Here is a 230,139-nt window from a genome sequence, read left to right as displayed (position 1 = left end):
CTCGCCGCGATTCGACGCGACCGCTCCCAGGATGCAATACACGATGTTCGCGATCCAGACGAGCGGCCACAGAATTGCGCCGATGAAGACGAACGTGAGAAGTGCGGAAATGATCGTTCCGATCAATACCGTGAGTTGGAAATTCAAAGCTTCCTTGGTATTTCCGGTGATGAACTGCGACCGCTCCTTGTACACAAGCCAAATGATGAGCGGTGCGATCCAGCCCAGGATGATGCCGCCGGCGTGTGCCAGCGTCGCCCAAGTGCGTTCGTCGTCCGCAGTCACGGGCGCCGGGAGGTAGCCGGGCGGAGGCGGCTGGTATCCCGGCGGCGGAGCCTGCCGATATTCGGGCGGCGGGCCTTGCTGATTGCCGGGCTGCTCGGGAGTGCCGGGCTGCTGCGGCTGCTGCTGATTGCCGGGCTCCGGTGGATTCTGATCAGACATGGTGCGCGCTCCTATCAACGCTGCACTGCATCGGGCGGCAGTGGGATCTTCGGCTGTGCCGGGTCCGCAGGGACTGGCTGTGTGCCAGCTTAGTCGACAGTGACGAAATCGATGAGTTCCTCGACACGGCCCGACAACGTGGCCTCGACATCGGCGTACGTTTTCACGCAGCCCAGAATGCGCTGCCAGCCGGCCCGAACGTCGGACGGCGTGCGATGCGGCCAGCCCAGCCGCGCCAGCGTACCTTCCTTCCACGGCTCGCCCTTGGGAACGTCCGGCCACGCGTCGATCCCCACGACTGCAGGTTTCACGGCTGCCCAGATGTCCACGTACGGGTGTCCGAGGACCAACAACGCGCCGGGATGCCGGTCGGCCAGGCCGTCGACAAGGCGGGTCTCCTTGGTGCCGGCGATCAGGTGATCGGCAAGGACGCCGATCTTCCTGCCGGCGGTCGGCTTGAACTCGGCGAGTTTCTCCGGCAGCACGTCCAAGCCGCCGAGAGGCTCGACCACAATTCCCTCGATCCGAAGATCGTCGCCCCAGACCTTCTCGATGAGCTCTGCATCGTGGCGGCCCTCGACCCACAAGCGCGATCCGCGTGCGACCCGCGCGCGGGCGCCCTCCACCGCGATCGAGCCGGACGCCGTCCGCTTTGCTCCCGCGGGCGAGGTGCCCGCCGCGGACGCGCCGACGCTCGATACACCGGGATTTCGCGTACCGCGGCCGCCGCGCGCGGCAGGTACCAGGACGACCGGTCGGCCGTCGATCAGGAACCCCGGCCCGAGCTCGAAGCTCTTCAGCTTGCCGCGGCGGTCTTCGAGGGCGACGACGTGTACCCCGCCCATCTTCTCCACCCGAACGACGGCGCCGACCCACCCGGTCTGCGGGTCCTCGACAACCAGACCGGGCGTAGCGGGTACCTGCTCGGATGGTTTCCTCCGATGGGAGGCCGGCGATGAGGCGGCAAGCACGTCCGAACCGTAACGATCCGACGGAGAGTAGTAGGAAGTCACCCCTCAACGCTATCTGTTTGCCGAGCGCGAACGTCGGTTACGCGCCGCGAGTCGCCGTCGGAGAGTAGACTGGCACTCTACGGTATTGAGTGCCAGCGGGACCATCGCGCGAGAATTGATTGCCGAGGCCGCCGCAGGTACCGAGGCGGCGACGCGAGAGGGGGACGGAAATGTCGGATCGACGCCTGGAAGTACTACGGGCAATCGTCGAGGACTACGTGGCCACTCGCGAACCGGTCGGATCGAAGGCTCTTGTCGAACGGCACCGGCTCGGCGTGTCGTCGGCGACAATCCGCAATGACATGTCGGCTCTTGAAGACGAGGGGCTGATTGCTCAGCCGCACACGTCCGCCGGTCGCGTGCCCACCGATCTGGGGTACCGCACGTTCGTCGACCGAATCTCGGGCCTCAAGCCGTTGTCGCAAGCCGAACGCAATGCCATCACGATGCTGTTGGACGGTCCGATGGACCTCGACGACACCCTGGAGAGGACAGTGCGGCTGCTGGCGCAACTGACCCGGCAGGTCGCCGTCGTCCAATACCCCCAGCTGAGCGCCTCACGCATTCGGCACATTGAACTGGTGTCCCTTGCCGCGGACCGCTCGCTCGTCGTCCTGATCACCGACAACGGCCGTGTCGAGCAGTCGGTCGTCGTCACGGAGGGGCTCGGCGAGAACGATCTGGCCGACTTGCGGGCGCGGCTGAACACGGCACTTGTCAATGTGCGCATCACCGATGTCTCGGATATGCTCGATTCGCTGCGCGTCGGGCTCCCGGAAGTGGAACTGCCGGCTTTCGAGGCGGTTCTCCGCGTGGTCGGCGACTTGGCCGAGGCCAACCGGGAAGACCGGATCGTGATGGCCGGCACCGCGAATTTGGCGCGGGCCGGAACCGATTTCGGCGAATCGATCGGCCCGCTTCTCGAAGCAATCGAGGAGCAGGTCGTCTTATTGAAGCTTTTGTCGACGATGGGCGAGGATTCCCACGAGGTGACGGTACGGATCGGGCACGAGAATTCGCACTCGTCATTGGCGGGAGCCTCGCTGGTCGCGACCGGCTATGCCAGTGGCGGTGACGTGTCGGCGACGCTCGGCGTGCTCGGCCCGACCCGGATGGACTATCCGACGACCATGGCCGCAGTACGTGCCGTCGCCCGGTACGTGTCGCGCATTCTCAACTAAACGATGTCTCAACACAGGAAGCGACTTACTTCGTGAGTGATCACTACGATGTACTCGGGGTGCCCCGGGATGCCTCGAGCGAGGAAATCAAAAAGGCGTACCGCAAGCTTGCGCGCAAGCTTCACCCGGACGTCAATCCGGGACAGGAGGACGAGTTCAAGGCGGTTTCGCACGCGTACGAAGTGTTGTCCGATCCGGAAAAGCGCCGCAACTACGATATGCACGGCGACTCGAACGGCGCCGGCGCATACGCAGGCAATCCGTTCGGCGGCGGATTCGGGGACATCTTCGACAGCTTCTTCCAAGGCACCAGCGCTCGCGCCCAAGGACCGGCGTCGCGCACGCAACGCGGTCAAGACGCCCTGATTCGGCTTGCGATCGACTTGTCGACCGCCGTTTTCGGCGGCACCGAGCAGATTGAGATCGACACGGCAATTCTGTGCAAGACGTGTAAGGGCAGCTGCACCCGACCCGGCACGAGCCCGAAGACTTGTGACATCTGCCACGGAACCGGACAAATTCAACGTGTCGCGCGCACCCTCCTCGGGCAGATGATGACCACGTCGCCGTGCAATGTGTGCCATGGCTTCGGCACGACCCTCCCGGACCCCTGCCAGGACTGCCAGGGCGAAGGACGCGTGCGGCACCGCCGTACCCTGACCATCAAGGTGCCCACGGGTGTCGATTCCGGTACCCGCATTCAGCTGGGCGGGCAAGGCGAAGTCGGCACGGCCGGCGGGCCTCCCGGCGACATCTACGTCGAGATCGAGGTTCGCCGGCACCCCACGTTCACGCGGCGCGGCGACGATCTGCTGGCCACGCTCGAGCTGCCCATGACGGCGGCCGCCCTGGGCGTGAACGTTCCGCTGGAAACTTTGGACGGCACGAAACAAATCGACGTACCGGCAGGCACCCAGGCCGGCGACGTCATCACGTTGCGGGATCTCGGCGTCGGCAAGCTGCGTTCGTCCGGCCGCGGCGACCTGAAGGTGACGTTGCACGTCGTCACTCCGGTCAAGCTGGACGACGAGCAAGCCGAGCTGTTGCGCAAGCTCGCGTCGCTGCGTAGCGAAACGGCTCCCGAAGCGAAGCTTGCCTCCGAAGGCCACAGCGTGTTCTCCAAACTGCGCGACCGGTTCGCCGGGCGGTGACGGCGCCGCTGTTCTTTTCGCCGGGGCTCGACCCCGGCACGTGCCGAGGCGCCACTGTGACTCTGGACGGCGCGGAAGCCCACCATGCCGTGCGGGTGATGCGGCTGAAGGTCGGTGAAGAGCTCAGCGTCTCCGACGGGCACGGGTTCGTCGCCTACGGCCGGGTCGCCTCGATCGACGGGGAACGGCTGGTCATGGTCGTCGACGACACGCGGTACGAGCCGCCTCCGGCCACACGGCTCGTGCTCGTACAGGCTCTGGCCAAGGGCGATCGCGACCTCCAGGCGATTGAAGCGGCCACCGAGATCGGCGTCGATGAGGTCGTGCCGTGGTCCGCCGAGCGAAGCGTCGTCGTCTGGCGGGAGGGGAGGGCCGACAAGGCTCTGCGCAAATGGCGTTCGACGCTTCTGACATCGAGTAAGCAAAGCAGACGCGCCCGGCAGCCGAGCCTCGGTGAACCGGTGACGAGCAGGCAGCTTGCCGCATCGATCGGCGCCGATCCGGACACCGTGGCCATCGTGCTGCACGAGGACGCCGCGGACTCGCTCGCCTCAATTGCCCGATCCGTCGACGCGGGGAAAGCCATCATGCTCATTGTCGGCCCGGAGGGCGGCATTGCCGAGCGCGAGCTGGACATGCTGACCGCGGCCGGGGCGCGCGCGGCGCGGATAGGCCCGCACGTGTTGCGCTCGTCGACCGCCGGCCCGGTTGCGCTCAGCGTCGTCCAAACCGCGCGCGGAGCCTGGGATCGGGCTTAGTCGGACGGCGTCCCGGGTCGGAAGTCTCGGGGATCCGTGCCAATGCCCCCGCCGTGCGAGTGTCGCTGTGCCGGAGTCTTCTTGGCCGACTTCTTCCCGTGCTTCCGTGACGGTTTGTCGATGGTGAAAGTCTTCTTGTCGACGTACCTGACATTTGCCATCTTTGTCGAATTCGGAGTCTTTTCCGAGTCAGTCTCGAACGCCGACGCCGTGTAAATGCCATTGGGCAATTCAATGACGAAACTGAAACTCGTCGGATTGGACGGATCGGTCGACACCGGGATGGGCTCGCGGCGCACGATCTTGCCTGCAGCGTTCTTCACCTGCCACATGAGGGTCCCGTCGGCCGATGCGCCGTTGCCGTTGATTGTCACGGCGCCCGTGGTGAAAATCTGCCCCTCGCCCGGGTCGATCAACCAGACCGGCGAGCGGGCGTCGGCGTCGCGCGAGATGGCCCTGCCGAGTTTGACGTCGCCCCACGCCGAGTAATTGGGTTTGCCGTCGACAAGGATGGTGACGGCCACGATGCCGTCGGCGAGCTTGGCTTGAGCAGCGGCGGCCGTGGCCGTGTACACGAGCTGCTGAATCGATTGCTTGGCCTGCAACTTCGTCGGGTGCGAATTGAACGCATCCGACGAGATGTCGACGGTTATCGTGTTGTCCTGCAAACTCGACGTCACCGACCTGGCCGGCCGCCAGAAATTCTGGTACGAATCGTCGAGCGGGTGCAGTTTCGTCATCGCGGACACCGCGGTGGCCACCGGGTCGTCCAAGCTCGGTGCGTTGCGGAACTCCCGGTACAGCTTGTCGTTGTTCTTGTCCGAGCCGAGAAAATACACCGGCGAATTCACGGTACCGGCGGTGGTGGGCGTCGGGGTCGGGGTCGTCGATTCCTGAGATGCGCCCCACGGCCCCGTACAGGCCACCAAGGTGGCGCCGGACAGCACTATCACGCAAATGGCACCGATCACCAAATACCAAAATCGCGCGTGCGGCGATCCTGAAACTGGCGGCATGGACGATCCCTTGTGCGTAGACGGTACTGACTTTTGCCCATGGCTATGCCATGTAGTTCAGTATCAAACCATTTGAGTTTTCCACACGGTGACCGGGTAAGTCGCCTCAAAACCGCTGTCGTGACCGGGTCTTTACCAAATCGGCATCTTCGGGGTTCGCGGCCGCCGGCGATCGGGCGCGCGTCGGCGCGCTGCCGTAGACTTATCGCAAAACGGATTCGACGTACAAGGAGATAACGGTCCGCACGCGCGGACCCCACCATGGCCTCACCGACACCCGAAAATCATCCCGCAGCCGGGACCGGCGGCATGGCCGCCGGACGGCAGCCGGACGAGCCGGCGACGACGGAACTGATCGAGATCGACACCTCCATGGTCGCGCTGTTGGGCGCGCACGACGAATCGTTGAAAGCGCTTGAACGAGCGCATCCGGACGTCGATTTCATGGTCCGCGGCAACGAGATCACCCTGACCGGGCCGGCCGTATCGGTTCGAGCCGTCAAGGACCTGATCGGCCAGCTGCGCACCGTCGTGGCGTCGGGCCAGCCGTTGACGGCCGACGCCGTCCGGCACGCCGACACCATGTTCAGCGGGCCCCGGCGGGCACGTCCGGCCGATGTGCTCACGACGAACATCCTGTCGTCGCGTGGCCGCTCCATCCGCCCCAAGACGCTCGGACAAAAGGATTACGTCGATGCGATCGATGACGACACAGTCGTATTCGGCATCGGACCGGCCGGAACGGGCAAGACCTACTTGGCGGTCGCCAAGGCCGTTCAAGCGCTCCAGCGCAAGGAGGTCAACCGGATAGTCCTGACGCGGCCGGCCGTGGAGGCCGGCGAGCGGCTCGGTTATCTGCCGGGCGGGTTGAGCGAGAAGATCGACCCGTACCTGCGGCCTTTGTACGACGCGCTGCACGACATGCTGGACGCCGACAGCGTGCCGAAGCTTTTCGAAGCAGGCACGCTGGAAGTGGCACCGCTTGCCTATATGCGCGGCCGGACGCTCAATGACGCGTTCATCATCCTGGACGAAGCACAAAACACGACTCCCGAGCAGATGAAGATGTTCTTGACGCGGCTCGGATTCAACTCGAAGATGGTGATCACCGGCGACGTGACGCAGGTCGACCTTCCCGGCCGGGCCCCCAGCGGATTGAAAGTGGTGCGCACTATTCTCCAAGATCTCGATGAAATCTCGTTCCAAGAACTGACGTCGGCCGATGTGGTCCGCCATCAGCTGGTGTCCGCGATCGTCGATGCCTACGGACGCTGGGACGCAGGCGTATGAGCATCGAAGTCAACAACGAGTCGGGCAGCGACTGCGAAGAGTTCGAAATTTCGGAGCTTGCCGGATTCGTGCTCGACGCCATGCACGTGCACCCGCAGGCCGATCTGGCCATCGTGCTGGTCGACCCCTTGCAGATGGAGAAATTGCACGTCGACTGGATGGACGAGCCGGGCCCGACGGATGTTCTGTCGTTCCCGATGGATGAACTGCGCCCCGGCACGGCCGAGACGCCGAGCGATCCGGGGCTCCTCGGCGATATCGTGTTGTGCCCCGAGGTCGCCGCCACGCAGGCGCGTGCAGCCGGTCACTCCACCATGGAGGAGATCTTGCTGCTCACCACGCACGGAATCCTGCATCTGCTCGGGTACGATCACGCCGAGCCGGACGAGGAACGCGAGATGTTCGGGTTGCAGCGCAAGTTATTGCTGACCTATCTGGCGGGTAGGGGTCGAGACGCCACGTGATCGACGTACCCACTGCGGGTTTGATCGTGGCAGCCGTGCTGCTGTTGGCGCTGGCCGGCTTGTTGACGGCTGCCGAGACGGCCATGTCGTTCCTGCCGCGCAGCGAGGCTTCCGACATCATCGCTACGCGGCGGCGGGGTAGCCGGTCGCTGGAATTGACGCTGGAGGATTTGCCCTCGCACGTGAACGTGTCCACGTTCGTCCGGATTTGTTCGGAAGCGGCTGTCGGCGTGTGCATCACCCTTGTCGTGGCCGAGTTCCTGCCGAGCTGGTGGGTGGTCGTCATCGTCGCGGTGGCGTCGGCCGCCGTCCTGTCATTCATCCTCGTCACCGTCAGCCCGCGCACGGTGGGACGCCGCCATGCCGGCACCACTGCCCGGCTCACGGCCCCGTTCCTGCACGGGATGCGGGTATTGCTGGGCCCCGTGGCGAGCCTGCTGGTGTGGTTCGGCAATGCGCTGACCCCGGCGCGCAGGTACCGGCAGGGTCCGTTCGTCACGTCCGAAGAACTGCAGGACCTCGTTGACCGCGCCGGCGATACGGACGAGCTCGAAGAAGGCGAACGCGACATGATCCAGTCGGTGTTCAAACTCGGCGACACCATGGTCAAATCCGTGATGGTGCCGCGCACCGACCTCCAATGCCTGACGCGCGACACGACGCTCACGAAGGCCATGGACCGGTTTTTGCTGACCGGCTTCTCCCGGGCACCCGTCATCGGCTCCAGCGAGGATGACATCCGCGGCGTCGTGTACTTGAAGGACGTGGCCCGGCGGATGCAGGCCGACCCGGAATCGGGCACGGGCACCACCGTCGCACAAATCGCCCGCGAGCCGGTCTTCGTGCCCGAAACCAAGCCGATCGACGATCTGCTGCGACAAATGCAGCTCGAATCGACGCACGTGGCAATCGTGATCGATGAATACGGCGGCACGGCCGGACTCGTGACGATCGAGGACATCCTCGAAGAAATCGTCGGCGAGATCGATGACGAGTACGACAGGTCCAGCGTCGAGGTCGAGGACCTTCCGGGCGGGGTCAAACGCGTATCCACCCGGTTGCCGGTCGAAGACGCCGGTGAGCTTTTCGATCTTGATCTTGAAGACGATGAGGTGACCTCGGTCGGCGGACTGCTCGCCAAGGCACTCGGACAGGTCCCGGTTCCCGGGGCTGCCGCGGAGATCCACGGCCTGCGGCTCGAAGCCGAGCCCGGGGTCGGACGTCGTCATACAATTAGCACGCTTCTCGTCTCGAAAGTGCCGGCCCGGCACGGAGACGACGAGACGAACGACAAGGAGCACGAATGACCGATACCGAATTCCGGGCCGGCTTCGCGTGCCTGGTGGGCCGCCCCAACGCCGGCAAATCGACGCTGACGAACGCGCTGGTCGGCGCAAAGGTGGCCATCACCTCGTCCAAGCCGCAAACGACCCGGCGGGCCATCCGAGGTATCGTGCACCGCGACGCCTATCAGCTCATCCTCGTCGACACTCCCGGCCTGCATCGGCCGCGCACCCTGCTCGGCCAACGGCTCAACGATTTGGTCGCCGGCACGCTGAGCGAGGTCGACGTCATCGGCCTGTGCCTGCCGGCCAACGAGAAGATCGGCCCGGGGGACCGGCATATCGCCGAGCAATTGAAAGAGATCGGCCGTACGCCGGTGGTGGCCCTCGTCACTAAAGCCGACACCGTCGACAAGGGCCGGCTGGCCGAAGCACTCGTGGCCGCAGAAGCGCTCGGCGACTGGTCCGACATCGTGCCGGTGTCGGCAGTGAGCGACTTCCAGGTGGAGACGGTTGCCGACGTGTTCGCGTCAAAGCTCCCCGCATCGCCGCCGCTTTACCCCGACGGCGACCTGACCGAGGAGCCCGAGGCCGTCATGGTGGCCGAACTGATCCGCGAAGCGGCTTTGGAGGGGGTGCGTGACGAGCTTCCGCATTCACTGGCCGTGGTGGTCGATGAGATGGTTCCGCGTGACGGACGTCCGGATTCCGCGCCGCTGCTGGACGTGCGCGTGAACGTCTTCGTCGAGCGTGATTCGCAAAAGGCAATCATCATCGGCCGCGGCGGATCCCGGTTGAAGACGATCGGCAGCACCGCCCGCCACGGCATTGAAGGGCTGTTGGGCACCAAAGTCTATTTGGACTTGCACGTCAAAGTGGCGAAAGATTGGCAACGCGATCCGAAACAATTGGGTCGCCTTGGCTTTTGAGGCAGGGTCCGGATGACGAGACCGGGCACGGAACGCAAATGAACCGTCAGCGGCCGAGGAACACGAGCCGAACCGAATGAGAAGGACGCTTTGTCAGATTTGAGTGCGAACGCCCAGGCGCCCGCCGATGCCGCGATCCACCTCGTGGACCGTCGTCCGCGGGTGGCGCCGGACAAGCTCATTGCCGAGCTCGTGCCGCCGCCGCATTTCACCGACGTGTCCTTTGACAGCTACCGTCCCGATCCGGCGCAACCGACGCAGGCTGCGGCCGTCGACGCCCTGCGAAGGTTCGAAGGCACGATCGGCGCCAAGCCGGGCTTGTTCGGCAAACTGTTTGGTGCCAGGAAGAACGACGGCAAGGCCGGCGTGTACCTCGACGGCGGCTACGGCGTCGGCAAGACCCACTTGCTGGCATCGCTGTGGAACGCTGCGCCGAAACCCGCCGCGTTCGGCACGTTCGTCGAGTTCACGAACCTCGTCGGCGCGCTCGGATTCCACCAGGCACTGGAGGCGCTGTCGGAAATGAGCCTCGTCTGCGTCGACGAGTTCGAACTCGACGACCCCGGCGACACGGTGCTGATGTCCCGTCTCATGCGCGAACTGGCCGACGCCGGGGTGAAACTGGCGGCGACGTCCAATACCCTCCCGGACGCTTTGGGAGAGGGCCGCTTTGCCGCACAGGACTTTCTCCGCGAGATCCAAGTGCTGTCGAGCCAATTCGAGGTGCTGCACATCGACGGTGACGATTACCGTCATCGCGGGCTCCCCTCGCCGCCCGACCCGCCCACGCCGGAAGAGTTCGGCCGGCTGGCTCGGCGCCTGCCGCAGGAGCGGAACGGAGTCGCGGTGGACGAATTCGACGGCGTCCTCGGCGTGTTGGAGCAGATCCACCCGAGCCGCTACCGGGCGCTGGTGGACGGCGTGCGCACCGTCCTGTGGCGCGGCGTGCACACGGTGGACAACGAGGCCGTCGCGCTGCGACTGGTGGTTTTGATCGACCGGCTGTACGACCGCGAAGTCACGGTCATCGCGACCGGCGACTCGCTCGACCATCTGGTCACCGACGAGATGCTGGCCGGCGGGTACAAGAAGAAATATCTGCGCGCGATCTCGCGGCTCACGGCCCTCGTTCGGGAGGGCGAGACGTCCTTGCGCTGAACTTGCCGAGCCGGAATACCGCGCCTATGGGTGTCATAACCCACATCCTCCGGCGGCACGCGAGGGGCTAGGGTTGGAGATACCGGCCAACGACAGTTGGCGGTAACGGCTCAAATAGAGGTGATGATTCGGTGGCGACAAAGTCTCGATCGACAAAATCGCAGCCCACCACGCGGTCGACCGGATCGCGCGCTTCGGCCGACACGAAGCGGTCCTACTATCGGCAGATGGCGCTCATCCGGGCGTTCGAACTTCGGGCGCAAGAGATGTACCAGCGCGCGAAGATCGGCGGATACTGCCATCTGAACCTCGGCGAGGAAGCCACGGTCGTGGGCCTGATGAGCGCGCTGCGCGCCAAGGACTATCTGTTTGCGAACTACCGCGTCCACGGTTACGCCATCACGCGCGGACTGGACCCCGGCGAGGTGATGGCCGAACTGTTCGGCCGTACCGACGGCGTCTCGGGAGGCTGGGGCGGCTCGATGCACTTGTTCGACGAGGGCGTGCGGCTGATGGGCGGCTACGGCATCGTCGGCGGGCAGTTGCCGCCGGCGACGGGAGCGGCCTTGGCAATCGACTACGAGCAAAAGGCCGACGACAAGTCGGACGCCGTGATGTGCCTGCTCGGCGACGGAACGACGGCCATTGGCGCTTTCCACGAATCACTCAACATCGCCGGACTGTGGAACCTGCCGATCGTGTACGTCATCATCAACAACGGCCTGGGCATGGGCACCACCGTTGATGCCTCGTCCGCCGAACCCGATCTCTACAAGCGCGGCGCCGCTTACCGGATCCCGAGTACGCGAGTCGACGGCAACGATCCGGACACGGTGCGCAAGGCGGCCGAAAAGGCGTTGAAGTCGGCGCGAGAAGATCGCCGTCCGTACCTGTTGGAAACGACGAGCGAGCGGCTGAAGGGTCATTCGGTCGTCGATCCGGCGAAATACCGGACCGATGAGGAAAACAAGGAACTGAAGGAAAACGATCCGGTGCCCCTGTACCGTTCCACGCTCATCAAGAGCCGCGCCATGACGAAGAAGCAGGCACAAGAGATCGACGACGAGGCGGAACGCATCGTCGACGACGCGGTCGCGTTTGCCGACAAGAGTCCGTCGCCGAAACCGGAGCAACTCTTCGACAACGACTATTCGACGGCGGTGGCCGGGGCACCGAAGCAGATGCCCGGCGATCCGCTCATCACGTTCTAAGATTTTTCGAAAGGCTCGGGATATTAACCAATGGCTGTGATCAGTTACCGGCAGGCCCTTCACGACACGCTGCGCGCCGAAATGACGCGCGACGAGAAGGTGCTGCTTCTCGGCGAAGAGATCGGCAAATTCGAGGGATCGTACAAGATCACGGCGGGGCTGCTCGACGAGTTCGGGCCGAAACGCGTGCGTGACACGCCGATTGCCGAGAACGGATTCGCGGGCGTCGGTATCGGCGCGGCAATGCTCGGTTTGCGTCCGGTCGTCGAATTCATGACGTTGAACTTCAGCGTGCTGGCGTTCGATCAGATCGTCAACCACGCCTCGAAGATCTACACCATGTTCGGCGGGCAGACGGCGATTCCAATAGTCTTCCGCACGCCGGGAGGAGGCGGCCAGCAGCTCGGCGCCACCCACTCGCAGAACATCGAAGTCTGGTACGCCCACCTTCCCGGCTTGAAGGTCGTGGCCCCGTCCAATCCGGCCGATGCCAAAGCATTGTTGACGACATCGATCCGGGACAACGACCCCGTGCTGTTCTTGGAGAACCTCGGCTTGTACAACACGAAGGGCGAGGTTCCGGACGACGGGCCGGAAGTTCCGATCGGCCGGGCCGCAGTTGCGCGAGAGGGCACGGACCTGACGGTGATCGCCTATTCGCGCGGCGTCAACGTCGCGGTCGGGGTCGCCGACGAGTTGGCGAAGGACGGCGTGAGCGTTGAAGTGATCGACTTGCGCAGCCTGCGTCCGCTGGACCGCGAGACGTTCTGCAAGTCGGTACGGAAGACCACGCGTGCCGTGGTGATGGAAGATGACTGGCTCAGCTACGGAGTGGGCGCCGAAATCGCCGCATCCGTCCAAGAAGGAGCCTTCGACTATCTGGACGCGCCGGTACGCCGGGTCGCGGCTGCCGAAATATCATTGCCGTACGCCAAACCACTCGAGAGTGCGGCACTACCCGGGGCCGATGCCTTGCGGAAAGTGATCCGTGAACAACTCGATGCAACGGGGATGAGGAGCAAATCATGACGGACATTCTGATGCCCCGGCTGTCGGACACCATGGAGGAAGGCGTCGTCGCCAGTTGGTCGAAGAAGATCGGCGACGCCATTAAAAAGGGCGACGTCATCGGCGAGATCGAAACCGACAAGACGACGATGGACCTCGAAGCCTACGACGAGGGAGTCCTCGAGGAGATCCTCGTGGACGAGGGCGGCACGGTGGCCATCGGCGAACCGATCGCGGTGCTGGGCGACGGCTCCGGCAGCTCCGCGAAATCCGGCGGCGGTTCCGGTCGGAGTGAGGACGCGTCGTCCGGCGAGGACGCGGGCTCGGGCGAGGATGTCTCCTCCGGCGACGACGGTGAATCGGACTCCGAGGACACGGAAGACGAGGCCGCAAACGACGACGCGTCCGGTGAGACGTCCGGTGACGACACGTCGTCCGGCGATGCCGGCCGGGCGGCTGAGGCACGGCAGGAGACGCAGGACGACGATTCCGGAGTGCGCCGGTCGCCGTTGGCCCGCCGTATGGCACGCGAACACGGCATCGACCTGTCGCAGGTGGAAGGCACGGGGCCCGGCGGGCGAATCATCCGCACCGACGTCGAGCGGGTGGTGGCCGAGCAAAAGAAGGGCGGCAGCGCGCCGTCCGAGACGCCGGCCGCACAGCAGACGCAAGCAGAAACGGGCGACGCCGACCAGGACGTCAAGCTGACCGCGAACCAGCGCATCACTGCGGAGCGGCTTGCCGGTAACGTCGGCGCGCCGACCTTCCAGGAAACGGTGTCGGTGCGGGTCGATGACCTGCTGGCCTTCCGCAAGACCTTGAACGAGCGGCTCGACGACACGAAAGTGAGCGTCAACGACTTGTTCGTCAAGGCGTGCGCGCGTGCCTTGAAGGACCACCCGGAGATCAACTCGTCGTGGGGCGGGGACAAAATCATCCGCAGGGGCGAGATCAACGTCGGAATTGCCGTCGCATTGTCCGGCGGCCTCATCGTGCCGGTGGTGAAGAATGCCGATCGCAAGACCCTGACGGAGATCAGCGGTGAAGCTCGCGAACTGGCCGGGCGGGCCAAGGACGGCAAGCTGCGCCCCGAAGAGTTCAAGGGTGGCTCGTTCAGCATCAGCAATCTGGGCATGTACGGCATCGACCACTTTACGGCGCTGATCAACCCGCCCGAGGCTGCTATCCTTGCCGTTGGGGCGGCCGCGAGCGTGCCGTACGTGCACGAGGGAAAGCTCGCCGAGCGCAGCACGATCACGATGACCATGACCGTCGATCACCGAGTCGTGAATGGTGCGGAGGCCGCACTGTTCCTCAGTGATCTGCGTGCCATCTTGGAAGACCCGCTGCGCATCGTCGTGTGACCGTCCGTCGCCGAGTGGCGGCGAATGGCTCATCCATCTCGCCGAGTGGCGGCGAGTGGCGGCGAAATCGTTGATTTCGCAGCCGCTCGCCGCCACTCGGCGTGCCGGGGCCCCGACCAAATTGTGCCCAACTCATAGGAGCCCTGCGTGACGACGACCGCCGAACCGACCCCGAAGGAACTGCAATCGGTCCTTGGGACGTTGAAGTCGCCGCGACGCCTGCGCACCGAGGTGTTCGGCGGGATAGTCGTCGGGCTGGCCCTCATCCCGGAGGCCATTTCGTTTTCGATAATCGCCGGCGTCGACCCCAGGGTCGGATTGTTCGCGGCGTTCACCATGGCGGTGTCGATCTCGATCCTCGGTGGGCGTCCGGCGATGATCTCGGCAGCGACCGGATCCGTCGCTCTCGTCATCGCCCCACTCGTCCGCGAACACGGCATCGACTACTTCATCGCCACAGTGATCCTGGCCGGCGCTCTCCAAATCGTGCTGGCGTTGCTGGGAGCGACAAAGCTCATGCGGTTCGTGCCCCGCAGCGTCATGATCGGGTTCGTCAACGCGCTGGCCATCCTGATTTTTCTGGCGCAGTTGCCGCATTTGATCGGAGTTCCCTGGCTGGTGTACCCGCTCGTCGCGGTCGGCGTCGCCGTGATCGTGTTCTTCCCTCGGCTGACCAAAATCGTGCCGGCACCGCTGGTCGCGATCATCGTGGTCTGCGTGATAGTGCTGAGCGTCGGCCTGCACGTGCCGACGGTCGGCGACGAGGGCAAGCTTCCGTCCAGCTTGCCCTCGCTGTTCATCCCGCACGTGCCGCTCGATTGGCACACTCTGGAAATCATCGGCCCCTACGCCGTCGCCATGGCGCTTGTCGGTCTGCTGGAGACGTTGCTCACCGCCAAGCTCGTGGACGACGTGACCGACACGACGTCCCACACCACCAGAGAAGCCTGGGGACAGGGCGCCGCCAACATCATCACGGGCTTCTTCGGCGGCATGGGCGGGTGCGCCATGATCGGCCAGACGATGATCAACGTGAAGGGTGCGGGTGCCCGCACCCGGATCTCCACGTTCTTGGCCGGGGTGTTTTTGCTTGTGCTCGTGGTCGGGCTCGGCGATTTCGTGGCGACGATCCCCATGGCGGCCCTCGTCGCGGTCATGATCATGGTGTCGGTGGGCACCTTCGATTGGCACAGCATCCGGCCAGCGACTTTGCGGCGAATGCCGAAAAGCGAAACGTCGGTCATGATCATCACCGTCGTAGTCGTCGTTGCCACGAATAACCTGGCAATCGGCGTACTGTCCGGAGTCGTTGTCGCAATGGTGCTGTTCGCCCGGCGGGTCGCGCACTTGGTGGGCGTGGAGCGAACCGTCACGGGCGACGGGGACGACGCGGTGGCCCGTTATACGGTCGTGGGCGAATTGTTCTTCGCCTCCAGCAACGACCTCTACACCCAGTTCGACTATGCCGGCGACCCCGGTCAGGTCGTCATCGACATGCGCGAATCGCATTTGTGGGATGCTTCGACGATCGCAGCGCTCGATTCGATCGAAGCGAAGTACGCCGGACACGGCAAAACAGTCAGCATCGCGGGCCTGAACGCGGCAAGCACCGCCATGCACTCCCGGCTGGCCGGGCACCTGGGTGGCTGAGGCGACTAATCGTCGTCCTGATCGGTGTCTTGCCGAGCCGTGCGTACCGAGATGACGCCGTCGATCTCGGTGAGCGAGGCGATCAGGGCAGGCAGCGGCGGCCTGCCGCGAAAGCGCGCGCGCATCGTGACTTCGGATTTGTCGGTCTTGTCGGTCGAGAGCACTTCGGCCGCAAAGCCGAGGGACGTCGATTCGGCGAGTACGTCGCGCAGCACGCCCTTGCCGTCCTCATAGCGCAGCATGATGACCTCGCGGGCCGAGGCTCCGGGAAGGCGCGCCAGCAGCGGTGTGATGACGGCGGTGGTGATGAGGTAGAAGATCGTTCCGGCCAGGGCCAGCCACGGCAGGCCGGCGCCCGAGGCCATCCCGACAGCCGCCGTGACCCAAATGGCCGCGGCCGTGGTGAGCCCGCGAACGACGTCCCCGCGGGTGAAGATCACGCCGGCGCCCAGGAAACCGATGCCGCTGACGATTTGCGCCGCAATTCGCGAGGGATCGAGGATGACGTGGTCGCCGAGCAGCGTCGAGAAGCCGTAACCGGAGACCAGTGCAAACAGCGCCGCGCCCATCCCGACGAGTGCATGCGTGCGCAGGCCGGCCGATTTCTGGCGCAGCTGGCGTTCGAGTCCGATGATGCTCGACAGCACGAACGCCTCGGCCAGGAGCCCGATTGCTTCGAGATTATGAGTCTCCGCGCCGACGCTCCACACACCGGCCGCATCGATCATCGCCACAAAGCTTCCCTCCCTGGCTTCCAAACTTAGCGTATTTGCGGCCGCCGCCTACCGAGCCCGGGCCCGATTCTGGCATAGAGTCATTACCGCGAGATCCAGATCGCGGCTCGGGACGGGGGAGTGGTGGGCAAGTTCTGGCGGCTGGTGAAGACGACGTTGCGGATCATCTTCAAATACCGGGTGACGAGTTTGGCTGCCGAAGTCGGGTTCTTCACGCTCTTGGCGCTGCCGCCGCTCGTTCTAGGTCTTGCCGCAGTGGCCGGCCTTGTCACCGGCCAACTCGGCCTGTCCGATCGCAATGAACTCGAGGCAGGGCTGATCGGCTTGGTCGAGCCGTTTTTGACGGCGGATGTCGTCGACTCCGTGATTGTGCCGACATTCCATCAAGCCGTCTCGGCAAACCATTACGGGCTGATCTCCGTCGGGTTCGTGCTGTCGCTGTGGTCCGGCTCGCGCGCCATGAACACCTACGTCGACACCATCACCATCATGTACGGGCTCGGCGGGGAGCGGGGTTTCTTCCGCCAACGCGCGCTGGCGTTCGCCATGTACTTGCTGGCTTTGGGCGCCGGGACTATCGCCGTCCCATTGCTGGTGATAGGCCCGCAAACGTTGTCCGGGTGGCTGCCGGACGGGTTCGAATGGATTCTCGGCGTGTACTGGCCGGTCGTGGCACTGTCGACGGCGCTGTTGCTCACGGTGCTCTATCACGTTGCGGTGCCGGTCAAGACCAGGTGGTTGTTCAATCTGCCGGGCGCGCTGCTGGCTCTGGCCATCTGGCTCGGCGCCAGCGTCGTGATGCGGCTCGTCTTGGCGCTGTCAATCGGCGGAACGTCCATATACGGCCCACTGGCCGCGCCGATCGTCGTCCTGATCTGGCTGTACCTGATAGCGGTGGCGGTGTTGATCGGTGCGGCGCTGAACGCCGGCATTGAAAAGGTCTGGCCGCGTGAATCGGCCGCCACCGCGACGCCTTCGCTGGTGACCCGGAAATTACCGCGCCAGCCGCCCGCACCCACTGCCCCCTCGTGAGGACCCCGCTCTCCGTGCGCTTTCCGCAAAACGCGGCTGCGCGTATAGAACGCGCCGTCATGACGGCGCGCTCTATACGCCAATGCGCGTTTTGCGGAAGGGAGGGGAAGGCGCCGTGGATTGCGAAAGGAAATGGTGGGCGATACTGGGATCGAACCAGTGACCTCTTCCGTGTGAAGGAAGCGCGCTACCGCTGCGCCAATCGCCCGTGTCCGGTCTTCGCGGAAGGAATCCCGGCAACGAAAAAACACTTTACGCGACGTTGACCGGAATTCCCAACCAGGGGGGTGCGGCCCAGGTCGGCGTCCAGCTGGGAAGGCCCGTGAGCAGCAGGATCCCGTAGACGATCGCACACACGAAGAGACAGGTCGCCGCTCCCAACAGGATGCGCACGGCCATGTGTTGACGCATCAGCCAATCGCGCCAAATGCGCAGCAGAACGCCGCCGCGTCGCAATAGCCTGTTGGCCCAATGGAACTCAGTGGCAAGGATCGCCAATCCGATGAAGACGATCAACCAGCCGGGCCCGGGGAGCGGAACCAACGCCAGTCCGGCAACGACTATGGCGCCGCCGACTACGGCCACCATCACCCGATAAGCGAACCAAACGTGCGCATTGGAATGGATGACGGTCCGCCAGCGGTACCATTGCAGCCGCAGCATCCGGAACCAGCGCGGCCAATGTCGATGAGCGGCAGCCCAATGATTGTGTGCCTGGCTCATGACCTCCCGCTCCGTCGTGTGTACCAACGCGATCACCCGGCTTCCGCGCCCTGAATCAATTCTGCCATCCGCGCTCAGCGAGAGGGGGAGCACGGATCCTCTCTAATAAATCTATCCGGTCAAGCTGAATAGGAGGTCAGGAAGCGCGGTGCGTTTGCGGCGTACGTGCGAAGTGCACGGTGCCAGCTGTTCGCCGGAAGGTCGGGGTGCAAAGCACCGATGCCGGCCGGATACTTGCTCATGCGGACCGGACGGATGCCGTGGCCGTGCAGCAGCCGGTTGGCCGGTGCCCGGCCGCGTGCCGATTTGACCTCGAGAAGAAGCATGTCGCTGCGTGCGCGCAATTCGGCTCCGGACGGCGTGCGCCACGCCAAGTCCGCATCGACGGTGATTCGCACGCCGCGGACGGCGTCCACGAGCGTCGATCGTCGATAGGTGGTGAGCATGGACGGTTTCAGGACATCCGTATCGAGTGGTACGCCGCCGCGAGACAGCACATCTGCGGCAAATCGACGGCCTCCGGGCGTCAATGCGAATCTGTCGTCGTATCCGTACTCGGTACGCGTTTTCGCCGTCGTCCCTCGGGCACCCGACAGCTTGACCTCGATGAAGGTCAGCATGGAGTCGACATAGGTGCGGGTGCGGACCTTGGCCCGGTGTCGTCGCCGTTGGGCATGATCGCGAAAGCAGCGCAGATCGGGCGTGTCGAAGTACATCGACTCGTACAAGAATTCGCGCTCCCCATTGATCTGCGTCACCCGGTGCCCGGCGAAGAGCTCGCTGCTGAGTTCTTGCATGACTTCGACGGGTACGAAGTACTTGCTGTCGACGCGGGCCATCAGGCCGGCCTGAGCGTTGACCTCGTCCAGCCCGATGGGATCCGCCTTGTCGAGAGTGCTGCGCCACGTCATCGTCCGGCCTCCATGACGGAAGCCGGCTCGCGACGTCCGGCCGGAACCGGTTCCACGTGCGGCCCCGTGCCGCCGGCCGCGGCCGGGGCGGCAGGATCCGGTGTGGCGGCGACCGCAGACTGCCGACCCGCCCGGACGTCTCGGCGCCCGGCTCGCGCTGCGCGTGGGCGCTTAGCCGGCACTGCAGCGTTCTTCCGGTGCCACACCGTCACGAGCGTCGTGTCCTGCACGTAGTTCACGGCTTCCGTCTCGCACCGCCGGATCTCCGAATCGAGCCGCACGGCCAACTCGTCGACCAGCTCCTCCTGATCGATGATGACGCGGTCGAGCATGACGCTCGAGCACTGGGTGCCTTTGCGCCAGTGCGGATGATCGACGAAAAACATGACGGCCAGCAGTCCCACGTCGAGCAAAATGGCCGCCAGCGGCATGTTCGGGGCCATGCCGTTGACCAGGCCGAGGACCAGCGCGACCAGGTAGTAGCCGACCTCGTCGTGCCGGATCGCCGCCGAGCGCAGGCGGACGATCGACAAAATACCGAACAGCCCGAAGCCCAAGCCCATTGCGGCCGACGGCATGCCGGCCAGCAAGGAGACAAGAGCGAACACTCCGATATTGACGGCGATGAACGAGCCGGCCAGGTCGAGCTTGCGGTTTCGTCGGTAGTACAAGCCGAACGCGAGCAAAGTGACGATCAGGATATCCACGCCGAGCGACCAGCCGAGACCCGCCAAAGAGTTAAGCGACATCGTTCTTCTCCTTCAACTTCGATTGCTTACGTATCGAAGCTATCGGCGGCCGCGTTAAGCCGGAGTTGGCTCCACGGTTAAGAGTTCGAGCCGAAAATTTAACCCGGCGGACGGCTTCTCAATCGTCGGTCATCACGGAGTGAATGGTCGGCTTTCCGTTTTTGCATTGCACTGAGACGAGGTAGTCGGGTCGGTCATCGCCCTCGAACTCGATCGAGGCGACGCGTGCCGGGCCTCGGTGAACATCGTCGGTGTCGTATCCGGGTGCCGGGCTCCACGATTCCAGATACGCCCCGCCCGGTTTGCAAGAGGCTACGACGCTACCGCCGGTGGTTTGCTTGGCGACGCGGTGGTGCTTCTTCCGGGCGGGCGAGCTGTGTGCATCGGATGGTGTTTGGGCCCCGGGCGCAGCGGTTGTCGCCTTGCCCGTTGCGGGAGTGTGGCCGGGGGGAGTGGTGTCCGGCGGCTCGGTCGGCGACGCGAGTTCCCGCGAAATCTCGTCTTGAGACATCGGACGCGGCTGGGACCCTTCGGTGTCCGCGCCGATACCGGACAGCACGCTGAACACGCCGACGACCGCTGCCCCGGCCAGCAGCACCCAAATCGTTGTACCGGCAATTATCGACCGCATGCCGCAAGCATGACAGGTACTGCCTTAAGCGCGGGTTAAAACGCCCCGTCGTCGCCTCCTCGCGCACATGCGGAAACTCGAAAAATCCCGCTACGCTCGGCATATGTCGGAAATACTGGTGATTGAGGACGACGCGCGGGTACGCAGCGCGCTTGCCCGGGCGCTGACCGAGATGGGGCACGCCGTGCGCACGTCGGCAGCGGGCATGGAAGGGCTCCAATCGGCGCTCGCCGATCAGCCCGACGTCGTCGTACTCGATCTCGGCCTGCCGGACGTGGACGGAGTCGAGGTGCTGCGCATGCTTCGCGCCGTCAGCGCCGTCCCGGTGGTTGTCGCGACCGCTCGCGATGACGAGCCCGACATCGTGAAGGCTCTGGACACCGGTGCCGACGACTATTTGGTCAAACCGTTCGGTGCGGCGCAACTTGCGGCCCGTATCCGAGCCGTTTTGCGGCGATTGGACTCCGACGACGGCCCGGACACCCTGACGGTCGGGCAAATCGCGCTCGACCCGACACGGCGCACCGTCACCCTGGACGACCAGCCGGTCGACTTGTCGCGCAAGGAATTCGAACTGCTGCGGTATCTGATGGAGCGCCCCGGCGCCGTCGTGCCCCGGCGCGATTTGCTGGCCGATATCTGGCAGCTGCCGTATTCGACGGCGGACAAGACGCTTGACGTCCACTTGTCCTGGCTACGACGGAAACTCGGCGAGACCGCGCAGCGTCCGGTGTACCTCCACACCGTCCGCGGCGTCGGCGTGCGCATCGACGCCCCGGAGTAGCACTATGCGCCGACGATTGATGACAACTGTCTTTGCCGCCACGACGCTGATCGTGGTCGCTCTCGTGCTGCCGCTGGCTCTGCTGCTTCGCGGCCAGGCGGAAAACCGGGCCATGGCCGAGGCGACGTTGCAGGCGCAAGCGCTGGCACCGGTCGTCGGCACCTACGACGACTCGCCGGACGGCGTTCGGCTTGCCGTCCAGCGCTTGGGCGGCTCGCCGGACCGCATCGTCACGGTGTTCCTGCCAGGAGGACGGACGCTCGGCACCGATGCGCCGGTGGACGACGCCGTTCGGCTGGCACGCCGTGGGGAGGCATTCGAAGCGGAATACGACAGCGGCAAAGCCGTGCTGGTGCCGGTTCAGGGCATCCGGAGCGGGACCGCCGTCATCCGGGTCGACGTTCCCGATCAAGCGCTGCACAGCGGTGTGAAATCGGCCTGGCTGGTGTTGGCGCTGGTAAGCGTGATCCTGCTCGCGGTCGGCATGCTGCTCGCCGACCGACTGGGCCGCTCGCTTGTCGCCTCGGTCGCCAACGTGGCGGAGACGGCCGACCGCCTGGCCCGCGGTGATCTGGACGCACGGGCCGCACCGCAGGGGCCTCCGGAAGTGCGTCGGGTCGGCGAGGAACTGGGCAAACTGGCCGGCCGCGTGTCGAAGCTCATCACGGATGAACGCGAAGAAGTCGCCGACCTGTCCCACCGGCTGCGAACGCCGATCACTGCTCTGCGGTTAGATGTGGAGGCCTTGCCGGCCGGGGAGGACAAGGACCGGATCGCCGGCGACGTGGACGCCGTCGAGACAATGGTCAACGACGTGATCGCCACCGCGCGCCGCGGCGCGCGCGACAGGGCTGTTGACGGTGCCGACTTGGCCGCGGCAGCGCGCGAGCGACTCGAATTCTGGCGGCCGCTTGCCGAGGATCAAGGTCGCACCATCACCGACCGGATCGGCTCGGACGCCGTCATGGTGCCGATCTCGCCGGACAACTTGGACGTGGCACTGGACGCGCTGATTGGCAACGTCTTCCAACACACGGACGAACACGTGGGGTTCGGAATGGCCGTGTCGACGAATCGGTCCGGCCATCCGGTTCTCACGGTCTGGGATGACGGCGCGGGGTTCAGCGGCCCCGGTGTACTGGATCGTGGTGTGTCATACGACCGGTCAAGCGGGCTCGGTCTTGACATCGTCAAACGCACGGCCGTCGATTGCGGCGGGCACGTCATTATTGGCAAGTCGACGTCCGGCGGAGCGCGTATCGACGTGGTGCTGGGCGGTGACATGCCGGGCCGGGGAGCGGGTACGAAAGCCGAAGCCGGCGGGGGTTCCGGGGGCGATTTTGATTCGGGCGCCCGCCCAAGGTAAAGTCGTTTCTCGCACCGACAAATCGGGATAAAGCGAAATCGCTTGCCGGTGACGTGTGCGGACGTGGCTCAGTGGTAGAGCATCACCTTGCCAAGGTGAGGGTCGCGGGTTCGAATCCCGTCGTCCGCTCGGAGGCACATCGTGTCGCCTCGCGGTGGAGTGGCCGAGAGGCGAGGCAGCGGCCTGCAAAGCCGTATACGTGGGTTCGAATCCCATCTCCACCTCGTAAGGCTATAAGTGAAAAACCTGCGGGATTTTATCCCGTTTGGGCGATTGGCGCAGCGGTAGCGCGCTTCCCTGACACGGAAGAGGTCACTGGTTCGAACCCAGTATCGCCCACCAGCAACTTCCGCCATTCCCCGCTTTTACCGGCGTGAGTCGAGGCCGGCAAACACGTCGTCGGCAGGCTCGTCGAACGGCACGCCGCCGGCAAAGCGAAAGCATTCGTCCCACAGCGGCCCGGGCGGCGCGCCTTCCAGTGCAAAGAAGAATTCATCGGCACGAATCTGGGTGGCGTGAGCCCGCAAGGCGGCAAATCGGCGTGCGGCGAACGGGTAGCCGTCGACGCGCACTGCAATGTCGGCATCGCGCACGCTCATCAACGGCGGCCGGCTCGAGTCGAGATCGACGGAGTCCAAGAATTCGTTCGACTGGCCGGAAGCCCTGGCTTGTTCGACCATGGTGCGGATCGCCGATTCGGGCATGGCGATCCACAACGTGCGCTGGATCGTCCACGGCCGGCCCAGATCGCGTCGGTAGGACGGCACGGCGGCGAGCGACGCGGCATATGTGGAGACGCGGTTCGCTTGGATGTGGTCGGGGTGACCGTAGTGGCCGTTCTCGTCATAGGTGATGAGTACCTGGGGACGGCGATCGCGGATCAGTGCGACGAGTTCATCGGCGGCCGCGCGCAGATCGGCGCGCCAGAACGAGTCGTCGTGGAGATCGGGGGCCGGTACCACGCCGCGCTTTTCGTCGTACGCCATTCCGGAATCGCGCCAGCGGCCGTCGCCGCCGAGCCGGACGAAGTCGTGCACGCCGAGCTCGGCCATGGCCCGGGTGAGCTCCTCGAGACGTCGGGGTGCGAGCTGGTCGTCGCGGTCGGCGCTCAGATGTTCGAGTTCGGGGACGACGACCTCACCGAGTTCGCCCAGGGTGCAGGTGACGAGCGTGACGCCGTCGCCTTGCGCGGCATATCGCGCCATGGTGGCGCCGGTGGAGCTCGACTCGTCGTCGGGGTGGGCATGAACGAGCATCAGTCGGCGCTCGGGGCCGGGATCGTGAGTCACCCCACGATGATAGTGACCCCGCAGGTTGCGGACGAGGGGCAGGCGGGCTAGCGGCCTTGCGACATGATCCCCTCGATGGCGCTGCTGACTGCTTCCTTTTCCGCCGGAGTGGAGCGTTCGAGGAAGCGCAACAACTCGACGGGGAACGGCAGGACAAGCGTCGAATTCTTTTCGGCGGCCACTTCGACGATCGTTTGCAACAGCCGCAACTGCAGAGCGCCGGGCGTGTCCGACATGGCGGTGGCGGCCTGCGAGAGCTTTTCCGAGGCCTGTAGTTCGCCGTCGGCCGTGATGACTCGTGCCCGGCGCTCGCGTTCGGCCTCGGCCTGACGCGACATCGACCGTTTCATCGATTCGGGCAATGCCACATCCTTGATCTCCACCCGGTCGATGTGCACGCCCCACTCGACAGCCGGATTATCGATCATCAGCTCAAGACCTTGGTTGAGCTTTTCCCGATTGGTCAACAGATCGTCCAGATCGCTCTTGCCGATGATGGACCGGAGAGACGTTTGCGCCACCTGCCCGACCGCCGACCGGTAGTCCTCGACATCGACGACGGCCCGCACCGGGTCGACGACGCGGAAGTAGATCACGGCGTCCACCCGCACCGTCACGTTGTCGCGGGTGATGCCCTCCTGGGCCGGCACCGGCATGGTGATGACCTGCATACTCACCTTTTGCAATGTGTCCATGCCCGGCACGATCGCCGTGAAGCCGGGCGGGCGCACCGGGTCTTGGACCTTGCCGAAACGCATCACGACGCCGCGTTCGTATTGGCTCACGACGCGAAAGCTCTTGCCCATCACGATGAGTCCGGCAATGACCAGCGCCGCGATGATGCCGATCAGGAGTTCCATGACCGCCTCCAGCAGTTAGTGGACCGCGTCCTCTTCAGTGCAGCGACTTCAGTGCAGCGATTTCAGTGCAGCGATTTCGGGCAGCGACTTCAGTGGAACGACCGATTGTCGTAATCGGTCCGGCTCAGCTGCTGTTCCCGTGCCACATGACGCCGCCATGCCGGAGCCAAAGCGATCACGGCGAACGTGACGACGAGAACCGTTATTGCTCCGTACAAGCCTGCCGCCAAAGTCATCACGAACATACTGAGGGCGAAGAAGATCCACGCAAGGATGCGGCGGAAACGTCCCGGAATCGGGGCCTTGGCGAATTCATGAGCGAGCTGGGGGTCTTCACCGGCGAATTGCCGCTCAATTTCATGCAGCCGTTGACGTTCGTCTTTGCTTAACACGATGCACCTCCCTGGTGCTCCGCCGATGCCTGATGTTCGGGCACCGTCTAAGTTATATCGTAACACGAGATATCATGGAAAAAGAGTGTCGTAACCGGTAGTTCCGCGAGAGAAGTGATGAGCTGTGGACGTGACGTCCGACCACGCGGTGCCCTTGAGCAAAACCGACTTCGAAGAGCTGGCCAGGTTCCGATTCGGCATCCGCCGATACCTCCGGTTCAGTGAAGAGACGGTGCGCAAACGCGGCCTCACATCGCAGCAATATCAGCTGATGCTCGCCCTCAAGGGGTACCCCGGCAAGGATTGGGCGACAATTCAAGAGCTCGCCGGCCGGCTGCAACTTCGCCACCACAGCGTTGTCGAGCTGGTGAACCGGGCCACCGACCGCGCCTTGGTGCGCCGTGAGCCGGACCCCGCCGACGCCCGGGTCGCACGGGTCGTGTTGACGGCGTCCGGCGACGAGATCCTCGAAGAGCTGAGCGAGATGCACCGCGACGAGTTGAAACTGATCGCCAGCGAGTTCCGATTGCCGGCTCTCGGCACGTAACCGGTCGCGCCGGGCAGTGAACCGCGGGATACCATCGAGGGTGGCGGGCGCGTCCGGCGCCGCCGCAATCGACAGAAAGCTCAGGAGTGACAGTGCCCGCAGAATTGACGTTGACCATCGAAGGAACTTCTTCCGTGGCCGCGCCGGGCACGACGGGAACCGAGGCTTTCGACGGCCGTCGCAATGTGGTGGCCATGCGCGTGAACGGCGAACTCGTCGACCTGGCGCACGCCTTGCGCGACGGCGATGTCGTCGAACCGGTCACCATCGAGTCGGCCGACGGGCTGGGCATTTTGCGGCACTCGGCGGCCCACGTGGTGGCGCAAGCGTTGCAAAGCATCATCCCGGACGCCAAGCTCGGCATCGGCCCGCCGATCGAAGACGGCTTTTACTATGATTTCGCGGTTCCGGAGGCGCTCACGCCCGACGACCTGAAGAAGATCGAAAAGAAGGCCAAAGAGATAGTCAAGCGCGGACAGAAGTTCGTGCGCCGCGAGGTCACCGACGACGAGGCACGCGCCGAACTCGCCGACGAACCGTTCAAGCTCGAGCTGATCGCCGACAAGGGGGGCGCGTCGGACGACGACGGCTCCTCGGTCGAAGTCGGCTCTGGCGGCCTCACCATGTACGACAACGTCGACCCGAAGTCGGGGGAGACGGTCTGGAAGGATCTCTGCCGCGGACCGCATCTGCCGTCGACGAAGCTCATCGGCAACGGATTCGCCGTCACCCGGTCATCGGCCGCCTATTGGCGCGGCGACCAGGCAAACGAGTCGCTGCAACGCGTGTACGGCACGGCATGGCCGACCAAGGACGAGCTCGTCGCCTACCGAGAACGCCTGGCCGAGGCCGAACGGCGCGACCATCGCAAACTGGGCGCCGAACTCGATTTGTTCTCGTTCCCGGACGAACTCGGATCCGGGCTGCCGGTCTTCCACCCGAACGGCGGAATCGTCCGCACCGAAATGGAAGATTATTCGCGCCGTCGACACATCGAGGCGGGATATTCGTTCGTCAACACGCCGCACATCACGAAAAAACAATTGTTCGAGACGTCGAAGCACCTCGAGTGGTATGCCGACGGGATGTTCCCGCCCATGCACGTCGACGAGGAGAAGAACGCCGACGGCAGCATCAAAAAGCCCGGCCAGGACTACTACCTCAAGCCGATGAACTGTCCGATGCACAACCTGATCTATCGGGCGCGCGGCCGGTCCTACCGTGAACTGCCGCTGCGGCTCTTCGAGTTCGGCAGCGTGTACCGGTACGAGAAGTCCGGCGTCGTCCACGGTCTCACCCGCGCACGCGGCTTCACCCAGGACGATGCTCACATCTACACGACGCGCGAAGGCATGCGCGACGAGCTCGCCCGCCTGTTGACCTTCGTCCTCGACCTGCTGCGCGACTACGGCATCGACGACTTCTACTTGGAGCTGTCGACGCGCGATCCCGAGAAATCCGTCGGCGACGACGAGACCTGGGAGGCGGCGACGCGCACGCTCGAGGAAGTTGCAGTGGAATCCGGGCTCGAACTCGTTCCCGATCCGGGCGGCGCGGCATTTTACGGGCCGAAGATTTCCGTTCAAGCCAAGGACGCCATTGGCCGGACGTGGCAGCTGTCGACGATCCAGCTCGACTTCTTCGAACCCGAATTGTTCGAACTCGACTACACGGCGTCGGACGGCTCTCATCAGCGGCCCGTGATGATCCACCGGGCGCTGTTCGGATCGATCGAACGATTCTTTGCGGTCCTGCTCGAGCATTACGCCGGCGCGTTCCCGGTCTGGCTCGCGCCGGTGCAAGTGGTCGGCGTGCCGGTGGCCGGTGACTTCGCACCCTATCTGCATGACGTCGCCGCCAAGCTGCGCGCTCGCGGCGTCCGCGTCGAAGTGGACGACTCGGACGACCGGATGCAAAAGAAGATCCGCACGCACACCAAACGCAAGATCCCGTATTTGCTGATTGCCGGCGGCGAGGATCAGGACGCCGGCGCCGTCTCGTTCCGCTATCGGGACGGGCATCAAGACAACGGGATCCCGGTCGATGAGGCAGTCGACCGTATCGTGGCGGCCATCGACGCGAAGGAGCAGGTGTAAGAGTGGCGGATGCCCCCGATGCCCCCGAGATTCGCGAGGAGGCCGCTGCCGAATCGCCGGACGGATTTGCGCGCGTCCCGGACGGCTTCGGCCGCCTGTGGACCCCGCATCGGATGGTCTACATCGACGGCGCGGACAAGCCGAAGGATTCCAGCCGGGCGGAATGCCCGTTCTGCACGATCCCGGACAAGTCCGATGAGGAGGGCCTCATCGTGCACCGCGGCCGCGGCTGTTACGTCGTCCTGAACCTCTACCCGTACAACCCCGGCCACCTCCTCGTGTGCCCGTACCGGCATGTCGCCGACTACACCGAGGCGACCGACGACGAGATCTTCGAGATCGGCACCCTGACCCGGACGGCCATGAGCGTCGTCCGGAAGGTGTCGGCGCCGCACGGGTTCAACTTGGGGATCAATCAGGGAGACGTGGCGGGTGCCGGAATTGCAGCCCACCTGCACGAACACATCGTGCCGCGCTGGGCCGGCGACATGAATTTTCTGCCGGTCGTGGCCCAGACCAAAGCACTCCCGCAGGTGCACGCCGACGTCCGGAAGGCGTTGGCGGACGCCTGGCCGTGACCGAAAGCCCGACAAAGGAGAAATATGCGCCCCGATCAGGTCGATCTGCTCGTCACAGTGTCCGCGCCGGCAGTGTTGCCGGGGGGCCGGACCGCGATAGTGGCCGCCACGCGCCCCGACCTGGCCGACGACGAGTACCGCGGCGAGCTGTTCACCGTCGACCTGACCGGTCGGTCCGCGCCGCACCGCCTCACCCGCGGCTACCGTGACGGCGCCCCGGTCGTCTCGCCGGACGGTTCGCTCGTCGTGTTCTCCCGTGCCGACAAGGGCGGTAAGCCGCAATTGTTCGTGACGGCGTCCGCCGGCGGCGAACCGGTCCAACTGACCGACGCCGACTTGGGAGCCGGGTCCCCGTCGTTTTCGCCGGACGGCCGCCGGCTGGCGTATACGGCGCGCGTGCCCGAACACGGACGCTACGGCACCGACGAGGACGTCGCTCCCGGCGCCGAGCCGCCCCGGCTCATCGACACGGCGAAATACCAAAGCAACGGGCTCGGCTATGTCGGCGACAAGCCGCAGCACGTGTTCGTGGTCGATCTGCCCGATCTGGACGGCGCACCGGGGGACAGCGAGCCGGTACCGGAAAGCATCCGGATCACCAACGGCATCGTCGATCATTCCGAGCCGGTATTTACGCCGGACGGCGGCCGCGTGGCTTTCCTGGCCTCCCGCCACCCCGGCCGCGACCACGACCTGTACACCGACGTGTATGCGGCCCGGGTGCCGGCAGCCGCCGAGCCGTCCGCCGAAGACCCCGACCCCGGCCGGGAAGGGGCCCGGCAGCCCGAACGTCCGGCCGAACCCGAACTGCTGACCGCTACCGATTTGTCGATCGGCACCGTGCGCTTCGACGGCGACGACCTGGTCATGCTGGCCGGCGAGCTCGGGGAGTCCGGCACGGACTTCGTGGCTGCCACCGGCGGACTCTACCGAAAATCGCCGGGGCGGCCCGCCGTGCGCCTCACCGACCCGGAAACCGTTGATCTCGACGGGGCCGTGGGGCTGACCGTGCTGCCCGGCAAAGCAGTATTGTGCGGGCTGACCGAGCGGGGCGCCGTCCGTCTGGTGCGGATCGACGCGTCCGGCGCCGTTGACACCCTCACCCCTGCGGGAATCGTCGTGACCGGCGCGGACGCGACCGGCGACGTCATCGTTGTCGGCTTCACGTCGCCGACGACGTCCGGGGACGTCGGAGTGGTGCGAGGGGGCGAAGTGAACCCGGTGACCGATTTCTCCCGGCGGCTTCGGGACAGCACGACAGTCCTACCGGCGCGCGAGCTCACGGCGACCGCCCCGGACGGCTATCCGGTGCACGGTTGGACTGTCGTACCCGAGGGCCCGGGGCCCCATCCGGTTCTGCTGATGATTCACGGTGGACCGTTCGCCGGGTATTCGTGGGGCTACTTCGACGAAGCGCAGGTGTACGCCAACGCCGGCTACGCCGTCGTCATGTGCAATCCGCGCGGATCGGCCGGATACGGCCGAGCGCACGGCCGCGCAGTCAAGGGCGATCTTGCCGCTCCTGCCATGGCCGACGTGCTGGCGTTCCTGGACGCGGCCCTGGACGACGACGCTCTGGACGCCGAACGACTCGGAGTGATGGGCGGCTCGTACGGCGGCTACTTGACGGCATGGATCATTGCGCACGACCACAGATTCTCCGCAGCCATCGTCGAACGCGGCATGCTCGAGCCGGAATCGTTCGCAGGCACCTCGGACATCGGATCGTTCTTCGGATTCGAATACGTCGGGACGACGCCGGAACAGGTCGCCGCCCAGTCGCCGTATGCGCACATCGACGACGTGCGCACGCCGACTCTCGTGGTGCATTCCGAACAGGACCTGCGCTGCCCGCTCGAACAAGGTCAGCGGTACTTCGGGGCGCTGCGCCGCCGCGGCGTCGAAACCGAATTCCTCGTGTTCCCCGGCGAGAACCACGAACTCAGCCGGTCCGGCAGGCCCCGGCATCGCCAGGCTCGCTTCGAGCACATCCTTCGCTGGTGGAACATGCAGCTGCCCGGCTGACGGCGGCGAACGTCCCGGCAGTAGCAGCGGCCGTGGGGTGGTTTGTCGCCGCCGGGGCGGTATTTACCACCCCGGGAAGGGCAAAGCACCCCGTCAGCGGGAGCGTCGGCGCACACGGCGGCCAAGCGGGGAATCGGCGCCGAACACCTTCTCCAAGGGCGCAAAGGCCAGCAGGCACACGATCAGCGGGAAGAACGAGATCCCGAGCGTCGCCCAGGTGATGGCGTGAAAGAGGCAAAAGAAGCAGACGAAGGCCGCCAACGGCGTCCGGCGTAAGAACAAGAGCGCCGGCGACGCGGTTTCGGCGAGGATCATCAGCCACTGACTCATGCGCGCGAAATGCGGGATGGTGAGCAGCCAGTGCGCGAACGGGGTGCCGCGTCGGGCGAACGCCCAGCCGACAACCACCCGGTTGGCCCAGCCCCACCCGCCAAAGCGCACCTTGGTCACCGCCGACAGGAAGTAACAGCACACGGCGCCGATTTGAATGCAGCGGATAGCAAACCCGGCGGCTTCGCTGTGCGTGCTGTCGCCCCAGCGGGCCTTGCCGGCAAACGGCAGCGCCAGCAACGCCACGAAAAACGCGTACTGGTCGTGGTCGACCTTGGAAAAGCTGTACCCGATTGTCACCCAGTCCACGAAGGCCAGCAACACGACGATCCCGGCAATGCGTGACAAATAGCCGGACGCCGCGAGCAAAGCAGCCGTGATGAGCACGATGTGCAGTACCGCCACATAGGCCGGATTCGGCGCCGGCAGGTGCAGCACGTCGCGTAGCAGAATGGGCCGGTAGAGCGAGGACGGGATTCTCGCCAGCGCCGGCGGATCATTACAGATCCACAGGGTGTCGGCGATTGCGAAGAGGTAAATGATCACGCGGAAGATGAAGATCCGCTCCCGAGGAACCAGCGGGGCCGCCCAGGCGCGAAAGCGGGTGCGCGCCGGGGGAGCCGGTGCGGTGTCCACGCTCATTGCCGTTGCTCCGCGTTCTGCGGGTGCTCCGGGTCGTGCACGTGCCACGTGGCCAGGACCACCGTGACGGTCTTCTGATCGACCGCGTTCTTCAATTTGGTCTGCGTCTGCATCAAAAAGATGGTGGTGTACGGCGAGTCGCCGGGCATGCTGCGGGCGTGACCGATCGCGAGAGCTTGCAACAGCGCGGGATGGTCGATGAAGCGCTGCAACTGGCCCTCGATCTCGGCGCGGCCGATACCCACGCCGTGAATGCCCCACGGAATCCGGACCTTTTTGCCGTTCTCGTTCTTTGCCACCGCGTAGGTGGAATGAATCGTGCCGTTGACGTCGATTCCCGTGGCGTACTGCTTTTGCGGGCCGATCGGCCACCACGGATCGGTCAGCGCCACCGAGCCGAGCGCGGTCAGCGCGAACAGGACGCCGAACACGCCGACCCGCCACGCCAGGGCGCGGCGCGAGAGCATGACTGATTTCGGCATGGGTTCGAGTATCGCACGATGGATTCGGCGCGGCAGGCGCGAGGCGCGTCCGGCGCTGGATTACCCTGGGAGACACGATGCTGAACAAATTTGCCCGCGCGATTTTCACTCGCCTGCTCACGCCGATCGCGGCGTTCCTCCTCCGAATCGGCATCACGCCGGACGCCATGACGATCATCGGCACCATTGGCGTGTGCATCGGCGCGCTGGTGCTGTATCCGACAGGTCATCTGCTCATCGGCACGATAGTCATCACGGTCTTTGTGCTCTCCGACATGCTCGACGGCATCATGGCCAGGCAGTCGGGTCGCTCGTCGGTATGGGGAGCATTCCTCGACTCGACGCTTGACCGCTTCGGCGATTCGGCGGTCTTTTGCGGCATCGCGCTGTGGTACTTCTTTGGCGGCAACAACCGGTATACGGCGATGCTGGCGCTGGCGTGCTTGATCCTGGGCAGCATCGTCTCCTACGCTCGGGCACGGGCCGAAGGTCTCGGATTGAAAGCCGCCGGCGGTATCGCCGAACGCGCCGACCGGTTGCTGCTGACGCTGACTTTCACGGGCTTCGTCGGAATGGGCTTGCCGCGCATTTTCCTCACGGTGGTGCTGGCCCTGTTGGCGCTGGCCAGCATGTTCACCATCTGGCAGCGCATGTCCCGCGTGCGCGGACAAATCGTGTTGGCGCAGCAGTCCGAGGCCGCAAAGGCCGGCAAGGACGACTTGGCCGACAGGTGGGACGAATGGCAGCCGGAGCCCGACGGAATGTTGAGCCGTCATGCCGCTCGGGTGATAGTGCTCGACGACGACTATCGGACGTTGCTGATCAAGGGACACGACACCGACGACGCCGACCACCGCTGGTGGTTCACCGTCGGCGGGGGATTGAAGGACGGCGAGGATTCGCGCACCGGGGCTGCGCGCGAATTGCGCGAAGAAACGGGGATCGACCTTGTCCCGTCGGACCTGGTCGGGCCGGTGGCCCGGCGCAGCGCCGAATTCGAATTCGCCACCAAGACGGTCCGCCAGCACGAAGAGTTCTACTGTGCCCGCGTTCCTGCCGATGTGAGGCTCAGCAACGCCGGGTGGACGGCGCTCGAGCAACAAACGCTCGACGACGTTCGATGGTGGACCGTCGAGGAGATCAGGTCGTCGCGGGAGACCGTGTACCCGTTGCAGCTCGCCGAGGTCGTCGAAACCGCGGCGCGCGGCGAATGGGACGGATCCTGCCGCCGGATCAGCTGACGGCGCGCGCCGAGCGGATGCCGGCCGTCGTCGCGTGTCGTTAGACTCGGAAAAGACAATCTATGAAGGAGATCTATGTCGGGACACTCTAAATGGGCCACCACGAAACACAAGAAGGCGGCCGTCGACGCCAAGCGCGCCAAGCTGTTCGCCAAGCTCATCAAGAACATCGAGGTGGCGGCCCGCACCGGCGGCGGTGACGTGAGCGGTAATCCGACGCTGTACGACGCAATTCAAACGGCAAAGAAATCGTCGGTGCCCGGCGACAACATCGACCGTGCCGTCAAGCGCGGCTCGGGTGAGGATGCCGGTGGCGCCGATTATCAAACGATCATGTACGAGGGGTATGCGCCCGGCGGCGTGGCCCTGCTGATCGAGTGCCTCACCGATAACCGCAACCGCGCGGCGTCCGACGTGCGCGTGGCAGTCACCCGCGGCGGCGGCAGCATGGGCGACCCGGGAAGCGTGTCGTATCTGTTCACTCGCAAGGGAGTGATCGAGGTGCCCAAGACCGACGGCGTCACCGACGAGGACGTGCTGCTTGCCGTCGTCGATGCGGGAGCCGAAGAAGTCACCGATGAAGGGGACACGTTCGAGGTGATCTGCGAGGCCACCGATCTCGTCGACGTGCGCACCGCTCTCGTCGATGGCGGAATGGACTACGACACGGCCGAGGCCAGGTTCCTCCCGGCCACCGAAATCGAGCTGGACGCGGACGGCGCTCGCAAGGTCTTCCGCTTGATCGATTCGCTCGAAGAGAGCGACGACGTGCAAAACGTGTACTCGAACGCCGATGTCACCGACGAGGTCCTGGCCGAACTGGAGAACGACGACTGAATGCGCGTGCTCGGCATCGACCCCGGACTGACACGCTGCGGACTCGGAGTGATCGACTCGCTGCGCAGCAGGCGTGCCGAGATGGTCGCCGTCGGGGTGGAACGTACTGATTCCGCCGCGTCCGTCGACGTGCGGCTCGGCGTGCTGGCCGATGCCCTGGACGCGTGGTTGGACGAGTGCCGTCCGGACGTCGTATCGGTCGAGAGGGTCTTCGCCCGCCATGACGTGTCGACGATCATGGGCACGGCTCAGGCATCCGGGCTCGCCATCGGGCTTGCGGCGCGGCGCGGCATCCCGGTTGCCATGCACACGCCCAGCGAGGTCAAGGCGTCGATCACGGGCAATGGCCGTGCCGACAAAAAGCAGGTCACCGCCATGGTCACGCGCATCTTGCACCTGGACACGCCGCCCAAACCGGCCGATGCCGCGGACGCGCTGGCGTTGGCGATCTGCCACCTCTGGCGCGGAGCCGGAACCGGCACGTCCACGACCGGGCCGGCCGATTTCTCCGATCGGACGGCACGCGGACGGCAGGGTTCCGGCCTCACGGCTGCGCAGCAAACCTGGGCCGACGCGCTGAAGGGCAAACACGGATAGTCACCCCCGCCATGTAGTGTTATTAGTACACATGTTCACGTATTTCTTGAAGCGAGTAGGGGCGCACCGGTGATTTCACTGCTGACGGGTCGAGTGGAGCGAGTGCGGCTGGATTCGGCCGTCGTGACCGTCGGGGGCATTGGTCTGCACGTGCTCGCCGCACCGAACACGCTGGCCGGTCTGACGGCGGGGGAGGAGGCCACGCTTGCCACCTCACTGGTTGTCCGCGAGGACTCGCTGACCTTGTACGGTTTCGCCGACGAAGACGCTCGGGACGTGTTCGAGAAACTCCAGACCGTCTCCGGCGTCGGCCCGCGGCTCGCGCTGGCAATGCTTGCCGTGCACAGTCCCGACGGCTTGCGGGCCGCCGTGGCCGACGAGGACATCACGGCGCTGACGAAGGTGCCCGGCGTCGGCAAGAAGGGCGCCGGCCGGCTCGTCCTCGAACTGGGCGGCAAGCTCGGCGCGGCCCCGGGAGCGGGAGCCGGCGCACCCGGGCCCGCCGAGACTCCGGCGTCCGGCGCCGAAGACCAAGTCATCGAAGCGCTTGTCGGCCTGGGGTGGAATCGGAAGCAGGCCACCGACGGCACTCGAGCCGTGCTGGCGGTCACGGGCACCGATAAGCCCGTGGCCGACCTGCTGCGGGAGGTCTTGCGTGAAATGGGACGCCGGTCATGACCGAATTCGACGGTTCGTTCGAAGTCGGCGCCCCGGAGCTCGGGCCGACCGGAGCGGAAGCCGAGAAGCTGACGGCGGCCGGCGCCGACGACGTCGAACGCGCTGCCGAAGCCGCGCTGCGTCCGAAAGGACTCGGCGAGTTCGTCGGGCAGTCAACGGTCCGCGACCAGCTGTCCTTAGTGCTGCAAGCCGCCATGGGCCGCGGACGCGCGCCCGACCACGTGCTGTTGTCGGGCCCGCCGGGCCTCGGCAAGACCACGCTGGCCATGATCATCGCCTCCGAACTCGGCGCGCCGTTGCGGCTGACGGCGGGCCCGGCCGTGCAGCACGCCGGCGACCTGGCCGCCATCTTGTCGTCCCTGGAACCCGGGGAAGTGCTGTTTGTCGACGAAGTGCACAGGATGGCGCGCGCGGCCGAGGAAATGCTGTACGTCGCGATGGAGGACTTCCGCGTGGACGTCATGGTCGGCAAAGGGCCGGGCGCCACTGCTCTGCCGCTCGACCTCCCGCCGTTCACGCTGGTCGGCGCCACGACACGCGCCGGATTGCTGCCGGCGCCGCTGCGCGACAGGTTCGGCTTCACCGGGTACCTCGACTTCTATTCCTCGACCGACCTGGCCCGGGTGATCCACCGATCGGCCGGGCTGCTCGGCATCGAGATCGACTCTTCCGGGGCCGACGAGATCGCCGGACGCTCCCGCGGGACGCCGCGAATTGCCAATCGGCTGCTGCGGCGCGTACGCGACTGGGCACAAGTCCGCGGCGACGGCGTCGTCGACCTGAAGGCCGCACGCGCCGCGTTAACCGTGTACGAGGTCGACGAGCTTGGTCTCGACCGGCTCGACCGTGCAGTGCTCGAGGCCCTGTGTCGACGCTTCAACGGCGGGCCCGTCGGCCTGACCACGATTGCCGTGTCGGTCGGCGAGGAACCGGAGACGGTGGAGACCGTCGCCGAGCCGTACCTGGTGCGGGAGGGGTTCATTTCCCGCACGCCGCGCGGGAGAATTGCCACGCCCGCCGCATGGCACCACCTGGGCATGGCACCGCCTCCCGGCGACGGCGCTCTGCCGATCTGAGCCGTGCTATTCAGCTACCAGAGGAACCGTCAAACGTGCGGCAGAGACCACCGTCACCTAGACTGGCTGTGTGGGTCGATTTTTCGGTGCCACCAGAAAACTTTAAGCCGGTGAACGGAACACACGCGTTCAACCGGAACCGGAAGACAATATTTCTAAATGCAGGGAAACGGTATGTCAATCATTCTTGTGGTCGTCCTTGGCGGCTTGCTCATTTTCATGATGTTCAACTCGAGCCGCAAGCGCAAGGCACAACAGCAGGAGATGGCGACGAAGTTGGGCCCGGGCGCCGAGATCATGACGACGTTCGGCGTGTTCGGCACAGTCGTGTCAATGGACGACACGGACAACCGCGTCGTCTTGGAGACGACTCCCGGAACGCAGCTGACGGTGCACAAGCAGGCCGTCGGCAAGATCTTGGAAGCCGCGCCGTCGTCCGAATTCGGCGACGAAGATATCGATGTGCCCGATGACGCTTCATCGCTCACCGATGACGGGCACGTTGCCGAATACGGCACTTACGGCGAAGCGGTCGATGCGCAGGCCCGCCGCGATGACGACGAAACCTACGACGACGAGTACGACCGGAACGCGGAGTACGAGGAAGAAGCCGTCGACGCCCAGCCGATCGACGAGAACGAGGAATCGTACGAGGACGTCGACGAGAGTACCGACGACGACTCGGCCGAAGGCTACTCGGAGAGCTCTTCCGACGAGCCGGTCGACGCCGAAGTGCGTGACCGCGGCAACGAATCGCAGTAGGCTCTCACCCGGTTCGCGGCGCACACGCCCGTTCCGATGACCTCGCCTGTCCGAAAACACGAGAAGAGTAGGTTCCTTGGCACGATCTAACCTCAGTGGACATCCTGTGCGTCGCCTTGTCTGGCTCGGAGTCATCACGCTGGTCATGGCGGGAGTGCTGTTCTCCGGAGTTCAATGGGGTAAGGCCGCTTGGAAGCCCGGCCTGGCCATCGACTTGGCCGGCGGCACTTCGATAGTGCTCGAACCGAAAGTCTCCGCCGGCCATAGTCAGCAGATCAACAAGGATCAACTGCAACAGGCCGTGTCGATCATTCGGCAGCGTGTTGACTCGACGGGCGTGTCGGAGGCGGAGATCTCGACGTCGGCCGGCCGCAATATCGTGGTCAATCTGCCCGGCCACCCCGACAAGCACACGCGCCAGCTGATCGAGGCCGCAGCGCAACTGGAGTTCCGCCCCGTACTCGTGCAGGGGCAGCCGGCGCCGGTCAACAAGCAGCCGTCCCAAAAGCAAACCAAGTCGCCGGGAATCTCGAAGGCCGAACAAAAGAAGCTGAACCGGCTCAACGGCGACAGCGGTTCCAAGGACAGCGGTTCCAAGGACAAAAAGAGCAGCGACAAGTCGACGGGTCACGGCGGCGGAGTAGCCCACCGGATACCGGCGGCAAAGAAGACTCCGGACTCGGGGAAGAACAAGGACTCCGCCAACAAGTCGGGTGCCGACTCCGGCAAGAAGTCGGCGTCCGACGATACGCCCACGTCCAAGCCGAAGAACCCAAGCGATCCGGCCTGGATCACGCCGTCGGTGGCGAAAAAATACGCGAAGCTCGACTGTACAAAGGCCAAGAACCGATCGAGCAGCACGGTGGCCGACCCGAACAAGGCAACCGTGTCCTGCTCCGATGACGGCAAGTCGAAGTTCATCCTGGGTCCCGTCGAAGTGCCGGGACAGGACGTGAAGGACGCCGAATTCGGCTACGTGACCGGATCGAACGGTGCCCAAACCTCCGAACCGGCCGTCAACCTGACGTTCAACTCCGACGGCACCTCGAAGTTCCGCAAAGTGACGCAGCGCATCACGGGTCTGCAGCAGCCCCGCAACCAATTCGCCATCGTCCTCGACGGGCAAGTGATCTCGGCTCCGGTGTCGCAGGCGATCATCTCCGACGGCCACGCGCAGATCAGCGGCAACTTCACCCAGGACAGCGCGACGACCCTGGCCAACCAGCTGAAGAACGGCGCGCTGCCGATTTCCTTCCAAGTGCAGACCGAGCAGACCATTTCGGCGACATTGGGATCGAGCTACCTGGCCAAGGGGATGCTGGCCGGCGTGATCGGACTCTTGCTCGTCGTCGTGTACTCGCTGCTGCAATACCGAGTGCTCGGCTTCGTCACGGTGGCCAGCCTTGTCGTGGCCGGCATCATGACGTATCTGTTGCTCGGCCTGGTCAGCTGGCACTACGGATACCGATTATCGCTGTCCGGTATCGCGGGCATCATTGTGGCCATCGGTATGACGGCCGACTCGTTCATCGTGTACTTCGAACGCGTCAGAGACGAGTTACGCAGCGGCAGATCCTTGTCCGCTGCCGTGGATACCGGCTGGTTCCGTGCCGAACGCACGATTTACGCTTCGAAATCCGTGAACTTCTTGAGTGCCGTGGTGCTCTATCTGCTGGCCGTCGGCAGCGTGCGCGGATTCGCCTTCACGCTCGGCCTGACCACTATCGTCGACGTCATCATCGTCGTGTTGTTCACGCACCCGACCTTGCAGTTGCTGTCCCAGACCCGATTCTTCTGGAAGGGACATCCGTTGTCCGGCCTCGACCCGCGCCGCCTCGGAGTCAGCAAGGCGACGTACCGGGGAGCGCTCAATCTGGACCTCGGTAAACGGGACGCCTCGGGCCGCAAAAAGAAGGGCGGAAAGAAGAACGCCGCCGCCGAAGGCGAGGCGCGCAGGCGGATGACGATCGCCGAGCGCAAGGCCGCCGAGCAGGAAGCGGAGTTCAACAAGAAGTCGGACGAGCGACAAGAATCCCACGCGACCACGAATGCGAAGGACGACTGATGGCTGCAAATTTCGCCTCGTGGGGCAACGACCTGCACAGCGGCAAACGATCAATTCCATATGTCGGCCGCAGAAAGCTCTGGCTCACCATCAGCATCATCGCGGTGGTGGCGTCGATCCTGGTGCCGATCATCAGCGGCGGGTTCAACTTGAGCATCGACTTCAAGGGCGGATCCGAATTCCAGATCTCGAACGTGTCGAACAATTCCGAGTCGATCGGCACCAAGGCGGTGAAATCGGCGGCCAAGAACGCCGACCCGCGCGTGGCCCGTGCCGGTCAGTCCGGCGTCCGGATCGAGACGAACCAGCTGGGCGATAGCGCGACCGAGCGCGTTCGTGACGCCCTGATGGACGCCTACCACGTCAAAAGCAAGGACGTGACGTCGAACTTCATCGGCCCCACTTGGGGCAGCGACGTCACGGCAAAGATGTTGCGGGCGCTGATCATCTTCGTCGTCCTGGCCGCCGCGGGCATGGCGCTCTACTTCCGAACGTGGAAGATGTCCGTCTCCGCCATCGCCTCGGTGTTCCAGGTGATGGTCGTGTCGGCGGGCATTTACGCCGTCACCGGGTTCGAAGTGAGCCCGACGACGATCGTCGGCTTCCTGACGGTTTTGAGCTTTTCGCTCTATGACACGGTGGTCGTCTTCGACAAGATCCGCGAGAACACGACGTCGTTTGAACGCAACCGGCACTTCACGTTCTTGGAACTCGTCAACCTCGGCGCGAACCAGACGACTGTGCGCTCCATCAACACGGCAGTCGTCGGCGCCCTGCCGGTTGCCGCCATCTTGTTCATCGGCACCATCTGGCTCGGTGCGGGCACCCTGACCGACATCTCGTTGTCATTGTTCATCGGCATCATCGTGGCAGCCGCATCAACCTTGTTCGTCGCGACGCCGATGTACGCCTGGCTGCGGCAATCCGAGCCGGCAGTGATCAAACAACGGCACAAGATCCGGCATTTGCGCGAAAAGGAAGGCATTACGGCGCCTCCCGTGATGGAAGACGACAAGTCGATGCTGGAACTGATCGATCCAGAAGAGCAAGAGCGCGAAGACAAGGCCGACGAAAAACCGGCGCCGGCGCGCAGTCGCCCCTGGGAACTCGAGGGTGTCGAATTCGAAACGCCGCCCGAGGACGACGACTCGTCGCCCGGTGCCTCGGGTCGCGGCACCATCACGCAGCAAAAGACCGCTAAGCGTACCGGCCGCTCCGGCTCGGACACGACCGGCAGCTCGAACTCCGGCGCGAGTCGATCCGCGGGCGGCCAGTCCGGCCGGACGCCTGCCCCGCGTAGGCGGCGCAAGGGCGGTTCCCGCCGCGGCCGTGGGTAGACTGGAGAGATAGGCACGACTATCCACGGGCGCCGCGGGAGGTGACGATGGCGGAAGACACTTCGCAGTCCGCACCGGACAAGACACCTGTGCGCCAGTACTCGCCGGGACGACGGGACCGCGCCTTGGCCAGGCTTGCACGCCTGGCCGGACGCACGCACGCCACCGGCGCGCCAATGCTCGAGCCATTGGTGCGCGCCGTTCGCGCCAGCCACCCGAAAGCGGACGTGTCGATATTGCGCCGCGCCTTCGAGGTGGCGGACGACGCCCACCGCGAGCAACGCCGTAAGAGCGGCGATCCGTACATCACGCATCCCGTTGCAGTCGCGACGATTCTCGCCGAACTGGGCATGACGGTCGAGACGTTGGCTGCCGCACTGCTGCACGACACCGTCGAGGACACGACTTACACGCTTGACGCGTTGCGGCGGGACTTCGGCGACGAGATCGCCATGATGGTTGACGGCGTGACAAAGCTCGACAAGCTCAATTACGGCGACGCCGCCAAGGCCGAAACCGTGCGCAAGATGATCGTCGCGATGGCCAAGGACATTCGCGTGCTGGTCATCAAACTGGCCGACCGCCTGCACAACGCGCGCACGTGGCGCTACGTGTCGCCGTCGTCGTCCGCGTCCAAGGCCAAGGAAACGCTCGACATCTACGCGCCGCTGGCCCACCGGCTCGGCATGAACACGATCAAGTGGGAACTCGAAGACCTGTCGTTCGCCACGTTGTATCCCAAGGTGTATGACGAGATCGTGCGCCTTGTCGCCGAGCGCACGCCGGAACGCGAGGAATTCCTGTCGGTCGTGCGCAGTGAGATCGACACCGATCTGCGCGGTTCGAAGATCAAGGCAACCATCACGGGCCGGCCCAAGCACTATTACTCGATCTATCAAAAGATGATAGTGCGCGGCCACGAATTCGCCGACATCTACGACCTGGTCGGGGTGCGCGTACTGGTGGACACCGTACGCGAATGCTATGCGGTACTCGGTGCCGTGCACGCAAAATGGAACCCCGTGCCCGGCAGGTTCAAAGACTACATCGCGATGCCGAAGTTCAATATGTATCAGTCGTTGCACACGACTGTCATCGGCCCCGGCGGCAAACCGGTGGAGATCCAGATCCGCACCCACCAAATGCACCGGCGGGCCGAATTCGGCGTTGCCGCGCACTGGAAGTACAAGGACGACGTCAATGCCGGCACGGCTCCGAGCCTGACGGTCAACGACACCGGGTCCATCAACGATATGGGCTGGCTGCGTCAGCTGCTCGACTGGCAAAAGGAGACGGAGGACCCGGGAGAGTTCCTCGACAGCCTGCGCTTCGAGATGAGCACGAGCGAGGTGTACGTGTTCACTCCGAAGGGCAATGTCATCTCGCTGCCGACCGGATCCACCCCCGTCGATTTCGCCTACGCCGTGCACACCGAGGTGGGGCACCACACCATGGGCGCGCGCGTCAACGGCAGGCTGATCTCACTGGACAGCACGTTGAACAACGGTGACGTGGTGGAAGTCTTCACTTCGAAGGACGAGAACGCCGGACCCAGCCGCGACTGGCTGACATTCGTGAAGAGCCCGCGCGCCCGCAACAAGATCCGGCAGTGGTTCTCGAAGGAACGCCGCGACGAGCAGATCGAGAACGGACGCGACTCCATCGCCAAGGCGATGCGCAGACACAACCTGCCGTTGCAACGGCTCATGTCGCAAGAATCGCTGGTGGCGATCGCCACCGAGATGCGGTTTGCCAATGTGTCCGCCATGTACGCGGCCGTCGGCAACGGCAAGGTGTCGGCCGAGCACGTCGTCGACTTGCTGGCGCAGAGCTTGGGCGGTTCCGACTACGACATCGACGGGCCGGACGAGATCCCGACGAACAGGCCGCGCGCCGGCCGCGGTCCGGATTCCGGCGTGGCGGTCAAGGGCGTGGACGACGTCCTGGTCAAGCTGGCCCGCTGTTGCACGCCGGTGCCCGGCGACGACATAGTCGGCTTCATCACGCGCGGCTCCGGTGTGAGCGTGCACCGGGCCGATTGCAGCAATGTGGCAGGCTTGCGTACTCAGCCCGAGCGGATGATCGACGTCGAATGGTCCGGGGCCAAGAACAACGTGTTCCTCGTGCAGATCCAAGTGGAGGCCCTGGACAGGTCTCGTCTGCTCTCGGACGTCACGCGGGTGTTGTCCGATAGCCACGTGAACATTCTGTCGGCGACGGTGGCCACCTCGAAGAACCGGGTGGCCATTTCCCGGTTCGTGTTCGAAATGGGCGACGCCGGCCACCTCGACCACGTGCTCGCCACCGTGCGGCGCATCGACGGCGTCTTCGACGTCTACCGGATCACCGGAGCCTAACCGCCGTCGGGACCGTCGGCGCCTCGATTCGAGCTGATCCACCGCCGAGACGGCGTTGCACGGCGGCGCGGATTCTGGCGCGTCCCGGCACCGGCCCTCGCCGGACCAGATAGTCGTCGAAGTCGGCCCAATCGAGAGCGGAGCCGATCGACTCCAGGAGGTTGTCGACGTTCGTCAGGTCGCCGGCGCAGACGTCGTAAACACTGCGATGCACGGTGGTCAAGCGCAGACCGGCAAGGGTGATGATCTCGTCGCCGCGAGCGCGAGATTCGTGCACGAGGCAGTCCGGGCGGAAGCGCCGGTGCCGCTTGCCGCCCGGTACCAGGATGTGCAGGAGCGGAGTCGCCAAGGCCCCCGTGTACACCCACACGGCAGTGTCGCGGCCGATCACGTCACCGGGCTCGGCCATGGCGGCCACAGCACCGGCGCGAACGGACGGCGTGAGCGCGCTGCCGGCAGCGATGTAGGCGTCGCCGAACACGCGCGTGATGAGCCCGTCGGCAGCAAGGACCCGCAAGTCCTGCAGCGTCACGCCGAACGACGGCGTCACGAGCATCGGCACTGTCATGAGTCAACGGTGACCCGGTTCAGGGCGAAACGCAACGCCCTGTGGAAAAGTCCTCGCCGCAGTCAGCTGAAGTCGTGAGCCGCCTTGACGACCTGTTCACGCCAGGCCCGGCGGGCACTCAGCGCTTCGCTGGCTTTGTCGACTTTGTGTTGATCGCCGCTGGCCTTGGCAGCATCGAGATCCTTTTCCAACGCCGCTATCGAATCGTCGAGCTGGGAGAGCGCTCCCTCGGCCCGTTCCAAGCCCCTGGGGTTGCTGCGCCGCCATTTGGCGTCCTCTTCGTCCTGGACGGCTCGCTCGACTGCGCGTAGCCGCGCCTCGACCGATTTCATGGCCGAGCGGGGCACCTTGCCCGCTTCTTCCCATTCGTCTTGGATCTTCCGTAACGCGTTCTTGGCCGCGGCGGGATCCTTGACCGGAAGCAACGCCTCGGCCGATTCAAGCAGCTTTTCCTTGACCTTGAGATTCTCGGCGTATTCGGCGTCCACCTCGGCGTCTTTTTTCCCGCGCGCCGTAAAGAAGATGTCTTGAGCCGCGCGGAACCGCGCCCAGAGGGCGTCGTCGTCCTTCCGGCTGGCCCGCGGGGCAGCCTTCCATTCGCTCATCAGCCGGCGGTATTCGGCCGAGGTGGCAGCCCAATCGGTGCTGGTGGACAGCTTTTCGGCCTCGGCGATGAGCTTGTTCTTGATCTGCTTGGCTTCGGCATTGTGCTGGTCCAGCTTCGAGAAGTATTCACGGCGATGTTTGTCGAACTTGTGACGCGCCGTTCGAAACCTGCCCCACAGAGCGTGATCGTCGGATTTCGACAGCCTGGGACCGGACGCTTGCTGCGACTTCCATTCGTCGAACAATTCGGTCATGCGGGCGCTGCTTTGCTTCCAGTGCAACGAGGAGGGGTCGGCGTCGGCAATCGATTCGGCCTCTTGAACGATCTTGTCCCGGGCCGTAAATGCCTGGGCACGAGCCTCCTCTGCAGCCTTGGCCTGCTCGGCGGCGAGGCTATCGATGGTCGACGTGACCTCGTCCACGCGACGGACGAGCGCGGGCAGATCGCCAACGGCGTCGGCGGTGGGCAGCTGCTCGGCAAGCGTCGAGGCGGCCGTGCGCAGGTCTTGCGCCGGGGCCCCCGACGCAGCACGCTGCTCCAGTAATGACACTTGAGCGGCCAAATCAGCGTATTTGCGGTAGTAATACGCCAGCGCTTCTTCCGGTGCGGCATCCGGATATTGGCCAACGGCGCGCTCACCGGCCGCATCGGTGACGTACACGGTGCCGTCGTCTGCCACACGACCGAACTTGGCGGCTTGCGCTGCCGCATCAGTGGTGGAGATCGTCGGAGCGGGAGCTGCGGGCGCGGCGGGGCGCAGCCGTGCGGCTCCGGGCCGTGGTCCGGGCCGTGGTCCGGGCCGGGGCCCCGGTCGCGGAGCCGGCTTCGGGCTCGGCTTCGGAGCGGATTCGTCTGTCATTCTTGTCACCGTCACTATTTCTGTAAGGACTGCCGCAAACGGCCCGGCCGCCTTGCGCTCCTGCGTTCTCCACCGTACCTAATCACGGGAAGAACCGCCGATGAACGCTGCAGACGGGACCTCGGATACTCTATCCAAATTCGGCGGCCGAGGTCGGCGGCGAGGTCGACGGCCCGGTGAATCGTTTCCAACTCGATACTGATTAGGGTTGGGTCATGTTCGTCACTTCGGTCGTCGCGCCCTTTCTCGGCGTGAACTGCTACATCGTCGCGGCAACTGAACCGCCGGGACCGGGTGCCGAGGCGCGCCGTCCGTGCATCCTTGTCGACGCCGGCTTGGGCGCTGCCGCGCCGCTGGCCGACAAGCTCGCCGAGTTGTCGCTCGAGCCTGCGGCAATGCTTGTGACGCACGGACACCCGGATCACGTGCTCGGTCTTCCCAGCGTGCTGGACCGGTGGCGTATCCCGGCCTATCTGGACAGACGGGACCACTGGTGGCTGAGCGATCCGGTCGGATCGCTCGGACCGGAACTGGCCGCAGTCATGGGGCAAGCCCTGGCCGGCAGGGCCTGGACACCGCCGCAGGTCACGGAGCCCGGCGCCGCGCCTGCCGCGATGGCCGGCCTGACCGTCACGGCAATCCCGGCGCCCGGCCACACGCAAGGTTCCACCCTTTGGCAGATCACCGGCGGGAACGACGTGCACGTCTTCACCGGCGACGTTCTGTTCGCTTCCGGGGTCGGACGCACCGATCTGGCGGGCGGCGACCAGACAGTGATGGACGGCACGCTTGCCACAGTGATTCCGGCGCTTCCTGCCGAGGCGTCCGTCCACCCCGGCCACGGGCCGTCGTCAACCGTTGCCCGCGAACTTGCCACAAACCCGTTCCTCGGTTGACGAAGCTCCGGCCCCGGCGGGCGGGCCGGCCGGAACTCACGACCTGATTGAATGAACCTAATCAACGAAGGGATCCTCGTCATGGATATCTCGCAATCGGTCGCCGTCGTCACCGGCGGTGCGTCCGGGCTCGGCCTCGAAACGGCCACCGAACTCTCGGCGGCCGGGGCAACGGTTGTTTTATTGGACCTTCCGCAGTCCGACGGCGAACAATGCGCCGCCAGGATCGGAAACGGCGCCACGTTCGTGCCGACCGACGTGACCGACTCCGATCAAGTGAGCGCTGCCATCGACAGGGCCGCCGAGCTCGGCCCGCTGCGCATAGCGGTCAATTGCGCCGGCGTTGCGACACCGGGCAAGATCGTGGGTCGAAAGGGTCCGTTGCCGCTCGAAGACTTCGAACGCGTCGTCCGCATCAATCTGTTCGGCACGTTCAACGTCGTCCGGCTGGCCGGTGCGAAGATGCAGCAGACGACCGAGCCGGTGGGCGAGGAGCGCGGCGTCATCGTCAACACCGCGAGCGTTGCGGCATTCGACGGCCAGATCGGCCAGCCGGCCTATGCGTCCAGCAAAGCGGCGGTCGCCGGGCTGACTCTGCCGGCCGCGCGCGAATTCGCGTCCAGCCTGATTCGGGTGATGGCCATCGCGCCGGGCATCTTCGAGACGCCAATGATGGCGGGCTTACCGGAAGAGGCACGTCGGTCACTCGGCGAACAGGTCCCGCACCCGTCCCGCCTCGGCAAGCCGGCCGAATACGCGGCGCTGGTCAAACACATCGTCAGCAACCCGATGCTCAACGGCGAGACCATTCGCTTGGACGGCGCCATTCGGATGGCGCCGCGCTGATCGGCAGCCGGTTAGATCGACTGCCGATCAGATCGACTGCCGGTAGCCGAAGAATTCGTGGTCGCTGTTGTAGCTGCCCCAACCGCTGCCGATATCGGAGAAGTTCTCCACGAATTCGATGCCTTTGATCCACTTGACCATCTTGAATCCGTGCTGCACTTCGTTACGCAGCCGGAGCGGGGCGCCGTGGCCGTACGGAAGTGTCTCGTCGTTCATGTTGTAAGCGAGCATTGTCAAGTGGTACTGCATCTGCTCGATGGGCTGCGCATCGTAGTAGAGACCGCCGTCCGAGCCGTCGGCGAACGAGTAGAACACGACCCACTTGACTTTCGGGCTGGGCTTGACCAGATCGACGATCGTGCTCATCTGCACGCCGCCCCATTTGGCCACGCCCGACCAGCCTTGAATGCAATAGTGCTGGGTGATCTGGTCGTGATAGGGCAGAGCGCGAAGGTCGGCCAAGCTGAGTTCTTGCGGGTTTTCGACGAGCCCGGAGATCTGCAACTTGTAGTCCTCGAAGTTGTTGTCGTACAGCTCCGAATATTCCTTCGACTTCGGGTACGTGCCGTTCTTCCAGAAGTGTGTGGAGATATCGGCTTCGGTGTATTCACCGGGCTTTGAATCGACGTGCTCGAACAGCTTTTGGAACGGCCCGACCATGGCGAATCCGACGCGTTGGACGATTCGAGGATGCCGGTTGGTCAGCGGCGTGACGGAGACCCAGACAAAGACGAGGATGGCCAGTGAGATGGCGAAGATGATGAAGCCGCCCCAGCCGTGTCCGTTGTTTCCGGCGTACATCACGTTGAAGTTGTGCAGCGCATCGGTGGCTACGACGAGCGTCACGTGCACGATGATGAAGAATACGAACCACAGCAGCACGAAGAAGTGGATCGATCGGGCCAGCTGAATGCTGAAGAACCTGCTGATCCATTTGAATTTCGTCGACAGGGCCGGCGACATACCGAGGCCCGTGATGAACGCCAATGGCGCGGCAATGAATACCGTGACGAAATAGGCAAGCAGCTGCAGAGCGTTGTAGCCGACCCACGGATGATCGATCGGCCAGTTGAGCGATGCGTATTGGATGGCGACCGACAGTGCGTTCGGGAAGATGTCCCAGCTGGTCGGCACGAGCCGGTGCCATTGCCAGGTGACGAAGATCAGGACGTAGAAGACGATCCCGTTGAGCAGCCAGAGCGAGTCCATGCTGAGGTGCCACCACCGGGCCAGGCCGATCGAGTGGCGTCGGCTCGGTAGCCCGACGCCCGGAGGCAGGGTGACCGAATCGTCTTTTGCCGTGTACAGGGTCTCGGGCGGCACGGCCCTGTGCATGCGGAACCATTCGCTGCCCGGAACCGAGCTGCGATGCCAGTAGAGGCGTGGATGGTCGGCAAGGATGCTCAGACCGGCGCGCATGATCGGAATCATGAGCAGCATGTTGAAGAAGTGTTGCCAGGCGACCCAGCGGGGGAGACCCGCATGCTCTTTGGCGCCGTCCGGCAGTGACAGCCCGGGATATTCGCTGATGAAATGCTGCACGGACGGCATGCCGCGCAGCCCTTTCGCAACGGCGATGGCGGTGATCAGCAGCACGAACCCGATCGGCAGGATGAGCAGGACGTCGAACCATCGGTTCTTGCCGACGCGGATCCGCGGTGTCCGGCCCTCTTGAACCGGCAGTCCGCCGGCCCACTCGTCGCCGACCACATCGCGTTCACGCTGAGAAAGCTCGTCGCGAAAATTCTTCATACAACGAAAGTAGGCCCGTCACCGAATTTCTACAAGCTGTAAAAGTCGTAATTTCTACAATGTGTAGAAGTTCACAGAATCGTCGAGCGCGCACGACGCCGTGACTCTGGGCTGAGCGCACGGCTGCCGGGCCGGTAATCTGGTACGTGCACGTTTCCCACCCCAGACCAGGAGTCGCTTCATGGCGCGTCCCACCCCGTTGTCGGGTTTTCCCGAATGGCTGCCGGCAGATCGGATTGTCGAGCGTCACATCATCGACACGCTCGCCTCGACATTCGAATTGCACGGATACGCGGAAATCAACACGCGCGCCGTCGAGACGATCGAGCAGCTTTCGCGCAAGGGAGAAATCGACAAAGAGGTCTACGCCGTGAATCGGCTGCATGCCGAACCGGGCGAAGAGCGCAATCCGCTTGGCCTGCACTTCGATCTGACCGTGCCGTTTGCGCGGTACGTGGTGGAGAACGCCGGCAAACTCGTCTTCCCGTTCAAGCGATACCAGATCCAGCCGGTCTGGCGCGGTGAGCGGCCGCAGGACGGCCGGTTCCGCGAATTCATCCAAGCCGATATCGACGTCGTCGGGGACGGTGAGCTTCCGGCGTTCTTCGAAGTCGAGGTGCCGTTGATCCTGGCCGAGGTCTTTGGCAAACTGCGCGATATCGGCGTCCCGCCGATGACCATACAAGTCAACAATCGCAAACTCCTCGAGGGATTTAGCCTGGGCGTCGGCATCGACGACGTCAGCGGCGTCCTGCGCGCTCTGGACAAGCTCGACAAGATCGGGCCGGACGCCGTCGGGCAGCTGCTTGCCGACGAATGCGGGGCGAACGACGAACAGGTGCGGCTGTGCCTGGCGCTGGCGCAAATCGAAGGCGACGACGCGTCGGTCGTCGACGACGTGCGGGCGCTCGGCGTGACGCACCCCCTGCTCGACGAGGGGTTGGAAGCTCTTGCCGGACTGATGACTGCGGCGTCCGAGCGCGCACCCGGTGCGATTCGGGCGCAGCTGAAGATCGCGCGCGGACTCGACTACTACACCGGCACGGTTTACGAGACAGTCGTGTCGGGGCACGAAGACTTGGGGTCGGTGTGCTCCGGTGGCCGGTACGACAATTTGGCATCCAGCGGAACCAAGACCTACCCGGGAGTGGGAATCTCGCTTGGCGTGACCCGGCTGATGTCCAGGCTGGTCGGCCGCGGCCTCGTCTCTGCCGGCCGCCGGGTTCCCACCGTCGTTCTCGTGACGGTGGCCGATGAGGATTCGCGTGCCGACGCCGATAGGATCGCCGGTCAATTGCGCGCCCGCGGCATCTCGGCGGAGGTTTCGCCGAACTCATCGAAGTTCGGCAAGCAGATCCGTTACGCCGACCGGCGCGGCATACCGTACGTTTGGTTCGGCTCGAGCGACGGCGATCAAGTCAAGGACATCCGGTCGGGCGATCAGACGGATGCCGACGCGAATGCGTGGACGCCGCCGTCCGAGGACTTGCGCCCGGCCATTTCCGCCACATAGCTCCCGCCCGCCCTTTCGGCGAAGGGGCGACGCTAGGGGCGTTGTGTGTGCCGAATAGGCATCGGTGTGCGCGGTTCCGGATCGGGTGCCAGCGAACCGTCCGGAGCGATGTGGTCGAAGATTTCGATGACGAGCGTGACGACGTGCGGGTCGTCGACCGTGTAGTACAAGTGACGCCCATCGCGTCTCGAGCTGACCAGACCCGCCAAGCGGAGCTTGGCCAAATGCTGGCTGACGGTCTGTAAACTCACGTTTGCCGCCTCGGCAAGACCCGACACGTCGTACTCGGCGTGCACCAGCAACCACACAATGCGCAGTCTCGTCGCCGAGGAGAGCATATGGAAGGTGGCGGCGCCCGCCGCCACCTGCAGATCCGTCGGTTGCTCGGTAGTCACGCTGGCCAGTCTAACCACACCGGCGGCCAGATCACGCCGGGCGGCGCCGGCGTCGTAGACTTAAGCGTCAAATCCCTGATCTCTTTCGAAAGGACCACAGTGCTCCGCAGCCACCAGGCCGGCACACTCCGTGCTACAGACAAGGACGCGACCGTCACGTTGGCCGGTTGGGTCGATAGGCGTCGTGATCACGGCGGCGTGGCCTTCATCGATCTGCGGGACGCTTCGGGCATCGCGCAGGTGGTCGTCCGTGAGGAAGACGTGACGCACGCGCTGCGCAACGAGTCCGTTGTCAAGGTTGTCGGCACCGTGCAGATCCGCCCCGAAGGCAACGCGAACCCGAACCTGCCGAGCGGCGATATCGAGGTCGTCGCCGACGAGGTGGAGATCCTCAGCGCTGCCGAGACCTTGCCGTTCCAGGTGTCCGCCGCCGCGGAGGACTCGGCGAACGTGGGCGAAGAGGCCCGGCTCAAGCACCGGTACTTGGACCTGCGCCGTCCGGGCCCGGCTGCGGCGCTGCGGTTGCGTTCACAGGCGAACAAGGCCGCGCGCGAAGTGCTCGACGCTCACGATTTCGTCGAGCTCGAAACTCCCACCCTGACCCGGTCGACACCTGAGGGTGCGCGCGACTTCCTGGTACCGGCTCGTCTGGCACCGGGCAGCTGGTATGCGCTGCCGCAGTCGCCACAGCTGTTCAAGCAGCTGCTGCAGGTCGCCGGATTCGAGAAGTACTACCAGATCGCACGTTGCTACCGGGACGAGGATTTCCGGGCCGATCGGCAGCCGGAATTCACCCAGCTTGACGTCGAGGCCAGTTTCGTTGATCAGGACGACGTGATCGCCCTCGGTGAGGAAATCGTCAAGTCGCTCTGGCGGCTCATTGGGCACGAGATCGAAACGCCGATCCCCAGGATGACGTATCGCGAGGCTATGGAGCGGTTTGGTTCGGACAAACCCGATCTGCGGTTCGGCATCGAGTTGACCGAGTTGACCGAGTTCTTTGCGGAAACGAGCTTCCGCGTGTTCCAGGCGCCGTACGTCGGCGCCGTGGTGTACCCCGGCGGCGGGTCGCTGCCGCGCCGTCAGCTCGACGGCTGGCAGGAATGGGCCAAACAGCGCGGTGCAAAGGGTCTCGCCTATGTCTTGGTGGGTGAAGACGGCACTCTTGGCGGACCTGTCGCCAAGAACCTGTCCGAATCGGAAACAGCCGGGCTTGCCGCGAAGGTCGGCGCCGCAAACGGCGACGCGATCTTTTTCGCCGCCGGTGAGACGACGCCGTCCCGAGCACTGCTGGGCGCCGCACGCGGGGAGATCGCTCACCGGACCGGCCAGATCGACGAAGACGCGTGGTCGTTCGTGTGGATCGTGGATGCGCCGATGTTCGAGTCGGCCGCCGAAGCCGTCGAGGCCGGCGACGTCGCAGTGGGCAGCGGCACGTGGACGGCCGTCCACCACGCATTCACGTCGCCGAAACCCGAGTTCATGGACACGTTCGATGCCGATCCGGCATCGGCACTGTCGTATGCGTACGACATCGTATGCAACGGCAACGAGATTGGCGGCGGGTCAATACGTATTCACGACCGCGCCGTGCAAGAACGCGTGTTCAACGTGATGGGACTCAGCCGGGAAGACGCCGAAACTAAATTTGGCTTCCTTCTCGAAGCGTTCAAGTTCGGGGCCCCGCCGCACGGCGGCATCGCATTTGGCTGGGACCGAGTCGTGGCGTTGTTAGCCGGGGAGGAATCGATCCGCGAAGTGATCGCCTTCCCGAAGTCCGGCGGAGGATTCGACCCGCTGACATCAGCGCCTGCTCCGATTACGCCCGAACAGCGCAAAGAAGCCGGCGTCGATTTCAAGCCGAAGGCGCAGCCCTCCGCTGAGAAGTGAGCGCGTACTCGCGAGTCCTACCCCGGTAGCCGTTTAATCGAGGGGGAGTTGTGGTGGTGGGGTGGGGTTGTGGAAACGGTGTTCGCCGATGGTGGCCGGTACGAGGCCGCGTCCAGGGCGGCGCGTACGTGTTCACCGGCGACCGGGTCCAATAGGCCCTCCAGGTACACGCCGCCGCCCCGGTCGGACAGGCGCACGTACCGGCGCCGGCGTACCGCGTCCCGATCGCGCTCAACCTTTTCGGCATCCACCGGGCCAAGTGTTGTTTCCAATGCTTGCCGAACGGCCCGCGTCCTCGTCGTGGGCCTTGTGGATCAGATCCGCCTGGCCGCCGGTACTGGCCATCTGTTCGCGTTGGGTCTCCGAGCCGCGCGAGTACTGCCGGGCGTACCCGGCGCCCGTGTGCCGACCCAGCCACGACTCCAGCGTCTTAACCCCCTCAGCAGCCCAATCGCCCGAAGCAGCCTCCGCCGCCACCAGACGAGTCGACAGTAATTTCACCCCGCCGGCAATCGTGTTCACCGCCGTGCGCGTGGATGGCCAAGTAGGACGCCGAGGAACGCAAGGCGTCCGGCGGGGTTGTGCCAAGAAATCCTGGACATCTACGATTCCGCGAACGTGTCCAAACCGTCGTTGAGGGAGATCAACGAGGACTTTGCGGCGCGGGCTAAGCCATCGAAGTGCCCGCGGGGGAGCGAGGTGTGATTACCGCTCACGCATCGCCGGCTGGATCGTCCACGTGTGTCAAAGCGTCGCATATGCGCTTTTTCAATTCGACGAATTCGAGATCATCGCGCAATGGCGTGCCGACACGGGTATCGCCGTACGGGAAGGGTTCCGTCCGTCCCGTCGGGGCGTATCCTCGGCGCCGATAGAAGGCGATGAGATCGCTACGTTGACGCAACACCGTGAGCCGGACGGTGTCCGCGCCGAATTCCCGGCGTGCGTAACCTTCGGCGATCGAGATGAGACGGCTTCCGATTCCCGTCCCTTGACGCCTCGGCTCGACGGCCAATGTGCCGAGGTAGGCCACATGAGCGCCTTCGTCGGTGATTTGGACGCAGGCCCGGAGTGCACCGGCGGGGCGCGTGCGGAGCAGCAGAACGGCACTGCCCGGATCCGCGATGGTCGCCCCGGCGAGTTCCGCGTTGAGCCGTGCGCCCGTCAGGAGTTGAGCTTCCGTCGTCCATCCGGCCCGGGAGGACTCACCGCGATACGCCGATTGCACGAGCGCTACGTACTCATCGATATCCCGCATCGTGGCGCCCGTGGTCTCGAAATCCGAGCGGCTCATCGCTGACATCCGGTCGTCTCACTCCTCGTACGTTCCGGCGGCGGTCCATGAGATTAGCTATGCTATCTATTGTGGTTCTGCAATTCATTGTGGTGCCGGCCGGACACTCGCTGACGTTATGTTGACCGGGCGTCAACCGCAAGTGCGGCCGCCCGTCCGCCGTGTCGTCGTCTTCGTGACGGTAGCGCTGGCTTTGCTGATGATGTCGGTCGACACGACGATTGTCGCAACTGCATTGCACATATTGCAGCGCGGTCTGCACACGTCCATCAACTGGGCCGGCTGGACAATCACGGCCTACTCGTTCGGATTCGTGCTGATGCTTCCGATATCCGGCCGGTTGAGCGAGCGCTTTGGCCGGAAGAAAGTCTTCCTCGCATCGACCATCGCATTCACTATTGCGTCGCTGCTGTGCGGGCTGGCGGGAAATATCTCCCAGCTGATCGCGCTGCGGGCGCTGCAAGCTGCCGGAGGCGCCGGTTTCACTCCGTCGGCGACCGGCATCGTTGTCGACTATTTCGGTGACGCACGAGATCGGGCGGTCAGCTTGTTCGGCAGCATCTTCCCGATCGGCGCAATGATCGGCCCGATCTTCGGCGGGTTGTTCGTGACCTACCTGAGCTGGAGGGCCGTCTTCCTTGTCAATGTGCCCCTCGGCATCGCAGTCATCGTGCTCTCGCTCATCTATATTCCCCGCGATCGAGATCAAATGCGTGCACCGCGCACGAAAATGGACCCGATGGGAATGGCACTGCTCGGCACCGGCCTGTTGGCCGGCATGGCTGCAATTGCCTACGTCGGGGAGCTCGGATCAGGCATGCGGCCGGCGCTGCTCGTCCTTCCCGCCGCCGCCTCGGTCATCGCCTTCTGGTGGTTCTTCCGGCACATCAATCGGAGTTCTCATCCGTTCATCGATCCCGTATTCATCTACGGTCGCAGGTTTGGGGCCGTCAACCTCGTCAATGCGGTATTCAGCGGCATCCGGTCGGGAGTCATCGCGCTGGTTCCGCTGTATGCCGCCAACCGATACGGCATCGGCGCGCTTGGCGCCGGCACGCTGCTGATCGCCCAGGGCGTGGCGGCCATCATGTTGTCATTCAGCGCCGCAATGCTGCTACGCCGAACCGGCCATCGCCCACCGATTTACGTCGGAGCCGTCGCCGTCATCGCAGGTGTAGCGCTGCTTGCCATCGGACCACCGGGCACGGTCAGTCCGTACGGTTGGCTGGCTGTGTCGACTTTCGTCATCGGGGCCGGCAGCGGGGCGATGAATCCGGCCAGCCGCAACGCCGGGCTCCAGCTAGCGCCTGACAGCTCATCGACGTTGGCGGCGATTCGCACCACGAGCCTGCAAATCGGTTCGATCACGACGGTGTCGACGGTGACGGCAATACTGACGGTGGCAGCCGACCCGGGGGCCGGCCAAGCCGTCGTCTACGGCTGCATCGCGGCATTGCTGGCAATCTGTCTTCCGCTCATTCACCGGATTCCCGAACATCACGGCCGTTGGTGATCGGCGGCCGGAACGGCCGCACCTCTTCAAATACCGATTCCGCATACGGTTTTTATCGAAAAAGTCCGCTATGGTGAGTATGTCTGCGGGAAACCCGGAACCAACGCCACAGGGCGAGCAGGCCGACTCCGCGGTCGAGTACGTTATCGGCAGCGTCAGGAAGGACGGCCATGGCTGCACAGCGCGAGACATTCACGCGGCGTTCGTCATTTATCTTTGCCGCGGTGGGATCCGCCATCGGGCTCGGCAACATATGGCGGTTCCCGTATGTCGCCTACGACAGCGGCGGCGGGGCGTTCATCATCCCCTACTTGGTGGCACTGTCCACCGCCGGAATCCCGCTGCTGTTCATGTACTACGCGCTCGGTCATCGGTTCCGTGCCTCGCCGCCCTTAACATTCCGTCGCATCAGCGGTCGCGGGGAAATGATCGGATGGTGGCAGGTCGGCATCTCGATCGTCATCGCGGTCTATTACGCCGCGGTGATCGCCTGGGCATTGCGGTATGCCGGGTTTTCCGTGACGAAGGCGTGGGGCGATGATCCGGCCGACTTCTTCGGCGGGGCCTTCCTGCAACAAGACGCCACGGCGGGCGTGTCGTTCGACTACGTTCCTGGCGTACTCATTCCCTTGGCCGTCATCTGGTGCGGTGTGCTGGTCGTCTTGGGCCTTGGTGTCCAAAAGGGAATCGCGCGCGCGAACATGATTTTCATTCCGCTCTTGGTCGTCGTGTTCTTGATCATCGTGGTGCGCAGTTTGTTCCTGGACGGCGCCGCGCGGGGCCTGGATGCGTTGTTCAGCCCGGACTGGGGAGCACTGAGCAGCGGAAGCGTCTGGGTCGCCGCATACGGTCAGATCTTCTTTTCGCTGTCGATCGGGTTCGGCATCATGATCACGTATTCGTCGTATTTGAAACGGCGGACCAACTTGACGGCGTCAGGACTCGTCGTCGGCCTGTCGAACAGTGCGTTCGAGATTTTGGCGGGGATCGGCGTCTTTGCGGCGCTCGGCTTCATGGCAACCACCGCCGGCCAGCCGGTATCCGAGGTGGTGGATTCCGGCGTCGGCTTGGCGTTCATCGCGTTCCCGGCGATTATCTCCGAAATGCCCGGCGGCGCGTGGTTCGGCGTGCTCTTCTTCGGATCGATAGTCGTCGCCGGCTTCACCTCGCTGATCAGTATCGTCGAGGTCGTCGTATCGTCGCTTCGGGACAAGACGGCCATGTCGAGAAACCGTGCGGTCTGGAGCATCGGCGGCGTCTTGGCGATTATTTCGCTTGCCCTGTTCTCCACGACGACGAGCTTGAATTTGCTCGACGTGACCGACGCGTTCATCAACAACTTCGGCATCGTCGGGGCTGCCCTACTGGCAGTGCTGGTGCTCGGATGGGGCGTCCGCAAGCTGCCGGAGCTTCGCGATCATCTCAACGGCGTGTCGTCGTTCACGGTCAACCGCACCTGGCGGGTCTTCGTCTCGGTGGTGACGCCGATCTTGCTGGGGTACATGTTCATCAAGGAAGTCGTTGACAGAATTACCGAGGGGTATGGCGATATGCCCGCGTGGTTCGTCAATACCTTCGGGTGGGGCGTCGGCATCGGCATCATCGTGCTTGCGTGGCTGGTCAGTCTCATTCCATGGAAACGCGATGTCGACGACGAATTCGAACCGGTGAAAGTGGGTGAGAACGTATGAGCATCTCCGCGATCGTGATGATGACCGTTGCCATCGTCCTGGTGTGGGGTGGCTTGCTGGCATCGGCGATCCACTTGAACCGGCATCCGGACGAAACGGCCGGAGACGAGGGCTGAGCGGCCTTTGCGCGGCTCGCCCGCGCCCGCCCGCTCAACCGGCTCCGGACGGCGTCCGGCGTCACCTCAGGTGGATAGGTTGTGGATGCCCGAGCGGCCCTCGCCGGTCGTGCCGGGGACTTCGCGGCCCCGGATCGATTTGCCGGCGGTCTCGGGGACTTTGATCAAGGCGATCATGCCGATGACCATGGCCGCCATCAGGTAATAGGCGGGCACGATTCGGCTGCCGGTCGCGCTGACCAGCGCGTCGTTGACGAACGCCGTGGTACCGCCGAAGATCGCCGTCGACACGTTGTAGCTGATCGCCATGCCGGCGTAGCGCACGTGCGCTGGGAACATGGCCGGGAAGGTCGCCGAGATGGTGCCGAGCTGCGGCAGGAACACCAATCCGAGGACCGTGAATCCCAGGATGGCCCACCCCAAGCCTTGACCCATGAGCCAGAAGCACGGGATGGCGATGATGAACAGGCCGATCATCGAGAACCACCACATCGGTTTTCGTCCCACGTGGTCGGACGTCGCGCCGGCGATCCAAATCAGCGCCATCATTACCAGTTGTCCAATGAGCACCACGATGTCCGCACTGGTACCGCTGAGCCCGAGCGAGCCCTGCATATACGTCGGCATGTAGGTCAAGAGCATGTAGTCGGCGATGTTCAGCGCGATAACGAGGCCAAAGAGGCGAAGGAGCGGCCCCGGATAGTTGCGGAACAGATCTCGCAACGCACCGGTTGCCTTGAGCTCGACCTCTTGATTGTCCTGCAGCTCGCGGAAGACCGGGGTGTCCTCCATGCGAAGCCGTAGATAGAGGCCGACAAGACCGAGCGGAAGGCCGATGAGGAACGGGATGCGCCAGCCCCACGACATCATCGCGGAGTCGCTCAGCGACGCATTCAGGATCAAGGTCACGATGATGCCGCCGCTGAATCCGGCAAGCGTGCCGAACTCGAGGAACGACCCCCAGAAGCCGCGCTTCTTGTCCGGCGCGTACTCCGCCATGAATGTCGCGGCGCCGCCGTACTCGCCGCCGGTGGAGAAGCCCTGGACAACCCGCAGGAAGATCAGCAGGATCGGCGCCCAGATGCCGATGGTTGCATGGCTCGGAACGACGCCGACAAGGAACGTTCCCACCGCCATCAGGACGATGGTGATCGACATGACCGTGCTGCGTCCGAACCGGTCGCCGATCGGCCCCCAGACGATACCGCCCAGCGGGCGAAGAATAAAGGAGACCGCGTACACCAGCAGGGTCGCCAAAACGCCGTATTTGCCGGGGAAGAAGTTGAAAGTCAGCTGCGGAACCAAGTAGGCATAGACGCCGTAGTCGTACCACTCGGTGGCATTGCCGATCATTGACGCGCCAACGGCCCGCCTGAGTACCTTTGTCGAAACTTCGCCGTCCTGCGGGGCCGTCCCCTCGCCGGAATCGTTCCCATTGGCTGTCATGCTTGCCTCCCGGTCGCAATGGCGTTCCGAGACGAACCACATGTGCGGCCGTCTCGTCCGCAAAATGTTGATCCGTAGCCGCGACGGTGCTGGCCGGGAGGTTACGAGGTCGACGTCAGTGCTGCGTTGCTTGACAATCTGTTTCTACTCGACGATTTATTGTGAAACAGGTTACACCCGTGAATAGTGTTAGTCAGGGAAATGGGCGCAGAAATTGTCAACAATCTGCTGAGCGCATTTCTGCGTCAGCCCATCGATGCCCGACGCCGGGAATGACGCCACAACGCAATGCCGGCGCCGACCACCAGTACGGGCATGACGGTCATTCCCAGTCTCAGACCGACCGCTTGTGCTATCAATCCGGCGAGCAGCGGTCCGGCGATCTGGCCGATGGCACTGGTCACGACCATTTGCGACACGGCACCCGTCGCCCCACTGCCGCTTGCGCCCACGTGGATCGATGACGTGAGCGGATACGTCGGCCCAAGACCCAGCGATACGACGGCGATCCCCACACCTGCGACGACGGGCCCGTGTGCGGTCAGCACGATCGGTATCCCGCACGCCGCGACGGCAATCGACCAGGCCAGCAACCGTTCGGCGCTCATCGTCCTGGCCAGCCGGCTGGCCACCAAACGGCCCAGCAGCATGCCCGCATACAAGACCGCAACCATGCCGATGGACAGCGCGCGTCCGATCCTGACGGAGTCGTTGAGGTAGCTGGCGAGCCAGAAGATCAAGCACCATTCGGCCGCCACGATCAGGAATGTCACGGCCAGCGTCGGCGACAGCCCGCTCCGACGGCGTCCGGAGAGTTCCGGTGCGGGTGGCCGCGCCGGAAATTGAGTGCGTGCCGAGATTGCCAGAACGACGGCCGCTATGACGGCGATGGCCACGAACGCACCGCGCCAACCGAAGGTCACCGTCGCCAAACCGGCAATGGCCAGCGGTGCGAAGATGCCGCCCAGGCTGACCGCGACCTCGCCTTCGGTCATCGCAACGCTGCGCATTTGTCCGTGTGCGTCGGCCAGCGCCGCCCATAACGCCACGAGCGTGGAAGTACCGCACAGGCTCATGACGAACGCCGCGGCTATCGTGACGGGATACTGATTGATGAATGCCAAAGCCAATGCGGCGAGCGTCATTCCGGCCAAGCCGGCGCGGACGGGCACGCCGTGGCCCCTGCCGAGCTTCCCGCCCAGGATGCCGGCAAGTCCACCGCCAATCGAAAATGCAATTTGCGGCACCACGGCCTGAGCGTACGAGATGTTCTCAATCGCGCGCAGGTACGGAAGAATCGGCCCCAACACGCTGCCCAGCATGCCGAAAGTGAAGAGCGATGCGAAGGCGAACCACGTAAACGTTGTGCGCCGATATTTGGCGTCGAGGGGCATGCCCGTCAGTCTCTCACTGTCTCCGTTTTTCTGTACTACGTCGTTGACTTCACGTGAATATTCCACGAAACTGGACGAGACCTACCGCGACTTACAACTGATTACACAGTCGAAGTAGCGTAAAACGACGAAAAACGTATTCGCGAAGGATAAGTGTCCAATGCCGGGCGACGAAGGCCAACTCAAGCGCAGACTGAAGCTTCGACACGTTGTGTTCATCGGTCTTGCATATATGTCGCCATTTGCCGTCTTCGACACGTTCGGAATCGTCTCCCGATCGACCGACGGGCACGTTCCGGCGTCCTACATCATCGTGACGATCGCCATCCTGTTCACGGCGTTCAGCTACGGGAAAATGGTGAAACTCTTCCCGGTCGCCGGGTCGGCGTATACCTATACGCGCCGGACCATCGGATCCGGCCTCGGATTTTTGGTCGGATGGGCAGCGTTGCTGGACTATTTGTTCCTGCCCATGATCAACGCGCTCTTGGCGAAGATCTACCTGTCGGCGGAATTTCCGTCGGTTCCCGGCTGGGCGTGGATCGTCGGACTTCTCGTGGTCATCACCGTGTTGAACATCGTCGGCGTGAAGATCACCGCGACCGCGAACGTACTCATGGTGCTCTATCAACTTGTCATCGCGATAGTGTTCGTCGTGCTCACCATCCGGGTCATCACCGCCGACAACGCCGCCCAATTCTCCCTCGGGCCGTTCTACTCGATGGACATGCAAACCGGCAGTCTGTTCGCCGGGGCATCGGTGCTGGCGCTGGCATTTCTCGGATTCGACGCCGTGACAACCCTCGCCGAAGAGACCATCGAACCCAAGAAGAACATGCCGAAGGCCATCTTCCTCATCGCGCTGCTCGGTGCGGGCTTCTTCACGGCCGTCACGTACTTCATGCAAACCTTGTTCCCGGACGTTTCGGCGTTGAGCGCGATCACGCACGATATCGCCGCGGCGTCTCCGCACATCGCGCTCTACATCGGCGGAATCGTGTTTCAAACGATCTTCCTTTCCGGCGCCTTCATCTCCGTGCTCTCGTCCGGTCTGGCCTCCCAGACCAGCGCGTCCAGGTTGCTGTACGCCATGGGACGCGACGGCATCTTGTTCAAGAAGTTCTTCGGGTACATCCAGCCGCGTTTTGGCACGCCGCTGCTGAACATCGTCGTCATCGGCATTGTGGCGCTGACGGCGTTGTTCCTCGACCTGAACACTGCGACGTCGCTGATCAACTTCGGCGCGTTCACGGCTTTTGCGTTCGTCAACTTGTCGGTCGTTGCGTACTATTTGCGCCAACACGGATTCCGAATCGTGCGCAGCGCCGTCGGCTGGCTCATAGTCCCGCTGATCGGATTCATCATCAACGTCTACCTTTGGTACAGCCTCGACATGGTCGCCATGATCGTCGGACTCAGTTGGACGGCGATCGGCTTCCTCTACCTGCTCTACATCACGAAATTCTTCACGGCCCCGGCCCCGCAGGTCGCGTTCGAAGAAGCCGAGTGAATCGAACGGGTAAAGTACACGTGTGCTGACCGACCTGACGGCGCCCGTGCTTGCGCTTTTGGCAATGATCGGGCTTGTCGGCGGCATCGCGATCACTGCGCTCGGGCCGGGCGGAGTGCTGGTGACCGTTGGGCTGTTCGGTGCGACGGCGCTTTCTCCGGCCGCCGTCGCGGGAACCGCGATCGTGACTCATATCGGTACCGGATTGCTCGGCACCGCCGCCTACGCCAGGTCGGGTCAACTGCGCGAGCCCGTGACTCGCCGGACCGCTTGCCTGCTCGGCGGGACCGCAGTCATCGGCACCCCGGCTGGAATTGCCGCGAACTCGGCGATGTCCGGACGAGCGTTTGGTGTTCTGCTCGGCGCATTCGTCGCGCTTGTCGCCGTGCTGGTCGTATACCGCGAACGCCGTTCCCCTCAAGAGAACTCCGTACCGGAGCATCCCCCGCACGGCGCCCCGACCTTGATCTGCCTCGGGTTGTGCGTTTCAGCCGCCGGCGGGATGTTCGGTATCGGCGGACCGATGTTAGCCGTCCCCTTATTGATCGCTATCGGCGTACCGGTGCTGCCGGCCCTGGCGTCCGCACAAGCGCAAAGCGTGGTGATCGCCGCCGTCGGCTCGGTCGGGTACATCGTGAGCGGTGACATCGATTGGGGACTTGCTCTGCTTGTCGGGATTCCGGAGGCTATCGGCGTGCTGGTCGGCTGGAAAATCGCGCACGCCGTTCCGACCCGGGGACTGAAATACGCGCTCGTTGCGGTGCTGTTCGCGCTTGCCCCATACCTCGCATTGACCGCTTAATCCGTCGACCGGAAACATCGGGAAACGATTGCCTGCTATGCGCCACGTCACCCAATTCCACCGCACGCGAGGGTAGAGTGTGGGACACGAATTCAGGGACCCGGAGGTGCAACGACCCCACAACGGCACAAATCGAGACGTCGCGCCGTCCGTCACGGGCGACTGTGACGCAACGAACTCTTGAGGAGTGAAAGTGACAGCCGAAGATTTCTCCAATCCCCAATCGGACATCAGCTCACCGACACCGGACGGTATTGAATTCAGTACGATGCCGCCCAAAGACAAGAAGACCCTGCGAAAAGCAATCGCCGGTTCCGCACTCGGCAATGCTGTCGAATGGTTCGACTACGGCGTGTATGCCTACCTCTCCGGCTACATCGCGTCGTCATTCTTCCCGGGCCCCTGGGGGACGGTTGCTACGTTTGGCGTGCTGGCGCTGTCATTCGTCTTCCGGCCGCTCGGCGGCTTCGTCCTCGGACCGCTCGGAGACAAACTCGGCCGCCAGAAGGTCATGGTCATCACGATCATCATGATGACGATTCCCACCACCCTGATCGGCATCCTGCCGACATTCGGCGTCGTCGGTGTGCTCGCCCCGATTCTCTTGCTGCTTTGCCGCATCGTGCAGGGGTTCTCCACCGGCGGCGAATACGGCGGCGCCGCTGTGTTCATGGCCGAATACGCACCGGACAGGCGGCGCGGCTTCTGCGGCTCGTTCCTCGAATTCGGAACACTGCTTGGCACCGGCGGAGGCGCCCTCGTCTGCACGGTGCTCACCGTGATCGTCGGTGATGACGCCATGTCGGCCGGCTGGTGGCGACTGCCGTTCCTGCTGACGCTTCCGCTCGGTGGCGTGGCTTTGTGGCTGCGGATGTCGTTGAAAGAGCCGCCGGTCTTCTCCGAAGCAGCCGAGCATCAAGAGACCAGCAAAAAGCCGTTCCGTGACCTGTTCTCCGGGTACTGGCGTCAAATCGTCATGCTGATGGCGTTCGTGGTACTGCTGAACATCGCGGATTACATGGTGCTGACGTATATGCCGAGTTACTTGAGTGAGGTTCTCGGGCATTCCACGGTCCAAAGCAACTTCACGTTGATAGTGATCATTGCCCTGATGATGTGCGTGATCAATTGGTTCGGCAGCCTGACCGACCGGATCGGGCGAAAACCGCTACTGTATGTCGCGGCGATCGGGTACATCCTGTTGTCCGTGCCGTCATTCATGTTGATTCGCACGCACAACGTGTTCCTGCAAGGCGTCGGCATCGGCATCTTGGGCATTCTGCTGGTGATCATGCTTTGCTCCATCTCGGCCACGCTGCCGGCGATCTTCCCGACCCAGGTGCGTTATTCGGGATTCGCCATCGGCTACAACATTTCGACAGCCGTGTTCGGCGGTACCACGGCGATGGTCAACTCGTTCTTCATCAAGGAGCTCGACTTCGACATGTTCCCGGCCTGGTACCTGGTCGCGGCCGGAATAGTCGGGCTGATCGGTATCTACTTCTTCCGAGAAACTGCGGGACGGTCGCTGCGCGGCGATCAAATCCCGGGCGACAACGATGAGGAGTTGGCTACGGCGGGTATCCCGTTGATCGGGTATAAGCAGCCCGAGCCGGAGTCCTGACGTCGTCCGCGTTCCGCCTTTGCACCGAGTGGTGGCGAATGGCCGCAAAATCCGCGATTTCGCAGCCATTCGCCACCACTCGGCAGGGTCGGGCAGCCACTGGCCGCCACTCGGCGGGGGAGTAGCCGGAATGACGGCGGAAATCTTCGCTACGCTTGCACTACTATGACCATCAACCAGCCCGGGGAGCCCAAGCCGTTGCGCGCTTCCGACGCCGATCGCGAACGCGTTGCCGAAATCCTTCGCACCGCCTTTGCCGAGGGCCGTCTCGACAACGGGGAGTTGGACGAGCGGCTGGCAGCGGTGTGGGAAGCCAAAACGCGGGACAAGCTGCAGCCGTTGATCCACGATCTGCCCGAAGGTGCGGACGACGCGAGACAGGCGGGGTCCGGGGTCGTCGCCCGCGGGTCGCACGACGTCGTGCCCGAGCACGGCCCGGGCACCGGAGGCCCGCCGCTGACGTCGATATCCGTGTTCAGCGGATCGAACCGGGTGATGCGCCCCAAGCAGGAGTTCGCCCGCATGGTCTGCGTCTTCGGGGGCAGCGATCTTGACGTACGTCAGGCCATCGGCCCCGGCAAGACGGTAGTGGTCAACAGCTATAACGTTTTCGGCGGGGCGGACGTCATCGTCGACGACGGTACCGAAGTACGCAACGAAATGATTTCGGTCATGGGCGGCGACGAGATCAGGGTCGAGCAGGGCGACGGCGACAGGGGCACATTGATCCTGCGCGGCCTGAACATCTTTGGCGGCTTGAGCGTGCGGCGGCCAAACCGCAGGGAATTGCGCCGGCGCGATTAGAAGTGCAAACGGCTAGGGGCCGGCCACCGCGGAAAGAACGGCCTGGATCATGAGCGACGGCGCGGCCGACCCGGCATCCGGAGAATTCGTCGAAGCGGACCTGAAGCGACTGCAACGATGCGTCATGATCGTGACGATTTTGTCCTCGTTCGTGGCATTCCTCGACGGATCGGTCGTGAACGTGGCATTGCCGGCGATCCGCCGCGACCTCGGCGGCGGGCTGTCGACGCAGCAATGGGTCGTCGATGCGTACCTGATCTCTCTAGGCGCCCTGATGCTCGTCGCCGGATCGTTCTCGGACAAATTCGGACGCGTGCGAATCCTGCGGATCGGGCTCATCGGATTCGGCGCGGCCTCGGCACTGTGCGCGCTCGCGTTCGACCCGGTGTTCTTGGTCATTTGCCGCGGCCTGCAGGGAGTTGCCGGAGCGCTGCTGGTACCGAGCTCGCTGGCGCTGATCATCTCGGCGTTCTCGGGAGCGGCCCAGGGCCGGGCAATCGGACGCTGGACGGCGTGGACCGGCACCGCGATGATCGCCGGCCCGATCCTCGGTGGCGTGTTCGTCGATCTGGTCAGCTGGCGCCTCGTCTTCGCCATCAATCTGATCCCGATCGCCGTGACCCTGTGGTACTTACCGCGGCTGCGGCCCCTGGACGCCGGGCGGGCCGCGACCGCCGGCCATTCACGCATCGACGTCAGGGGGACCTTGCTGTGCGTGCTCGGACTTGGCGGACCGGTGTTCGCTCTGATCGAATACGCGAACTTCGGCTGGGGCAGCCCGGTGATCTGGATTCCGCTCGTGATCGGCGTCGGCTGTTTCGCCTTCTTCATCGACTACGAACGCCGGGCGCCGGGCGCCATGGTCCCGCCGTCCCTGTTCGCCGTGCGCAATTTTGCCGTCGGCAATGTCACTACCACGTTGATGTACGGGGCGCTGTCCGCCGGCGGGTTCCTCATTACCGTCTTCGTACAGCAAGTCGGTGGATATCCGGCAACCGCAGCCGGGCTGGCCATGCTGCCGACCACGCTGATCATGCTGGCGTTCTCGACGCGGATCGGCACGCTCGCGGCACGCATTGGGCCGCGAATTTTCATGACGGCCGGTCCGATTGTGGCGGGGATGGGATATCTGTACATGCTGATAGTGGACGCACGCGTGACCTATTGGACACAGATCCTTCCCGGGGTCCTGATCTTCGGCATCGGGCTGACCATCACCGTGGCGCCGTTGACGTCGGCAATTCTCGGCTCGGTGCAGCGGGAGCTTGCGGGAACCGGATCTGCCGTGAACAACGCAATCTCACGCGTGGCAGGCCTGCTGGCCGTGGCGGTGCTCGGCATCGTGCTGGGCGACACGGTGGACCCCGCCGGTTTCAAAAACGGGCTGATATTTTGCGCGGCACTCTTGATCGCCGGGGGAGTGGTGTCCGGAATCGGCATCCGGAACCCCGCGCCGCCGACCGATGCGCAGTAGCGCCCTTCCGCAAAACGCGCCGCCGCGCCGGGAACGCCCCGTCATGACGGGGCGTGCTATACGCGCCGCCGCGTTTTACGAGGGGCGGGCTCGGTGCGGAGGCGGCTGACGGCGGTGGTCGATAGAGTGACACCGTGGCAGATCTGTTTTCCTCGCAATCCGACGACGCCGACACCGGCGCGTCGCGGTATGCGCCGCTGGCCGTGCGCATGCGCCCGCAGACTCTTGACGACCTCGTCGGCCAAGACCACCTGATCGCGCCCGGGTCGCCGCTGCGCCGTCTGGTCGAGGGGGCGTCGTCCGATCGCGCCGGGCCCTCGTCGGTCATGTTGTGGGGCCCGCCGGGCACCGGCAAGACGACGCTGGCGCACATCATCTCGCGTGCCGAAGGGCGCAAATTCGTCGAGCTGTCCGCCATCACGGCCGGCGTCAAGGACGTGCGCGCCGTGATGGACACCGCCCGCAACGACCGCGACCTCTACGGCACCACGACCGTGTTGTTCCTCGACGAGATCCACCGGTTCACCAAGGCTCAACAGGATGCGCTTCTGCCCGGCGTCGAGAACCGTCTCGTCGTGCTGGTCGCGGCCACCACGGAGAACCCGTCCTTTTCCATCATTGCGCCACTGCTGTCCCGCTCGCTCCTGCTCACGTTGAAGCCCCTCGACGACACCCACATCGGTCAGCTGCTCCGCCGTGCCGTTGACGACCAACGCGGCCTGGCCGGCGAGGTCACGCTCGACGACGACGCCCTCGACCATTTGGTCCGGCTGGCCGGGGGAGATGCCCGGCGCGGGCTCACCACCCTGGAGGCCGCGGCGTCCGTCGCCATCGGCAAGGCCACTGCCGACGACGGCACCGTCGCCGGCACGCCGGTTGTGACGACCGACGACGCCGAGCAGGCCCTCGACCGCGCCGTCCTGCGCTACGACCGGCAAGGCGACCAGCACTATGACGTGATCAGTGCGTTCATCAAATCGATCCGCGGGTCCGACGTCGATGCGTCGCTGCACTATTTGGCGCGCATGATCGAAGCCGGCGAAGACCCGCGCTTCATTGCCCGGCGGGTGATGATTTCGGCATCGGAAGACATCGGCATGGCCGATCCGACCGCGCTGCCGCTGGCCGTGTCCGCCGCCCAGGCCGTGCAGATGCTCGGAATGCCGGAAGGCCGGATCCCGCTGGCACAAGCCGTCGTGCACTTGGCGACCGCGCCGAAATCCAACGCCTCCTATAAGGCGCTGGACGCCGCACTTGCCGACGTTCGCGCCGGCCGGGCCGGATCGGTGCCGGACCATTTGCGCGACGCGCACTATCCGGGCGCGGAAAAACTCGGGCACGGGGTGGAGTACAAATACGCGCACAACGCCCCGCACGCCGTCGCCGAGCAACAGTACCCGCCGGACGAGCTCGTCGGCACGAACTACTACGAGCCGACGAATTACGGCGCTGAACGCGACGTGGCCGCGCGCCTCGAACGGCTCCGCGGGCTCATCCGCGGCGACGGGGGATGACCGACACCGACGAACCCGATCCGCGCAGGTGGGTCGCGCTGAGCGTGTGTTGCTGCGCACTGTTCATGACCTTGTTGGACGTGTCCGTGACCAACGTGGCGTTGCCGTCCATCGGAACGTCGACCGGTGCTTCGCCGGCCATGCTGCAGTGGGTAGTGAGCGGGTACACGCTGTCATTCGGCCTGGTACCGGTGCTGGGTGGACGCCTGGGCGACGATCACGGCCGCCGCACAATGTTCATGATCGGCGTCGGCGGGTTCGTCGTCACCAGTGTGCTGGCGGGCGTTTCGCCGGGGCCCGGCCTGTTGGTGGGCGCGCGCGTCCTGCAGGGCCTGTTCGGCGGCCTGATCAACCCGCAGGTGGCGGGTATCGTGCAACAGCTGTTCCGCGGCTCGGAGCGGGGCAAGGCGTTTGGCGCCCTCGGCTCGGTTGTCGGTCTCGGGACGGCGCTGGGACCGGTCGTCGGCGGCCTCGTGATCGCCGCCGGCGGCGAGGAATTCGGATGGCGGCTCGTCTTCTTCATCAACGCGCCCATTGGCGTTGCAGTAATGTTGTTGGCCCGCAAATGGGTACCGGGAACAGCTGCGACCGGCCGGCACCGGCTGGACGTCGCGGGCGCCGTCCTACTCGGACTGGCCACCTTTTGCGTACTCTTCGCAGCCGTCGAATACGATGCGCTGCGCAACGCAGCCCTGGCCTGGCTGCTCGTGCCTTGCGCAATATTCCTCACCGTCTTCATCCGCCGCGAAGCACGCCTGACGCGCCGCCGCGCCGACCCGCTCGTCGACCTGCGCCTGTTCCGCCGCCCGTCGTACGCGTCCGGGGTCGCTCTGGCAATCGTCTTCTTCGCCTCAATGACAGGCATCCCGCTGGTGCTGGCGCTCTACTATCAGCAAGGACTCGGCTACTCGGCGTTGCAATCCGGGCTCGGCGTGACCGCCGCAGCGGCCGGAGCCGTGCTGATGGCACCGTTGGCCGGCCGGGTCGTCACGCGCGTGGGCCGACCGCTCGTCGTCGGCGGGTGTCTGGTGTTCGGTGTGGGCGCGGCGGGCTTGGCCGTACTGATGCGGGGGACGCCGGAATCCAACGTGGCGCTGCTCTTGGCCGTCCCGCTGTTCATCACAGGGCTCGGGCAAGGCGCCGTGATCACACCGAACCAAACTCTCACCCTGTCGAACGTCGACCCGGCCGCCGGCAGCACTGCCGCCGGAGTGCTGCAGACGTCGCAGCGCATCGGCTCGGCCATCGGCCAGGCGGTCATCGGCGCGGCGTTCTTCATAGCGGTCCCGGCCGGGGCCCGCGGCCTCAGCGGCCAGGCCCGGTATGACGCATACGGGGATGCGTTCGGCCAGGCTATCGTCGTGTCGTTGTGCTTTGCCCTGGCCGCGCTCGTCGTCGGCATCGTCGATTTGCTGCGCGGCCGAGCGGGCCGAGCCGGTGCCTAGCCCGCGTTCAGGCCGCCAGCTGATGAGCCAGCACCAAGAGCCGGACGGCGTCCAGCGCCTCGCCGCCGGAGTGCACCGGCTCCGGGAACGGGATCCGCATGGCGGCCGGCGCCCTGTCATACCAGGAGCACGCGAGCGTGACGCCGTACGCGTCCAGCGCGATCGGCCGGGCCTCTCGGACGGTACTGAGGTCCACGGGCGTGCGTCCGTCCAGTCCGCGAGCGGCGTTTTTCGCCTTCAACAGCGGCAGCCAGTCGTCGGCGGTCTCTTCGCGCAACGTCATGATGAGAGCCGGCTCGGAGTGTGCCAGCGGATCCGGAGACGCCGAGAGCACGTCGTCGATCGGGATCTGATGGAATTGTTCCCCGCGGACCAGTTCGCACGAATTCGGCGAAAACGCGAGCAGCCGGGCGCCGGCCCGGTAGCCGAGGACCTCGCCGAGGCGCAGACCGGAACATTCCGCGTCCATGGCCGCACGGATTCGGCCGGCCGGCAACGACGTCACGGTGCCGGAAATGAGCGTTATTGCTCGAGTTACGGTAAGATCTTCTACCGGCGCCAATGACCGGATCTGCAAGAGGACCGGGACACCCGAAACGGAGTGTCCCACGTCCGAATGCGTGACGCCCAAATCGGGCAAAGATTCGGCTTCGGCCACTATGACGGTTTCGCCGTTGGTGGCCTGGGCGTGAAGAACTGGGATCGTGACCGGCGCGCGGGCGGAAGTCAGTACGGCGGTGCCGATCCCGGCCAACAAAGTGCGGGCTATTTCGGCCGCAGACGGCTGGTGTTTCGTCACCTTCAACGCCGATTCCTCGGGATCGCTGAACACGGAACACCTCCTTCTGTATCGATATGGTCAGCCTAACCTAATGATAGCAATTTGTCGTGAAAGGAATTACGTGAGCGCACCAGCACGTACGCGGCGTCAGGCCCGGGCTTCCCGGGCGCTTGGTCTGCCTCTGACACCGAAGGCAGTCAAGTACTTCGAGCGTCGCCCGTACCCCCCAGGTGAGCACGGACGCGCTCGGCGCCGTGCGGATAGTGACTACTCGGTCCGATTGAAGGAAAAGCAGCGCCTGCGTGCCCAATACGGCATCCGCGAGGCCCAGCTGCGCAATCTCTTCGACGAGGCCCGCCGCCATGAAGGGCTGACGGGTGAGAACCTGGTCGAACTTCTCGAAATGCGACTTGACGCGCTCGTGCTGCGCTCCGGTTTTGCGCGCACCATTGCGCAGGCCCGCCAGCTCGTCGTGCACCGTCACATCATGGTGGACGGCGAACGCGTCGACAAGCCTTCCTTCCGGGTGAAGCCGGGCCAGCTGGTGCACGTCCACAAGCGCAGCGAACAAATGCCGCCGTTCCAGGTGGCCGCCGCCGGGGCGCACCGTGACGTGCTCCCGGCAGTTCCGGGATACTTGGATGTGCAGCTCGAGCAGTTGCAAAGCCGCCTGACGCGGCGTCCGAAGCGCACCGAAGTTCCGATCACCTGCGATGTGCAGCTCGTGGTCGAGTTCTACGCTCGCGGCTGATCCCACACAGCAACAGCTCTGCGGAGACGCAGGTATGCGATATCGCGCCCTCGGGAAGGATCCCGGGGGCGCGATGCGCATCCCGGGCCGGATCGCGGATAGGGTTAAGTGTTCCGTGCCGAAAGCCGATTCGGCAATGACCGATCACGACCGAATTGGAGTGAACCGATGAAGCGACTCGTCTGGGTATCGCTCGGCGTGGCCGTCGGCGTGGTCGCCGTGCAGCAGATCGCCAAACGCACCAGAATATTCTCGCCGGACGGCGGGCTGCCCTCGAAAGACGAAATGGCCAGGTCGCTCTCCGAGCTCGCGACGTCCGTCGGCGACGGGGTGCGCGAGCGCAAAGCCGAACTCCGCTCGATGTGGGGCTCTCGAGACTGAACGAGCCGGCCGCCAGGGCCGAAAGAAAGGTACATCCGTAACTCATGCAGACCGCCGAGATCCGACGCCGCTGGTTGCAGTTCTTCTCCGAACGCGGCCACACGGTCGTGCCGAGCGCTTCGCTCGTCAGCGACGACCCGTCGCTCCTGTTCAACATTGCCGGCATGGTGCCGTTCATCCCGTACCTGACCGGGCGCGAGACGCCGCCGTACACGCGGGCCACCAGCGTGCAAAAGTGCGTGCGCACGCTCGACATCGACGAGGTCGGCAAGACGACCCGGCACGGCACCTTCTTCCAGATGAACGGCAATTTCTCGTTCGGGGACTATTTCAAGGCCGGCGCCATCGAATACGCGTGGCAGTTCTTGACGACTCCCACGTCGGGCGGCGGACTGGGGTTCGACCCGGACCGTCTGTGGGTGACGGTGTACTTGGACGACGACGAGGCCGCGGAGCTGTGGAAGAAGACCGCCGGCCTGCCGGATGAGCGGATCCAGCGCCGCGGCATGGACGACAATTACTGGGACACCGGTCAGCCCGGCCCGGCCGGCCCGTGCTCCGAGATCTATTACGACCGCGGACCCGAGTACGGTCTTGAGGGCGGTCCGATCGCCGACGAGGACAGATACATCGAGATCTGGAACCTCGTGTTCATGCAATACCAGCGCGGTGAAGGACGCGGCAAGGATTACCCCATCCTCGGCGAGCTGGCGAACAAGAACATCGACACCGGGATGGGAATGGAACGCGTGGCGTTCCTGCTCCAAGGCGTCGAGAACATGTACGAGATCGACGAAGTACGCCCCGTGCTCGATCGCGCCGCCGAACTGGCAGGAGTCGAATACGGCGGGCGGGAAAGCCATGACGACGACGTACGGCTGCGCGTGGTCGCCGACCACGTCCGATCCGCCATGATGCTGATCTCGGACGGCGTGACCCCCAGCAACGAAGGCCGCGGGTATGTGCTGCGCCGGCTGCTGCGCCGCGCCATCCGCGCCATGCGCCTCCTGGGCGTGCACGGTGAGTCGCTGCCCGAGCTGCTGCCCCGGTCGAGGGACGCCATGAAGGCCTCGTACCCCGAGGTGGAAACCGATTTCGAACGGATCTCCCGAATCGCGTACGCCGAAGAACGCGCCTTCCTGCGCACGCTGGCCTCCGGGACGACGCTACTGAGCCAGGAGGTCGACAAGGTCAAGGGCGCCGGCGGGCGGTTGTCCGGCCGGCAGGCGTTCACGCTGCACGACACCTACGGATTCCCGATCGACCTGACGATTGAAATGGCCTCCGAGCAGGGCGTCACCGTCGACGAGGAATCGTTCCGCGCGCTGATGGCCGAGCAGCGCGATCGTGCCCAGGCCGACGCGCGCGCCAAGAAGACCGGCGGCGTCACCGACACCACCGCATACCGCGAACTGCGCGACGCCGGCGAGACCCGGTTCATCGGTTACGAGAAGTTGCAGAGCGATTCACGGGTGCGCGGCATCGTCAAGAACGGGCACAGCGCCCCCGTCGCGCTGCCGGGCGACCAAGTGGACATCGTGCTGGAGGAGACGCCGTTCTACGCCGAATCGGGCGGCCAGCGCGCCGATACCGGCAGCATTTCCGGCGACGGATTCACCGCCAAGGTGCTCGATGTGCAACGCCCCATCGGCGGCCTCATCGTGCACCGGGTCGAAGTCACGGACGGTGAACTGCAGCCCGGCGGCACGGTGCTGGCCAGCGTGGACGACGATTACCGTCTCGGCGCCTGCCAAGCGCATTCGGCCACGCACCTGGTGCATGCGGCGCTGCGCGAACTGCTCGGGCCCGGCGCCGTGCAGGCCGGCTCGTTCAACGAAGCGGGCTACATGCGCTTCGACTTCTCGTACAACGCGCAGGTCAGTCAGAGCGCGCGCGCCGAAATCGAAGAAGCCGCGAATATGGCGGTGCGCCGCGACCTCGCCGTGTCGGCGGAATACATGTCGCTCGACGCGGCCCGCGCTTCCGGCGCGATGGCCCTGTTCGGCGAGAAGTACGGCGAAACGGTGCGCGTGGTCGACATTGGCGGCCCCTGGTCGCGCGAACTGTGCGCCGGAACGCACGTGGCCCATTCCTCGCAGGTCGGCCCCATCTCGGTGCTGTCCGAATCGTCGATCGGATCCGGCGTGCGCCGCATCGAAGCCTCCGTCGGTATGGAAGCGTTCCGCCACCTCGCCGCCGAGCGCGCCCTTGTCAGCTCGCTCAGCGACATTCTCAAGGTTCCGGCCGCGGACATGCCCGGACGCGTGCACAACATCCTCGAGCGCCTCAAGAAGGCCGAACGGTCCATCGATGAGATGCGCAAGAAGCAGGCGTTGGCCGGCGCCGGTTCGCTGATCGAGTCGGCACGCGACATCGACGGCACCGCCTTCGTGGCCACCGACCTGGGCGATGTCGGATCGGTCGACGAGTTGCGCTCGCTCGCCACCGATCTGCGGGCCCGGCTGGGCGAGCGCTCCGGCGTTGTCGCGGTCGCCGGCGTGACGAAGGGGCGGCCCGTGCTGGTGACGGCCACGACGGCGTCCGCACGCGAGCGCGGTCTCGATGCCGGCGCGCTGGTCCGGACGGCGTCCGGTGTCCTGGGCGGCGGCGGAGGCGGCAAGAAGGATCTGGCCCAGGGCGGCGGCACCGACGCTTCGGCAGTGCCGGCCGCGCTACAGGCCGTCGCCGACGGACTGTCCGCCAACACTGCAGGGGCATAGTGTTCCGCCGAGGCACGAGAATCGGCGTCGATGTCGGTGCCGTTCGAGTCGGCCTCGCCGCGTGCGACCCCGACGGCATCCTGGCCACGCCGATCGAGACGATCCCGCGCGACGTGGACGGCGGCGCCGACGTCGTCCGAATCGCGGCGGAAGCGTCCGAGCGCGGCGTCATCGAGATCATCGTGGGCTTGCCGCGCTCGCTGGACGGCGTGGGCAGGCAGGCTGCCGCGACCGCGAGCGAATTCGCCGGCGCGCTTGCCGGGCATGTCGCGCCAATACCCGTTAGGCTCGTCGATGAACGGTTGACGACTGTGGCCGCGCACCGGCAGCTCCGAGATTCGGGGATGGCCGGCAAAAAGCAACGCGGCGTCGTCGATACGGTTGCCGCCGTGTTGATACTCCAGCAGGCGATCGATAGTGAAAAGGCGACCGGACGACCGCCGGGCGCACCGGCGGAGCCGCCCGGCACCGGAAGGACTACTGCGAACCCATGAGTGACTTGCATGAATTCGCTGACGATGACACGAGAACCGAGGACAGACATCGGAAGCGGCGCCGTCGTCATCGGCGCCGTCGCGCCGTCACGCTGTTGCTCATTCTCGTCCTGGTGATCGGCGGCGCCGGCTACCTCGTGCTCGGGCCGTTGAAGGGGATCGCCGCAGACCTGCACGGAAACACCGGCGATTACAAGGGCTCCGGCCACGGTGAGGTCAGCGTGGTGGTGTCGTCCGGCGCGTCCGGACGCACCGTCGCCAACGATTTGGTGGACAAGGGGGTCATCAAATCCTCCGACCCGTTCCTGGACGCGCTGAGCAAATCCGGCGACCAGCTGCAGCCCGGACGCTACGTCCTGCACCGGCACATGAGCGGATCCGCCGCGGTGAAGCTCTTGCAGAACCCGGTGGCGTTGCCGACGTTCACCGTTCCGGAGGGCTACCGGCGCATGCAAATGGTGCCGGCCATTCACAAGGTCAGCGGTCTGCCTGTCGCCGAGATCAAGAAGGCCCTGAAGGCCAAGCCGCAAAAATACGGCCTGCCCGCGGATCTGCCGAGCATCGAAGGGTATTTGTTCCCGGCCACGTACAAGGTCAAGCCGCATGAGACGGCTACCGAGATCGTGCAGACGATGGTCGACCGGATGCAGGCCGCCCTGACCGACGCCGGCGTGCGGGCGCAGGACCAGCGCACGGTGTTGACCAAGGCAAGCCTCGTGCAGGCCGAATCGCCTGGCGATTACGCGACGCGCCGCAAGATCGCGCGCGTCTTCGACAACAGGTTGAAGGACGACAACAAGGAAACCGACGGCAAATTGCAATCGGATGCGACGGTTTCCTACATCTTCGGCACCCGTGAGGATGCGTCGACGACCAAGAAGCAGCGCGCCAGCAAATCGCCGTACAACACGTACCGCCACAAGGGCTTGCCGCCCGGCCCGATCAACTCGCCGGGCCTTGCCAGCATCAAAGCCGCGGACGACCCCGCCTCCGGGCCGTGGATGTACTTTGTGACGGTCAACCCCGATACCGGCAAGACGAAGTTCGCCACGACGTACAAGCAGCATCAAAAGCACGTCAAGCAGTATCAGGCGTGGCTGAAGAAGCATCACAAAGGCGACCACCGGAAGGCGAAGAAGAACGGCGGCAAGTCGTGACAATTCACCGGGCCGGCGTCTGCGGTCACCCGATCGCGCATTCGCTCTCGCCGGTCATGCACGAGGCGGGGTACCGGGCAGCCCGCCGCAGCGATATCTCCTACGATCTGTCGGACGTCGACGCCGACGGGCTGGCCGGGCACCTGGCCGGCTTGGACGCCAGCTGGATCGGGCTGTCGTTGACCATGCCGCTGAAACAGCGGGCGCTGGAACTGGTGCGCCGCGCCGGAGGGCCCGTCGACGACGTCGCGGCGGCCACCGGGAGCGTCAACACGCTCGTCTTTTCCGGCCCGGCGCCGGCGGCGTACAACACCGACGTGGCGGGAATCATCGGGGCCTTGAGCGGAGCCGGCGTCACCCGACCGGGCCGATGCGCCGTGATCGGCGGGGGAGCGACTGCCGGATCCGCGGCCGCCGCCTTCGCCCGTCAGGGCGCCAACGCCGTCGACGTCTTTGCGCGCACGCCTTCCCGGGCGGCCGGCGTCGAGCGCGTCGCGGCATCGCTGGGCGCCCGTGCCGCAGTGCAGCCGCTCGACAAGTGGCGCCCGGGCGACTACGACACCACCGTGAACACCACCCCCGTCGGCGCGTCCGCGTCGCTTGCCGGTACGGCCGGGCGCGGCGCTCCGGGCACGCTTGTCGGAGCCGTGCTTCTCGACGTCGTCTACGATCCGTGGCCGACGCCGCTGGCAAGCGCCTGGTCGGCTGCCGGCGGCACGGTGATCGACGGCGCGGCCATGCTCGCCCACCAGGCGGTCGGGCAAATCGAACTGTTCCTTGCCGAAGCCGCGCGGCGGTCGGCCCTGCAGTCCGGCGGGGACGGCGCGTCCGCCGCGGACGCAGGCCCCGACCGGCACGCTGCAATCACCGACGCCGTGCTGGCCGTAGTGCGCGGGCGCGGCGACTGACATGGTCGCGCCCGCGCTGGCAGTCCTCGCGGCCCTCGTGATCGGGGCGGCCGGGCCGGCGATCGTGGGCCCGGCGGACGCCGTCCGGCTGGCGTGGCACGGCCGGCGCGCCCCGATGGTCTGGACCGCGGTGACGTGTCTGGCGGCCGGGGCCCTTGCCGTGTGCGCATGGCCGGTGGCTTCCGGGCCGTGGCCGCGTTCCGTGCTGTTGGGCGTGGTGGCCGGTGCGACCCCGGCGCTCGGCTTCTTCGACGTCCGCCTGCACCGCCTGCCCGACCGGATCGTGTGGCCCGGCATCGCCGCGTGCGCAGCCTGCCTGGCCGCCGAGATCGGCCGCTCCGGGGCCGTGACGACCCTCGCCTTGGGATCGGCCCTGACCGGCGCGGCCGGCGGCGCGTTCTTCGCCGGGATTCGAGCGTTGCCCGGATCGGGCCTCGGCAAGGGCGACATCAAGACGGCCGTGCTGCTCGGCCTGGCAGCAGGCGCGGTCCACCCGGTCGTCGGCCTGGCCGGGCTGCTTGTCGGCGTCGTCGCGGCGGGGCTGGCGGCCTTGGCATTGGTGGCCGCCGGACGCCGCAGCGCGCGGGATTCCATTGCCTACGGACCGTTTCTGCTGTTCGGTGCGTGGACGTCCGTCATCGCGGCCGGAGCGCTTTCAGTAGGATCGTCAGTATGTTGCGTTGGCTGACTGCGGGGGAATCACACGGCCCGGCTCTTGTCGGAATTCTCGAAGGCTTACCCGCGTCGGTGCCTCTGACCACCGAAGACGTGCAGAATGCCCTGGCCAGGCGGCGGCTCGGATACGGCCGCGGCGCCCGGATGTCGTTCGAGAAGGACGCCGTCCGGCTGATCGGCGGCGTCCGGCACGGCCTGACGCAGGGCGGGCCGGTGGCCATCGAGGTGGCGAACACGGAATGGCCGAAATGGGAACAGGTCATGGCGGCCGACCCGGTCGAAGCGGAAGTGCTCGACGGGCTGGCCCGCAATGCGCCGTTGACGCGGCCGCGGCCGGGGCACGCTGATTTCGTCGGCATGCAAAAATACGGTTTCGACGAGGCCCGGCCCGTGCTCGAGCGCGCGTCGGCCCGGGAGACCGCCACCCGCGTGGCGCTCGGCTCGGTCGCCGAGAACTTCCTGGCCGGCGTCGGCATCACCGTCGTGTCGCACACCGTCGGACTGGGCCCCATCGAGGTGCCTGCCGACGCCCCGCTGCCCGGCGCGGACGACGTCCCGGCGCTTGATGCCGACCCGATGCGCTGCTTCCACCGGGCGACGTCCGAGAGGATGGTCGCCGAAGTGGACGACGCCAAAAAGGCAGGCGACACGCTGGGCGGCATCGTCGAAGTCGTGTGCTACGGAACGCCGCCCGGCCTCGGGTCGCACGTGCACTGGGACCGGCGACTGGACTCGCGGCTTGCCGGAGCGCTGATGGGCATTCAAGCCATCAAGGGCGTCGAGATCGGCGACGGATTCAAAACCGCCGCACGCCGCGGCAGCGCCGCGCACGACGAGATCATCCGGGACGGCGGCAAAGTCCACCGTGCGTCCGGGCGGGCAGGCGGAACGGAAGGCGGGATGAGCACCGGCGATCCGCTGCGCGTGCGCGCCGCAATGAAACCGATCGCCACCGTGCCGCGCGCACTGCGCACCGTTGACGTGTCCACCGGCGAGGCGGCCACCGCGCACCATCAACGCTCGGACGTGTGTGCGGTTCCCGCCGCGGGAGTGGTGGCCGAGGCCATGGTCGCCCTGGTGGTGGCCGGCGCCGTCGTCGAAAAGTTCGGCGGCGATTCGCTTGCCGAGACCGCGCGGAATATTGCCTCGTACCGGGCATCCATCCCGGAGAACCTGCAGAGCTGATATGTCTATCCCGTTCGGACCGCCAACGCGGCCCGTGCCGCACCCGCCGCGGCAGAAACCCCGGCCCAAGCTGCCGCAGCACGTCGTCCTTGTCGGACCTCCGGCCGCCGGCAAGACGACGCTGGCCCGGCTGCTGTCCGAAACTTTCGACGTACCCATGTACGACACCGACGCCATGATCGTCGAAGATGCCGGCCCGATTCGCGAGATCTTCCGCCGCGACGGCGAACCCGCGTTCCGCCGGATCGAACGCCGGGCCGTCGATTCGGCCGTGCGAACCGTTGCCGAAACCCCCGGGATCGTGTCGCTCGGAGGCGGCGCCGTGCTGGACGCCGAGACGCGGGCCCAGCTGACGTCGTCCGGCGTCACGGTGGTGTACATCACCATCGACGCGGCAACGGTTGCCGCACGGATCAAGAACTCGAGCCGACCGCTGCTGGCCGATGGCTCCGCCGAAACCCCGCTGGAACAATGGACGCGGCTCGCCGCCGAACGCGAACCGGTCTACCGGGAGGTCGCCGACCTCATCGTGCCCAGCAGCAGCGTGTCTCCCGCCACCGTCGTCGATCGGGTGACCGCCGCCCTTGCCGCGTACGAGGAACGACTCGCCGGTGACGACTCCAACTCCATCGAAAGGTCATCAATGACGTCAACCACCCGTATCGACGTCGGATCGACGCCCGCCAGGCCGGACGACTATCAGGCAATCATCGGCACCGGGCTGTTGACCGAGCTGCCCGGGCTCCTGGGCGAGGCGTGCGAACGCGTGCTCGTTGTCTATCCGCGCGCATTGCAGGCGACCGGAGAGACGGTCCGCGAAGAGCTCGCCGGCCGCGGTTACAACGCGATAGCCGCCGAGATTCCGGACGGCGAAGAGGCCAAACTGCAACCGGTGGCAGGGTTTTGCTGGACGATTCTCGGCCAATCCGACTTCACCCGGTCGGACGCCATCGTCTCGGTGGGTGGCGGCACGGTGACCGATCTTGCCGGGTTCGTGGCGGCCACGTGGCTGCGCGGCGTCAGGGTCGTGCACATTCCCACCACCCTGCTGGCCATGGTGGACGCGGCGGTCGGCGGCAAGACCGGCATCAACACGTCCGAGGGCAAGAACCTGGTCGGAGTGTTCCACCCGCCCGCCGGCGTGCTCATCGACCTGGAGTCCCTGCGCACGCTTCCCGAACGGCAGCTGTTGTCGGGGATGGCGGAGATCGTGAAGATCGGATTCATCGAGGACGAGCGCATCCTCGAACTGGTCGAGGACAATCCGCTCGAGCAGATCATCGACCCGGACGGGCCCATACTGCGTGAGCTCATTCAACGCGCCGTGGCTGTCAAGGCCCGCGTGGTCGGCAACGACCTGCGTGAATCGGGGGAGCGGGAGATCCTCAATTACGGTCACACGCTGGGGCACGCCATTGAATACGCCGAGCGTTATCAGTGGCCGCACGGCGCCGCCGTCAGCATCGGCATGGTGTACGTGGCCGAACTGGCCCGGATGGCCTCGGGGCTGCCCGATGACGTGGTCGACAGGCACCGGGCGATCCTGTCGAAGCTCAAACTGCCGGTGACCTATCGAGGCGACCGGTGGCCCAAACTGCTCGAGGCGATGGCCCGGGACAAGAAGGCACGCGGGTCGCTGTTGCGGTTCGTGGTCTTGGACGGCCGTACCGGCCGCACCACCCGGCTGGCCGGCCCCGATCCGGCAATCATGCAGGCCGCGTTCGCCGAAATCGCGGCGGAGGGACCGCGGGGTAATTTGACGACCGTCGGCGGTCTCGGCTAATTCCCCTTCGCAAAACGCCCCGCGGCGTATAGCCCGCCCCGTCATGACTTCGCGCTTTATACGCGGCGGGGCGCTTTGCGGTGGTTGACGGCTTTGGCGATGCGGCGGGCAAATGTCCGGGCCGCCTCGCAGAGCTCGGGTCCGCCCTCGATGTGGAATTGGTAAGGCACACACGCCAGCCATTCCTGCACGTACATCTCCGGATTGCCGGTGCTGCCGTTCAGCACGCATCCAGTGCCGGACGCCGTGAGCTTGCCCATGGCGGGATGGATCCACTCCGACACGTCCCCGGCCGGCGCATCGAATCGCACTCGGGTTTCGAAGTCCCAGCCGATGCCGAGATTTTCCTCCAGCACCGCCACCGGATCAAGATCGGCCGGCGGCGTGAACGTGTCCGCCGACCGTCGCACCGAACGAACGCGGTCGACGCGATACGTCCGGATCGCTTCGCGGCCGTGCGAAAAACACAGCAGGTACCAGTATCCGTGCCGCACAACGACCGCCCACGGATCCACGCGATCGTCCCATTCGCGGCCCGGGCGGTTGCTGTAGGTGATGTCGACGACCGACCGGTCGGCAACTGCTGCCGCGAGCTCGCCGGCGACCGCCGGATGGGGCCGGGACCTCGGCGCCGGCGCGGTCGACGCGTTTTCCCGCAGTTCGGCCGCTTTACGGCCCAGGGCGTCCGGAAGCGCGCGAATGACCTTGCCCAAGGCCGCGCCGGTGACGTCTTCGGCGCCCGCCGGGAACGTGCCGCCGTCCAGAGCCGCCATCACCAGGCCCAGCGCTTCGGCCTCGGTGAAGACGACGGGAGGCAACCTGGTGCCCCGCCCGAGCCGGTAGCCGCCGTACGGTCCGCGGGACGACTCGACGGGTATGCCCGCCTCGCGGAGAATTTCGACATAGCGGCGCGCCGCCCGCTCCGTGACGCCCAGGCGCTCGGCGAGCTCGCCGGCCTGTACGCCGGGGGAGAATTGCAATACCTCGAGCGCACGCAGCGCCCGCGCGGTCGGGCTCGACTCGGTAGCCATGTCAAAAGAATAAGCATGAGCCGAGGCTATCCGGAAGCCGATCGTCCGGAACACCTCCTAACGTGTTGAGCACAACGCGTCCGCCGGACCGATGTCCGAGGCAGTAGGCGGAAGCAATGAAAGGAGACGCATCATGGACATTCTGCTCATCGCCGGACTCTGGCTCGACGACTCGGCGTGGGACGACGTTGCAGCGAAGCTCGCCGATCTGGGACACCGCCCGGTGCCGATCACGCTGCCCGGCCAAGGGGACGGCGATGCGGCGACGCTCGACGACCAGGTGGCGGCAGTCGTCGAGGCAGTCGACGCGGCGTCCGGCAAACCCGTGGTAGTCGGACACTCGGCTGCGAGCACGCTCGCGTGGCTGGCCGCCGACGCACGGGCCGGTCGCGTGGCCAAGACGGTGTTGATCGGCGGGTTTCCCACCACTGCCGGGGAGGCGTACGCCGATTTCTTCCCCGCCGAGGGCGGCGTGATGCCGTTTCCCGGTTGGGAACCCTTCGACGGCCCGGACTCCGCTGATTTGAGCGAGGACGCCAAGCGCCGGATCGCCGCGGCAGCCATTCCAGTGCCCGAAGCGGTGAGCACCGCGGCGGTTGCCTATACGGATGACGCGCGGTTCGACGTGCCGACCGTTTTGATTTGCCCCGAATACGGCCCGGCGGACGCCAAGGAGTGGATCGAGGGCGGCGATGTGCCCGAACTGGCGGCCGCCCGCCATGTCGAGTACTTCGACATCGACTCCGGCCACTGGCCGATGTACACCAAACCCGCCGAACTGGCCGGGCTGCTCGCGGAGGCGGCAAAGTAATCCACGGGCTGCAAAACGCGCCGCCGTGTGCAAAACGCGCCGCCGCGTCGGGAACGCGCCGTTCTGACGGCGCGTTCCCGACGCGGCGGCGCGTTTTGCGGTTGAGGACGGGGAGCGGGGACGGGCGGGGCCGGAGCGCTCGATTCGCGGAATTTTTGCCGGGGCGGGTACCCTTGATTGCGGCCGTGTGGTGAGGATTCCCGGGGAACTCCGGGCCCGGCGGTCCGATTCGGTATTCTGTTCTCGAGTAATTCTTGACAACCTATAGGGGAAACGCGAGTGGCTTCGACCAACGATCTGAAGAACGGCTTGGTGCTCAACCTCGAAGGACAATTGTGGTCCGTCGTGGAGTTCCAGCACGTCAAACCGGGCAAGGGACCGGCGTTCGTGCGCACCAAGCTGAAGAACGTGCTGTCCGGCAAGACCGTCGACAAGACGTTCAACGCCGGCACCAAGGTCGAAACGGCAAATGTGGACCGTCGCGACATGCAGTACCTCTACCACGACGGCACCGATTTCGTGTTCATGGACAACTCCGACTACGAGCAGATCAACGTGCCCGAGAAGACCGTCGGCGATGCGGCCCACTATCTTCTCGAAAGCCAGAGCATCCAGGTCGCCATGCACGACGGTGTCCCGCTGTACGTGGAAATGCCGCCGTCGGTGGCGCTTGAGATCACCTACACCGAGCCGGGCCTGCAAGGCGACCGTTCGTCGGGCGGATCGAAGTCCGCAACGCTCGAGACGGGGTACGAGATCCAGGTGCCGTTGTTCTTGGAGCAAGGAACCAAGATCAAGGTCGACACCCGCTCGGGCGAATACTTGGGCCGCGTCAACTAGTGGGAGCACGCAGTAAATCCCGGAAACGGGCGCTCGACGTTCTCTACGAGGCGGAACAACGCGGTATTGCGCCGCTCAGCATGCTGGAAACCCGCAGCTCGGACGCCGACTATCCCATGCGCGAGTATTCGGCGGAACTGGTGCGCGGCGTCGCATCGCACACCGATGAGATCGACGAATTGCTCGAGACCTATTCGCAAGGGTGGCCGTTGACCCGCATGCCGGCAGTCGACAGGGCGGCGTTGCGGATCGGCGCTTGGGAGATCTTGTTCAACGACGACGTGGACGGCCCCGTGGCCGTCGATGAGGCCGTCGACCTGGTCCGCAAGCTTTCGACGGACGATTCGCCCGGCTTCGTCAGCGGCCTGCTGGGCCGGATCCTCGACATGAAGCCGTCACTCGGGTATTAGAGCAACGGCCGCAACGGCACGAGAACGAGTTCGGCGAACCGCGCCACGACATTCCGGCGCTGCCATTCCTCGGGCGTGAGCACGCGGCTGTTTCCGCTGTCCACCTCGAAGATCCGCTCCATATCGGCTGCGAGCTTGTCGTCGTAGAGCTCCATGTTGATCTCGTAATTGCCGCTCAGGCTCAATCTGTCGATATTGGCGGTGCCCACCGTCGTCCATTTGCCGTCGATGGTGGCGGTCTTGGCGTGCACCATGGCGTTCTCGTACAGCAGGATCGTCACGCCGGCGTCCAACAGTTCGGAGTAAAACCCTCGGGAGAGCCAGTCGGAGAGCACGTGGTTCGACTCCTCGGGCACCAGCACGCGCACGTCGACGCCGCGCCGGGACGCGGCCGTCAGCGCATCGAGAATCTGCCCGTCCGGGATGAAATAGGCCGTGGTGATGAAGATATGGCTGGTCGCCCTGTTGATGGCCGCCAGGTAGACGCCCCGGATGGGGAAGACCATGCCTGCCGGCGCATTGCTGACCGACCGGAGCCGCGGCTCCCAAAAGCCGGCTCCCGGGTCGGGCAGCTCCGGGTGCCGGCTAGTACGCGTGTTGTTCCAAAAGCTGATGAAAGCATGCCGCAGCTCCCAGACCGAGCGGCCTTCGATCCGTAAATGCGTATCGCGCCATTCGGTGGCGTACGGAGCTCCGATGTTGTATCCGCCGACGAATCCGACCCGGTCGTCGACAACGAGGATCTTTCGATGATCGAGCCCGGTCGAGCGCGGGTTGGCAAAGATGATGCCGGGGCGGAAAATCGGCGAGCGCAGCACGTGCACGCTCGGATGGAACCGGTAAAAACGGGGCCGGACAACGAGATTGGCGAAACCGTCGTAGCTGACGAAGACGTCGACGCCGCGTTCGGCGGCACGGCCCAGTGCATCCTTGAATCGTCTGCCGGTCTCGTCGTCCTTCCAAATGTAGCTTTGAATGAACACGTGCCTTTCGGCCTTGTCGATCTCGTCGATCATGGCGTCGTAAAGGTCGGCACCGTACGTGTACACGGTCGTCACGGCGTCCGACACGCTGCTGGTGTACGTGCCGGGCCGCGGAAACCCGGTGCGCTTCTTGCGCTGGGATTTCTTCACGGCGTCCGTGGCGACAAGGCCGCCGATCACGGCTGCCTGCGTGCCGGCGAAAGCCAGTGCGGAACGCCATAACAGCTTTTTGACGGTGCCGGTGTACGGGTGCGTTTCACGCTTGGTCATTGTCGATCCTTGTCGTTCAGGCGGTGGCCGGGACGGCGTGCGGCTGGCGCACGCGCGGTCGTCCGACTCTACGTCACTCCCGGTCTCCGGCGCACCGGCGGCGCTGATACGATGGAGTCAACCACTCCTTTAACGACCGTCCCGTGAGGCGGGGAAGGGGGATCATAGTGCCGTCACGTCTCGTTCTGGACGCGGCAGAGATCCGCAGAGCCATTGCTCGCATCGCTTTCGAAGTGCTTGAGCACAATAAGGGCGCCGACGACCTTGTCGTCCTCGGAATTCCGACCCGCGGGGTACCGTTGGCCCGCCGGCTCGCCGAGAAGATCGCGGACGTCGAGGGGCGCAGCGATGCCGACGCGCTCTGCGGCAGCCTCGACATCACCATGCACCGCGACGATCTTTCGCGCCATCCGATCCGGCCGGTCGGCGCCACCGAACTGCCGCGCACCGGCATCGACGACAAGACAGTGGTCCTCGTCGACGACGTGCTGTATTCGGGCCGCACCATCCGCTCGGCACTCGACGCGCTCGGCGACCTGGGCCGGCCGCGCATCGTCCGGTTGGCCGTGCTCGTCGACCGCGGCCACCGAGAACTTCCCATCCGGGCCGATCACGTCGGCAAAAACCTGCCGACCGCGCTGGCCGAGCGCGTGCAGGTCAAACTACTCGAGACCGACGGCGACGACGCCGTCGAGATTGTGACCTCATGACCTACCGGCACCTGCTCGGCACCGAAGACCTCGACTACGCCGACGCCATCGAGACCCTCGATATCGCCGAAGAAATGGACCAGGTGTCCGGGCGCGAGATCAAAAAGCTCCCCACGTTGCGCGGCCGGACGGTCGTCAACCTGTTCTTTGAAGACTCCACCCGCACGCGAATCTCGTTCGAGGCCGCCGCCAAACGGCTCTCGGCCGACGTCATCAACTTTTCGGCCAAGGGGTCGTCGGTGTCCAAGGGCGAAAGCCTGCAGGACACGGCGCAGACCCTGGAGGCCATCGGCGCGGACGTCGTCGTCATCCGCCATCCCGGCTCGGGCGCGCCGCAACGTCTTGCCCACGCCGGGTGGATCGACGCCGGCGTGATCAACGCCGGCGACGGCATCCACCAGCACCCCACACAGGCGCTGCTGGACGCGTTCACGCTGCGCCGTCACCTGCATACGCGCGCGCCGGCCGGCCGCGATCTGGACGGCGTGCACGTGGCGATAGTGGGCGACGTCCTGCATTCGCGGGTGGCACGGTCGAACGTGTACCTGCTCACGACGCTCGGCGCGCACGTCACGGTGGTGGCACCGCCCACGCTGTTGCCGGTCGGCGTCGAGACGTGGCCGGCCACCATCAGCTACGACTTCGACGCCACTCTTGCCGGCAGCGATCTGGACGCCGTCATGATGCTGCGCGTGCAAGCCGAGCGGATGCACGAATCGTTCTTCCCGTCCGCGCACGAATACACGAGACGCTGGGGGCTGACCGACAAACGTGTGGCAAAGCTCGGCCCGTCAACGCTGATCATGCATCCCGGGCCGATGAACCGCGGATTCGAGATCTCGGCGGGCGCAGCCGATTCGGCCCGGTCGACGGTCACCGAACAAGTGTCGAACGGGGTGTCGGTGCGGATGGCCGTGCTGTACCTGCTCACGGCCTACGCCAAGGAAGAGGACAAAGCGTGAACTATTTGATCCGGGACGTGTCGCCGGCCGGCGGCCCGCGCGGTGAGCTGAAGATCGAGGACGGCGTGCTGGTCGCCGAATTCTCGCAGCCCGGCCTACGCGACGTGGAGGTCGTCGAGGCGGGCGGCCTGACCGCGCTGCCCGGCCTCGTCGACCTGCACACGCACTTGCGCGAACCGGGCCGGGAGGACGCCGAGACCGTCCTGTCCGGCTCCCGGGCCGCAGCGCGCGGCGGATTCACGGCAGTGCACGCCATGGCCAATACGGCGCCGGTCGCCGACACTGCCGGAGTTGTCGAACAGGTGTGGCGGCTCGGCCAAGAAGCCGGCTACACGGCGGTACACCCGATCGGCGCCGTCACCGTCGGCCTGGACGGCGTCCAGCTGGCCGAACTCGGCGCCATGGCCGACTCCGCCGCCGGCGTGCGGATCTTTTCCGATGACGGCAAATGCGTGCACGACCCGCTCGTGATGCGCCGCGCCCTCGAATACGTCAAGGCGTTCGACGGCGTGATCGCCCAGCATGCGCAAGAGCCCCGGCTGACCGGCGGCGCGCAAATGCACGAAGGCGACGTGTCCGCGGCGCTGGGGCTGCCCGGTTGGCCGGCCGTGGCCGAAGAAGCGATCATCGCCCGCGACGTGCTGCTGGCCGGCCACGTCGGATCCAGGCTGCACGTGTGCCACGTGTCGACTGCCGGCAGCGTCGACATCATCCGGTGGGCAAAGGCCCGCGGCGTCCGCGTCACCGCCGAGGTGACGCCGCATCACCTGCTGCTGACCGACGAAAAGGTGCGCACGTTCGACCCGGTCTTCAAGGTCAACCCTCCGCTGCGCACGGACGCCGACGTGCACGCCGTCCGCGAGGGCCTCGCCGACGGAACCATCGACATCGTCGCCACCGACCATGCCCCGCATCCGACCGAGGCCAAATCGTGCGAATGGTCGGCCGCGGCAATGGGGATGACCGGCCTCGAGACGGCGCTGTCCATTGTGGTTGCCACGATGGTGGAGCCGGGCCTGTTCGGATGGGACGACGTCGTGCGCGTCATGTCCACCCGGCCGGCCGAAATCGCCGGCCTGCCTGCCGGGACGCTCGAGCCCGGCTCGGCAGCCGACGTCGTCCTCGTCGATCCTGCCGCCCGGCGGACGGTCGACGTTGCCGCAATGGCCTCGACCGGCAGCAACACGCCGTTCGCCGGAATGGAACTGCCGGCAGCCGTGCACTCGACATTCTTCGCCGGCCGGCCCGTCCTGGCGGCCGGCGAGCTGGCCGACATCGGAAAGGCACACGAATGGGCAAACTGATCGGCGTCGTCGTCACCGTCGTGATCATCCTGCTCATCTTCGCGTTGATGCGCAGGGGCTGGACTTCCCGGCGCGGCAGGCAAGACGACATCCCGGCCCCGGCGGGCGTTCCGGCGGCGCCCGGCGAACCCGGGACGAGCGCCGAGGGCACGTACGTGTGCACGACGAGGGCCGGCGACTGGCTCGACCGCATCGCCGTGCACGACCTGGGGATCCGCACCGGCGCGGCCGTGGAAGTCTACGCCGGCGGCATTGCGGTGCGACGGGACGGCCAGCCCGACTTCTACATCCCGCGCTCCGACCTGCGGTCGGTGTCCACGGCCGACGGCATGGCCGGAAAATTCGTCGAAGCAGGCGGCCTCGTCGTCATCGGCTGGACCCTCGGCCACACCGACGTCGACACCGGATTCCGCACCCGGTACGCGGCCGACAAGACCACGCTCATCGAGAGCATTTCGCAACTGGAGGCATCATGACCGAACCACGCCGGCCGGCGACCCTGACCCTGGAGGACGGCCTGGAACTCACCGGCACCGCGTACGGCGCCCGCGGCACGGCGCTGGGCGAAGCCGTTTTCGTCACGGCCATGACCGGCTATCAGGAAACGCTGACCGACCCGTCCTATCACCGGCAGATCATCGTCCAGACGGCCCCGCACATCGGCAACACGGGCGTCAATGACGTCGACGACGAATCCACCCGCATCTGGGCGGCCGGCTATGTGGTGCGCGACGCGGCACGGCGCCCGTCCAGCTGGCGCTCGACCGGCGACCTGCGGGAGCGGCTCGAACGCGAAGGCGTGGTCGGTATCGCCGACGTGGACACACGCGCGCTGACCCGGCATCTGCGCGACAAGGGCGCCATGCGGATGGGCATCTTTTCCGGCCCGGAAGCTCCGGACCGGGCCGGCCGCCTGCAGGCGGTCCTCGACTCGCCCGTGATGGCCGGATCCGACCTCGCCGCCGAAGCGTCCACTGCCGAGGCATACGTCGTGCCGGCCGTCGGCACGAAACGGTTCACCGTCGCGGCCTTCGACCTGGGCATCAAGTCCATGACGCCGACCCAGCTCGCCGAACGCGGCCTGGAAGTGCACGTGCTGCCGGCGAACACGTCCTTCGAAACCCTCGAGAAGATTGCGCCGGACGGCGTGTTCTTCTCCAACGGGCCCGGCGACCCGGCCGCTGCCGACCGTCAGGTCGACGTGCTGCGCAGCGTGCTCGACCACCGCATCCCGTTCTTCGGGATCTGCTTCGGCAACCAACTGCTGGGTCGAGCGCTGGGGTACGGCACCTACAAGCTGCAATTCGGCCACCGCGGCATCAACCAGCCGGTTCTCGACAGGGAGACCGGCAAGGTCGAGGTCACCAGCCAAAACCACGGCTTCGCCGTCGACGCGCCGCTCGACGGCCCCTCGACGGCACCCTACGACGACGGCCGGTACGGGGCCGTCGAGGTGAGCCATATCTGCCTGAACGACAACGTCGTCGAGGGCCTGCGGGCGCTCGACGTTCCGGCGTTCAGCGTGCAATACCACCCCGAATCGGCGGCCGGCCCGCACGATTCCCGTTACCTGTTCGACCGTTTCATCGACTTGATGGACCGGATCGATCCGACGAGCCAAGGAGCCAAATAAATGCCGTTGCGGAGCGATCTGAAAAGCGTCCTGGTCATTGGATCGGGCCCGATAGTCATCGGACAAGCGTGCGAATTCGATTATTCCGGCACGCAGGCATGCCGCGTGCTGCGAGCCGAAGGACTGCGCGTCATCCTTGTCAACTCGAACCCGGCCACCATCATGACCGATCCGGAGATCGCCGACGCCACGTACATCGAACCCATCGCCCCCGAGGTGATCGAATCGATCATCGCCGCCGAGAAGCCCGACGCGCTGCTGCCCACCCTGGGCGGCCAGACGGCGCTGAACGCCGCCATCGAACTGCACGAGCGCGGCACGCTGGACAAATACGACGTCGAACTGATCGGCGCTAACGTCGCGGCCATCCAGGCCGGTGAGGACCGGCAACAGTACAAGGACATCGCGAAGATCTGCGGCGCCGAGGTCGCCGAATCAATGATCGCGCACACCATGCACGATTGCCTGGACGCCGCCGACAAGCTGGGCTACCCGCTGGTGGTGCGTCCCTCGTTCACCATGGGCGGGCTCGGGTCCGGTCTGGCGTACGACGAAAACGATTTGCGCCGGATCGCCGGGGCCGGGCTGCAGGACTCGCTCACGCACGAAGTCCTGCTGGAGGAATCCATCCTCGGGTGGAAGGAATACGAGCTCGAACTGATGCGCGACAACAAGGACAACGTCGTCGTGGTCTGCTCGATCGAGAACGTCGACCCGGTCGGCGTACACACCGGCGACTCCATCACGGTGGCCCCGGCGCTGACCCTCACGGACCGCGAATACCAGCGGATGCGGGACATCTCCCAAGCCATCATCCGTGAAGTCGGCGTCGACACCGGCGGATGCAATATCCAATTCGCCGTCCATCCCGACAACGGGCGCATCGTCACTATCGAAATGAACCCGCGCGTGTCCCGGTCGTCCGCCCTGGCCTCGAAGGCCACCGGATTCCCGATCGCGAAGATCGCGGCCAAGCTGGCCGTCGGGTACAGCCTCGACGAGATCCCCAACGACATCACCAAGGTCACGCCGGCATCGTTCGAACCGACCCTCGACTACGTGGTCGTGAAGGTGCCGCGGTTCGCGTTCGAGAAATTCCCGGCGGCCGATCCCACCCTGACCACCACCATGAAATCGGTGGGGGAGGCCATGGCGCTCGGTCGGAATTTCACCGAAGCCCTGCAAAAGGCTCTCCGGTCGCTGGAGAAGTCCGGTGCGGCGTTCCACTGGGACGGGGCGGTGCCCGATATCGCCGATCCGTCGGTGCGCGCCGACCTGCTGGCCCGCATCGGCCACCCGACCGACGAACGACTTGTCGCGGTCCAGCAGGGGTTGCGCGCAGGCCTCACGATCGACGAGGTCTACGCGGCATGCGGCATCGACCGGTGGTTCCTCGACCAGATCGCGTTGATCAACGAGATCGCCGAGGACGTGGCCGAGGCGTCCACTCTCGACGTGCCGGCGCTGCGCACGGCAAAACGGCACGGCTTCTCCGACGTGCAGATCGGCGCGCTGCGCCGGATCGACCCGGCGGTGGCGCGCGGCGTCCGGCAAGCACTCGGCGTCCGGCCGGTGTACAAGACCGTCGACACGTGCGCCGGCGAGTTCGAAGCCAAAACGCCGTACCACTATTCGACCTATGACGATGAGACCGAGGTGTCGGAACGGACCGAGCCGGTCGTCATGATCCTGGGCTCGGGGCCGAACCGCATCGGCCAGGGCATTGAATTCGACTATTCGTGCGTGCACGCCACCATGGCGTTGCGCGGCGCCGGGTACAAGACGGTCATGGTCAACTGCAATCCCGAGACCGTCTCCACCGACTACGACACTGCCGACCGGCTGTACTTCGAACCGCTCACGTTCGAGGACGTCCTCGAGGTCTACCAGGCCGAATGCGCGGCGGGCCCGGTGCTCGGCGTCATCTGCTCACTCGGCGGGCAGACGCCGCTCGGCCTTGCCGCCGACCTCAAGGCCGCCGGCGTGCCGGTCCTCGGAACGCAACCCGAGGCCATCGACCTGGCCGAGGATCGCGGAGCATTCGGCGCCGTGCTCGACGCGGCGTCCCTGCGCTCGCCCAAACACGGCACCGCCACGTCGTTCGACGGCGCTCGGCAGATCGCCGAGGACATCGGCTATCCCGTCCTGGTCCGCCCGTCCTACGTGCTGGGCGGCCGCGGCATGCAGATCGTGTACGACTCGGCCCAATTGTCCGATTACATGGAATCGGCCACCGAGGTCAGCCACGACCGTCCCGTGCTCGTCGACAGGTTCCTCGACGACGCCATCGAAATCGACGTGGACGCGCTCTTTGACGGCACCGACCTGTACATCGGCGGCATCATGGAGCACATCGAGGAGGCCGGAATCCATTCGGGCGACTCCTGCTGCGTACTGCCGCCGGCCACGCTCGGCTCGGATGTGCTCGCCCGCGTGCGCGAATCGACGAGAGCCATCGCCGAAGGGGTGGGCGTGAACGGGCTGCTCAACATCCAGTTCGCCCTGGCCGCCGACGTGCTGTACGTGCTTGAAGCCAATCCGCGCGCCTCCCGCACCGTGCCGTTCGTGTCCAAGGCGACCGCCGCCCCGCTGGCCAAGGCCGCCGCGCTGATGGCGACCGGCCGCACGGTCGCCTCGCTGCGCGGCACCGTGTTGCCGGCGTCCGGCGACGGCAGCAACCCGCCGGCCGACGTGCCGATCGCCGTCAAGGAGGCAGTATTGCCGTTCCGCCGGTTCCGCACGGCCGGCGGCGCCATCGTCGACAGCATCCTCGGCCCAGAGATGCGCTCGACCGGCGAGGTGATGGGCATCGACGTGGACTTCCCGACGTCATTCGCCAAGAGCCAGCAAGCGGCTTCGCAGACGCTTCCGGTCCGGGGCAAGGTTTTCTTCTCGGTGGCCGACCGCGACAAACGCTCGATGGTGTTGCCGGCGCGGCGGCTGGCCGAACTCGGGTTCGAACTGCTCGCCACCACCGGGACGGCCGAAGTGCTCCGACGCAACGGCATCATGTCGACCGTCGTGCGCAAGGGCACCGACGGCACCGGGCCGAACGGCGAGCCCACCATCATCGACCAGGTGCTGGCCGGGGAGATCGACTTGATAGTCAACACGCCGTCCGGCCGGGACGCCCGCGCCGACGGCTACGAGATCCGGGCAGCCGCCACCAGCGTCAACTGCCCGCTCATGACGACCATCCAGGAAATCGCGGTGGCCGTCAGCGCCATCGAAGTCGTCGCGAACGGACCGTTCCGCGTCAAATCGCTGCAGCAGTGGGGGGCCGGAGTATGACCTCGTTCGGCGCCCGGCTGCAGGCGGCGATTGCCGAATACGGTGGACTGGTGGTGGGCATCGACCCGCATCCGGGGCTGCTGGCGGCCTGGGGACTGGACGACAGCGCCGACGGTGCCGCCGAAATGGCAGGTGTCGTCATCGACGCCTTGGCCGGCCGCGTGGCAATGGTCAAACCGCAAGCCGCGTTGTTCGAACGTTTCGGCTCCTCCGGCATCGCTGCCCTCGAAGACACGCTCGAGCTGGCGCGCGACCGCGGCCTGTTGACGCTGTTGGACGCCAAGCGGGGCGATATCGGCTCGACAATGGTCGCGTACGCCGAGAGCTATCTGGGCAATGCGTCGCCACTTGCCGCCGACGCCGTCACGCTGTCGCCGTATCTCGGGTTCGAATCGCTGCGACCGGCCCTCGCTCTCGCAGCCGAGAACGAGCGCGGCGTGTTCGTGCTGGCCCTGACCTCGAACCCGGAAGGCGCTGCCGTCCAGCACGCCGGCATGTCCACCGGCCGGCCGGTGGCGGCCGGCATCGCCGACGCCGCGGCGGCCGAGAACGCGGCAGCGGCCGCGCACGGGACGCTCGGCTCGGTCGGGCTGGTCGTCGGGGCGACCATTGGAACCGTCGGGCGAGATCTCGGCATCGACTTCGCCGCCACCAACGCGCCGCTCCTGGCCCCCGGGGTGGGCGCTCAAGGCGCCACCATGCGCCAGCTGACCAGCGTCTTCGGCGCGGCGTTCACCGCCGGTCAGGTGCTGCCGACCGTGTCGCGCGCCGTGTTGGCCGCCGGACCCCGCCGAGACGAGCTCGGCCGCGCCGTCACCGAGCTGCAAGCCGATCTGACGTTGGTGCGCACTTCTGCCCGGTGACGAAAATGTGATAGTCATGAGCGAGACGAAGAACCCGCTGCGAGCGGCCGGTCGGAGTGGAAGAGGAGTAGGTACGTGGCATTATCCCCACTATCGCCCCAGCAACGAGCCGAGGCCCTGGACAAGGCCGCCGCGGCCCGGCGCGTACGTGCTGCGGTCAAGGACGACCTGCGCACCGGCAAGACGTCGCTACGCGCCGTCCTGGACAAGTCGGGAAGCGACGAGGCGCTGGGGAAGCTGAAGGTGTCGTCGCTCCTTGAGGCCTTGCCCGGTATCGGCAAGGTACGAGCCGCTCAACTCATGGAAGAGATCGGAATCGCCGGCACCAGGCGCTTGCGTGGACTCGGCACGCATCAACGGCGCGCGTTGCTGGAACGCTTCGAGACGTCGTGAGCCGACTGACCGTACTGGCCGGCCCCACAGCTGTCGGCAAGGGAACCGTGTCCACGTACATCCGGTCGCACTATCCGCAAGTGTGGCTGAGCGTGTCCGCTACGACGCGGCCGCCCAGGCCCGGAGAGATCGACGGCGTCCATTATCACTTCGTCACGCACGAACGGTTCGATGCCATGATCGAGAACGGCGAGCTCCTCGAGTGGGCCGTCGTACACGGCGTCAACCGGTACGGCACGCCGGCCGGGCCGGTGCGCGAGGCCATGGCGGCCGGCAAGGCGCCGCTGCTCGAGATCGATCTGCAAGGCGCGCGGCAAGTGCGCACCACCATGCCGGACGCGTACTTCGTGTTCCTCGCCCCGCCCAGCTGGGAGGAACTCGTGCGCAGACTCACCGGCAGGGGCACTGAAACGCAGGGCGAACAAGACCGTAGACTTGTCACGGCGCGCGAGGAACTCGCCGCCGAACCGGAATTCGATGCGACTGTCGTGAACAACGATATTCGGCAAGCGGCCGAAGAACTCGTATCATTGATGCAGGCCGACACGTAGTTCGGTCCGTCCCGATAAAGAACGTCCCGATAAAGAACGTCCCGATAAAGAACGTACGGAGAATTTGTGTCCGCAACACCTGAAGGCATCACCAACCCGCCGATCGACGACCTGCTTCAGATCGCCGAATCGAAGTACGCGCTCGTGATCCAAGGCGCCAAGCGCGCCCGCCAGATCAACGCGTACTACTCGCAGTTGCAGGACGGACTGCTGGAAAACGTCGGACCGCTGGTCCCGACCACGTTGAACGAGAAATCGCTGTCGATCGCGATGCGCGAGATCAACGAGGGCAAGGTCGTCGCCCACCTGCCCGCCGAAGACTAAGCGGCGGCAATGGCCCGCATCGTCCTCGGCGTCTCCGGCGGCATCGCCGCGTACAAGGCGGCGATGCTGTTGCGCCGGTTCACCGAGTCGGGGCACGACGTGCACGTCGTGCCGACGCGGGCCGCGTTGGAATTCGTCGGTTCGGCCACCTGGGAGGCCCTCTCCGGGCACCCGGTGCATACTGGCGTGTTCGAAAACGTCGCCGACGTCCCCCATGTGCGCCTCGGCCGTGCCGCCGACTTGGTAGTCGTGGCGCCCGCCACTGCCGACTTGCTGGCCAAGGCCGCTCACGGCAACGCCGAGGACCTGTTGACCGCTACGCTGCTGACCGCTACGGCGCCGGTGGTGCTGGCTCCGGCCATGCACACCGAAATGTGGCAACACCCGGCAACCAGCGAGAATGTCGCAACCTTGCGCAGCCGCGGCGCGATAGTGATCGACCCCGATTCCGGCCGACTCACGGGCGCCGACACCGGCCCGGGGCGGCTGCCCGATCCCGAGACCATCTATCAGGCTGCGCTTGCCGCATTGGCCCCGCGGGATCTGGACAGCGTCCGCGTGGTCGTCAGCGCCGGTGGCACCCGTGAACCTCTCGACCCGGTGCGTTTCCTCGGCAATCGCTCATCCGGCCGGCAAGGTCTGGCGCTGGCGCGCGCCGCCGCCGAACGCGGCGCCACCGTGCGCGTCGTTGCCGCCCATCTGGAGGACCCGGCGCCGTCCCACCTTGACGTGCGCGCCGTGAGCACGGCCGCCGAGCTCGAAACCGCCATGGCGGAAGAATCGGCGGACGCCGACGTCGTCATCATGGCCGCAGCAGTCGCCGACTACCGGCCCGCGCGCATCGAGAGCAACAAGCTGAAGAAATCCGGCGGATCCGGCATGTCCATCGACCTCGTGCAAAACCCCGACATCCTCCGCGGCTTGGTGACTGCCCGCGACGCCGCCGGCAGCCGCCGGCTCATCGTCGGGTTTGCGGCCGAGACCGGCGACGACGCCCACTCGGTGGTCGAATACGGGCAAGCAAAGCTCGCTTCCAAGGGCTGCGATCTGCTCGTCGTCAACGAGGTCGGCGCGCACAAGACCTTCGGCACCGACACCAACGCCGTGACGATCCTCGGCAAGGATTCCGGCACGCTGGCCGTCGTGACCGAACAAGCCAAATCGCAGGTGGCTCACGCCGTACTCGACGTCGTCGCGGAGCAACTACACCGCAGCGATCCCACCAGCAGCAAAGGACGACCCCAGTGACAAGTGCGCACCTTCGCCTCTTCACTTCGGAATCGGTCACCGAAGGCCACCCCGACAAGATTTGCGACCAGATTTCGGACTCGGTGCTCGACGCGCTCCTCATCGCGGACATCAACAGCCGCGTCGCCGTCGAGACAATGGTGACGACGGGCCTGGTGCACGTGGCCGGCGAAGTGCGCAGCACCGGCTACGTCGACGTGGCCGACATCGTGCGGCGGCGGATCATGGAGATCGGATACGACTCGTCCGACAAGGGGTTCGACGGCAACAGCTGCGGCGTCAGCCTTTCCATCGGCGCCCAGTCGGCGAACATCCACACCGGCGTCTTCGGCCGGGGCATCCCGGACGATCAAGGCGCCGGCGACCAGGGTCTGATGTTCGGGTACGCCAATGACGACACGCCCGAGCTGATGCCGCTGCCCATCTCGCTGGCCAATCGGCTTGCCGAACGGTTGACGGCAGTGCGCAAGGACGGCACCGTGCCCTACCTGCGTCCGGACGGCAAGACGCAGGTCACCATCGGCTACGACGGCGACCTGGCCGTCACTCTCGACACGGTGGTGCTCTCCAGCCAGCACGAAGAATCGACGGACGCCGACACCCTGCGCCAAGATGTCCTCACGCACGTGATCAAGCCGGTCATCTCGACGTCCGGGCTCGACATCTCGCAGACCCGGTTCATCATCAATCCGGCCGGTCCGTTCGTCATCGGCGGTCCGATGGGAGACGCCGGGCTGACCGGACGCAAGATCATCGTGGACACGTACGGCGGATTCGCCCGCCACGGGGGCGGCGCGTTTTCCGGCAAGGACCCCTCGAAGGTGGACAGGTCGGCCGCGTACGCCATGCGATGGGTCGCCAAGACGATTGTGGCGGCCGGGCTGGCCCGCCGCGCCGAAGTACAGGTCGCCTACGCCATCGGCCAGGCCGACCCGGTGGGCCTGTACGTCGAGACGTTCGGCACCGGCGTCGTCGCCGACGACCGCATCGCGGCCGCCATCCGGCAGGTGTTCGACCTGCGCCCCGGCGTCATCATCAGCGACCTCAGCCTGCTGGCCCCGATTTACCAGCGCACGGCCGCCTACGGCCACTTCGGCCGGCCCGACCAGGCGTTCAGCTGGGAGACCACCGGCCGGGCGGACGACCTGATCGCGGCCGCCGGCGCCTGAGCGGCCCCGGTGTCGGGCCTCGATGCCAGAATGGCGATGTGCCGGAAAAACGAGTGGACGAAGCGGCGGATGCCCTAGCGGCCCGCGAGCCCGGGCGGGTCGCCGAGGTGCTCATTGACTCCCCGGTGCCGCATCTGGACCGTCCGTTCGACTACGCAGTGCCGGCAGGGCAGCACATCGAACCGGGCATGCGGGTGCGGGTGCCGTTTTCCGGCCGCACGGCCGATGGCCTCGTCACCGCGTGCAAGGAGTCCACCGGACACGACGGCGAACTCGCCGAGATCGGCAGAGCCATCGCTGCCTTCCCGTTGGTGACGGGCGAACAATTGACGCTGTTCGGTGCGGTTGCCGATCGCTACGCCGGCACGCGCTCCGACGTCCTCCGGCTGGCTCTGCCGCCCCGCCACGCGCGCACCGAAGAACGGGTACTTGCCGAACCGGGTAGTGCCGCCGCCCCGGAGCCGCCCGGCGAACGCGATCTTTCCCTGTGGTCCGACTACGCGGGCGGCCGGGCCTTCATCGGGCGCCTTGCGGCCGGCGCCCCCTCCGGGCCCGCACGGCCCGGCGCGCCGGTACCGCGCGCCGCCGCCGCGCTGCTCCCCGGGGACGACGAATCCGGGCCCGCCGATCTGCTGGCCGTTGCAGCCAAGGCCGCTGCCGCAGCCGGACGATCGGCGCTGATAGTCGCTCCCGACTACCGCGACCTCGACAGGCTTGCCGAAGCGCTGACGAGGCGGGTCGGTCCGGACAAATTCGTGCGGCTGAGCGCCGACGAGGGAAATGCCGAGCGCTACGGTGCCTATCTGCGCGTGCTGCGCGGCACCCGCCGGATAGTGATCGGCACTCGGGCGGCCATGTTCGCGCCGGTGTCCGATATCGGGCTGCTGGCCCTCCTCGAGGACGGTGACGACCTGCTGGACGAACCGCGGGCGCCGTATCCGCACCCGCGGGAAGTGCTGCTGATGCGCTCGGCCGCGTCGGCCGCGCCGATCCTGTTCGCCGGCCATTCGCGCAGCACCGACGTGCAACGACTTGTCGAGAACGGCTACCTCGTCGACTTGCGAGCGGCCCGCGCCACGGTACGAGCGCGCGCGCCACGAATCGTCGCGCCCGACGACTCTCGCCCCGGTGACGGAGGAAGGCTCCCGGCCTCGGCGTTCCGCATCGTTCGGCGAGCACTGGGCATGGACCGCAGCCCGAACGCCGCCGGCCCCGTCCTGGTCCAGGTACCGCGTGCCGGCTACGCGCCGCTGCTCACCTGCGGCAGTTGCCGCAAGGCGGCCCGGTGCGCCGGCTGCCGCGGCCCGCTGGAGCAGCGGGACGCCGAATCGCCGCCGAGCTGTCGATGGTGCGGCAGACCCGTCGCCGCGTTCGCGTGCCCGGACTGCGGGGGTACGGAGCTGCGCCGCTCCGTGATCGGCGCCGGCCGCACCGGGGAGGAACTGGGACGAGCGTTCCCCGGCGTGAAGATGGTGCGGTCGTCCGGCGATCACGTGCTTGGCACGGTCCCGCCGGGCGCCGCCATCGTCGTGGCGACCGTCGGCGCCGAACCCGTCGTGCCCGGCGGCTATGCGGCGGCATTGCTGCTCGACGGCAATTCGCTCATTTCGCTGCCCGGGCTCCGCGCCGGCGAACAGGCGTTGCGCCGATGGCTGGCCGCGGCTGCGCTGGTACGGCCCGCGCCCGACGGCGGCACCGTGTTCATCGGTGCCGACGAAGAACGTACCGTCGGCGCGTTGGTCCGTTGGGATCCGGTGGGATACGCCGAACGGGAGCTCGCCGAACGTCGGGAACTGTCCATGCCGCCGGCCGTGCGAATGGCAGCCCTGTCCGGGCCGGCCGCCGCGTTGAACGATGTCGCGGACGAAGCGGGAGTGGCCGGGGACGGCGTCAGCATCATCGGCCCCGCGCCCATTCCGGATACGGACGATTCCCGCACGCTTGTGTTCTTCGGCTATTCCCGCACCGACGTGCCGCGGCAGCTGCGCGCCGCACTTGCGGCCCGCTCCGCCCGCCGGGCCGCAGAACCAGTGCGAGCCCGTGTCGATGACACGGGCTCGCTCTGATTTTTCGTTATGGGAACGTTATCGGATTGGGTTACTCGCCGGCGCCCTTCTGGTCCGGCTCGTCGATGTGCGTGTGGTGCACGGTCGAGACGACCTCCTCGGGCGTGAGGCGGTTCCTGACGCCGACCACGAAAACGATGATCGTCCAGACCAGTGCGCCGAGCTCCCCCCAGCCGAACCCGAGCAACTTTAGCGCTCCGTCGCCGTAAAAGCCGATCCAGCTGAGCAGCGCCAGCCCGGCCATCCAGAGCAGCATCCACCAGCCCGACTTCATCTGGAGCGGCGGGATCTGGCTGCGATCCTTGTGGAAGACGTAGTGGCCGATCAGCACGATGTAGCCGAGTGCTACCGCAACGAACAGTTTCCAGTTCGTGTCCCAGCCCGTCCAATACACGATCAGGTTGGCGCACAGGAATCCGATGAACGGAATCACGTCGCCTCCGGGAAGCTTGAACGGCCGCTCCTGTTTGGGAAGCTGGCGGCGCAAAGCGGCGACAACCACGGGCCCGCTGCCGAACGAGAGCACCGTGCCCGACGTGATGAACCCGACAAGTTTCGCCCACGACGGGAATGGGAGGAACATGAAGCACGAGACAACGAACATCACTATCAGGCCCGCCCATGGAACGCCCTGCTTGTTCAGCTTCGTCAGGAACTGCGGGGCGTTGCCGACGCGCGCTTGCGAGTAGGACAGGCGAGGGCTCAGGGCCGTGAAAATCAGGCCCGTGTCGGCCGGCGAAGCGATCGCGTCGATGTAGAGCACGACCGCCAGCCAGAAGGCGCCGAGCAGAATGGCGATCTCTGCCCACGGCCCGGCCTCATTGGTGAATGACAGTCCCGACCATCCACCGGAAAGCAGCTTGTCCGGAACGGCGCCGATGAAGGCGACCTGCAACAGGATGTAAATGATGCCGGTGACGACAATCGACCCGATGACGGCGAACGGAACGTTCTTTTGCGGGTTGTTCGTCTCGCCGGCGAACTCCACGCCTTGCCGGAATCCCAGGTACGAGAAGACGATGCCCGCCGCAGGCAGAGCCGCGAAGATCGGAGCCGGGCCCTCGGGGAGGAATCCGCCGAACCGCGCTTCGTGGAAGTGTCCCGGGTGGAACGCCAGCGACACCAGCACCACGATGATCAGCACGATCACGAGGAGTTTCCACCAGACGACGACGTTGTTCACGCGTGCGAACAAGCGCACGCCGAAGTAGTTGATGACGCAGAAGACGAGCAACAGCGCAATGCTGACGCCGATGCCGCCGCCCGTGAGGACGAGGACGCCATCGACGTTGTGCATCAGCCACGGCAGGTAGCTGGATGCGTACTGGACGGCTGCCATCACCTCGATCGGCACCGTTGCGGCAGCCGACAGCCAGGTGATCCACCCGCTGGTGTAGCTGGCGAACGATCCGAACGCGTAATGCGGATAGCGGATGACGCCGCCGGCGACCGGGAACATCACGCCGAGTTCTGCGTAGTTCATCGCGACGAACCCGATCATGACGGCGCCGAGCGCCCACGAAATGATGGCGCCGGGCCCGACCATGGCGGAGGCTTCGAAGGCACCGAACAGCCATCCCGATCCAATGATCGAGCCGACGCCGGTGAAGAGTAGGCCGATCTTGCCAATATCGCGTTTCAGGCCCTTGTCATGCTCGACTTTCACGCTCGTCGGCTGGCTCACCGGCGGTGGACTTGCTGAGGGCATCGTTGCCTCCCGAGTACGTAACGGATGTGGTTCCTGCGAATTGAAGTATTTACCGCTACGGGAGTGATGTCAATCATCAACGACCACCTACACCGGATAATTTGTGAAACACTCTCGCATCCCGCACGCTTCACAACATGCCCGGCTGGCCGCCGGGAGCGTCCGACGGTTCGCTAGCATGGGTGCGTGCGTGTGATTTTTGCCGGGACCCCCGAAGCCGCGGTGCCGTCGCTGGAGAAGATCGCCGCCGGCTCCCACGAGGTGGCAGCAGTACTGACCCGGCCGGACGCTCCGGTCGGACGTCGCCGGACCCTCACACCCAGCCCCGTGAAAACGCGTGCGATCGAGCTGGGGCTCGACGTGATCGAGGCATCGCGGGTCCGCGGCGACGTCATCGACCGCATTGCGGCGCTCGAACCGGACGCCGTGCCGATCGTCGCGTACGGCGCCATCATCGGTCCCCGCGCGCTGGCCGTCCCAAAGCACGGGTGGGTAAATCTGCATTTCTCGCTGCTGCCCGAATGGCGCGGCGCCGCGCCGGTCCAACGTGCCATCATGGCCGGCCGCCGGCAGACGGGGGCGACGACTTTCGCACTCGACGTCGGCGTGGACACCGGAGACATCCTCGGCACGCTGGACATGCCGATAGAACCCGGCACCACGTCCGGCGACCTGCTGGCCCGGATGGCCGGCGCCGGCGCCGACCTCTTGTTGCGGACACTGAACGAGCTGGAGGACGGCTCGGCGCGGTACACCCCGCAGCCGGAGACCGGTGCCACGTACGCCGAGAAACTCGCCACCGCCGACGGCCGGCTGGACTGGCGCGCATCGGCCGCCGAAATCGACGCCCGCGCCCGAGCCGTCACCCCGGCCCCCGGCGCATGGGCGACAATGGACGGTGCCCGCTTCAAGCTGGGACCGGTCAGTCCTCGGCCGGACGTGCCGACGCTGGAGCCCGGCGCGGTCCGGGTCGTGGCCGGCGACGTGCTCGTCGGCACCGGCGACACTCCCGTAGCACTGGGCGACATCGCGCCGCCCGGGAAAAAGACCATGCCGGCGCTTGACTGGGCCCGCGGCCTGCGCGGCGACAGCCATCGATTCGACACCCCGGAGGACGACGCATGACGCAAAGGCCGCATTACCACGGGCGAAGCGAGACGGCGCCCTCCAGGCGCACCAAACGGGCCGACCTGCCCCGTGCGACCGCCTACTCGGTGTTGCGTGCCGTCACCGAGGACGACGCATACGCGAATCTGATACTTCCGGGCCGACTCACCGGCGCACGGTTGAAGGGGCGGGACGCCGCCTTCGCCACCGAACTGGCGTACGGCACGCTGCGCGGGCAAGGACTCTACGACGCGGTCATCGCGCAGTGCACCGACAGGCCGACCGACAAGATCGAACCGGCGGTGCTCGACGTTTTGCGCATGGGCGCCCACCAGCTGCTGCACATGCGGGTCGGCGCGCATGCCGCCGTCGACTCGTCGGTCGCCCTGGTCCGCGAAAACGTGAGCGTCGGCGCATCGAAGTTCGCCAACGCCGTCCTGCGCCGGATCAGCGAAGCCGACACCGAGACCTGGAACCAACGCATCACCGACGGCCTGACCGGTAACGCTCGGTCGGCAGTGATGTTCAGCCACCCCGAATGGATAGTCCGCGGCCTGCGCCAAGCGCTCATCGCGCACGGTCGTTCGGCCGACGAGCTCGAAGAACTGTTGGATGCCGACAACACGCCGGCCCGGCCCGCGTTGACCGCGCTGCCGGGCCTGAGCACCCCTGCCGAGCTCGCGGACGGCGGCGCCGAGCCGGGGCGGTGGTCGCCGTTGGCCGCAGTCGTGGCCTCCGGCGCTCCCGGCGACTTCTCGCAGGTGCGTGCCGGCACGGCCCGGGTTCAGGACGAAGGCTCGCAACTCGTGACGTTGGCCATGCTGCACCCCGACACGCCGGACGAACGGTGGCTGGACCTGTGCGCCGGCCCCGGCGGTAAGGCGGCCCTGCTGGCGGCGTCCGCTGCCCGGCGCGGTGCGTCCCTGACGGCCGTGGAGGTCAGTCGGCACCGTGCCGCGCTGGTCGCCGGCGCCCTCGACCCGGTTCCGGGCGACAGCGAAGTGGTGACTGCCGACGGGCGCCGGATCGGCTCCGAACAGCCCGAAGCGTTCGACCGCGTACTCGTCGACGTGCCGTGCACCGGACTGGGCGCGCTCCGCCGGCGCCCGGAAGCCCGATGGCGTCGCCGCCCGGCCGATATCGCCTCACTCGGCCCGTTGCAACGCGAACTCCTCGATTCGGCTGTCGCCGCGACCCGGCCGGGCGGCGTCATCGCGTTCACCACGTGTTCGCCGCACCCTGCCGAGACGCTGGCCGTCCTCGACGACGTCGTGACGGCGCATCCCGGGCTGAGCGTGCTCGATGCGCCGGCCGTGCTGGACGCCGTGGTCGGCCGCGACGTCGGAGCGGCCAGTCGCAAGACCGGCGACGGGCGTGCCGCGCAGTTGTGGCCGCACCTGCACGGCACCGACGGGATGTTCCTGGCACTGCTGCAAAAGTAGCCGTTCGACGTTTCCGGCCTGCCCCGGCCGTCCGCGGGGTGGTTTGTCAGTCGTGGGGTCATATCTACTGCACCGTGGCGGACAACCAGCCCCGTCCTGGACACATAACCCCGTCGCGGACAACCAGCCCCGTCTTGGACACAGAGCTCCGCGGTGGACGGGCGACCCCGCCGGCTTGGTACACCCGATAGAGTTGTGGCCGTGGCCCTCGACATCAATCCGTCCATTCTGTCCGCGGACTTCGCCAATTTGGAGTCCGAGCTTGCCGCCATCAGCAGCGCCGACTCGGTGCACGTCGACGTGATGGACGGCCATTTCGTGCCGAACCTGACTATCGGACCGCCCGTCGTGAAGCGGCTGGCCGAGGTGGCGCCGATTCCGCTCGACGTCCACCTCATGATTGAGCGCGCCGACGCGGATGCCGTGTCGTACGCCGAGGCAGGCGCCCGGTCCGTGACCTTCCATGCCGAAGCGTCGTCCGCGCCGGTGCGCTTGGCGCGGGAAATCCGCGCGGCGGGCGCTCGCGCGGCAATTGCGCTGCGGCCCGCGACCCCCATCGAGCCGTACATCGACTTGCTGGCCGAATTCGACATGGTGCTGATCATGACCGTCGAGCCCGGCTTCGGCGGCCAATCGTTTCTCGACACGATGCTGCCGAAAATCGGCCGCACCCGGAAGGCCGTCACCGACGCGGGGCTCGATGTGCGCATCCAGGTCGACGGCGGCATCACGGCCTCCACCATCGGCCGTGCCGCTGAAGCCGGTGCCGACGTGTTCGTCGCGGGATCGGCCGTCTACGGCCGGGACGATCCGGCCGCGGCAATCGAGTCCCTGCGGCGCGCGGCCGCGATTGGCATAGGGTTGAACGCGTGAAGGATTTCGAATCGCTGTTCGCCGAATTGAGCGATAAAGCCGCAAGACGGCCCGAAGGGTCACGGACGGTTGCCGAACTCGACGCCGGCGTGCACGCCATCGGCAAGAAGGTCGTCGAAGAGGCCGCCGAGGTCTGGATGGCCGCCGAGTACGAGACGGACCATGAACTGGCCGGCGAGATCTCGCAGTTGCTCTACCATCTGCAGGTGCTCATGCTGGCCAAGGGACTGACCCCCGGCGACGTGTACGACCAACTCTGACGAGGAATTCTTCTATGCTCCGCATCGCGGTTCCCAACAAAGGCGCCCTGGCCGAGGACGCCACCACTATGCTCACCGAGGCCGGCTACCTGCCGGCCCGCGAATCCCGCAAGCTCTCGCGCACCGACCCGGACAACGACGTCGAGTTCTTCTTCCTGCGTCCGCGCGATATCGCGGTCTACGTGGGGGAGGGGATTGTCGACGTCGGCATCACGGGTCGCGACATGCTCCTCGACTCCGGCGCGGACGCCGACGAGCTCACGGCGCTCGGCTTCGGCCTGTCCACCTTCCACTACGCCGGCCCGGCCGGGCAGTTCGGCTCGGTGTCCCAACTCGACGGCAAGCGCATTGCCACCTCGTACCCGGGCCTGGTCCGGGCCGATCTGGAGCGCAACGGCGTCGATGCGCGCATCGTGGGCCTCGACGGGGCAGTGGAGATCGCCATTCAACTCGGCGTGGCCGATGCGATCGCGGACGTCGTCGAGACCGGGTCCACCTTGCGTTCGGCGGGCCTGGAGATCTTCGGCGGCCCGCTCATGTCCAGCGAAGGCATCTTGATCGGCAGGCACGGCGTACCGCGGACGCCGGCCGTCGACGTCCTCGTGCGCAGGCTCGAAAGCGTCATAGTCGCCCGAAGCTACGTGCTGATCGACTTCGACTGCCCCGTTGCGCTGCTCGACGAGGCGAGCAAGGTCACTCCCGGGTTCGAATCACCGACCGTGTCGCCGTTGCACGATCCGAGCTGGGTGGCGGTGCGCTCGATGGTGGCGCGCGACCAGAGCAACAAGACAATGGACGCTTTATACGCGTTGGGCGCCCGGGCAATCCTTGTCACAAGCATCCACGCCTGCCGCATGTAGTCGGCCGACATGCCCTCCGAACCCCTCGACTACTCGCCGTTCACGCCGCGGCGCACGCGTTTCGTCCTGCTCACGTTCGCCGTGCTCGTCATCGTGGCGTTCACGGCGCTGGCGGTCATGTTCTTCATCATCGACGTGACCGGGTACACCGGGTGGGACGCCGCCATGCTCGTGGCGCTGGGCGCGCTGATCGCGGTGTTCCTCGGCATGCTGGGCATGGTGAAAGCGGTACCGAGCACGAGCGGGCTCTACGTGCGCAACATCTTGTCGCGTCGACAGCTCGAATGGGCCGAAATCATTGCGGTCCGGCTCGTCGAACAATCCGGCGACCCGTGGGTCACTTTGGACTTGTCCGACGGCACGACCACGGCAGTGATGGCCATCCAACGGTCCGACGGGCGGCACGGCAGTAACGAAGCCGTGCGGCTGGCGTTGTTGGTTGATGCCAATTCGCCGACCGATTGACGCCGGGTAACTTGTAATCGATAAGGCGACAACGAAGAGGAACTATGGACACCACCGAGAACACAGACGTCGGCCCGCTGACCGGGTACACGGTCGTCGACCTGACTCGTGCCCTGGCCGGCCCGCACGCCGGCATGATGCTGGGCGACATGGGCGCCCGGGTCATCAAAGTCGAGACCCCCGACCGCGGCGACGACACCAGGCACTGGGGGCCGCCGTTCGTGGGCCCGGACGACGACCCGCAAGCAACGTACTTCTTGTCATGCAACCGGAACAAGGAATCGATCGAGCTCGATCTGAAATCCGATGCCGGCACCCGGATCCTGACCAAAATGATCGAACGCGCCGACGTCCTGCTGGAGAACTTCCGCACCGGAGTCCTCGAACGCCTCGGCTTCTCGATGCCCCGGCTGCTGGAGATCAACCCGCGACTCGTCGTGCTCTCCATCACCGGCTTCGGCCACGACGGGCCCGAGGGCGGCAGAGCCGGCTACGACCAGATCGCTCAAGGCGAAGCGGGCCTCATGTCGATGACCGGTGCCGGCCCCGACGACCCGCAAAAGGTCGGCGTGCCGATCGCCGACCTGCTGTCCGGCATGTACGGGGCGTTCGGCGTCCTCGCCGCGCTGCTGCAGCGCGAACGCACCGGCAAGGGGCAGATCGTGCGCACCTCGCTGATGGCCGCGGTCATCGGCGTCCACGCGTACCAAGGCACCCGCGCGACGGTCGCCGGCGAGGTCCCGGTCGCGGCCGGCAACCACCACCCGTCCATCAGCCCGTACGGACTTTTCCACTGCAAGGGCGGCGCCGTTCAGATCTCGGTCGGATCCGACGGCCTGTGGCGGCGCTTGTGCGCCAGGTTCGGCCTTGACGCGGACGCCCCCGGCATGCAGACCAACCCCGAACGGGTGCGCCGACGCGACGAGGTCATCGAACTCGTCGAATCGGCGTTTGCCGCCTACGAAAGCGAAGAACTGCTGGCCATCCTTGCCGAAGCGGGAATTCCGGCCGGCAAGGTGCGAAAGCTCGACGAGGTCTACGCCTGGGACCAAGTGGCCTCGCAGGGGCTCGTGATCGACGTCGACCACCCGATTCTTGGCGATATCAAACTCCCCGGGTCGCCCTTGCGTTTCTTCGACGCCGACGGCGGCAGTGAGCGCGAGACCACCCGCGCGCACCACGACAGTCCGCCGCTTCTGGGGCAGAACGAGGCCGACATCATGGCCTGGCTGGACGAGTAGCCATGGCGAAGAAACACCGGCTGAGCGCGCGCGAACTCGTCGACGCCGTCGTCGACCCCGGCACCTTCCGCTCCTGGGACGCGCCGCCGCTTGAACCGGCGGTCGCCGACGGCGCGGCCTATGCGGCCGAGCTCGAGGCCGCCCGGGAGAAATCCGGCGTCGACGAGTCCGTGATCACCGGCGAGGGCCTGGTGCGTGGACGTCGCGTCGTGCTGTTGGCGTGCGAATTCCGGTTCCTTGCCGGGTCGATCGGCAGCGCGTCGGCCGAACGGCTGGTGCAGGCGATCGAACGAGCAACCGCCGAGGGACTGCCGCTTCTTGCCGGCCCGGCGTCCGGCGGCACCCGCATGCAAGAGGGCACGCTGGCGTTCTTGTCGATGGTGAAGATCTCGGCGGCGCTCGCCGAGCACCGTGCCGCCGGCCACCCCATCCTGGTGTACCTGCGCCATCCGACCACGGGCGGCGTTCTGGCGTCCTGGGGGTCGCTCGGGCACGTGACGGTGGCCGAGCCGGGCGCGCTGATCGGATTCCTCGGTCCGCGCGTGTACGAGGCCCTGTACTCCCGGCCGTTCCCGGAGGGCGTCCAGACCGGCGAGAACATGTACCGCCACGGCCTCATCGACGCGGTGCTGCCGCCGGAAAAGATCGCCGACACCGTCGACAAGGCCCTGGCAGTGCTGATGGCACCGCGCGACACCCTGGCCGATGTGTCCGAACCTGCTCAGGAGGACATCCCCGACGTCCCGGCCTGGGAGTCGATCACCCGTTCGCGCAATCCCGATCGCCCGGGCGCGCGCGACCTGCTCCGCTACGGCGCCTCCAACGTGCTGCCGCTGAACGGCACGGGCGAGGGGGAGAACGACCCGGGGCTCGTACTGGCGCTTGCGAAATTCGGCGACGCGCCGTGCGTGTTCTTGGGTCAGGACCGGCGCGGCCAGTCCAAGTACGCGCCGATGGGGCCCGGTGCGCTGCGGGAAGCCCGGCGCGGCATGCGGATGTCGCGGGAGCTTGGTCTTCCTCTCATCACGGTGATCGACACGCCGGGCGCCGCGCTCAGCCAGGAAGCCGAGGAAGGGGGAATGGCCGGCGAAATAGCGCGGTCCATGACGGACTTGGTCATGCTCGAATCGCCGACCGTGTCGGTGCTGATCGGCGAGGGCACCGGAGGCGGCGCCCTGGCCATGGTGCCGGCCGACCGGGTGCTGTGCGCGCAAAACGGGTGGCTGTCGCCGCTGCCGCCCGAGGGCGCAAGCGTCATTGTGCACCGCAACACCGACCGGGCCGCGGAAATGGCCGAATCGCAGGGCGTCCGCTCACTGGACCTGCTGCGGGACGGCGTCGTCGACCATGTGGTGGCCGAACGTCCGGATGCCGCCGAGGAGCCCGTCGAATTCTGCCGGCGGCTTGCCGCGATGCTGCAATACGAAATAGTCACCCTGCTCCGCCAGCCGCAACGGCAGCGATTCGCCGGGCGCCTGCGCCGGTACCGTGCGCTCGGTATGAGGGACGCGGCGCAGTGAGCGCTGCAGCGGTACGGGTCATTCCGTGCTTGGACGTGGACGCCGGCCGCGTCGTGAAAGGCGTGCGGTTCGACGGCCTGCGCGATGCCGGCGACCCGCTCGAGCTCGCTGCCGACTACGACCGGCTGGGCGCGGACGAACTCACGTTCCTCGACGTCACGGCGTCCAGCGCCGGCCGAGAGACCACCTATGACGTGGTGCGCCGCACCGCCGAACAAGTGTTCATCCCGCTCACCGTCGGCGGGGGAGTACGCACCGTGTCCGACGTCGATGCGCTCTTACGCGCCGGCGCCGACAAGGTCTCCGTCAACACGGCCGCCGTGGCCCGGCCCGAACTCATCGGCGAGATCGCGGCCCGGTTCGGATCGCAAGTGCTCGTTCTCTCCCTCGACGCCAGGCGCGCCGGCAGCTGTCCGTCCGGCTTCGAAGTGACGACGCACGGCGGACGCACCGGCACCGGAGTGGACGCAATCGACTGGATTGCTCGCGCCGAGGCCCTCGGGGTGGGCGAAGTGCTGCTCAATTCGATAGATGCGGACGGCACGAAATCCGGGTTCGACCTCGAACTGATCGGCGCGGCCCGCCAAGCGGTCTCGGTGCCGTTGATCGCCAGCGGCGGCGCCGGATCGGCCGAGCACTTCGTACCGGCCGCGCGCGCCGGGGCCGATGCGCTCCTTGCCGCGAGCATCTTCCACTTCGGCCTTGTCACGATAGGACAGGTGAAGGCCGCGCTGGCCGCCGATGGATTCCCGGTGCGCTGAAGGGGCTTTCCGCTGAACCGGCTATGAGCCGAGTCGCGGCTTGGTCGTGCGGAACGCCCGGACGTCGGACTCGTCGCCGTCCACCGTGACATCGGCCGGCCGCCCGGAGGCCATCAGCGTCAGCTCGGTGACGGTTCCCGTGACGATGACGCTCCCGCCGGCACCGCGCTTGACGGCCTTCCGCACGCCGTCCGGACGCCGCAGGATCACCCCGACCGGGGAGGAACGGAAATACAGCAGCGCCCCCAACCCGGTCAGCTGCGACCAGATCGCCTCGGAGTAGCTGCCCGACAGCGGGGGCGTGGTATCGGTCTCGCCGGCCTTGCTCACGTCGAGCAAGTGGATGAAGAACTCCATCAAGTCCGCCGCCCGGCCGACGCGCGGGATCGCCGCCAGGCTGATCGCCGGCGGGCCGGCTCGGAACCGTTCCACCAGCGCCGTGAAACCGGCAGTTGTCCGCGCGGCCGTCAGCAAGTCCCGGTGCACCCGCGAACTGCGACTTTTCAAGGGGGCGATCACCCGGCCGGCCAATCGCCCCAGCGGCAGATCGGGACGGGCTTCGCGGACCCACAGATGCGTGGCCAGATCGGCCGCGCGCCATCCTTCGCACAGCGTGGGAGCTTCCGGGCCGGCCGCTTCCAGGGCGTCGGCCAGATCGGCCCGCCCCGTCTCGGCCGACAACAATGGCTGCGGTGTATCGGACATAGTTCATGGTGTCACACGCCGCGGTCTTTGACCTTCCCGCCCGGACCTCGATTTCCACGGCTCGCCGCCGACCTGGGATGATGGAGGGGTGACTTCTGCACCGACTCTCGACGAGGGCCTCGCCGCCCGGCTCAAACGCGACGCGAACGGTCTGGTGGCGGCCATCATTCAACAGCACGACACCGGCGAGGTGCTCATGCTCGGCTGGATGGACGACGTCGCACTGCACCGGACGCTGACCGGCGGCCGCGTGACGTTCTACTCGCGCTCGCGTCGCGAGTACTGGCGCAAGGGCGATACCTCCGGCAACGTGCAGTGGGTCAAATCCGCAGCCCTCGATTGCGACGGCGATGCGCTGCTGATCACCGTGGACCAGGTCGGACCGGCCTGCCACACGGGAACCCGGTCGTGTTTCGACGGCCGGTCGCTGGACGTCGTCACGGGGTCCCGCCCATGACCCGCGAACTGGGCGGGGAGAGCCTGACGGCCGAGGACTTCCGCGGACTCGCCGCCACCCACCGCGTTATTCCGGTGACCAGGCGGCTCATTGCCGACGCCGAAACCCCCGTGGGGCTCTACCGGAAACTCGGCGGCGGTCGCCCCGGAACTTTCCTGCTGGAATCGTCCGGCGGCGGCAATTGGGCACGGTATTCGTTCATCGGCGCCGGATCGGTTGCCACGCTGACCGAAAAGGACTCCCGCGCCCACTGGATCGGCCGCGTGCCGGAGGGTTTGCCGGTCGAAGGCGACCCGATCGAGGTGGCGCGCGCGACAATCGACGCGCTGGCCACTCCGCGGCTGGAAGGACTGCCGCCGCTCACGTCCGGCCTCGTCGGCTTTTTCGGCTGGGACGCCGTCCGGCGCTGGGAAACTCTGGGCTCCGGGCCGGCCGACGAACTGGGCGTGCCCGAGATCGGGCTGATGCTTGCCTCCGAATTGGCGGTCTTCGACCACCTCGAAGGCACTGTCATGCTCGTCGCGAACGCCATCAACATGGACAATACCGACCTGCGCGTGGACGAGGCCTACCGCGACGCGGTCTTGCGTCTGGACTCCATGACGGCCGCCGTGACGGTGCCGGCCGCTCCGACAGTCGCGGTCGCCGACGTGACGGCCACGGCGTCGGCGGACAACCGGACGCCGCACGCCGATTACATTGCCGCCATCGAGCACGGCAAACAGGCGATCGTCGACGGCGAGGTGTTCCAGGTGGTCCTGGGGCAGCGCTTCGACATCGGCTGCGCCGCCGACCCGCTCGACGTGTACCGGATCCTGCGCGGGTCCAATCCGAGTCCGTACATGTACTTGCTGTCGATGGCCGAGCCGGACGGCACGCCGTACCAGATCGTCGGGTCGTCTCCCGAAGCGCTCGTCAAGGTCACCGGCAGCGAAGCCATCACGCACCCGATCGCCGGATCGAGGCCGCGCGGCGAAACGCCGGAGGCCGATCACGAGCTGGGCGTCGAACTGCTTGCCGATGCCAAGGAACGATCCGAGCATCTGATGCTTGTCGACTTGTCGCGCAACGACCTGTCGAAGGTGTGCGTGCCGGGCACCGTGGAAGTCGTCGAGTTCATGGAGATCGAACGCTACAGCCACATCATGCACCTGGTCTCCACCGTCGTGGGCCGGCTGGACGACGGCCGCAGCGCTTTCGACGTTCTTGCCGCGGCGTTCCCGGCCGGCACTCTCTCGGGGGCGCCCAAACCACGCGCGCTGAGGCTGATCGACCGGCTCGAACCGGCCGCGCGCGGTATTTACGGCGGAGTCGTCGGATATTTGGACTTCACCGGAGATATGGACATGGCCATCGCCATCAGGACAGCGTATTTGAAGGGCGGCACGGCGCACGTGTCGGCCGGCGGCGGCATCGTCGCCGATTCGGTGCCGGAATCCGAGGTCGCCGAATCCGAGAACAAGGCGGCCGCAGTGCTACGCGCGATTGCCGTTGCGGAAACGTTGCGCACGCCATGACGGGAACCCGCATGACACCGGGACGGCAAAAGGCAGTCGCCGTCGCCGCGCTCCTGCTGCTGGCAGGCGCCTTGTTCGTCGTGTCCGGGCGCACCTGGCTGACCGCCGAGGCCTCCTCACCGGTCGGCGCGACGTCCGCCGTCGCCGTGACGGGTACGCAGGCCACCGCGGTGCTGCCGGCGGTTGCCGCGGCGCTGGCCGCCGCCGCGCTGGCGTTGTCGATCGCGCGGACCGTCGCCCGCATCATCATCACGTCGATCATGATCGTGCTGTCCGGCGCGTGGATCGCCACTGCGGCGGCTGTCGCGGCCCGGCCCGGGACTGCGGCGTCCGCCCAGGTCCGGGACACGACCGGCCTCGCCGAATCGGGCGAGCACGCGCAGCTGACGGCCTGGCCGGTCGTTGGCATCGTCCTTGCCGCGTTCGTCGTGCTGGCCTGCGCGGCAGTCCTCGTGGCCGGACGGCGCTGGACGTCGGGCGGCACGCGTTTTGAACGCGCGGGCGCGCACGACCCGGTCGGCGATGCACGCGGCGGTCCGAAGATCGGCCAGGAGTTTGGCCAAGAGTCCGGCACGGAGTCCGGCACGGAGTCCGGCGCCGACGACGACCAGCTCGACCCGTCGACGACGTGGGACGCACTGACACGCGGCGACGACCCGTCCTGAACCCGCTGCCCGGACATGCGATAATTGTCAGGAGACTGGCCGAAGAAGGAGAACCATGAGTGACAGCACCGCCGACACCTCGCAGCCCATCGATCCCAGGGAGGCCGCGCGACTCGACCCGGGGCACGGCAATACCGTCGCCGGGTGGACGACGGTGTTCACGATGCTCGTCGGGTTCATAGTGCTGGCCGTCGCGTTTTTCTTGAACTCGCAGTTCGTGCTGTTGGCCGGCATCGGAGTAGTCATCATCCTGATCGGCCTCATCGCCGGGCTGATCTTGAAACTTGCCGGCTTTGGAGTTGGTGGTCATCGCACCAGGCAACACTGAGACGTCCGCCGAGCAAAGCGCGGGACGGCGCAGCGCAGCCGAGTCGGCCGGCGTGCTGAGCGAAATCATCGACGGCGTCCGCGACGATCTGGCAGTCCGCCGCAGCCGCACGACCGAGGCGGAGCTGAGCCGGCGTATCGCCGACGTGCCGCCGGCGTTGGACGCGCACGCGGCGCTGACGGCCACCGACCGGATACGCGTGATCGCCGAAGTGAAACGGAAATCTCCGTCCAAGGGCGACTTGGCGGCAATCGCCGACCCGGCCGAGCTGGCCGGGCATTACCGGGCCGGCGGCGCCGCCGCCGTCAGCGTGCTGACCGAGGAACGCCGCTTTTCCGGAAGCCTTGCCGACTTCGACGCGGTCCGCCGCGCCGTCGACATCCCGCTGCTGCGTAAAGACTTCATGGTCACGGACTATCAGATCCTCGAGTCACGCGCCCACGGCGCCGACATCGTGTTGCTCATCGTGGCTGCGTTGGACGATGCCGAGCTCCGCGGCATGCTCGAACTCGCCACGTCGCTGGGCATGACGGCGCTCGTCGAAACCCACACTCCGGAGGAAATCGCTCGAGCCGTCAGCGCAGGCGCCCGCGTGATCGGTGTGAACAACCGCAATTTGAAGACCTTACACGTGGATCCGGGCATGTTCGACGCTCTCGCGTCGTCCCTGCCGGCCGGCTGCATCACGGTGGCGGAATCCGGCATCACCGGAGTGGCCGACGTCCAGCGGTTCGCCGCGGCCGGGGCGGATGCCGTGCTGGTCGGCGAGGCCCTCGTCACCGGGGGCGCCCCTCGGGCCGCGGTCGCCGAATTCTCATCCGTGCACAAGACTGGAAACCGATGACCGAGAAGATCCACTACCCGCCGCACGACGGGCCGTACTTTGGCGAGTACGGCGGCCGGTTCGTGCCCGAAGCGTTCGTTGCGGCGCTCGACGAAATCGAGACGGCGTACGAAAAGGCGTCGGTCGACCCGGAATTCCACGCCGAGCTGAAAAAACTGCACGAGACCTACACGGGCCGGCCCAGCATCATCACGGAAGTGCCGCGGTTCGCCGAGGCCGCCGGGGGAGCGCGCATCATTTTGAAGCGCGAGGACCTCAACCACACCGGCTCGCACAAGATCAACAACGTGCTCGCCCAAGCGCTGCTGGTCAAGCGGATGGGCAAGACCCGCGTGATCGCCGAGACCGGCGCCGGCCAGCACGGCGTCGCCACCGCCACGGCGGCGGCGCTGCTCGGCCTCGACTGCACCATCTACATGGGCGCCGAAGACACCCGCCGGCAAGCGCTCAACGTGGCCCGAATGCGGCTGCTGGGCGCCGAGGTCGTGCCCGTGACCGCCGGCTCGCAAACCTTGAAGGACGCCATCAACGAGGCATTCCGCGATTGGGTCGCCTCGGTCTCCACCACGCACTACCTGATCGGCACGGTCACGGGCCCGCACCCGTTCCCGGTGATGGTGCGCGACTTCCAAAAGATCATCGGCGAGGAAGCGCGCGAGCAGGTCACCGAGCTGACCGGTGCGCTTCCGGACGCCGTGTGCGCCTGCGTGGGCGGCGGTTCGAACGCCATGGGCATCTTTCACGCGTTTATTCCGGACGCCGGCGTCAAACTCTTCGGCTTTGAAGCCGGCGGCAAGGGCATTGCGTCCGGCAAACACTCGGCCACCATCAGCGGCGGCTCGCCCGGCGTCCTGCACGGCACCCGGTCGTTCATCATGCAGGACGACGACGGGCAGACGAAGGAATCGTATTCGGTGTCGGCAGGACTCGACTACCCGTCGGTCGGGCCCGAGCACGCCTACCTGTCGTCGATCGGCCGAGTGGAATACCGGCCGGTGGACGACGACCATGCCATGAACGCGTTCGAGCGGCTGTGCCGCACCGAGGGGATCATCCCGGCCATCGAATCGGCGCACGCCTTGGCCGGCGCGCTCGACATCGGCCGGGAGCTGGGCCCCGGCGCCGTCATCCTGGTCAGCCTGTCGGGCCGCGGCGACAAGGACGTCGAGACTGCCGCCCGCTGGTTCGATCTGTTGGACGACGAGCCGGGAGAGGGAGCATGAGCATCCGCACCGCCGAAGCCATCGACGCTGCCCGGGCCGCCGGGCGCGACGCAGCCCTCATCGGCTATCTTCCCGCCGGTTTCCCCGACGTCGACACCTCGATCGAGGCGGCCGTGGCGCTGGCTCGGGCCGGTGCCGACATCGTCGAGATCGGCCTGCCGTATTCCGATCCCGGCATGGACGGGCCGGTGATCCAGCACGCCGCCGAACAAGCGCTTGCCGGCGGGGTGCGCACCAGCGACGTGCTGCGCGTCGTCGAAGCAGTTGCCGCCACCGGGGCGGCAGCCGTCGTGATGACCTATTACAACCCGGTGCTGCGGTACGGCGTGAAGTCGTTCGCCCGTGACCTGGCGGCCGCCGGCGGCGCCGGTCTCATCACTCCCGACTTGATACCCGAGGAAGCCGGCGAGTGGATGGCGGCCAGCCGGGACCACGATCTCGACAGGATTTTTCTCGTCGCGCCGTCTTCCACTCCCGAACGTCTGGCATTGACGGCACGGGCGGCAAGCGGATTCGTGTACGCTGCCTCGACGATGGGCGTGACCGGCACGCGCGCCACAGTCGACAGTGAGGCCAAACGCCTCGTCGCCGATACGAAGGCGGCCGGCGCCGAGCGCGTGTGCGTCGGCCTGGGCGTGTCGACGGCCGAGCAGGCGCGTGAGGTCGCGTCGTTTGCGGACGGCGTCATAGTAGGATCGGCGTTGGTGCGGAGCCTGGGGGCGGACGGCGTGGCGGCCATGGCCTCCGTAGCCGGGGAACTGATCGCCGGATTGTCGACGAGCGAGGACACGAGTGCGCACTGAACGCCTACTGGCCGAAATCCCCAGCCCGTCGTGGAGCGGTTTTTATATCGGCAAGTTCGAGATCCACGCCTACGCCCTGTGCATCCTGCTGGGCATCGTCGTCGCATTATGGCTGACCACCCGCCGGTGGAAGCGACTTGGCGGCACCGAAGACCAGATGTGGGACATTGCCATCTGGGCCATTCCGGCAGGCATCATCGGCGGACGGCTCTACCACGTCTTCAGCACGCCGGAGGCCTATTTCGGGCCGGACGGCGACCTCTGGCTCATTCCCCAGATCTGGCGAGGCGGCCTGGGCATCTGGGGCGCCGTCGTCCTCGGCGCCTTGGGCGCATGGATCGGCGCCAGACGCGCCGGCGTCCGGCTCCCCATGTTCGTCGATGCGGCAGCCCCCGGCGTGATCCTGGCGCAGGCCATCGGCCGTTGGGGTAACTGGTTCAATCAGGAACTCTTCGGCGAAGCCACGACGCTGCCGTGGGGCCTGCACATCGACTACCTCCTGGACGGAGGGATCAACCCGAACTGGCCGGGACCCGAATACGCGCCCGGCACGTTGTTCCAACCCACGTTCTTGTACGAGTGTCTGTGGGACATCGGCGTGGCGATAGTGCTGATTTGGCTGGGTCGCAAACTCAAATTCTCCTGGGGCCAGACGTTCTGGATGTACGTCTGCCTGTACACGGTCGGCCGGGTCTGGATCGAAATGCTGCGCATCGACAACGCCGTGCACATCCTGGGCCTGCGCATCAACGTGTTCACGTGCATCGTGGTGTTCATCCTGGGCGTCGTGTTCTTCTATCTCAGCTGGCGACGTCACGGCTTCGGATCCACCGACGGAATCTATCTGCCCGGCCGGGTTCCCGAGGGCGAAACGAACGTGCTGCCCTCGGCGTCGGAGATCCCGACCACCGGGCGGCGCCGGGCCGGCGTCCCGCCGACCGGCATGATCCCGGTCGTGCCCGAGGACAAATCCGGCGACGCCGAATCGGCGGAGCCTGCGGCCACCGAGACCGCCGAGACCGCCGACCCGGGCGAAACCGCCGGGACGCCGGACGACGCGGACATGGCGGGGGACGCGACGCCGGATGACGCGTCCGACGCGTCCGACGCAGCGCGCCGGCGCGACGACCGGGAGTGAGACGCACGTCTCACTGACCGGACAATTCCGGGGGCCGCACATCCGCGCGCGGTATTCTTTCTGCACACGGCCGTGAGACCCGCCGCCGTCGAATCGCTGCCGCAGCCGATCCATCGATCGCCGGCATCGTCGGACAACGTAGTCCGTCCACGATCGTTTCAGCTGACGGAGGACGGTAGAGATGACAGCGTTTTCAGCAGTTCCGCGCGCGACCGGACTCTACGATCCGGCCAATGAGCACGATGCGTGCGGACTTGCCATGATCGCCACGCTTCGCGGCGGACCGACGCACGCGGTCGTGGCGAACGCCCTGACTGCTTTGGGGAATCTCGAGCACCGCGGCGCCGTCGGCGCCGATCAGGGAACCGGCGACGGCGCCGGCATCATGCTGCAGGTGCCGCACGACTTTTTTACCGGCGTCGTCGACTTCACGTTGCCGGCGGCCGGTGACTACGCCGTGGGCACGGCGTTTTTGGATCCGGCAGACGCGGAGGCCGGTATGGACGCCGTCGCCGACCTTGCCGCAGACGAAGGGCTGCGAGTGCTCGGCTGGCGCAGCGTGCCGGTCGCGTCCGACGTGGTCGGCGAATCCGCCCGCACCGTGATGCCGGAATTCCGGCAGGTCTTTGTCGAACTCGACCCCGCCATCCCGGCCGATACCGATGCGTCCGGCCGACCCGACCCGATGGTCATCGAACGGCGCGCGTTCGCCGTGCGCAAACGCGCCGAGCATCGGGGCGTGTATTTTCCGTCCCTGTCGGCGCGCACCATCGTGTACAAGGGGATGGTCACGACGCAGCAGCTCGAGCCGTTCTATCCGGACCTGTCGGACGACGCGTTGACCAGCAAACTGGCGATCGTGCACTCCCGCTTCTCCACCAACACGTTCCCGTCGTGGCCGCTTGCCCAACCATTCCGGATGATTGCGCACAACGGCGAGATCAACACGGTACGCGGCAACCGCAACTGGATGCACGCCCGCGAATCGTCGCTCGCCTCGCCGCTGCTGGCCAGCCCGCGGTCGGACGGCTCGACCCGCGACATCGCGCGGCTGCTGCCCATCAACGCGCCCGGCGCCAGCGACTCCGCATCGTTCGACGAAGTGCTCGAACTACTGACCCTGTCCGGGCGGTCGCTGCCCCACGCCGTCATGATGATGATCCCGGAAGCGTGGGAAGGCGATCCGCTGATGGCTCCGGCCAAACGCGATTTCTACGAATTCCATTCGATGTTGATGGAGCCGTGGGACGGCCCGGCCTGCGTGACGTTCACGGACGGACGGGTCGCCGGCGCCGTCCTCGATCGCAACGGTCTGCGCCCGGCCCGCTATCAAGTCACCGACGACGGACTCGTCGTCCTGGCCAGCGAAGTGGGAGTGCTCGATCTCGACCCGGCGCACATCGTGTCCCGCGGGCGACTCAAGCCCGGCCGGATGTTCCTTGTCGACACGGTCGCGGGCAGGATCGTCAGCGACGAGGAGATCAAGGCCGAACTGGCCGGCGAGAAGCCGTACGGCAGCTGGCTGGACGCCGGCCGGATCCGGCTGGAGGACCTGCCCGACCGCGAGCACGTCGTCCACAGTCGTGCCTCCGTGACCCGGCGCCAACGCACCTTCGGGTACACCGAGGAAGAGCTGCGCATCCTGCTGGCCCCGATGGCGCGCGCCGGCGCCGAACCGCTCGGCGCCATGGGGTCGGACACGCCGATTGCCGTGCTCAGCGAGCGTCCGCGACTGATGTTCGACTACTTCGTGCAGAGCTTCGCCCAAGTGACGAATCCGCCATTGGACGCCATCCGGGAAGAACTCGTCACATCGCTCGCGGCGGGGTCGGGCAGTCAGCTGAACCTGCTGGGCGCCACCGCCGAACACTGCCGTCAAGTCATCCTGCCGTTCCCCGTGATCGACAACGACGCGTTGGCCAAGCTCGTGCACCTGGGCCGGCCGCCCGGGCCGGGACGGGCCGGCGTCATCGGCGACCGCACGGTCATCCTGCAAGGATTGTTCAAACCGGAAACCGGCGGCGTCGGACTTGCCCGGCGCATCGAGGAGATCTGCACAGCCGCAACGGCAGCCGTGGACGCCGGCGCGCAGTTCCTGGTGCTCTCCGATCGAGACTCGACCGCCGAACTGGCGCCGATCCCGTCGCTGCTGCTCACCTCGGCCGTCCACCACCACTTGATCCGTGAACGCACCAGAACCCGCGTGGGCCTCTTGGTCGAGGCCGGCGACGTCCGCGAAGTCCACCACGTGGCCGCCTTGATCGGCTACGGCGCATCGGCCGTCAACCCGTACCTGGCGATGGAATCGGCCGAAGAACTTGTCCGGGCCGGCCGGGTGGCGGGCCAGACGGCGGACGGCGCCGTGGCCAACCTGATCACGGCGCTCGGCAAGGGCGTCTTGAAGATCATGTCGAAAATGGGCATCTCGACAGTGCATTCGTACCGGGGCGCGCAAACGTTCGAAGCGTTGGGATTGAGCCAAGAACTCGTCGACAAGTACTTCACCGGCACGACCAGCCAGCTGGGCGGAGTCGGACTCGACGTGATAGCCGCCGAAGCAGCCTCCCGGCATGCCCGCGCGTATCCCGACAACCAAGCCGCGCGCGCACACCGCGGCCTCGACGTCGGAGGCGAATACCAGTGGCGCCGTGAAGGACCCCCGCACTTGTTCAACCCGCAGACGGTATTCCGGCTCCAGCACTCCACCCGCACGCGCAGCTACGACATCTTCCGTCAATACACGAACCTCATCGACGACCAGTCCGCCGAACTGATGACCCTGCGCGGGCTGTTCTCACTGCGCCGCGCCGACAAGCCCGTCCCGATCGACGAGGTCGAACCGGCCAGCGAGATCGTGAAACGGTTCGCCACCGGTGCCATGAGCTACGGCTCGATCAGCCGGGAGGCCCACGAGAATCTGGCAATCGCCATGAACCGGCTCGGCGCGAAATCCAATACCGGCGAAGGCGGCGAAGACATAGACAGGCTGCTCGACCCGGAACGCCGGTCGGCCATCAAACAAATCGCATCCGGCCGGTTCGGCGTCACCAGCTTGTACCTGACGAACGCCGACGACATCCAGATCAAAATGGCGCAGGGCGCCAAGCCCGGCGAGGGCGGCCAGCTGCCGCCGTCCAAGGTGTACCCGTGGATCGCGTCGACCAGGCACGCCACGCCCGGCGTCGGCTTGATCTCGCCGCCCCCGCACCACGACATCTACTCGATCGAAGACTTGGCGCAGCTGATCTACGATCTCGGACACGCCAACCCGGATGCCCGCGTGCACGTGAAACTTGTCAGCCAGATCGGCATCGGCGCCGTCGCGTCCGGCGTTGCCAAGGCGCGCGCCGACGTCGTCCTGATCTCCGGGCACGACGGCGGCACCGGCGCCAGCCCGCTGAACTCGCTGAAACACGCCGGCGTGCCGTGGGAGCTCGGTCTTGCCGAAGCGCAGCAAACGCTCATGCTCAACGGGCTGCGCGACCGCATCGTCGTGCAGGTCGACGGGCAGCTGAAGACCGGGCGGGACGTCGTCATTGCGGCATTGCTGGGCGCCGAGGAGTTCGGATTCGCCACCGCGCCGCTCGTCGTGTCCGGCTGCATCATGATGCGCGTCTGCCACCTCGACACGTGCCCGGTCGGCGTGGCCACGCAGAACCCCGAGCTTCGCGGACGGTTTTCCGGCAAGCCCGAATTCGTGATGAATTTCTTCACCTTCCTCGCCGAAGAGGTCCGCGAACACCTTGCCGCGCTTGGCCTGCGAAGCCTTGACGAGGCGATCGGGCGCCGCGACCTGATCGACATGCAACGAGCCGTCGACCATTGGAAGGCATCAGGACTCGACGTCTCGCGCATCCTTGAAAGCCCGATGCCCGGCGGCGCTGCGGTGCGGAATTTTCGCGGGCAGGACCACGACACGGCCTCACACTTCGACAGGGCGCTCATCACCGGTGCGGCCGACGTCTTCACCGACAGGCTGCCCGTCCAGCTGACCGGCACGGTGCGGAACACCGACCGCAGCGTCGGCACGCTGCTGGGCCACGAAGTGACGAAGACGTTCGGCGTGGACAGCCTGCCGGACGACACCATCGACGTGTCGCTGACCGGGTCGGCCGGACAGTCGTTCGGCGCGTTCATGCCGCCGGGCATCACGCTGCGACTCACCGGCGATGCCAACGATTACGTGGGCAAGGGGCTGTCCGGCGGGCGGATCGTCGTCATGCAGCACGCTGCCTCGTACTCGTCCGACAATGTGATCGCCGGAAACGTCGTCGGATACGGTGCGACGTCCGGGACCCTGTTCATCGCCGGGCAGGCCGGCGAACGATTCCTGGTGCGCGGCTCCGGCGTGACGGCAGTCGTCGAGGGAATCGGCGACCACGGACTCGAATACATGACGGGCGGCCGTGCGCTCATCCTGGGCACTGTCGGCCGGAACTTCGCGGCCGGGATGTCCGGGGGAGTCGCCTACCTGCTCGACTTCGACACCCGCAAGCTGAACAAGACGGCCGTCGCCACCGGTGCGCTGCACGTCAGCGGCCTCGACGGGCACGATCTCGAACTCGTCACCGGCTTGCTGCGTCGGCACGTCGAGTACACCGGCTCGCCGGTCGCCCGGTCATTGCTGTCGGCTGCCGGCGGCGCCGAACTCGCCGCGCGCATGACCAAGGTGATGCCGCGCGACTACGCAGCGGTCCTGGAAACGCGGAGCCAGGCAGAAACGGAAGGGCTTGACCCCGACGGGCAAGTGGTGTGGAAACGGATATTGGAGGCAACCCATGGCTGATCCGCACGGATTCTTGACCACCCGCGAGCGCGAACTGCCGGCCCGTCGTCCGGTGCCGGTGCGCCTGATGGATTTCCGCGAGGTCTACGAAGCGCAAAGCCACTCCCAGCTGACACGTCAAGCCGGCCGGTGCATGGACTGCGGAGTGCCGTTCTGCCATACCGGCTGCCCGCTGGGCAATCTCATCCCGGAGTGGAACGACGCAACCTGGCGCGGCGACGAATTCGAGGCGATCGAACGGCTGCACGCCACCAACAACTTCCCCGAATTCACCGGCCGCGTGTGCCCCGCTCCGTGCGAACCCGCATGCGTCCTGGGCATCAGCCAGCCGCCCGTGACAATCAAACAAATCGAGCAGTCGATCATCGACAGGGCCTGGGACCACGGCTACGTCACGCCCCACGTGCCCGACCGGCTGACCGGCAAGACCGTGGCGGTCGTCGGCTCCGGGCCGGCCGGCCTCGCCGCCGCCCAACAGTTGACCCGCGCGGGACACACCGTCGCCGTGTTCGAACGGGAAGACCGCATCGGCGGGCTGCTGCGCTACGGCATCCCGGACTTCAAACTGGAAAAACGTCTGGTCGACAGGCGGCTCGAGCAGATGGAGGCCGAGGGCACCCGGTTCAAACCCGGCGTGAGGATCGGCACCGACATCTCCTGGCCCGAGCTGCGTGCTCGGTACGACGCGGTCATCATCGCGACCGGTGCCGGTGTCCCGCGAGACCTGCCGCTGCCGGGACGCGATTCCGACGGCATCATGTACGCCATGGACTACCTGACGCCGTCCAACAAGGTGCGCGCCGGCGACGAGCTTCCGGGCCGGGTGACCGCCGAAGGCAAACACGTCATCATCATCGGCGGCGGCGACACCGGCTCGGACTGCCTCGGCACGGCGCTGCGCGAAAAGGCCGCCTCCGTCACCACCCTGGCCATCGGCACGCGCCCGCCGGACGATCGCCCGGACCATGAGCCGTGGCCGATGACTCCGCGCATCTTCGAAGTCAGCACGGCCCACGAAGAAGGCGGCACCCGCGAGTTCTTGGCATCGACTGTGGAATTCGTCGCAGACGACTCGGGACACGTTCGCGCGCTGCGCGTGGCCGAGACCGAGATAGTGGACGGCGTCCGTCGCGCAGCGCCGGGCACCGAAACGGAACTCCCGGCCGACCTGGTGCTCATCGCCCTCGGATTCTCCGGGCCCGACCGCGCCGATCTGGACGCCGACTTCAGCGGTCCGCACGCGCCGTCCGATCCGCGCCCCATCGACAGGGACGACGAATTCATGTCCGAAGTGGACGGCTTGTTCGTGGCGGGTGACGCGGGCCGGGGACAGTCGTTGATAGTGTGGGCAATCGCGGAAGGGCGAGCGTGCGCGGCCGGAGTCGACAAATGGTTGACGGGCGAGACGCAGTTGCCGGCCCCCGTACGGCCTACCGACCGGGCGATTTCGCTGAAATGACGACTACCGAAAGTAAGTGAGAATGAGACGCGCAAAAATCGTAGCGACCCTGGGGCCGGCAACATCGAGCGCCGAGCAATTGCGAGCACTCGTCGATGAGGGCCTGGACGTCGCCCGGTTCAATTTGAGCCACGGAGACCACGACGAGCATGCGGCGGTGTACGCCAATGTGCGCCGCGCCGTCGAGGAATCCGGCCGCGCCGTCGCCGTCCTGCTCGACCTGCAGGGCCCGAAGATCCGGCTCGGACGATTCGCCTCCGGACCCGTCGACCTGGCCGAGGGCGACACGTTCACCATCACGACCGAAGAAGTGCCGGGCGACAAGGACCTGGTCGGCACCACGCACAAGAATCTGCCGCAGGACGTCAACGTGGGCGACCCGCTGCTCATCGATGACGGCCGGGTCCGCCTCCGCGCCACCGCCGTGACCGATACCCGCGTGACGACAGTCGTCGAGATCGGCGGCGAGGTGTCCAACAACAAGGGGTTGAACCTTCCGGGCGTGGCCGTCAGCGTGCCGGCCATGAGCGAAAAGGACGAGGACGACCTACGGTGGGGCCTGCGCACCGGCTTCGACTGGGTCGCCATGTCGTTCGTCCGCGACGCCGCCGACGTCACCCGCATTCACGAGATCATGGAAGAAGAAGGCGTCCTGCTGCCGGTGATCGCCAAGATCGAAAAGCCGCAAGCCGTCGACAACCTTCCCGAGATCCTCGACGCGTTCGACGGCATCATGGTCGCTCGCGGCGATCTGGGCGTCGAGCTGCCCCTCGAGCAGGTGCCGATCGTGCAAAAGGACGCCGTCATGCTGGCCCGCCAGCAGGCCAAGCCCGTCATCGTGGCCACCCAGATGCTCGATTCGATGATTCAAAACGCCAGGCCGACCCGCGCCGAGGTATCCGACTGCGCCAACGCCGTCCTGGACGGCACCGACGCGCTCATGCTCTCGGGTGAGACGTCCGTCGGCGAATACGCCGTCGATGCCGTGCGCACGATGGCCCGCATCATCGAATCGACCGAAGAGCACGGGCTCGGGCGGATCCCGCCGCTGGGCACCGAGCCGCACACCCGCGGCGGCGCCATCACCAAGGCGGCCGTCGAGATCGGCGACAACCTCGACGTGGGCCTGCTGTGCACGTTCAGCCAGTCCGGCGATTCGGTGCGCCGGATGAGCCGGCTGCGTCCGGACTTGCCGTTGCTGGCATTCACGCCTGTTCCCGTCGTGCGCAACCAGCTGGCGCTCAGTTGGGGCGTGCAAACGTTCCTGGCCGAGCAGGTCAAGCACACCGACCAGATGGCCAGGCAGGTCGATGAGATCCTGCTGGGCAACGGCGAGGCGCAGGAAGGCGAACTCGTGATCATCGTGGCCGGTTCGCCTCCCGGCATCACCGGATCGACGAACGCGCTGCGGGTGCACAAGATGGGCGACGCCATCAAAGGCGTGGCTCCGGCCTACGCCGACGATTCGGACGCCCACCGGGCCACCGAGGGGTACCGCGCCGACGAAGGGCGCCGCCCCTCCTGAGGCGTACCCGTCGCCGAAATGACTACTGCGAGGCGGGCCTCCTTTCGAGGGTCCCGCCTCGCAGCTTTTCCGGCGACCGGTTCGACCCGCTGTTCAGCGCTTAGACGTACTTCAGGCCGACCGCCGTTTCGAGGGTCGCATTCATGGCGTGCAGCGGAACGGCCCACGTGTGGTCGCCGACGACGCCGTCGACCTCGACATGGCCCCAACGCTGAAACGCCTCGACGGAGGCCCGGGTCTTGGGCCCGAACTTTCCGTCAATGGGCCCGGGAAGCGTGCCCCAATCGTCCTTGCCCTCGCTGAGCACTCTTTGAAGATCGTGGACGACGTCGCCGTCCGCGCCCTCCTTCAACAGCGGCATCGGCCCGCCGTCCGGCAGCGCGTGCCACGTGTGCGGGCCGACCACGCCGTCCACTTCCAGGCGGGAATCGGCTTGGAAGTCCTTGACGGCGGATTCCGTGTGCGGGCCGAATTTGCCGTCGAGTTCGACGCCGAGGTTCGGTGTGCGACGTAGCGCCCGTTGCGCCCTGAGCACGACGGACCCGCTGTCGCCGATCCTGATGGTGGGCTGTCCGGGGTTCGACATGGGATAAATCCTCTTCTTCGTGAATTCGGCCCGCGGGGGAGTGCGCGCCGGCGGCCGCTCCGGCCGTATCCGTGAGCATAGATGTGACTTACCTCACGCACAACGGGTTATTCCGCGTCGGTGTATGACGTGCAATAGGTCTACGCGGAAGATATGACCCCACGCGGAACCGGCGCGGCAAATGGGATGGAACGCGTCGGGAGAAAGAGTAAACGGTGGTGCCGGATGTGGGACTTGAACCCACACGTCTTTCGACAACGCATTTTGAGTGCGCCGCGTCTGCCAATTCCGCCAATCCGGCTGATCTCGTGCTGATGTGTCGGCCCCAGGCAATCGGGCCGACACAAGCATACCGAATCGTGGCAGCCGATGAGAACCGGGGAGCCCGTACTCGTCTCGGTGCCGCGCAAATGTGGCTAATCGCACTGCTGCCAGGAGGCGACCTGCGTCGACGGGGGTGGGCCTCTCAGTTTAGGATAAGGATCGTGACTGAAGACTCCGCAGCCAAAGACGCCGCGACATCCCCCGAGACCACCGATGCCCTCGAGGCCGATTCGGCTTCCACCGAAGCCGGTCCGGCATTCGTGACGGCCGAGGAAAGCGCTGCTCACCCGGTGCGCCGCGTTGTCGTTGCCGAAGACGAGGCGGTCATCCGTCTCGACATCGTCGAAATGCTCCGCGAAGTCGGATACGACGTGGTCGGCGAGGCCGACGACGGCGAGTCCGCGATCCGGCTGGCCGAAGAGCTCCGGCCCGACCTGGTGGTGATGGACATCAAGATGCCCGTCCTCGACGGCATCAGTGCGGCCGAGCGCATCACCAAGGCCCGCATCGCCCCGGTCGTCCTGCTGACGGCGTTTTCGCAGCGCGAGCTCGTCGAACGTGCGCGGGACGCCGGAGCCATGGCCTACGTCGTCAAGCCGTTCACGGCCAACGATCTGGTGCCTGCCCTCGAAATCGCGTTATCGCGTCACAGCGAGATCAACGCGCTCGAGGACGAAGTGGCAGACCTGCAGGATCGCTTCGAGACCCGCAAGCTCGTCGATCGGGCCAAGAGCATGCTGATCACGAACATGGGGTTGACCGAGCCGGATGCTTTCCGCTGGATCCAAAAGACGTCGATGGATCGGCGCCTGACAATGCGCGAGGTCGCCGAAACGGTGATCGACCAGGTCGGCAAGAAGTCCGGCTGAGCCTCCCAGCGCCGTCCTGACCAGCGCCGTCCTGACCAGCGCCGTCCTGGGCATGCGGTCTAGTGACCCGGCCCCGCGGCGTCGCGCACCAGATTGGTGATGCGGATCGTCGATGCGAGCTTTCCGTCCTCGTCGCGCACCTCGACCCGATGCGTCATCAGCGTGCCGCCGACGTGTACGGGTGTCACAGTCCCGGTCACGCGGCCGCTTCGCACGCCGCGCGAGTGACTGGCGTTCAACTCGATGCCCACCACGTGCTTGCCCGGCCCGGCTGCCACGCTTGCCGCCATCGACCCGAGCGTTTCGGCCAGCACCACGTGCGCGCCGCCGTGCAGCAGCCCGTACGGCTGCGTATTGCCCTCGACGGGCATCGTTGCCACCAACCGATCGGGAGCGGCCTCGATGAATTCGATCCCCATTCGATCGCTCAACGTGCCGACGGACCGTTCGTTCAGATGAGCGAGAACTGCGTCGGCATCGAACTCGCCGGGGGCTTCGTACACGGAACTCATGTCCTTGAGCTTAGGCTGTCAGGGTGAGTACCTCAGCACACGGCCCTCAGCCCGAACAGACGTCTACGCTCTTGTTGATCGATGGGCATTCGCTTGCGTATCGCGCGTTCTACGCCCTGCCGACCGACAACTTCCGCACCGCGACGGGCCAGTACACCAACGCCGTCTACGGGTTCACGTCCATGCTCATCAATGTGCTGGGCGCCGAGGCTCCGACCCACGTTGCCGTGGCGTTCGACGTCTCGCGCGAATCGTTCCGCCAGACCGAATATGCCGAGTACAAGGCCGGCCGGGCCAAAACGCCGCCGGAATTCGCCGGACAGGTCGACCTCGTCCAGGAAGTGCTCGAGGCCATGAACATCTCCGTCGTGACCAAGGACGGGTACGAGGCGGACGACGTGCTGGCCACCATGGCCACGCAGGCCGCCGAGGCGGGCCTGAGCGTGCTCGTCATGTCCGGCGACCGCGACTGTCTCCAGCTGTCGAACGACAAGATCACCGTGCTGTACCCGAAAAAGGGTGTGTCTGAAATGGCACGGATGACGCCGGACGCCATTGAAGACAAATACGGCGTCAGCCCCGAAAACTATCGCGGCCTCGCCGCGCTGGTGGGGGAGAGCGCCGACAACCTGCCCGGCGTCCCCGGCGTCGGACCGAAGACCGCCGCCAAGTGGATCGCGAAGTACGAAGGGCTCGACGGGGTCATTGCGCACATCGACGAGATCGGCGGCAAGGTCGGCGAGAGCCTGCGCGAGAACATCAACAACGTGCTGCGCAACCAGAGGTTGAACAAGCTGCTGACCGACGTCGTGCTGCCGGTCGAGATCGCCGACACCGAGCGCCGCGCGCCGTCGCGGGAAGCCGTGCACCAGTTGTTCGATGCGCTTGAATTCCGGGTGTTGCGTGACCGGCTGTTCGCCGATTCGGGCCCGGACGAGAGCACGGCCGAGGCTTTCACCGTCGAGACCGAGAGGCACGGCCCCGACGGACTCGCCGCATGGCTGCAGGGCATCGGCACGCCCGCCGGCCTGGCCGTGTCGGGCACGTGGCGGCACGGCTCGGGCGATATCGACCTGTTGGCGATCGCACCGGCTGCGGGCACGGTCGACGCGGATGCGGGAAATGAGCAACCACGCGTGGGCGTCATCGACCCGTCCGCGCTGGACACCGAGGCCGAGAACGCGCTGGCGAACTGGCTGGCCGACGCGGACGTCCCGAAGGTCATGCATGACGCCAAAGGGCCCAGCCAAGCGTTGGCGGCCCGGGGACTGCCGCTGCGCGGACTGACCTGCGATACCGAACTCGCCGCGTATCTGCTGCATCCCGACCAACGGACCTACAAGCTCGACGACCTCGTCATGCGATATCTGGGCCGCACAATTGAAATCGACGAGTCCGACGACGGCCAGCTCAGTCTCGATCTCGACGGCGACGCCGCTGCCGACACCGCGCTCGGGTCGAACGCGGCCGGCGTCCGGGATCTGGCGAAGGCGCTGGACGGCGAACTGGAAAAAATCGGCGCGGCAGGGCTGCTGACCGACCTCGAACTGCCGATCCAGCGCGTGCTGGCCGGGATGGAGACCGCGGGAATTGCCGTTGACTCCGACCGGATCGCACGGCTCGAGGACATGTTCTCGGACGCCGCCGAAAGGGCTGCCGACGCCGCCTACGAGACGATCGGCCGCCAGGTGAACCTCGGATCGCCCAAGCAGCTGCAAGTCGTGCTTTTCGACGAACTCGACATGCCGAAGACGAAACGCACGAAGACCGGTTATACGACCGACGCCGACGCGTTGACCGATTTGTTCGCCAAAACCGAGCACCCGTTCCTGGCGCACCTGCTGGACTACCGCGACAACATCCGCCTGAAACAAACGGTGGAAGGTCTGCGGAAGGCGGTCAGCGACGACGGGCGCGTACACACCAGCTATCAGCAGACCGTTGCCGCCACCGGCCGGTTGTCGTCGACCGACCCGAACTTGCAGAACATCCCGGTGCGCACGACTGCCGGGCGGCAGATCCGCGAAGTGTTCGTGGTGGGCAAGGATTCCGGCGGCCGGGCGTATGAATCGCTGCTGACCGCCGACTACAGCCAGATCGAAATGCGCATCATGGCGCACTTGTCCGGCGATGACGGCCTGCAGGCGGCGTTCCGAGCCGGAGAAGATCTGCACAACTTCGTCGGCGCCCGCGTCTTCCACGTCGACGAAGCCGACGTGAGCGCGGAAATGCGCTCGAAGGTCAAAGCCATGTCCTACGGCTTGGCATACGGGCTCAGCGCGTTCGGGCTCTCCCGGCAGCTCAAGATCAGCGTCGACGAAGCCGGCGGTCTTCGGGACGAGTACTTCGCCAGATTCGGGGGAGTGCGCGATTATCTGCAGGACGTCGTGGAGCAGGCCCGGCGCACCGGGTACACCGAGACCATCAAGGGCCGGCGCCGCTACCTGCCGGACTTGACCTCGTCCAACCGGCAGCGTCGCGACATGGCCGAACGGGCTGCCCTGAACGCCCCCATCCAGGGGTCGGCGGCCGACATCATGAAGCTGGCGATGCTCGGCGTCGACGAGGGGCTTCGGCACGGCGAACTGGGCAGTCGGATGCTGCTGCAGGTGCACGACGAGGTCATCATCGAGGTCGCGTCCGGTGAAGCGGACGCCGTCGAAGAGTTGGTGCGCGACAAAATGGCGAACGCGTATTCCCTCGACGTGCCGCTCGACGTCAACGTCGGCCACGGCAAATCCTGGCACGAAGCCGCACACTGAAATCGCGGCGTCCTCGGTATTGCACTGCGAACCGGCGCGCGGGGTCGTTTGTGCGCGACGAGGTTGAATATTTGGCCCCGCGGAGAACGGACTACCCCGCGGGCGGCGAGACTTACGGGAGGCGGCAGCGGAATATCGCGGTACCCGGCATCAACGCCCCGCGCAGCGGCGACCACCCGCCCCACGCCGCGTCGTTCTCGGCCGGCCATTCCGGTTCGACGAGGCCGTCGATGACGAATCCGGCGCCGACGATGAGCGATACCCAATCGCCCATGGTTCGGTGATGCTCGGCGTACACCGGCCTGTTGCCGGCGTCCAGCTCGACGTACGGGGTTCTGTCGAAATAGGAATATTCGACTGCCAAGCCGGATTCGCCCGGCACGTCCGGAAACATCCACCGCACCGGATGCGTCACCGAGAAGACCCAAAGGCCGCCCGGTCGCAGCACCCGCGCCACCTCGGAGAGCACCGATTCGGCGTCCGAGACGAACGGAAGCGCGCCGTACGCCGAGCAGGCGATATCGAACGCGTCGTCCGGCCCCGGCAGCTGACGCGCATCGCCGAGCAGCAACGTCGGGGACGGCGTGCCGGCCGGTTGGCGCGCTTGCAACCGTTTGGCCTCGTCCAGCATTCCGGTGGAGAAATCGATGCCGGTGGCCCGTGCGCCGGACACGGCCAGCCATCTGCTGCACTGGCCGGCCCCGCACCCGATCTCGAGCACGTCGCGGCCGGACACGTCGCCGAGCAGCCGGGCATCGGCCTCGTCCACCCCTTCCGGGCACCAGATGAAACGCGTGTCGCCCAGAAAGCTGCCGTGGTCGGCCAGATACTCGGCGGCCGAGCCGTCCCAGTAGGAACGGTTGGCTCGGACGGATTCCTCCGCGCCGATCGGCAGATACCCGCCGCTGACGGGATCGGGGTGGTCGGTGGAGCTCATGAAATGAACGCTACTCGCTTTCGAAATCGGCTGGGCGAAGATGGTAGCATTAAGGGCTGTATGTGCTCGGAATTTCGCCGGGCCGTGCATCACCATAAATGAATAGTTCCTATCCAGCTACTACGCAGTCGTACGAGGCGACGGCCGCAGCGCCGCCGAATCGTGCCGATGACTGCAAATGTCCACTACGGAGTAATCAACCTTTATGACCACTACCACGCCTGAAAAGGCGACACCGCAGGTCGCTGTCAACGACATCGGATCTGCTGAAGACTTCCTGGCCGCCGTCGATGAGACGATCAAATACTTCAACGACGGCGACCTCGTCACCGGCACCATCGTGAAGGTGGACCGCGACGAAGTGCTGGTTGACATCGGGTACAAGACCGAAGGCGTCATCTTGTCCCGCGAACTGTCGATCAAGCACGATGTCGATCCGTCCGAAGTCGTCGCGGTCGGCGACGAAGTCGAAGCTCTCGTCCTGCAAAAAGAGGACAAAGAGGGCCGGCTCATGCTCTCGAAGAAGCGCGCACAGTACGAGCGCGCGTGGGGCGACATCGAAAAGATCAAGGAAGAAGACGGCATCGTCACCGGCACCGTCATCGAGGTCGTCAAGGGCGGCCTGATCCTCGATATCGGTCTGCGCGGCTTCCTTCCGGCTTCGCTGGTCGAGATGCGCCGCGTGCGGGATCTTGCTCCGTACATCGGCCAGCAGGTCGATGCCAAGATCATCGAACTCGACAAGAACCGCAACAACGTGGTCCTGTCGCGCCGCGCCTGGCTCGAACAGACGCAGTCCGAGGTGCGCCACACGTTCCTCACCACGCTGCAAAAGGGACAGGTCCGCCCCGGTGTCGTGTCGTCCATCGTCAACTTCGGCGCTTTCGTCGACCTGGGCGGAGTCGACGGCCTGGTGCACGTCTCCGAGCTCAGCTGGAAGCACATCGACCACCCCAACGAGGTTGTCAGCGTCGGCGACGAAGTCACTGTCGAGGTTCTCGACGTCGACATGGACCGCGAACGCGTGTCCTTGTCGCTCAAGGCCACCCAGGAAGATCCGTGGCAGCAGTTCGCCCGCACCCACGCGATCGGCCAGATCGTTCCGGGCAAGGTCACCAAGCTGGTGCCGTTCGGCGTGTTCGTGCGCGTCGAAGACGGCATCGAGGGCCTCGTGCACATCTCCGAACTGGCGGTGCGCCACGTCGAACTGCCCGAGCAGGTCGTCAGCGTCGATGACGAGATCTTCGTCAAGGTCATCGACATCGATCTGGAACGTCGCCGCATCTCGCTGTCGCTGAAGCAGGCCAACGAGGGCGTCGACCCGGATTCGGACGAATTCCTCGACCCGGCCCTGTACGGCATGGTTCAGGAATACGACGAGGACGGCAACTACAAGTACCCCGAGGGCTTCGATCCCGAGACCCAGGAATGGCTCGAGGGCTACGAGGCTCAGCGCGACGAATGGGAAGCGCAGTACGCCGCTGCCCAGGCTCGCTGGGAAGAGCACAAGAAGCAGGTCGCCGCGGCCATCAAGGCCGACGCCGACGCCGCCACGGGCGAGTCCAGCTCGTCCTCGGCGACGCCAGCCCCGGCGTCCGGCAATTATTCGTCGACCGAGCAGCCGCAGGATTCCGGCACACTCGCCACCGATGAAGCGCTTGCCGCCTTGCGCGAAAAGCTCGCCGGCAACTAACGCCGTTCCCGGCGCCGCTATGTCGCGATTCCAGGGCCCCTCACCGTCCGGTGAGGGGCCCTGGCGCGTCTCCGGACGGCGTCCGGGCCCGCCGGTGTCCGGCGCGCGACGCCGATGGGGGTGGGCCGCGTACTTTGCCGGGTGCCTCGGCCTCAGCGCATTGGTCTATTGGCCGGTTCTCGGCACTATCCGCCGGCGGGTGTTCGCCAGCAGCGACGATTCGTCGCTGTTCATCTGGTGGCTGGCGCACGCGGCCCGGGTGATCGAGCCGGGCGGCGAATCGAATCTGCTCCACACCTCGCTGATGAATTTCCCGGACGGCGTGAACGGCGCGTGGAACACGTCGATACTGGGGCTGGCGCTGCCGATGGCGCCGGTCACGATGCTCGCCGGCCCCGTCGTGGCATACAACGTGCTCATCGCATTGTGCCCGGCCGTGTCGGCGTTGGCCGGCGCCCTGGCCCTTCGGCGGTTCATGAGCGCGCCGTCGGCCGGATTCGGCGGCATCCTGTACGGCTTTTCCACCTATGTCTTCGCCCAATCCGGCGGGCACCTGAACCTGGCCTTTGCAACTGTGCCGCCGATCGCCGTCGGCGTGCTCTACGACGTGCTGTACACGACGAAGTCCAGGCGACGCATCGGCGTGCGGACCGGGCTGGCCGCGGCGTTCCAGCTGTATCTCTCGACCGAATTGCTCGCCTCGACGGCCCTGCTCACGATGGTGGCCGTGATCGTCGTCGCCGTCGTGGATCCGGCCGTGCGCGGCAAGCTCGGACGCCGCCTGGTACCGACCGCGGGGCTGGGCGGCGTCATCGCCGGTATCCTCGGCATCCCGTTGTTCGTTGCCATGGCCGGACCCGGCGCGCCCCGACAAGCCATTCGGCCGGGCGGCCTCTGGGACACGGATCTGCTCGGCGTCCTGCAGCCGGCGTCCGGCACGCTGGCGCAACTCCCCGGGCCCGCGTACCAGTCGCCGGACTACATCGACATCGCCGAACGGGGCGCCTACCTCGGCGTACCCCTGCTGATCGCCGTGCTGATCGTCGTCATCGCGGGGTGGCGCGGCGAACGCCGGATAGTGATCCGGACGACGTCAATCATCGGGTTCTTCTCATGGCTGCTTTCGCTCGGATCGATTTTGTACGTGGCCGGCGCCGCTACTCACGTCGTCCTGCCGTGGCGTCTGATTGAGTACATTCCCGTCCTGCGGAACATCCTGCCCATGCGGCTTGCCGTATTCACGGCGTTGGCAGTGGCGATCCTGGCGGGCACCGGACTCGACATGGCCCGGCAGCAGTCCCGGCCGTCCCGGCAATCGCGGCGGTTCGTCCGCCCGGCCGCTGCGTTCGCGGCAGCCGGCCTGCTCGCCCTGACGATCGTGCCCGGCCCCGCGGCGTCCCGGCCTCTCAACGTTCCGAAGTTCTTTGCCGACGGTGCGCCCGGAATCGAGGCCGGCGCGATCGTCAAAACCGTGCCGCGCGCCAAGGCCATCGCCGAACCGCATGCCGACGAAGCAATGGCGTGGCAAGCGGTCGCCGGAATGAGGTATCGGTCCACGGGCGGATACTTCATCGGCTCGACGGCGGATCAGCCGGTCATCTATCAAGCTCCGGCCGACGGCTACGACGAGGCGCTGGACGACGCGGATTCCGCCGGCGGTCTGCCGCCGGCAAACGCGCCCACCGCCCGGGCCGCCGGTCGGGCGCTTGTCGCCGGGCAGGTCGACTACGTCGTGGTGGCGCGGAACCCGTGGTTGCGCCTGCCGCCGGCCGACGTCGCCCGGTGGACGGCGCGCATCACCCATTCGCCGGACCCGGTGCGCCGCGGGGGAGTCTGGGTGGTGACGATCGCCGGGCGGTAGCCGTCGTCACGTTATCGTGGAACCATGCTGCGTATCGGGTTGACAGGCGGGATCGCCGCCGGCAAATCAACTGTCGCCGCACGGCTGCGCGTGCTGGGCGCGGACGTCGTGGACGCCGACGTGCTGGCTCGCGAGGCCGTCGCTCCGGGCACCGACGGGCTGGCGGCGATCCGCACGCGATTTGGCGCCGCCGTGATCGCAGCGGACGGCACTTTGGACCGGCCGGCGCTCGGACGCATCGTCTTTGACGATGACGAGGCCCGCAACGACTTGAATGACATTGTGCACCCGGCCGTGCGCGACCTGTACGCGGCGCGGCTGGAGCAATTGCCGCCGGAACGGATTGTCGTCCACGACGTCCCGCTGCTCGTGGAAAACGCCATGAGCGCCGACTATCACCTCGTCATCAACGTCGATGCTCCCGAGCACGAACGGATCCGCCGGATGCGCGCCGACCGCGGCATGAGCGCCGACGAAGCGGCCGCCCGTATCGCCGCCCAAGCCGACGACCGAGAACGCGGAAAAGCGGCCGACGTCCGACTGCGGAACGAAGGCGATGAAGCGGAGGTGCTCGAACAAGTCGGCCAGCTCTGGCACGATCGGCTCCTGCCGTTCAACGCGAACCTGCTCGCCGGCCGGTGTGCCGAACGCCGGGGCGGACCGATTCTGCACCCGTATGATCCGACCTGGCCCGACCAGGCCGAACGCCTCGGCGCCCGCATCCGGCGGGAGTGCGGTCCGGCGGTGCTCGTGGTCGACCATATCGGCTCGACGGCCGTTCCCGGGCTGCCGGCCAAGGACGTGATCGATCTGCAGGTCTCGGTCGCGGACCGGGAGACGCTGGACACCGTCCGGGAACCGCTGGCCCGGGCCGGGTTCCCCCGCAAACCGGGCATTTGGCAGGACACGCCGAAACCCGCCGATCCGGATCCCGACCATTGGGTCAAGCGGTTCCACGCGAATGCCGACCCGCTTCGAATGGTCAACGTGCACGTGCGAGTAGTGGGGACGCCCGGCTGGCGATACGCGTTGGCGTTCCGCGACTGGCTTCGGGCCGAAGACGATTGGCGCAGTAAATATCTGGCCGTCAAGCGTGCGGCCGCGGCAGAGCACGCGGCCGACCCGAGCACCGCCGGGTACGCCGAAGCCAAGGAACCGTGGTTCTCGGTTGTCGCCGATCCGGCCGTGAACGCATGGACGGCGGCCACCGGGTGGCGGCCGCCGTCCTGAACCGACGCGCCGGCCGGGCCGGCGTCGAGGCGGTTAACTCAGTGTCGCGTTCAAGGTGATGTCGACGGACTTCAGAGCTTGCGACACGGGGCAGTTCTCCTTGGCGCCCTTGGCGAGCTCCTGGAACTTGGCGTCGTCCAAGCCGTCGACCGAGGCCGTCAGGTCGAGTGCGATCCCGGAGATATGCGGACCGCCGTCCAAGGAGAACGACACGGATGCCGACGCGTTCAGCTCCTGCGCCGGCGTACCGTTCTCGGCCAGCTCATTGGAAAGCGCCATGCTGAAGCAGGAGGCGTGCGCCGCCGCGATCAGCTCTTCCGGGGTCGTGGTGCCCCCTTCGCCTTCCGACCGGGCCTTCCAGTTCACATTGAACGTGGCAGCGTTCGAGCTGTCCAGGCTGACGGTTCCCGACCCCCCGGTCAGGCTGCCGCTCCAGACGGAATGTGCTTTGCTCACAACGGGTGTTGGCATGACGACGTCCTTTCCGTAGTACCGAGCGCGGACTATCCGCGCACTCTCTCCATTGTCTTACGGTAAACGGTCGTTCGGCCCTCCGGGGGCAAGGAAGTAGAGGATTGTCGGTGGCCGCGCGTAGCGTAGATGCCATGTCGACAAGTTACACGGAGTCTCCCGAGCTCGACCGGTCGGAGGAGGTCCGCACCGAACGTGCCCGGCAGACGGCGTCCGAGCTCCCGGCGGTGCTGCCGAAGATCGGCCATCGGCCGCCCGTCACCCGCACCGTGGCGCCGTTCGAAGTGGTCAGCGAGTACACGCCGTCCGGCGATCAGCCGACGGCGATCGCGGAACTCTCGAGCCGGCTGGCCGACGGCGAGCAGGACATCGTGCTGCTCGGCGCGACCGGGACCGGAAAATCGGCGACCACGGCATGGCTGATCGAGCAAGTCCAGCGACCGACGCTGGTGATGGCGCCGAACAAGACACTCGCCGCGCAGTTGGCCAACGAGTTCCGCGAACTGTTGCCCAATAACGCGGTCGAGTATTTCGTGTCGTACTACGACTACTACCAACCCGAAGCCTACGTGCCGCAGACCGACACGTTCATCGAGAAGGACTCGTCCATCAACGACGAGGTCGAACGTCTCCGGCACTCGACCACCAATTCGCTGCTGACCAGGCGCGACGTCGTGGTGGTGTCCACCGTGTCCTGCATTTACGGTTTGGGCACGCCCGAAGAGTACGTCGACCGGATGGTCACATTGGAGGTGGGGCAGGAGATCTCCCGGGAGGAGCTGCTGCGCCGCTTCGTCGGCATGCAATACTCCCGCAACGACATGGCCTTCACGCGCGGCACGTTCCGGGTGCGCGGCGACACCGTCGAGATCATCCCGCAATACGAGGAGCTCGCGGTGCGCATCGAGTTCTTCGGCGATGAGATCGACAAGCTGTACACGCTGCATCCGCTGACCGGCGAAGTGGTGCGGGAAGAGCACACCATGCACGTGTTCCCGGCTTCGCATTACGTGGCCGGACCGGAACGGATGGACAAGGCAATTGCCGGCATCGAGGAGGAGCTGGCCGAACGCTTGGCCGAGCTGGAGAGTCAGAACAAGCTGCTCGAGGCGCAGCGGCTACGGATGCGCACGACCTACGACATCGAGATGATGCAGTCCGTCGGCTTCACCTCAGGTATCGAGAACTACTCCCGGCATATCGACGGCCGGTCGGCCGGTTCGGCGCCGAACTGTCTCTTGGACTATTTCCCCGAGGACTTCCTGCTGGTCATCGACGAGTCGCACAATACTGTGCCGCAAATCGGCGCCATGTACGAAGGCGACATGTCCCGCAAGCGCACGCTCGTCGACCACGGGTTCCGACTGCCCAGCGCCATGGACAACCGGCCGTTGCGGTGGGACGAGTTCACCGACCGGATCGGTCAACGCGTGTATTTGTCCGCGACGCCGGGCAAGTACGAACTCGGCCGGGCCAACGGCGTGGTCGAACAGATCATTCGCCCTACCGGCCTTGTCGACCCGAAGGTCGTGATCAAGCAGACCAAGGGGCAAATCGACGATCTGATGGCGGAGATCAACGAACGCGTCGAGAAGGACGAACGGGTCCTGGTGACCACGCTGACCAAGAAGATGGCCGAAGACCTCACCGACTATTTGCTCGAACGGGGCGTACGCGTGCGGTACCTGCATTCGGACGTCGACACGCTCCGCCGCGTCGAGCTGCTTCGCGAGTTGCGGATGGGCGAATACGACGTGCTGGTGGGCATCAACCTCCTCCGCGAGGGGCTCGACCTGCCGGAGGTGTCACTGGTGTCGATCTTGGACGCCGACAAGGAAGGCTTCCTGCGTTCGGGCACCTCGCTCATTCAAACCATCGGCCGCGCCGCCCGCAACGTCTCCGGCGAAGTGCACATGTATGCCGACACCGTCACCCCGTCCATGCAGCACGCCCTTGACGAGACCGACCGACGGCGTGCCAAGCAGATCGCGTACAACACCGAACGCGGCGTCGACCCGCAGCCTCTTCGCAAACGCATCGCCGACATCACCGACGTGCTGAACAGGGAGGACGAGGACACGGCCGAGCTGCTGTCCGGCGGAGGGGGCGGCAAAGTCCCGGTGCCCGGCGTCGATGCGGGATCGAAGAAGCTCGCTGCGGTTCCGGCCGCCGATCTCGCGGACCTCATCCAACAATTGACCGACCAGATGCATGCTGCCGCCGAGGAATTGCAGTTCGAACTGGCTGCTCGCTTGCGCGATGAACTGGGAGATCTGAAAAAGGAGCTGCGGCAGATGAAGGCCGCCGGGCACGCCTGACATTTAGTCACGGGGCATGCCGGTACGGTAGGCTGGCCTCGGCGAAGGGGAGTATCCCAACTTCGTCGCGTTCGTCATCACGATCGGCTCCTTCGACATGTCGAGAGGCGGGTCCGGACGCGGCGGCACGTAATTCGTGCGGGAGAGACTTTCGGGAAGGGCGCGGCCCGAGCGGATCCCATCCGGTGCGGGCGGCGCGGACGTTCACCGAAAGGCACCTATGCACACCGCACTGCCCCTGTGGTTCGAAATCGGCTCGCTCGTCGTGCTGCTGTTGATTCTCGCCGGCGACTTGCTGCTGGTCGTCAAACGACCACATATCCCCAGCATGCGGGAATCCAGCCTTTGGGTCGGGTTCTATGTGGCCCTGGCGTTGATCTTCGCGCTGCTCATGTTCGTCATGGGCGACCCGAATCAGGGCAGCGAATTCGTGGCGGGCTGGCTCACCGAATATTCGCTGAGCATCGACAATCTCTTCGTATTCGTCATCGTCATGGGTAGGTTTGCGGTGCCGCGAACCTACCAGCAAGAAGTGCTCATGGTGGGCATCGTCATTGCGCTCATCCTGCGCGGCGTGTTCATTTTGGCCGGTGCCGGACTGATTGCCAGCTTCAGCTGGATCTTTTACCTGTTCGGCGCCTTCCTGCTCTACACGGCGGTCAAGCAAGCGCTCGAGGGTGATGACGACGGGGACTCGGAAGACAATTTGTTGATCCGGCTGCTGCGCAAGCGCATCCGGATCTCACCGTCGTTCGACGGGTCGAAAATCCGCACCACGATCGACGGCCGCAAGTACTTCACCCCCATGCTGATAGTGTTCCTGGCGATCGGATCGACCGACGTGCTTTTCGCCCTCGACTCGATTCCGGCGATCTTCGGCATCACGCAAAGCCCGTTCATCGTGTTCACGGCGAACATCTTTGCGCTGATGGGTTTGCGGCAGCTGTACTTCATGCTGGGCGGCCTCTTGGACCGACTCGCCTATCTGAAATACGGCATCGCCGTCATCCTGGCGTTCATCGGCGTCAAACTGGTGTTCCACGCCATGCACGACAACGAACTTCCGTTCATCAACGGCGGTCACGGTATCGAATGGGCGCCCGAGATCACGACCGGCATGTCGCTGATCGTGATTATCGCGGCAATGGCGGTGTCAACCCTTGCCAGCCTCATCAAGATGCGTATTGATGGCCGTCGCGGCGCGAACCAGGGCTAGGTGGCTGAATGCCTGTGGAAAGTTGCCCATCAACAGATCCCGATCCGGGTCGTACTCTTCGCTGAGCAGGCCCACATCGTTCGTGAGACCGACAAGCCGGTCCATGAGTTCGCGGGCATCGTCCATCCTGCCGGTGTGCGCGTACTGCGCCACCAACCAGAACGAACACGCAAGGAACGGGTTCTCGTCGCCGGACAGGCCGTCCACCCCGTGGGTCGTGTTGTAACGCAGCAAGAACCCGCGGTGCAGTAACTCCGACTCGATGCGTTCGACGGTGCCGAGCATCCGTTCGTCGTCGTAATCGACGAAACCGACTTGCGGAAGCACGAGCAGCGCAGCATCGACGGTGGTGCTGCCGTAGTACTGCGTGAAGCTGTTCATTTCCTTGTTGAAGCCGTTGTTTTCGATTTCGGCGCGTACGTCGTCGCGGATCTTCCGCCACCTGTCGACCGGCGCTTCGAGTTGATGATTCTCGGCGGCTTTCACGCCACGGTCGAATGCGGCCCAGACCATCGCCCGTGAATGGGTGAAGTGCTGCTTTGGGCCGCGCACTTCCCAGATCCCGTTGTCCGGCTCCGTCCACCGTTGTTCCAGGAAGGTCAGTAGAGTGCGCTGCAACGGCCAGGTCGACTGGTCGTCCTTGAGGCCTGCTTCACGGGCGATGTCGAGTGCGACGAGCACTTCGCCGAGCACATCCGCCTGATATTGCCCGACGGCGCCGTTGCCGACGCGGACCGGCGCCGAATCCAGATAGCCCGGCAAATTGTCGAGCTCGGTCTCGGTCAACCGCCGTTCACCGGACAAGCCGTACATGATTTGCAGGTCCTCCGGGTCACCGGCAATAGCCCGCAGCAGCCACCGACGCCAATGATCGGCGCCTTCCAATTTGCCGTAGGTCAGAAGTGCCTGCAGCGTCAGCGAGGCATCGCGAAGCCAGCAGTAACGATAGTCCCAGTTCCGCTCGCCGCCCATGCTTTCCGGCAACGACGTCGTGGCGGCAGCGACGATGCCGCCGGTCTCCGAATGCGTCAGCGCCCGCAGCGTCAACAGCGAACGCATGACGTACCCGCGATATGGGCCGTCGACCTGACAGTTGGCGGCCCAATCCTCCCAATGCATGCGGGTGTGTTCGATGCGGTCGCTGATGTCGACCGGCGGCGGCGTGGGCAAATGCGAGGCATACCAGGTGAGCGAAAAATCGAGAATTTGTCCCGCTTCGACGGTGAACGTCGACTCGTGCATATGATCCTTCGCGCGCGGCAGGTGCGGTCCGCGCAGGACTACGGCATCCGGACCGGCGACCGCCGAGAGTGCTTCCCCGTGCTTACCGTGCTGGCGGCGCACCCACGGTACGACGCGGGCATAGTCGAAACGGAACCGGATCTCCTGGCGAACTTCCACGCTGCCGGACAAGCCGCGAACCTGTCGGACGATGTCCGCCCGCTTATCGGCGATCGGCATTGTCTCGATGACCTCGATTTCACCGTCCGGCGTCGTCCAAATCGTGCTGAGCACCATGCTGTCGCCCATGTAATGACGCCGGCTTGTCGCCTTCGCGTGAGTGGGAGCGAGCAGCCACCGGCCGTGGTCCTCCGAGCCGAGGAGCGCGGAAAAGATGGACGCGGAGTCATACCGGGGGAGGCAAAGCCAGTCGATGCTGCCGTCGTTTCCGACGAGCGTGCCGGTCTGCGAATCGCTGAGCAGCGCATAGTCGCTAATGGGCAAGGGCATGACCGTTACTCCGTCCAGGTTCCGAGGACCAAGCCCCATTGCCGGATCTCGGTGTTGTCAATGACGCCGGCCGCACGGTACGGGTCGTGCGTGAGCAGTTCGCGCACGGCGTCCTCGGACTCGGCCTCGATCACGAGCCCCGCGCCGGCCGGTTTATCGTCCGAGTAGGCGCCGGCTGCGAGAAGCGCGCCGGTTTCCTGCTGCGTCGACAGCCAGGCACGGTGCTTGGGGCGCACCTCCATCCGAGTCGCATCATCGGCGCCGTACGTGTACAACACGAGGAACACTGACATCTTCATCTCCTGTGCGAGTCGCGGAGCACGGCCGCGCCGCGCTTTGCCTCTACCCTAGAACTCCGCCGCACCGAGTTCCGGCAGGGGTACGTTTGTGTCGGCGCCCGGCCCGCGGCAGGATGGAATCCGATGACCCTACCGATGCCGGAGCCCGGCCACACCGATACCAGCGACGACGAGATCTTCTTCGGATTCGAAGAATGGTGCTCCGGGCGCGGCCTGGAACTCTATCCGGCGCAGGAAGAGGCAGTTCTCGAGGCGGTGTCCGGTTCGAACGTGATCGTATCGACTCCGACCGGGTCCGGGAAGAGCCTGATAGCGCTGGGAGCGCATTATGCGGCACTGCGCCGCGGCCTGCGCACGTACTACACGGCACCGCTCAAGGCATTGGTCTCGGAGAAATTCTTCGCCCTGGTGGACGTGTTCGGCGCCGAAAACGTGGGCATGATGACCGGTGACGTCGCCGTGAACTCCGGGGCCCCGATAGTGTGCGCCACGGCGGAGATCGTTGCCAATTTGGCGTTGCGGCACGGTAGCGAAGCGGATATGGGGCAAGTCGTCATGGACGAGTTCCATTTTTACGGCGATCCGCAGCGCGGGTGGGCATGGCAGGTGCCGCTGATCGAATTGCCGCACGTGCAGTTCGTTCTCATGTCGGCGACGCTGGGCGACGTCACCGAACTGGCCGCCGATCTCACGCGCCGAACAGGCAGGCATACGGCCGAGGTCACATCGACCGAACGGCCGGTACCGTTGTACTACTATTACTCGGAACTTCCGCCGCTCGACCAGGTGGACGAACTGCTTGGCTCCGGAGGGGCGCCGGTCTACATCGTGCACTTCGCGCAGGCTGCCGCACTCGAACGTGCCCAGGCCCTGTCGGCGGCCGGCGTCGCCGATCGTGCCGATCGGGACAACATCGCGGAAGCGATCGGCGCGTTCCGCTTCACCACAAGCTTCGGCAAGACGCTCTCGCGGCTGTTGCGGCTGGGCGTCGGCGTCCACCACGCCGGCATGCTGCCGAAATACCGCCGACTGGTCGAACAGCTTGCGCAACAAGGCCTTCTGAAGGTCATTTGCGGAACCGACACGCTCGGCGTCGGTATCAACGTGCCCATACGCACGGTCCTGTTCACGGGGCTGACCAAATTCGACGGCGTCCGCACCCGTCAGCTCAGCGTGCGCGAGTTCCAGCAGATCGCCGGCCGCGCGGGCCGTGCCGGGTACGACGATGCCGGCACGGTCGTGGTGCAAGCCCCCGAGCATGTCATCGAGAACCGTAAACAGCTGGAAAAGGCCGGGGACGACGCGAAAAAGCGTCGCAAGATCACGCGGAAGAAGGCGCCCGAGGGGTTTGTCTCTTGGGGGCTGGGGAGCTTCGAACGGCTGCGGGACGGCGTACCGGAACCGTTGACCGGGCACATGACCATCAACCATTCCATGGTCATCAATCTGTTGGCCCGCGGCGGCGATGTGCTGTCGGCGGCCAGGCATCTTTTGGAGGACAATCACGAATCTCGGCGCCGGCAGCTCGAGTTGATGAAGGCGGGCCTACGGATCTACCGGAGTCTCCGTGCGGCCGGCATCGTGGACAGGGTGGAGACCACGCGCGGCGTCCGCCTCGAGCTGACGGCCGAGCTGCAACCGAACTTCGCGCTCAACCAGCCGTTGTCGCCGTTCGCCGTGGCGGCGCTCGAACTGCTGGACCCCGAGGATCCCGGATACGCACTGGATGTCGTGTCGGTGATCGAGGCGACGCTCGATAACCCGCGGGCCGTGCTGTCCGGACAGCTGAAGCTCGCCAAGGGCGAGGCAGTGGCGGAAATGAAGGCGGCCGGCATCGAGTACGAGGAACGGATGGAGCGGCTCGACGAGGTGACGTATCCGAAGCCGCTGGGCGAATTGCTTGCCGAGAGCTATGAGTACTATCGCGCCGGCCAGCCGTGGATCACGGACTTCGAAATCGAACCCAAATCGGTGGTGCGCGATCTGTACGAACGCGCCATGACGTTCACCGAGTACGTGGCCTACTACCGGTTGACGCGCACCGAGGGGGCGCTGCTTCGGTATCTGGCCGACGCCTACCGAGCCCTGCGGCAGACGGTGCCGGACGAGAAGAAGGACTCGGCAACGCTCGACATCATCGAATGGCTGGGAGAACTGGTTCGGCAAATCGATTCGAGCCTGTTCGATGAGTGGGCCGCAATGGGGGAGCGCGGCGATGCGGAGGCCGTCGACGAGGAGGTCCGTGCTCCGACTGCGGAAACCGGCGTCACGGCAAATACCCGCGCTTTCATGGTGCTGGTGCGCAATGCCTTGTTCCGCCGCGTCGACCTGGCGGCCCGCGATGACGATGCAGCGCTGGGGGAGATGGACGCCGGGGCCGGCTGGAACATGCACCGGTGGCGTACTGCCTTGGACGGCTACTACGACAAATTCGATTGGATCGGTACCGGGGCCGATGCACGCAGCCCGGCAATGCTCCTTATCGACAAGGAAGCAGAAGTGTGGCGGCTCCGCCAGATCTTCGACGATCCGGACGGCGACCATGACTGGGGCATCAGCGCGGACGTCGATCTGCCGGCGTCCGACGAGGCAGGGTACGCCGTTATCCGAGTGACGGCCGTCGGTGAGCTTTAGCCGCTGGTCGTTCCCCGCGCCGAGTGGTGATCCCCGCGCCGAGTGGTGATCCCCGCGCCGAGTGGTGATCCCCGCGCCGAGTGGTGGCGAATGCAAAATCTGCGATTTCGCAGCCATTCGCCACCACTCGGCGGGGCGGGCGGGGGTCATCGGAGGATTAGGACTCGGGGCGGCCGTACTTCCAATAGCCCATGAACGCCACGGCTCGCTTGTCGATATTGCGTTCGCGCACCAAATGGCGCCGCAGCGTCTTGATAGTGGCCGCCTCACCGGCGAGCCATGCCACGAACGGCGACTCGTGGGTCCATTCGCCGACGTCCCACAACACGCTCTCGTCGTCATCACCGTCGTCCGGCGTCGGAGCGAAACCGGCCTGCGTGATCGTCTCGACCAGCCGACGCCCGACAGGTTGACCGCCGGTGCGCGGTAGCCAATGCACCGCCACGCCCGGCGGCGGGCACACCGGCAGGACGTCGTCCTTCGTGGGCACTTCCAGGTAGGCGGCACCGTGCACGCCGGGTTTGAGCTCGTCGAGGATTCCGGCAATCGCGGGGACCGCCGTTTCATCGCCGGCCAGCAACACTTCGGTGCCGTCGTCGACTCCGACCCAGGCGTATCCGCTGATCGGTCCCTCGTATTGACGGTTCGGGCCGAACACCATGATTTCGTCGCCAGGCTCGGCCGCGGCCACCCATCGGGAGGCCGGGCCCGCATCACCGTGCAGAACGAAGTCGACGTCGATCTGGGAACCGGTCGCGGAGCGCACCGTGTACGTGCGCATGATCGGCCGCCGCTCCTCGGGCATTTGCAAGTACTGCTGGTACCAATCGGGCCCTTCCGGGAACTCGATTGGCGCTCCCGGGGTCGGCGGCAGGATGATCTTCAGCCGTTGATCTGGCGCATCGGTGCGAAAATCCGCAAGCTCGGGGCCCGACAGCGTGACGCGGACGAAATGCGGGCTGAGCTTCTCCGTGGCCGCGACTTGGACGCGAAACGCTCGATACGGAGGCACTGCAGTCATGACTCCATACTAAGGCATACCTAACTTTCTGCGAATGCTGCCCCAGTTGCCCCTAACCGAGTGGTGGCGAATGGCTGCGAAATCGCAGATTTCGCAGCCATTCGCCACCACTCGGCACGACCGGACCGCCATTCGCCACCACTCGGCGGGACGGCCGCGCAGGGTGATTCCTTAGCGCGGGTAGCCGGTCGGCTCGTCGCCCAGGTCGACGATCGCCGCGACCGGGCCGCCGCCTTCGGGACCCTGATGGGCAGCCGAGACCGAGACGAAAATCGCCGGGTCGCCGGTGACTGCGGCAGTCACGCCGCCAACGGCCGCCTTGATCTGCCGGTGCCAGTGCACGTCCGAATCGTCGAGCATGGCATTGCGGCGGCCGCGAACCGTGCCGTCCTGGCTCGCTTCGCATTTCAAGAACGCATTGACGACGCGGCCGCCCAGGTCGTCCGGGTGCGGCCGGTCCGGCAAGTCGAGCCCGGCATCCTTGATGGCAGCCCACACGCCGTCGGCGTCCAGCGCATCCTTCATCACCGAGTGCCCGATGCGGTATCGGCCGCCGACGCCGCGCGCGTTACCGACGACAACGACCTGGGCGCGATCGAGCTCGACGCCGGACGAGCAGGAGGCCACCGCGGAATACAGATCGCGGTTGTTCATGATGTCGTCGTCGGTGGGCAGATCGGTCTCGCCCAGGGCGTACGCGATGCCCAGCGCAGTGGTGCCGTTCGACAAGTCCATTGATTCGAGAGTCTGCTCGGTCCAGACCTGGTGACCGCGCGACTTCGCGTCGCGGATGGTGTGGATCGTCAGCAGCGGCGTCTTCGTCTGCACGTAGTGCACGTCCGCAGGGTCGGTGATACCCGCTTCGGCCATCGCCGCCTTGACGGCGTCGGCGACCTTGCGCACCATCGGCACGTACCCGATCTCTTCCGGCAGCAGCGTGTCGGACATGGCGAAGCCGACGGTGAGCCGCGGTTCGTCGGTCTGTGGAGCCGACTCGGCAGACGTCGTGGCGAAGATCGTGGCATGCGGGCTGATGATGCCGTCGGTGCCGCCGGACCAGACGATCGGGATCTGGGCGACCTCATCGGCCGATCGCGTCCCCTTGTCGACGATGACCTCGCGGAAGGCACGGTCGGCGAGGATGCGCGTGTAGTCGTTCACGCCGCCGTTGCCCTCGGTCTTGCCGATGACGGCGATGACTCGGTCGGCTTCGATGATGCCGTCGTCGATCAGGTCGGCAAGACCGGACGCGTCCGACACCCCTCCAAGGGTGACCTTGCGGACTTCGATCGGCTGCGGTGCGTTAGCCATGGTGCTCCTTCGTTGTGGGTTGGGTACTCTTCGGCTGGCGGACGACGGTGCCGGCGGCGCCGTTGACTGCCCGGTCGATCAGGTCAAGTGCCGTGATGACGGCAAAGCTGCCGCCGCCGGACACGAAGCGGGACGCCGCGGCGACCTTGGGCCCCATCGAGCCGGCCGCGAAATGTCCGTCGGCCGCCAGCTCGTCGAGCTCGGCCGGGCTCACCTCGCCCAGGGCCCGCGCCCGGTCGGTGCCGAAGCCGGCGACTGCGTGTTCCACGTCGGTGGCGATGATGAGGACGTCCGCATTGACGGCGTGGGCGAGTTCGACGGCCGCCGTGTCCTTGTCGATCACTGCTTGGACGCCGTGCAGGGCGCCGGCTGCGTCGCGGGCGACGGGGATGCCGCCTCCGCCGCCGGCAATGACGACGTGACCGCCGGCCAGCAGCGTGCGGATGGCCGGAGCTTCGACGATCTCGGTCGGGCGGGGGCTCGGGACGACGCGTCGCCAGCCCCGTTCGCCGCGGTCTTCCCAGTTCTGGCCGTGCGCGATCAGCGGCGCGGCGTCCTCGGCCGACAGATACCGGCCGACCGGTTTGGACGGTTCGCGCATGGCCGGGTCGCCGGCATCGACGAGGGAGCGGGTCACGACGGTGACGGGGCGGGCATCGATTCCGGCGTCTTCCAAGGCGGCGTCGAGCGCGTTGGACAAGATGAGTCCGACGGTGGCCTGGGTCGATCCGACGCACCAGTCGAGCGGGACCGGCGGGACGACGTCGGCGCACATTTCGTTCTTGACCAGCAGGTTGCCGACTTGCGGCCCGTTGCCGTGCGTAATGACCACCTGATGGCCGGCCTGCATGAGACGCACGATCTCGCCGGCCGCGCGCGTGAGCGCGGCGATCTGGTCGTCGGGACGCGCCTGGCCGTCCGGGGAGGTCATGGCATTGCCGCCAAGGGCTACTAGGACTCGCACACTGTCAACCTAATGTCTTCGGCCGGGCTTCGGTGATGTCGAATTCTGACGGGTCCGGCTCGGAGTACCCGTCAACATCTGCCGGAGATCGGCCGGCCAACAGATCGGCAAGTGCGTGCGCCGGCCGCCCGAGCAGCCACCCGGCGACGCCGCCGCCGATTGCAAACCCGGTCGTGTCGTAAAACTCGAACATCGCGGCCAGCCGCGAGCCGGGGCCCGGGCCGTCCGCCTGATCTGCCGCCTCGTCTCCGGCCGGCGGGTGAACCCGGCGGATATCGACGGGTACGCCGTAATGCGCGCCGCACGCTGCGGCAAGTTCGGCGACCGACAAGGCCTCGGGGCCGCCGAGTTCGTACGTGGCGTTCCGGTGCCGCCCCGTCCCGTCGGCGAGCATGCCCGCCGCTACTGCCGCGACGTCGTCCAGGTCAATGAACGCGAACCGGGAATCGGGACTGTAGGGCAGCTCGATGGCGTGCGTATCCCCGCCGATGACGCCCGCGAAATTCTGGAAGTACGCGCACGGCTGCAGGATCGTCCAGTCCAGACCGCTGGCGCGCACCAGCCGTTCGGCCTCGGCCTTGGCCAGGTGGTGCGGCATTTCCGGGCAGTAGGGCCACGCCACCGAGTGGTAGACGAACCTGCCGACGCCGGCCGCCCGCGCCGCCTCGAGAGCGTCCTCGACGAGACCCGGCTCGTCCGGGTGCAGGTTCGGCGCGATGAAATACACGGCGTCGACCGGCGGAAACCGGTAGGGGCGCGGCGCGGCGCACGCATCCAGTCCGGCGTCGCGGACGGCGCGAATGATCGCCCGGCCGGTCTTTCCGCGTGCGCCGGTCACCGCCACAGCCGCCATCAAACGAAGTCGACTTCCGCGCTGGTGCGTCCGCCGGACAGGCGTGCATAGCCGGGGCCGCGGTCGAAGAACGGCCGGGGCTCGTCGCCGGGCCGGGCCAGCTGCTCGCGGAGCCGGTCGGAGGCCGCGACGTCGACTGCCGGGTCTTCGTCCGGCCCCGTCACGACGACGCCGTACGAATCGCGAGCCGCGGCACGGGATACCTTGCGCCACCGCACGTCCCGCACGACCTCGTCGTACGGCCGGGTGAGCGGATCGCCCCATCCGCCTCCGCCGGTCGTGCGGATGCGGATGATCTCGCCGGCTGCGACGGGTTCGTCGTCGCACAGCGCGTCGACTGTGCGTTCGTGCGGGCCGTCCGGGTCGATCGTCACCTGGAACGGGGTGCCGGCCTTGCCGCCTTTGACACCCCAGCAGGCCAGGATCGACCGGTCGGCGATCGACATGAAATGCGCGTCCTTGAGCATGCGGATGCGTTTTTCGTAGCCGAGCCCGCCCCGGTACCGGCCCGGGCCGCCCGAGTCGCAGGCAAGGTCGAGCGCTTCGACGAGGAACGGGAAACGGCTCTCGGTGAATTCGCTGGGTAGGTTCCGCGAATCCGGGACGACGTGGATAGTGTCCTCGCCGTCGGCATAGTGCCGACCGCCCGAGCCGCCGCCGAGCACTTCGCGCATCAGGTACGGTTTGCCGTCTGCGTCGTCGCCGTAGACGCCCGTGTACCGGATGGTTTCCTGGTCGGCGGGCATATTACCGTCGACTGCCTTGGCCACGGTGCCGGCCAGCACACCGAGGAGCCGCAGGATGACGAACGTGCGGGCGTTCGTCGGAGCCGGGAACACCGGAGTGAGAAGCGTGCCCTTTTCCGGGAACCGCATTTCAATGAGCGGGATGATTCCTTCGTTGACGTCGAGTTCGGCCATCCGCTCGGGGGTCGCGGCCAAGTTCCGGAGGATCGGCGCCAACCATTTGGCCAGGAAATTCCCGTCGGCGTAATCGCCGCAGTGGTTGATGGGCCCCGCCGCCTGCGGACCGGTACCGGTGAAGTCGAGGATGAGCCGTTCGCCGTCGACGTCGTCCGGCGCCGTCTTGGTCAACGTGATGCGCTGCGTGTGCAGCCGGGGCTCGTCGACGCCGTCGTGTTCGGCGTAGTCCTCCCACACATAGCTCCCTTCCGGGATCTGCGACAGGATCTCGCGACGGTAGATGTCCGTGGTGGCGTCCATCATCGCATCGAAGCACGATTCGATGCTTTCCACGCCGTAGCGCTCGAACATTTCGGTCAAACGCCGCGCACCCATCAGACAGGCCGAGCATTCGGCGTCCAGATCGGCGGCCAGCGAGTCGGGCATGCGTGAATTCCGGGTCATGATGCGAAGCGCGGACTCGTTGCGCACGCCCTGATCCCATAGCTTGATGGGCGGCACCATGAGCCCTTCTTCGAACACGCTTGTCGCATGCGAGGGCATCGATCCGGGCACGCCGCCGCCGATGTCGTCGTGGTGTCCGAACGCTTGCACGAACGCGACGACCTCCTCGGCGCCGTCCCGCGTGGCGAACACAGGAACGGTCACGCACAGGTCCGGCAGGTGGCCGATGCCGCCCTCGGACAGGTAGACGTCGTTATGAAAGAAAACGTCGCCGGGTCGCATGGTTTCGAGCGGAAAGTCCCTGGCCACCGGGTGCACGAGCGCCGAGTACGACCGGCCGGTGAGCTTGCGGAGGTTCCGGTCGTGGATCCCGGCGCGGAAATCGTGGGCATCGCGGATCATCGGCGACCGGGAGGTGCGGGAAATGGCGGTTTCGACCTCGTGTTCGACGCTTGCCAGGAAGCCGGCGACGATCTCGACAAGAATGGGGTCCGGATCTTCGGCGTCGACGGGCGTGAGCCGGTACGGTTTGCCCGTGAACGTGGTGACCGTCTTTGCCGGGGTATCGGACATGGCTTAGGCTCCTTTGCTGATGGTCAAATTGCCGAACCGGTCGACGACGGCAGTGAATCCGGGGTGCAGCGGCACCGTGGACGAGAACTCCTCGATCACTGCCGGTCCCGTGACAACGTCGCCGTCGCCGAGGAGTTCGCGCGAATACAACGGCACGTCCGACCACTCGTCGAAGTAGGCGCGCCGGGTGCCGGTGCGTGCGGCGTCGGCGCCGTGCCCGGCCGGGATGGTCGCCGGCTCCGGCCGCGGGATCGGCCCGATTCCGGTCACGCGCACGTTGACCCATTCGACGTGTTGCGAAGGATCGCCGCGAAAGTCGTAGCCGTACAGGTCGCGGTGGGCGTCGTGGAACGTTTCGGCAGCGGCATCCATCAGCGTCGCATCGACGGGGCCCTCGCCGAGGGGCACGCGCACCTCGTACGCTTGGCCGACGTACCGCAGGTCGGCGGTGCGAGCGAACCGGTGTTCGGACTTCTCGAAGCCCTCGTCGGTCAGAGCCGTCGCCGCTTCGGTCGACAGCGATTCGACGATCCCGGCAAGCACGCCGGCGTCCAGCCGGTCGTGACGGCTGACGTACGTCTGCACATAATCGTTGCGCACGTCGACCGTGAGCAGCCCGTATGCGGATAGGTTGCCGGGATTGGCGGGCACCAGCACGCCGGCCAGTCCGAGCACGTCGATCAGGCGGCAGGCCAGGAGCGATCCGGAGCCGCCGAACGTGACGAGCGTGAAGTCGCGGACGTCGAGCCCGCGCCCCACGGTGATCCGGCGCAGGGCGTTCGCCTGGTTCCATGCCGAGACCTCGAGGATGCCCCCGGCGCACTCTTCCCGGCTGAGTTTCAACTCCCGTGCCAATTCGTCGATGCCCGCGGCTGCGGCGTCCCGGTCCAGCGGGATCTCGCCGCCGAGCAGATGCGGCGGGATCCGCCCCAGCAGCACGTGCGCGTCGGTGATCGTCGGCTCCGTGCCTCCGGCGCCGTAGCAGATCGGCCCCGGGTCCGCGCCGGCCGAAGCCGGGCCGACCCGCAAGGTGCCCTCCGGCGTCGTCCAGGCGATCGAACCGCCGCCGGCACCGACGGTGACCACGTCGATCATGGGGATCTTCGACGGGTACGCCCCGATCGTGCCCTCCGTCGTGAGCGCCGGCTCGCCGTCCACCACGACGGTCACATCCGTCGACGTGCCGCCGCCGTCGCAGGTCAGCACCCGGTCGATGCCGGCGGCCTTGGCCACGACTGCGGCGCCGAGCGCGCCGGCCGCCGGCCCCGACAGCACTGTGGTGATGGGCTGGTGCACGACTTCACGTGCCGACAGGACGCCGCCGTTGGACTTCATCACGTAAAACGGCACATCGCGTGCCGTGCCGGCCTCGCCCGTGTAGTCGCGGAGGCGCTCGGCGATGTGCATCACGTAGTCGCGGATACTCGGTTTGACCGCCGCGTCCACGAGCGTCGTGATGGACCGTTCGTATTCGCGGTATTCGCGCAACACCTCGCTGGAGATGCTGATGGTGGCGTCGGGCATCTCCTCGAGCACAATGCGGCGCGCCCACTCCTCGTGCACCGGATTGGCGTACGCGTGCATGAGGCAGATGCCCAGAGTCTTGATGCCGGCCGCGGCAAAGAATCGCGCGGCGGCACGCACGTCGTCCTCGTTCAGCGGGCGCAGCTCTTTGCCGGTGTAGTCGAGGCGACCGCGAATGGTGCGCACCCTGTCGGCCGGCACGATCCGGTCGGGCTTGACCCAGAAATACGAGTTGCCGTACCCGTCGGGCACCGACTGGCGGGCGATCTCCAGCACGTGCGGATATCCCTCGGTGGTGATGAATCCCAGGTCGTCGACCTTGCCCTCGAGCAGCCTGTTCGTGGCGACTGTCGTGCCGTGACTGACGGCCGTCAGCGCATCGCCGGTCAGGCCCGCCTTCGCCAGCACCTTTTCAATGCCGTCGAGGAACCCGACCGCCGGGTCGGCCGGGGTGGACGGCGTCTTGGTGGTGACGATCTCGCCCGAGGCGAAATCGACGCCGACGATGTCGGTGAATGTGCCGCCGGTGTCGATTCCCACCCGGATGCGTCTTGGTGCCACTCGTACTCCTTGGTTGTGCGGAAGGGGGATCGGCGTCGGTCAGCGCCGACGGCCGACAAGGCCGCCGACGGCCACGCCGGCCAGGGCGATCACGGCGCCGGCGAGCATTCCGGCCGCGAAGCCGCGTTCGGACGCCGCGCCGGTCACGGCGGGCATCGCTGCCGGGCCGCGGGCGTGTACTCCCTGGGTCTGCAGCGCCCGATCATCGGGGGCGGCGGCCTCGGCAGCGCCGGACGCCGTGTCGCCCGGGGCCGGCATATCGGGGATGCCGCCCTCGATCACTTCGTCCACGGTCGTGAAAAACACTCCCGCCATCTTTTTGGCCACGCCGGTGATCATGCGTTGGCCGACACCGCCGACCATGCCGCCCACGACGGCGTCCGCCTCGTAAGTCAGCGTGGTGCCGCCGTCGTCGGTCGGGGCCAGCCGCACCGTGACGATGGCCTTCACCGTGCCGGGCGCTCCGGCGCCGGACGCCGTCATGACGAACGAGTCGGGCCGCGACTGTTCCGACAGCGTGACCTCCCCGGTGAAGCTGCCCTTGATCGCTGCCACGCCTGCCACGATGGTGGCCGTGTAATGGTCGTCGCTGACCCGGTCGAGCGTCTGCACGCCCGGAATGGAGGCGGCAAGCACCTTCGGGTCCTGCAGCGCATCGAACACGTCCGGCGGCGAGGCATGCAGGGTAGCGGTGTCGGCGATCTTCATGAGTTCTCCTTCTTAAGAGCTGAGGCTCGGCAGTTCTCCGCGCTCGTGGGCGCGGCGCAATTCAAAGAGGTCGGACGGCGAGATGGGCATCTTGGTGATCGGAAAGCCCTCGGCGTCCTCAATGGCAGCGGCCACTGCCGCCGATACCGGGATCACGCCCGCTTCGCCGACGCCCTTCATGCCGAGCGGGTTGAGTCCGGACGGCGTGACGGTGTGGTCGATATCGAGGCTTTCGGGCACTTCGGTGGCGTACGGCAGCAGGAAGTCCATGAATGATGCGTTGAGCATTTGCCCGTGCTCGTCGTAGGCGATCTTCTCGTAGAGCGCGCCGCCGATCCCTTGTGCCAGACCTCCGTGCACTTGGCCTTCGACGATGCGCGGATTGATCATATTGCCGCAGTCGTGCACTATCGCATACTTGAGGATGTTGATCTCGGCGGTCAGCGGGTCGGTTTCCACAATGACGGCGTGCACGCCGGACGCGAATGTGGAGCGCGGCGGCGAGTAATAGCCGGTGGCTTCGAGTCCGGGCTGCTCGCCCTCGGCGATCGGCGGCTTCGACATGTCGGTGTCGCCGGTGCTGAACTGGGTGGCCTGCTTGGAGGCCTCGTCGAAGGCATAGCGCAACGGGTTCGACAAGACCGCTGCCACACCCAACGGCATAGTTCCCTCGGCGCCCGGTTCGACGCCGACGGGGCACACGTGTCCGCCGCGCAGTTCGAGTTCGTCCGGCGGCACGCCCAGCGATTTGCCGGCCACCGCCTTCGCCTTGTCGGCAACCATTTGCGCGGCGATGTGGAACGCCGACCCGGACATCACCGCGCCTCGGGAAGCGAAGGTGCCGACCGCATATCCGAACCTGCGGGTGTCGCCGGTGACGATTTCGACGTCGCGGACGTCCACGCCGAGATCGTCGGCAACTATTTGCGCGAAACTGGTCTGGTGACCTTGCCCTTGGGTGGTCAGTCCGGTGGCGGCCTTGACCTTCCCGGACGTTTCGACGACCACGTGCGCGCCCTCGTACGGGCCGGGCCCGGTGCCCTCGACATACGCGCCCACGCCGATGCCGATGCGCCGGCCTTCGGCGCGGGCGGCTTCCCGCCGGGCCGGGAAGTCGTCCCATCCGATCTGCTTTTTGATCTTGTCCATGCCGACCTGATAGTCGCCGGTGTCGTAAATGAGCGGGCGACCGTCCTGGAACGTCAGGCCGAAGTCGTAGGGCATTTCCTCGGGCAGGATGAAATTCGTCTCGCGGACGGCCGTCGGATCCTTTTTCAGGTAGTGCGCAATAGCGTCCATCGCGCGCTCCATGGCGAACACGCCTTGCGGGCGTCCGGCTCCACGGTACGGCGTGACGATGACGGTGTTGGTGTACAGCGAGTACGCGTTCGCACGGAACGACACCGGCTTGTACGGTCCGAGCACCTGCGTCGTTGTGTTGATGATGACTATCAAGCCGTACGGGACGTAGGCGCCGTTGTCGTGCCACAGCGTGAAGTCGAAGGCCAACAACCGGCCGTCGTCGTCGAAGCCGACGGTCACTTCCTGCAACTGTCCGCGTTCGTGCGCACTGGCGATGAAATGCTCGCGCCGGTCCTCCGTCCACTTCACTTCTTTGGAGATGCCGGCCTGCGCCAGTTTCCTGGCCGCCCACGCGACCATCACCTCTTCGGGCCACGGGTGCACGATCTTCATGCCGAACCCGCCGCCGACGTCCGGCGCAATGCACTGGACCTTGTTCAACGGCATGCTGAGTCGGGCCGCGATGGCCGCGCGCACCGACGTGGACGTTTGCGTCGACGTCCAGAACGTGAGCGAGTTCTCATCGGTGTCCCAGCGCGCGTAGACGCCCCGGCCTTCCATGGGCATCGAGGCGGAGCGTTCGATGTCCAGGTTCACGGTGAGCGTGTGCGGTGCCTTCTTCAGTTCGGCATCGACATCGCCGAAACTGTGGTGCAAATGGGCCGCCACGTTGCCGGGGACGTCGTCGTGCACCAGGTTCTGCCCGTCCCGCGCCGTTTCGATGCCCACCACCGGCGGCAGGTCTTCGTACGTGATGTCGACGAGCGCGCACGCATCCTCGGCAACGTATCGGTTCTTGGCGACAACCATCACGATGGCTTCACCGACGTGGTTCACCTTGCCCGGCACCAGCGGATATCCGGTGCGCGGATGGTCGAGTTGCGGGTGCGGGATCAGCAGCGGCATGGCTTCGGCGACGGCTTCGGAGTCGGCCACCAGGTCGTCGTAGGTGAAGACGGCCTCCACGCCGGCGACGTCGAGCGCGGCGTCCACGTTGATGTCAGTGACGATGGCATGGGCGTGCGGCGAGCGCACGAACGCCGCGACGAGCGCGTCGTGGCCGAGATCGTCGAGGTAGCGGCCGTCGCCGACCAGGAGCCGCTCGTCCTCCGACCGGGTGATCGGAGAGCCGAAGCTCGTGGCAGTGTCCCGTTCGGTCCTGGTGGCGGTCATGCCGGGTCGCTCCTTCCGTCGACCGGCCCGGTGGAACCGCGCACCTTGGTTTCGAGAGCCATGTCGGAAATTTCGTAGTCGTCGCCCAGCGGTGAGCCGCCGGCGCGCTCGCGTTTGATCTCGGCGGCGCGCAGCACTGCGGCTTTGATGTTTTGATATCCGGTGCAGCGGCACAGGTTGCCGGCAATAGCTTCGGTTGCTTCTTCGCGGGTGGGGTTCTCGTTGGTCTCGAGATAAGCGGCGATGGTCGTGACGAACCCGGGGGTGCAAAAGCCGCATTGCAGGCCGTGGCAGTCGATGAAGGCCTGTTGCACGGGGTGCAATGTGCCGTCCTCGTCGGGCAGTCCTTCGACTGTGGTGACCTCGTGGCCCTCCAGGGATGCGGCAAGCAGCAGGCACGACCGTACCGGTTCGCCGTCCAGCAGGACGGTGCACGCTCCACACACGCCGTGTTCGCACCCGACGTGTGTGCCGGTCTTGCGCAAATAGTGCCGGATGGCGTCCGAGGCCAGCGTGCGCGAGGGCACGATCACGGTTTGCGGAACCCTATTGAATGTGAACGTCACGGCAATGTGCTGCTCGCCGGTGTCCTCGTAAAGCTCGGCCAGCGTTTGGTCGGTAGTCTTCGCGGTCATGAGCGGCTCCTTTCATGGAAATCGCGAGTGTCCACTGTCATGCCTGCCGCATCGGCGACTGCCGCTCCCAGCACGCGCGCCGTCAAAGCGGCCACCAGCTGAGACCGGTAGTCGGCACTGGCGTGGATGTCGGCATCGGTGTCGACTATGTCGCGGGCACTGTCACCGGCCCGGCTCAGCCGCGCGTTGAGTTCCGGGTCATCCGGCGCCGTCCCGCGCAAGACGTCCGAGAAGTCGTAGCGCCTGCCCATGTCGCCGGCCGAGATGTATGTGGCGGCGGCGTCGTCGATGACGGCGTCGGACCCGGAACCCGACAGCCGGACACGGGCCGCGACGCCGGCCATGGCGTAATCGCCGTGCCGGCGGGCAAGCTCGTCGATGGCGGTCCCTTCGCCCCGTGATTGCCGCGGCACCCGCACCGCAACAGCCAACTCGTCTTCGGCCAGCGCCGTTTCTAGCGGGCCGAGGAAGAAGTCGTCGACCGGAATGGTGCGACGGCCGCGAGTGGACACGGCGTGCACTTCACCGCCCAATAAGGTCAGGACGGCGGGCATTTCCGAGGCCGGGTCGGCATGGGCGATCGAGCCGACGGTCGTCCCGCGGTTGCGGATTGTCGGATGGGCGACGTGGGCCAGTGCGCGGCCGAGAAGCGGAGCGGCGTCCGACGCACGCTTGTCGCCCAGCAGCGCCGTGTGACGGACCAGCGCGCCGAAGGTGACGGAGTCGGCCGCCACGTCGATGGCGTCCAGCCCGGGCAGCTGATTGATGTCGATCAGATCGGCCGGCGCCGCGAGCCGCATGGACAACAGTGGAATGAGCGACTGACCTCCGGCCAGAACCTTTCCGCCCGTTCCGGAAAGGGTTTCGCACGCTTCCTCCAGCGTGGCCGGCCGGTGGTACGTCAGCGGAGAGGGCTTCATTGACGCGAACCCGTCCCTTCCTCGGCAGTGTCGTCGTTGTCATCGTCAAGCGTGTGATGGCCTTCGCCGGTCAACGCGACGCCTACCGCTTCGGACTTCAAATGCGCCGGGGCGATGGCACGGCAGACGTGGTACATCACGATCACGACGATGGTGCCGAGCGAAATGCCGCTGAGCGAGAAGGAGTCCGAGAATTTGATCGACGTGTCGCCGATGGCGATGATCAGGCCGGCCGCGACCGGGACCAGGTTGAGCGGGTTGCCGAAGTCGACCTTGTTCTCCCGCCAGATCTTGGCGCCCAACAGGCCGATCATGCCGTAGAGCACGACGGTGATGCCGCCGAGGACTCCGCCCGGTGTTGCGGAGATGAGCGCGCCGAACTTCGGAGACAACCCGAAGAGGATTGCGACTATTGCCGCTACCACGTATGCGGCCGTCGAGTAGACCTTGGTGGCTGCCATGACGCCGATGTTCTCGGCGTAGGTGGTGGTGGGGGAGCCGCCGAACGAGCTGGCGATGACGGTGCCCAGGCCGTCGGCCGCCAGCGCCCGGCCCATCATGGGGTCGAGATCCTTGCCGGTCATTTCGGCGACTGCCTTGACGTGTCCGGCGTTCTCGGCGATCAGCGCGATGACACCGGGCAGCACCAGGACTACCATTGCCATGCTGAACGACGGGGCGTGGATGCCGACGACGCCGTTGGAGTCCGACATCGGCGGAAGGCCGAACCATGCCGAGTTCGTCACGCCGTCCCAGTTCACGCGCAAATGCTCAGTCACCTTGCCGGCGCCCGCGTCGAAGGCCGTGATCGGGCCGGAAATGAGATCGAGGATCCAGGACAGCACGTAGCCGAGGACCAGCGACAAGAAGATGGCGATGCGGCCGAGGAAGCCGCGCAGACCGACGCTCATCAGGATCAGAGCGACCATCACTATCAGTGCGACCCATTGGTCCTGCGGCCAATACGTATTGGCGACCACGGGGGCCAGGTTGAAGCCGATCAACATGACAACAGCGCCCGTGACGACCGGCGGCAGCACCTTGTAGACGATACGTCCGCCCAGGAAGTGCACGATGATGCCGACGACGCCCAGGACGGCACCGCTGACCAGGATGGCGCCGGTGACTTCGGCGCTGTCGCCGCCTTGGGCGCGGATCGCCGCGACGCCTCCTACGAATGCTGCGGATGTGCCCAGATAGCTCGGAATGCGCCCTTGCACGATGAGCAGGAACACGATGGTGCAGATGCCCGAGAACATGACGGCCAGCTGCGGGTTGAGCCCCATGACGATGGGAAAGACGAACGTCGCGCCGAACATGGACACGACGTGTTGCGCGCCGAGCCCGATGGTGCGGCCCCATCCCAACCGCTCGTCGGGGGCGACCACGTCGCCCGGCCTGATTGTCTTACCGTCGCCGTAGAGCTTCCAGATCGGCATGTCCAGCCCTTCGTTGCGCTTGTCCGATGTCGTGCCGGTCCGCGGCGCGGACCGGGGTGGCGTGAACGTGGCGGGTGTCACATCCAGTTGTTCGAACGCTATCGCACGGCTGCCGACTCCACGTGGTGGAAACCTGCCAACGAGGCGGGCGGCGACTTGTCAGCTTTACCGGATCGGCTTATCGGCGTGCCGGAGGGTGTGTCGATCCGATCTGCTCGTCCACGCGGGGTGGCGATCGTCGGCCAAGATCAGCTGCGCCGACAGATCCTGCACGTACGAGACCGCCCCGAGAACCTGGCCGTCGCCTATATCGGGCTGTCCGCCCGATACGCACTGAATGCTGGTCTGCATGTCGTGATCGAAGGCATCTTGTCCGAGGAAATTTACGGCGACATGCTGCGACAACTGATCGAGGACCATCTGGGCGTCACTCGCTGCTACCGGTATGAGGTGAGCTTTGACGAGACATTGCGCCGACACGCCACTAAGCCGGATGCCGACGAATTCGGCGAGACGGAGATGCGGCAGTGGTGGCGTGATTCCGATGAGCTCACGGGAGCGGATGAGGCGCTCATTCCCGCTGAGTACTCTCTGACGGACGGGGTGCTGCGGGTGCTTGACGACTGCGGCTGGACCGACGGCAGGTTGTGATTGCGCCGGCGAGCGTTCAGTCGCCGGTGGTAGATCGTGAGATGTCGCGACGCTTGGATGCGCGGTGCTGCACCGAGCGGTCCAACTCCTTAAACTCTCCCTCAGCCCAATCGAGGAAAGCTGCGGCCGACGCGGCCGAACGGTCAGCGGCGCAGTCCGCGCATGGCCAGGATCTTCAGCGCCAGTGACAGGTCCAGCCGCAGGCCGGGCTTCGTCGTGAACGGGCCGAGGACGCGTTCGAGCTTGGCAAGCCGGTAGCGCAGCGTGTTGTAGTGGAAATGCAACGTGCGGGCGGTCTCGGCAACGTTGATATTCGTCGCAAGAAGCAGGTCGAGGGTCCGCCGGAGGTCCCGAGCTTCATCGGTGTCGTCGGCGAGCTCGCGCAGCGTCTCCCGCGCAAACGACTCGAGTTCGGCCTGATCCTCGACCAGACTGAGCAGCCGGTACACGCCGAGCGCGTCGAAATGCGTGACGGATTCACCGCCCGCCACCTGCCGGCCGACCCGAACCGCCGTCGCGGCCTGGGAGTACGCAGTGGGAATCTCGGCCGGACTGTCGCACGAGCGGCTCATACCGACGCTGAACGGTTTGCGGCCACCGCCGCCGCGTCCGCGCACGGTGCGGACCAGGTCGTTGATCTTGGCCTCGCTGCGTTCGCGCGTCTCGGCGCCCAGAATAATGACTGTCTCGGTGCTGAGAGCAACGACCGCGGCACCCGAGTCCCGGTGGGCCAAGGCGCCGGCGATTGCTCCGGCCTGGCGTTCGACGAGCGGACGACGCGTGGACGACGTGTCGTCGTCGAGGGCGCCGGGATCGGGCTCGACCACGACGACCATGAGTGGCCTGTCGAAGTCCCAGCCGAAGTCCCGTGCGTGGGCGATCGTCTGCTCGGCGGAGCCGGCCCGTCCGACGGTGAGGTCGCGGACGAAGTCGGCCTGGTATTTGTCCTCGACGGCCGAGACGGCCAGATCGCGGGTGGTGACGAGGGCGCACACGCTTGCGGCGCGATCGAGGGCGAACAGGTCTTCCCGGCCCAGTGTCCGCCCGGTGGCAAACGCGGCAAGTCGCCCGTGGTCGGTATCGCCGGCGCGCACCCCGACGATGGCCGCCGACAGCGACGCATCCTCGGAGTCGGCCGGCACCGGGTGGGCACCGAGCGCGCCGTCCAACGATTCGGTGCGCAGCCGCCCTGTGTCGTCGAGCGCGGGCGACGACCGGACGACGTCCAGCTTCTCGGGCGCGCCGGCCGCCGTGATCTGCCGGCCGTCCGGCGTGGTGACGAGTGCCGCCACGTTCAGCTCGTGCGCCAACGCCTCGGTCACGGCCGGCAGCCCGCCGCCGGCCAGAACCACGTCAACAAGCCGGCGTTGCAGGACGTCGGCCTGATTCATGGTGTGCACATGCCGGTTCACCAGGTCGATCGACCCCTCGGTGAGGATGTCGTCGAAGGAAACACCGGACGGAAGCGAGACGACGGGGAACCCGAGTCGTTCGGCTGTCTCGAGCGATGCGGGCGGAACCGTGTCGATATACCTGCCGAGTTTGATGCCGATGCCTGCGACGCCGCGCGTGTGCAGCGCCTCGATCACCGAGGTGAGCCTGTCGGGCGAGTGCCGGATGGCGTACCCGGCCGTCAGCAGGAATTCACCGGGCCGGGTCCATCGTTCGATGTCCGGCACTTCCATTACGTTGAACCGGGCCACTTCGCGGGTCAGCCCATCGGAACCGGCAAGGATGTCGCTTCCGGCCAGCACCGAGGTCTCCAACAGGCCGGAAACCGTCATCCGACCGGGTGGGTCATCGGCAGCCGTGTGACGAACCGGCGTAGTCATATGTGTGTCGACCCTCCGAGATTTGGCAACTTTCTACATACTAGCCGCCGGTCGCGTCGCCTAGCTTGGCAGTTGCGGCGGGCCCACCCGGCTCGCCCGGACGCGAGAGGAGAGCCGACATGCACCGGGACATGCCCGCAGTCGTTCACGCTGCACGATTCTCCTCCCGTCTGGCTGCGGCAATGCACGCGCGGCACGGCGGACGCGTCATGATCGCGTCGGCGGCCGCCGCGTATGCCTCATTGCAGGACGGCACGGTTGTGGCGCTGGTGCGCCGCGACGCCGACCCACCACCCACGGCCGTCATAGTGCCGCAGGTGCCCGATATGTCGCAGCTGGCGCCTCATGCGGCGGCGCTGACCTTGTCGCCCGGCGGCCTGGTCGTCGGCGGTGCGGAAATCACCGCAGCCGACTGGTGGTCGCCGAGGCAGGTCGTGCAGGCGCGCCCGGACGGCGACGCCGCGGCATTGCTACGCCGCTTGCGCCGAAGCACTCCGCAGTCCGATTTCGAAGCGGAACTGACAAATACCGTCGTCCGGCGCATCGACGAAGCCGCCGCACGGTGGGCTCTCGGCGACGGGGCCGGCAGCCGAACGTCGCTACTGTCGATCCTCGGGCTCGGCCCCGGATCGACACCCGCGGGGGACGACGCGATCGCCGGCTTCCTGATCGGTCTGCGTGCGTTCGATCGGCACGCATTCGACGGAAGCGACAGGCTGGACGACGTCGCCTCCGATATCGCCGGCACGGCACGCACCCGGACCACGACGGTGAGCGCGGGGCTCCTGCGCGAGGCCGCCGACGGGTACTGCGCGCCCTCCCTCGGCCGGGCAGTTGACGCCCTCGCTGCAGACTTCGCCGGCTCGGCATTGCAGCGTGAAAGATTGCTGGCCGGGCTGCTGGCCGTCGGACACACGTCCGGCTCCGCTACCGCTGCGGGTCTGCTTGCGGCAATCCGCTGCGCCGGCACGCACGCCTCGACCCACTCACCACACACAGTTAGGACATCATGGGCACCACTCACGTAGAGGTCCGCACCGGCACGTACCACGATTCGGTGACACTGCTGCGGATCAGCAAGGACATCGCGGCGCTGCCCGGCATCCGCGCCGCGCAAGTGGCAATGGGGACTCCGCTCAACGTGGATGTCCTGGCCGGCATGGGATTCGACGTGCCCCGGGTCGGACCGGACGATCTCGTGATCGCGCTCGAATCGGAAGACGCGGGGGACCCCGGTGCCGGGGCGCCCGGCGATACCGGCTTCGACGAAGCGCTCGGCGCCGTGGCCGACCGCTTGGCGCGCCGCGGCTCGGCGACGACGGAGGACAAGCGCCAGCCGCCGCGCACCGTCGGCGCGGCAATTGCGGACAGCGATGCCCCGCTCGCGCTGGTGTCGGTGCCGGGGTCCGGGGCCGCGGCGGAGGCCTGGGACGCGCTTGAACGCGGCATCAGCGTCATGCTGTTCAGCGACAATGTGGAAGTGGCCGATGAGATTGCCTTGAAGGACGCGGCTCGCGACAAGGGACTCCTCGTATTGGGACCGGACTGCGGCACGGCGCTGATCGGGGGAGTCGGACTGGGGTTCGCCAATGCAGTACGGCCGGGCGAGATTTCGCTGGTGGCGGCATCCGGGACCGGCGCCCAACAACTGATGACGTTGCTGGACGCCGCGGGGATCGGCGTGCGGCACTGCCTCGGCGTCGGCGGCCGCGATCTGGGCGCGGACGTGCGCGGCCGCGGCGTCCTGGCCTCGGTGGACGCGCTGTCCCGTGACGAGGGAACACGGCACACGGTGATCGTGTCCAAACCGGCCGACGCCGCGGTCGTGGACGAAGTCGACGCCCACGCTCGCCGTCTCGGCCTGCCGGTCACGTGGGCGGTGCTCGGTCCCGGCCATCCCGATCTGACCGAGACGGCCGAAACGATTTGCCGCGAGACCGGCGTCGAGCCGCCCGCGTGGCCCCGTTGGAACCCTGCCGGAGAATCCGCGCCGTCCCGCTCCGGGGCGTTGCTCCGCGGGCTCTATGCCGGCGGAACGTTGTGCGGGGAAACGGCCACGCTGGCATCGGAACGGCTGGGCTCCATCGACTCCGGCGCCGCCGCGTCCGGACCCGGCGCGCTCAGGACGGCATTGGCTTCGGGCGGACACGCCGTGATCGACTTGGGCGACGACGCCCTGACCATCGGACGAGCGCACCCCATGATCGATCCCGAGCTGCGCCTCGAGATGTTCGACGACGCAGTCCGGGATCCTCGCGTGGGCGTCGTCCTGATGGACGTCGTGCTGGGGTACGGCGCTGCGGCGGATCCGGCCGGCGACTACTGCGACGCGATTGCACGCGCCCTGGCCGATCGGAGCGACCTGTCGGTGATCGTGTCACTGATCGGCACGGCGCACGATCCGCAAGGGTTCGCGGGCCAAGCCGAACGTTTTGCCGCGGCCGGTGCGCACGTGTACGCCTCGAACGCCGAGGCCGCGCGCGCCGCAGTGTCGTCCGTCGCGTGACGGGTCGATTCCCGCCCGCACCACCAACTAGACAGAATCGAGCAGACAATGAGTGATCAAGCGACAGGCTCGGCGCCGTCCGTCGACAAACTCCTGACCGGCCCGACGTCCGTCGTCACGGCCGGGGTGGACATCTTCGACGACGCGCTCGCCGCGCAAGGCGTGCACGTCGATGCCGTGGACTGGCGCCCGGCAGTGGACGGAACGACGGACGACGTGAACGCCGTGGCGCGCGACCGGCGCCGTGAAGAAGCGAACCGGCGCGCTCTGGACGCCATGAAAGCGGCCGGAGCCGTGTTGACCGACGTCCGTCCGGCGAGTGACGCCCTCGGGCTACGGCCGGGAACCTTCCTCCACGCCGGCCCGCCGATCGAATTCGAACGCGCTTCCGGCCCGCTGACCGGCGCACTGATCGGCGCCATGATCTTCGAAGGTCTTGCCGGCTCGGCCGAGCACGCCCAAGCACAGCTCACGGCCGGCGCACTCGATTCCGGCGAACCGATAGTGCTGGAGCCGTGCCACCACCATTCGGCCGTCGGCCCGATGGCCGGGGTGATCAGCCCCAGCATGTGGTTGTTCGAACTGACCGACCCCTCGTCGTCGCGGCGCGCATACAGCTCGCTCAACGAAGGACTGGGCAAGGTGCTGCGCTACGGGGCCTACGGCGACGAAGTGATCGAACGGTTGAACTGGCTGCGCGATACCGTCGGGCCGCTGCTGGCCAGGGCGGTGCGGCGGCGGGCCGAGTCGGACGCCGGACCGATCGACGTCCGGAACATTTCCGCGCAAATGCTGCAGATGGGCGATGAAGGGCACAACCGCAACCGCGCCGGCACCATGATGTTCGTGCGCGAACTGATTCCGGAGCTTCTCGATCTCGGAGCGGACGCCGCAGACGTGGCCGCCGTTGTCCGTTTTGCCAATACGAACGACCACTTCTACTTGAACCTGGTCATGCCGCAGTGCAAGCTGACCACCGATGCCGGACGGGACGTGCCGGGCTCGACGATCGTCGTAGCAATGGCCCGCAACGGCACGGATTTCGGCATCCAGGTGTCCGGCACGGGCGATACGTGGTTCACCGGACCGGCGCAAGTGGCCGACGGGCTGTTCCTGGGAAATTACGGCCCGGACGACGCGAATCCGGACATCGGCGACTCGGCCATCACCGAGACCGCCGGCATGGGCGGCTTTGCGATGGCCGCGGCGCCGGCGATCGTGGCGTTCGTCGGCGGCGATGAGAACACGGCACGCGATACGACGAGCCGGATGTACCAGATCACCGCGGACGAACACCCGGTCCTGCAAATTCCGTCGATGGGGTTCCGCGGCGTGCCGTTCGGCATCGATGTGCTGCAGGTGGTCAAGAGCGGCATCCTGCCGCAGATCAATACCGGCATCGCCGGCCGCGTGGCGGGAACCGGTCAGGTCGGCGCCGGCTTGGTCAACCCGCCGATGGACTGCTTCACGGGGGCGATCCGGGCCCTGTCCGCGGCTGCGGAGCAGTGAGCCTGTCGGCTACCAGCCGCGTTCGCGCCACTCCTCGAGGTGCGGGCGTTCGGCGCCGAGGGTCGTGTCGTCGCCGTGCCCCGGGTACACCCACGTGTCATCCGGCAGGCCTGCGAAGACACGGCTCTCGAGGTCGTCCATCAATGAGGTGAAGTCGTCACGCGTCGTCGTCTTGCCGGGCCCGCCCGGGAACAGGCTGTCGCCCGTGAAAAGATGCGCGCTTCCGCGTGGATCGCGGTAGAGCAACGCAATGGAACCGGGCGTGTGGCCGCGAAGGGCGATCACCTGCAGCGTGGACTCGCCGAACCGGATCTCGTCGCCGTTGTCCAGGCGGTGGTCGGGAGTCACCGGCAGGTCCGCGGCGTCCGGTGCGCCCGCCAAGGTCGCAGCCCCGGTGCCGGCGGCGACGTCCGGTAGCGCCCGATGATGGTCCCAGTGCCGGTGCGTCGTGATTATCTGACCGAGCCGGCCGGGCTCGCCGATCAGTGCCCGGATCGCGTCGGCATCGTCGGCGGCATCGATCAGCACTGCGTCGCCCGTCGCCCGGTCCGTCAGCAGGTACGCGTTGTTGTCCTCGGCCGATACGCTCGCTTTCACGATGGTGAGTCCGTCGAGTTCGCGCGTTTGGGGCCTTCCGGTCAGTTGTCCCGTGTACGAATTAGCCATACTCCGAAACTACCCGCCTTGCCCCGACCCCACCGCCGAGAGGTGAATGGGCGCCCGGAATTAGGTGCGGTGTCGGTGCCGGGATCTAGAGTAGACACGTGACCACAGTGAAGTCCGAAAAGTCCCGTACGACTCCGTCCAAAGCCGGCTCGCTGACCGATTCGCTCAGCGTGCGCGGCGCCCGCGAACACAATCTGCGCGGCGTCGACATCGATATCCCGCGCGATTCGATGGTGGTGTTCACCGGCCTGTCCGGATCGGGCAAATCATCGCTCGCTTTCGACACCATCTTCGCCGAGGGGCAGCGGCGGTACGTCGAATCGCTGTCGGCCTACGCCCGGCAGTTCCTCGGTCAGATGGACAAGCCCGACGTCGACTTCATCGAAGGCCTGTCGCCGGCCGTCTCGATCGATCAGAAATCAACGAGCCGTAACCCGCGGTCGACGGTCGGCACCATTACCGAAGTGTACGACTATCTGCGCCTGCTGTGGGCGCGTGCCGGCATCCCGCACTGCCCGGTCTGCGGCGAGGAAATCGCCCGGCAGAGTCCGCAACAAATCGTCGACCAGTTGCTCGATCTGGAAGAGGGCAGCAGGTTCCAACTGCTTGCGCCGGTCGTCCGCGGCCGCAAGGGCGAGTTCGTCGACTTGTTCGCCGAGCTGCAGTCGAAGGGGTACGCGCGCGCCATCGTCGATGGTGAGCAGATCACCTTGAACGATCCGCCGAAGCTGGAAAAGCAGGTCAAGCACACCATCAGCGTCGTGGTCGACCGGCTCGTCGTGAAACCGTCGGCACGTCAACGCGTGACCGACTCGGTCGAGACCACCCTGGGCCTGGCCGGCGGCCTTGCCCTTGCCGATTTCGTCGATGCGCCGGCGGATTCGCCGGAGCGCACCCGCCGGTACTCCGAACATCTGGCGTGCCCAAACGAACACCCGCTGAGTCTCGACGAGATCGAGCCGCGCACGTTTTCGTTCAACTCGCCGTTCGGCGCCTGTCCCGAGTGCAGCGGCATCGGCACCCGGCTCGAGGTCGACGAGGATCTGCTCGTGCCGAACACCGATCTGAGTATCAGCGAGGGCGCCATTGTGCCCTGGTCGATAGGCCCGGGTACCGCAAAATACTTCAACAGGCTCGTCGAAGCACTGGCGAACGACATCGGGTTCTCCATCGACACGCCGTGGAAGAAGCTCAAGGCCTCGGCCCGCGCGGCCATCTTGAACGGCAAGGACTATCAGGTGCACGTGCGGTACCGGAACAGGTTCGGCCGCGAACGCGCCTATACGACGGGGTTCGAAGGCGTCGTGTCGTACGTGCACCGCAAGCACGGCGAAACAGAATCGGACTATGCCCGCGAACGCTACGAGGGCTACATGCGGCAGGTCGCTTGCCCCGTGTGCCGCGGCACCAGGCTCAAGCCGGAAACCCTTGCCGTGCTGCTGGGCGGCAAGTCGATTGCCGAAGTGTGCGCCTTGCCGATCGACGAATCTGCCGAATTCCTGGCAAATCTGACGCTCTCCAAACGCCAGGCCACCATCGCCGCGCAGGTCATGAAGGAGATCAACGCGCGGCTGGGCTTCCTGCTGGACGTCGGATTGGACTACCTCTCGCTGGACCGACCGTCGGGTTCGCTCTCCGGCGGCGAGGCACAACGCATCCGGCTGGCCACGCAGATCGGGTCGGGACTCGTCGGCGTCCTGTACGTGCTCGACGAACCGTCGATCGGCCTGCATCAACGCGACAATCATCGACTCATCGAAACTCTCACGCGCCTGCGCGATCTCGGCAATACGCTGATAGTCGTCGAGCATGACGAAGACACGATCCGCACCTCCGATTGGGTCGTCGACATCGGGCCCGGCGCGGGCGAGCACGGCGGCAAGGTGGTGTATTCCGGCCCGGTCGACGGACTGCTCACGGCCGACGAATCAATCACCGGTGCCTATCTGGACCGGCGAGAACGCATCGAGATCCCGGCGGTGCGCCGCCCGGTCGACCCGGCTCAGACCGTCACGGTGATCGGCGCGCGGGAGAACAACCTGCAGGACATCACTGTCGAATTCCCCCTCGGCGTCATGTGCGCCGTCACCGGGGTGTCGGGGTCCGGTAAGTCGACGCTGGTCAACGACATCCTCTACATGTCGCTGGCCAATCAACTCAACCGTGCCTCGCACGTGCCCGGCAGGCATAAAACCATCTCGGGCGTCGACAAGCTCGACAAGGTCGTCCATGTCGACCAGAGCCCGATCGGCCGGACGCCGCGGTCGAACCCCGCCACTTATACCGGCGTGTTCGATCACATCCGCAAGCTCTTCGCCGAAACGACGGAGGCCAAAGTCCGCGGCTACCTGCCCGGCCGGTTCTCGTTCAACGTCAAAGGCGGCAGGTGCGAGGCCTGCCACGGTGACGGCACGTTGAAGATCGAAATGAACTTCCTGCCCGATGTGTACGTGCCGTGTGAGGTCTGTCACGGCGCCCGGTACAACCGCGAGACGCTCGAAGTGCATTTCAAGGGCAAGACCATCGCCGACGTTTTGAACATGCCGATCGAGGAGGCAGTCGACTTCTTCGGCGCCGTGCCGCGCATTGCTCGCCATTTGACGACGCTCAACGAAGTCGGGCTCGGCTATGTGCGGCTCGGTCAGCCGGCGACAACTCTCTCGGGGGGCGAGGCACAGCGGGTGAAGCTCGCCTCCGAATTGCAGCGACGTTCGAAGGGACGGTCGATCTACGTCCTCGACGAGCCGACCACGGGCCTGCATTTCGACGACATCAAAAAGCTTTTGGCGGTCTTGCAGGGCCTCGTCGACAAGGGCAACACGGTGCTGATCATCGAGCACAACTTGGACGTCATCGCCAACGCCGATTTCGTGATCGACCTCGGCCCGGAAGGTGGCCGCGGCGGCGGGCGCGTCATCGCTCAAGGCACCCCGGAAGAGGTGGCGGCGCAGCCGGGGAGCTATACGGGCAAGTTCCTCTCCGAGGTTCTCGGTGGCTGATCCGAAGACTTACCGGCCGAAGACCGGCGAGATACCGACCCGGCCGGGCGTCTACAAGTTCCGAGACGCGCACCGGCGGGTGATCTACGTCGGCAAAGCCAAGAATCTGCGATCCCGGCTGACGTCGTACTTCGCCGATCCGGCCGGGCTGCATCAGCGCACCCGCACCATGGTGATGACGGCGGCCGGCGTCGAATGGACGGTCGTCGGCAGCGAGATCGAAGCGTTGCAGCTCGAATACACGTGGATCAAGGAATTCGACCCGCGGTTCAATGTGCGATTCAAGGACGACAAATCGTATCCGTACCTGGCCGTCACCCTTGGCGACGAGGTGCCGCGGGCGCAGGTAATGCGCGGCAAAAAGAAGAAGGGCACGAAATATTTCGGCCCCTACACGCAGATCTGGGCCATTCGTGAAACCGTCGATCTGATGCTGCGCGTGTTCCCGATCCGCACGTGCTCGAACGGCGTGTTCAAGCGGGCTCAGCAATCCGGGCGGCCCTGCCTGCTGGGGTATATCGACAAATGCGCGGCGCCGTGCGTCGGTCGCATCTCGGTCGAGGACCACCACCGGATGGCCGAGAACTTCGCGGATTTCATGTCGGGCAATACCGGCAGGTTCCTGCGCGACCTCGAGGACAAGATGAAAGCCGCGTCGGCGGCCCTCGACTTCGAGCAGGCAGCAAAACTGCGGGATGACTTGTCGTCGTTGAACAAGGCGTTGAGCAAGAGCGCAGTCGTGCTTCCCGATACGACCGACGCCGATATCTTCGCCGTTGCGGATGACGAGCTGGAGGCGTCGGTGCAAGTGTTCCACGTGCGCGGCGGACGCATTCGCGGGCAGCGCGGTTGGGTGGTCGAGAAGACGGACGACGTGGACCGCTCCGAACTCGTGGAGCAGCTGCTGCAGCAGGTATACGGCGACGCCGAGCCGTCGTCGGTGCCACGCGAGGTGCTGGTGCCGGATCTGCCGACCAATCTCGAACAGATCGCACCGTGGCTTGCCGGACGCCGCGGCTCGCACGTTGACGTGCGGGTGCCGCGCCGCGGCGACAAACGGTCGCTCATGGACACCGTCAAGCAGAACGCCGAGCACGGGCTCGTGCTGCACAAGACGCGTCGTGCCGGTGATCTGACTTCGCGCAGCCAAGCGCTGCAGGAGATCCAGGAGGCGCTGGACCTGCCGGATGCGCTGTTGCGCATCGAATGCTTCGACATCTCCCATACCGGCGGATCGAACGTCGTCGCATCGATGGTCGTGTTCGAGGACGGATTGGCACGCAAGTCCGAATACCGGCGCTTTTCCATCCGCGGTGACGCCGCACGCGATGATACGGCCAGCATGTACGACGTGCTGTCGCGGCGATTCCAGCGCTACCTGGAAGCAGAAGCCGAAGCGCTCGACGGTCGGGAGAGCGAAGCCCCGGCCAAATTCGCGTACCCGCCGAACCTCCTGGTCGTGGACGGCGGCCCGCCGCAGGTGTCCGCCGCCGTCCGGGCGCTGTCCGACCTGGGCATCACGGACGTGCAGGTGTGCGGGTTGGCCAAACGGCTCGAAGAGGTGTGGCTGCCGGGGGAGGAGTTCCCGGTTATTTTGCCGCGCGCCAGCGAGGGTCTCTACCTCTTGCAGCGGCTGCGCGACGAGGCGCACCGGTTCGCCATCACGTACCACCGTTCGCGCCGGGCGTCGGCCATGACCCGCAGCGAACTCGAAGCGATCCCCGGGCTCGGTGCGGCCCGGCAAAAGGCGCTGCTCAAGCACTTCGGGTCGGTGAAAAAGATTCGCGCGGCAAGCGTCGATGCATTGGCCGAGGTGTCCGGCGTCGGCCCGAAACTTGCCGAGACAATTGCCGAGACCCTGGCCGGCGACGAAGAATAGTTTATTGCTAATCTCGACTTTGCCTAGGTAAAAAATGTCGACGATCTGACAAAGGCGTGGTTTGCTCTGCAGTCCTCTCCCCGTGAGTTGTATTTGCATATCGGTCATCGCAAGACCGGTTCGAGCTATATTCAGTCCAGTCTCGCACGCAGCGCCGAAGCGTTGGCCGATGTCGGTTTCCGATACCCGGAAGGGCGGTACCGGGAACTGGCGTCCCAAGGGATGATCACGGCCGGTAACGCCGGCTCGATCCTCCGAAAGCGCTCACGTCAGCGCCCGGACGCCGAACGAGCGATGGTGCTCAGCGGAGAGACATTGTTCCGGCGGCTGCTCGACGAGGATGTTCGGGCTCAGTTTGCGGAACTGAGGGAGAATATCGGCGCACGGAGGACGAATATTCTCTTGTTTATCCGCAACCCCGTCGAACACGCCGCATCCAGTTACCAGCAAAGCATCAAACGCAATGGGAACACAGGGTCCATGGAATCGTGGTACCGGGACGAATACGACGATCCGCACGTCGCCGCCGAGCTACTCGAAGTCTTTGCCAACAATCCGGACGTTAATCTCACGATCTTGAATTACTCGGTGTGCAAGAACGACCTGATGGAATGCGTTGCGCAGTGGCTGCAAGTCCCCGCCGAGGTTTTCGAACACCCCCCGATTGAAACAGTGAACCGATCAATGACGCACACCGAGCTCGAATTGCAGCGGGTGCTCAATCGGAAGCTTGGTAAGAGCGGGAGACTGTTATCCGATAAATTGTGCAATGAATTGCCCGACATCCGACCGGACGAGCTGTATCCGCCGGTGGCGATTCAGCAGGTGATGCTGGATAGGCTTGAAACCGCCATGGACCGGGTGGATGAGTTCGTCCCGGCGGGCCATCGCTACAGTCGCGAGATCAGAGTCGACTCGAGCGAACCTGTCGAAGGACCCATGACTATCGAGCCGCGCCAGATAGCAGTCATTGGCGAGAGCCTGGGCAACGAGATCAGTCGCCTTGAGCAATCGAAAACAGCCGAGGAAACGACGTCGGCGATCGAGTCCGCCAACAAGAAGATGTCCGAGATCCACCGCCAAACCGGCAGCGTGAACGAGAAGCTGGACGAGTTGTCGGCAACCGTCGCGGCTTTGAAAAAGCAGGTGCGGCAAATGAACAGATCGCCGTGGGCGCGCTTGAAAAGCCGTATCGCTCGCAAGATGCGCGGCTAGGATGGTGCTTGCCGGCCCTCTTGAACAGATCGGTCTCGTGACGATGAGAGCGGGAAGCCACGGCACCGGCCATTACAACTTCGCCATTAGCATCGTCGACGTGAACGAGGTGTGTTCGCCGGTACCGGGACACAAATCCGATTCGATCGCCGACGATCGGTGCGACGATGGTTCCATGCGAGTAATAGGCGCGGGTTGGGGGCGAACCGGGACGACGTCTGCTGCCGCCGCGCTGGAACTCGTCGGCTTCGGCCCCTGCTTTCAAATGCAAGATGTCTTCCGGCGACCGGAGTTCGCGGAAGTGTGGAACCGGCATCGTTCGGGGGAGTACGTCGACTGGCGGACGGAACTGCGCGAGTTCGACTCGCAGCTGTCTGGGACGAGCATTTTGGCGGCTGGGACGGCTTTCTCGACCGCAAAAACGCTATGGCGGCATACCAAAGGCACGTGGACGACGTCCGACGGAACTGTGCCGAGCAGCGTCTGATCGAATGGTCCGTCCGCGACGGCTGGGAACCGTTGTGCATAAGGCTCGGCACTGCGGTACCGGTCGTCGCGGTGCCCCACCTGAATGCGCGGATGCCACAAACCCGGCGCGTCCGGTAGGTTGGTCTTTCGAACGTATGCCGACAGATAAGGATCTTCAGATGACTCCTGCGAGCGCATCGGGCGGTCCGGAAGTGCTCATCGTCACCGGAATGTCCGGAGCCGGCCGCACCACTGCGGCAAACGTCCTGGAAGACCTGGGCTGGTACGTCGTCGACAATCTGCCGCCGCAAATGCTGCGGCCGCTTGCCGAACTCGTGGGGCGTGCCGAGGGGGCCCTGCCGAAGCTCGCCGTGGTCGTCGACGTGCGCGGCCGTGCCTTGTACCACGAGTTGGCGCCGTCGTTGAAGGAACTGCGCGAGCAGGGCGTCACCCTCCGCGTGCTCTATCTGGACACCGCCGACGACGTGCTCGTGCGCCGGTTCGAGTCGGTCCGCCGGCCGCATCCGTTGCAAGGCGACGGACGCATGCTGGACGGCATCGAAGCCGAACGCGATGCGACGTCCGAAGTGCGCGGCGTCGCCGACATCGTCATCGACACGTCCGAGATGAACGTGCACCAGCTTGCGGACGCCGTCATCAAAGCGTTCTCGGAAAACGAATCCGGCCGCATCCTGCGAGTCACGGTGATGAGTTTCGGCTTCAAATACGGGCTGCCGGTCGACGCCGATCACGTCATCGACGTACGCTTTCTGCCCAACCCGTTCTGGATTCCGTCGCTGCGGGATCTGCGCGGCACGGACCAGCCCGTCGCCGACTGGGTGCTCGGCCACGACGAAGCCGAGACCTTTCTGGACCGCTACGTGTACGCGCTCGAACCGGTGATGGACGGATACGACCGCGAGAACAGGCACTTCGTGACTTTCGCCATCGGCTGCACCGGAGGCAAACACCGGTCCGTGGCCATGGCCGTCGAACTTGCCAGACGTTTGACTTCTGCCGGCGTGACCGCGTCGGCCGTGCACCGTGATTTGGGGCGGGAATAATGCCGGGCAACAGGGTGCCGGCCCGGCCGCTGATCACCGGATTGCCGCGAGGCACGTCCGACGATCACGGCGGCCCGCACGTCGTCGCTCTCGGCGGCGGACACGGACTGTACGCGTCACTGTCGGCATTCCGGCTGATCACCGAGAACTTGACGGCCGTCGTGACGGTTGCGGACGACGGCGGCTCGTCCGGGCGCATCCGCAGCGAACTCGGCGGCCTGCCGCCCGGCGACCTGCGGATGGCGCTTGCCGCATTGTGCGATGACGACGAATGGGGCCGCACCTGGCGCGACGTCATCCAGCACCGCTTCACGTCCGAAGGTCCGCTGAACGGGCATGCGGTCGGCAACCTGCTCATCGAAGCGTTGTGGCAGTTGCTTCACGACCACGTCGACGGTCTCGACTGGATGGCAAAGCTGCTCGGGGCGCAAGGTCGCGTGCTTCCGATGTCGTCGGTGCCGTTGACGATCGAAGGCGATGTGGCGGGTCTGGACCCGGCCGACCCCGAATCGCTCAGCCTGGTCCGCGGCCAGTCCGAACTCGCCGTCACGGCCGGTGACGTCCAGCGGCTGCGGCTGGACCCTCCCGGGCCGCCGGCGCGCAGGGAAACTCTTGATTCGGTGGAGAGCGCCGACCTGATCAACCTCGGACCGGGGTCGTGGTACACGTCGGTCATGCCGCATCTGCTGGTGCCCGAGCTTGCCGCGCGCATCATCGAATCGCCGGCCGTCAAGTGCCTGACCATGAACTTGACGGCGGCCCCGGGGGAGACCGACGGGCTAAGCGTCCGCGGCCACTTGGAGGCCTTGGAGCGGCACGCTGCGGGGCTGTGCCTCGACTACGTGCTCGTCGATCCCGGCACGGTTGACGACGACGATGCGGCGCGGGCCGCCCGCGAGCTGTTCGGGGCCGAACTCGTCGTCCGGCCCATTGCGGGACGCACCCGCACCCAGCACGACACACTTCGACTCGCTGCGGCGTACCGTGATATCTGTTACGACGCGAACGTGCTCACCGAGGAGTCGTGGTAAGAGTGAAGTTCGTCCGTGCGGTGGCGTCAAACCTCGCCGCGGGGGCATAATCCATGAATAGTGATAGACCCGATTTCCCCTCCGGCAGACAGGTAACCAGATGGCCCTTACCGCGCAAGTCAAGGACGAGTTATCCCGACTCGAGGTGACGAAGAGTTCGTGCCGCAAGGCCGAGATCTCCGCGACCCTTCGCTTTGCCGGCGGCCTGCACATCATCTCCGGGTCAATCGTCATCGAAGCCGAACTGGACACCGGGTCGGCCGCCCGGCGACTGCGTGCGGAGATCTTCGACGTCTTCGGGCACCGGTCCGACATCCTCGTGATGAATGCGTCCGGCCTGCGCCGCGGTAAGCGCTACGTGGTGCGCATCGTGCGTGACGGCGAATCGCTGGCCCGTCAAACCGGGCTGCTGGACGGCCGCGGCCGTCCCGTGCGGGGCATGCCGGCACACGTTGTCAACGGGTCCATTGCGGACGCCGAAGCTGTCTGGCGCGGAGCATTCCTAGCGCACGGGTCACTGACCGAGCCGGGCCGGTCCTCGTCCATGGAAATCACCTGCCCCGGCCCCGAAGCAGCATTGGCGCTGGTCGGGGCGGCCCGTCGCCTTGACATCCCGGCCAAGGCCCGCGACGTCCGCGGCGTGGACCGGGTCGTCATCCGTGACGGTGACGGCATTTCGGCCCTGTTGACCCGGATGGGCGCCCACGATGCGGTGATGGCGTGGGAAGAGCGCCGCATGCGTCGGGAAGTTCGCGCGACCGCGAACCGGCTGGCGAATTTCGACGACGCCAACCTCCGCCGTTCGGCCCGAGCAGCGGTTGCGGCCGGCGCCCGTGTCGAACGCGCCCTTGAGATCCTCGGGGACGACGTGCCCGAGCACCTGCAGTACGCCGGCCGACTTCGTCTGGAGAACAAGCAGGCCAGCCTGGAAGAACTCGGCCAGCTGGCGGATCCGCAAATGACGAAGGACGCCGTCGCCGGCCGCATCCGCCGATTGCTGGCCATGGCCGACAAACGCGCTGCCGAACTCGGCATCGGCGGCACCGATTCAAACCTCACTCCGGATATGCTCGAAGCCGACTGATCCACGCCGGCCGCTCGCGCGTAAGGTGGGGAATGAACCCCGGCGTCAACACATCGGCCGGGCCGACCACAAGGAGGATTCGTGAGCGTATACACACTGCCCGAGCTCTCGTACGATTACGGGGCGCTTGAACCGCATATCTCCGGCAAGATCGTCGAACTGCACCACGACAAGCACCACCAGGCGTACGTGACAGGTGCCAACAATGCGTTGGAGCAGTTGGAAAGCGCGCGGGCGAACGACAGCCTCGGCAACGTCAACAAGCTGCAGAAGGATCTGGCGTTCAACCTGGCCGGCCACGTCAACCACTCGGTGTTCTGGCTGAACCAGTCCCCGGACGGCGGCGACAAGCCGACCGGTGAACTCGCCGCGGCAATCGACGACTTCTTCGGATCGTTCGATGCGTTCCGCGCACACTTCACGGCGGCCGCGCTCGGCATCCAGGGGTCCGGTTGGGCCATTCTGGCCTGGGACAGCATCGGCCAGCGCCTCATCATCGAGCAGCTTTACGATCACCAGGGAAATCTGGCCACTGCCACCATCCCGCTGCTCATGCTCGACATGTGGGAGCACGCCTTCTACCTTCAGTATCAGAACGTGAAGGGCGACTATGTGAAGGCCTACTGGAACGTCGTGGCGTGGGACGACGTCGCGAAGCGTTTCGAGGCTGCACGCACCAAGACGCAGGGCCTGATCGTTTCCTGATCGGATCTGCGCGGCGGGCCCCGGGGGAGTGATCCTCCGGGGCCCGCAATGCGTTCAAGGCCGCACAGGGAACGGGTGCGCGGAATGGCCCGCCGGACGTGGCGCATCTCATAATGTGCACGTGCCGCAAGCGCGTCGTCCCGGCCGCGATAGAGTGAATACGGTACGCGCTGCAATGTTGCATTGCGGCGTTCGCGCTGCAATGCCCAGCGCGTCGTCCATGATCACAATGCGCCGTCCACGGCGCTTAACAGGAGGTGCCTCGACGTGACAGTACGTGTCGGAATCAACGGATTCGGTCGTATCGGCCGCAATTTCTACCGAGCGGCCCGTCAGCTGAATGCCGATCTGGAAATCGTTGCCGTCAACGACTTGACCGATCCGACGTCACTGGCCCACCTGCTCGAGTTCGACTCGATCAATGGTCGGCTCGACGCCACCGTGAAGTCCACCGACGACGGAATCTCGGTCGACGGGAAGACGATCAAGGTGCTCGCCGAGCGCGATCCGGCCAAGTTGCCGTGGGGCGAACTCGGCATCGACGTCGTCGTCGAATCGACCGGCAGGTTCACCAAGGCCGAAGACGCCAAGAAGCACATCGACGGCGGCGCCAAGAAGGTCGTCATTTCGGCCCCGGCGACCGGTGACGACATCACAGTGGTGATGGGCATCAACGACGGCGATTACGATCCGGCCAAGCACACGATCATTTCGAACGCGTCGTGCACCACGAACTGCCTGGCTCCGCTCGCCAAAGTGCTCAACGACAACTTCGGCATCGAGCGCGGCCTGATGACCACCGTGCACGCCTACACCGCCGACCAGATGCTCCAGGACGGACCGCACAAGGATCCGCGCCGCGCCCGCGCCGCAGCCATCAACGTGATTCCGACGTCGACCGGCGCGGCCAAGGCCATCGGCCTGGTGCTGCCCGAGCTCAACGGCAAGCTCGACGGGTACGCGCTGCGCGTGCCGGTGCCCACCGGCTCGGTCACCGACCTGACGGCGACCGTTTCGAAGGACGTGAGCGTCGACGACGTGAACGAGGCGTACCGTCAGGCGGCCGCCGAGGGCAAGCTGAAGGGCATCCTGTCCTACAGCAACGGCGACCCGCTGGTGTCCTCGGACATCACCGGCGATCCGCATTCGTCGATCTTCGACTCAGGCCTGACCAAGGTGATCGGCGACCAGGTCAAGGTCGTCTCCTGGTACGACAACGAATGGGGCTTCTCGAACCGCCTGGTCGACCTCACCGCGCTTGTCGGCAAGGGTCTGTAAAGGCTTCATGGATACGACGAACCTGGCAGGAAAGCGCGTCCTGGTCCGCAGCGACCTGAACGTGCCGCTGGACGGCGACACCATCACGGACGCGGGCCGCATCGACGCAAGCGCACCGACTTTGCGCGCGCTTGCCGATGCCGGCGCCCGCGTCATCGTGATGGCGCACCTGGGTCGGCCGGGCGGCAAGCCCGACGACAGGTATTCGCTGCGTCCGGTGGCCGCTCGGCTCGGCACCGCGATCGGCAAGCCCGTCTCTTTTGCAGGCGACACCGTCGGCCCGGAGGCCCATCGGGCGGCCCGGGACTTGGACGACGGCGACATCGTGCTCCTGGAGAACCTGCGATTCAATCCCGGTGAGACCGCCAAGGACGACGCCGAGCGCTCGGCGTTCGCCGAAAAGCTGGCGCAGCTTGCCGACGTCTACGTGTCGGACGGATTCGGCGTGGTGCACCGTAAACAGGCGAGCGTGTACGACATTGCGCGGCTGTTGCCGTCCCGAGCAGGCTCGCTCGTCGAAAAGGAAGTCAATGTGCTCAGCACGTTGACCAAGAACCCGGATCGACCGTACGTGGTGGTGCTGGGCGGCTCGAAGGTGTCGGACAAACTCGGCGTGATCGACAATTTGCTGTCCCGTGCCGATGCATTGCTCATCGGCGGCGGAATGGTCTTCACCTTCCTGGCCGCGAGGGGCCACGCCGTCGGCAAGAGTTTGTTGGAAAGCGACCAGCTGGACGCCGTCCGCGGCTATCTCGACAAGGCCGAACGCGAAGGCGTCGAGCTGATCTTGCCGACCGACATTGAGATGGCAGCGTCGTTCGCGGCTGACGCCGAGCACGAAACCGCCCGGGTGGAAGCGCTCGAAGACACCGCCGCCGGTTCGGACGCCATTGGCTTGGATATCGGTCCGGAATCGGCGCAGGCCTTCGCCGAGAAGATTGAATCGGGTCGCACGGTCTTTTGGAACGGTCCGATGGGCGTCTTTGAATTTGACGCGTTCTCGGCGGGCACGAAGGCAGTCGCTCAGGCCCTGGCCGATGTCACGGCGAAGGGCGACGGCAGCCTGACCGTCGTCGGCGGCGGCGACTCGGCGGCTGCCGTGCGCACCCTCGGATTCGCCGACGACCGGTTCGGCCACATCTCGACGGGCGGCGGCGCGAGTTTGGAATTTTTGGAGGGCAAGGAATTGCCCGGCCTTGAAGTTTTGGAGGACTAAATGGCTACGGCACAGCGTGTTCCGCTCATCGCGGGCAACTGGAAGATGAACCTCGACCACATGCAGGCCATCTCCACGGTGCAAAAGCTCGCGTGGACGCTGGACGACGCCGGGCACGACTTCAAAAAGGTCGAGGTGGCGGTCCTTCCGCCGTTCACCGATATCCGCAGCGTGCAGACCATCGTGCACGGCGACAAGCTCGACCTGGCCTACGGCGCGCAAGACATCTCGACACAGGATTCCGGCGCGTTCACCGGCGACGTGTCGGGTGCCTTTTTGGCGCGGCTCGGCTGCAGCTATGTTGCGGTCGGACACAGCGAACGCCGCGAACATCACGGCGAGGACGACGACGTCGTACGAGCCAAGGTCGAGGCGGCCTACCGGCACGGCATCACGCCGATCCTCTGTCTCGGCGAAAACCTCGAGGTGCGTCAAAGCGGCGACCAGGTGGCACACGCCGTCGGTCAGCTGCGCGCCGCAACGTCGTCCCTGCAACCCGCCCAGGTTGAATCGCTGGTCGTGGCGTACGAGCCGATCTGGGCGATCGGCACCGGCGAGGTGGCGACTCCGGACGACGCGCAAGAAGTTGCCGAGGCATTGCGCGGCGCCGTTGCCGAGTCGTTCTCGCCCGAGCTGGCAGGTGCGGTGCGCGTGCTGTACGGCGGAAGCGTGAAGTCGTCGAACGTGGCGTCAATCATGGCGAAGCCGGACGTCGACGGCGCATTGGTCGGCGGCGCCAGCCTCGATCCGAAGGAGTTCGCGGCGATTTGCCGCTACCAGGATCACAACGTAGCGTTGTAGCGGACTCACGTACTTGTACCTCTTTAGTTTTTGACGAAGGACTCCGGTGGAAATTCTCCATATCGCACTGCTCATCGTGCTCTTGCTCACCAGCGCCTTCCTGACGCTGTTGATCCTGCTGCACAAGGGTAAGGGCGGCGGCATGTCCGACATGTTCGGCGGCGGCATGAGCTCGAACCTGGGATCGTCCGGCGTGGCCGAGCGGAATCTCAACAGGTTCACGGTGTTTGTCGCACTGGTCTGGGTGGCCACCATCATCGTGCTGGGTCTGATGACCCGGTTCGGTGCCGCCTGACCGACTGTTTTCGCCCACCCCACCCGCTCTCGGCGGGTTAGAGGTCTGCGGCGGCGGCTTCGTCCAGATACCAGCGCGTCTCGTCGCTTCCGGCCACCGAACCCGACGGTGACTCGGACGGCGTTGCCGCGCCGCCGAGTGCCCGAGCCGCTGCTGCGGCTTTCTCGGCCCCGGCGAGCACGGCCCAGACCCGCGCCGATGAATTGATCAGATCACGCGTGAACGACAGCCGGGTCGGCGGCGGCTTGGGCGAATCGTGGACGGCGATGACGCCCGACCCCGTCACGGTGACGCCGGGAAGTCCCGGGAACAAGGACGCGACATGTCCGTCCGGGCCCACACCGAGGAATGAAAGCGCGAAATTCGGCGCCTCGGACTGCACCTCTTTGCCCAACGCGGCCGCGGCGTCCTCAGCGCTGAGACCGGACTCGCTGCCGACGCACACATGCCAGCGTGACGCATGCATGAGCGCCGAGCCCGACACGGCCTTGAACGTTTGGGTGTCGTTGCGGTCCGGATGGCCCGTCGGCAGATACCGCTCGTCGCTGAACCAGAGATGCAGCCGGGAAAAGTCGAAACCGGTGAGGAGCGACGCGAGAGCTCCGGTCACGGCCGTCCCGACGCTCCCGCCGGTCAACGCGACGTCGATGCGCCCGTTGCCGGCCTCGGCCAGCACCTGGGCGGCGTCCGCCGCGGCACCGGCGATGACGGCGTCCTTATCGGGAAAGGTGCGGACGTCGGCCGTCATGCCTGGGCCTTCCCGCTCTTCTTGACCCGTTTCTTCACGGTGCTGCAGGTGCGCAGAACTTCGCCGTACACGTCGTCGGCGTCCAGCCGGCGCAGTTCCTCGGCCAGGCAGTCCTCGAGACGTCTCCGCGGCAACGAGATTTCCCGATCGGGCTGGGACGGATCGGTCAACACGGCCTCGGTGGCGGTGATGCGATCGAGAGTGATTTCGGCGTCGTCGGCGGTGATTGTCACCCCGGAGATCCGAGTGCCGCCGGGCGTTTCGACCTCATCGCGCTGCACCGGCGCATGAAGGGCGAAACCGAGCCAGGCGCCAAGCAGAATGGTGCTGGGAGAGTTGGCATGCCCGCGCACCGAAACGCCCGTGACGGGCATTCCGGGGCGCAGGTCCATAGCAGCGGCCAGCTGAGCCCGCCACGGGGTCAACCGGGTCCAGGCGAGGTCGGTGTCGCCGTCCGTGTAGGCCTTGCCCAGGCGGTCGAGCATGCTGCCGGGATTGTCGGCGGACGCGGAATCGGTGATGCGTCGTTGGGCGATGCGGCCCAGCGGGGATTCGGCCGGGACGGCGGGCGCCTTGCCCGGCCACCAGACGACCACCGGGGCGTCGGGCAGCAGTAGCGGCGTGACGAGGCTGTCGTGCACTGCCGGACTGGCCAGCGGGCCGTAGCCGCGCAGCACGATCACCTCGGATGCTCCGGCATCGCCGCCAACGCGGATTTGCGCATCAATGCGGGCCGAGCCTCGCCGGTTGCCGGCGCACATGACTATCACGCGGCACGGATGCTCGCGGGATGCCTCATTGGACGCCGCAATGGCCTCTTCCACGTTTTTCTCGCCCGTCGCGATCACGAGGGTCAGGACGCGGCCGAGCGTCACGGCGCCGCCGGCATCACGCATGCGGACGAGCGCTTTCGAGACGTCCACCATCGTGGTGGACGGCAGATCGACAATCATGGTCGCCTCCAAGTTCGGCCGTCGCGGGCCATCAAGTCGTCGGCGCCGGCCGGGCCCCAGGTGCCGGGCGCATACTGTTCGGGCTTGCCGGCGGCGGCCCAGTTCCGTTCAATGGGATCGAGGATGCGCCACGACAGTTCCACTTCCTCGTGGCGCGGGAAGAGCGGCGGTTCGCCGAGCAGCACGTCGAGAATGAGGCGTTCGTACGCCTCCGGCGACGATTCGGTGAATGCGTGACCGTAACCAAAGTCCATTGTCACGTCGCGGACTTCCATTTGGGTTCCGGGCACCTTCGACCCGAACCTGATGGTGACGCCTTCGTCCGGCTGGACGCGAATCACCAAAGCGTTCTGGCCGAGTTCGGCGGTCGACGTGGATTCGAACGGCAAATGCGGTGCCCGCTTGAAGACGACGGCGATCTCGGTCACCCGGCGTCCCAGGCGTTTGCCGGCGCGCAGATAGAACGGCACGCCCGCCCATCGGCGGGTGTCGATGTCGAGACGCAACGCGGCGAACGTCTCGGTCGTGGACGACGGGTTCATGCCTTCCTCGTCGAGGTAGCCGACGACCTTCATGCCGCCCTGCCAGCCGTCCGAGTACTGTCCGCGGGCAGTGTACGTGTCGAGATCCGCCGGCAACCGCACTGCCGACAGCACCTTTTCCTTCTCGGCCCGCAGATCCTTGGCGTTGAAGGATACCGGCTCTTCCATTGCCGTGAGCGCGAGCAGCTGCAGCAGGTGATTTTGTATCACGTCGCGTGCCGCGCCGATACCGTCGTAATAGCCGGCGCGGCTGCCGATGCCGATGTCCTCGGCCATGGTGATTTGCACATGGTCGACGTAGTTCGAGTTCCAGATCGGTTCCCACAGCTGGTTGGCGAATCGCAGCGCCAGCATGTTTTGAACGGTTTCCTTGCCCAAATAGTGGTCGATGCGAAAGATCGAATCCGGCGGGAACACCTTTTCCACCGTGTTGTTGAGCTCTTGGGCAGATTCCAGATCGTGTCCGAACGGCTTCTCGATGACGACGCGGCGCCACTGCCCGTCTTCGGAGTCGGCCAGTCCGGCCGAGGCGAGGTTGTCGCAGACGGTCGGGAAGAATTTCGGCGGTACCGACAAATAGAACGCGTGATTGCCGCCGGTGCCCTGCCGGGCGTCCAGATCGTCGAGCGTTTCACGCAGGTTCTCATAGGCCGCGGGGTCGTCGAACTCTCCGGGCACGAAACGGAAGCCCTCGCGCAGCTGGTTCCAGACGTTCTCCCGGAACGGCGTACGCGCGTGAGCCTTGACGTGCTCGTAGGCGACCTCGGCAAAGTGCTCGTGGCGCCAGTCGCGGCGGGCGAAGCCGACGACCGCGAACCCGGTCGGCAACAGACCGCGGTTGGCCAAATCGTAAATGGCCGGCAAGAGCTTCTTGCGGGCCAGGTCGCCGGTGACCCCGAAGATCACGAGGCTGGACGGACCGGCAATGCGTTGCAGGCGGCGATCGCGCGGATCGCGCAGCGGATTGCCCGTTGGGGGATTGTGATTGGCGGTGTCGCTCACCGCACCTCCCGGCTGAGTTGTTGATGGATGGTGGTGATCAAGTCGTCGATCGCGCCGTGGCGGTCGGCAAGGTGCAAACGCAACGCCGGACGCCGCCGGTCGTTCAGGACGCCGTGCGCCCCCCTGGCCAGCGCGACTTCGGCATGGCCGAACGTTCCGTTTCCGGTCGGCACGTCCACATCGGCCGCGGCGGTGAGTATCAGGACTGCACCGTTGTCTCGTCCGAGCGCAAAATAGCTGCCGAGCGCATCGAGCATGCCGCTGCCGCGTCCGACGGCGGTTTGTATGCCTGTCGCGTCGGCCACGGCATCGCGCACCCGGTCGGCGCCGTCACCGCCGCCAAGATAGGCCAGAACTCCGAGATATCCGTAATCCGGCACCTGTCGAATCAGGACGTCGAGCGCTTCGGCCGCGGTGCGAACCCCGCGGAAGTGATGCGGGTCGCCGTACACGACCGCCGCGCCGTCGGACACCAGTTCTTGCGGCTCGCCGGCGGATTCCAGCGCCACCAGCTGTTGTTCGAACGGGCCGACTCCGATCATCCGGGCGGTCACGGCCAAGGCGTACTGCCACACGAGCACTTGGGCGCCGGCCGGTCCGGCGACCGAAACGCCGAGGCCGGACGTCGGTTGCGGCGAGTCGTCCGGCTCACCCAAGAACGCGACGGTGGCGTCGGCACCGGCATCGGCGAAGCCGGGGGAGCGGACGCCGCGAACGGCGACCGGCAGCAGGCCCACGTCGGACTTCCCGGTGCTTTCGGCAATCAGCTGCGCGACCCAGCCGCTCAGCTCCGGCACGCCCGACGCGTTATCGGCCACCACCACCTTGTCCGTGTGCCGCCAATGCGCCATACCGAGCAAGGCGCCGAGTCGGAGGGCCGGGTTATCCGCCGAATCAGTCTGGAGATCGGGCTCGACGGACGCCGCGTCGGACAGCAGTCGTCGGATGTCGGCACCGGCCAAACCGGCGGCGACCAGACCGTACGGGCCGAGCGCGCCAAAGGCACCGGCGAGCGAGCCGTCGGCATCGAACGCCGCTCGGAACGTGTCGTTGCGGGCCCGCCGGCCAAGCTCCGACTGGGACGGCGCCACTGCCACGACACGCGACGGGAAATCGATCCCGGCCTCGGTCATGGTGGATTCAAAGGCGCCAAGAACCGCCGTGACCAGATCGGAGTCCGCGGACGACTGGGCGACAAGCAACGTGCGCCCGAGATCGCCGTCCAGCGCGGCTTCGATTTGCTCGGGGTCGAACCCGTCGATGACGGTGAGCGCGGTTTGCCCGGCCGCCAATCGAGCGCCCGGCGCCGTGCCGTCGTCCGCAATCAGCACGACGACATCGAGCCCCTCGGCGACCACCCGACTCCGGAGCGACTCGATGTCGGAAGCCAAGTCGGTCGCGGACGGCGCGGAGATCCACGACAGATCCGCTTCGGCGACCGGCTCGTCGCTCCACAAGGTGCGATCGGCAACCGACAGACGGCGCGCCACCCGCTCCTCGGTCAAGACGTCGACGATTTCGGCGTAGGCGTCCTGATCCGGATAACCGAAGTTCAGGCGCAAAAGCCCGTCGGCTGCGTCCGCGTCGGCCAGTGATTTCGGCGGCATATGCTACTGACCTGCGTAGCGGGCCAATTCGGACTTCACGGAATCGAGCAGTTCGTCCCAGCTGACGTCGAACTTCTTCAAGCCCTCGTCCTCAAGCTGATCCATGACCTCTTGGTACGAGATACCGGCGGTCTGCAGACCGTCGAGCACGGCATTGGAGTTCGCGTACGTGCCGGTGACGGCATCGCCGTGCAACGTGCCGTGATCGTCGAATGCCACAAGGGTCTTCTCGGGCATCGTGTTGACGACGTTCGGCGCAGTCAGTTCGGTGATGTACATCGTGTCCGGATACGAGTCGTCCTTCACGCCGGTCGACGCCCACAACGGGCGCTGCTTGAACGCGCCGGCCTCGGCCAGCACGCTCCACCGCGGGGTGTTGAAGAGCTCTTCGTAGATCTGGTAGGCCAGCCGGCAGTTGGCGAGCCCGACCTTGCCGCGCAGTTCCTTCACGGCGCCGTCATCGGAGGCGTCAATCCGCTTGTCCACCTCGGTGTCCACGCGGGAGATGAAGATGGAAGCGACCGAGTGGATCTTCGACAGGTCCAGGCCGTTCTCCTTGGCCTTTTCCAGCCCGGCCAAATAGGCCTCCGCCACCTTGCGGTAGCGATCCAGCGCGAAAATCAGCGTGACGTTGACGTTCACGCCCTGCGCAATGGACTCGGTGATGGCCGGTAGACCCTCGACGGTGGCCGGGATCTTGACGAACACGTTGCTGCGTCCGACCTTGTCCCACAGCTGCTTGGCCATGGCGATGGTCCCATCGGTGTCGCGGGCCAGTTTGGGCGACACCTCGATCGACACCTTGCCGTCCTCGCCGTCGGTGGCCGCTGCCACGTCGCTGAAGACGTCGCAGGCGTCCGCAACGTCCTTGGTCGTGATTTCGAAGACCGCGTCGTCGACATCGGTGCCGGCTGCAGCGAGCTCGCGCACCTGGTCGGTGTACGCCTCGCCATCCGAGAGTGCCTTGGCGAAGATCGTGGGGTTCGTCGTGACCCCGACGACGTGCCGATTGTCGATCAGATCCCGGAGCCCGCCGGACTTGATGCGCTCACGCGACAAGTCGTCGAGCCAGATGGACACGCCTTCGGCGCTCAGGGCGCCGAGTGGAGTGGTGTTGTCGTTCATGATTACTTCTCCTTCGTAGAAGCTTGTGCCGACGCTGGGTGCAGCGGGCCGCGGGCGCTAGGCACCCGCCGCGGCGATGGACTCGCGGGCCGCCGAGGTCACGGCGTCGGCAGTAATACCGAATTCGCGGTAGAGCGTCTTGTAATCGGCCGAGGCGCCGAAGTGTTCGAGCGACACGGCGCGTCCGGCATCGCCGAGGTACCGGTGCCAGCTCATGGCGATACCGGCTTCGACCGACACCCGGGCTCTGACGGAGGCCGGTAGTACTTTCTCCCGGTATTCGGCCGGCTGCGCGTTGAACCATTCCTGGCACGGCACCGACACGACGCGGGCCGGCACCCCGTCGGACTGCAGTTCCTTTTGCGCTTCGACGGCAAGCTGCACTTCGGAGCCGCTGGCCAGCAAAATGACCTGCGGCGTGCCTCCTTGGGCTTCCGACAAGATGTACGCACCGCGGGCGACGCCCTCGGCCGATGCGTACACGTCTCTGTCGAACGTCGGGAGCGCTTGCCGCGACAGCGCCAGCCCGGCGGGACGGTCGTTGTTTTCCAAGACCGTGCGCCAGGCCACGACCGTCTCATTGGCGTCGGCGGGGCGGACGACGTCCAGGCCCGGGATGGCGCGCAACGCGGAGAGATGCTCGACGGGCTGGTGCGTCGGACCGTCCTCGCCCAGGCCGATCGAGTCGTGAGTCCAGACGAACGTGACGGGGAGTTCCTGCAAGGCCGCCAACCGGACCGCGGCTCGCTGATAGTCGCTGAAGACCAGAAACGTGCCGGCATACGGCCGGGTGGGCCCGTGCAAGGCGATGCCGTTCGCGATCAGCCCGGCCGCGAACTCGCGGATGCCGAAGTGCATGGTGCGGCCGTACAAGCTGCCCGTGAACTTCTTCGATGACCGGTCCTCGGGGATGAAGCTCGGCTCACCCTCAATGGTGGTGTTGTTGGAGCCGGCGAGGTCGGCGGATCCGCCCCACAGCTCCGGCAGGACTCCGGCGATCGCGTTGATGATCTTGCCGGACGCCGCACGCGTCGCCATGCCCTTCTGCTCGTCGGCCTCGAAGACCGGCAGGGCCTTTTCCCACCCCGGGGTCAGTTCGCGGCGGCTGAGCCTGTCCAAAAGTGCGGCACGTTCGGGGTTCGAATCGCGCCAGCCGCGGTAGGAGTCGTCCCATTCGGCGTGCGCGGCCTTTCCGCGCTCGATGACGCCGCGGGCGTGGGCCAGCACGGCGTCGTCCACCTGGAACGTCTTGTCCGGGTCGAACCCGAGTACCTTCTTTGTCGCGGCCACTTCGTCGTCGCCGAGGGCGGCGCCGTGAGCCGCGCCGGTGTTCTGCAGCGTCGGCGCCGGCCAGCCGATGATTGTGGACAAGCGGATGAACGAGGGCCGGTCCGTGACGGCTTTGGCGTTCTCGATGGCGTCGAGGAGCGCCTGCGGGTCCTCCCGATAGGTGCCGCCGGCCGTGAAGTCGACGTGCTGGACGTGCCAGTCGTACGCCTCGTACCGGCGCATGGTGTCCTCGGTGAAGGCGATCGACGTGCCGTCCTCGATGGAAATCCGGTTGTCGTCCCAGATGACTATGAGGTTGCCGAGCTCTTGCGTGCCGGCCAGGGAGCTTGCCTCGCTGGAGACGCCTTCTTGAAGATCGCCGTCGGAGGCGATGACGTAGATGAAATGATCGAACGGCGACTGGCCGGCCGGGGCATCCGGGTCGAACAGGCCGCGCTCACGGCGCGAGGCGAACGCCATGCCGACCGCCGAAGCCAGACCGGAGCCGAGCGGGCCGGTCGTGATCTCGACGCCGTCGGTCAGGCCGTGTTCGGGGTGTCCCGGCGTGAGCGAGTCCCATTGGCGCAGGCTCTTCAGGTCGTCGAGTTCGAGGCCGTAGCCGGAGAGGTACAGCTGGATGTACTGCGTCAGCGAGCTGTGCCCGCAGGACAGCACGAAGCGATCGCGGCCGAGCCATTGCGGATCGGACGGGTCATGGCGCATCACGTTCTGGTAGAGCAGATAAGCAGCGGGGGCCAGGCTCATCGCCGTGCCCGGGTGGCCGTTACCGGTCTTTTGCACGGCGTCAGCGGCCAGCACTCGAACGGTGTCGACGGCTCGATGGTCGGTGTCCGACCAGTTCAGATCTGCCATTTTCGTCTGTTACCTCTTTCTCTGGCCCGCAGCAGGGCCCTGGAAGGCTGTCAGTTCCGGCAAATTCACCCTACAGTTTTTGCGCGCGCTTGTGCAGATCGGTCCGCTGTCTGACATCTCACGACATTTCTGCGGAAGTGCCGTACCTCTCCGCGCGACGCCGGTCCGGTCGCGATACTATGGGAGAGTTCATCTACGGCGTGTAGAACACGCAACCCCGTGCGCTGACCAGCGCGTGCTCGATCGACGAGGGAGAAGAGTGACGGCCACCGATCCGGACGCCCGTAAGGACGCGTCGCCTTCCGGCAAGCTAGCAGGCGACCAGCTGCCCGGCGAACTCCACCCCGGCCGGAGCGGTCACAAGCGCTCCACCGTGATGGCCTATGTGTCGCTGACGAAGCCGCGCGTCATGGAGCTTTTGCTTGTCACGACGGCCCCGGTGATGTTCCTGGCCGAAGGCGGACTGCCGCCGCTGTGGCTTCTCGTGGCCACTCTTGTCGGCGGAGCGATGGCGGCCGGATCGGCCGGTGCGTTGAATTGCTATTACGACCGCGACATCGATGCCGTGATGCACCGGACGGAGAACCGGCCGCTCGTCACGGGTGAGGTCAGCCCGCGCGGCGCGCTGATCTTTGCTCTCGTGTTGGGCATCGGCTCGATAGTGTGGCTGGGCGGATTCACCAACTGGGTGGCCGCGGGCCTGACGGCGATCGCCATCGGCTTTTACGCGGTCATCTACACCATGATCCTGAAACGGCGTACCCGGCAGAACATCGTCTGGGGCGGCGCTGCCGGCTGCATGCCGGTGCTGATCGGATGGTCGGCGGTCACGGGCGGACTCAGCTGGGAGCCGGTGCTGTTGTTCCTGGTGATCTTCTTTTGGACGCCGCCGCACTACTGGCCGCTGGCGATCAAATACCGCGCCGACTACGAGGCCGCCGAGGTGCCGATGCTCCCGGTTGTCGCACCGTCGCGCACCGTCAGCCGTCAGGTGCTCTTGTACGCGTGGGCAATGGTGGCATCGTCACTGGTTCTCGTGCCGGTCGGACACATGGACGTCGTCTATACGGCCACCGCCGTCGCGGTCGGTGCCTGGTTCTTGATCCAATGCCACCAGCTGCAGCGGCAGGTGGGCACGCAGGGATTCGAAGAACGTATCTCGGGGCCGGCCATGAAGCTGTTCCACGGTTCGATCACGTATCTGTCGATCTTGTTCGTGGCAATTGCCGTCGATCCGTTCGTCCACCTCTGGAGCTGACCGTCCCTTTTCCGTTCCCTCCCGCCGAGTGGTGGCGAATGGTTGTCCGCCTTCCTCGAGTGGTGGCGAATGGCTGCGAAATCGACGATTTCGCAGCCATTCGCCACCACTCGGCGCGGGGTGAGGGCCAGTTGCCACCACTCGGCGAGGACCATTCGCCACCACTCGGGCTGAGCGGTACGAGGGCGCGCGGAAAGTGTGGGGTGTAAGCGCCCGGTCACGCGGCGAAGCGTGACAAGAATTCGGCAACCCCTGCATCGAGATGCAGATCGGCCCGGTCGCCGGCTCGGGTGGGCCCGTCATTCACCACGACGACCGGCAGACCGCGTTTGCGGGCATCGATGACAAACCTCAAGCCGCTCATCACGGCGAGCGACGACCCCAGCACCAGGACGCTTGCCGACCGCGCCAACTGCGCATACGCGGCGTCCACGCGGTCGCGGGGCACCGACTCGCCGAAAAAGACCACGTCGGGCTTCAGGACGCCGCCGCTGACCGGACACGGCACCAGGTGGAAATCATCGGAATTGTCCAGTTCCGCATCGCCGTCCGGCGCTGAATCGATATCGGCGAGCAACTGCGGCAATCGGTCGGCGTAATGCGGATTGGCCTCGGCCAACCATTGCTGCACCAGGTCCCTGTCGAAGGTCGTGCCGCATTCCAGGCACACGACGCGATCGAGTCGGCCGTGCAGGTCCACGACATTCGTCGACCCTGCTTCCTCGTGCAGACCGTCCACATTTTGCGTGACGACGCCGGTGAGCCGGTGGGCCATCGCCGCCACTGCGAAATGTCCGGCGTTCGGCGTGGCCTTGTCGAATCGCGACCAGCCGACGAAGCTCCTGGCCCAGTAGCGTGCACGCGCCGACTCGGAGGCCGTAAATTGTTGATACGTCATCGGGTTGCGTGGGGGAGAACCGGGTCCGCGGTAGTCGGGGATACCCGAATCGGTGCTCATCCCGGCGCCCGTCAACGTAAAGATCGGCGCGGTCAGCAGCTCGGACGCCGCCCGAATTTCGCCGTCGTCCGGCACACGGTGGCGCGGCGCAGGCTTCCGGCGCGCCGAAGCCCGTGGAGCGGCGCGGCCGGATTCCGTTCCCTCAGGCACGGGCATAGTCGAGGATTCGGTACTTCAGGCCCGTCTTCGAAGCGTGCCATCCGTCGCCGGGATCGACTCGGACGACAGTCCACTCGGCGCCGATCACGGGAGCAAAGGTATCGCCCTCGACGGACGTGTCGATCTCCGTGACCAACACCCGGTCGGCCCGCGGCAGCGCTTCACGGAACAACTCGGCGCCGCCGAGCACCCAGACGTCCTCGGCGCCGGTCAGCCGCAACGCGTCGTCCAGCGATCCGGCGGCTTCCCCGCCGGCGGCGTTCACGGCTTCCGCGGCCGTCCGGGTAATGACGATATTGCGCCGGCCGGGCAGCGGTCGGAAACGGTCGGGGAACGACTCCCACGTGCGTCTGCCCATGACGACCGGATTACCGAGCGTCGATGATTTGAAATGCGCCAGATCCTCGGGCAGGTACCAGGGCATGACGCCGTCCTTGCCGATGACTCGGTCCGCGGCCTGCGCCCAGATCAGCCCGAGCATTACACCGCCACCGGCGCCTTGATCCCGGGATGATGCCGGTAATCGGCGATGGTGAAGTCGTCGTATTCGTATCCGAAGATCGAATCCGGCGTGCGTTGCAGCGTCAGCCGGGGGAGCGGGTACGGCTCGCGGCTGAGCTGCAAGCGCACCTGGTCGACGTGATTGTCGTAAATGTGACAATCGCCTCCGGTCCACACGAAATCACCGACGTCGACACCGACTTGCGCGGCAACCATATGCGTGAGGAAGGCGTAGCTGGCGATATTGAACGGCACGCCCAGGAACATGTCCGCGCTGCGTTGATAAAGCTGGCACGACAGCTTGCCGTCCGCCACATAGAACTGGAAGAACGCGTGGCACGGCGGCAAAGCCATGTCGTCCAGATCCGCCACGTTCCACGCCGACACGAGATGCCGCCGCGAGTCCGGATTGGACTTCAACGATTCCACGACCCGGCTGATCTGATCGATGTGCCCGCCGTCGGGCGTCGGCCACGACCGCCACTGCACCCCGTAGACCGGTCCGAGGTCGCCGTCGGCATCCGCCCATTCGTTCCAAATGCTCACGCCGCGTTCTTGCAGCCAGCGCGCATTCGAATCGCCGCGCAGGAACCACAGCAACTCGTACAACACCGATTTCACGTGCACGCGCTTGGTCGTGATCAGCGGAAAGCCCCGGGACAGGTCGTACCGCAACTGGCGACCGAAGACGCTGCGGGTGCCGGTGCCGGTGCGATCGGACTTCGCCGCGCCGTGCTGGAGGACGTCTGAGAGCAGATCTTCGTACGGGGTATCCACGCTTCTCATCGTAAGGGAACGGGGGCGGCGATTACGGCAGCGGCGGGCGCGAGCGCATCGAATCCCACGCGGCTGCGACGGCTGCCAGGATCACTGTCGCCCCGAACACGTGAATTGCGACAAGGCTCACCGGGACGGCCATGTACGACTGCACGACGCCGATGATTCCCTGTCCGAGCTCCGCCATCAAGACGATTGTGAGCGCCACGGTGGTTTCGGAGATGTCCGGCAGCGAGTCGTTGCCGGAGCGGTCGGCAAATCGCTTGTCCTCATGCCTGCTGACCAGCAGAGCTGCAATGGTGGCCGCGACCAGCAGTCCGACGGGGATCGCATGCATCCACGTGGCCACGAGCGGATCAATGCCGTTCCGGACGGCGTCCCGCGCACCGGCGTGCGGGCCCGCGCCCGTCACGACGGTGCCGAGATAAATGGTGACGGCGGCCAGCGCGACGACCACCCACCCGAGCCTTCCGAGAATCGGCGAGACGCCAAGTGTCGACTTGCCGCCGGCGTCCTTGGTCCGGCGCACCAACAAGGTCGCGGCGGACACCAACGCCGCCGAGACCAGGAAGTGCACGTTGACCACCCACGGGTTCAAATGCGTGAGCACCGTCAATCCGCCGATGACTGCCTGCAGCGGAATGATGGCCAGGAGCGAGATCGACAGCCACCATAGGTCGCGGCGGGTGCGGCGCAGATTCCACAACGACACAAGCAGCGCCAGTGCGATCGCCACCAGTATGAAGTTCAGGGTGCGATTGCCGAACTCGATGATGCCGTGAATGCCCATTTCGGGGGTGTTCGTCAGCGAATCGGCGGTGCACCGCGGCCACGTCGGGCAGCCGAGCCCGGACCCGGTCAATCGCACGGCGGCGCCGGTGACCACGAGTGCGGCTTGCGAGATCAGCGAAGCCCACGCCAGCACGCGGATGCGCTTGTCGATGGAATGCGGCAGCCACCCGGCGGACCCGGTCATTCGGCGTTCCGTGGTCTGCTGCGTCGTCATGAGCCCCATTTAAACCATTTCATCGTTGCGGCGCCCGCCAGCACCGTCCATACACCCAGGATAATGAACGCCGGCAAATCGTAGTGGCCGTCCGTTGCCGCACGCAGCGCGTCGCCGATCGCCCCGGACGGCAACAGCCGGACGAATGCGTCGGTGCCGGACGACGCCGGCAATACCAGTCCGCCGCCGGCCAAGAGCAGCACCCAGATGAGGTTGGCCCCGGCCAGCGTGGCCTCGGCACGCAGCGTCCCGGCCACCAACAGCCCCAATGCCACGAATGCCGCGCTGCCCAGCAGCATGCCGAGCAGGCCCGGAACGATCATCGACCCTGCCGGACGCCAGCCGAGCAGGCAGGCGATGATGCCCAGCACGACCAGTTGGACGACCTCGACGGCGAAAACGCTGACAATCTTGCCGCCCAGCAGGCCGGACCTGCCGAGCGGCGTCGTCGCAAGGAGGCGCAGGACGCCGTAGCGCCTGTCGAATCCGGTGGCGATGGCTTGACCCGTGAACGCCGATGAGACGACGCTGAGCGCTATCACTCCGGGAAACGCGAAGTCGACGGGGGGACGGCCGTGCAGATCGACGCCGAACGCGTCAAGGATCGGGAACGCCGACAGGCCGATCAAGATCAGGATGGGCAGCACCATCGACAACAGCAATTGTTCGCCGTGGCGAAGAGTGAGCTTCGTCTCGAAGGCGGCTTGAGCACCGATACGCCGCCACGTCGCAGCCGGTTGCGGCAACGGGCCGGTTGCGGAGTCCGGGCCGTGCGCGGCGTCCGGCACTGCGGAATTCACTGTCATCGCAGGCTCCTTCCGGTGAGCTCGAGGAAGACGTCTTCGAGCGAGCGCCGCCCTACGGTCAGTGAGCTGAGCAGGATGCCGTTCGATTGGCACCAGTACGCGATCGCCGCCACCAGCTCGGGGGTGATCGGCCCGCGAACCTGATAGCGTTCCTGCCCGGCGCTCTCCACGACGAGCGCCGGATCGACCTTGTCGTGCAAGAGCTCCTCGAGCCGGCCCACGTGCACGGGGGTGCGGGAGGCGAATTTGATGTACGTCGCTTCGGTGCCGTATTCGTCGTTCCGGGTCAGTTCGGCCGGTGTTCCCGAGGCTACGACGATGCCCTTGTCGATGATGTACACGTGGTCGGCCAGCCGCTCGGCGTCTTCCATCATATGCGTTGTCAGGACGACCGCCACCGAGCTGGAGCGCAGTTGCTCGATCAGCTCCCATACGGCCAGCCGGGCCTGCGGGTCGAGACCGGCGCTCGGCTCGTCGAGAAACACCAGCCGCGGCCGGCCGATCAGCGCCGCCGCCAGTGCGACTCGCTGGCGTTGACCTCCGGAAAGTCGGCGGATCGTGCGATCGGTGAATTCGGTGATGCCGAGTTGTTCGGCAAGACGGTCGACGTTCCGCGGGTTCCGGTACATCCGTGACATGTGCGTGAGCACTTCCAGCGGGCGGGCTCCCATCGGCAGTCCGCCGTCTTGCAACATCACGCCGACCCCCGCGCGCACTTCGCCCCGATGGCGCACGGGGTCCAGTCCCAACACGGTGATGGAGCCGGCGTCGAAATCCTTCAAGCCGACACAGCATTCGATGGTCGTCGACTTGCCGGCGCCGTTCGGTCCGAGCACAGCCGTGATCTCGCCGGGGCGCGCTTGCAGATCCACGCCGGCCAGCGCGACCTTGTCGCCGTAGCTCTTGGTGAGTCCGGCGATGTCAAGGGCAACTGAGGTTTTCGCGGTCATGACGGATGGCATCGGCACCGTGCCAGTCTAATTCCGCATTCTACGAGCCGTCGAATTGGCCGGGGGTTTCGAGCGGGGAGGGTGCGAACGAAGACGGCGCGTTAGGGTGACCTTTATTTACAAGCGCCGACATTTACGTCACAGTTGTGTTGTGAATATACTTGCGCCGCATTGCGGAAGGAGGCGCACCGGATGAACGCGACAACCGCCCCGGACGAAGCGTCGCCGACGTCCGCATGGGGCCACGACGAAGCCAGGACGCGGCACCGCGTGCTGGCCGCCGTGCTGGCAGGCGGGCCGATCAGCGCTTCCCGGCTGGCAAGCGAACTCGGGCTGACCGCGGCCGCCATTCGCCGGCATCTCGACGGCCTGCACGAGGCCGGGCAGATCGATGTGCGCTCGACGACCGAAAAAGACGGCAAACGCGGCCGTCCGGCCCGGCTGTACGTGGTGACGAACGACGGCCATTCGCAACTCGACAATGCCTACGACGAGATCGCCAGCGACGCATTGACGTTTTTGGGCGAAGTCGCGGGCACGACTGCTGTTGCCGAATTCGCCGCCCGGCGCGCCGACCGGATGGAAAGGAAATACCAGCCGCTCATCGATGCGGCTGGACCCGAGACCACGGATCGGGCCGCCGCCCTGGCGTCCGCGTTGACCGAAGACGGCTACGTCTCGTCGTCCTCGACGGTGGCTGCGGGAACATCGATCGAGTCCGTGCAGTTATGCCAAGGACATTGCCCCGTACAACACGTGGCCACCGATTTCCCGCAATTGTGCGAGGCCGAACTTCAAGCCTTCGCCAATTTGCTGGACGTCGACGTTCGACGCCTGTCGACGCTGGCGTCCGGCGGGCACGTGTGCACGACCCATATTCCTACGACCCATGAGGGCCGCGGTCATAAGCCGGCGGCCAACGACGCACGTCGAAGTAAGAAGGAGTGACGGAATTGACCGATATAGTCGAAGGTCAGCCTGCTGAAGCGAATCCGATTCTGGAAGCCAATCCGGAGTTGGAGCACATGCTCGGCCAATACCAGTACGGATGGTCCGATTCGGACGTCGCCGGCGAGTCCGCCCAGCGCGGCCTGTCCGAGGACGTCGTCCGGAACATCTCGAGCATGAAGGACGAGCCCGAGTGGATGCTGAAGACCCGCCTGAAAGGACTGAAGCATTTCGACCGGAAACCGCTGCCGACCTGGGGCGCCGACTTGTCCAAGCTCGACTTCGACAGGATCAAATACTTCGTCCGGTCGACAGACGGCCAGGCGACGTCGTGGGAGGACCTGCCCGACGACATCAAGAACACGTATGACCGGCTCGGTATCCCCGAGGCCGAGAAGCAGGCAATGATTGCCGGCGTCACGGCACAGTACGAGTCCGAAGTCGTGTATCGCCAGATCCGCGACGACCTGACCGAACAGGGTGTCGTCTTCACGGACGCCGACACTGCGTTGCGCGAATATCCGGAACTGTTCAAGGAATACTTCGGCACGGTGATCCCTGCCGGCGACAACAAGTTCGCTGCGCTGAACACCGCCGTCTGGTCGGGCGGTTCGTTCGTCTACGTGCCGCCGGGCGTGCACGTCGAGATCCCGCTGCAGGCCTACTTCCGCATCAACACCGAGAACATGGGCCAGTTCGAGCGCACCTTGATCATTGCCGACGAAGGCTCCTACGTGCACTACGTCGAAGGCTGCACCGCTCCGGTGTACTCGTCGGACTCGCTGCACTCGGCGGTCGTCGAAATCATCGTGAAGAAGAACGCCCGCGTGCGCTACACGACAATTCAGAACTGGTCGAACAACGTGTACAACCTGGTCACGCAGCGCGCCGTTGCCGAAGAGGGCGCCACCATGGAGTGGGTCGACGGCAATATCGGTTCCAAGGTCACCATGAAGTACCCGGCCGTATACCTGACCGGTGAGCATGCCAGGGGCGAAACCCTGTCGGCCGCTTTCGCCGGCCCGGGCCAGCACCAGGACACCGGGGCGAAGATGGTGCACACCGCGCCGCACACGTCGTCCAGCATCGTGTCGAAGTCGGTCGCCCGCGGCGGCGGGCGTGCGTCCTACCGCGGCCTGGTCCAGGTGCAGCCGGGCGCTCACAATTCGCAGAACACCGTGCTGTGCGATGCCTTGCTGGTCGACCAGGTCTCCCGGTCGGACACCTACCCGTACGTGGACATTCGCGAGGACGAAGTCACGCTCGGCCACGAGGCGACCGTCTCGAAGGTCAGCGAGGATCAGCTCTTCTACCTGATGTCCCGCGGCATGGACGAGCTCGAAGCCATGGCCATGATCGTGCGCGGTTTCATCGAGCCGATCGCCCGTGAGCTGCCGATGGAGTACGCGCTCGAGCTGAACCGTCTGATCGAGCTCCAGATGGAAGGCGCAGTCGGTTAATGTCCACAATTTTCGAGCAAGAGGAGACAGAGCCCAACGTGACAACTAATCACGGCAACACCGCGCATTCGCACGGCGCGGTCCCGGAGGCGCCGGACGCCGCCAGGCAGTCCCGTGCCGCGCGTATTCGGTCGACCGACCCGAACGCCTACCCGGTGATCGGCGGCCGCGAAGAAGAATGGCGATTCACCCCGTTGGATCGCCTGCGCGGTCTCGACACGATGGAATTGACCGGGCCCGCCCCGGAGCTATCCATTCAAACTGCGGACGGCGTGAGCGTCGAGCAGGTGGCACGCGACGACAAGCGCATCGGCCTCGGCGGCCTGCCGGATGAGCGGATCGCGGCGTCGGCCTGGTCTTCCTTTGAAAAGGCCACCGTGCTCACCGTCGGCAAGGAGGTGGAAGCGGTCGGCGAATCGTCGTTGACCTTCACCGGCTCCTCGATGGAACCCGCCGCCTCCCACGTCGTGGTAAAGGCCGAACCGTTTTCCAAGGCGGTGGTCGTGCTCGACTACCACGGTTCGTCGGTGCTCAGCGAGAACGTCGAAATCGTCGTCGGCGATTCGGCCGAACTCACGCTGGTGTCCATCCAGGACTGGGACGACGATGCCGTCCACATGGCAGCACACCACTCGTCGCTCGGCCGTGATTCCAAGCTCAAACACATTGCGATCACCCTGGGCGGCGACCTGGTGCGGCTCACGCCGAACGCCACCTACGAGGCCGAGGGCGGCGAGCTGGAAATGCTCGGCGTGTACTTCGCCGACGAGGGCCAGCACTTGGAGCAGCGGCTCTTTGTCGACCATGCCACCCCGAACTGCACGTCGAACGTGAAGTACAAGGGCGCATTGCAGGGCGATGGAGCGCACACCATCTGGGTGGGCGACGTCCTGATCCGCCCGAGCGCTCTGGGCATCAACACGTACGAGCTGAACCGCAACCTGGTTCTGACCAAGGGTGCGCGCGCCGATTCGGTTCCGGACCTGGAGATCGAGACCGGTGAGATCGAAGGCGCCGGCCACGCATCGGCTACCGGCCGCTTCGACGAGGAACATCTGTTCTACCTGATGTCTCGCGGCGTGCCGGAAATCGAGGCGCGGCGCCTCGTGGTGCGCGGCTTCTTCAACGAGGTCATTCAGCAGATCCGGGTTCCGTCCATCGTCGATCGGCTGTCGGTCGCCATCGAAGACGAACTTGCGCGGAGCATGCAATGAGTTTCCAGCCCGTCTGCCGTGCGGACGAAGTGGAGCCGGACTCGGCGAAGCTTGTGATCCTCGACGGTCGCAAGATCGCCGTCGTCCGCGATTCCGACGGAACGGTGCACGCCATCGACGACACCTGCACGCACGAGGAAGTCTCCTTGTCGGAAGGCGACGTCGACGATTGCACTATCGAATGCTGGCTGCACGGGTCGACCTTCGACCTGAAGTCCGGCCAGCCCTTGACCCCGCCGGCCACCGAACCGGTAGCAGTTTTCCCGGTCCGCCAAGACGGAGACGATCTCCTGGTGGACGTGTCAGTACAAATAGGAGCTAATTAATGTCTACCCTGTCCATTCGCGACCTACATGTCAGCGTCGAAACCGACGCCGGGTCGAAAGAAATCCTGCGCGGCGTGAACCTCGACATGTCGCAGGGCGAGACCCACGCCATCATGGGCCCGAACGGATCGGGCAAGTCGACGCTTGCCTACTCCTTGGCCGGCCACCCGAAGTACCACGTCACCCAAGGCACGGCGCATCTTGACGGCGAGGACATCCTTCAGATGAAGGTCGACGAGCGCGCCAGGGCCGGATTGTTCCTGGCCATGCAGTACCCGGTCGAGGTTCCCGGCGTGTCCGTGTCGAATTTCCTGCGCTCGGCCAAGACGGCACTGGACGGCGAAGCGCCGAGCCTGCGTCACTGGGTGAAGGACATGAAGTCCGCCATGGAGCGGCTCAAGGTCGATCCGGCGTTCGCCGAACGCAATGTGAACGAAGGATTTTCCGGCGGCGAGAAGAAGCGTCACGAGATCCTGCAGATGGAACTGCTCGGCCCGAAGTTCGCGGTGCTTGACGAGACCGACTCGGGATTGGACGTCGATGCGTTGAAGATCGTGTCCGAAGGCGTCAACCGCGTCAAGGAGAGCACCGACGTCGGAATCATGCTGATCACGCACTACACGCGCATTCTGCGTTATGTGAAGCCCGACTTCGTCCACGTGTTCGTCGCCGGTCGCGTCGCCGAAGAGGGCGGACCGGAAATGGCCGACCGTCTCGAGGAAGAAGGCTACGACCGCTACGTCAAGGCGGCCGCGAACGCATAATGAGTGACGTGTCCTTGACCCCGCCCGAGGTTCAGCGCATCCGGAACGATTTCCCGGTGCTGGACGAACGCGTGGGTTCTTCGCCGCTGGTCTATCTCGATTCGGGAGCGACTTCGCAAAAACCGGTGAGCGTGCTCGAGGCCGAACAGGATTTCTATGTTCGCCGCAACGCCGCCGTGCACCGGGGAGCCCACACGCTCGCCGTTGCGGCGACCGACGCCTACGAGGGGGCCCGGCACCGGGTGGCGACGTTCGTCGGTGCCGACGAGGACGAAATTGTGTGGACCAAGAACGCCACCGAATCGTTGAATCTGGTGGCGTACGCCCTGGGGAACCCGGGCTCGCCGGTCAACCTCGGTCCCGGTAGCGAAATCGTCGTCACCGAGATGGAGCATCACGCCAACCTGGTGCCGTGGCAGCAACTCGCCGCACGGACCGGCGCCGCATTGCGGTATGTGTCGTTGGGCGAGGACGGCCGTCTGAACGCCGAGGATCTCGACGTGGTGCTCGGCGAGAAGACGGCAGTCTTCGCGTTCACGCACGCGTCGAACGTCCTGGGGACCATCAACGATGCGGCGGATCTGGCCGCGCGGGCCCGGCGAGTCGGTGCGCTCAGCGTGCTGGACGCCTGCCAATCGGTGCCGCACATGCCGGTCGATATGCATGCACTCGGGGTGGACTTCGCAGCGTTTTCCAGTCACAAGATGCTCGGACCCGGCGGGCTCGGCGCGCTGTACGGCACCCGGGAAGCGTTGGCGTCGTTGCCGCCGTTCCTGACGGGCGGCTCGATGATCCGCACCGTCACCATGGTGGGAAGCGACTTCATGGATCCGCCGCAGCGTTTCGAGGCCGGTACGCAGCCCATTGCTCAGACCGTGGGGCTCTCGGCGGCGGCCGACTATTTGGACGAGACCGGAATGGACCGCATCCACGGGTGGGAACAGCACCTGGGGGCGCGTCTGGTCGACGGCATCCAAGAGATCCCGGGGGTGCGCATGATCGGCCCCACCGAGGCCGCCGACCGGCTCGGGCTGGTGAGTTTCGACGTCGACGGCGTGCACGCGCACGACGTCGGCCAATTCCTCGACGACAGGGGAGTGGCGGTGCGCGTGGGTCATCATTGCGCCCAGCCGTTGCACCGTCGATACGGGCTCACGGCCACCACCCGCGCCAGCGCCTATCTGTACAACACCGAGGAAGAGATCGACGTCTTCCTGGGAGCAGTTGCCGACGTCCGGCGATTCTTTGTGGGGAACGTGGCATGAGTTCGGATTTGGAGAACCTGTATCAGCAGGTGATTCTCGACCATTCCAAGAAGCGGAACGGCAACGAGCCGTTGACCGATCCGGCCTGGCCGGGCAGGTCTCATCAGGTCAATCCGACCTGTGGCGACGAGATCACGCTCGAGGTGAACGTCGCGGAGCCGGACGGCGCTATCGAAATCCGCTGGGACGGCCAGGGCTGCTCGATTTCGATGGCCTCGGCGTCCGTGCTGACGGACCTCGTCGGCGACGTCGGCCCCGACGGTATCGACGCGGTGGTGGACGAATTCAACGAGCTCATGCATTCTCGGGGGAAGGCCGATCCCGATGAAGAAGTTTTAGGCGATGCCGCGGCATTCAGCGGAGTTTCCAAATATCCTGCGAGAATTAAATGTGCACTATTGGCGTGGGCGGCGTTCTCGGACGCGCTGCGTCAAGCACGAACAATGAAAGGGTAGCGCTATGACTGAACCGCTGGCCGGTCCCGTTCCGGCGACAGTAGAAGAAGTAGAAGAGGCCATGAAGGACGTGGTCGATCCCGAGTTGGGCGTTAACGTCGTCGACCTCGGACTCGTCTACGGCATCAGCGTGGACGAAAACGGCTGCGCCATCATCGAGATGACGCTCACGTCGGCCGCGTGCCCGTTGACCGACGTGCTTTATGACCAGACCGAACAGTGCTTGCTGGACGTCGTCCCGGATTTCCGCCTCAACTGGGTCTGGATGCCGCCGTGGGGGCCGGAAAAGATCACCGAGGACGGCCGCGAGCAAATGCGCGCGCTGGGTTTCAACATCTAACCGACGCCTGCTTTCCATCAGTTCCGCGTAGGCGTCGGTGCGGGCGGCGCGTCTCGTTCCGCGTAGGTGTCGTGACTCCGCGTGGGCCCGGAACGTGTTCGACGCCCACGCGGAACGACTACACCTACGCGGAGCTGTGCGAGGCACACGCGGAACGACGACGGGATCCAAGTCGATCATTGGTAGGTTAGGTACGTGGTTATTGAAGTAGCAGCGGATGGATCCGCACTCGGCAATCCGGGCCCGGCCGGCTGGGCCTGGTACGTCGACGAAGACTGTTGGGCGGCCGGCGGTTGGCCGTACGGTACGAACAATCAAGGCGAGCTGACGGCAGTCCTGGAACTGTTCCGCGCCACCCGGGGCCTCGATGAACAAGTCGTGTTGCTGTGCGACAGCCAGTACGTGATCCGGTCGGTCACCGAGTGGATGCCCGGGTGGAAGCGCCGCGGATGGCGTAAATCCAACGGATCGCCCGTGCAGAACGCATCGCTGATGCAGGCCATCGATACCGAGCTCCAAGACCGCAATTACCGGTTCGAATGGGTCAAAGGGCATGGTGATCACCCGCTGAACATCGCTGCGGACCGCCGGGCCCATGCCGCCGCTTCCGCGTTCCAAGCCGGCGAGCCCGCGCAAACCGGGCCCGGCTGGACGCGCATCATCGGCAAAAAAGACTCCAAGCCGATCAACCCGTACGAGGCTCCGACGCCGGCAGCCACGCTGTTCGACGACGTCGACGTGCCGGTGACGTACACGCTCGAGCTGGACTCCGACGAATCGGAACGGCTGATCGGGCGCGCCGCCGACGACGGCGTCCCGGTTCGGCAGTATCTGCAAACGATTGTTCGCGACCATCTGGCGCACTCGTCCGGGAACATCTAGTCGCACCCCGTCACACGATTTGCCGGGTTCCGTAGACTGGATAGGTTGCCCAAAACCGCAAGTCTAAGGAACCCCATTCGTGATAGCCGTCCAAGACCTTGAACTGCGTGCCGGCGCGCGCCTGCTCATGGATTCCGTGACATTCCGAGTGGATGCCGGCGACAAGGTCGGACTCGTGGGCCGGAACGGCGCCGGCAAGACGACCCTGACGAAAGTGCTCGCCGGGGACGCGATGCCCGCCGCCGGCACGGTCACCCGCAACGGCGAAGTCGGCTACCTGCCGCAGGACCCCCGCACCGGCGATCTCGAGGTGATAGCGCGCGACCGGATCCTGTCGGCGCGTGATCTCGACGGCGTGATCCGGCGAATGCGCGCCACCGAAGAAGACATGGCCAGCAGCGACCCGGCCGTGAGCGCGAAAGCAATGGACCGGTATCCGCGCTTGGAGGAACAGTTCCAGGCCAAGGGCGGATACGCCAGTGAATCCGAGGCCGGTGCCATTGCCGGGAATCTCGGATTGGACGAACGCTTGCTCGGCCAGCCGTTGCGCACCTTGTCCGGCGGGCAGCGGCGGCGCGTCGAACTCTCGCGCATTTTGTTCGCCGGCGTCGACACCATGCTGCTCGACGAGCCGACCAACCACTTGGACGCCGAATCGATCCTGTGGCTGCGCGACTATTTGAAAACGTTCCCGGGCGCGCTCATCGTGATCAGCCACGACGTCGACCTGCTGGGTGAAACAGTCAACAAGGTCTTTTATCTGGACGCCAACCGCTCGGTGATCGACATCTACTCGATGGGATGGGCCCGCTACCTCGAACAGCGCGAGACCGACGAACGGCGCCGGAAACGCGAGCGTGCGAACGCCGAAAAGAAGGCATCGGCACTGATGGCGCAGGCCGACAAGATGCGGGCCAAGGCAACCAAGGCGGTCGCGGCGCAGAACATGGCACGCCGGGCCGAACGCCTGATGGGCGGGCTGGAGTCCGAACGCGCTTCCGACAAGGTCGCTCACCTGCGGTTCCCGACTCCTGCCAAATGCGGGCGGGTGCCGCTGACGGCGGAGTCGTTGAGCAAGTCGTACGGCTCGCTCGAGGTGTTCACCGACGTCGATCTGGCCATCGACAGGGGAACCCGCGTCGTCGTCCTGGGCTTCAACGGTGCCGGGAAGACCACGCTGCTGCGGATGCTGGCGGGCGTCGACCGGCCCGACAGCGGCACCGTGACTCCGGGCCACGGTCTGAAACTGGGCTATTACGCCCAGGAACACGACACTCTCGACATCGATCGCACCGTCCTGGAGAACATGCGGTCAAATGCCCCGGATCTCGACGACACGGCGGTGCGGAACGTTCTCGGCTCGTTTTTGTTCTCCGGCGACGACGTGCACAAGCCGGCCGATGTGCTGTCCGGCGGCGAAAAGACGCGGCTGGCCCTTGCCACCCTGGTGGTGTCGGCGGCCAACGTGCTGTTGCTCGACGAGCCGACGAACAACCTCGACCCGGCCAGCCGCGAAGAGGTGCTGGGAGCGATTGAAAACTATGAGGGCGCGATTGTCCTCGTCACGCACGACGAGGGCGCCGTCAAGGCCTTGTCGCCCGACAGGGTGTTGCTGCTGCCGGACGGCGACGAAGACCTCTGGAACGACACCTACCAGGATCTCGTCTCGCTCGAGTAGCCGACGGCTCAATACCCCTGGCGGGCCAGGATCTCGTCTTCCTCGTCCTCGGCGGTGCGCCGCGTCCGCCGGCGCTTCGGCTGGCGGACCTGGTTCGACGTCGGCCGGCCGGTCTCTTCCTGTCGGCGTTCCGCGCTGGACGTGCGCGGGCGGATCGGGATGTCCGCTTTGTCGAAATCCTCGCCGGATTCGGCCATTGCCGCCTCGAGCTCGTCGTCCTCACGGCGGCGCCGGACCTCCTGGCGGATCGAGTAGACGAACGCAAAAAGAGCCATGATGCCAAAACAGAACCACTGCATCGCATACGACAGGTTGACGCCGTCGCTGATCGACGGTTTCGGCAGCGGTTGAGGCGTGGCCTGCGCAGCCGGACTCTCCGTCTGCATCAGCACGTACGCTCCTTGATACAGCGGATAGTCGACGTGCACGTCGGACGGGTCGATGGCCGTCAGTTGCCCCTGGGGCGACCCCTGCCCGGTATTGGACTGGCTGGGCTGCATGCGGGCCACGACCGTGACCGTGCCGTCCTCGGGCTGCGGCACGGACGACGGCGCACTGCCGCTCTTGTTCGTCGAGACCCATCCTCGATCGACGAGGATGCCTCCGCCGCCCTTGAGCTTGAACGGGACTATCACCTCGTACCCGGACTGCCCGTCCAGAGGGCGGTTGCGGGCCAGTTCGGTGTGGTCGGTGTCGTAGGTCCCGGTGAACTTGACGCGTTTCCATTCGGAATTCGCCGGCAAATCACTGCCGTGACGGGGCAGCACCGACGAGATGGCCACCGGCGTCGAGTCGTAGTTCTCATTCAGCCGAACCACTTCGGCGTGCTTCTCGGCGCGCCGATCGAGCTGCCAATGGCCGAGCCCGACGCAGGCGATCGCGAAAACGATCGCGCCGGCCAGGTAACCGAGCCAGCGCTTGTTGAAAATCAGGCGGTAGTCGGAGTTCACTATCCAGCGTCTCCGGGGATGTCGTCGACGCGCACCGTCTGCTTCCAGAGGGCTCGGCTGGCCAGATACTCTTCCAGCCAATCACGGTGCTCGGCGCAGGCCAACCACACCTTGCGGCGGGACGGCGTGTGAATCCGCGGATTGTTCCACAGCAGTGCCCACGATGCCTGCTCCCGGCAGCCCTTGCGCGAACACTGTCGCTGATCCGCCGCCGGCGATCGGACGTCGGGCTGCTGCGACAGACCGAACAATTCCTCCGGGCTGCCGGCGGCCTGGCTCACGACTTACCGCCGTTTCCGCGCGCACCTTTCTGCGAGCCGTCGACGATCTCGCCGCGCACGACCGGCTGCCCGCTCTGCGTGTCGGGCGACGGCGTGTCGATCAAATCTTCGCTGTGCGGTGTCGTCTCGCGCCCGGCGTTGGCGATGACGACCGCGATCCACGGCAACAACAGGACAATGATCATGGCAGCAATGCGTACCCATCCGTCCAGGAAAAATACCGCAATCGGGAAAAATACGATCCGGAAGCCCATCGAAATGCCGTATTTCAGCATTCGCGGCTTCATATCCTCGGCCTGCGTCGTCGGTGCATCGGTGACGCGGTGCACTTGATGATGTGTGCTCATGGCTTCTCGCCCCCCGCGGCCCGTTATCCGTGCCGTTGTTCGTGGAAAACTCCGTCACCCACCATTGTCTCACCGGAACGGGAAGTCGTGCACGTGGGCATCGATAGGCTAACGTCAATTACCGACAAATTTTCCGGCGAACCGTGCGCTGATCGGCGCGCGGCTTGAAGATCAAAGGTGGACCTCTAGTGGGCGAGCAGGCTCGGACAGTACTCGTGACCGGCGGAAACCGCGGCATCGGCCGATCGATAGCGGAAGCGTTCATTGCGGCTGGTGACAACGTGGCGATCACGTCGCGGAGCGGAGATGCGCCGGACGGCGCGCTGGCCCTGGCCGCCGACGTCACGGACAGCGACTCGATCGACAAGGCATTCGCCCAGATCGAAGAGAAGTTCGGCCCCGTCGAGGTTGTCGTGGCAAACGCGGGTATCAATAAGGACACGCTGTTGATGCGGATGAGCGAAGACGATTTCACCGACGTGATCGACACGAACTTGACCGGTGCATTCCGCGTGATGAAACGCGCCGCGCGCGGCATGATCAAGCTGAAGCGCGGGCGTGTCGTACTGATTTCCTCGGTCGTCGGCCTGTACGGCTCGCCCGGGCAGGTCAACTACGCCGCGTCGAAGTCGGGCTTGATCGGGATGGCCCGGTCGCTCACCCGGGAGCTCGGCAGCCGAGGCGTCACGGCGAACGTCGTCGCTCCCGGATTCATCGAAAGCGATATGACGGCAGAGTTGCCCGAAAAGCAGCAGAAGACCTACCTCGACTCGATTCCGGCCGGTCGATTCGGCACGCCGGACGACGTGGCTGCCACCGTGCGTTGGCTGGCGAGCGACGATGCCGCGTACATCTCCGGCGCGGTGATTCCGGTCGATGGCGGCCTGGGCATGGGACACTAGTCTCGGACATCGCGGCCGCCCCGCCGGCTCGATAAATTTTTTTTCGCAACGAAAAGGGAAGTTTCATGGGAATTCTGGACGGTAAGCGGTTATTGGTCACCGGCGTGCTCACGGAGTCGTCGATCGCGTTCTCTGCGGCCAAACTCGCGCAAGAACAAGGCGCGACGGTCGTGCTGTCGTCGTTCGGCCGGCAGATGAAGATCACGCAGACGATTGCCCGCCGGCTACCGAAACCGGCGCCGGTCATCGAACTCGATGCCACCAGCGAGGAGGATCTGGCGCAGCTGCCCGACCGGATCCGCGAGCACGTCGACGGACTCGACGGCATTGTGCACGCCATAGCGTTCGCCCCCAAGACTGCACTCGGCGGTAACTTCCTGGAGACCTCGTGGGAGGACGTGGCCACGGCACTTCACGTGTCGGCCTATTCGCTCAAGGCCATCACCGTCGCGGCCAAGCCGCTGCTGACCCGGGGGTCCGCGGTCGTCGGCCTGACCTTCGACGGCCGGTTCGCCTGGCCGACCTACGACTGGATGGGCGTGTCGAAGGCGACATTCGAGTCGACGAGCAGGTACCTGGCCAAATTCTTGGGCGGCGACGGAATCCGCGTCAACGTCGTATCGGCCGGGCCGTTGCGCACGACCGCCGCAAAGTCCATTCCCGGCTTCGAAACATTTGAAGACGCCTGGCCGGATCGTGCACCGCTCGGCTGGGACAACACGAACACCGAACCGGCCGGGCGGGCAATCGTTGCGCTCTTGTCGGACTGGTTCCCGGCAACTACCGGTGAGATGGTGCACGTGGACGGCGGCCTGCACGCGACCGGAGCCTGACGATGGCGGCGGACTCCACCGAACGGGTGCTCTTGGTGATGCGCCATGCGCACGCCGAGCCGGCCACGGGCAGCCCCGATCACGCACGCCGGCTCACCGACGCCGGCCGCGACGAGGCTGCCCGGATCGGGCGGCAACTGGCGCCGCGGCACGTGCCGGATGTCGCGCTGACGTCGTCCGCCGTACGAGCCGTGCGGACGGCCGAGGAGGTCATTGCCGGCAGCGAATCCCGGGCAGAGGTGCACTCGACCGAGGAGTTGTACCTGGCGTCGGGCGATGGACTGCTGGACGCCGTGCACGGCCTGAATCCGGATGCCCGCACCGCCCTGCTCGTCGGGCATCAGCCGATCTTGCAGGAATTCGCGCTGGCGCTTGCCGACGAGGAGTCGGATCCGAGCTACATCGCCGCGATCTCGGAGCACTTCCGGCCTGCCACCGTCGCCTTGTTCCGGTATGACGGACTCTGGGGAGAAATGGAATTCGGCGAGGCGGAACTCTTCGACGTCCTGACCGCCTGACGGCTGCGGTGCGGTTCCGGCCGGGCGGCGAGTCAGCGCTCGACGAGGCCCGCCAGGGGGAGGAGCGCGTCCAGGCGCCGGAACGACAGCGCGGTATCCGCCCGCCGGCGCACCTCCGGCTTGGCGTTGAACGCCACGCTGAGGCCCGCCACGGCCATCATGTCGAGATCGTTGGCGCCGTCGCCGACGGCCACGGTCTGCCACAGGTCGAGGTCGAGATCGAAGGCGAACCCTCGAAGCGCCGTCATCTTCGCCCGCCGATCGACGATGTCGCCGTGCACGCGGCCGGTGAGCCGGCCGCCGGAGATCTCGAGCCTGTTGGCCAGCATCAAGCGGATGTCGAACTGTGCCGCGAGCGGTTCCAGAATCTCCATGAACCCGCCCGATACGAGCGCGATCTCGGCGCCGGCGTCCCGTACGCCCTCCACCAGCCTCGCGGCGCCCGGGGTCGGGCACACCTGCTCGGCCACTTCCGTCAACACAGTTGCCGGCAATCCGGCCAGCGTGCCCACACGCTCGCGTAGGCTTTGCGTGAAGTCGAGCTCGCCGCGCATGGCACGGTCGGTGATGTCCGCGACGAGATCGCGGGTACCGGCGCTCTCGGCAAGCAATTCGACGACCTCCTGCTCGATGAACGTCGAATCGACGTCGAGCACGATGAGTCCGGCCCCGGCCCGACGCAATCGCTGCGGCTGCACGCACACGTCGGGGCCCAGATCGGCCAGCGCGGCCCGAATTGCCCGCCCGTCGGCGTCCTCGGGAACGTCGATGCGGACGGCGTCGGGTGACGACGTGAGTCGCGCGGGTGTGCGGGCGTGCACTCCGATGCCGCTCAGGACGTCGACTGCGCGGTCCACGTCGTCGTCCGACACTGCGGGCGCGGACAAAATTATTGCTTGGCTCACTGCTGCATCCTAACGAGCCGGCATCTGCGCGTGCCAGCTCAGTCGACCCGGCTCATCCGCTGACCGCCGCGATCAGTGCGCGCCGCGCAGCCCGATCCAGCGGGACGAGGGCCGGGGCAAGCTGGTCGTGATCGCGGGTCGACTCGACGAGCTGCAGCATGCGTCCGGCCATCCCCGCCAGCTGTAACGACCGCCCACCCGCGTACGGAAGGCCCAGATCGTCGTCCGGGGTCCGCAACGAATCGGCGGCGTCCTGCCGCCATTCGGCAAGACGGTGGTCGCCGTCGCCGAGCCGGCTGCCGACCGCCAAGACGCATTCCTTCAGATCGCGACTGGCCTCCGACGCCGTGACGGCTCCCAACGGGGCGTACCGTCCGCCGGCCAGTGCAGTGGCATGCCATTCGGTGCGCACGCCCGGCTCGGACGTGCTGCCGTAGTCGATGATCTCCGGCACCAGCAGCGCCCGGGCCTCTCCGGCACTCTCGGCAACGACCGCCTGGCCGGCGTCCACGGCCAACTGCGTGCCGGGCGCACCGGCCGGCATCCCCGACACGTCGCCCGGCGTCGGCAGTACGAGGCGGACGCGGTCGACGCGTGCCGCCCGCAACGCACCGAACAGCTGCGCCAACCCGCCGCCGTCCGGCACTATCGACTCCGGTCCGCCGACCAGCCGCGGCGGTTCGTCGTCATCGGCGCTCACAGCGTCGATGACGTCGTCCGGTCCGGCCGCGCCGGACAACCACTGGCCCAGCCACGCGGTGAAAATCGCTGCCTTCGGTACTGCATTCACACCGGCCATAGTAAAGCCTCCCCGGCGGCTCGCGGCCCCTGCACCGGGAAGCCGCCCGAGAACCGATAAGGTCGTCATTATGACCGAAGCGCTCTCCCTTGACGGTGTCACAGTCCGGCGAGGCACGAAGACTCTGCTCGACAGTATCGACTTCAGCGCGTCCGACGCCGACCGCTGGGCCGTCCTGGGCCCCAACGGTGCAGGCAAGACCACACTGCTGCAAGTCGCGGCCGGACGGATGCATCCGACCAGCGGTACGGCGACGATCCTTGGCGAGCAGCTCGGCAAGGTCGACGTGTTCGAACTGCGACCGCGGATCGGACTGGCCTCGGCCAATCTTGCCGCCCGCATCCCGGCGTCCGAAACCGCGCTGGACGCCGTGGTCACGGCCTCGTACGCCGTCACTGGTCGGTGGCGTGAATCGTACGACACGCTTGATCACGGTCGCGCCACCGACCTGCTGTACGCCTTCGGCGTCGAACATCTGGCCGAACGCACATTCGGCACGTTGAGCGACGGCGAGCGCAAACGCGTTCAGATCGCGCGCGCCTTGATGACCGACCCCGAGCTGTTGCTGCTCGACGAGCCGGCGGCCGGACTCGATCTGGGCGGCCGCGAGGAACTGATCGGCGCGCTGACCGAGATCATGCACGACAGGCATTCGCCGGTCGTCGTGATGGTCACGCACCACGTCGAGGAGATTCCGCCGGGGATCACGCACGTGCTGCTGCTGGCCGACGGCGGCGTGGTGGCGGCCGGACCGATCGGCGAGACGCTGACCGCCGAGAACCTCTCGGCCACGTTCGGTGTGCGTTTGTCGCTGGCTTACGACGACGGACGCTACGCCGCCCGCGCCCAGCGCTGACGGCCCGTCGGTCATGGATGTCACCCAAAGCGTCCTCACACTGATCGCCGGGCTCGGCGCCGGCGTCATCAACGCCATCGTCGGGTCGGGCACCCTCATCACGTTTCCTGCCCTCGTGGCGTTCGGAGTGCCGCCGGTCACCGCCACGATGAGCAACTCGGTCGGGCTGGTTCCGGGCAACATCACCGGCGCGTTCGGCTACCGCAAGGAGCTGGCGGGCCAGCGTCAACGTCTGCTTCAACTGGTGCCGGCCTCCTTGGCCGGCGCCCTGGTCGGCGCCTGGCTGCTGCTGCATCTGCCGGCGACCGCTTTCGAGACGATCGTGCCGGTACTGCTGGTACTGGCGCTCGTGATGGTCGTCGTGCAGCCCTATCTGCAGCGCATGCTCAAGCGCCGGAAGGCGGCCAAGGAGCCGGCGATTGCGTCCGGCGCACAGCAGGGGGCGGCGGCCGAGCCGCCGGCGGATGCCGCGGCGGTCCCGCCGCTGACCCGCGGTCGCACGATCGCCGTCACCCTCCTGGTGTTTCTCACGGGCATCTACGGCGGATACTTTGCAGCTGCCCAGGGAATCCTGCTGATCGGCTTTCTCGGCCTGATGCTTCCGGAAACACTGCAACGCATCAACGGGGCCAAGAACGTGCTGGTCCTCGTGGTCAATGCCGTAGCGGCGGCGTCGTACATCATCGTCGGATTCGACCGGATCGATTGGCCGTCGGTGCTCTTCATCGCGGTCGGTTCCCTGATCGGCGGCTACCTGGGCGCCAAGATCGGCAGACGCTTCCCGCCGGTACTGCTCCGCGCCGTCATCGTCGTCCTCGGGATCATCGCGATCTGGCGGATCGCAGGGATGTAGCGAATGCCTCGCGTCCGCATCACGGATCCGGCAGACGATCGGGTCGCCGATTACACGCGGCTGACGGATGTGTCGCTGCGCAAACGGCGCGAACCCGAGCGCGGCATGTACATCGCCGAATCGAATTCGGTGGTCCGCCGTGCCGTCGAAGCCGGGCACCGGCCCCGCTCGTTCCTGATGAACGAGCGTTCGGCGGAGGCGCTGGACGACGTGTTGTCCGGATTCCCGGACGTGCCCGTCTACTGGGGCGACGACGACGTGCTCGAGTCGCTGACCGGTTTCCACTTGCATCGCGGCGCGCTGGCGGCCATGCAGCGTCCGGCGCTTCCGGACGTCGCCGCCGTCCTGGCGGGCGCCCGGCGCGTGGCGATCCTGGAAGACATCGTGGACCACACCAACGTTGGTGCTCTAATTCGGAGTGCGGCAGCGATGGGCGTCGATGCGGTCCTCGTGACCCCTCGATGTGCCGACCCGTTGTACCGGCGAGCCATCCGAGTGTCGATGGGTACGGTTTTCCAGGTCCCGTGGACAAGGATCGATCCGTGGCCAGTGAGCATCGGCACCCTCCAGGATGCAGGGTTTGTCGTTGCAGGCATGACGCTGGGGGAGGGAGCGATCACTTTGGACGAGCTGGTCGTTGAAGATCATGAGAAGCTCGCTCTGGTCTTCGGGTCCGAGGGTCACGGGTTGACTCGGGCGACTGAGCAGCGGCTCGACAGAAGAGTCACGATCCCGATGATGGACGGAGTTGACTCGTTGAACGTCGCTGCGGCTTCGGCGGTGACGTTCTACGCGACGAGGTGAGCGTCGAACTCGTGGAGAGGCGTCTGGTCAGGCCGCCCGTTGACTGCCCAGCGCGGCCGTGTGCCACGACGTGTCGTTGCGGATATCGTGCCTCAGGTGACTTTGCGGCGATAGGTGGCCATGGCGAACACGTAGGCGACCACCAGGATCCCGCCACACCAGCCCAGGGCGACCCAGAGGTCTGCTCCGAGCGGCTGACCGGCGAACAGGTCGCGGATGATGTTCACGATGGAAGTCACAGGCTGGTTCTCGGCGAACCACCGAACCGGTCCGGGCATGGTGTCGGTGGGGACAAAGGCTGAGCTGATGAACGGCAGGAAGATGAGTGGGTACGAGAACGCGCTGGCTCCGTCCACGGTCTTCGCAGTGAGACCAGGGATGACAGCGATCCACGTCAGTGCGAGGGTGAACAGGATCAGGATGGCAGCGGCTGCGAGCCAGTCCAGCGCTCCAGCGTTTGTGCGAAAGCCCATGAGGAAAGCTACGCCGACGACAACTATGAGTGAGACGACGTTGGCGACGACAGAGGTGAGCACGTGCGCCCACAACACCGACGAACGGGCGATCGGCATGGACTGGAACCGCTCGACGATTCCGCCCGCCATGTCGGTGAATAGTCGGACCGCGGTGTAGGCGATGCCCGAGGCGATCGTGATGAGCAGGATCCCGGGCAGCAGGTAGTTGACATACGAACCGGCCCCCGGGGACTGGCCAGTGTCGATCGCGCCGCCCAGGACGAAGACGAACAACAGCATCATAGCGATCGGCATGATCGCGGTCGTGATGATGGTGTCCGGGCTGCGCACGACGTGTCGCAGAGACCTCCCGGTGAGGACTGCGGTGTCGGCGAAGACGTGCGTGGCCATCTGGTGCTCCTTACTTGTCCGTGCCGGCACTGCCGCACGCGGAGTCGTCCGCGTCGTGGTCTCCGACGAGGGTGAGGAAGACATCCTCGAGCGTGGGTTGCTTCTCGACGTACTCGACCTTGGCGGGCGGGAGAAGCTGTTTGAGTTCGGTGAGACTGCCGTCGACTATGATTCGGCCTTGATGCAGGATTGCGATCCGCTCGGCGAGCTGTTCGGCTTCGTCGAGATACTGCGTCGTCAGCAGCACCGTCGTACCGCCATCGACGAGCTGCTTGATGGCCTGCCACACCTCGATCCGACCTTGGGGGTCGAGCCCTGTCGTCGGCTCGTCGAGGAAGATGATCGGCGGGTTGCCGATCAGGCTCATAGCGATATCGAGTCTGCGACGCATGCCCCCTGAGTAGGTGGCTGCCTTCCGGGCCCCTGCGCCGGCGAGTGTGAAGCGGGCGAGCAGGTCATCGGCGATCGCATCGGGATTCTTCAAGTGCCGCAACTTGGCCACGAGGACAAGATTCTCCCGACCGGTGAGCATCTCGTCGACGGCGGCGAACTGGCCGGTGAGACTGATCGACTCGCGCACGTCGGCTGGTTGAGTGGCGACGTCGTAGTCGTCGACGGAGGCGGTTCCGCCGTCAGCTGGGAGCAGCGTCGACAGGATCCGCACCAGCGTCGTCTTCCCGGCTCCGTTGGAACCGAGCAGGGCAAAGATGCTGCCCGGTGTTATCTTGAGGTCGACGCCACGTAGCACCTGGACATCCTTGAACGACTTCTCGATGCCGTGCACACGGATCGCCGCCGGCGCTTCCGACTTCGGCACGGTGGTGGTCATCGTGGCTTCTCCTCGGTCTCGGCGCGCTGGATCGCGTCCGCGAGCCGGCGCTGCTCCTTGCCGATCCAGCCGGCGAGCCCGTAATTGTTCTTGAAGGTGTCGACGAACTCCACCGGATCATCGCCCACGACCTCCCGCACCAGTGTGCCGTCTGCTGCGGCCCGCTCGAACAGCTCGGCAAGGTCGTCGACCATCTGCAGCAGATAGTCTCCGTCGGCGGGGCCAGTCATCATCAGGTAGCGCTCGATGCCTTCGACGGCTGTGCGGTGGCTCGGTGGCAGCTGTTGCACTCGCGCCTTGTACGCGCGCCAGCGCTTCTTGTCGTCGAACGATCCGGTGATCGTCTCGATCCAACGTGCGGCCATGATTACTCTCCTTGCTTGTGTTGATTGATCTGATTGTGGAGGTGGTCGATCCTCTCGGCGAGGAAGTCCCAGTTCGTCCAGAACTCGCTGAGGTACTCCTGGCCCTCGGCGTTGAGCGAGTAGACCTTGCGTGGCGGACCTTTGACCGACGGGACCTTCTCCACGTCCACCAGGCCGTGCCGTTCGATACGCACCAGCAGGGCGTAGATGGTGCCCTCGACGATGTCGGTGAATCCCTGCTCGCGCAGCCATGCCGTAATTTCGTATCCGTACGCGGGTCGGCCCGCGAGAATGGCGAGCACGACACCTTCCAACGTGCCCTTGAGCATCTCGGTTGCCAGCTTGCCCAAAGGGCCCTCCTGCTACTCTGTGTCGATGACTACCAGTATATAGTAAGCATGACTACCGGTAGTTTGCAACACTGAGTAGCGTGAGCGTCGATCCGAACGGCTCCGGAGCGCGTTCAATTCCCTTAATCGGGATGATGCGTTCGCAGGGCTCAGTGGGGGAGCGGTGAGCTTTCGGGGCGACGGTCCCGTGCTGGAGCACGTTCTCGAGGTCTGGCTGCAGAAAGTTGGAGACGCCGATAGCGCGGATCTTGCCCGCCTGATGGGCTTCCTTGAGCGCCTTCCAGGCGGCGAGGTGGCCATCGGAGAAGTCGCACCAGGGGTGCGGCGCGTGGATGAGCATGAGGTCGATGTAACCGATGTCGAGCTTCGTCGACACGAACAGCTCCTCGCGGGCGACGCCGGATGTGCGCACGCCCTCGCCGACACCGCGCTCGTTGCCGTGGACCTGGACGGTGTCGATGTTGCGGTAACCGATCTCGATCGCGGCCTTCACCGCGTCAGCGACTTTGTCGTCGTCGATCAATCAGGTGCTGGTCCCGAGTTTCAGGATCTCGACATCATTGCTGAGCGTGTAGGTCTCATTGCGGATGCTCACGCGTTCTCTCTGTGCTCGACCGGGCGGCCGTACTGCTCGTCGGCGGAGCGCGCAGCTTAGAACACCCGACCAACGTGGGGGCCATCTTCCACTCGGCGGCAGGCATTGGCGTGGACGCCGTCCTCGTCACGCCGCGCTGTGCCGACCCGCTCTACCGGCGGAGCATCCGCGTCTCGATGGGAACGGTATTCCAGGTCCCGTGGACGCGGATCGAGCCGTGGCCGGCGGGAATCGAACAGCTGAACGAGCAGGGCTTTGCCGTGGCGGGGATGACGCTGGGGGAGGAGTCCGTGAGCCTCGACGCACTCGCGGCCGAAGGGCTGTCGCGGCTGGCCCTGTATTCGGTACCGAAGGGCACGGCCTGACCCGGGCGACCGATCGGTGGCTCGACCGGCGGGTGACGATTCCGATGATGCACGGCGTGGACTCGCTCAATGTCGCTGCCGCGTCGGCGGTCGCCTTTTGCGCGACGCGGCCGCTGGACCAGAACGTCCCTCCGGGGACGCGGCGTGAAATCCCAGCAATGGCTGGGCCGCGAGAGCGAAGCCTGCCACGACGGCTCCGCCCCACCGGGTGAGCAGCGTCCCGACGCCCTGCAGCACGGGGATCGCGCTGATCCTGCAGGGCCTGGAAGACATGGACGGCTAGGCCAGCACGTCGCCGCTCGGCACGGCTCAGCGGTCGCCCCGGTGCCTGGCCGCTCTGAGCACTCGGCACCGGTGACGAATGCGTGGTTACAGCGGAGCAGGGGCGCGGCCGGGTGTAGCTCGTCAGCGCGGACGACGTGGGGAGCGCCCTGTTCAGGTCGGCTGCGGGGTGATGACGATGCGGTCGGTCGAGGGGTCGTCGACCCAGGCCCGTTCAACGTCGGCCAGTGGCACCGCGCGCGCTCCGATCGTGAACGCGTCGCTGCTCAGCGCGGCGGCGAGCTAGGCGAGCGCGGCGACGATGTCTCGGGTGGAGACCGATCCCTGGCCGCTTCCGACGAGCTGGAGCCGGCTGGCGCGAAGGGCCGCGGAGGGGATCGAGGACTCCAGCCCGGCGACGGAGCCGATCTGGATCCAGGTCAGCACCTGGCCGTCGTCGACGCGGCGAGGAACGATCGCGCATAGCGCGTCGTGGGTCGGCTGTCCCCAGAGGTAGTCGATGACGACGTCGACATCCCTGCCCGCCTCACCCAGCGCCTGAGAGACGGCTCGCTCGTCGCCGTCCAGGCACACCGTCGCGTCGGCCCCCAGATCGGAAAGGCGGTCCGCACCGCGCCCTACCGCGGTGACCCGCCCGGCACCGAGCTTCTTGGCGACCTGGATCGCCAGCCGGCCGGCGTTCCCGGTGGCCCCCATGATGAGCACGCTCTGGCCCGGCTGGAAGTCGATGCGGCGGCGGAGGGCGATCCAGGACGACATGGCCGGGTTCATCGCCGCGGCGATCTGGATGGGGTTCGCTCCGTCGGGGAGCTCGACGCTGCGGCGCAGGTCGACGACCGTCTGCTCGGCCATGGAGCCCAGGCGCGTGTGGGGAAGGATGAAGTACCTCAGCTTCCCGTCCGGGGTCCGGGCCACGCCATCGATGCCAGGGACGAGCGGCAGCTCGTCGGTGCTGGTGTAGTGGGATCCGTCGGTTTGCGAGCGCACCCGGGGATGCAGGCCGACGGCGAGCACGTCGACGACGGCCTCGTGCGGGCCGAGTGAGTCGGGAAGTGCGAAGTCCTGGTAGCGGGGTGCCCGGTCGAAGGCGGTCACGACTGCGGCTCTCATGCATCTCCTCCTGATATAGTTGGGGTTACGAACTAATATAGTTCGTACAACCAACTACTGCAAGGAGTGTGGGCGATGCGGACGAATGACACCGCACGGAGGGCGGACGGAGAGCTGATCGACGCGCTGGCGCAGTCGGCGTTCCTGACCATGGGCGTGCTGACCAGGCTCGCCGCGGACAACGACCTGTCCCTCACCCAGTTGCGCGTCCTCGCGATCCTGCGCGACCGCGACCTCCAGATGGGCGACCTCGCGAGCTACCTCGGGCTGGAGAAGTCGACGCTGACCGGCCTGGTCTCCCGTGCCGAGAAACGAGGACTGGTGCAACGTCGGGCCAGCGGAACGGACCGGCGCGGCGTCGACGTGCGCCTGAGCGACCAGGGCCAGGCCCTCGCCGCACGGCTGACCGGCGACCTCGAGAGCCTGCTGGCCCCGCTCACCGATGCCTTGGACCCTGCCGAGCGCGATGACCTCCGGCGACTGCTGGCTAAGGCGACGGGTGCAGCGGCACCCTCCAGGTGATCGTGGGGTGGGCTCTGATCCGACATGCCGGATGCAATAGCCCTTGAGCCGACGAGCCAGGTTCCTCGCCATCGCCGCGCCTTGGACTGGTGATGCGCCTGCGTGGCTTCAGCGTGAGCGTCGTCGCTGACGAACTGGGATCCCTGTCGGCTAGCCGGCGTCCGGTCGCCGAAGACCATCAGTGCCTCGCTCTGATCTTTGGCACCGAGGGGGTGGGCTGAGCGCGGCGCGACGCGGTCGTGGTCGCCGGCCGTCACGGTGGCCCGGCCGCTTCTCAACTCTCGTGGCCGCGCACGAGCGGCAGCCCGCGCGAGGCGATGACCTCTTTCATCACGATTGTCGAATTCAGACCTCGCAGGCCCGGTAGCTTGCTCAGCTGTTCGTCGTACAGCCGTTGATATGCATCACGGTCGGCGGCCACGATGCGGATGAGATAGTCCGGCTCACCAAAAAGACGCTGAGCCTCGACGATCTCCGGCACGGCGTCGATCGCCGCATCGAATTCGTGGATCGCGTCGGCGCGGGACAGCGTCGCGAACGCGACGACTTCGAACCCGAGGCCGACCGCGGCGGCGTTGACGATACCCCGGTAGCCGCGAATGACTCCCGAGTCGGCCAACTCATTGACGCGCCGCTGGCACCGGGACACGCTCAATTGGACGCAGCGTGCCAGCTCGGTGAACGTCATACGGCCATCCCGCTGCAAGTATGCAAGAATTTTGCGATCAATGGTGTCCATCCAATAAATATTAGCGGTGAGAGCCGGACTTGGCGACAAATTCGCGAACACCTTGCCACTGCATTGACGTAACCTGAATCCGATAACACCGATGAAGGAGTCGCAATCCGATGAACACCGTTCGCACCGCCGACAACGTGACGGCGGGCACCGCCCCGGAAGAGCACGACTTCGACGAGCAGGTCGATCGCCGTGCCAGCAACTCGATGAAATGGACTGCCGGGACGGCACTGCTCTCGGCAGACGAACGGGCCGCGGACCCGCTGCCCATGTGGGTCGCCGACACCGATTTCAAAGCCCCCCGTGCCGTCACCGACGCACTCCACGCGGCCGTGGATCACGGCGTGTTCGGCTACCCGGCCGGCCCGACCGGCGGGTACCTGGACGCAGTCACCGGATGGCAGAAGCGACGCTTTGGATGGGACGTCCGGCCGGAATGGATCAAACCGGCCGCCGGGATCATCACGAGCCTCAAGGTCGCCGTTCAAGCCTTTTCGTCTCCCGGCGACTCGATCCTCATGCAGCCGCCCGTCTATTCGCACTTCCACGACGACGTCCGCCTCAACGGGCGTTTTCCCGCGTTCGCCCCGTTGACGAGAACCGACACCGGATACGAATACGACGCCGAGGTTTTCGAAGCCGCCATCCGCCCCGACACGTCGATCTTCATCCTCAGCCATCCGCACAATCCGACCGGCAATGTGTGGAGCGAGCAGGAACTGCGGTCGATGGGCGAGATCTGCCTGCGCCACAACATCCTCGTCGTCTCCGATGAAATCCACGAAGACCTCGTCATGAACCCGGCGAAACGGCATTTTCCCTTCGCGTCGTTGAGCGAGGAATTCGCGCTGAACTCGATCACCTGCACCGCGCCGTCGAAAACGTTCAATCTGCCCGGACTGCAATGCGCGAACAACATCATCGTCAATCCGGAGCTGCGCGAGAAGTTTGCCAGACAATACGAGCGGAACATGTTCCCCCTCGTCAATGTGTTGGGAATGGTCGCCTGCGAAGCGGCCTACACGCACGGCGACGAATGGGTCGACGAACTCGTCGACTACATCCGGGATAATCACCGGCACTTCGCCCGGGAGGTGAACCGGCGAATCCCGGAGATCACGGTGCTGCCGGCGGACTCCCTGTATCTTGCGTGGATGGACTGCCGCGACCTGGGCATGGATGCCGACGATCTGCACCATTTCATGCTGACCAAAGCGCGCATCTGGTTCGACCAAGGACAAAAGTTCAGCACCGAAGGAAACGGCTATATGAGGGCCAATCTCGGATGTCCGCGCTCCACCGTCGACGAGGCAATCGAACGACTGGTCGCGGCCGTCGATGATTGGAGGAACGGCCGGTGACGAACCGCGTCACCGACGCCCCGCGGGGCGTCGCACTCGCTCGGCTGAGACCGGCGGCGGTGTGTCCATCGCCTTCGTGCTCGCCGCGCCGGCGGAACCGGAGAAACTATTGTCGGGCATGATCTCCTCGGTTGGAAGCGGGGCGCCGTGCGCGTTCCAATACGAGTCCGTCGGGAATTCGTCTCCCGTCGACTTGAGATGTGCCTGCCTCCCGGCTCCATCCGGCCGGCACGAATGCGGGCTTTACCGGCATTAATAGCCGCAACGGCCCGTCCGTCACCCGACGTGCGTCCGCGGTCGCCGGGACGACCGCGGCGTGTGCCGGGACTGACGACCTTTACGATAGAGCCGTGAACAAGGCCCAGTTGGCCGAGTATCTCGACTCGGCGCGCATTACCGGAGAAGTTGCGACCCCGCGGGAGAACAATCTCGACCATTTCCAGGGATTCATCGACGGGGTCGACACCTTGGCCTTCGGCGTCGACTGGAAACGCGACTGGACCTACGACGAGGTCTTCGATCTCATGCACGAGAAGGTCGGCACGTCCGCGGATCGCTCCCTGCACTCCGGGCAGGACACCATCTCGTCGGCCTTGTGCGTCGCCGCGCTCGAGCGGTTCGCCGACCGGCTAGGCCTCGCCGCCACGCGTGGCGAACACGTACTGTTCGCCACGGGGCACCCGGGCGGACTGCTGCCGGTGCACGCTGCTCTGGCAGCGGCACTGGGCGAAGCCGGCGGCAAGATCGTGCGGATCGACGAGGGATTCCGGTTCGGCGATGGGGATATCCGACAGATTTCCGGAGTCGTGATGTGGCACCAACACGGGCACCTCATGCACACGCATTTGCCCGGCCCCATGGACCTCACCCTTGCCCGGCTGGCGGCCGGGGGAGAGGGTGCCCCCGACTTGGTCGTGGCCGACCACGGATGGGCGGGATTCGCGGCGTCGGCCGGCATCGACACCATCGGGTTCGCCGATTGCAATGATCCGGGACTTTTCGTCTCCGAAGCTCAAGGCGACATGGACGTGGCAGTGCCGTTGGACGATAACGTCAGCCCCGGACTGTACGACCCGATGGTCGACTATTTACTGGATCGGGCAGGGTTGTCGTAACCGGGTGTTCGAATTCGGAGTCGCCCCGCGTCTCGCTCAAAATGTCTCACCATGTGGACTTTCGCCGCGGTTGTTACATTATCGTTACCTACCCCCGCGAAGCCCTTGTGCCTATTGAGGTCCGCGACTTCGACACCGCACCAAAAGCGCGATCGAGCGCTTTGTGAGGTTGATATTAAATCTCAGCCCGTTAGGGTCGGAACCAATGTTTGATGAATCCACAAGCACCCTGGTCCAATCCATTCCGAGCGCACGATCACAAGCAGAACCACTCGAGGTCCGTTCGAACGTACCGGCATTTCATTTCCGCCGTCCGCGCAACGACGACGGAGCCGTGATGTACCGTATGGCAGTCGATTCGCGCACGCTCGACGTCAACTCGTCGTATGCGTACATGCTCTGGTGCCGCGATTACGCCGGCACCTCACTGATGGCCACCGTGGACGGCAACGATGCCGGTTTCATCACCGGTTACACCCGTCCGGACGACCCCGACACGTTGATGGTCTGGCAGGTCGCGGTCGATGATCAGTACCGCGGACGACGGCTGAGCGTGAAACTGCTCGACGCGCTTGTCGACCGAACCGAGGCGACAACACTCGAAACCACCATCACCGACGACAACGCCGCATCAATCCGGCTGTTCACCGGCCTGGCTCGCCGCCGTGGCGCGACGCTGCGCAAATCGCCGTTGTTCCGCTCCGGCGATTTCCCGGAAGAGGGCCACGACACGGAGCATCTGTACCGGATCGGCCCGCTCGGAAACTAAGCAACGCCGGGCCGGGCCCGCACACGCCGTGCGGGTCCGGGCCGAAGCCCGCGCGGCCCGCCGGCCGTCATCGCAGGAAATTTTCTACGACAAATTGAACCGAAGGAGAACTATGAGTTCCACCGAAATCTTCGAAACGCTTGAATCCAAGGTCCGCAGCTATTGCCGCAACTGGCCCGTCGTCTTCACGAAGGCCGAAGGCAGCAGCCTGACGGACGAAGAAGGCAACACGTACATCGACTTCTTCTCGGGCGCCGGCGCGCTCAACTACGGGCACAACAACCCGCAGCTGCTCGAACCGCTGATCGACTACCTCAAGAGCGGCGAAATCGTGCACTCCATGGACATGTATTCGCCGGCCAAACGCACGTTCCTCGAAACGTTCGACCGCGTCATCCTGAAGCCGCGCGGCCTGGACTACAAGGTCATGTTCCCGGGCCCGACCGGCACCAATACCGTCGAAGCCGCGCTGAAGCTGGCCCGCAAGGTCACCGGCCGCCAGCACGTGCTCAGCTTCAGCAATGCGTTCCACGGCATGACGTTGGGTTCGCTCTCCGTCACTGCCAACCCGATGAAGCGCGCCGGCGCCGGAATCCCGCTGACCAACAGCACCAAGATCCCGTACGACGACTACCTGGACGGCGTCGACGCCGAATTCGGCTGGCTCGAACGCGCCTTGTCCGATGGCGGCTCGGGCATCGACAAGCCCGCCGCCATCATCGTGGAAACCGTGCAGGGCGAAGGCGGCCTGAGCGCCGCACGGGCCGAATGGCTGCGCCGGCTGTCCGAGCTGTGCCGCCGCTACGACGTTCTGCTGATTGTCGACGACGTCCAGGCAGGCTGCGGTCGGACCGGCACGTTCTTCAGCTTCGAAGAGGCCGGAATCGTCCCGGACATCGTGTGCTTGTCCAAGTCCATCTCGGGCTACGGCTTGCCAATGGCGCTGACCTTGTTCCGTCCCGAACTCGACGTCTGGACGCCGGGCGAGCACAACGGAACGTTCCGCGGCCACAACCCGGCGTTCATCACGGCGACCGCCGCGCTGGAGACGTATTGGCGCGACGAGGCGATCGTGCCGACGCTTGCCGCACGGATCAGCCAGCTACACGAGGGCCTGTCCCAGATCGCCGCGAGCATTGACGGCGCCGTCGTCCGCGGTCGCGGTCTGCTGGCCGGCATTTACTTCCCGGATCACGACGCGGCCGGTAAGATCGCCGCCGAGGCCTTCGACAGCGGACTGCTGATCGAAACCTCCGGCCCCGAGGACGAGGTCGTGAAGATCATGCCGGCGATGACCATTTCCGAAGAGGACCTGGCCATCGGCATCTCGATCCTCTCCGACGCCGTTGCCACGGTGACCGGCACGAACGAACTGGCCGGCGCGGCGTCCTGAGCCCGGCCCGCTTTAGCCCCCTACCGACAAGGAGATTTGCATGCTTGTGACAAACCGCGACGACCTCAACGATTCCGAGCGCGACGTCAAGTCCGAAACCTGGCGCAGCCGCCGGATGGTGCTGGCCCGCGAAGGCGTCGGCTTCTCGGTGCACGACACGGTGATCTACGCCGGCACGACGTCGACGTTCCACTACCAGAACCACATCGAGGCCGTTTACTGCGTGCAGGGCGAAGGCACCCTCACCAATGAAGAAACCGGCGAGGTTCACGACCTCCGCGACGGAACGCTGTACCTGCTCGACAAGCACGAGAAGCACACGGTCCGGGCCACCACCGAGCTGCGCATGGCGTGCACCTTCAATCCGCCCGTGACGGGCCGCGAAGTGCACGACGAGAACGGCGTCTACCCGCTCATCGTCGAAGACGGCGACTCGGCGCCGGCCGCAGTCTGACCACCGACTGCCCTGATAGCCTCGGGCATTACCGTCCGAGGCCCTCCAAGATCCTGCTCCCCGGAATGGCGCGCAACGCGCTGCCGGGCAGCAGGATCTTCGAGCGTCTGACGCCGGAACCGATGACGACGGTATCGGCGGCGTCTACGCGTGCATCGATGAGCACTGGCCACGCCTCCGGCAGACCCAGGGGAGTGATGCCGCCGTACTCCATTCCGGAATCCGCGACGGCCTGGTCCATGGGCAAGAACGAGGCTTTGCGCACATTCAGCTCCTTGCGCACCACGGTATTGACGTCGGCCCGTGTCGATGCCAGTACCATGCACGCCGCAATCCGTTGCTGTCCTTCTCGCTTGCCGGCGACCAGCACGCAGTTCGCGGAGGTATCCGGATCCACGCCGTACCGTTCCATGAACGCGGCGGTATCCGACAGTTCCGGGTCGATCTCCACCACGCCGGCCGTCTCCATCAGACCCAAGGCCTGCAAAGCGCGGGCCGTGACCGGCGCAATCGCGTCGGTCATTTCGCCGGCCGGTTTGGTGGTCAAGGTGCCAAGTGTCGGCATGACGTGTCCTTTCGGGCAATTGGCCCGGGTCTACCGACCGCGCTCACGCGAGTCGACTCGCGTGAGCCGGGCGGTTTCGGTTATAGTTGATTGCTGGTCGTCGTGGCGCCGGAGCGCCACCCACCTCTCGATCTTAAGATAAGGAAATCCTTTGAAGACAGACATTCACCCGAAGTACGCGCCTGTGGTGTTTCACGACCTGGCGTCGGACGAATCGTTCCTGACCCGGTCCACCGCGACGAGCGACAAGACGGTCGAATGGGAAGACGGCAACACGTATCCCGTCATCGACGTGGAGATCTCGTCCGTGTCGCATCCGTTCTACACCGGCAAGCAGCGCATCCTCGACAGCGCCGGCCGTGTCGAACGGTTCAAGGACCGCTACAAGAGCTTCGGCAAGCGCAGCAAGTAACTCTTTCGCGCTCAGCCCTCGCAAAACGCCCCGGGGCGTACATAACGCGTCGTCATTACTTCGCGTTCCGTACGCCCCGGGGCGTTTTGCGCATGGGGTGCGGGCGTTAGAGCGATTTGGCCGTGACCTCGACCCCCGTTGACGGTGCCAGCCGGGACGCGGCGTGCCATACCGAATCGACGCCGCTGGCGTTGGGCGTGTGCGCCGCAATGGCGTGCGTGACGTATTCCTTGGCGTTCTTCACAGATGTCGGGACGTCGTTGCCCAATGCGATCCCGGCGGCAATGGCGGAAGCGAGCGAGCAACCCGCACCGTTGACCATCAGCCTGCCGAGCTTCGGCGTGTCGAACGCCGTATAGACCCGGCCGTCGAACAAGATATCGACGGCGGCGTCGCCGTCCAGGCGCGCCCCACCCTTGACCAGCACGGCGTCGGCCCCGCGCGCGTGCAAAGCGGCGGCAGCTTGCTTCATGTCGTCGATGCCGGTGAGCGGATCCATGCCGGTCAGCTGCGCCGCCTCGTCCAAATTCGGCGTGATAACGGCGGCGGCGGGAACGAGCTCGTCCACGAATGACTGCTTCAAATCGACCATCTCGCCTTGACCCTTGCAGGCGAGAACGGGGTCGAACACGAACGGCGCATCGGAATCGCGGAGAGCCGACGCCAATAACGAGACGTTCTCGGCAGTGCCCAGCATGCCGGACTTGACCACGCCGAAATCGTGCAACGCAAACGCGCTCCGCAGCTGCTTGATCAGCACGTCGGGGGCGATGAAATCGAGATCGTGAATGAATCCCCGGTCCGGGGCATACGTCACGATCGACGTGATCGCGCTGACCCCGTAGACGCCGAATTCCTCGAACGTCTTCAGATCGGCTTGCAGTCCGGCGCCGCCGGACGTGTCCGATCCGGCGACCGTCAAAGCGGTGGTTACCATGTGTGTTGTCCTCCCTGTCACGCCAACCCTATCGATCCTCGGGAATACTCTCGGTCGGCGGCCGGTTGTCCCAACACCCCCTATGGGCGGATGCGCCGCTCCATCGGCCCATGATTGACTGTGATTTCACCCAACCAAGGAGAGAACACTTGACTGAGGTTCCCCAGATCGAATTGAACAACGGGACGACTATCCCGCAGCTCGGCTTCGGCGTGTGGCAGGTGCCGAACGAGCAGGCTACCGACGCCGTCGCGGCCGCTCTGGAGACCGGCTACCGGTCGATCGACACTGCCGCCATCTACGGCAACGAAGAAGGCACCGGCAAAGCGATAGCCCAATCGGGCATCGCACGCGAAGACCTGTTCGTCACGACGAAGCTCTGGAACGACGATCACGGCACCGAGACGACAGTGCCGGCCTTTGAAGCGAGCCTGGAACGTCTCGGCCTGGATTACGTGGACATGTACTTGATCCATTGGCCCAGGGCGAAGCAGAACAAGTTCGTCGAATCGTGGAAGGCCATGGAAGGCATTCTCGCGTCCGGCCGGGCCAAGGCCATCGGGGTGTCGAACTTCCACGCCCAGCACTTGTCCCGGATTTTGTCCGAATCGGACACGGTTCCGGCAATCAACCAGATCGAGCTGCATCCGAACCTGACGCAACGAGACCTCAAGACATTCTGCGCGAGCCGCGGCATTGCCGTCGAAGCCTACAGCCCACTGGCTTCGGGCGGTCTTGTCGACGATCCGGACATCGCCAAGATTGCGGCGAACCACGGCAAGAGCGTGGCGCAGGTAATCTTGCGTTGGCACCTGCAGGACGGCAACGTCGTGATCCCGAAGTCGGTCACTCCTGCACGTATCAAGGAAAACTTCGACGTGCTCGACTTCGAATTGAGCGACGCCGATATGACGAAGATTTCAGGTTTGAACAACGGCGACCGCCGCGGCTCGAACCCGGACGAGAACTAAAAAGGTCACCACCCGACCGCACGGCTACGCCGGCATCCGATCATCGGGCGCCGGCGTAGCCGTTTTGACGCCATGCCTCGTACACTGCGATCGAAGCCGAATTGGCGAGATTCAATGATCGCCGCGACGGCAGCATCGGGATGCGCAGCCGGTCGGTCACGCGCTCGTCCCGGCTGACGTCGTCCGGCAAGCCGACCGATTCGCGCCCGAACATCAGCACGTCTCCGGGCCGGTAACTGACATCGGCGAACGACCGAGTGCCGGACGTCGTGAACGCGAACACGCGCCGTCCGGGTCCCAAATCGTCCCAGAGAGCCTCCGTGTCCGGGTGGATGGCGACGTTCGCAAGATCGTGATAGTCCAATCCGGCCCGGCGCAGCTTGGTATCGGACAAGTCGAAGCCGAGTGGTTCGACAAGATGCAGGCTCGCGCCGGTGACGGCGGCCAAGCGGATCACATTGCCGGTGTTGCCGGGGATCTCAGGGGTGACAAAGACGATGCTGAACATGGTAAAAGCAGTCTACGGGGGATAGCCCCCGGCATAGGCGGGGACTCACCTGATGGATGCGGGTCCGCCGTTACGGAAAGCTGGCAGTATGAACCCCGTGCCGCGTTATAACTTCTTCACTGCCTTTTTCCGCAAACGGACATGGGTGGAATTTCTCTACCTGTGGTCGGCCTTGATCCTCGCGCCGTTCGGGCTGGCCTATGCGGCGGTAACCGTCGTCGTCGGATCGGGGCTGGCAGTGACGGTGGTGGGCCTGGTCGTCGGATCCTCGCTAATCATGGCGGCACGCGGCTGGGGCGCGTTGCACCGGAGCATGAACCGGGCCATGTTGGCCACTGAAATCGCCGCGCCGCCGCCGGTCCGGCGAAGTCCGGGCTTCTGGGGCTGGGTCCGCGGCGGCTTGTCCGACGGCGCCGGCTGGCGTGTCATCGGTTTCCTCTTCCTCAACATCGTCACGGCCGCTGCCGGGGCTGTCGTCTCGATCGTGTTCTTCTTCATCGGGCTCGGCGCAATGACCCACTGGTATTGGTCGCGATTTCTGCCGCTGCAGCCCGATTCCAACGGTGTGATGCACCGCGGAGCGTCATTCGGTACCGACTTCTTCATCGATACGGCCGCACGTCAATTCTGGTTCGCCGTACTGGGTGCACTGATCTGGCTATTCGTGTGGCCGGCGCTCAACACGGCGTTCGCGCACATCCAGCGGCTGCTCTCACGCAATCTTTTGGGGCCGACCGCGTCGAGCCTTCGGCTGCGAGAAGTCGAAGCATCGCGCAGCCGGACGGTGGACGACGCCGACGTCAAACTCCGCCGAATCGAACGGGATCTGCACGACGGCACCCAAGCGCAGCTCGTCGCCCTGGCGATGAAACTGGGCGATGCCAAGGATCGACTGACGGCCGGCAACGATCCGGACGGCGTGGCCGAGCTGCTGGACGGCGCGCACCAGGTTGCCAAGAGCGCCCTTGTCGATCTACGGGATTTGGCCCGGGGAATTCACCCTCCCGTGCTGGACAATGGTCTCGGCGCAGCTCTGGAGACACTGGCGGCAGGAGCGTCGTTGCCGGTGCACTTGAGCGTCGACCTGCCCCGGCGTCCGGCAGCACCCATTGAGACCATCGCGTACTTTTGTGTCATGGAACTCGTGACGAACGCCGTCAAGCACTCGGAAGCGTCAACGGTAGCGGTGCGGGCCGAAGAACGTCGTTCACGAGTCTTCGTTCAAGTGCGGGACGACGGCGTGGGCGGGGCATATTTGGCATCGACTTCCGCCTCGGGGCACCGGTCGGGACTGACGGGGCTGGACGAACGCGTGCGCAGCGTCGACGGCACGCTTCTCGTCGATTCCCCGTCGGGTGGCCCGACGATCATCAGCATCGATCTGCCGATGGCGGTGCAGGCATGAGAATTGCCATTGCCGAGGATTCGACAATTCTGCGCGACGGCCTCGTGGAGCTGCTGTCGGCCCGCGGGCATATCGTCACGGCGGCCGTCGGGGACGGGACCGCGTTCTTGGCGGCTGTCGCCACCGACGAGCCCGATGTGGCGATCGTCGACATCCGGATGCCGCCGACCCACACCGATGAGGGGCTCCGGGCGGCCCTGGCCCTGCGCGAACGCCGGCCGGATATCGGCGTCCTGGTGTTTTCGCAGTACGTGGAGACGCAATACGCGGCCGAACTGTTCTCCGGCAAATCGGCAGGTGCCGGGTATCTACTGAAGGATCGGGTCGCCGATGTGTCATCGTTCATCGATGCACTCGAACGCATCAACGCCGGCCAAACGGTGCTCGACCCCGAGGTGGTGAGCCAGTTGATGGGATCGGCAAGAGGCGACGGACCGTTGCAATCACTGACGCCGCGCGAGAGCGAGGTGCTGGTGTTGATGGCCGAGGGCCGGTCGAATGCCGGCATCGCCGAATCGTTGTTCTTGTCGTACGGCGCCGTGGAAAAGAACGTGACGGCGATCTTCACCAAGCTCGGTCTGGCGCAGTCGCCGGCCGATCATCGCCGGGTGCTCGCCGTCCTGCGGTATTTGGAATCCGCGCGGTAGGCGTGCTGACCTGGCGTTTCGCCGTTGTTCGCGGTCGTCGCCGGCTGGTTTATGGGTCGTCGTGGGGTGTCTCCCGCCGCTCTGCGGTGGGGGCTGGTCGATTTCGCAGGTGGTGGCGGGTGTGTGGCAGCCGGGGAACCGGCAGGTGCCGTCTCGGGCTCGGACAATAGTGCGGAGTGCGGCGTTCGGCCGGTATTTCTTCGGGTCGGCGTGGATAATTCGGCTGGTGGCCGGGTCGGTGAGGAGCCGGATCCACGTGGTCGCCCCGGCAGCGAGCCGGCGGGCCATGGATGCGGGGATTGGCCCGTATCCTTCGAGGTAGCCCGGATCGTTCCACCCAAGGAGGGCAAACACGGGCACCGTGACGTGTAATCGGCACTCTTGTGCCTCCACCGGGGCGTGGTCGCGTCCGGTACGGGCAGCGCGGTCGAGTTTGTTGAACAGGGCGCGGAGTGAATCGGCCGGACCATAAGCAAATAATTGCGCGGCGCCGTTGTCGTCGGGGACGAATTCGACGCACCGGTCACGATCGACCTGCCGATACTTGCTGCTGGCATCCCGCGTGTCGTGGGAGGCGACCCACCGGCCCAGGCGGGCCCGGAATGATTGTAAGAGCACGCCCGGGTTCCACCCGGTGATCTCCTTGTCGGCCTGGGCAGCGATGTCGACGCGGAGGTCACGGGTTTTCGCCACGACCTCACGGTACCGGCGCGCCGACAAGTCTCCCGACTTCAACGCCTCCAGAGTCCGTGGCAGCTCCCCCACCGCAGAGCGGCGGGAGGTGCCCCCGAGGCCCGCATGGCTCGGTGGAGCTCGCCTGCGGCTGTGCGCGGGGCCACGTCGAGGATCGGGGCGATCTCGTCGGCCCCGAACGCGAAGATCGACGAATGCGGCTGCTTCGCCGCTCTTGCGTCACTCGAACAAATGTTCGATACTTGAAAAATGAGCACGACAGCCGCCGAACTGGCCGAGCAGTTCGGATTACGCACCGCCTCGGGGCCTCTGGCCGGGGACAGCGCACTGCCGGTCCATGCGGCGTTGGCGGGGCTCTTTCGGGGCGGGGCATTGCGCCGAGGAACGGCCGTGTCGGTCGACGGCCGTGCCCGGTTGTCGCTGGCGTATGCCTTGGCCGCCGAGCCCTCGAAGCGCGGATACTGGTGCGCAGTCGTCGGCGTCCCCGAGCTGGGGCTTTCGGCAGCGGCCGATCTCGGCATCGATCCGAACCGGCTGATCGCACTGCCGGATCCCGGCGAGCAGTGGTTGCGTGCCGTGTCGATCCTTGTGGAAACCGTCGACGTGCTGATACTTGCCGCGCCCGCGGTGCCCCCGCCCGGCGGGATGAACCGTTTGCATGCCAAGCTTCGCGAACGGCAGGCCGTGCTGATCTGTCTGGGCCGCCCACTGCCGGGCACCGGCGCGGCCTTGACCACCCGGGGGCCGCACTGGCACGGTCTGGACGCCGGGGCCGGGCGCTTGCGTTCCCGCACCATCCGCGTCGCCGCAACGGGGAAACTGGCGCGCCCCGGTACGGCAGTGGTGAGCCTGCCCGGCGAGGACGGAACGCTCGGGCGCGCTCTACCGGCGGTGTCCTGATGGCCGCGGCGGAACCGTTGCAGGAGGCGGGCCGTTTTGACGGCGACCGGCGCCGCACGGTGGTGCTGTTGTGTCCGGACTGGCCGGTCTCGGCCGCCGCCCACGAAGCGGAGCTTCCGGCGTCCCGTCCCGCTGCGATCTTCACGGGCAATATCGTCACCGCCTGCTCGGCGCCGGCCAGGAGGGTCGGGGTCGCCGTGGGGCAGCGTCGTCGTCAGGCTCAGCAGCGCTGCCCCGAGTTGGCAATTCTGCGTCCCGACCCCGGCCGCGATGCCAGGTTGTTCGAATCCGTCGTCCACAGCGTCGGGGAAGTGGCGGCCGCGGCCTTGTCGGTCCATCCGGGCGTGCTGACGGTGCCGGCGTCCGCGGCCCGCTATTTCGGCTCGGCGCCGACGGCCGAGCGGATCCTGGCCGAACGTATCGTGACGGCAGTGGCCGACGAGACCGGCTACGAGTCGCTCTTGGGCATTGCCGACGGACTGTTTGCCGGTCTGATCGCTGCGGCCCGGTCGGCCCGGGTCATGCCGGGCGGCACTCCGGCATATCTGGCCGACCTCGACGTGGGCCAGTTGAACCGGCCCGAGGTACCCGAATTCTCCGGCCGGCATGAACTGATCTCGCTGTTGCGCCGACTCGGCCTGACGACCTTCGGGGCGTTCGCCGCTCTCGAACCGGCTGCCGTGGCCGGACGTTTCGGCGCCGAC

Annotated in this window: 211 protein-coding genes, 5 tRNA genes and 4 pseudogenes (2 of these 220 running past the window's edge); 146 read left to right on the top strand and 74 right to left on the bottom strand. The window is 65.8% G+C overall.

Annotated features, from left to right (window positions below):
* Together BJY26_RS14940 and BJY26_RS14935 are read right to left on the bottom strand one after the other, a co-directional pair.
* A protein-coding gene (locus BJY26_RS14940; protein WP_179428999.1) for a DUF4870 domain-containing protein crosses the window boundary here: on the bottom strand, positions 1-444 show its 5' portion. It extends 39 nt beyond the left edge of the window; only the first 444 of its 483 coding nucleotides appear in the window; it begins with the start codon at positions 442-444; its stop codon lies beyond the left edge, outside the window.
* 89 nt (positions 445-533) lie between these two features.
* Complete coding sequence (locus BJY26_RS14935) at positions 534-1,457, bottom strand: DUF3097 domain-containing protein (protein ID WP_179428998.1); 924 nt, start codon at positions 1,455-1,457, stop codon at positions 534-536.
* A 170-nt stretch (positions 1,458-1,627) separates the two neighbouring features.
* Here BJY26_RS14935 and hrcA point away from each other — a divergent pair, with 170 nt between their 5' ends.
* The 3 genes from hrcA to BJY26_RS14920 are packed head-to-tail and all read left to right on the top strand — an operon-like array spanning position 1,628 to position 4,547.
* Entirely contained in the window at positions 1,628-2,638 is a 1,011-nt protein-coding gene (hrcA, locus tag BJY26_RS14930) for a heat-inducible transcriptional repressor HrcA (protein ID WP_179428997.1), read from the top strand.
* A gap of 32 nt (positions 2,639-2,670) precedes the next feature.
* On the top strand, positions 2,671-3,789 hold the full coding sequence (gene dnaJ, locus BJY26_RS14925; RefSeq protein WP_179428996.1) for a molecular chaperone DnaJ: 1,119 nt from the start codon (positions 2,671-2,673) through the stop codon (positions 3,787-3,789).
* Positions 3,786-4,547, top strand: coding sequence for a 16S rRNA (uracil(1498)-N(3))-methyltransferase (locus tag BJY26_RS14920; RefSeq protein WP_179428995.1), 762 nt, complete (start codon positions 3,786-3,788; stop codon positions 4,545-4,547). The genes dnaJ and BJY26_RS14920 overlap by 4 nt, the downstream gene beginning before the upstream one ends.
* Here BJY26_RS14920 and BJY26_RS14915 read toward each other — a convergent pair.
* Positions 4,544-5,563, bottom strand: coding sequence for a GerMN domain-containing protein (locus tag BJY26_RS14915; RefSeq protein WP_179428994.1), 1,020 nt, complete (start codon positions 5,561-5,563; stop codon positions 4,544-4,546). The two genes, BJY26_RS14920 and BJY26_RS14915, sit on opposite strands and share 4 nt — an antisense overlap.
* Before the next feature lie 261 nt (positions 5,564-5,824).
* On the opposite strand from BJY26_RS14915, the gene BJY26_RS14910 reads away from it, so the two are divergent.
* The 9 genes from BJY26_RS14910 (at position 5,825) to BJY26_RS14870 (ending at position 15,920) form a co-directional block, all read left to right on the top strand.
* Positions 5,825-6,853 (top strand): PhoH family protein, encoded by a 1,029-nt coding sequence (locus BJY26_RS14910; protein ID WP_179428993.1) that lies wholly within the window; start codon positions 5,825-5,827, stop codon positions 6,851-6,853.
* Entirely contained in the window at positions 6,850-7,317 is a 468-nt protein-coding gene (gene ybeY, locus BJY26_RS14905) for an rRNA maturation RNase YbeY (RefSeq protein WP_179428992.1), read from the top strand. Before BJY26_RS14910 ends, ybeY begins: the two co-directional genes overlap by 4 nt.
* Positions 7,314-8,624, top strand: a complete 1,311-nt coding sequence (locus BJY26_RS14900; RefSeq protein ID WP_237248787.1) for a hemolysin family protein — start codon at positions 7,314-7,316, stop codon at positions 8,622-8,624. Before ybeY ends, BJY26_RS14900 begins: the two co-directional genes overlap by 4 nt.
* Positions 8,621-9,529 (top strand): GTPase Era, encoded by a 909-nt coding sequence (gene era / locus BJY26_RS14895; RefSeq protein ID WP_179428991.1) that lies wholly within the window; start codon positions 8,621-8,623, stop codon positions 9,527-9,529. Before BJY26_RS14900 ends, era begins: the two co-directional genes overlap by 4 nt.
* Positions 9,530-9,619: 90 nt before the next feature.
* The gene (zapE, locus tag BJY26_RS14890; RefSeq protein WP_237248788.1) at positions 9,620-10,687 is read left to right on the top strand and encodes a cell division protein ZapE; all 1,068 of its coding nucleotides are present in this window, start codon (positions 9,620-9,622) and stop codon (positions 10,685-10,687) included.
* Between the two features lie 227 nt (positions 10,688-10,914).
* Complete coding sequence (locus tag BJY26_RS14885; RefSeq protein ID WP_179428990.1) at positions 10,915-11,898, top strand: thiamine pyrophosphate-dependent enzyme; 984 nt, start codon at positions 10,915-10,917, stop codon at positions 11,896-11,898.
* Between the two features lie 30 nt (positions 11,899-11,928).
* Positions 11,929-12,927 carry an alpha-ketoacid dehydrogenase subunit beta gene (locus BJY26_RS14880; protein WP_179428989.1) on the top strand — a complete coding sequence of 333 codons (999 nt, stop codon included), beginning with the start codon at positions 11,929-11,931 and terminating at the stop codon, positions 12,925-12,927.
* A complete protein-coding gene (locus tag BJY26_RS14875) occupies positions 12,924-14,270 on the top strand; it encodes a dihydrolipoamide acetyltransferase family protein (RefSeq protein ID WP_179428988.1) in 1,347 nt (448 codons plus the stop codon). Before BJY26_RS14880 ends, BJY26_RS14875 begins: the two co-directional genes overlap by 4 nt.
* 147 nt (positions 14,271-14,417) lie before the next feature.
* Positions 14,418-15,920 (top strand): SulP family inorganic anion transporter, encoded by a 1,503-nt coding sequence (locus tag BJY26_RS14870; RefSeq protein ID WP_179428987.1) that lies wholly within the window; start codon positions 14,418-14,420, stop codon positions 15,918-15,920.
* 5 nt (positions 15,921-15,925) lie between these two features.
* Here the strand turns inward: BJY26_RS14870 and BJY26_RS14865 are convergent, their stop codons facing one another.
* A complete protein-coding gene (locus BJY26_RS14865) occupies positions 15,926-16,648 on the bottom strand; it encodes an MgtC/SapB family protein (protein ID WP_179429998.1) in 723 nt (240 codons plus the stop codon).
* 129 nt (positions 16,649-16,777) lie between these two features.
* Between BJY26_RS14865 and BJY26_RS14860 the strand changes: the two genes are divergently transcribed.
* The gene (locus BJY26_RS14860) at positions 16,778-17,686 is read left to right on the top strand and encodes a YihY/virulence factor BrkB family protein (protein ID WP_179428986.1); all 909 of its coding nucleotides are present in this window, start codon (positions 16,778-16,780) and stop codon (positions 17,684-17,686) included.
* A 133-nt stretch (positions 17,687-17,819) separates the two neighbouring features.
* Here BJY26_RS14860 and BJY26_RS14855 read toward each other — a convergent pair.
* The 5 genes from BJY26_RS14855 to BJY26_RS14835 all read right to left on the bottom strand — a co-directional run bounded on the left by BJY26_RS14855 (position 17,820) and on the right by BJY26_RS14835 (position 20,700).
* Positions 17,820-17,894 (bottom strand) — tRNA-Val (locus BJY26_RS14855).
* Positions 17,895-17,938: 44 nt separating this feature from the next.
* Entirely contained in the window at positions 17,939-18,409 is a 471-nt protein-coding gene (locus BJY26_RS14850) for a TIGR02611 family protein (RefSeq protein ID WP_237248789.1), read from the bottom strand.
* 119 nt (positions 18,410-18,528) lie between these two features.
* The gene (locus BJY26_RS14845) at positions 18,529-19,320 is read right to left on the bottom strand and encodes a polyphosphate polymerase domain-containing protein (protein WP_179428985.1); all 792 of its coding nucleotides are present in this window, start codon (positions 19,318-19,320) and stop codon (positions 18,529-18,531) included.
* Positions 19,317-20,069 carry a DUF4956 domain-containing protein gene (locus BJY26_RS14840; RefSeq protein ID WP_179428984.1) on the bottom strand — a complete coding sequence of 251 codons (753 nt, stop codon included), beginning with the start codon at positions 20,067-20,069 and terminating at the stop codon, positions 19,317-19,319. The genes BJY26_RS14845 and BJY26_RS14840 overlap by 4 nt, the downstream gene beginning before the upstream one ends.
* Positions 20,070-20,187: 118 nt before the next feature.
* Positions 20,188-20,700 (bottom strand): hypothetical protein, encoded by a 513-nt coding sequence (locus BJY26_RS14835; RefSeq protein ID WP_179428983.1) that lies wholly within the window; start codon positions 20,698-20,700, stop codon positions 20,188-20,190.
* A 103-nt stretch (positions 20,701-20,803) separates the two neighbouring features.
* Here BJY26_RS14835 and BJY26_RS14830 point away from each other — a divergent pair, with 103 nt between their 5' ends.
* From BJY26_RS14830 to BJY26_RS14810, 5 genes are all read left to right on the top strand, one after another.
* Complete coding sequence (locus tag BJY26_RS14830) at positions 20,804-21,484, top strand: response regulator transcription factor (RefSeq protein WP_179428982.1); 681 nt, start codon at positions 20,804-20,806, stop codon at positions 21,482-21,484.
* A gap of 4 nt (positions 21,485-21,488) precedes the next feature.
* Entirely contained in the window at positions 21,489-22,850 is a 1,362-nt protein-coding gene (locus BJY26_RS14825) for a sensor histidine kinase (protein WP_179428981.1), read from the top strand.
* Between the two features lie 57 nt (positions 22,851-22,907).
* Positions 22,908-22,979 (top strand) — tRNA-Gly (locus BJY26_RS14820).
* Between the two features lie 24 nt (positions 22,980-23,003).
* A tRNA-Cys gene (locus BJY26_RS14815) sits at positions 23,004-23,074 on the top strand.
* A 43-nt stretch (positions 23,075-23,117) separates the two neighbouring features.
* Positions 23,118-23,192 (top strand) — tRNA-Val (locus tag BJY26_RS14810).
* Positions 23,193-23,215: 23 nt separating this feature from the next.
* Here the strand turns inward: BJY26_RS14810 and mshB are convergent.
* The 3 genes from mshB to BJY26_RS14795 form a co-directional block, all read right to left on the bottom strand.
* Positions 23,216-24,139, bottom strand: a complete 924-nt coding sequence (gene mshB / locus BJY26_RS14805; RefSeq protein ID WP_218852445.1) for an N-acetyl-1-D-myo-inositol-2-amino-2-deoxy-alpha-D-glucopyranoside deacetylase — start codon at positions 24,137-24,139, stop codon at positions 23,216-23,218.
* A 47-nt stretch (positions 24,140-24,186) separates the two neighbouring features.
* Positions 24,187-24,999, bottom strand: coding sequence for a slipin family protein (locus BJY26_RS14800; RefSeq protein WP_179428980.1), 813 nt, complete (start codon positions 24,997-24,999; stop codon positions 24,187-24,189).
* An 89-nt stretch (positions 25,000-25,088) separates the two neighbouring features.
* Positions 25,089-25,391 carry a DUF3040 domain-containing protein gene (locus BJY26_RS14795; protein ID WP_179428979.1) on the bottom strand — a complete coding sequence of 101 codons (303 nt, stop codon included), beginning with the start codon at positions 25,389-25,391 and terminating at the stop codon, positions 25,089-25,091.
* Between the two features lie 130 nt (positions 25,392-25,521).
* On the opposite strand from BJY26_RS14795, the gene BJY26_RS14790 reads away from it, so the two are divergent.
* The 4 genes from BJY26_RS14790 to BJY26_RS14775 all read left to right on the top strand — a co-directional run bounded on the left by BJY26_RS14790 (position 25,522) and on the right by BJY26_RS14775 (position 30,637).
* Positions 25,522-25,938: a MarR family winged helix-turn-helix transcriptional regulator gene (locus tag BJY26_RS14790; RefSeq protein WP_179428978.1), complete on the top strand. Its 417-nt coding sequence runs from the start codon at positions 25,522-25,524 to the stop codon at positions 25,936-25,938.
* A gap of 92 nt (positions 25,939-26,030) precedes the next feature.
* Positions 26,031-28,034 (top strand): threonine--tRNA ligase, encoded by a 2,004-nt coding sequence (gene thrS / locus BJY26_RS14785; protein WP_179429995.1) that lies wholly within the window; start codon positions 26,031-26,033, stop codon positions 28,032-28,034.
* 2 nt (positions 28,035-28,036) lie between these two features.
* Positions 28,037-28,612: an HIT family protein gene (locus BJY26_RS14780; RefSeq protein ID WP_372465312.1), complete on the top strand. Its 576-nt coding sequence runs from the start codon at positions 28,037-28,039 to the stop codon at positions 28,610-28,612.
* Positions 28,613-28,636: 24 nt separating this feature from the next.
* Positions 28,637-30,637 carry a S9 family peptidase gene (locus BJY26_RS14775; protein ID WP_179428977.1) on the top strand — a complete coding sequence of 667 codons (2,001 nt, stop codon included), beginning with the start codon at positions 28,637-28,639 and terminating at the stop codon, positions 30,635-30,637.
* A 93-nt stretch (positions 30,638-30,730) separates the two neighbouring features.
* Here the strand turns inward: BJY26_RS14775 and BJY26_RS14770 are convergent, their stop codons facing one another.
* Both BJY26_RS14770 and BJY26_RS14765 read right to left on the bottom strand, forming a co-directional pair.
* A complete protein-coding gene (locus BJY26_RS14770) occupies positions 30,731-31,609 on the bottom strand; it encodes a hypothetical protein (RefSeq protein ID WP_179428976.1) in 879 nt (292 codons plus the stop codon).
* Entirely contained in the window at positions 31,606-32,091 is a 486-nt protein-coding gene (locus BJY26_RS14765) for a hypothetical protein (RefSeq protein ID WP_179428975.1), read from the bottom strand. Before BJY26_RS14765 ends, BJY26_RS14770 begins: the two co-directional genes overlap by 4 nt.
* Before the next feature lie 77 nt (positions 32,092-32,168).
* On the opposite strand from BJY26_RS14765, the gene pgsA reads away from it, so the two are divergent.
* The 9 genes and pseudogenes from pgsA (at position 32,169) to BJY26_RS14720 (ending at position 43,041) form a co-directional block, all read left to right on the top strand.
* Positions 32,169-33,332, top strand: a complete 1,164-nt coding sequence (gene pgsA, locus BJY26_RS19615) for a phosphatidylinositol phosphate synthase (RefSeq protein WP_179428974.1) — start codon at positions 32,169-32,171, stop codon at positions 33,330-33,332.
* 75 nt (positions 33,333-33,407) lie between these two features.
* Entirely contained in the window at positions 33,408-34,169 is a 762-nt protein-coding gene (locus BJY26_RS14755; RefSeq protein WP_179428973.1) for a YebC/PmpR family DNA-binding transcriptional regulator, read from the top strand.
* Positions 34,170-34,766, top strand: coding sequence for a crossover junction endodeoxyribonuclease RuvC (gene ruvC / locus BJY26_RS14750; protein ID WP_179428972.1), 597 nt, complete (start codon positions 34,170-34,172; stop codon positions 34,764-34,766).
* Between the two features lie 69 nt (positions 34,767-34,835).
* Entirely contained in the window at positions 34,836-35,444 is a 609-nt protein-coding gene (gene ruvA / locus BJY26_RS14745; protein ID WP_179428971.1) for a Holliday junction branch migration protein RuvA, read from the top strand.
* Positions 35,441-36,520: a Holliday junction branch migration DNA helicase RuvB gene (gene ruvB, locus BJY26_RS14740; RefSeq protein ID WP_179428970.1), complete on the top strand. Its 1,080-nt coding sequence runs from the start codon at positions 35,441-35,443 to the stop codon at positions 36,518-36,520. Before ruvA ends, ruvB begins: the two co-directional genes overlap by 4 nt.
* A 174-nt stretch (positions 36,521-36,694) precedes the next feature.
* On the top strand, positions 36,695-37,282 hold the full coding sequence (gene yajC, locus BJY26_RS14735; RefSeq protein ID WP_179428969.1) for a preprotein translocase subunit YajC: 588 nt from the start codon (positions 36,695-36,697) through the stop codon (positions 37,280-37,282).
* 106 nt (positions 37,283-37,388) lie between these two features.
* Positions 37,389-39,347 carry a protein translocase subunit SecD gene (secD, locus tag BJY26_RS14730; RefSeq protein WP_342354672.1) on the top strand — a complete coding sequence of 653 codons (1,959 nt, stop codon included), beginning with the start codon at positions 37,389-37,391 and terminating at the stop codon, positions 39,345-39,347.
* Positions 39,347-40,351, top strand: a pseudogene (gene secF / locus BJY26_RS14725) (protein translocase subunit SecF); the annotation flags it as partial. The gene secD and the pseudogene secF, both read left to right, overlap by 1 nt.
* 380 nt (positions 40,352-40,731) lie before the next feature.
* Entirely contained in the window at positions 40,732-43,041 is a 2,310-nt protein-coding gene (locus BJY26_RS14720; RefSeq protein WP_179428968.1) for a RelA/SpoT family protein, read from the top strand.
* Here the strand turns inward: BJY26_RS14720 and BJY26_RS14715 are convergent.
* Together BJY26_RS14715 and BJY26_RS14710 are read right to left on the bottom strand one after the other, a co-directional pair.
* The gene (locus BJY26_RS14715) at positions 43,028-43,609 is read right to left on the bottom strand and encodes a hypothetical protein (protein ID WP_179428967.1); all 582 of its coding nucleotides are present in this window, start codon (positions 43,607-43,609) and stop codon (positions 43,028-43,030) included. The genes BJY26_RS14720 and BJY26_RS14715 overlap by 14 nt on opposite strands.
* A 62-nt stretch (positions 43,610-43,671) precedes the next feature.
* Positions 43,672-45,075: a DUF349 domain-containing protein gene (locus BJY26_RS14710; RefSeq protein WP_179428966.1), complete on the bottom strand. Its 1,404-nt coding sequence runs from the start codon at positions 45,073-45,075 to the stop codon at positions 43,672-43,674.
* Between the two features lie 215 nt (positions 45,076-45,290).
* On the opposite strand from BJY26_RS14710, the gene BJY26_RS14705 reads away from it, so the two are divergent.
* Together BJY26_RS14705 and BJY26_RS14700 are read left to right on the top strand one after the other, a co-directional pair.
* Positions 45,291-45,971, top strand: coding sequence for an MBL fold metallo-hydrolase (locus tag BJY26_RS14705; protein ID WP_179428965.1), 681 nt, complete (start codon positions 45,291-45,293; stop codon positions 45,969-45,971).
* A gap of 81 nt (positions 45,972-46,052) precedes the next feature.
* Positions 46,053-46,817, top strand: coding sequence for an SDR family NAD(P)-dependent oxidoreductase (locus BJY26_RS14700; RefSeq protein ID WP_179428964.1), 765 nt, complete (start codon positions 46,053-46,055; stop codon positions 46,815-46,817).
* A gap of 27 nt (positions 46,818-46,844) precedes the next feature.
* On the opposite strand, the gene BJY26_RS14695 is transcribed toward BJY26_RS14700, so the two are convergent.
* The gene (locus BJY26_RS14695; protein ID WP_179428963.1) at positions 46,845-48,569 is read right to left on the bottom strand and encodes a molybdopterin-dependent oxidoreductase; all 1,725 of its coding nucleotides are present in this window, start codon (positions 48,567-48,569) and stop codon (positions 46,845-46,847) included.
* Between the two features lie 181 nt (positions 48,570-48,750).
* On the opposite strand from BJY26_RS14695, the gene hisS reads away from it, so the two are divergent.
* On the top strand, positions 48,751-50,082 hold the full coding sequence (hisS, locus tag BJY26_RS14690) for a histidine--tRNA ligase (protein ID WP_179428962.1): 1,332 nt from the start codon (positions 48,751-48,753) through the stop codon (positions 50,080-50,082).
* Between the two features lie 32 nt (positions 50,083-50,114).
* On the opposite strand, the gene BJY26_RS14685 is transcribed toward hisS, so the two are convergent.
* The gene (locus tag BJY26_RS14685; RefSeq protein WP_308191214.1) at positions 50,115-50,477 is read right to left on the bottom strand and encodes an ArsR/SmtB family transcription factor; all 363 of its coding nucleotides are present in this window, start codon (positions 50,475-50,477) and stop codon (positions 50,115-50,117) included.
* Between the two features lie 99 nt (positions 50,478-50,576).
* Between BJY26_RS14685 and aspS the strand changes: the two genes are divergently transcribed.
* Positions 50,577-52,367 carry an aspartate--tRNA ligase gene (gene aspS, locus BJY26_RS14680; protein WP_179428961.1) on the top strand — a complete coding sequence of 597 codons (1,791 nt, stop codon included), beginning with the start codon at positions 50,577-50,579 and terminating at the stop codon, positions 52,365-52,367.
* Positions 52,368-53,079: 712 nt separating this feature from the next.
* On the opposite strand, the gene BJY26_RS14675 is transcribed toward aspS, so the two are convergent.
* Positions 53,080-53,661 (bottom strand): GNAT family N-acetyltransferase, encoded by a 582-nt coding sequence (locus tag BJY26_RS14675; protein WP_179428960.1) that lies wholly within the window; start codon positions 53,659-53,661, stop codon positions 53,080-53,082.
* Between the two features lie 118 nt (positions 53,662-53,779).
* On the opposite strand from BJY26_RS14675, the gene BJY26_RS14670 reads away from it, so the two are divergent.
* The 3 genes from BJY26_RS14670 to BJY26_RS14660 all read left to right on the top strand — a co-directional run bounded on the left by BJY26_RS14670 (position 53,780) and on the right by BJY26_RS14660 (position 56,981).
* Positions 53,780-55,174: an MFS transporter gene (locus BJY26_RS14670; RefSeq protein WP_179428959.1), complete on the top strand. Its 1,395-nt coding sequence runs from the start codon at positions 53,780-53,782 to the stop codon at positions 55,172-55,174.
* Between the two features lie 170 nt (positions 55,175-55,344).
* A complete protein-coding gene (locus tag BJY26_RS14665) occupies positions 55,345-56,865 on the top strand; it encodes a sodium-dependent transporter (protein WP_179428958.1) in 1,521 nt (506 codons plus the stop codon).
* The gene (locus BJY26_RS14660) at positions 56,862-56,981 is read left to right on the top strand and encodes a methionine/alanine import family NSS transporter small subunit (RefSeq protein ID WP_179428957.1); all 120 of its coding nucleotides are present in this window, start codon (positions 56,862-56,864) and stop codon (positions 56,979-56,981) included. The genes BJY26_RS14665 and BJY26_RS14660 overlap by 4 nt, the downstream gene beginning before the upstream one ends.
* A gap of 66 nt (positions 56,982-57,047) precedes the next feature.
* Here the strand turns inward: BJY26_RS14660 and BJY26_RS14655 are convergent, their stop codons facing one another.
* Entirely contained in the window at positions 57,048-58,427 is a 1,380-nt protein-coding gene (locus BJY26_RS14655) for an MFS transporter (RefSeq protein WP_179428956.1), read from the bottom strand.
* A 245-nt stretch (positions 58,428-58,672) separates the two neighbouring features.
* Complete coding sequence (locus tag BJY26_RS14650; protein WP_179428955.1) at positions 58,673-59,821, bottom strand: MFS transporter; 1,149 nt, start codon at positions 59,819-59,821, stop codon at positions 58,673-58,675.
* Between the two features lie 160 nt (positions 59,822-59,981).
* On the opposite strand from BJY26_RS14650, the gene BJY26_RS14645 reads away from it, so the two are divergent.
* From BJY26_RS14645 to BJY26_RS14615, 7 genes are all read left to right on the top strand, one after another.
* Entirely contained in the window at positions 59,982-61,331 is a 1,350-nt protein-coding gene (locus BJY26_RS14645; RefSeq protein WP_179428954.1) for an APC family permease, read from the top strand.
* Positions 61,332-61,353: 22 nt separating this feature from the next.
* On the top strand, positions 61,354-62,133 hold the full coding sequence (locus tag BJY26_RS14640; RefSeq protein WP_218852439.1) for a sulfite exporter TauE/SafE family protein: 780 nt from the start codon (positions 61,354-61,356) through the stop codon (positions 62,131-62,133).
* 193 nt (positions 62,134-62,326) lie between these two features.
* The gene (locus tag BJY26_RS14635; protein WP_218852437.1) at positions 62,327-63,757 is read left to right on the top strand and encodes an MFS transporter; all 1,431 of its coding nucleotides are present in this window, start codon (positions 62,327-62,329) and stop codon (positions 63,755-63,757) included.
* 165 nt (positions 63,758-63,922) lie between these two features.
* A complete protein-coding gene (locus BJY26_RS14630) occupies positions 63,923-64,561 on the top strand; it encodes a DUF1707 SHOCT-like domain-containing protein (protein ID WP_179428953.1) in 639 nt (212 codons plus the stop codon).
* A gap of 49 nt (positions 64,562-64,610) precedes the next feature.
* A complete protein-coding gene (locus BJY26_RS14625; RefSeq protein WP_179428952.1) occupies positions 64,611-66,035 on the top strand; it encodes an MFS transporter in 1,425 nt (474 codons plus the stop codon).
* A gap of 134 nt (positions 66,036-66,169) precedes the next feature.
* Positions 66,170-67,549: a replication-associated recombination protein A gene (locus BJY26_RS14620; protein ID WP_237248796.1), complete on the top strand. Its 1,380-nt coding sequence runs from the start codon at positions 66,170-66,172 to the stop codon at positions 67,547-67,549.
* Positions 67,546-68,994: an MFS transporter gene (locus BJY26_RS14615; RefSeq protein ID WP_179428951.1), complete on the top strand. Its 1,449-nt coding sequence runs from the start codon at positions 67,546-67,548 to the stop codon at positions 68,992-68,994. The genes BJY26_RS14620 and BJY26_RS14615 overlap by 4 nt, the downstream gene beginning before the upstream one ends.
* Before the next feature lie 7 nt (positions 68,995-69,001).
* Here BJY26_RS14615 and BJY26_RS14610 read toward each other — a convergent pair whose 3' ends face one another.
* Positions 69,002-69,826: a hypothetical protein gene (locus BJY26_RS14610; protein ID WP_179428950.1), complete on the bottom strand. Its 825-nt coding sequence runs from the start codon at positions 69,824-69,826 to the stop codon at positions 69,002-69,004.
* Positions 69,827-69,896: 70 nt separating this feature from the next.
* Between BJY26_RS14610 and rpsD the strand changes: the two genes are divergently transcribed.
* The 10 genes and pseudogenes from rpsD (at position 69,897) to aroB (ending at position 79,829) form a co-directional block, all read left to right on the top strand.
* Positions 69,897-70,526: a 30S ribosomal protein S4 gene (gene rpsD, locus BJY26_RS14605; RefSeq protein ID WP_179428949.1), complete on the top strand. Its 630-nt coding sequence runs from the start codon at positions 69,897-69,899 to the stop codon at positions 70,524-70,526.
* Positions 70,527-70,694: 168 nt separating this feature from the next.
* The gene (locus tag BJY26_RS14600; RefSeq protein ID WP_179428948.1) at positions 70,695-70,907 is read left to right on the top strand and encodes a hypothetical protein; all 213 of its coding nucleotides are present in this window, start codon (positions 70,695-70,697) and stop codon (positions 70,905-70,907) included.
* A 44-nt stretch (positions 70,908-70,951) separates the two neighbouring features.
* Entirely contained in the window at positions 70,952-73,627 is a 2,676-nt protein-coding gene (gene alaS, locus BJY26_RS14595) for an alanine--tRNA ligase (protein WP_179428947.1), read from the top strand.
* Positions 73,627-74,121, top strand: coding sequence for a Holliday junction resolvase RuvX (gene ruvX / locus BJY26_RS14590; RefSeq protein ID WP_308191216.1), 495 nt, complete (start codon positions 73,627-73,629; stop codon positions 74,119-74,121). Before alaS ends, ruvX begins: the two co-directional genes overlap by 1 nt.
* Positions 74,118-75,278 carry an endolytic transglycosylase MltG gene (gene mltG / locus BJY26_RS14585; protein ID WP_179428946.1) on the top strand — a complete coding sequence of 387 codons (1,161 nt, stop codon included), beginning with the start codon at positions 74,118-74,120 and terminating at the stop codon, positions 75,276-75,278. The genes ruvX and mltG overlap by 4 nt, the downstream gene beginning before the upstream one ends.
* Entirely contained in the window at positions 75,275-76,186 is a 912-nt protein-coding gene (locus BJY26_RS14580) for a shikimate dehydrogenase (protein ID WP_179428945.1), read from the top strand. Before mltG ends, BJY26_RS14580 begins: the two co-directional genes overlap by 4 nt.
* A 1-nt stretch (position 76,187) precedes the next feature.
* A complete protein-coding gene (locus BJY26_RS14575; protein ID WP_179428944.1) occupies positions 76,188-76,874 on the top strand; it encodes a prepilin peptidase in 687 nt (228 codons plus the stop codon).
* Positions 76,859-78,046 (top strand): chorismate synthase, encoded by a 1,188-nt coding sequence (gene aroC, locus BJY26_RS14570; protein WP_179428943.1) that lies wholly within the window; start codon positions 76,859-76,861, stop codon positions 78,044-78,046. The genes BJY26_RS14575 and aroC overlap by 16 nt, the downstream gene beginning before the upstream one ends.
* Position 78,047: 1 nt before the next feature.
* Positions 78,048-78,620, top strand: a pseudogene (locus tag BJY26_RS19195) (shikimate kinase); the annotation flags it as partial.
* Positions 78,621-78,689: 69 nt separating this feature from the next.
* Positions 78,690-79,829: a 3-dehydroquinate synthase gene (gene aroB / locus BJY26_RS19190; protein ID WP_237248799.1), complete on the top strand. Its 1,140-nt coding sequence runs from the start codon at positions 78,690-78,692 to the stop codon at positions 79,827-79,829.
* A gap of 56 nt (positions 79,830-79,885) precedes the next feature.
* On the opposite strand, the gene BJY26_RS14560 is transcribed toward aroB, so the two are convergent.
* On the bottom strand, positions 79,886-80,860 hold the full coding sequence (locus BJY26_RS14560) for a helix-turn-helix transcriptional regulator (RefSeq protein ID WP_179428941.1): 975 nt from the start codon (positions 80,858-80,860) through the stop codon (positions 79,886-79,888).
* Positions 80,861-80,993: 133 nt separating this feature from the next.
* Between BJY26_RS14560 and BJY26_RS14555 the strand changes: the two genes are divergently transcribed.
* The 3 genes from BJY26_RS14555 (at position 80,994) to nusB (ending at position 82,921) form a co-directional block, all read left to right on the top strand.
* Positions 80,994-81,671: an alpha/beta fold hydrolase gene (locus BJY26_RS14555; protein ID WP_179428940.1), complete on the top strand. Its 678-nt coding sequence runs from the start codon at positions 80,994-80,996 to the stop codon at positions 81,669-81,671.
* A 279-nt stretch (positions 81,672-81,950) separates the two neighbouring features.
* The gene (gene efp, locus BJY26_RS14550) at positions 81,951-82,511 is read left to right on the top strand and encodes an elongation factor P (RefSeq protein WP_179428939.1); all 561 of its coding nucleotides are present in this window, start codon (positions 81,951-81,953) and stop codon (positions 82,509-82,511) included.
* The gene (gene nusB, locus BJY26_RS14545; RefSeq protein WP_179428938.1) at positions 82,511-82,921 is read left to right on the top strand and encodes a transcription antitermination factor NusB; all 411 of its coding nucleotides are present in this window, start codon (positions 82,511-82,513) and stop codon (positions 82,919-82,921) included. The genes efp and nusB overlap by 1 nt, the downstream gene beginning before the upstream one ends.
* Here the strand turns inward: nusB and BJY26_RS14540 are convergent.
* Positions 82,918-84,174 carry a phospholipase D-like domain-containing protein gene (locus BJY26_RS14540; RefSeq protein ID WP_179428937.1) on the bottom strand — a complete coding sequence of 419 codons (1,257 nt, stop codon included), beginning with the start codon at positions 84,172-84,174 and terminating at the stop codon, positions 82,918-82,920. The two genes, nusB and BJY26_RS14540, sit on opposite strands and share 4 nt — an antisense overlap.
* Positions 84,175-84,341: 167 nt before the next feature.
* Here BJY26_RS14540 and pyrR point away from each other — a divergent pair, with 167 nt between their 5' ends.
* The 13 genes from pyrR to BJY26_RS14475 all read left to right on the top strand — a co-directional run bounded on the left by pyrR (position 84,342) and on the right by BJY26_RS14475 (position 98,688).
* Positions 84,342-84,884: a bifunctional pyr operon transcriptional regulator/uracil phosphoribosyltransferase PyrR gene (gene pyrR, locus BJY26_RS14535; RefSeq protein ID WP_237248797.1), complete on the top strand. Its 543-nt coding sequence runs from the start codon at positions 84,342-84,344 to the stop codon at positions 84,882-84,884.
* Entirely contained in the window at positions 84,881-85,846 is a 966-nt protein-coding gene (locus tag BJY26_RS14530; protein ID WP_179428936.1) for an aspartate carbamoyltransferase catalytic subunit, read from the top strand. The genes pyrR and BJY26_RS14530 overlap by 4 nt, the downstream gene beginning before the upstream one ends.
* Positions 85,843-87,150: a dihydroorotase gene (locus BJY26_RS14525; protein ID WP_179428935.1), complete on the top strand. Its 1,308-nt coding sequence runs from the start codon at positions 85,843-85,845 to the stop codon at positions 87,148-87,150. Before BJY26_RS14530 ends, BJY26_RS14525 begins: the two co-directional genes overlap by 4 nt.
* Positions 87,138-87,626, top strand: coding sequence for a PH-like domain-containing protein (locus tag BJY26_RS14520; protein WP_179428934.1), 489 nt, complete (start codon positions 87,138-87,140; stop codon positions 87,624-87,626). Before BJY26_RS14525 ends, BJY26_RS14520 begins: the two co-directional genes overlap by 13 nt.
* Positions 87,623-88,783: a glutamine-hydrolyzing carbamoyl-phosphate synthase small subunit gene (carA, locus tag BJY26_RS14515; RefSeq protein ID WP_179428933.1), complete on the top strand. Its 1,161-nt coding sequence runs from the start codon at positions 87,623-87,625 to the stop codon at positions 88,781-88,783. Before BJY26_RS14520 ends, carA begins: the two co-directional genes overlap by 4 nt.
* On the top strand, positions 88,784-92,074 hold the full coding sequence (gene carB, locus BJY26_RS14510; protein WP_179428932.1) for a carbamoyl-phosphate synthase large subunit: 3,291 nt from the start codon (positions 88,784-88,786) through the stop codon (positions 92,072-92,074).
* The gene (gene pyrF / locus BJY26_RS14505) at positions 92,071-92,937 is read left to right on the top strand and encodes an orotidine-5'-phosphate decarboxylase (RefSeq protein WP_179428931.1); all 867 of its coding nucleotides are present in this window, start codon (positions 92,071-92,073) and stop codon (positions 92,935-92,937) included. Before carB ends, pyrF begins: the two co-directional genes overlap by 4 nt.
* Before the next feature lie 75 nt (positions 92,938-93,012).
* The gene (gene mihF / locus BJY26_RS14500; protein ID WP_179428930.1) at positions 93,013-93,330 is read left to right on the top strand and encodes an integration host factor, actinobacterial type; all 318 of its coding nucleotides are present in this window, start codon (positions 93,013-93,015) and stop codon (positions 93,328-93,330) included.
* A complete protein-coding gene (gmk, locus tag BJY26_RS14495) occupies positions 93,327-93,881 on the top strand; it encodes a guanylate kinase (protein WP_179428929.1) in 555 nt (184 codons plus the stop codon). Before mihF ends, gmk begins: the two co-directional genes overlap by 4 nt.
* Positions 93,882-93,947: 66 nt before the next feature.
* Positions 93,948-94,205, top strand: coding sequence for a DNA-directed RNA polymerase subunit omega (rpoZ, locus tag BJY26_RS14490; protein WP_179428928.1), 258 nt, complete (start codon positions 93,948-93,950; stop codon positions 94,203-94,205).
* A gap of 9 nt (positions 94,206-94,214) precedes the next feature.
* Positions 94,215-95,453, top strand: a complete 1,239-nt coding sequence (gene coaBC, locus BJY26_RS14485; RefSeq protein WP_179428927.1) for a bifunctional phosphopantothenoylcysteine decarboxylase/phosphopantothenate--cysteine ligase CoaBC — start codon at positions 94,215-94,217, stop codon at positions 95,451-95,453.
* A complete protein-coding gene (gene metK / locus BJY26_RS14480; protein WP_179428926.1) occupies positions 95,450-96,622 on the top strand; it encodes a methionine adenosyltransferase in 1,173 nt (390 codons plus the stop codon). Before coaBC ends, metK begins: the two co-directional genes overlap by 4 nt.
* A 38-nt stretch (positions 96,623-96,660) precedes the next feature.
* Positions 96,661-98,688 carry a primosomal protein N' family DNA-binding protein gene (locus BJY26_RS14475; RefSeq protein ID WP_179428925.1) on the top strand — a complete coding sequence of 676 codons (2,028 nt, stop codon included), beginning with the start codon at positions 96,661-96,663 and terminating at the stop codon, positions 98,686-98,688.
* Between the two features lie 31 nt (positions 98,689-98,719).
* Here the strand turns inward: BJY26_RS14475 and BJY26_RS14470 are convergent, their stop codons facing one another.
* Complete coding sequence (locus BJY26_RS14470; RefSeq protein ID WP_218852433.1) at positions 98,720-100,354, bottom strand: APC family permease; 1,635 nt, start codon at positions 100,352-100,354, stop codon at positions 98,720-98,722.
* A 228-nt stretch (positions 100,355-100,582) separates the two neighbouring features.
* Between BJY26_RS14470 and fmt the strand changes: the two genes are divergently transcribed.
* From fmt to hisF, 9 genes are all read left to right on the top strand, one after another.
* Positions 100,583-101,521: a methionyl-tRNA formyltransferase gene (fmt, locus tag BJY26_RS14465; protein ID WP_179428923.1), complete on the top strand. Its 939-nt coding sequence runs from the start codon at positions 100,583-100,585 to the stop codon at positions 101,519-101,521.
* Positions 101,518-102,945 carry an RsmB/NOP family class I SAM-dependent RNA methyltransferase gene (locus BJY26_RS14460; protein ID WP_179428922.1) on the top strand — a complete coding sequence of 476 codons (1,428 nt, stop codon included), beginning with the start codon at positions 101,518-101,520 and terminating at the stop codon, positions 102,943-102,945. The genes fmt and BJY26_RS14460 overlap by 4 nt, the downstream gene beginning before the upstream one ends.
* Before the next feature lie 201 nt (positions 102,946-103,146).
* Positions 103,147-103,818 (top strand): ribulose-phosphate 3-epimerase, encoded by a 672-nt coding sequence (gene rpe / locus BJY26_RS14455; RefSeq protein ID WP_179428921.1) that lies wholly within the window; start codon positions 103,147-103,149, stop codon positions 103,816-103,818.
* The gene (locus BJY26_RS14450) at positions 103,815-104,078 is read left to right on the top strand and encodes a phosphoribosyl-ATP diphosphatase (RefSeq protein WP_179428920.1); all 264 of its coding nucleotides are present in this window, start codon (positions 103,815-103,817) and stop codon (positions 104,076-104,078) included. The genes rpe and BJY26_RS14450 overlap by 4 nt, the downstream gene beginning before the upstream one ends.
* Before the next feature lie 14 nt (positions 104,079-104,092).
* The gene (gene hisG / locus BJY26_RS14445) at positions 104,093-104,938 is read left to right on the top strand and encodes an ATP phosphoribosyltransferase (protein WP_179428919.1); all 846 of its coding nucleotides are present in this window, start codon (positions 104,093-104,095) and stop codon (positions 104,936-104,938) included.
* A gap of 9 nt (positions 104,939-104,947) precedes the next feature.
* Positions 104,948-105,403, top strand: coding sequence for a PH domain-containing protein (locus BJY26_RS14440; protein WP_179428918.1), 456 nt, complete (start codon positions 104,948-104,950; stop codon positions 105,401-105,403).
* A 44-nt stretch (positions 105,404-105,447) separates the two neighbouring features.
* On the top strand, positions 105,448-106,644 hold the full coding sequence (locus tag BJY26_RS14435; protein WP_179428917.1) for a CaiB/BaiF CoA transferase family protein: 1,197 nt from the start codon (positions 105,448-105,450) through the stop codon (positions 106,642-106,644).
* 2 nt (positions 106,645-106,646) lie between these two features.
* Positions 106,647-108,164, top strand: a complete 1,518-nt coding sequence (locus BJY26_RS14430) for a carboxyl transferase domain-containing protein (RefSeq protein ID WP_179428916.1) — start codon at positions 106,647-106,649, stop codon at positions 108,162-108,164.
* Positions 108,161-108,925 (top strand): imidazole glycerol phosphate synthase subunit HisF, encoded by a 765-nt coding sequence (gene hisF, locus BJY26_RS14425; protein WP_179428915.1) that lies wholly within the window; start codon positions 108,161-108,163, stop codon positions 108,923-108,925. The genes BJY26_RS14430 and hisF overlap by 4 nt, the downstream gene beginning before the upstream one ends.
* 21 nt (positions 108,926-108,946) lie before the next feature.
* Here hisF and BJY26_RS14420 read toward each other — a convergent pair whose 3' ends face one another.
* Positions 108,947-109,630, bottom strand: a complete 684-nt coding sequence (locus tag BJY26_RS14420) for a TIGR03085 family metal-binding protein (protein ID WP_179428914.1) — start codon at positions 109,628-109,630, stop codon at positions 108,947-108,949.
* An 88-nt stretch (positions 109,631-109,718) separates the two neighbouring features.
* On the opposite strand from BJY26_RS14420, the gene hisI reads away from it, so the two are divergent.
* The 11 genes from hisI to pyk all read left to right on the top strand — a co-directional run bounded on the left by hisI (position 109,719) and on the right by pyk (position 124,375).
* Positions 109,719-110,087, top strand: a complete 369-nt coding sequence (gene hisI / locus BJY26_RS14415) for a phosphoribosyl-AMP cyclohydrolase (protein WP_179428913.1) — start codon at positions 109,719-109,721, stop codon at positions 110,085-110,087.
* A complete protein-coding gene (locus BJY26_RS14410; RefSeq protein WP_179428912.1) occupies positions 110,084-111,604 on the top strand; it encodes an anthranilate synthase component I in 1,521 nt (506 codons plus the stop codon). Before hisI ends, BJY26_RS14410 begins: the two co-directional genes overlap by 4 nt.
* A gap of 11 nt (positions 111,605-111,615) precedes the next feature.
* Positions 111,616-112,269, top strand: a complete 654-nt coding sequence (locus tag BJY26_RS14405; protein ID WP_179428911.1) for a Trp biosynthesis-associated membrane protein — start codon at positions 111,616-111,618, stop codon at positions 112,267-112,269.
* Positions 112,270-112,324: 55 nt separating this feature from the next.
* The gene (locus BJY26_RS14400; RefSeq protein ID WP_218852431.1) at positions 112,325-112,597 is read left to right on the top strand and encodes an HGxxPAAW family protein; all 273 of its coding nucleotides are present in this window, start codon (positions 112,325-112,327) and stop codon (positions 112,595-112,597) included.
* A gap of 52 nt (positions 112,598-112,649) precedes the next feature.
* Positions 112,650-113,441, top strand: a complete 792-nt coding sequence (gene trpC, locus BJY26_RS14395; protein WP_179429985.1) for an indole-3-glycerol phosphate synthase TrpC — start codon at positions 112,650-112,652, stop codon at positions 113,439-113,441.
* Entirely contained in the window at positions 113,438-114,664 is a 1,227-nt protein-coding gene (gene trpB / locus BJY26_RS14390) for a tryptophan synthase subunit beta (RefSeq protein ID WP_179428910.1), read from the top strand. Before trpC ends, trpB begins: the two co-directional genes overlap by 4 nt.
* Entirely contained in the window at positions 114,661-115,467 is an 807-nt protein-coding gene (gene trpA, locus BJY26_RS14385; RefSeq protein WP_179428909.1) for a tryptophan synthase subunit alpha, read from the top strand. Before trpB ends, trpA begins: the two co-directional genes overlap by 4 nt.
* Positions 115,457-116,605 carry a prolipoprotein diacylglyceryl transferase gene (gene lgt, locus BJY26_RS14380; RefSeq protein ID WP_237248798.1) on the top strand — a complete coding sequence of 383 codons (1,149 nt, stop codon included), beginning with the start codon at positions 115,457-115,459 and terminating at the stop codon, positions 116,603-116,605. The genes trpA and lgt overlap by 11 nt, the downstream gene beginning before the upstream one ends.
* 181 nt (positions 116,606-116,786) lie before the next feature.
* Positions 116,787-121,391 (top strand): glutamate synthase large subunit, encoded by a 4,605-nt coding sequence (gene gltB / locus BJY26_RS14375; RefSeq protein WP_179428908.1) that lies wholly within the window; start codon positions 116,787-116,789, stop codon positions 121,389-121,391.
* Positions 121,384-122,850: a glutamate synthase subunit beta gene (locus tag BJY26_RS14370; protein WP_179428907.1), complete on the top strand. Its 1,467-nt coding sequence runs from the start codon at positions 121,384-121,386 to the stop codon at positions 122,848-122,850. The genes gltB and BJY26_RS14370 overlap by 8 nt, the downstream gene beginning before the upstream one ends.
* Positions 122,851-122,872: 22 nt before the next feature.
* The gene (pyk, locus tag BJY26_RS14365; protein ID WP_179428906.1) at positions 122,873-124,375 is read left to right on the top strand and encodes a pyruvate kinase; all 1,503 of its coding nucleotides are present in this window, start codon (positions 122,873-122,875) and stop codon (positions 124,373-124,375) included.
* Positions 124,376-124,475: 100 nt separating this feature from the next.
* On the opposite strand, the gene BJY26_RS14360 is transcribed toward pyk, so the two are convergent.
* Positions 124,476-124,961, bottom strand: a complete 486-nt coding sequence (locus BJY26_RS14360) for a peptidoglycan-binding domain-containing protein (RefSeq protein ID WP_179428905.1) — start codon at positions 124,959-124,961, stop codon at positions 124,476-124,478.
* Positions 124,962-125,177: 216 nt separating this feature from the next.
* Positions 125,178-125,262: transfer RNA gene (locus BJY26_RS14355), tRNA-Leu, on the bottom strand.
* Between the two features lie 283 nt (positions 125,263-125,545).
* On the opposite strand from BJY26_RS14355, the gene BJY26_RS14350 reads away from it, so the two are divergent.
* Positions 125,546-126,154 carry an ANTAR domain-containing response regulator gene (locus BJY26_RS14350; RefSeq protein ID WP_179429984.1) on the top strand — a complete coding sequence of 203 codons (609 nt, stop codon included), beginning with the start codon at positions 125,546-125,548 and terminating at the stop codon, positions 126,152-126,154.
* Positions 126,155-126,213: 59 nt separating this feature from the next.
* On the opposite strand, the gene BJY26_RS14345 is transcribed toward BJY26_RS14350, so the two are convergent.
* Entirely contained in the window at positions 126,214-126,666 is a 453-nt protein-coding gene (locus tag BJY26_RS14345) for a hotdog fold thioesterase (RefSeq protein WP_179428904.1), read from the bottom strand.
* Positions 126,667-126,689: 23 nt separating this feature from the next.
* Here BJY26_RS14345 and polA point away from each other — a divergent pair, with 23 nt between their 5' ends.
* Positions 126,690-129,428 carry a DNA polymerase I gene (gene polA, locus BJY26_RS14340; protein ID WP_179428903.1) on the top strand — a complete coding sequence of 913 codons (2,739 nt, stop codon included), beginning with the start codon at positions 126,690-126,692 and terminating at the stop codon, positions 129,426-129,428.
* Positions 129,429-129,540: 112 nt separating this feature from the next.
* On the opposite strand, the gene BJY26_RS14335 is transcribed toward polA, so the two are convergent.
* Positions 129,541-130,365 (bottom strand): class I SAM-dependent methyltransferase, encoded by an 825-nt coding sequence (locus BJY26_RS14335; protein ID WP_179428902.1) that lies wholly within the window; start codon positions 130,363-130,365, stop codon positions 129,541-129,543.
* Positions 130,366-130,570: 205 nt separating this feature from the next.
* On the opposite strand from BJY26_RS14335, the gene rpsA reads away from it, so the two are divergent.
* Genes rpsA through coaE form a run of 3 tightly spaced genes read left to right on the top strand, consistent with a single transcriptional unit; the run spans position 130,571 to position 135,149 of the window.
* Entirely contained in the window at positions 130,571-132,058 is a 1,488-nt protein-coding gene (rpsA, locus tag BJY26_RS14330) for a 30S ribosomal protein S1 (protein WP_179428901.1), read from the top strand.
* Positions 132,059-132,077: 19 nt separating this feature from the next.
* The gene (locus tag BJY26_RS14325; RefSeq protein WP_179428900.1) at positions 132,078-133,919 is read left to right on the top strand and encodes a hypothetical protein; all 1,842 of its coding nucleotides are present in this window, start codon (positions 132,078-132,080) and stop codon (positions 133,917-133,919) included.
* 24 nt (positions 133,920-133,943) lie between these two features.
* Positions 133,944-135,149: a dephospho-CoA kinase gene (gene coaE / locus BJY26_RS14320; protein WP_179428899.1), complete on the top strand. Its 1,206-nt coding sequence runs from the start codon at positions 133,944-133,946 to the stop codon at positions 135,147-135,149.
* Positions 135,150-135,182: 33 nt separating this feature from the next.
* On the opposite strand, the gene BJY26_RS14315 is transcribed toward coaE, so the two are convergent.
* The gene (locus tag BJY26_RS14315; RefSeq protein ID WP_179428898.1) at positions 135,183-135,620 is read right to left on the bottom strand and encodes an OsmC family peroxiredoxin; all 438 of its coding nucleotides are present in this window, start codon (positions 135,618-135,620) and stop codon (positions 135,183-135,185) included.
* Between the two features lie 134 nt (positions 135,621-135,754).
* Between BJY26_RS14315 and uvrB the strand changes: the two genes are divergently transcribed.
* Complete coding sequence (gene uvrB, locus BJY26_RS14310; protein WP_179428897.1) at positions 135,755-137,938, top strand: excinuclease ABC subunit UvrB; 2,184 nt, start codon at positions 135,755-135,757, stop codon at positions 137,936-137,938.
* A 220-nt stretch (positions 137,939-138,158) separates the two neighbouring features.
* Positions 138,159-139,154: a TerC family protein gene (locus tag BJY26_RS14305; RefSeq protein ID WP_179428896.1), complete on the top strand. Its 996-nt coding sequence runs from the start codon at positions 138,159-138,161 to the stop codon at positions 139,152-139,154.
* Here BJY26_RS14305 and BJY26_RS14300 read toward each other — a convergent pair.
* Both BJY26_RS14300 and BJY26_RS14295 read right to left on the bottom strand, forming a co-directional pair.
* The gene (locus tag BJY26_RS14300; RefSeq protein ID WP_179428895.1) at positions 139,092-140,885 is read right to left on the bottom strand and encodes a glycoside hydrolase family 15 protein; all 1,794 of its coding nucleotides are present in this window, start codon (positions 140,883-140,885) and stop codon (positions 139,092-139,094) included. The genes BJY26_RS14305 and BJY26_RS14300 overlap by 63 nt on opposite strands.
* A 5-nt stretch (positions 140,886-140,890) precedes the next feature.
* The gene (locus tag BJY26_RS14295) at positions 140,891-141,178 is read right to left on the bottom strand and encodes a YciI family protein (protein ID WP_179428894.1); all 288 of its coding nucleotides are present in this window, start codon (positions 141,176-141,178) and stop codon (positions 140,891-140,893) included.
* A gap of 129 nt (positions 141,179-141,307) precedes the next feature.
* Between BJY26_RS14295 and BJY26_RS14290 the strand changes: the two genes are divergently transcribed.
* Positions 141,308-143,818 (top strand): DEAD/DEAH box helicase, encoded by a 2,511-nt coding sequence (locus BJY26_RS14290; protein ID WP_218852430.1) that lies wholly within the window; start codon positions 141,308-141,310, stop codon positions 143,816-143,818.
* A gap of 157 nt (positions 143,819-143,975) precedes the next feature.
* Here BJY26_RS14290 and BJY26_RS14285 read toward each other — a convergent pair whose 3' ends face one another.
* From BJY26_RS14285 to BJY26_RS14235, 11 genes are all read right to left on the bottom strand, one after another.
* A complete protein-coding gene (locus BJY26_RS14285) occupies positions 143,976-144,839 on the bottom strand; it encodes a siderophore-interacting protein (RefSeq protein ID WP_179428893.1) in 864 nt (287 codons plus the stop codon).
* A gap of 171 nt (positions 144,840-145,010) precedes the next feature.
* Positions 145,011-146,150 (bottom strand): barbiturase, encoded by a 1,140-nt coding sequence (gene bar / locus BJY26_RS14280; RefSeq protein WP_179428892.1) that lies wholly within the window; start codon positions 146,148-146,150, stop codon positions 145,011-145,013.
* Positions 146,143-147,114, bottom strand: coding sequence for a carbamate kinase (locus BJY26_RS14275; RefSeq protein ID WP_179428891.1), 972 nt, complete (start codon positions 147,112-147,114; stop codon positions 146,143-146,145). The genes bar and BJY26_RS14275 overlap by 8 nt, the downstream gene beginning before the upstream one ends.
* Positions 147,115-147,118: 4 nt before the next feature.
* Entirely contained in the window at positions 147,119-147,952 is an 834-nt protein-coding gene (locus BJY26_RS14270; protein WP_218852428.1) for an SDR family oxidoreductase, read from the bottom strand.
* A gap of 14 nt (positions 147,953-147,966) precedes the next feature.
* Positions 147,967-149,907 carry a hydantoinase B/oxoprolinase family protein gene (locus BJY26_RS14265; RefSeq protein WP_179428889.1) on the bottom strand — a complete coding sequence of 647 codons (1,941 nt, stop codon included), beginning with the start codon at positions 149,905-149,907 and terminating at the stop codon, positions 147,967-147,969.
* Positions 149,908-149,910: 3 nt separating this feature from the next.
* Entirely contained in the window at positions 149,911-151,992 is a 2,082-nt protein-coding gene (locus BJY26_RS14260) for a hydantoinase/oxoprolinase family protein (RefSeq protein WP_179428888.1), read from the bottom strand.
* Between the two features lie 39 nt (positions 151,993-152,031).
* Positions 152,032-152,700: an SRPBCC family protein gene (locus BJY26_RS14255; RefSeq protein ID WP_179428887.1), complete on the bottom strand. Its 669-nt coding sequence runs from the start codon at positions 152,698-152,700 to the stop codon at positions 152,032-152,034.
* A gap of 12 nt (positions 152,701-152,712) precedes the next feature.
* Entirely contained in the window at positions 152,713-155,175 is a 2,463-nt protein-coding gene (cutA, locus tag BJY26_RS14250; RefSeq protein WP_179428886.1) for an aerobic carbon-monoxide dehydrogenase large subunit, read from the bottom strand.
* Positions 155,172-155,810, bottom strand: coding sequence for a (2Fe-2S)-binding protein (locus BJY26_RS14245; RefSeq protein ID WP_179428885.1), 639 nt, complete (start codon positions 155,808-155,810; stop codon positions 155,172-155,174). Before BJY26_RS14245 ends, cutA begins: the two co-directional genes overlap by 4 nt.
* Positions 155,807-156,730 carry an FAD binding domain-containing protein gene (locus BJY26_RS14240; RefSeq protein WP_179428884.1) on the bottom strand — a complete coding sequence of 308 codons (924 nt, stop codon included), beginning with the start codon at positions 156,728-156,730 and terminating at the stop codon, positions 155,807-155,809. Before BJY26_RS14240 ends, BJY26_RS14245 begins: the two co-directional genes overlap by 4 nt.
* Positions 156,727-158,169: a uracil-xanthine permease family protein gene (locus tag BJY26_RS14235; RefSeq protein ID WP_179429982.1), complete on the bottom strand. Its 1,443-nt coding sequence runs from the start codon at positions 158,167-158,169 to the stop codon at positions 156,727-156,729. Before BJY26_RS14235 ends, BJY26_RS14240 begins: the two co-directional genes overlap by 4 nt.
* A 156-nt stretch (positions 158,170-158,325) precedes the next feature.
* Here BJY26_RS14235 and BJY26_RS14230 point away from each other — a divergent pair, with 156 nt between their 5' ends.
* Positions 158,326-158,820, top strand: a complete 495-nt coding sequence (locus BJY26_RS14230; protein ID WP_179428883.1) for a kinase — start codon at positions 158,326-158,328, stop codon at positions 158,818-158,820.
* A gap of 143 nt (positions 158,821-158,963) precedes the next feature.
* On the opposite strand, the gene BJY26_RS14225 is transcribed toward BJY26_RS14230, so the two are convergent.
* Positions 158,964-160,652, bottom strand: a complete 1,689-nt coding sequence (locus BJY26_RS14225; RefSeq protein WP_218852426.1) for a PucR family transcriptional regulator — start codon at positions 160,650-160,652, stop codon at positions 158,964-158,966.
* A gap of 131 nt (positions 160,653-160,783) precedes the next feature.
* Here BJY26_RS14225 and BJY26_RS14220 point away from each other — a divergent pair, with 131 nt between their 5' ends.
* The 3 genes from BJY26_RS14220 to BJY26_RS19175 are packed head-to-tail and all read left to right on the top strand — an operon-like array spanning position 160,784 to position 164,667.
* Positions 160,784-161,680 (top strand): oxamate carbamoyltransferase subunit AllH family protein, encoded by an 897-nt coding sequence (locus tag BJY26_RS14220; protein ID WP_179428882.1) that lies wholly within the window; start codon positions 160,784-160,786, stop codon positions 161,678-161,680.
* Entirely contained in the window at positions 161,662-163,158 is a 1,497-nt protein-coding gene (locus BJY26_RS19180; RefSeq protein WP_237248801.1) for an AllF/FdrA family protein, read from the top strand. Before BJY26_RS14220 ends, BJY26_RS19180 begins: the two co-directional genes overlap by 19 nt.
* A gap of 48 nt (positions 163,159-163,206) precedes the next feature.
* Complete coding sequence (locus tag BJY26_RS19175; protein WP_237248802.1) at positions 163,207-164,667, top strand: YlbE family protein; 1,461 nt, start codon at positions 163,207-163,209, stop codon at positions 164,665-164,667.
* A gap of 9 nt (positions 164,668-164,676) precedes the next feature.
* Here BJY26_RS19175 and BJY26_RS14210 read toward each other — a convergent pair whose 3' ends face one another.
* Positions 164,677-165,333, bottom strand: coding sequence for an MBL fold metallo-hydrolase (locus tag BJY26_RS14210; protein WP_179428881.1), 657 nt, complete (start codon positions 165,331-165,333; stop codon positions 164,677-164,679).
* A gap of 107 nt (positions 165,334-165,440) precedes the next feature.
* On the opposite strand from BJY26_RS14210, the gene uvrA reads away from it, so the two are divergent.
* The 13 genes from uvrA (at position 165,441) to secG (ending at position 179,368) form a co-directional block, all read left to right on the top strand.
* Entirely contained in the window at positions 165,441-168,332 is a 2,892-nt protein-coding gene (gene uvrA, locus BJY26_RS14205) for an excinuclease ABC subunit UvrA (RefSeq protein ID WP_372465320.1), read from the top strand.
* Positions 168,325-170,211, top strand: a complete 1,887-nt coding sequence (uvrC, locus tag BJY26_RS14200; protein WP_179428879.1) for an excinuclease ABC subunit UvrC — start codon at positions 168,325-168,327, stop codon at positions 170,209-170,211. The genes uvrA and uvrC overlap by 8 nt, the downstream gene beginning before the upstream one ends.
* 315 nt (positions 170,212-170,526) lie before the next feature.
* Entirely contained in the window at positions 170,527-171,426 is a 900-nt protein-coding gene (locus BJY26_RS14195) for a hypothetical protein (RefSeq protein WP_179428878.1), read from the top strand.
* Between the two features lie 43 nt (positions 171,427-171,469).
* Complete coding sequence (locus tag BJY26_RS19170) at positions 171,470-171,913, top strand: sulfotransferase (RefSeq protein ID WP_237248804.1); 444 nt, start codon at positions 171,470-171,472, stop codon at positions 171,911-171,913.
* Complete coding sequence (locus BJY26_RS19745; protein WP_425326670.1) at positions 171,853-172,032, top strand: sulfotransferase; 180 nt, start codon at positions 171,853-171,855, stop codon at positions 172,030-172,032. Before BJY26_RS19170 ends, BJY26_RS19745 begins: the two co-directional genes overlap by 61 nt.
* Before the next feature lie 41 nt (positions 172,033-172,073).
* A complete protein-coding gene (gene rapZ, locus BJY26_RS14185; RefSeq protein WP_237248803.1) occupies positions 172,074-172,958 on the top strand; it encodes an RNase adapter RapZ in 885 nt (294 codons plus the stop codon).
* Complete coding sequence (locus tag BJY26_RS14180; protein ID WP_179428875.1) at positions 172,958-173,989, top strand: gluconeogenesis factor YvcK family protein; 1,032 nt, start codon at positions 172,958-172,960, stop codon at positions 173,987-173,989. The genes rapZ and BJY26_RS14180 overlap by 1 nt, the downstream gene beginning before the upstream one ends.
* A 100-nt stretch (positions 173,990-174,089) precedes the next feature.
* On the top strand, positions 174,090-175,073 hold the full coding sequence (gene whiA, locus BJY26_RS14175; protein WP_179428874.1) for a DNA-binding protein WhiA: 984 nt from the start codon (positions 174,090-174,092) through the stop codon (positions 175,071-175,073).
* An 81-nt stretch (positions 175,074-175,154) separates the two neighbouring features.
* Entirely contained in the window at positions 175,155-175,778 is a 624-nt protein-coding gene (locus BJY26_RS14170; protein ID WP_179428873.1) for a superoxide dismutase, read from the top strand.
* Between the two features lie 267 nt (positions 175,779-176,045).
* Positions 176,046-177,056 (top strand): type I glyceraldehyde-3-phosphate dehydrogenase, encoded by a 1,011-nt coding sequence (gap, locus tag BJY26_RS14165; protein ID WP_179428872.1) that lies wholly within the window; start codon positions 176,046-176,048, stop codon positions 177,054-177,056.
* 7 nt (positions 177,057-177,063) lie between these two features.
* Positions 177,064-178,272, top strand: coding sequence for a phosphoglycerate kinase (locus BJY26_RS14160; protein ID WP_179428871.1), 1,209 nt, complete (start codon positions 177,064-177,066; stop codon positions 178,270-178,272).
* Positions 178,273-179,073: a triose-phosphate isomerase gene (tpiA, locus tag BJY26_RS14155; RefSeq protein WP_179428870.1), complete on the top strand. Its 801-nt coding sequence runs from the start codon at positions 178,273-178,275 to the stop codon at positions 179,071-179,073.
* 46 nt (positions 179,074-179,119) lie between these two features.
* The gene (gene secG / locus BJY26_RS14150) at positions 179,120-179,368 is read left to right on the top strand and encodes a preprotein translocase subunit SecG (protein ID WP_179428869.1); all 249 of its coding nucleotides are present in this window, start codon (positions 179,120-179,122) and stop codon (positions 179,366-179,368) included.
* 37 nt (positions 179,369-179,405) lie between these two features.
* Here the strand turns inward: secG and pgl are convergent, their stop codons facing one another.
* From pgl to tkt, 6 genes are read right to left on the bottom strand one after another with little or no spacing between them, the layout of a single operon-like run.
* Positions 179,406-180,116 carry a 6-phosphogluconolactonase gene (pgl, locus tag BJY26_RS14145; RefSeq protein WP_179428868.1) on the bottom strand — a complete coding sequence of 237 codons (711 nt, stop codon included), beginning with the start codon at positions 180,114-180,116 and terminating at the stop codon, positions 179,406-179,408.
* Entirely contained in the window at positions 180,113-181,069 is a 957-nt protein-coding gene (locus BJY26_RS14140) for a glucose-6-phosphate dehydrogenase assembly protein OpcA (protein ID WP_179428867.1), read from the bottom strand. The genes pgl and BJY26_RS14140 overlap by 4 nt, the downstream gene beginning before the upstream one ends.
* The gene (gene zwf / locus BJY26_RS14135) at positions 181,066-182,613 is read right to left on the bottom strand and encodes a glucose-6-phosphate dehydrogenase (protein ID WP_179428866.1); all 1,548 of its coding nucleotides are present in this window, start codon (positions 182,611-182,613) and stop codon (positions 181,066-181,068) included. Before zwf ends, BJY26_RS14140 begins: the two co-directional genes overlap by 4 nt.
* Complete coding sequence (locus tag BJY26_RS14130) at positions 182,610-184,220, bottom strand: glucose-6-phosphate isomerase (protein WP_179428865.1); 1,611 nt, start codon at positions 184,218-184,220, stop codon at positions 182,610-182,612. Before BJY26_RS14130 ends, zwf begins: the two co-directional genes overlap by 4 nt.
* Before the next feature lie 3 nt (positions 184,221-184,223).
* The gene (gene tal, locus BJY26_RS14125) at positions 184,224-185,345 is read right to left on the bottom strand and encodes a transaldolase (protein ID WP_179428864.1); all 1,122 of its coding nucleotides are present in this window, start codon (positions 185,343-185,345) and stop codon (positions 184,224-184,226) included.
* A gap of 57 nt (positions 185,346-185,402) precedes the next feature.
* Positions 185,403-187,487, bottom strand: coding sequence for a transketolase (tkt, locus tag BJY26_RS14120; protein ID WP_179428863.1), 2,085 nt, complete (start codon positions 187,485-187,487; stop codon positions 185,403-185,405).
* A 325-nt stretch (positions 187,488-187,812) separates the two neighbouring features.
* Between tkt and BJY26_RS14115 the strand changes: the two genes are divergently transcribed.
* Entirely contained in the window at positions 187,813-188,745 is a 933-nt protein-coding gene (locus BJY26_RS14115) for a heme o synthase (protein WP_269151113.1), read from the top strand.
* A 217-nt stretch (positions 188,746-188,962) separates the two neighbouring features.
* Here BJY26_RS14115 and BJY26_RS14110 read toward each other — a convergent pair whose 3' ends face one another.
* From BJY26_RS14110 to BJY26_RS14085, 6 genes are read right to left on the bottom strand one after another with little or no spacing between them, the layout of a single operon-like run.
* Positions 188,963-189,853: a Sir2 family NAD-dependent protein deacetylase gene (locus tag BJY26_RS14110; RefSeq protein WP_237248805.1), complete on the bottom strand. Its 891-nt coding sequence runs from the start codon at positions 189,851-189,853 to the stop codon at positions 188,963-188,965.
* Complete coding sequence (locus BJY26_RS14105; protein WP_179428862.1) at positions 189,846-190,343, bottom strand: dihydrofolate reductase; 498 nt, start codon at positions 190,341-190,343, stop codon at positions 189,846-189,848. The genes BJY26_RS14110 and BJY26_RS14105 overlap by 8 nt, the downstream gene beginning before the upstream one ends.
* Positions 190,343-191,149, bottom strand: coding sequence for a thymidylate synthase (locus BJY26_RS14100; protein WP_179428861.1), 807 nt, complete (start codon positions 191,147-191,149; stop codon positions 190,343-190,345). Before BJY26_RS14100 ends, BJY26_RS14105 begins: the two co-directional genes overlap by 1 nt.
* Positions 191,150-191,171: 22 nt before the next feature.
* Positions 191,172-192,146, bottom strand: a complete 975-nt coding sequence (locus BJY26_RS14095; protein WP_179428860.1) for a COX15/CtaA family protein — start codon at positions 192,144-192,146, stop codon at positions 191,172-191,174.
* A complete protein-coding gene (locus tag BJY26_RS14090; protein ID WP_179428859.1) occupies positions 192,143-192,952 on the bottom strand; it encodes an ABC transporter permease in 810 nt (269 codons plus the stop codon). Before BJY26_RS14090 ends, BJY26_RS14095 begins: the two co-directional genes overlap by 4 nt.
* Positions 192,949-193,914: an ABC transporter ATP-binding protein gene (locus tag BJY26_RS14085; RefSeq protein WP_179429978.1), complete on the bottom strand. Its 966-nt coding sequence runs from the start codon at positions 193,912-193,914 to the stop codon at positions 192,949-192,951. The genes BJY26_RS14090 and BJY26_RS14085 overlap by 4 nt, the downstream gene beginning before the upstream one ends.
* Positions 193,915-194,094: 180 nt before the next feature.
* Between BJY26_RS14085 and BJY26_RS14080 the strand changes: the two genes are divergently transcribed.
* The 10 genes from BJY26_RS14080 (at position 194,095) to abc-f (ending at position 203,234) form a co-directional block, all read left to right on the top strand.
* Entirely contained in the window at positions 194,095-194,850 is a 756-nt protein-coding gene (locus BJY26_RS14080) for a helix-turn-helix transcriptional regulator (protein ID WP_179428858.1), read from the top strand.
* 77 nt (positions 194,851-194,927) lie between these two features.
* On the top strand, positions 194,928-196,310 hold the full coding sequence (sufB, locus tag BJY26_RS14075; RefSeq protein ID WP_179429977.1) for a Fe-S cluster assembly protein SufB: 1,383 nt from the start codon (positions 194,928-194,930) through the stop codon (positions 196,308-196,310).
* Entirely contained in the window at positions 196,310-197,524 is a 1,215-nt protein-coding gene (gene sufD, locus BJY26_RS14070; RefSeq protein WP_179428857.1) for a Fe-S cluster assembly protein SufD, read from the top strand. Before sufB ends, sufD begins: the two co-directional genes overlap by 1 nt.
* Entirely contained in the window at positions 197,521-197,850 is a 330-nt protein-coding gene (locus BJY26_RS14065; protein WP_179428856.1) for a non-heme iron oxygenase ferredoxin subunit, read from the top strand. Before sufD ends, BJY26_RS14065 begins: the two co-directional genes overlap by 4 nt.
* On the top strand, positions 197,850-198,614 hold the full coding sequence (gene sufC, locus BJY26_RS14060; protein WP_179428855.1) for a Fe-S cluster assembly ATPase SufC: 765 nt from the start codon (positions 197,850-197,852) through the stop codon (positions 198,612-198,614). Before BJY26_RS14065 ends, sufC begins: the two co-directional genes overlap by 1 nt.
* Positions 198,614-199,879 carry a SufS family cysteine desulfurase gene (locus tag BJY26_RS14055; protein WP_179428854.1) on the top strand — a complete coding sequence of 422 codons (1,266 nt, stop codon included), beginning with the start codon at positions 198,614-198,616 and terminating at the stop codon, positions 199,877-199,879. The genes sufC and BJY26_RS14055 overlap by 1 nt, the downstream gene beginning before the upstream one ends.
* On the top strand, positions 199,876-200,334 hold the full coding sequence (gene sufU, locus BJY26_RS14050; protein WP_179428853.1) for a Fe-S cluster assembly sulfur transfer protein SufU: 459 nt from the start codon (positions 199,876-199,878) through the stop codon (positions 200,332-200,334). The genes BJY26_RS14055 and sufU overlap by 4 nt, the downstream gene beginning before the upstream one ends.
* Before the next feature lie 4 nt (positions 200,335-200,338).
* Positions 200,339-200,674, top strand: a complete 336-nt coding sequence (locus BJY26_RS14045; protein ID WP_179428852.1) for a metal-sulfur cluster assembly factor — start codon at positions 200,339-200,341, stop codon at positions 200,672-200,674.
* A gap of 195 nt (positions 200,675-200,869) precedes the next feature.
* Positions 200,870-201,556: a ribonuclease H family protein gene (locus tag BJY26_RS14040; RefSeq protein ID WP_179428851.1), complete on the top strand. Its 687-nt coding sequence runs from the start codon at positions 200,870-200,872 to the stop codon at positions 201,554-201,556.
* 79 nt (positions 201,557-201,635) lie between these two features.
* A complete protein-coding gene (gene abc-f, locus BJY26_RS14035; protein ID WP_179428850.1) occupies positions 201,636-203,234 on the top strand; it encodes a ribosomal protection-like ABC-F family protein in 1,599 nt (532 codons plus the stop codon).
* A gap of 8 nt (positions 203,235-203,242) precedes the next feature.
* On the opposite strand, the gene BJY26_RS14030 is transcribed toward abc-f, so the two are convergent.
* Genes BJY26_RS14030 through BJY26_RS14020 form a run of 3 tightly spaced genes read right to left on the bottom strand, consistent with a single transcriptional unit; the run spans position 203,243 to position 204,812 of the window.
* The gene (locus BJY26_RS14030) at positions 203,243-204,184 is read right to left on the bottom strand and encodes an SURF1 family cytochrome oxidase biogenesis protein (protein ID WP_179428849.1); all 942 of its coding nucleotides are present in this window, start codon (positions 204,182-204,184) and stop codon (positions 203,243-203,245) included.
* Positions 204,184-204,435, bottom strand: coding sequence for a hypothetical protein (locus BJY26_RS14025; protein WP_179429976.1), 252 nt, complete (start codon positions 204,433-204,435; stop codon positions 204,184-204,186). Before BJY26_RS14025 ends, BJY26_RS14030 begins: the two co-directional genes overlap by 1 nt.
* Positions 204,436-204,461: 26 nt before the next feature.
* A complete protein-coding gene (locus BJY26_RS14020; protein ID WP_179428848.1) occupies positions 204,462-204,812 on the bottom strand; it encodes a DUF3099 domain-containing protein in 351 nt (116 codons plus the stop codon).
* A 188-nt stretch (positions 204,813-205,000) separates the two neighbouring features.
* Here BJY26_RS14020 and fabG point away from each other — a divergent pair, with 188 nt between their 5' ends.
* From fabG to BJY26_RS14005, 3 genes are all read left to right on the top strand, one after another.
* Positions 205,001-205,714 (top strand): 3-oxoacyl-[acyl-carrier-protein] reductase, encoded by a 714-nt coding sequence (fabG, locus tag BJY26_RS14015; protein ID WP_237248807.1) that lies wholly within the window; start codon positions 205,001-205,003, stop codon positions 205,712-205,714.
* Positions 205,715-205,779: 65 nt separating this feature from the next.
* The gene (fabI, locus tag BJY26_RS14010; RefSeq protein WP_179428846.1) at positions 205,780-206,547 is read left to right on the top strand and encodes an enoyl-ACP reductase FabI; all 768 of its coding nucleotides are present in this window, start codon (positions 205,780-205,782) and stop codon (positions 206,545-206,547) included.
* Between the two features lie 2 nt (positions 206,548-206,549).
* Positions 206,550-207,065, top strand: a complete 516-nt coding sequence (locus BJY26_RS14005) for a SixA phosphatase family protein (protein ID WP_179428845.1) — start codon at positions 206,550-206,552, stop codon at positions 207,063-207,065.
* Positions 207,066-207,097: 32 nt separating this feature from the next.
* On the opposite strand, the gene serB is transcribed toward BJY26_RS14005, so the two are convergent.
* Positions 207,098-207,970, bottom strand: coding sequence for a phosphoserine phosphatase SerB (serB, locus tag BJY26_RS14000; protein ID WP_179428844.1), 873 nt, complete (start codon positions 207,968-207,970; stop codon positions 207,098-207,100).
* Positions 207,971-208,022: 52 nt separating this feature from the next.
* On the bottom strand, positions 208,023-208,760 hold the full coding sequence (locus BJY26_RS13995) for a hypothetical protein (RefSeq protein ID WP_179428843.1): 738 nt from the start codon (positions 208,758-208,760) through the stop codon (positions 208,023-208,025).
* Positions 208,761-208,839: 79 nt separating this feature from the next.
* On the opposite strand from BJY26_RS13995, the gene BJY26_RS13990 reads away from it, so the two are divergent.
* Genes BJY26_RS13990 through BJY26_RS13980 form a run of 3 tightly spaced genes read left to right on the top strand, consistent with a single transcriptional unit; the run spans position 208,840 to position 211,282 of the window.
* Positions 208,840-209,625 carry an ABC transporter ATP-binding protein gene (locus BJY26_RS13990; protein WP_179428842.1) on the top strand — a complete coding sequence of 262 codons (786 nt, stop codon included), beginning with the start codon at positions 208,840-208,842 and terminating at the stop codon, positions 209,623-209,625.
* Positions 209,626-209,638: 13 nt separating this feature from the next.
* Positions 209,639-210,478: a sulfite exporter TauE/SafE family protein gene (locus BJY26_RS13985; RefSeq protein ID WP_179428841.1), complete on the top strand. Its 840-nt coding sequence runs from the start codon at positions 209,639-209,641 to the stop codon at positions 210,476-210,478.
* A 3-nt stretch (positions 210,479-210,481) separates the two neighbouring features.
* Complete coding sequence (locus BJY26_RS13980; protein WP_179428840.1) at positions 210,482-211,282, top strand: TrmH family RNA methyltransferase; 801 nt, start codon at positions 210,482-210,484, stop codon at positions 211,280-211,282.
* A gap of 92 nt (positions 211,283-211,374) precedes the next feature.
* Here the strand turns inward: BJY26_RS13980 and BJY26_RS13975 are convergent, their stop codons facing one another.
* From BJY26_RS13975 to BJY26_RS13955, 5 genes are read right to left on the bottom strand one after another with little or no spacing between them, the layout of a single operon-like run.
* On the bottom strand, positions 211,375-212,148 hold the full coding sequence (locus tag BJY26_RS13975) for an ABC transporter permease (RefSeq protein ID WP_179428839.1): 774 nt from the start codon (positions 212,146-212,148) through the stop codon (positions 211,375-211,377).
* A gap of 10 nt (positions 212,149-212,158) precedes the next feature.
* Positions 212,159-212,977: an ABC transporter ATP-binding protein gene (locus tag BJY26_RS13970; protein ID WP_179428838.1), complete on the bottom strand. Its 819-nt coding sequence runs from the start codon at positions 212,975-212,977 to the stop codon at positions 212,159-212,161.
* Entirely contained in the window at positions 212,974-213,342 is a 369-nt protein-coding gene (locus BJY26_RS13965; protein ID WP_179428837.1) for a DUF1048 domain-containing protein, read from the bottom strand. Before BJY26_RS13965 ends, BJY26_RS13970 begins: the two co-directional genes overlap by 4 nt.
* A gap of 2 nt (positions 213,343-213,344) precedes the next feature.
* Complete coding sequence (locus tag BJY26_RS13960) at positions 213,345-213,692, bottom strand: PadR family transcriptional regulator (protein ID WP_179428836.1); 348 nt, start codon at positions 213,690-213,692, stop codon at positions 213,345-213,347.
* Positions 213,693-213,744: 52 nt separating this feature from the next.
* Positions 213,745-214,215: an aldo/keto reductase gene (locus tag BJY26_RS13955; RefSeq protein WP_237248808.1), complete on the bottom strand. Its 471-nt coding sequence runs from the start codon at positions 214,213-214,215 to the stop codon at positions 213,745-213,747.
* A gap of 140 nt (positions 214,216-214,355) precedes the next feature.
* Here BJY26_RS13955 and BJY26_RS13950 point away from each other — a divergent pair.
* Positions 214,356-214,762 (top strand): annotated as a pseudogene (locus tag BJY26_RS13950) (TrmH family RNA methyltransferase); the annotation flags it as partial.
* A 454-nt stretch (positions 214,763-215,216) separates the two neighbouring features.
* On the opposite strand, the gene BJY26_RS13945 reads toward BJY26_RS13950, so the two are convergent.
* Complete coding sequence (locus tag BJY26_RS13945) at positions 215,217-216,029, bottom strand: quinone oxidoreductase family protein (RefSeq protein ID WP_244953907.1); 813 nt, start codon at positions 216,027-216,029, stop codon at positions 215,217-215,219.
* Between the two features lie 90 nt (positions 216,030-216,119).
* Between BJY26_RS13945 and BJY26_RS13940 the strand changes: the two genes are divergently transcribed.
* The gene (locus tag BJY26_RS13940) at positions 216,120-216,566 is read left to right on the top strand and encodes a MarR family winged helix-turn-helix transcriptional regulator (protein ID WP_179428835.1); all 447 of its coding nucleotides are present in this window, start codon (positions 216,120-216,122) and stop codon (positions 216,564-216,566) included.
* A 274-nt stretch (positions 216,567-216,840) separates the two neighbouring features.
* Here the strand turns inward: BJY26_RS13940 and BJY26_RS13935 are convergent, their stop codons facing one another.
* Complete coding sequence (locus tag BJY26_RS13935) at positions 216,841-217,305, bottom strand: Lrp/AsnC family transcriptional regulator (RefSeq protein WP_179428834.1); 465 nt, start codon at positions 217,303-217,305, stop codon at positions 216,841-216,843.
* Positions 217,306-217,415: 110 nt separating this feature from the next.
* Here BJY26_RS13935 and BJY26_RS13930 point away from each other — a divergent pair, with 110 nt between their 5' ends.
* The 5 genes from BJY26_RS13930 (at position 217,416) to BJY26_RS13910 (ending at position 222,397) form a co-directional block, all read left to right on the top strand.
* On the top strand, positions 217,416-218,666 hold the full coding sequence (locus BJY26_RS13930; protein WP_179428833.1) for a MalY/PatB family protein: 1,251 nt from the start codon (positions 217,416-217,418) through the stop codon (positions 218,664-218,666).
* Between the two features lie 350 nt (positions 218,667-219,016).
* Positions 219,017-219,781: a phosphatase gene (locus tag BJY26_RS13925; RefSeq protein WP_179428832.1), complete on the top strand. Its 765-nt coding sequence runs from the start codon at positions 219,017-219,019 to the stop codon at positions 219,779-219,781.
* Between the two features lie 346 nt (positions 219,782-220,127).
* The gene (ectA, locus tag BJY26_RS13920) at positions 220,128-220,550 is read left to right on the top strand and encodes a diaminobutyrate acetyltransferase (protein WP_237248810.1); all 423 of its coding nucleotides are present in this window, start codon (positions 220,128-220,130) and stop codon (positions 220,548-220,550) included.
* A 112-nt stretch (positions 220,551-220,662) separates the two neighbouring features.
* The gene (gene ectB / locus BJY26_RS13915; protein ID WP_179428830.1) at positions 220,663-221,943 is read left to right on the top strand and encodes a diaminobutyrate--2-oxoglutarate transaminase; all 1,281 of its coding nucleotides are present in this window, start codon (positions 220,663-220,665) and stop codon (positions 221,941-221,943) included.
* Positions 221,944-221,983: 40 nt separating this feature from the next.
* The gene (locus tag BJY26_RS13910; RefSeq protein WP_179428829.1) at positions 221,984-222,397 is read left to right on the top strand and encodes an ectoine synthase; all 414 of its coding nucleotides are present in this window, start codon (positions 221,984-221,986) and stop codon (positions 222,395-222,397) included.
* Positions 222,398-222,425: 28 nt separating this feature from the next.
* On the opposite strand, the gene BJY26_RS13905 is transcribed toward BJY26_RS13910, so the two are convergent.
* Complete coding sequence (locus BJY26_RS13905) at positions 222,426-222,962, bottom strand: YbaK/EbsC family protein (protein ID WP_179428828.1); 537 nt, start codon at positions 222,960-222,962, stop codon at positions 222,426-222,428.
* Between the two features lie 151 nt (positions 222,963-223,113).
* On the opposite strand from BJY26_RS13905, the gene BJY26_RS13900 reads away from it, so the two are divergent.
* Positions 223,114-223,374, top strand: a complete 261-nt coding sequence (locus tag BJY26_RS13900) for a type B 50S ribosomal protein L31 (protein ID WP_179428827.1) — start codon at positions 223,114-223,116, stop codon at positions 223,372-223,374.
* Between the two features lie 106 nt (positions 223,375-223,480).
* Here the strand turns inward: BJY26_RS13900 and thiD are convergent, their stop codons facing one another.
* The gene (thiD, locus tag BJY26_RS13895; protein ID WP_179428826.1) at positions 223,481-224,311 is read right to left on the bottom strand and encodes a bifunctional hydroxymethylpyrimidine kinase/phosphomethylpyrimidine kinase; all 831 of its coding nucleotides are present in this window, start codon (positions 224,309-224,311) and stop codon (positions 223,481-223,483) included.
* A gap of 149 nt (positions 224,312-224,460) precedes the next feature.
* Here thiD and BJY26_RS13890 point away from each other — a divergent pair, with 149 nt between their 5' ends.
* Complete coding sequence (locus BJY26_RS13890) at positions 224,461-225,282, top strand: aldo/keto reductase (protein WP_237248811.1); 822 nt, start codon at positions 224,461-224,463, stop codon at positions 225,280-225,282.
* Positions 225,283-225,322: 40 nt separating this feature from the next.
* Here BJY26_RS13890 and BJY26_RS13885 read toward each other — a convergent pair whose 3' ends face one another.
* Positions 225,323-225,790 (bottom strand): tRNA (cytidine(34)-2'-O)-methyltransferase, encoded by a 468-nt coding sequence (locus BJY26_RS13885; protein ID WP_179428824.1) that lies wholly within the window; start codon positions 225,788-225,790, stop codon positions 225,323-225,325.
* An 88-nt stretch (positions 225,791-225,878) separates the two neighbouring features.
* On the opposite strand from BJY26_RS13885, the gene BJY26_RS13880 reads away from it, so the two are divergent.
* Both BJY26_RS13880 and BJY26_RS13875 read left to right on the top strand, forming a co-directional pair.
* Positions 225,879-227,195, top strand: a complete 1,317-nt coding sequence (locus BJY26_RS13880; RefSeq protein WP_237248812.1) for a sensor histidine kinase — start codon at positions 225,879-225,881, stop codon at positions 227,193-227,195.
* Positions 227,192-227,842: a response regulator gene (locus tag BJY26_RS13875; RefSeq protein WP_179428822.1), complete on the top strand. Its 651-nt coding sequence runs from the start codon at positions 227,192-227,194 to the stop codon at positions 227,840-227,842. The genes BJY26_RS13880 and BJY26_RS13875 overlap by 4 nt, the downstream gene beginning before the upstream one ends.
* A gap of 162 nt (positions 227,843-228,004) precedes the next feature.
* On the opposite strand, the pseudogene BJY26_RS19740 reads toward BJY26_RS13875, so the two are convergent.
* A pseudogene (locus BJY26_RS19740) lies at positions 228,005-228,235 on the bottom strand (DUF222 domain-containing protein); the annotation flags it as partial.
* Between the two features lie 549 nt (positions 228,236-228,784).
* On the opposite strand from BJY26_RS19740, the gene BJY26_RS13870 reads away from it, so the two are divergent.
* Both BJY26_RS13870 and BJY26_RS13865 read left to right on the top strand, forming a co-directional pair.
* Entirely contained in the window at positions 228,785-229,435 is a 651-nt protein-coding gene (locus tag BJY26_RS13870) for a P-loop NTPase family protein (RefSeq protein ID WP_179428821.1), read from the top strand.
* Positions 229,435-230,139, top strand: partial view of a DNA polymerase Y family protein gene (locus tag BJY26_RS13865; protein WP_179428820.1) — the 5' end (the start) only. It continues 942 nt past the right edge of the window; only the first 705 of its 1,647 coding nucleotides appear in the window; it begins with the start codon at positions 229,435-229,437; its stop codon lies beyond the right edge, outside the window. Before BJY26_RS13870 ends, BJY26_RS13865 begins: the two co-directional genes overlap by 1 nt.

Origin of the sequence: Spelaeicoccus albus (genome assembly GCF_013409065.1) — a bacterium.
In the GTDB taxonomy this organism is placed as follows: Bacteria; Actinomycetota; Actinomycetes; order Actinomycetales; family Brevibacteriaceae; genus Spelaeicoccus; species Spelaeicoccus albus.
This window is presented reverse-complemented; position numbering and strand designations above follow the sequence as displayed.

What these genes read in the sequence shown, in the direction of transcription:
- hrcA (WP_179428997.1), top strand. Translation starts at nt 1,628, where the DNA reads ATGTCGGATCGACGCCTGGAAGTACTACGGGCAATCGTCGAGGACTAC.
- BJY26_RS14915 (WP_179428994.1), bottom strand. Translation starts at nt 5,563, where the DNA reads ATGCCGCCAGTTTCAGGATCGCCGCACGCGCGATTTTGGTATTTGGTG.
- BJY26_RS14910 (WP_179428993.1), top strand. Translation starts at nt 5,825, where the DNA reads ATGGCCTCACCGACACCCGAAAATCATCCCGCAGCCGGGACCGGCGGC.
- ybeY (WP_179428992.1), top strand. Translation starts at nt 6,850, where the DNA reads ATGAGCATCGAAGTCAACAACGAGTCGGGCAGCGACTGCGAAGAGTTC.
- era (WP_179428991.1), top strand. Translation starts at nt 8,621, where the DNA reads ATGACCGATACCGAATTCCGGGCCGGCTTCGCGTGCCTGGTGGGCCGC.
- BJY26_RS14885 (WP_179428990.1), top strand. Translation starts at nt 10,915, where the DNA reads ATGGCGCTCATCCGGGCGTTCGAACTTCGGGCGCAAGAGATGTACCAG.
- BJY26_RS14880 (WP_179428989.1), top strand. Translation starts at nt 11,929, where the DNA reads ATGGCTGTGATCAGTTACCGGCAGGCCCTTCACGACACGCTGCGCGCC.
- BJY26_RS14875 (WP_179428988.1), top strand. Translation starts at nt 12,924, where the DNA reads ATGACGGACATTCTGATGCCCCGGCTGTCGGACACCATGGAGGAAGGC.
- BJY26_RS14865 (WP_179429998.1), bottom strand. Translation starts at nt 16,648, where the DNA reads ATGATCGATGCGGCCGGTGTGTGGAGCGTCGGCGCGGAGACTCATAAT.
- BJY26_RS14850 (WP_237248789.1), bottom strand. Translation starts at nt 18,409, where the DNA reads ATGAGCCAGGCACACAATCATTGGGCTGCCGCTCATCGACATTGGCCG.
- BJY26_RS14845 (WP_179428985.1), bottom strand. Translation starts at nt 19,320, where the DNA reads ATGACGTGGCGCAGCACTCTCGACAAGGCGGATCCCATCGGGCTGGAC.
- BJY26_RS14840 (WP_179428984.1), bottom strand. Translation starts at nt 20,069, where the DNA reads ATGTCGCTTAACTCTTTGGCGGGTCTCGGCTGGTCGCTCGGCGTGGAT.
- BJY26_RS14835 (WP_179428983.1), bottom strand. Translation starts at nt 20,700, where the DNA reads ATGCGGTCGATAATTGCCGGTACAACGATTTGGGTGCTGCTGGCCGGG.
- BJY26_RS14830 (WP_179428982.1), top strand. Translation starts at nt 20,804, where the DNA reads ATGTCGGAAATACTGGTGATTGAGGACGACGCGCGGGTACGCAGCGCG.
- BJY26_RS14825 (WP_179428981.1), top strand. Translation starts at nt 21,489, where the DNA reads ATGCGCCGACGATTGATGACAACTGTCTTTGCCGCCACGACGCTGATC.
- BJY26_RS14800 (WP_179428980.1), bottom strand. Translation starts at nt 24,999, where the DNA reads ATGGAACTCCTGATCGGCATCATCGCGGCGCTGGTCATTGCCGGACTC.
- BJY26_RS14775 (WP_179428977.1), top strand. Translation starts at nt 28,637, where the DNA reads ATGCGCCCCGATCAGGTCGATCTGCTCGTCACAGTGTCCGCGCCGGCA.
- BJY26_RS14770 (WP_179428976.1), bottom strand. Translation starts at nt 31,609, where the DNA reads ATGAGCGTGGACACCGCACCGGCTCCCCCGGCGCGCACCCGCTTTCGC.
- BJY26_RS14765 (WP_179428975.1), bottom strand. Translation starts at nt 32,091, where the DNA reads ATGCCGAAATCAGTCATGCTCTCGCGCCGCGCCCTGGCGTGGCGGGTC.
- pgsA (WP_179428974.1), top strand. Translation starts at nt 32,169, where the DNA reads ATGCTGAACAAATTTGCCCGCGCGATTTTCACTCGCCTGCTCACGCCG.
- BJY26_RS14755 (WP_179428973.1), top strand. Translation starts at nt 33,408, where the DNA reads ATGTCGGGACACTCTAAATGGGCCACCACGAAACACAAGAAGGCGGCC.
- ruvC (WP_179428972.1), top strand. Translation starts at nt 34,170, where the DNA reads ATGCGCGTGCTCGGCATCGACCCCGGACTGACACGCTGCGGACTCGGA.
- ruvB (WP_179428970.1), top strand. Translation starts at nt 35,441, where the DNA reads ATGACCGAATTCGACGGTTCGTTCGAAGTCGGCGCCCCGGAGCTCGGG.
- yajC (WP_179428969.1), top strand. Translation starts at nt 36,695, where the DNA reads ATGTCAATCATTCTTGTGGTCGTCCTTGGCGGCTTGCTCATTTTCATG.
- BJY26_RS14720 (WP_179428968.1), top strand. Translation starts at nt 40,732, where the DNA reads ATGGCGGAAGACACTTCGCAGTCCGCACCGGACAAGACACCTGTGCGC.
- BJY26_RS14715 (WP_179428967.1), bottom strand. Translation starts at nt 43,609, where the DNA reads ATGACAGTGCCGATGCTCGTGACGCCGTCGTTCGGCGTGACGCTGCAG.
- BJY26_RS14710 (WP_179428966.1), bottom strand. Translation starts at nt 45,075, where the DNA reads ATGACAGACGAATCCGCTCCGAAGCCGAGCCCGAAGCCGGCTCCGCGA.
- BJY26_RS14705 (WP_179428965.1), top strand. Translation starts at nt 45,291, where the DNA reads ATGTTCGTCACTTCGGTCGTCGCGCCCTTTCTCGGCGTGAACTGCTAC.
- BJY26_RS14700 (WP_179428964.1), top strand. Translation starts at nt 46,053, where the DNA reads ATGGATATCTCGCAATCGGTCGCCGTCGTCACCGGCGGTGCGTCCGGG.
- BJY26_RS14695 (WP_179428963.1), bottom strand. Translation starts at nt 48,569, where the DNA reads ATGAAGAATTTTCGCGACGAGCTTTCTCAGCGTGAACGCGATGTGGTC.
- hisS (WP_179428962.1), top strand. Translation starts at nt 48,751, where the DNA reads ATGGCGCGTCCCACCCCGTTGTCGGGTTTTCCCGAATGGCTGCCGGCA.
- BJY26_RS14675 (WP_179428960.1), bottom strand. Translation starts at nt 53,661, where the DNA reads ATGAGCCGCTCGGATTTCGAGACCACGGGCGCCACGATGCGGGATATC.
- BJY26_RS14670 (WP_179428959.1), top strand. Translation starts at nt 53,780, where the DNA reads ATGTTGACCGGGCGTCAACCGCAAGTGCGGCCGCCCGTCCGCCGTGTC.
- BJY26_RS14665 (WP_179428958.1), top strand. Translation starts at nt 55,345, where the DNA reads ATGGCTGCACAGCGCGAGACATTCACGCGGCGTTCGTCATTTATCTTT.
- BJY26_RS14660 (WP_179428957.1), top strand. Translation starts at nt 56,862, where the DNA reads ATGAGCATCTCCGCGATCGTGATGATGACCGTTGCCATCGTCCTGGTG.
- BJY26_RS14655 (WP_179428956.1), bottom strand. Translation starts at nt 58,427, where the DNA reads ATGACAGCCAATGGGAACGATTCCGGCGAGGGGACGGCCCCGCAGGAC.
- BJY26_RS14650 (WP_179428955.1), bottom strand. Translation starts at nt 59,821, where the DNA reads ATGCCCCTCGACGCCAAATATCGGCGCACAACGTTTACGTGGTTCGCC.
- BJY26_RS14645 (WP_179428954.1), top strand. Translation starts at nt 59,982, where the DNA reads ATGCCGGGCGACGAAGGCCAACTCAAGCGCAGACTGAAGCTTCGACAC.
- BJY26_RS14630 (WP_179428953.1), top strand. Translation starts at nt 63,923, where the DNA reads ATGACCATCAACCAGCCCGGGGAGCCCAAGCCGTTGCGCGCTTCCGAC.
- BJY26_RS14625 (WP_179428952.1), top strand. Translation starts at nt 64,611, where the DNA reads ATGAGCGACGGCGCGGCCGACCCGGCATCCGGAGAATTCGTCGAAGCG.
- BJY26_RS14615 (WP_179428951.1), top strand. Translation starts at nt 67,546, where the DNA reads ATGACCGACACCGACGAACCCGATCCGCGCAGGTGGGTCGCGCTGAGC.
- BJY26_RS14600 (WP_179428948.1), top strand. Translation starts at nt 70,695, where the DNA reads ATGAAGCGACTCGTCTGGGTATCGCTCGGCGTGGCCGTCGGCGTGGTC.
- alaS (WP_179428947.1), top strand. Translation starts at nt 70,952, where the DNA reads ATGCAGACCGCCGAGATCCGACGCCGCTGGTTGCAGTTCTTCTCCGAA.
- mltG (WP_179428946.1), top strand. Translation starts at nt 74,118, where the DNA reads ATGAGTGACTTGCATGAATTCGCTGACGATGACACGAGAACCGAGGAC.
- BJY26_RS14575 (WP_179428944.1), top strand. Translation starts at nt 76,188, where the DNA reads ATGGTCGCGCCCGCGCTGGCAGTCCTCGCGGCCCTCGTGATCGGGGCG.
- aroC (WP_179428943.1), top strand. Translation starts at nt 76,859, where the DNA reads ATGTTGCGTTGGCTGACTGCGGGGGAATCACACGGCCCGGCTCTTGTC.
- aroB (WP_237248799.1), top strand. Translation starts at nt 78,690, where the DNA reads ATGACGTCAACCACCCGTATCGACGTCGGATCGACGCCCGCCAGGCCG.
- BJY26_RS14560 (WP_179428941.1), bottom strand. Translation starts at nt 80,860, where the DNA reads ATGGCTACCGAGTCGAGCCCGACCGCGCGGGCGCTGCGTGCGCTCGAG.
- BJY26_RS14555 (WP_179428940.1), top strand. Translation starts at nt 80,994, where the DNA reads ATGGACATTCTGCTCATCGCCGGACTCTGGCTCGACGACTCGGCGTGG.
- BJY26_RS14540 (WP_179428937.1), bottom strand. Translation starts at nt 84,174, where the DNA reads ATGACCAAGCGTGAAACGCACCCGTACACCGGCACCGTCAAAAAGCTG.
- BJY26_RS14530 (WP_179428936.1), top strand. Translation starts at nt 84,881, where the DNA reads ATGACCTACCGGCACCTGCTCGGCACCGAAGACCTCGACTACGCCGAC.
- BJY26_RS14520 (WP_179428934.1), top strand. Translation starts at nt 87,138, where the DNA reads ATGGGCAAACTGATCGGCGTCGTCGTCACCGTCGTGATCATCCTGCTC.
- carA (WP_179428933.1), top strand. Translation starts at nt 87,623, where the DNA reads ATGACCGAACCACGCCGGCCGGCGACCCTGACCCTGGAGGACGGCCTG.
- carB (WP_179428932.1), top strand. Translation starts at nt 88,784, where the DNA reads ATGCCGTTGCGGAGCGATCTGAAAAGCGTCCTGGTCATTGGATCGGGC.
- pyrF (WP_179428931.1), top strand. Translation starts at nt 92,071, where the DNA reads ATGACCTCGTTCGGCGCCCGGCTGCAGGCGGCGATTGCCGAATACGGT.
- coaBC (WP_179428927.1), top strand. Translation starts at nt 94,215, where the DNA reads ATGGCCCGCATCGTCCTCGGCGTCTCCGGCGGCATCGCCGCGTACAAG.
- BJY26_RS14460 (WP_179428922.1), top strand. Translation starts at nt 101,518, where the DNA reads ATGACGCAAAGGCCGCATTACCACGGGCGAAGCGAGACGGCGCCCTCC.
- hisG (WP_179428919.1), top strand. Translation starts at nt 104,093, where the DNA reads ATGCTCCGCATCGCGGTTCCCAACAAAGGCGCCCTGGCCGAGGACGCC.
- BJY26_RS14440 (WP_179428918.1), top strand. Translation starts at nt 104,948, where the DNA reads ATGCCCTCCGAACCCCTCGACTACTCGCCGTTCACGCCGCGGCGCACG.
- BJY26_RS14435 (WP_179428917.1), top strand. Translation starts at nt 105,448, where the DNA reads ATGGACACCACCGAGAACACAGACGTCGGCCCGCTGACCGGGTACACG.
- BJY26_RS14430 (WP_179428916.1), top strand. Translation starts at nt 106,647, where the DNA reads ATGGCGAAGAAACACCGGCTGAGCGCGCGCGAACTCGTCGACGCCGTC.
- BJY26_RS14420 (WP_179428914.1), bottom strand. Translation starts at nt 109,630, where the DNA reads ATGTCCGATACACCGCAGCCATTGTTGTCGGCCGAGACGGGGCGGGCC.
- BJY26_RS14410 (WP_179428912.1), top strand. Translation starts at nt 110,084, where the DNA reads ATGACCCGCGAACTGGGCGGGGAGAGCCTGACGGCCGAGGACTTCCGC.
- BJY26_RS14405 (WP_179428911.1), top strand. Translation starts at nt 111,616, where the DNA reads ATGACACCGGGACGGCAAAAGGCAGTCGCCGTCGCCGCGCTCCTGCTG.
- BJY26_RS14400 (WP_218852431.1), top strand. Translation starts at nt 112,325, where the DNA reads ATGAGTGACAGCACCGCCGACACCTCGCAGCCCATCGATCCCAGGGAG.
- trpB (WP_179428910.1), top strand. Translation starts at nt 113,438, where the DNA reads ATGACCGAGAAGATCCACTACCCGCCGCACGACGGGCCGTACTTTGGC.
- trpA (WP_179428909.1), top strand. Translation starts at nt 114,661, where the DNA reads ATGAGCATCCGCACCGCCGAAGCCATCGACGCTGCCCGGGCCGCCGGG.
- gltB (WP_179428908.1), top strand. Translation starts at nt 116,787, where the DNA reads ATGACAGCGTTTTCAGCAGTTCCGCGCGCGACCGGACTCTACGATCCG.
- BJY26_RS14370 (WP_179428907.1), top strand. Translation starts at nt 121,384, where the DNA reads ATGGCTGATCCGCACGGATTCTTGACCACCCGCGAGCGCGAACTGCCG.
- pyk (WP_179428906.1), top strand. Translation starts at nt 122,873, where the DNA reads ATGAGACGCGCAAAAATCGTAGCGACCCTGGGGCCGGCAACATCGAGC.
- BJY26_RS14360 (WP_179428905.1), bottom strand. Translation starts at nt 124,961, where the DNA reads ATGTCGAACCCCGGACAGCCCACCATCAGGATCGGCGACAGCGGGTCC.
- BJY26_RS14345 (WP_179428904.1), bottom strand. Translation starts at nt 126,666, where the DNA reads ATGAGTTCCGTGTACGAAGCCCCCGGCGAGTTCGATGCCGACGCAGTT.
- BJY26_RS14335 (WP_179428902.1), bottom strand. Translation starts at nt 130,365, where the DNA reads ATGAGCTCCACCGACCACCCCGATCCCGTCAGCGGCGGGTATCTGCCG.
- rpsA (WP_179428901.1), top strand. Translation starts at nt 130,571, where the DNA reads ATGACCACTACCACGCCTGAAAAGGCGACACCGCAGGTCGCTGTCAAC.
- BJY26_RS14325 (WP_179428900.1), top strand. Translation starts at nt 132,078, where the DNA reads ATGTCGCGATTCCAGGGCCCCTCACCGTCCGGTGAGGGGCCCTGGCGC.
- coaE (WP_179428899.1), top strand. Translation starts at nt 133,944, where the DNA reads ATGCTGCGTATCGGGTTGACAGGCGGGATCGCCGCCGGCAAATCAACT.
- BJY26_RS14315 (WP_179428898.1), bottom strand. Translation starts at nt 135,620, where the DNA reads ATGCCAACACCCGTTGTGAGCAAAGCACATTCCGTCTGGAGCGGCAGC.
- uvrB (WP_179428897.1), top strand. Translation starts at nt 135,755, where the DNA reads ATGTCGACAAGTTACACGGAGTCTCCCGAGCTCGACCGGTCGGAGGAG.
- BJY26_RS14305 (WP_179428896.1), top strand. Translation starts at nt 138,159, where the DNA reads ATGCACACCGCACTGCCCCTGTGGTTCGAAATCGGCTCGCTCGTCGTG.
- BJY26_RS14300 (WP_179428895.1), bottom strand. Translation starts at nt 140,885, where the DNA reads ATGCCCTTGCCCATTAGCGACTATGCGCTGCTCAGCGATTCGCAGACC.
- BJY26_RS14295 (WP_179428894.1), bottom strand. Translation starts at nt 141,178, where the DNA reads ATGTCAGTGTTCCTCGTGTTGTACACGTACGGCGCCGATGATGCGACT.
- BJY26_RS14290 (WP_218852430.1), top strand. Translation starts at nt 141,308, where the DNA reads ATGACCCTACCGATGCCGGAGCCCGGCCACACCGATACCAGCGACGAC.
- BJY26_RS14285 (WP_179428893.1), bottom strand. Translation starts at nt 144,839, where the DNA reads ATGACTGCAGTGCCTCCGTATCGAGCGTTTCGCGTCCAAGTCGCGGCC.
- bar (WP_179428892.1), bottom strand. Translation starts at nt 146,150, where the DNA reads ATGGCTAACGCACCGCAGCCGATCGAAGTCCGCAAGGTCACCCTTGGA.
- BJY26_RS14265 (WP_179428889.1), bottom strand. Translation starts at nt 149,907, where the DNA reads ATGTCCGATACCCCGGCAAAGACGGTCACCACGTTCACGGGCAAACCG.
- BJY26_RS14255 (WP_179428887.1), bottom strand. Translation starts at nt 152,700, where the DNA reads ATGAAGATCGCCGACACCGCTACCCTGCATGCCTCGCCGCCGGACGTG.
- cutA (WP_179428886.1), bottom strand. Translation starts at nt 155,175, where the DNA reads ATGACCGCCACCAGGACCGAACGGGACACTGCCACGAGCTTCGGCTCT.
- BJY26_RS14245 (WP_179428885.1), bottom strand. Translation starts at nt 155,810, where the DNA reads ATGACCGCGAAGACTACCGACCAAACGCTGGCCGAGCTTTACGAGGAC.
- BJY26_RS14240 (WP_179428884.1), bottom strand. Translation starts at nt 156,730, where the DNA reads ATGAAGCCCTCTCCGCTGACGTACCACCGGCCGGCCACGCTGGAGGAA.
- BJY26_RS14235 (WP_179429982.1), bottom strand. Translation starts at nt 158,169, where the DNA reads ATGCCGATCTGGAAGCTCTACGGCGACGGTAAGACAATCAGGCCGGGC.
- BJY26_RS14225 (WP_218852426.1), bottom strand. Translation starts at nt 160,652, where the DNA reads ATGACTACGCCGGTTCGTCACACGGCTGCCGATGACCCACCCGGTCGG.
- BJY26_RS14220 (WP_179428882.1), top strand. Translation starts at nt 160,784, where the DNA reads ATGCCCGCAGTCGTTCACGCTGCACGATTCTCCTCCCGTCTGGCTGCG.
- BJY26_RS19180 (WP_237248801.1), top strand. Translation starts at nt 161,662, where the DNA reads ATGGGCACCACTCACGTAGAGGTCCGCACCGGCACGTACCACGATTCG.
- BJY26_RS19175 (WP_237248802.1), top strand. Translation starts at nt 163,207, where the DNA reads ATGAGTGATCAAGCGACAGGCTCGGCGCCGTCCGTCGACAAACTCCTG.
- BJY26_RS14210 (WP_179428881.1), bottom strand. Translation starts at nt 165,333, where the DNA reads ATGGCTAATTCGTACACGGGACAACTGACCGGAAGGCCCCAAACGCGC.
- BJY26_RS19170 (WP_237248804.1), top strand. Translation starts at nt 171,470, where the DNA reads ATGAGAGCGGGAAGCCACGGCACCGGCCATTACAACTTCGCCATTAGC.
- BJY26_RS19745 (WP_425326670.1), top strand. Translation starts at nt 171,853, where the DNA reads ATGGCGGCATACCAAAGGCACGTGGACGACGTCCGACGGAACTGTGCC.
- rapZ (WP_237248803.1), top strand. Translation starts at nt 172,074, where the DNA reads ATGACTCCTGCGAGCGCATCGGGCGGTCCGGAAGTGCTCATCGTCACC.
- BJY26_RS14180 (WP_179428875.1), top strand. Translation starts at nt 172,958, where the DNA reads ATGCCGGGCAACAGGGTGCCGGCCCGGCCGCTGATCACCGGATTGCCG.
- whiA (WP_179428874.1), top strand. Translation starts at nt 174,090, where the DNA reads ATGGCCCTTACCGCGCAAGTCAAGGACGAGTTATCCCGACTCGAGGTG.
- BJY26_RS14160 (WP_179428871.1), top strand. Translation starts at nt 177,064, where the DNA reads ATGGATACGACGAACCTGGCAGGAAAGCGCGTCCTGGTCCGCAGCGAC.
- tpiA (WP_179428870.1), top strand. Translation starts at nt 178,273, where the DNA reads ATGGCTACGGCACAGCGTGTTCCGCTCATCGCGGGCAACTGGAAGATG.
- pgl (WP_179428868.1), bottom strand. Translation starts at nt 180,116, where the DNA reads ATGACGGCCGACGTCCGCACCTTTCCCGATAAGGACGCCGTCATCGCC.
- BJY26_RS14140 (WP_179428867.1), bottom strand. Translation starts at nt 181,069, where the DNA reads ATGATTGTCGATCTGCCGTCCACCACGATGGTGGACGTCTCGAAAGCG.
- BJY26_RS14130 (WP_179428865.1), bottom strand. Translation starts at nt 184,220, where the DNA reads ATGCCGCCGAAATCACTGGCCGACGCGGACGCAGCCGACGGGCTTTTG.
- tal (WP_179428864.1), bottom strand. Translation starts at nt 185,345, where the DNA reads ATGAACGACAACACCACTCCACTCGGCGCCCTGAGCGCCGAAGGCGTG.
- tkt (WP_179428863.1), bottom strand. Translation starts at nt 187,487, where the DNA reads ATGGCAGATCTGAACTGGTCGGACACCGACCATCGAGCCGTCGACACC.
- BJY26_RS14105 (WP_179428862.1), bottom strand. Translation starts at nt 190,343, where the DNA reads ATGCTCGGGCTGATCTGGGCGCAGGCCGCGGACCGAGTCATCGGCAAG.
- BJY26_RS14100 (WP_179428861.1), bottom strand. Translation starts at nt 191,149, where the DNA reads ATGAGAAGCGTGGATACCCCGTACGAAGATCTGCTCTCAGACGTCCTC.
- BJY26_RS14095 (WP_179428860.1), bottom strand. Translation starts at nt 192,146, where the DNA reads ATGACGACGCAGCAGACCACGGAACGCCGAATGACCGGGTCCGCCGGG.
- BJY26_RS14090 (WP_179428859.1), bottom strand. Translation starts at nt 192,952, where the DNA reads ATGACAGTGAATTCCGCAGTGCCGGACGCCGCGCACGGCCCGGACTCC.
- BJY26_RS14085 (WP_179429978.1), bottom strand. Translation starts at nt 193,914, where the DNA reads ATGCCATCCGTCATGACCGCGAAAACCTCAGTTGCCCTTGACATCGCC.
- BJY26_RS14080 (WP_179428858.1), top strand. Translation starts at nt 194,095, where the DNA reads ATGAACGCGACAACCGCCCCGGACGAAGCGTCGCCGACGTCCGCATGG.
- sufB (WP_179429977.1), top strand. Translation starts at nt 194,928, where the DNA reads ATGCTCGGCCAATACCAGTACGGATGGTCCGATTCGGACGTCGCCGGC.
- sufD (WP_179428857.1), top strand. Translation starts at nt 196,310, where the DNA reads ATGTCCACAATTTTCGAGCAAGAGGAGACAGAGCCCAACGTGACAACT.
- BJY26_RS14065 (WP_179428856.1), top strand. Translation starts at nt 197,521, where the DNA reads ATGAGTTTCCAGCCCGTCTGCCGTGCGGACGAAGTGGAGCCGGACTCG.
- sufC (WP_179428855.1), top strand. Translation starts at nt 197,850, where the DNA reads ATGTCTACCCTGTCCATTCGCGACCTACATGTCAGCGTCGAAACCGAC.
- BJY26_RS14055 (WP_179428854.1), top strand. Translation starts at nt 198,614, where the DNA reads ATGAGTGACGTGTCCTTGACCCCGCCCGAGGTTCAGCGCATCCGGAAC.
- sufU (WP_179428853.1), top strand. Translation starts at nt 199,876, where the DNA reads ATGAGTTCGGATTTGGAGAACCTGTATCAGCAGGTGATTCTCGACCAT.
- BJY26_RS14045 (WP_179428852.1), top strand. Translation starts at nt 200,339, where the DNA reads ATGACTGAACCGCTGGCCGGTCCCGTTCCGGCGACAGTAGAAGAAGTA.
- BJY26_RS14020 (WP_179428848.1), bottom strand. Translation starts at nt 204,812, where the DNA reads ATGAGCACACATCATCAAGTGCACCGCGTCACCGATGCACCGACGACG.
- fabI (WP_179428846.1), top strand. Translation starts at nt 205,780, where the DNA reads ATGGGAATTCTGGACGGTAAGCGGTTATTGGTCACCGGCGTGCTCACG.
- BJY26_RS14005 (WP_179428845.1), top strand. Translation starts at nt 206,550, where the DNA reads ATGGCGGCGGACTCCACCGAACGGGTGCTCTTGGTGATGCGCCATGCG.
- BJY26_RS13990 (WP_179428842.1), top strand. Translation starts at nt 208,840, where the DNA reads ATGACCGAAGCGCTCTCCCTTGACGGTGTCACAGTCCGGCGAGGCACG.
- BJY26_RS13985 (WP_179428841.1), top strand. Translation starts at nt 209,639, where the DNA reads ATGGATGTCACCCAAAGCGTCCTCACACTGATCGCCGGGCTCGGCGCC.
- BJY26_RS13980 (WP_179428840.1), top strand. Translation starts at nt 210,482, where the DNA reads ATGCCTCGCGTCCGCATCACGGATCCGGCAGACGATCGGGTCGCCGAT.
- BJY26_RS13975 (WP_179428839.1), bottom strand. Translation starts at nt 212,148, where the DNA reads ATGGCCACGCACGTCTTCGCCGACACCGCAGTCCTCACCGGGAGGTCT.
- BJY26_RS13970 (WP_179428838.1), bottom strand. Translation starts at nt 212,977, where the DNA reads ATGACCACCACCGTGCCGAAGTCGGAAGCGCCGGCGGCGATCCGTGTG.
- BJY26_RS13965 (WP_179428837.1), bottom strand. Translation starts at nt 213,342, where the DNA reads ATGGCCGCACGTTGGATCGAGACGATCACCGGATCGTTCGACGACAAG.
- BJY26_RS13940 (WP_179428835.1), top strand. Translation starts at nt 216,120, where the DNA reads ATGCGGACGAATGACACCGCACGGAGGGCGGACGGAGAGCTGATCGAC.
- BJY26_RS13935 (WP_179428834.1), bottom strand. Translation starts at nt 217,305, where the DNA reads ATGGACACCATTGATCGCAAAATTCTTGCATACTTGCAGCGGGATGGC.
- BJY26_RS13930 (WP_179428833.1), top strand. Translation starts at nt 217,416, where the DNA reads ATGAACACCGTTCGCACCGCCGACAACGTGACGGCGGGCACCGCCCCG.
- ectA (WP_237248810.1), top strand. Translation starts at nt 220,128, where the DNA reads ATGGCAGTCGATTCGCGCACGCTCGACGTCAACTCGTCGTATGCGTAC.
- ectB (WP_179428830.1), top strand. Translation starts at nt 220,663, where the DNA reads ATGAGTTCCACCGAAATCTTCGAAACGCTTGAATCCAAGGTCCGCAGC.
- BJY26_RS13910 (WP_179428829.1), top strand. Translation starts at nt 221,984, where the DNA reads ATGCTTGTGACAAACCGCGACGACCTCAACGATTCCGAGCGCGACGTC.
- BJY26_RS13905 (WP_179428828.1), bottom strand. Translation starts at nt 222,962, where the DNA reads ATGCCGACACTTGGCACCTTGACCACCAAACCGGCCGGCGAAATGACC.
- thiD (WP_179428826.1), bottom strand. Translation starts at nt 224,311, where the DNA reads ATGGTAACCACCGCTTTGACGGTCGCCGGATCGGACACGTCCGGCGGC.
- BJY26_RS13885 (WP_179428824.1), bottom strand. Translation starts at nt 225,790, where the DNA reads ATGTTCAGCATCGTCTTTGTCACCCCTGAGATCCCCGGCAACACCGGC.
- BJY26_RS13880 (WP_237248812.1), top strand. Translation starts at nt 225,879, where the DNA reads ATGAACCCCGTGCCGCGTTATAACTTCTTCACTGCCTTTTTCCGCAAA.
- BJY26_RS13875 (WP_179428822.1), top strand. Translation starts at nt 227,192, where the DNA reads ATGAGAATTGCCATTGCCGAGGATTCGACAATTCTGCGCGACGGCCTC.
- BJY26_RS13870 (WP_179428821.1), top strand. Translation starts at nt 228,785, where the DNA reads ATGAGCACGACAGCCGCCGAACTGGCCGAGCAGTTCGGATTACGCACC.